General features: G+C 59.2%; 190 protein-coding genes, 6 tRNA genes, 1 pseudogene and 1 riboswitch (2 of these 198 only partly in view). Of the genes and pseudogenes, 123 read left to right on the top strand and 74 right to left on the bottom strand.

Going from position 1 to position 230,686, the window contains the following annotated elements; translation table 11 throughout:
- The 5 genes from IE111_RS01220 to IE111_RS01200 form a co-directional block, all read left to right on the top strand.
- Window positions 1-2,519, top strand: partial view of a phosphorylase b kinase regulatory subunit alpha/beta gene (locus tag IE111_RS01220; protein ID WP_189606670.1) — the 3' portion only. Its footprint begins 697 nt before the window's first position; the window shows 2,519 of its 3,216 coding nt (coding positions 698-3,216); its start codon lies off the left edge, out of view; it ends in the stop codon at window positions 2,517-2,519.
- A gap of 338 nt (window positions 2,520-2,857) precedes the next feature.
- Window positions 2,858-5,050, top strand: a complete 2,193-nt coding sequence (gene malQ, locus IE111_RS01215; RefSeq protein ID WP_189606669.1) for a 4-alpha-glucanotransferase — start codon at window positions 2,858-2,860, stop codon at window positions 5,048-5,050.
- A gap of 214 nt (window positions 5,051-5,264) precedes the next feature.
- The gene (locus IE111_RS01210) at window positions 5,265-6,359 is read left to right on the top strand and encodes an ABC transporter ATP-binding protein (RefSeq protein WP_189606668.1); all 1,095 of its coding nucleotides are present in this window, start codon (window positions 5,265-5,267) and stop codon (window positions 6,357-6,359) included.
- 61 nt (window positions 6,360-6,420) lie between these two features.
- Window positions 6,421-7,707, top strand: a complete 1,287-nt coding sequence (locus IE111_RS01205; protein WP_189606667.1) for a DUF4032 domain-containing protein — start codon at window positions 6,421-6,423, stop codon at window positions 7,705-7,707.
- A gap of 104 nt (window positions 7,708-7,811) precedes the next feature.
- Entirely contained in the window at window positions 7,812-9,584 is a 1,773-nt protein-coding gene (locus IE111_RS01200; RefSeq protein WP_229805181.1) for a GspE/PulE family protein, read from the top strand.
- A gap of 4 nt (window positions 9,585-9,588) precedes the next feature.
- Here IE111_RS01200 and IE111_RS01195 read toward each other — a convergent pair whose 3' ends face one another.
- The 3 genes from IE111_RS01195 to IE111_RS01185 form a co-directional block, all read right to left on the bottom strand.
- The gene (locus IE111_RS01195; RefSeq protein ID WP_189606665.1) at window positions 9,589-11,340 is read right to left on the bottom strand and encodes a GGDEF domain-containing protein; all 1,752 of its coding nucleotides are present in this window, start codon (window positions 11,338-11,340) and stop codon (window positions 9,589-9,591) included.
- A 364-nt stretch (window positions 11,341-11,704) separates the two neighbouring features.
- Window positions 11,705-11,779 (bottom strand) — tRNA-Gly (locus IE111_RS01190).
- Between the two features lie 177 nt (window positions 11,780-11,956).
- Window positions 11,957-12,032: transfer RNA gene (locus IE111_RS01185), tRNA-Glu, on the bottom strand.
- A 252-nt stretch (window positions 12,033-12,284) separates the two neighbouring features.
- Here IE111_RS01185 and IE111_RS01180 point away from each other — a divergent pair.
- The 7 genes from IE111_RS01180 to IE111_RS01150 all read left to right on the top strand — a co-directional run bounded on the left by IE111_RS01180 (window position 12,285) and on the right by IE111_RS01150 (window position 20,270).
- Window positions 12,285-12,686 carry a YbaN family protein gene (locus IE111_RS01180; RefSeq protein WP_189606664.1) on the top strand — a complete coding sequence of 134 codons (402 nt, stop codon included), beginning with the start codon at window positions 12,285-12,287 and terminating at the stop codon, window positions 12,684-12,686.
- A 124-nt stretch (window positions 12,687-12,810) separates the two neighbouring features.
- The gene (locus IE111_RS01175) at window positions 12,811-14,631 is read left to right on the top strand and encodes an extracellular solute-binding protein (RefSeq protein ID WP_189606663.1); all 1,821 of its coding nucleotides are present in this window, start codon (window positions 12,811-12,813) and stop codon (window positions 14,629-14,631) included.
- 9 nt (window positions 14,632-14,640) lie between these two features.
- Window positions 14,641-15,765 (top strand): microcin C ABC transporter permease YejB, encoded by a 1,125-nt coding sequence (locus tag IE111_RS01170; protein ID WP_189606662.1) that lies wholly within the window; start codon window positions 14,641-14,643, stop codon window positions 15,763-15,765.
- A 23-nt stretch (window positions 15,766-15,788) separates the two neighbouring features.
- Entirely contained in the window at window positions 15,789-16,805 is a 1,017-nt protein-coding gene (locus IE111_RS01165) for an ABC transporter permease (protein ID WP_189606661.1), read from the top strand.
- A 9-nt stretch (window positions 16,806-16,814) separates the two neighbouring features.
- Window positions 16,815-18,401 carry an ABC transporter ATP-binding protein gene (locus IE111_RS01160; RefSeq protein ID WP_189606660.1) on the top strand — a complete coding sequence of 529 codons (1,587 nt, stop codon included), beginning with the start codon at window positions 16,815-16,817 and terminating at the stop codon, window positions 18,399-18,401.
- A gap of 192 nt (window positions 18,402-18,593) precedes the next feature.
- Window positions 18,594-19,496 (top strand): DMT family transporter, encoded by a 903-nt coding sequence (locus IE111_RS01155; RefSeq protein WP_189606659.1) that lies wholly within the window; start codon window positions 18,594-18,596, stop codon window positions 19,494-19,496.
- Between the two features lie 291 nt (window positions 19,497-19,787).
- On the top strand, window positions 19,788-20,270 hold the full coding sequence (locus IE111_RS01150; protein WP_189606658.1) for an FKBP-type peptidyl-prolyl cis-trans isomerase: 483 nt from the start codon (window positions 19,788-19,790) through the stop codon (window positions 20,268-20,270).
- A gap of 83 nt (window positions 20,271-20,353) precedes the next feature.
- On the opposite strand, the gene tpx is transcribed toward IE111_RS01150, so the two are convergent.
- Window positions 20,354-20,851 carry a thiol peroxidase gene (gene tpx / locus IE111_RS01145; RefSeq protein ID WP_189606657.1) on the bottom strand — a complete coding sequence of 166 codons (498 nt, stop codon included), beginning with the start codon at window positions 20,849-20,851 and terminating at the stop codon, window positions 20,354-20,356.
- A 152-nt stretch (window positions 20,852-21,003) separates the two neighbouring features.
- On the opposite strand from tpx, the gene ltaE reads away from it, so the two are divergent.
- Window positions 21,004-22,035, top strand: coding sequence for a low-specificity L-threonine aldolase (gene ltaE, locus IE111_RS01140; RefSeq protein ID WP_189606656.1), 1,032 nt, complete (start codon window positions 21,004-21,006; stop codon window positions 22,033-22,035).
- On the opposite strand, the gene IE111_RS01135 is transcribed toward ltaE, so the two are convergent.
- Entirely contained in the window at window positions 22,032-22,832 is an 801-nt protein-coding gene (locus IE111_RS01135) for a phosphotransferase (RefSeq protein ID WP_189606655.1), read from the bottom strand. The two genes, ltaE and IE111_RS01135, sit on opposite strands and share 4 nt — an antisense overlap.
- Before the next feature lie 284 nt (window positions 22,833-23,116).
- Window positions 23,117-23,219: riboswitch (TPP riboswitch) on the top strand.
- 98 nt (window positions 23,220-23,317) lie between these two features.
- Between IE111_RS01135 and thiB the strand changes: the two genes are divergently transcribed.
- The 4 genes from thiB (at window position 23,318) to IE111_RS01115 (ending at window position 27,246) form a co-directional block, all read left to right on the top strand.
- Complete coding sequence (thiB, locus tag IE111_RS01130) at window positions 23,318-24,304, top strand: thiamine ABC transporter substrate binding subunit (RefSeq protein WP_189606654.1); 987 nt, start codon at window positions 23,318-23,320, stop codon at window positions 24,302-24,304.
- A gap of 9 nt (window positions 24,305-24,313) precedes the next feature.
- Window positions 24,314-25,831: an ABC transporter permease subunit gene (locus IE111_RS01125; RefSeq protein ID WP_189606653.1), complete on the top strand. Its 1,518-nt coding sequence runs from the start codon at window positions 24,314-24,316 to the stop codon at window positions 25,829-25,831.
- Entirely contained in the window at window positions 25,818-26,534 is a 717-nt protein-coding gene (locus tag IE111_RS01120; protein ID WP_189606652.1) for a thiamine ABC transporter ATP-binding protein, read from the top strand. Before IE111_RS01125 ends, IE111_RS01120 begins: the two co-directional genes overlap by 14 nt.
- Window positions 26,535-26,712: 178 nt before the next feature.
- Window positions 26,713-27,246, top strand: coding sequence for a thioesterase family protein (locus IE111_RS01115; RefSeq protein ID WP_189606651.1), 534 nt, complete (start codon window positions 26,713-26,715; stop codon window positions 27,244-27,246).
- Here the strand turns inward: IE111_RS01115 and IE111_RS01110 are convergent.
- Window positions 27,236-27,835 carry a phosphoribosyltransferase gene (locus tag IE111_RS01110; RefSeq protein ID WP_229805086.1) on the bottom strand — a complete coding sequence of 200 codons (600 nt, stop codon included), beginning with the start codon at window positions 27,833-27,835 and terminating at the stop codon, window positions 27,236-27,238. The two genes, IE111_RS01115 and IE111_RS01110, sit on opposite strands and share 11 nt — an antisense overlap.
- Before the next feature lie 69 nt (window positions 27,836-27,904).
- Between IE111_RS01110 and IE111_RS01105 the strand changes: the two genes are divergently transcribed.
- From IE111_RS01105 to IE111_RS01085, 5 genes are all read left to right on the top strand, one after another.
- Window positions 27,905-28,483 (top strand): phosphoribosyltransferase, encoded by a 579-nt coding sequence (locus IE111_RS01105; protein WP_189606650.1) that lies wholly within the window; start codon window positions 27,905-27,907, stop codon window positions 28,481-28,483.
- The gene (locus IE111_RS01100; protein ID WP_189606649.1) at window positions 28,480-28,707 is read left to right on the top strand and encodes a hypothetical protein; all 228 of its coding nucleotides are present in this window, start codon (window positions 28,480-28,482) and stop codon (window positions 28,705-28,707) included. The genes IE111_RS01105 and IE111_RS01100 overlap by 4 nt, the downstream gene beginning before the upstream one ends.
- A 104-nt stretch (window positions 28,708-28,811) precedes the next feature.
- Complete coding sequence (locus tag IE111_RS01095) at window positions 28,812-30,335, top strand: alpha/beta hydrolase (RefSeq protein WP_189606648.1); 1,524 nt, start codon at window positions 28,812-28,814, stop codon at window positions 30,333-30,335.
- The gene (locus IE111_RS01090) at window positions 30,328-31,083 is read left to right on the top strand and encodes an ABC transporter ATP-binding protein (RefSeq protein ID WP_189606647.1); all 756 of its coding nucleotides are present in this window, start codon (window positions 30,328-30,330) and stop codon (window positions 31,081-31,083) included. Before IE111_RS01095 ends, IE111_RS01090 begins: the two co-directional genes overlap by 8 nt.
- A complete protein-coding gene (locus IE111_RS01085) occupies window positions 31,080-32,249 on the top strand; it encodes an ABC transporter permease (protein WP_189606646.1) in 1,170 nt (389 codons plus the stop codon). Before IE111_RS01090 ends, IE111_RS01085 begins: the two co-directional genes overlap by 4 nt.
- A 14-nt stretch (window positions 32,250-32,263) precedes the next feature.
- Here IE111_RS01085 and IE111_RS01080 read toward each other — a convergent pair whose 3' ends face one another.
- Window positions 32,264-34,159 carry a PD40 domain-containing protein gene (locus IE111_RS01080; RefSeq protein ID WP_189606645.1) on the bottom strand — a complete coding sequence of 632 codons (1,896 nt, stop codon included), beginning with the start codon at window positions 34,157-34,159 and terminating at the stop codon, window positions 32,264-32,266.
- Between the two features lie 99 nt (window positions 34,160-34,258).
- Complete coding sequence (locus IE111_RS01075; protein WP_189606644.1) at window positions 34,259-34,828, bottom strand: hypothetical protein; 570 nt, start codon at window positions 34,826-34,828, stop codon at window positions 34,259-34,261.
- Between the two features lie 58 nt (window positions 34,829-34,886).
- Between IE111_RS01075 and IE111_RS01070 the strand changes: the two genes are divergently transcribed.
- The 19 genes from IE111_RS01070 to IE111_RS00980 all read left to right on the top strand — a co-directional run bounded on the left by IE111_RS01070 (window position 34,887) and on the right by IE111_RS00980 (window position 62,952).
- Window positions 34,887-35,216: a hypothetical protein gene (locus tag IE111_RS01070; protein WP_189606643.1), complete on the top strand. Its 330-nt coding sequence runs from the start codon at window positions 34,887-34,889 to the stop codon at window positions 35,214-35,216.
- Entirely contained in the window at window positions 35,195-35,653 is a 459-nt protein-coding gene (tssJ, locus tag IE111_RS01065) for a type VI secretion system lipoprotein TssJ (RefSeq protein WP_189606642.1), read from the top strand. The genes IE111_RS01070 and tssJ overlap by 22 nt, the downstream gene beginning before the upstream one ends.
- Window positions 35,654-35,775: 122 nt before the next feature.
- The gene (tssK, locus tag IE111_RS01060; protein ID WP_189606641.1) at window positions 35,776-37,110 is read left to right on the top strand and encodes a type VI secretion system baseplate subunit TssK; all 1,335 of its coding nucleotides are present in this window, start codon (window positions 35,776-35,778) and stop codon (window positions 37,108-37,110) included.
- Complete coding sequence (icmH, locus tag IE111_RS01055) at window positions 37,107-37,844, top strand: type IVB secretion system protein IcmH/DotU (RefSeq protein ID WP_189606640.1); 738 nt, start codon at window positions 37,107-37,109, stop codon at window positions 37,842-37,844. The genes tssK and icmH overlap by 4 nt, the downstream gene beginning before the upstream one ends.
- Window positions 37,837-41,439, top strand: a complete 3,603-nt coding sequence (gene tssM, locus IE111_RS01050; RefSeq protein ID WP_189606639.1) for a type VI secretion system membrane subunit TssM — start codon at window positions 37,837-37,839, stop codon at window positions 41,437-41,439. Before icmH ends, tssM begins: the two co-directional genes overlap by 8 nt.
- The gene (locus IE111_RS01045) at window positions 41,436-42,419 is read left to right on the top strand and encodes a TagF domain-containing protein (protein ID WP_189606638.1); all 984 of its coding nucleotides are present in this window, start codon (window positions 41,436-41,438) and stop codon (window positions 42,417-42,419) included. The genes tssM and IE111_RS01045 overlap by 4 nt, the downstream gene beginning before the upstream one ends.
- Complete coding sequence (tssA, locus tag IE111_RS01040; RefSeq protein ID WP_189606637.1) at window positions 42,416-43,933, top strand: type VI secretion system protein TssA; 1,518 nt, start codon at window positions 42,416-42,418, stop codon at window positions 43,931-43,933. The genes IE111_RS01045 and tssA overlap by 4 nt, the downstream gene beginning before the upstream one ends.
- A 66-nt stretch (window positions 43,934-43,999) precedes the next feature.
- Window positions 44,000-44,533 carry a type VI secretion system contractile sheath small subunit gene (gene tssB, locus IE111_RS01035; protein ID WP_189606636.1) on the top strand — a complete coding sequence of 178 codons (534 nt, stop codon included), beginning with the start codon at window positions 44,000-44,002 and terminating at the stop codon, window positions 44,531-44,533.
- A 12-nt stretch (window positions 44,534-44,545) separates the two neighbouring features.
- Window positions 44,546-46,066 carry a type VI secretion system contractile sheath large subunit gene (gene tssC, locus IE111_RS01030; RefSeq protein WP_189606635.1) on the top strand — a complete coding sequence of 507 codons (1,521 nt, stop codon included), beginning with the start codon at window positions 44,546-44,548 and terminating at the stop codon, window positions 46,064-46,066.
- Between the two features lie 302 nt (window positions 46,067-46,368).
- On the top strand, window positions 46,369-46,854 hold the full coding sequence (locus IE111_RS01025) for an Hcp family type VI secretion system effector (RefSeq protein WP_189606634.1): 486 nt from the start codon (window positions 46,369-46,371) through the stop codon (window positions 46,852-46,854).
- 85 nt (window positions 46,855-46,939) lie between these two features.
- Window positions 46,940-47,353, top strand: a complete 414-nt coding sequence (gene tssE / locus IE111_RS01020) for a type VI secretion system baseplate subunit TssE (RefSeq protein ID WP_189606633.1) — start codon at window positions 46,940-46,942, stop codon at window positions 47,351-47,353.
- Window positions 47,354-47,384: 31 nt separating this feature from the next.
- Window positions 47,385-49,097, top strand: coding sequence for a type VI secretion system baseplate subunit TssF (tssF, locus tag IE111_RS01015; RefSeq protein WP_189606632.1), 1,713 nt, complete (start codon window positions 47,385-47,387; stop codon window positions 49,095-49,097).
- On the top strand, window positions 49,061-50,053 hold the full coding sequence (locus tag IE111_RS01010; RefSeq protein WP_189606631.1) for a type VI secretion system baseplate subunit TssG: 993 nt from the start codon (window positions 49,061-49,063) through the stop codon (window positions 50,051-50,053). Before tssF ends, IE111_RS01010 begins: the two co-directional genes overlap by 37 nt.
- 46 nt (window positions 50,054-50,099) lie before the next feature.
- Window positions 50,100-52,907, top strand: coding sequence for a type VI secretion system ATPase TssH (gene tssH, locus IE111_RS01005; protein ID WP_189606630.1), 2,808 nt, complete (start codon window positions 50,100-50,102; stop codon window positions 52,905-52,907).
- A 15-nt stretch (window positions 52,908-52,922) separates the two neighbouring features.
- Window positions 52,923-54,974, top strand: coding sequence for a type VI secretion system Vgr family protein (locus IE111_RS01000; RefSeq protein WP_189606629.1), 2,052 nt, complete (start codon window positions 52,923-52,925; stop codon window positions 54,972-54,974).
- 29 nt (window positions 54,975-55,003) lie between these two features.
- Window positions 55,004-57,403: a contractile injection system protein, VgrG/Pvc8 family gene (locus IE111_RS00995; protein ID WP_189606628.1), complete on the top strand. Its 2,400-nt coding sequence runs from the start codon at window positions 55,004-55,006 to the stop codon at window positions 57,401-57,403.
- 33 nt (window positions 57,404-57,436) lie between these two features.
- Window positions 57,437-58,078 carry a PGRP and LysM peptidoglycan-binding domain-containing protein gene (locus IE111_RS00990; RefSeq protein WP_189606627.1) on the top strand — a complete coding sequence of 214 codons (642 nt, stop codon included), beginning with the start codon at window positions 57,437-57,439 and terminating at the stop codon, window positions 58,076-58,078.
- 72 nt (window positions 58,079-58,150) lie between these two features.
- Complete coding sequence (locus IE111_RS00985) at window positions 58,151-61,888, top strand: hypothetical protein (RefSeq protein ID WP_189606626.1); 3,738 nt, start codon at window positions 58,151-58,153, stop codon at window positions 61,886-61,888.
- Between the two features lie 5 nt (window positions 61,889-61,893).
- On the top strand, window positions 61,894-62,952 hold the full coding sequence (locus tag IE111_RS00980) for a hypothetical protein (RefSeq protein WP_189606625.1): 1,059 nt from the start codon (window positions 61,894-61,896) through the stop codon (window positions 62,950-62,952).
- A 302-nt stretch (window positions 62,953-63,254) separates the two neighbouring features.
- On the opposite strand, the gene IE111_RS00975 is transcribed toward IE111_RS00980, so the two are convergent.
- The gene (locus tag IE111_RS00975; RefSeq protein WP_189606624.1) at window positions 63,255-63,452 is read right to left on the bottom strand and encodes a hypothetical protein; all 198 of its coding nucleotides are present in this window, start codon (window positions 63,450-63,452) and stop codon (window positions 63,255-63,257) included.
- Between the two features lie 482 nt (window positions 63,453-63,934).
- Between IE111_RS00975 and IE111_RS00970 the strand changes: the two genes are divergently transcribed.
- Window positions 63,935-64,198, top strand: a complete 264-nt coding sequence (locus IE111_RS00970; RefSeq protein ID WP_189606623.1) for a hypothetical protein — start codon at window positions 63,935-63,937, stop codon at window positions 64,196-64,198.
- Window positions 64,199-64,319: 121 nt separating this feature from the next.
- On the opposite strand, the gene IE111_RS00965 is transcribed toward IE111_RS00970, so the two are convergent.
- Entirely contained in the window at window positions 64,320-65,003 is a 684-nt protein-coding gene (locus tag IE111_RS00965; protein WP_189606622.1) for a glutathione S-transferase N-terminal domain-containing protein, read from the bottom strand.
- A 115-nt stretch (window positions 65,004-65,118) separates the two neighbouring features.
- Window positions 65,119-66,093 (bottom strand): formimidoylglutamase, encoded by a 975-nt coding sequence (hutG, locus tag IE111_RS00960; protein WP_189606621.1) that lies wholly within the window; start codon window positions 66,091-66,093, stop codon window positions 65,119-65,121.
- Between the two features lie 105 nt (window positions 66,094-66,198).
- Between hutG and hutC the strand changes: the two genes are divergently transcribed.
- Window positions 66,199-66,915: a histidine utilization transcriptional repressor HutC gene (hutC, locus tag IE111_RS00955; RefSeq protein WP_189606620.1), complete on the top strand. Its 717-nt coding sequence runs from the start codon at window positions 66,199-66,201 to the stop codon at window positions 66,913-66,915.
- Here hutC and IE111_RS00950 read toward each other — a convergent pair.
- Window positions 66,912-68,231 (bottom strand): YjiH family protein, encoded by a 1,320-nt coding sequence (locus tag IE111_RS00950; protein ID WP_189606619.1) that lies wholly within the window; start codon window positions 68,229-68,231, stop codon window positions 66,912-66,914. The two genes, hutC and IE111_RS00950, sit on opposite strands and share 4 nt — an antisense overlap.
- 264 nt (window positions 68,232-68,495) lie before the next feature.
- Here IE111_RS00950 and hutI point away from each other — a divergent pair, with 264 nt between their 5' ends.
- From hutI to IE111_RS00925, 5 genes are all read left to right on the top strand, one after another.
- Window positions 68,496-69,722: an imidazolonepropionase gene (gene hutI, locus IE111_RS00945; RefSeq protein WP_189606618.1), complete on the top strand. Its 1,227-nt coding sequence runs from the start codon at window positions 68,496-68,498 to the stop codon at window positions 69,720-69,722.
- A gap of 452 nt (window positions 69,723-70,174) precedes the next feature.
- On the top strand, window positions 70,175-71,860 hold the full coding sequence (hutU, locus tag IE111_RS00940) for a urocanate hydratase (protein WP_189606617.1): 1,686 nt from the start codon (window positions 70,175-70,177) through the stop codon (window positions 71,858-71,860).
- Window positions 71,860-73,380, top strand: a complete 1,521-nt coding sequence (hutH, locus tag IE111_RS00935) for a histidine ammonia-lyase (RefSeq protein WP_189606616.1) — start codon at window positions 71,860-71,862, stop codon at window positions 73,378-73,380. The genes hutU and hutH overlap by 1 nt, the downstream gene beginning before the upstream one ends.
- A 240-nt stretch (window positions 73,381-73,620) precedes the next feature.
- On the top strand, window positions 73,621-73,944 hold the full coding sequence (locus tag IE111_RS00930) for a hypothetical protein (protein WP_189606615.1): 324 nt from the start codon (window positions 73,621-73,623) through the stop codon (window positions 73,942-73,944).
- A 411-nt stretch (window positions 73,945-74,355) separates the two neighbouring features.
- The gene (locus IE111_RS00925) at window positions 74,356-76,599 is read left to right on the top strand and encodes a beta-glucosidase (RefSeq protein ID WP_189606614.1); all 2,244 of its coding nucleotides are present in this window, start codon (window positions 74,356-74,358) and stop codon (window positions 76,597-76,599) included.
- Window positions 76,600-76,734: 135 nt separating this feature from the next.
- On the opposite strand, the gene IE111_RS00920 is transcribed toward IE111_RS00925, so the two are convergent.
- From IE111_RS00920 to IE111_RS00910, 3 genes are read right to left on the bottom strand one after another with little or no spacing between them, the layout of a single operon-like run.
- The gene (locus IE111_RS00920) at window positions 76,735-77,709 is read right to left on the bottom strand and encodes a quinone oxidoreductase family protein (protein WP_189606613.1); all 975 of its coding nucleotides are present in this window, start codon (window positions 77,707-77,709) and stop codon (window positions 76,735-76,737) included.
- 17 nt (window positions 77,710-77,726) lie between these two features.
- Window positions 77,727-78,047 (bottom strand): antibiotic biosynthesis monooxygenase, encoded by a 321-nt coding sequence (locus tag IE111_RS00915; protein WP_189606612.1) that lies wholly within the window; start codon window positions 78,045-78,047, stop codon window positions 77,727-77,729.
- A 19-nt stretch (window positions 78,048-78,066) separates the two neighbouring features.
- Window positions 78,067-80,019, bottom strand: a complete 1,953-nt coding sequence (locus tag IE111_RS00910; RefSeq protein WP_189606611.1) for a DNA topoisomerase III — start codon at window positions 80,017-80,019, stop codon at window positions 78,067-78,069.
- A gap of 359 nt (window positions 80,020-80,378) precedes the next feature.
- Between IE111_RS00910 and IE111_RS00905 the strand changes: the two genes are divergently transcribed.
- The 21 genes from IE111_RS00905 (at window position 80,379) to IE111_RS00805 (ending at window position 111,989) form a co-directional block, all read left to right on the top strand.
- Window positions 80,379-81,797, top strand: a complete 1,419-nt coding sequence (locus IE111_RS00905) for a C13 family peptidase (RefSeq protein ID WP_189606610.1) — start codon at window positions 80,379-80,381, stop codon at window positions 81,795-81,797.
- A gap of 450 nt (window positions 81,798-82,247) precedes the next feature.
- The gene (locus tag IE111_RS00900) at window positions 82,248-83,918 is read left to right on the top strand and encodes a glutamine--tRNA ligase/YqeY domain fusion protein (RefSeq protein WP_189606609.1); all 1,671 of its coding nucleotides are present in this window, start codon (window positions 82,248-82,250) and stop codon (window positions 83,916-83,918) included.
- A 367-nt stretch (window positions 83,919-84,285) separates the two neighbouring features.
- Entirely contained in the window at window positions 84,286-85,857 is a 1,572-nt protein-coding gene (locus IE111_RS00895; RefSeq protein ID WP_189606608.1) for a phage tail sheath family protein, read from the top strand.
- 59 nt (window positions 85,858-85,916) lie between these two features.
- Window positions 85,917-86,426, top strand: coding sequence for a phage tail protein (locus IE111_RS00890; protein WP_189606607.1), 510 nt, complete (start codon window positions 85,917-85,919; stop codon window positions 86,424-86,426).
- Window positions 86,423-87,262, top strand: a complete 840-nt coding sequence (locus tag IE111_RS00885; protein ID WP_189606606.1) for a hypothetical protein — start codon at window positions 86,423-86,425, stop codon at window positions 87,260-87,262. The genes IE111_RS00890 and IE111_RS00885 overlap by 4 nt, the downstream gene beginning before the upstream one ends.
- A gap of 242 nt (window positions 87,263-87,504) precedes the next feature.
- Window positions 87,505-88,119 carry a hypothetical protein gene (locus IE111_RS00880; protein ID WP_189606605.1) on the top strand — a complete coding sequence of 205 codons (615 nt, stop codon included), beginning with the start codon at window positions 87,505-87,507 and terminating at the stop codon, window positions 88,117-88,119.
- 1 nt (window position 88,120) lies between these two features.
- On the top strand, window positions 88,121-89,149 hold the full coding sequence (locus tag IE111_RS00875) for a Pvc16 family protein (protein WP_189606604.1): 1,029 nt from the start codon (window positions 88,121-88,123) through the stop codon (window positions 89,147-89,149).
- Window positions 89,146-90,498, top strand: coding sequence for an ATP-binding protein (locus tag IE111_RS00870; RefSeq protein WP_189606603.1), 1,353 nt, complete (start codon window positions 89,146-89,148; stop codon window positions 90,496-90,498). The genes IE111_RS00875 and IE111_RS00870 overlap by 4 nt, the downstream gene beginning before the upstream one ends.
- Window positions 90,495-90,794, top strand: a complete 300-nt coding sequence (locus IE111_RS00865) for a hypothetical protein (RefSeq protein ID WP_189606602.1) — start codon at window positions 90,495-90,497, stop codon at window positions 90,792-90,794. Before IE111_RS00870 ends, IE111_RS00865 begins: the two co-directional genes overlap by 4 nt.
- The gene (locus tag IE111_RS00860) at window positions 90,791-91,462 is read left to right on the top strand and encodes a CIS tube protein (RefSeq protein WP_189606601.1); all 672 of its coding nucleotides are present in this window, start codon (window positions 90,791-90,793) and stop codon (window positions 91,460-91,462) included. Before IE111_RS00865 ends, IE111_RS00860 begins: the two co-directional genes overlap by 4 nt.
- A gap of 15 nt (window positions 91,463-91,477) precedes the next feature.
- Window positions 91,478-91,768: a LysM peptidoglycan-binding domain-containing protein gene (locus tag IE111_RS00855; RefSeq protein ID WP_189606600.1), complete on the top strand. Its 291-nt coding sequence runs from the start codon at window positions 91,478-91,480 to the stop codon at window positions 91,766-91,768.
- A 13-nt stretch (window positions 91,769-91,781) separates the two neighbouring features.
- Window positions 91,782-92,915 (top strand): phage late control D family protein, encoded by a 1,134-nt coding sequence (locus IE111_RS00850; protein ID WP_189606599.1) that lies wholly within the window; start codon window positions 91,782-91,784, stop codon window positions 92,913-92,915.
- A gap of 618 nt (window positions 92,916-93,533) precedes the next feature.
- Window positions 93,534-94,352 (top strand): phage baseplate assembly protein V, encoded by an 819-nt coding sequence (locus IE111_RS00845; protein WP_189606598.1) that lies wholly within the window; start codon window positions 93,534-93,536, stop codon window positions 94,350-94,352.
- A 2-nt stretch (window positions 94,353-94,354) separates the two neighbouring features.
- Window positions 94,355-94,744: a GPW/gp25 family protein gene (locus tag IE111_RS00840; RefSeq protein WP_189606597.1), complete on the top strand. Its 390-nt coding sequence runs from the start codon at window positions 94,355-94,357 to the stop codon at window positions 94,742-94,744.
- Complete coding sequence (locus tag IE111_RS24430) at window positions 94,744-96,162, top strand: baseplate J/gp47 family protein (RefSeq protein ID WP_229805084.1); 1,419 nt, start codon at window positions 94,744-94,746, stop codon at window positions 96,160-96,162. Before IE111_RS00840 ends, IE111_RS24430 begins: the two co-directional genes overlap by 1 nt.
- Complete coding sequence (locus tag IE111_RS00830) at window positions 96,159-98,933, top strand: baseplate J/gp47 family protein (RefSeq protein WP_189606596.1); 2,775 nt, start codon at window positions 96,159-96,161, stop codon at window positions 98,931-98,933. Before IE111_RS24430 ends, IE111_RS00830 begins: the two co-directional genes overlap by 4 nt.
- A 2-nt stretch (window positions 98,934-98,935) precedes the next feature.
- Window positions 98,936-100,606: a hypothetical protein gene (locus IE111_RS00825; protein ID WP_189606595.1), complete on the top strand. Its 1,671-nt coding sequence runs from the start codon at window positions 98,936-98,938 to the stop codon at window positions 100,604-100,606.
- Window positions 100,607-101,092: 486 nt separating this feature from the next.
- The gene (locus IE111_RS00820; RefSeq protein WP_189606594.1) at window positions 101,093-105,442 is read left to right on the top strand and encodes a DUF6519 domain-containing protein; all 4,350 of its coding nucleotides are present in this window, start codon (window positions 101,093-101,095) and stop codon (window positions 105,440-105,442) included.
- A gap of 24 nt (window positions 105,443-105,466) precedes the next feature.
- The gene (locus IE111_RS00815; RefSeq protein WP_189606593.1) at window positions 105,467-106,144 is read left to right on the top strand and encodes an eCIS core domain-containing protein; all 678 of its coding nucleotides are present in this window, start codon (window positions 105,467-105,469) and stop codon (window positions 106,142-106,144) included.
- An 8-nt stretch (window positions 106,145-106,152) separates the two neighbouring features.
- Window positions 106,153-110,847, top strand: coding sequence for an eCIS core domain-containing protein (locus tag IE111_RS00810; RefSeq protein ID WP_189606592.1), 4,695 nt, complete (start codon window positions 106,153-106,155; stop codon window positions 110,845-110,847).
- 41 nt (window positions 110,848-110,888) lie between these two features.
- Window positions 110,889-111,989, top strand: a complete 1,101-nt coding sequence (locus IE111_RS00805) for a histone deacetylase family protein (protein ID WP_189606591.1) — start codon at window positions 110,889-110,891, stop codon at window positions 111,987-111,989.
- A gap of 14 nt (window positions 111,990-112,003) precedes the next feature.
- Here IE111_RS00805 and IE111_RS00800 read toward each other — a convergent pair whose 3' ends face one another.
- Entirely contained in the window at window positions 112,004-113,191 is a 1,188-nt protein-coding gene (locus IE111_RS00800; RefSeq protein WP_229805179.1) for an FAD-binding oxidoreductase, read from the bottom strand.
- The gene (locus tag IE111_RS24425) at window positions 113,137-113,409 is read right to left on the bottom strand and encodes a hypothetical protein (RefSeq protein WP_229805082.1); all 273 of its coding nucleotides are present in this window, start codon (window positions 113,407-113,409) and stop codon (window positions 113,137-113,139) included. The genes IE111_RS00800 and IE111_RS24425 overlap by 55 nt, the downstream gene beginning before the upstream one ends.
- Window positions 113,410-113,532: 123 nt before the next feature.
- On the opposite strand from IE111_RS24425, the gene IE111_RS00795 reads away from it, so the two are divergent.
- Entirely contained in the window at window positions 113,533-114,231 is a 699-nt protein-coding gene (locus tag IE111_RS00795; RefSeq protein ID WP_189606590.1) for a winged helix-turn-helix transcriptional regulator, read from the top strand.
- A gap of 14 nt (window positions 114,232-114,245) precedes the next feature.
- On the opposite strand, the gene IE111_RS00790 is transcribed toward IE111_RS00795, so the two are convergent.
- Both IE111_RS00790 and IE111_RS00785 read right to left on the bottom strand, forming a co-directional pair.
- Window positions 114,246-114,671: a response regulator gene (locus IE111_RS00790; protein ID WP_189606589.1), complete on the bottom strand. Its 426-nt coding sequence runs from the start codon at window positions 114,669-114,671 to the stop codon at window positions 114,246-114,248.
- A gap of 4 nt (window positions 114,672-114,675) precedes the next feature.
- Window positions 114,676-116,427, bottom strand: a complete 1,752-nt coding sequence (locus tag IE111_RS00785) for a sensor histidine kinase (RefSeq protein ID WP_189606588.1) — start codon at window positions 116,425-116,427, stop codon at window positions 114,676-114,678.
- Between the two features lie 163 nt (window positions 116,428-116,590).
- Here IE111_RS00785 and IE111_RS00780 point away from each other — a divergent pair, with 163 nt between their 5' ends.
- From IE111_RS00780 to IE111_RS00760, 5 genes are all read left to right on the top strand, one after another.
- Window positions 116,591-118,330 (top strand): chloride channel protein, encoded by a 1,740-nt coding sequence (locus IE111_RS00780; protein ID WP_189606587.1) that lies wholly within the window; start codon window positions 116,591-116,593, stop codon window positions 118,328-118,330.
- Window positions 118,323-119,381: an extracellular solute-binding protein gene (locus IE111_RS00775; protein ID WP_189606586.1), complete on the top strand. Its 1,059-nt coding sequence runs from the start codon at window positions 118,323-118,325 to the stop codon at window positions 119,379-119,381. The genes IE111_RS00780 and IE111_RS00775 overlap by 8 nt, the downstream gene beginning before the upstream one ends.
- Before the next feature lie 213 nt (window positions 119,382-119,594).
- A complete protein-coding gene (locus tag IE111_RS00770; protein WP_189606585.1) occupies window positions 119,595-121,349 on the top strand; it encodes an alpha/beta hydrolase family protein in 1,755 nt (584 codons plus the stop codon).
- A 100-nt stretch (window positions 121,350-121,449) separates the two neighbouring features.
- Complete coding sequence (locus IE111_RS00765; RefSeq protein ID WP_189606584.1) at window positions 121,450-122,202, top strand: IclR family transcriptional regulator; 753 nt, start codon at window positions 121,450-121,452, stop codon at window positions 122,200-122,202.
- Window positions 122,203-122,462: 260 nt separating this feature from the next.
- On the top strand, window positions 122,463-123,245 hold the full coding sequence (locus IE111_RS00760) for a transporter substrate-binding domain-containing protein (RefSeq protein WP_189606583.1): 783 nt from the start codon (window positions 122,463-122,465) through the stop codon (window positions 123,243-123,245).
- 94 nt (window positions 123,246-123,339) lie between these two features.
- On the opposite strand, the gene dkgB is transcribed toward IE111_RS00760, so the two are convergent.
- Window positions 123,340-124,149, bottom strand: a complete 810-nt coding sequence (gene dkgB / locus IE111_RS00755; protein WP_189606582.1) for a 2,5-didehydrogluconate reductase DkgB — start codon at window positions 124,147-124,149, stop codon at window positions 123,340-123,342.
- A 213-nt stretch (window positions 124,150-124,362) separates the two neighbouring features.
- Between dkgB and IE111_RS00750 the strand changes: the two genes are divergently transcribed.
- The 5 genes from IE111_RS00750 (at window position 124,363) to IE111_RS00730 (ending at window position 129,436) form a co-directional block, all read left to right on the top strand.
- The gene (locus IE111_RS00750) at window positions 124,363-125,730 is read left to right on the top strand and encodes a sensor domain-containing diguanylate cyclase (protein WP_189606581.1); all 1,368 of its coding nucleotides are present in this window, start codon (window positions 124,363-124,365) and stop codon (window positions 125,728-125,730) included.
- A 77-nt stretch (window positions 125,731-125,807) separates the two neighbouring features.
- On the top strand, window positions 125,808-126,917 hold the full coding sequence (locus tag IE111_RS00745; RefSeq protein ID WP_189606580.1) for a threonine aldolase family protein: 1,110 nt from the start codon (window positions 125,808-125,810) through the stop codon (window positions 126,915-126,917).
- A 95-nt stretch (window positions 126,918-127,012) separates the two neighbouring features.
- Complete coding sequence (locus IE111_RS00740) at window positions 127,013-127,825, top strand: hypothetical protein (protein ID WP_189606579.1); 813 nt, start codon at window positions 127,013-127,015, stop codon at window positions 127,823-127,825.
- A gap of 93 nt (window positions 127,826-127,918) precedes the next feature.
- Window positions 127,919-128,461 carry a class I SAM-dependent methyltransferase gene (locus tag IE111_RS00735; protein ID WP_189606578.1) on the top strand — a complete coding sequence of 181 codons (543 nt, stop codon included), beginning with the start codon at window positions 127,919-127,921 and terminating at the stop codon, window positions 128,459-128,461.
- Window positions 128,462-128,518: 57 nt separating this feature from the next.
- Window positions 128,519-129,436, top strand: coding sequence for an AEC family transporter (locus IE111_RS00730; RefSeq protein ID WP_189606577.1), 918 nt, complete (start codon window positions 128,519-128,521; stop codon window positions 129,434-129,436).
- 582 nt (window positions 129,437-130,018) lie between these two features.
- On the opposite strand, the gene IE111_RS00725 is transcribed toward IE111_RS00730, so the two are convergent.
- The 5 genes from IE111_RS00725 to IE111_RS00705 all read right to left on the bottom strand — a co-directional run bounded on the left by IE111_RS00725 (window position 130,019) and on the right by IE111_RS00705 (window position 136,262).
- Window positions 130,019-131,125 (bottom strand): NAD(P)/FAD-dependent oxidoreductase, encoded by a 1,107-nt coding sequence (locus IE111_RS00725; protein WP_189606576.1) that lies wholly within the window; start codon window positions 131,123-131,125, stop codon window positions 130,019-130,021.
- Window positions 131,118-132,926: a LodA/GoxA family CTQ-dependent oxidase gene (locus IE111_RS00720; protein WP_189606575.1), complete on the bottom strand. Its 1,809-nt coding sequence runs from the start codon at window positions 132,924-132,926 to the stop codon at window positions 131,118-131,120. The genes IE111_RS00725 and IE111_RS00720 overlap by 8 nt, the downstream gene beginning before the upstream one ends.
- Window positions 132,927-132,943: 17 nt before the next feature.
- Entirely contained in the window at window positions 132,944-134,182 is a 1,239-nt protein-coding gene (locus IE111_RS00715; RefSeq protein WP_189606574.1) for a ferritin-like domain-containing protein, read from the bottom strand.
- A gap of 69 nt (window positions 134,183-134,251) precedes the next feature.
- Window positions 134,252-135,328 carry a peroxidase, FMP-type gene (locus IE111_RS00710; RefSeq protein ID WP_189606573.1) on the bottom strand — a complete coding sequence of 359 codons (1,077 nt, stop codon included), beginning with the start codon at window positions 135,326-135,328 and terminating at the stop codon, window positions 134,252-134,254.
- Between the two features lie 538 nt (window positions 135,329-135,866).
- Window positions 135,867-136,262 carry an ectoine synthase gene (locus IE111_RS00705; protein WP_189606572.1) on the bottom strand — a complete coding sequence of 132 codons (396 nt, stop codon included), beginning with the start codon at window positions 136,260-136,262 and terminating at the stop codon, window positions 135,867-135,869.
- Between the two features lie 635 nt (window positions 136,263-136,897).
- Between IE111_RS00705 and IE111_RS00700 the strand changes: the two genes are divergently transcribed.
- A complete protein-coding gene (locus tag IE111_RS00700; protein WP_189606571.1) occupies window positions 136,898-138,205 on the top strand; it encodes an ATP-grasp domain-containing protein in 1,308 nt (435 codons plus the stop codon).
- 90 nt (window positions 138,206-138,295) lie between these two features.
- Here IE111_RS00700 and IE111_RS00695 read toward each other — a convergent pair whose 3' ends face one another.
- Entirely contained in the window at window positions 138,296-138,643 is a 348-nt protein-coding gene (locus tag IE111_RS00695; RefSeq protein WP_189606570.1) for a DUF2956 domain-containing protein, read from the bottom strand.
- An 88-nt stretch (window positions 138,644-138,731) separates the two neighbouring features.
- Window positions 138,732-140,114 (bottom strand): ATP-dependent RNA helicase DbpA, encoded by a 1,383-nt coding sequence (gene dbpA / locus IE111_RS00690; RefSeq protein ID WP_229805080.1) that lies wholly within the window; start codon window positions 140,112-140,114, stop codon window positions 138,732-138,734.
- A 328-nt stretch (window positions 140,115-140,442) separates the two neighbouring features.
- Between dbpA and IE111_RS00685 the strand changes: the two genes are divergently transcribed.
- Entirely contained in the window at window positions 140,443-141,039 is a 597-nt protein-coding gene (locus IE111_RS00685) for a flavodoxin family protein (protein WP_189606568.1), read from the top strand.
- Between the two features lie 37 nt (window positions 141,040-141,076).
- Here IE111_RS00685 and IE111_RS00680 read toward each other — a convergent pair whose 3' ends face one another.
- The 4 genes from IE111_RS00680 to IE111_RS00665 form a co-directional block, all read right to left on the bottom strand.
- A complete protein-coding gene (locus IE111_RS00680) occupies window positions 141,077-142,693 on the bottom strand; it encodes an RCC1 domain-containing protein (RefSeq protein ID WP_189606567.1) in 1,617 nt (538 codons plus the stop codon).
- A gap of 126 nt (window positions 142,694-142,819) precedes the next feature.
- Window positions 142,820-144,301 carry a PhnE/PtxC family ABC transporter permease gene (locus tag IE111_RS00675; protein WP_189606566.1) on the bottom strand — a complete coding sequence of 494 codons (1,482 nt, stop codon included), beginning with the start codon at window positions 144,299-144,301 and terminating at the stop codon, window positions 142,820-142,822.
- A complete protein-coding gene (locus IE111_RS00670; protein ID WP_189606565.1) occupies window positions 144,298-144,963 on the bottom strand; it encodes an ATP-binding cassette domain-containing protein in 666 nt (221 codons plus the stop codon). Before IE111_RS00670 ends, IE111_RS00675 begins: the two co-directional genes overlap by 4 nt.
- A complete protein-coding gene (locus tag IE111_RS00665) occupies window positions 144,960-145,829 on the bottom strand; it encodes a putative selenate ABC transporter substrate-binding protein (protein WP_189606564.1) in 870 nt (289 codons plus the stop codon). The genes IE111_RS00670 and IE111_RS00665 overlap by 4 nt, the downstream gene beginning before the upstream one ends.
- A gap of 166 nt (window positions 145,830-145,995) precedes the next feature.
- Here IE111_RS00665 and IE111_RS00660 point away from each other — a divergent pair, with 166 nt between their 5' ends.
- Window positions 145,996-147,699: an L-lactate permease gene (locus tag IE111_RS00660; protein ID WP_189606563.1), complete on the top strand. Its 1,704-nt coding sequence runs from the start codon at window positions 145,996-145,998 to the stop codon at window positions 147,697-147,699.
- A 32-nt stretch (window positions 147,700-147,731) separates the two neighbouring features.
- Here IE111_RS00660 and IE111_RS00655 read toward each other — a convergent pair whose 3' ends face one another.
- From IE111_RS00655 to IE111_RS00625, 8 genes are all read right to left on the bottom strand, one after another.
- Window positions 147,732-148,028 carry a hypothetical protein gene (locus IE111_RS00655; protein ID WP_189606562.1) on the bottom strand — a complete coding sequence of 99 codons (297 nt, stop codon included), beginning with the start codon at window positions 148,026-148,028 and terminating at the stop codon, window positions 147,732-147,734.
- 28 nt (window positions 148,029-148,056) lie between these two features.
- Window positions 148,057-148,170: a DUF7230 family protein gene (locus IE111_RS24865; protein WP_505973607.1), complete on the bottom strand. Its 114-nt coding sequence runs from the start codon at window positions 148,168-148,170 to the stop codon at window positions 148,057-148,059.
- 256 nt (window positions 148,171-148,426) lie between these two features.
- Entirely contained in the window at window positions 148,427-149,008 is a 582-nt protein-coding gene (locus IE111_RS00650; RefSeq protein ID WP_189606561.1) for a cytochrome c3 family protein, read from the bottom strand.
- Window positions 149,005-149,481, bottom strand: coding sequence for a nitrate reductase cytochrome c-type subunit (locus IE111_RS00645; RefSeq protein WP_189606560.1), 477 nt, complete (start codon window positions 149,479-149,481; stop codon window positions 149,005-149,007). Before IE111_RS00645 ends, IE111_RS00650 begins: the two co-directional genes overlap by 4 nt.
- A gap of 11 nt (window positions 149,482-149,492) precedes the next feature.
- Window positions 149,493-151,997 (bottom strand): nitrate reductase catalytic subunit NapA, encoded by a 2,505-nt coding sequence (gene napA / locus IE111_RS00640; protein WP_189606559.1) that lies wholly within the window; start codon window positions 151,995-151,997, stop codon window positions 149,493-149,495.
- On the bottom strand, window positions 151,994-152,326 hold the full coding sequence (locus tag IE111_RS00635) for a chaperone NapD (protein ID WP_189606558.1): 333 nt from the start codon (window positions 152,324-152,326) through the stop codon (window positions 151,994-151,996). Before IE111_RS00635 ends, napA begins: the two co-directional genes overlap by 4 nt.
- Window positions 152,295-152,798 carry a ferredoxin-type protein NapF gene (napF, locus tag IE111_RS00630; RefSeq protein WP_189606557.1) on the bottom strand — a complete coding sequence of 168 codons (504 nt, stop codon included), beginning with the start codon at window positions 152,796-152,798 and terminating at the stop codon, window positions 152,295-152,297. Before napF ends, IE111_RS00635 begins: the two co-directional genes overlap by 32 nt.
- Window positions 152,799-152,807: 9 nt before the next feature.
- Window positions 152,808-152,981 (bottom strand): periplasmic nitrate reductase, NapE protein, encoded by a 174-nt coding sequence (locus IE111_RS00625; RefSeq protein ID WP_189606556.1) that lies wholly within the window; start codon window positions 152,979-152,981, stop codon window positions 152,808-152,810.
- Window positions 152,982-153,308: 327 nt separating this feature from the next.
- On the opposite strand from IE111_RS00625, the gene IE111_RS00620 reads away from it, so the two are divergent.
- Together IE111_RS00620 and IE111_RS00615 are read left to right on the top strand one after the other, a co-directional pair.
- Complete coding sequence (locus IE111_RS00620) at window positions 153,309-154,370, top strand: sensor domain-containing diguanylate cyclase (RefSeq protein ID WP_189606555.1); 1,062 nt, start codon at window positions 153,309-153,311, stop codon at window positions 154,368-154,370.
- Between the two features lie 195 nt (window positions 154,371-154,565).
- Window positions 154,566-155,009: a hypothetical protein gene (locus IE111_RS00615; RefSeq protein ID WP_189606554.1), complete on the top strand. Its 444-nt coding sequence runs from the start codon at window positions 154,566-154,568 to the stop codon at window positions 155,007-155,009.
- A gap of 83 nt (window positions 155,010-155,092) precedes the next feature.
- Here IE111_RS00615 and IE111_RS00610 read toward each other — a convergent pair whose 3' ends face one another.
- Window positions 155,093-155,278 (bottom strand): hypothetical protein, encoded by a 186-nt coding sequence (locus IE111_RS00610; RefSeq protein ID WP_189606553.1) that lies wholly within the window; start codon window positions 155,276-155,278, stop codon window positions 155,093-155,095.
- Window positions 155,279-155,427: 149 nt separating this feature from the next.
- Window positions 155,428-156,324 carry a LysR family transcriptional regulator gene (locus IE111_RS00605; RefSeq protein WP_189606552.1) on the bottom strand — a complete coding sequence of 299 codons (897 nt, stop codon included), beginning with the start codon at window positions 156,322-156,324 and terminating at the stop codon, window positions 155,428-155,430.
- A 160-nt stretch (window positions 156,325-156,484) separates the two neighbouring features.
- On the opposite strand from IE111_RS00605, the gene IE111_RS00600 reads away from it, so the two are divergent.
- A complete protein-coding gene (locus IE111_RS00600) occupies window positions 156,485-156,787 on the top strand; it encodes a hypothetical protein (protein WP_189606551.1) in 303 nt (100 codons plus the stop codon).
- Window positions 156,788-156,816: 29 nt separating this feature from the next.
- On the opposite strand, the gene IE111_RS00595 is transcribed toward IE111_RS00600, so the two are convergent.
- The 6 genes from IE111_RS00595 to IE111_RS00570 all read right to left on the bottom strand — a co-directional run bounded on the left by IE111_RS00595 (window position 156,817) and on the right by IE111_RS00570 (window position 159,696).
- Window positions 156,817-157,074 carry a hypothetical protein gene (locus tag IE111_RS00595; protein WP_189606550.1) on the bottom strand — a complete coding sequence of 86 codons (258 nt, stop codon included), beginning with the start codon at window positions 157,072-157,074 and terminating at the stop codon, window positions 156,817-156,819.
- 80 nt (window positions 157,075-157,154) lie between these two features.
- Complete coding sequence (locus IE111_RS00590) at window positions 157,155-157,784, bottom strand: HAD family hydrolase (protein WP_189606549.1); 630 nt, start codon at window positions 157,782-157,784, stop codon at window positions 157,155-157,157.
- Between the two features lie 17 nt (window positions 157,785-157,801).
- Complete coding sequence (locus tag IE111_RS00585) at window positions 157,802-158,272, bottom strand: GNAT family N-acetyltransferase (protein ID WP_189606548.1); 471 nt, start codon at window positions 158,270-158,272, stop codon at window positions 157,802-157,804.
- On the bottom strand, window positions 158,269-158,736 hold the full coding sequence (locus tag IE111_RS00580) for a GNAT family N-acetyltransferase (RefSeq protein ID WP_189606547.1): 468 nt from the start codon (window positions 158,734-158,736) through the stop codon (window positions 158,269-158,271). Before IE111_RS00580 ends, IE111_RS00585 begins: the two co-directional genes overlap by 4 nt.
- 77 nt (window positions 158,737-158,813) lie before the next feature.
- Window positions 158,814-159,101, bottom strand: a complete 288-nt coding sequence (locus tag IE111_RS00575; protein ID WP_189606546.1) for a YciI family protein — start codon at window positions 159,099-159,101, stop codon at window positions 158,814-158,816.
- Window positions 159,102-159,132: 31 nt separating this feature from the next.
- A complete protein-coding gene (locus IE111_RS00570) occupies window positions 159,133-159,696 on the bottom strand; it encodes a TetR/AcrR family transcriptional regulator (RefSeq protein ID WP_189606545.1) in 564 nt (187 codons plus the stop codon).
- Window positions 159,697-159,895: 199 nt separating this feature from the next.
- On the opposite strand from IE111_RS00570, the pseudogene IE111_RS24420 reads away from it, so the two are divergent.
- Window positions 159,896-159,988, top strand: a pseudogene (locus tag IE111_RS24420) (IS21-like element ISSen3 family helper ATPase IstB); the annotation flags it as partial.
- Window positions 159,989-160,016: 28 nt separating this feature from the next.
- Here IE111_RS24420 and IE111_RS00565 read toward each other — a convergent pair.
- The 10 genes from IE111_RS00565 to bfr (IE111_RS00520) all read right to left on the bottom strand — a co-directional run bounded on the left by IE111_RS00565 (window position 160,017) and on the right by bfr (IE111_RS00520) (window position 174,178).
- A complete protein-coding gene (locus IE111_RS00565) occupies window positions 160,017-161,552 on the bottom strand; it encodes a GLUG motif-containing protein (protein ID WP_189606544.1) in 1,536 nt (511 codons plus the stop codon).
- 121 nt (window positions 161,553-161,673) lie between these two features.
- Window positions 161,674-163,998, bottom strand: a complete 2,325-nt coding sequence (locus tag IE111_RS00560) for an ankyrin repeat domain-containing protein (protein ID WP_189606543.1) — start codon at window positions 163,996-163,998, stop codon at window positions 161,674-161,676.
- A gap of 103 nt (window positions 163,999-164,101) precedes the next feature.
- Window positions 164,102-165,013, bottom strand: a complete 912-nt coding sequence (locus tag IE111_RS00555; RefSeq protein WP_189606542.1) for a hypothetical protein — start codon at window positions 165,011-165,013, stop codon at window positions 164,102-164,104.
- A gap of 185 nt (window positions 165,014-165,198) precedes the next feature.
- Complete coding sequence (locus IE111_RS00550) at window positions 165,199-169,140, bottom strand: PAAR-like domain-containing protein (RefSeq protein WP_189606541.1); 3,942 nt, start codon at window positions 169,138-169,140, stop codon at window positions 165,199-165,201.
- 33 nt (window positions 169,141-169,173) lie between these two features.
- Window positions 169,174-170,205 carry a hypothetical protein gene (locus tag IE111_RS00545; protein WP_189606540.1) on the bottom strand — a complete coding sequence of 344 codons (1,032 nt, stop codon included), beginning with the start codon at window positions 170,203-170,205 and terminating at the stop codon, window positions 169,174-169,176.
- Window positions 170,202-171,269 (bottom strand): DUF2169 family type VI secretion system accessory protein, encoded by a 1,068-nt coding sequence (locus IE111_RS00540; protein WP_189606539.1) that lies wholly within the window; start codon window positions 171,267-171,269, stop codon window positions 170,202-170,204. The genes IE111_RS00545 and IE111_RS00540 overlap by 4 nt, the downstream gene beginning before the upstream one ends.
- Window positions 171,256-172,356 carry a hypothetical protein gene (locus IE111_RS00535; protein ID WP_189606538.1) on the bottom strand — a complete coding sequence of 367 codons (1,101 nt, stop codon included), beginning with the start codon at window positions 172,354-172,356 and terminating at the stop codon, window positions 171,256-171,258. The genes IE111_RS00540 and IE111_RS00535 overlap by 14 nt, the downstream gene beginning before the upstream one ends.
- 17 nt (window positions 172,357-172,373) lie before the next feature.
- Window positions 172,374-172,808 (bottom strand): hypothetical protein, encoded by a 435-nt coding sequence (locus tag IE111_RS00530; RefSeq protein ID WP_189606537.1) that lies wholly within the window; start codon window positions 172,806-172,808, stop codon window positions 172,374-172,376.
- A 421-nt stretch (window positions 172,809-173,229) separates the two neighbouring features.
- The gene (gene bfr / locus IE111_RS00525; protein ID WP_189606536.1) at window positions 173,230-173,697 is read right to left on the bottom strand and encodes a bacterioferritin; all 468 of its coding nucleotides are present in this window, start codon (window positions 173,695-173,697) and stop codon (window positions 173,230-173,232) included.
- Window positions 173,698-173,701: 4 nt separating this feature from the next.
- Window positions 173,702-174,178, bottom strand: a complete 477-nt coding sequence (bfr, locus tag IE111_RS00520; RefSeq protein ID WP_189606535.1) for a bacterioferritin — start codon at window positions 174,176-174,178, stop codon at window positions 173,702-173,704.
- A gap of 185 nt (window positions 174,179-174,363) precedes the next feature.
- Between bfr (IE111_RS00520) and IE111_RS00515 the strand changes: the two genes are divergently transcribed.
- On the top strand, window positions 174,364-174,993 hold the full coding sequence (locus tag IE111_RS00515) for a DUF502 domain-containing protein (protein WP_189606534.1): 630 nt from the start codon (window positions 174,364-174,366) through the stop codon (window positions 174,991-174,993).
- On the opposite strand, the gene IE111_RS00510 is transcribed toward IE111_RS00515, so the two are convergent.
- The 7 genes from IE111_RS00510 to IE111_RS00480 all read right to left on the bottom strand — a co-directional run bounded on the left by IE111_RS00510 (window position 174,966) and on the right by IE111_RS00480 (window position 182,782).
- Window positions 174,966-175,613: a 2OG-Fe(II) oxygenase gene (locus tag IE111_RS00510; RefSeq protein ID WP_189606533.1), complete on the bottom strand. Its 648-nt coding sequence runs from the start codon at window positions 175,611-175,613 to the stop codon at window positions 174,966-174,968. The two genes, IE111_RS00515 and IE111_RS00510, sit on opposite strands and share 28 nt — an antisense overlap.
- An 83-nt stretch (window positions 175,614-175,696) precedes the next feature.
- The gene (locus IE111_RS00505) at window positions 175,697-177,529 is read right to left on the bottom strand and encodes an AMP-dependent synthetase/ligase (protein WP_189606532.1); all 1,833 of its coding nucleotides are present in this window, start codon (window positions 177,527-177,529) and stop codon (window positions 175,697-175,699) included.
- Window positions 177,530-177,831: 302 nt separating this feature from the next.
- The gene (locus tag IE111_RS00500) at window positions 177,832-178,623 is read right to left on the bottom strand and encodes an ABC transporter ATP-binding protein (protein WP_189606531.1); all 792 of its coding nucleotides are present in this window, start codon (window positions 178,621-178,623) and stop codon (window positions 177,832-177,834) included.
- A 48-nt stretch (window positions 178,624-178,671) separates the two neighbouring features.
- Complete coding sequence (locus IE111_RS00495; protein WP_189606530.1) at window positions 178,672-179,868, bottom strand: ABC transporter substrate-binding protein; 1,197 nt, start codon at window positions 179,866-179,868, stop codon at window positions 178,672-178,674.
- 81 nt (window positions 179,869-179,949) lie between these two features.
- Window positions 179,950-181,002 (bottom strand): branched-chain amino acid ABC transporter permease, encoded by a 1,053-nt coding sequence (locus tag IE111_RS00490; protein WP_189606529.1) that lies wholly within the window; start codon window positions 181,000-181,002, stop codon window positions 179,950-179,952.
- Window positions 180,999-182,003 (bottom strand): branched-chain amino acid ABC transporter permease, encoded by a 1,005-nt coding sequence (locus IE111_RS00485; RefSeq protein ID WP_189606528.1) that lies wholly within the window; start codon window positions 182,001-182,003, stop codon window positions 180,999-181,001. Before IE111_RS00485 ends, IE111_RS00490 begins: the two co-directional genes overlap by 4 nt.
- Window positions 182,003-182,782 (bottom strand): ABC transporter ATP-binding protein, encoded by a 780-nt coding sequence (locus IE111_RS00480; protein ID WP_189606527.1) that lies wholly within the window; start codon window positions 182,780-182,782, stop codon window positions 182,003-182,005. The genes IE111_RS00485 and IE111_RS00480 overlap by 1 nt, the downstream gene beginning before the upstream one ends.
- A 302-nt stretch (window positions 182,783-183,084) precedes the next feature.
- Here IE111_RS00480 and iscR point away from each other — a divergent pair, with 302 nt between their 5' ends.
- The 20 genes from iscR (at window position 183,085) to IE111_RS00380 (ending at window position 204,196) form a co-directional block, all read left to right on the top strand.
- Entirely contained in the window at window positions 183,085-183,579 is a 495-nt protein-coding gene (gene iscR / locus IE111_RS00475) for a Fe-S cluster assembly transcriptional regulator IscR (protein ID WP_189606526.1), read from the top strand.
- A 4-nt stretch (window positions 183,580-183,583) separates the two neighbouring features.
- Window positions 183,584-184,747 carry an aminotransferase class V-fold PLP-dependent enzyme gene (locus tag IE111_RS00470; protein ID WP_189606525.1) on the top strand — a complete coding sequence of 388 codons (1,164 nt, stop codon included), beginning with the start codon at window positions 183,584-183,586 and terminating at the stop codon, window positions 184,745-184,747.
- A 16-nt stretch (window positions 184,748-184,763) separates the two neighbouring features.
- A complete protein-coding gene (gene sufB / locus IE111_RS00465) occupies window positions 184,764-186,200 on the top strand; it encodes a Fe-S cluster assembly protein SufB (protein ID WP_189606524.1) in 1,437 nt (478 codons plus the stop codon).
- Between the two features lie 209 nt (window positions 186,201-186,409).
- Window positions 186,410-187,159 carry a Fe-S cluster assembly ATPase SufC gene (sufC, locus tag IE111_RS00460; protein ID WP_189606523.1) on the top strand — a complete coding sequence of 250 codons (750 nt, stop codon included), beginning with the start codon at window positions 186,410-186,412 and terminating at the stop codon, window positions 187,157-187,159.
- A complete protein-coding gene (gene sufD, locus IE111_RS00455) occupies window positions 187,160-188,473 on the top strand; it encodes a Fe-S cluster assembly protein SufD (RefSeq protein ID WP_229805078.1) in 1,314 nt (437 codons plus the stop codon). It begins immediately after the preceding gene.
- Window positions 188,470-189,690: an aminotransferase class V-fold PLP-dependent enzyme gene (locus tag IE111_RS00450; RefSeq protein WP_189606522.1), complete on the top strand. Its 1,221-nt coding sequence runs from the start codon at window positions 188,470-188,472 to the stop codon at window positions 189,688-189,690. The genes sufD and IE111_RS00450 overlap by 4 nt, the downstream gene beginning before the upstream one ends.
- A 178-nt stretch (window positions 189,691-189,868) precedes the next feature.
- Window positions 189,869-190,237: a HesB/IscA family protein gene (locus IE111_RS00445; RefSeq protein ID WP_189606521.1), complete on the top strand. Its 369-nt coding sequence runs from the start codon at window positions 189,869-189,871 to the stop codon at window positions 190,235-190,237.
- The gene (gene sufT, locus IE111_RS00440) at window positions 190,237-190,764 is read left to right on the top strand and encodes a putative Fe-S cluster assembly protein SufT (RefSeq protein ID WP_189606520.1); all 528 of its coding nucleotides are present in this window, start codon (window positions 190,237-190,239) and stop codon (window positions 190,762-190,764) included. The genes IE111_RS00445 and sufT overlap by 1 nt, the downstream gene beginning before the upstream one ends.
- Window positions 190,765-191,086: 322 nt before the next feature.
- On the top strand, window positions 191,087-191,506 hold the full coding sequence (locus tag IE111_RS00435) for a SufE family protein (RefSeq protein WP_189606519.1): 420 nt from the start codon (window positions 191,087-191,089) through the stop codon (window positions 191,504-191,506).
- A 93-nt stretch (window positions 191,507-191,599) separates the two neighbouring features.
- Entirely contained in the window at window positions 191,600-193,102 is a 1,503-nt protein-coding gene (locus IE111_RS00430) for a putative bifunctional diguanylate cyclase/phosphodiesterase (RefSeq protein WP_189606518.1), read from the top strand.
- Window positions 193,103-193,432: 330 nt separating this feature from the next.
- Entirely contained in the window at window positions 193,433-193,861 is a 429-nt protein-coding gene (gene ndk, locus IE111_RS00425; RefSeq protein ID WP_189606517.1) for a nucleoside-diphosphate kinase, read from the top strand.
- Between the two features lie 119 nt (window positions 193,862-193,980).
- Window positions 193,981-195,144: a dual-specificity RNA methyltransferase RlmN gene (gene rlmN / locus IE111_RS00420; protein WP_189606516.1), complete on the top strand. Its 1,164-nt coding sequence runs from the start codon at window positions 193,981-193,983 to the stop codon at window positions 195,142-195,144.
- Window positions 195,141-195,929: a tetratricopeptide repeat protein gene (locus tag IE111_RS00415; protein ID WP_189606515.1), complete on the top strand. Its 789-nt coding sequence runs from the start codon at window positions 195,141-195,143 to the stop codon at window positions 195,927-195,929. Before rlmN ends, IE111_RS00415 begins: the two co-directional genes overlap by 4 nt.
- Window positions 195,926-197,050, top strand: coding sequence for a flavodoxin-dependent (E)-4-hydroxy-3-methylbut-2-enyl-diphosphate synthase (gene ispG, locus IE111_RS00410; protein ID WP_189606514.1), 1,125 nt, complete (start codon window positions 195,926-195,928; stop codon window positions 197,048-197,050). Before IE111_RS00415 ends, ispG begins: the two co-directional genes overlap by 4 nt.
- 180 nt (window positions 197,051-197,230) lie before the next feature.
- Window positions 197,231-198,478, top strand: a complete 1,248-nt coding sequence (gene hisS / locus IE111_RS00405; RefSeq protein WP_229805177.1) for a histidine--tRNA ligase — start codon at window positions 197,231-197,233, stop codon at window positions 198,476-198,478.
- A 303-nt stretch (window positions 198,479-198,781) separates the two neighbouring features.
- Entirely contained in the window at window positions 198,782-199,429 is a 648-nt protein-coding gene (locus IE111_RS00400; protein WP_189606512.1) for a YfgM family protein, read from the top strand.
- Window positions 199,429-200,574, top strand: a complete 1,146-nt coding sequence (gene bamB, locus IE111_RS00395; RefSeq protein ID WP_189606511.1) for an outer membrane protein assembly factor BamB — start codon at window positions 199,429-199,431, stop codon at window positions 200,572-200,574. Before IE111_RS00400 ends, bamB begins: the two co-directional genes overlap by 1 nt.
- 599 nt (window positions 200,575-201,173) lie before the next feature.
- Window positions 201,174-202,574: a ribosome biogenesis GTPase Der gene (der, locus tag IE111_RS00390; protein WP_189606510.1), complete on the top strand. Its 1,401-nt coding sequence runs from the start codon at window positions 201,174-201,176 to the stop codon at window positions 202,572-202,574.
- Window positions 202,543-203,208: a hypothetical protein gene (locus tag IE111_RS00385; RefSeq protein ID WP_189606509.1), complete on the top strand. Its 666-nt coding sequence runs from the start codon at window positions 202,543-202,545 to the stop codon at window positions 203,206-203,208. The genes der and IE111_RS00385 overlap by 32 nt, the downstream gene beginning before the upstream one ends.
- 103 nt (window positions 203,209-203,311) lie before the next feature.
- Window positions 203,312-204,196: an AraC family transcriptional regulator gene (locus tag IE111_RS00380; RefSeq protein WP_189606508.1), complete on the top strand. Its 885-nt coding sequence runs from the start codon at window positions 203,312-203,314 to the stop codon at window positions 204,194-204,196.
- Between the two features lie 416 nt (window positions 204,197-204,612).
- Here the strand turns inward: IE111_RS00380 and xseA are convergent, their stop codons facing one another.
- The gene (xseA, locus tag IE111_RS00375) at window positions 204,613-205,947 is read right to left on the bottom strand and encodes an exodeoxyribonuclease VII large subunit (RefSeq protein WP_189606507.1); all 1,335 of its coding nucleotides are present in this window, start codon (window positions 205,945-205,947) and stop codon (window positions 204,613-204,615) included.
- Between the two features lie 248 nt (window positions 205,948-206,195).
- Between xseA and guaB the strand changes: the two genes are divergently transcribed.
- From guaB to IE111_RS00355, 4 genes are all read left to right on the top strand, one after another.
- The gene (gene guaB / locus IE111_RS00370; RefSeq protein ID WP_189606506.1) at window positions 206,196-207,665 is read left to right on the top strand and encodes an IMP dehydrogenase; all 1,470 of its coding nucleotides are present in this window, start codon (window positions 206,196-206,198) and stop codon (window positions 207,663-207,665) included.
- 75 nt (window positions 207,666-207,740) lie between these two features.
- On the top strand, window positions 207,741-209,318 hold the full coding sequence (gene guaA, locus IE111_RS00365; protein WP_189606505.1) for a glutamine-hydrolyzing GMP synthase: 1,578 nt from the start codon (window positions 207,741-207,743) through the stop codon (window positions 209,316-209,318).
- Entirely contained in the window at window positions 209,318-209,803 is a 486-nt protein-coding gene (tadA, locus tag IE111_RS00360; RefSeq protein WP_229805076.1) for a tRNA adenosine(34) deaminase TadA, read from the top strand. Before guaA ends, tadA begins: the two co-directional genes overlap by 1 nt.
- 29 nt (window positions 209,804-209,832) lie before the next feature.
- Window positions 209,833-211,014 carry an MFS transporter gene (locus tag IE111_RS00355; protein WP_189606503.1) on the top strand — a complete coding sequence of 394 codons (1,182 nt, stop codon included), beginning with the start codon at window positions 209,833-209,835 and terminating at the stop codon, window positions 211,012-211,014.
- A gap of 148 nt (window positions 211,015-211,162) precedes the next feature.
- On the opposite strand, the gene glgA is transcribed toward IE111_RS00355, so the two are convergent.
- On the bottom strand, window positions 211,163-212,644 hold the full coding sequence (gene glgA, locus IE111_RS00350; RefSeq protein WP_189606502.1) for a glycogen synthase GlgA: 1,482 nt from the start codon (window positions 212,642-212,644) through the stop codon (window positions 211,163-211,165).
- The gene (gene glgC, locus IE111_RS00345; RefSeq protein ID WP_229805074.1) at window positions 212,631-213,866 is read right to left on the bottom strand and encodes a glucose-1-phosphate adenylyltransferase; all 1,236 of its coding nucleotides are present in this window, start codon (window positions 213,864-213,866) and stop codon (window positions 212,631-212,633) included. The genes glgA and glgC overlap by 14 nt, the downstream gene beginning before the upstream one ends.
- 503 nt (window positions 213,867-214,369) lie before the next feature.
- Between glgC and IE111_RS00340 the strand changes: the two genes are divergently transcribed.
- Window positions 214,370-214,837 carry a hypothetical protein gene (locus tag IE111_RS00340; protein WP_189606501.1) on the top strand — a complete coding sequence of 156 codons (468 nt, stop codon included), beginning with the start codon at window positions 214,370-214,372 and terminating at the stop codon, window positions 214,835-214,837.
- 6 nt (window positions 214,838-214,843) lie between these two features.
- Here the strand turns inward: IE111_RS00340 and aceK are convergent, their stop codons facing one another.
- Entirely contained in the window at window positions 214,844-216,568 is a 1,725-nt protein-coding gene (gene aceK, locus IE111_RS00335; RefSeq protein ID WP_229805072.1) for a bifunctional isocitrate dehydrogenase kinase/phosphatase, read from the bottom strand.
- The gene (locus tag IE111_RS00330) at window positions 216,555-217,274 is read right to left on the bottom strand and encodes a hypothetical protein (RefSeq protein WP_189606500.1); all 720 of its coding nucleotides are present in this window, start codon (window positions 217,272-217,274) and stop codon (window positions 216,555-216,557) included. Before IE111_RS00330 ends, aceK begins: the two co-directional genes overlap by 14 nt.
- Before the next feature lie 247 nt (window positions 217,275-217,521).
- Between IE111_RS00330 and IE111_RS00325 the strand changes: the two genes are divergently transcribed.
- The 8 genes from IE111_RS00325 (at window position 217,522) to IE111_RS00290 (ending at window position 225,017) form a co-directional block, all read left to right on the top strand.
- Window positions 217,522-217,597 (top strand) — tRNA-Glu (locus IE111_RS00325).
- A 260-nt stretch (window positions 217,598-217,857) separates the two neighbouring features.
- Window positions 217,858-218,790 (top strand): carbohydrate kinase family protein, encoded by a 933-nt coding sequence (locus IE111_RS00320; RefSeq protein ID WP_189606499.1) that lies wholly within the window; start codon window positions 217,858-217,860, stop codon window positions 218,788-218,790.
- 129 nt (window positions 218,791-218,919) lie between these two features.
- Window positions 218,920-219,864, top strand: a complete 945-nt coding sequence (locus tag IE111_RS00315) for an alpha/beta fold hydrolase (protein WP_189606498.1) — start codon at window positions 218,920-218,922, stop codon at window positions 219,862-219,864.
- Between the two features lie 158 nt (window positions 219,865-220,022).
- The gene (locus tag IE111_RS00310; protein WP_189606497.1) at window positions 220,023-220,736 is read left to right on the top strand and encodes a DUF3581 domain-containing protein; all 714 of its coding nucleotides are present in this window, start codon (window positions 220,023-220,025) and stop codon (window positions 220,734-220,736) included.
- Between the two features lie 315 nt (window positions 220,737-221,051).
- Complete coding sequence (locus tag IE111_RS00305; RefSeq protein ID WP_189606496.1) at window positions 221,052-221,852, top strand: HAD-IIB family hydrolase; 801 nt, start codon at window positions 221,052-221,054, stop codon at window positions 221,850-221,852.
- On the top strand, window positions 221,849-223,066 hold the full coding sequence (locus IE111_RS00300) for a glycosyltransferase family protein (protein ID WP_189606495.1): 1,218 nt from the start codon (window positions 221,849-221,851) through the stop codon (window positions 223,064-223,066). Before IE111_RS00305 ends, IE111_RS00300 begins: the two co-directional genes overlap by 4 nt.
- 293 nt (window positions 223,067-223,359) lie before the next feature.
- Window positions 223,360-224,391, top strand: a complete 1,032-nt coding sequence (fbp, locus tag IE111_RS00295; protein WP_189606494.1) for a class 1 fructose-bisphosphatase — start codon at window positions 223,360-223,362, stop codon at window positions 224,389-224,391.
- A 293-nt stretch (window positions 224,392-224,684) separates the two neighbouring features.
- The gene (locus IE111_RS00290; protein ID WP_189606493.1) at window positions 224,685-225,017 is read left to right on the top strand and encodes a DUF2185 domain-containing protein; all 333 of its coding nucleotides are present in this window, start codon (window positions 224,685-224,687) and stop codon (window positions 225,015-225,017) included.
- A gap of 94 nt (window positions 225,018-225,111) precedes the next feature.
- On the opposite strand, the gene IE111_RS00285 is transcribed toward IE111_RS00290, so the two are convergent.
- The 5 genes from IE111_RS00285 to IE111_RS00265 form a co-directional block, all read right to left on the bottom strand.
- Window positions 225,112-226,143, bottom strand: coding sequence for a polysaccharide deacetylase family protein (locus IE111_RS00285; protein ID WP_189606492.1), 1,032 nt, complete (start codon window positions 226,141-226,143; stop codon window positions 225,112-225,114).
- The gene (locus IE111_RS00280) at window positions 226,143-227,012 is read right to left on the bottom strand and encodes a sulfurtransferase (protein WP_189606491.1); all 870 of its coding nucleotides are present in this window, start codon (window positions 227,010-227,012) and stop codon (window positions 226,143-226,145) included. The genes IE111_RS00285 and IE111_RS00280 overlap by 1 nt, the downstream gene beginning before the upstream one ends.
- A 106-nt stretch (window positions 227,013-227,118) precedes the next feature.
- A tRNA-Gln gene (locus IE111_RS00275) sits at window positions 227,119-227,193 on the bottom strand.
- Window positions 227,194-227,254: 61 nt separating this feature from the next.
- Window positions 227,255-227,329: transfer RNA gene (locus IE111_RS00270), tRNA-Gln, on the bottom strand.
- Window positions 227,330-227,336: 7 nt separating this feature from the next.
- Window positions 227,337-227,413: transfer RNA gene (locus tag IE111_RS00265), tRNA-Met, on the bottom strand.
- A gap of 382 nt (window positions 227,414-227,795) precedes the next feature.
- Here IE111_RS00265 and IE111_RS00260 point away from each other — a divergent pair.
- Window positions 227,796-229,526 (top strand): ABC-F family ATP-binding cassette domain-containing protein, encoded by a 1,731-nt coding sequence (locus IE111_RS00260; RefSeq protein ID WP_189606490.1) that lies wholly within the window; start codon window positions 227,796-227,798, stop codon window positions 229,524-229,526.
- A 292-nt stretch (window positions 229,527-229,818) separates the two neighbouring features.
- Window positions 229,819-230,686 carry the 5' portion of a hypothetical protein gene (locus IE111_RS00255; protein ID WP_229805070.1) on the top strand. The gene runs 494 nt beyond the window's last position, so the window shows 868 of its 1,362 coding nt (coding positions 1-868); its start codon is at window positions 229,819-229,821; its stop codon lies off the right edge, out of view.

Genomic DNA, 230,686 nt, shown 5'->3' with positions numbered 1-230,686 from the left:
ATGTCGTGCCGGACGAGATCGCCCGCTGCCGCACGACGCTTGAAAACCTGCTGCCGCGCGAATCCCTGTCCAAGGAGGTCGATGCGGCCTGCCTGTCCGTCATTGGTTACCCGGCCTTCGCCGTGGAGAAATCCAGTCTGGTGCGCAAAACGCGCGACCGCATCCTGAACACCCTGGCCGGACCCTACGGCTGCAAGCGGTTCCTGCGCGACGGCCACCAGACGGCGCTGGAAGACCACAATCGCCTGCATTATGAAGAACACGAACTGCGCAATTTCGAACACATCGAATCGGAATGGCCGCTGTTCTACGCCTTCCTCTACCTGGACGCGCTGTTCGCCGGAGACGAGGACAAAACCCAGTCCTACCGGGAACGCCTCGACGGCCTGCGGGTCGAAAAAGACGGCCTTTGGCTGCTGCCCGAACTCTATTTCGTCCCTGGCGATTCGATCGAGGCGGAAAAGGCCAATCCCGGCAGCCAGGCGCGCCTGCCGAACGCCAACGTGCCCTTGGTCTGGACCCAGTCGCTCTACACCCTGGGCTGCTTGGTGCACGAAGGCGTGATCGACGTAAGCGATCTGGACCCGAGCGGCCGACACACACGCATCGGCAACAAGGACCGGGCGACGGTCATCGTCGGTGTGCTGGCCGAGAATGAAACCGCGCGGGAAAGGCTCACGGCCGAAGGCTTGTTCGCCGAAACCCAGGACGAGCTGGACCCGGTGCGGGTTCTGCCGCCACTTGAGTTGGCCCGGGTTTTCAACGTCGTCGGCCAGAATCGCAGACTCGGCCTGACCGGGCGACCGCAACGACGGCCGCGCTCGCTTGCCACAGCCCAGCTCTATCATCTGGCCGGCGAAAGTTGCGTCTTTCTGCCTCAGTTCCAGAACCGGGACACCTTTTACCTGGCGTCCGACAACCGCCTGCTCAGCGAAAAGGTCAAGGCCGAACTGAGCTACATCAGCCGCCACTGGGACCAGGACGGCCAGCCGCTGATGATGCTCTACATCACCGAACCCATGACCCGGGCGCGCGATGCCGAGGCCCTGTTCGAACTGGTGCGTGAATTGATGAACGGCCGCTGCGGCGATGTCGACGTGCGCGCGGGCGCCTTGCTCGGCCTGCTCGACGAGGTGGGGGTAGAGCGCATCGATGACTTGAACGACTACTACCTGCCCGAAGGCCTGTCGCTGGTACCGCGACGGCGCAAACAGTGGCTGCCCTTCGACGCCCGTCTAAGCCAGCCGGTTGTGCCTTCCATTATGGCCCTGCTCGAACCCGAGGAGAGCCGCGAGACACAAATCGACCGGTTGAGAAACAGTTCCAACCTCTACGAACAGATCGACATCCTCACCGACCTGGCCGAATCCGACGGTCTGGATGACGACCTCGGCATCGCCCCGCGCGTCACCGTCAAGGTGTTGCTCGAAGAGGTCTACCGCAAGGCCGGAGAGGCCCACTTGTGGAGTGTGACCCGCAAGGCCGCCGGTGTGCTCGGCAAATACTGGGGCGGGCTTGAAGACGCCGTCGCCGAAATCCTCGCGCGGCAGCGCATCATCGTTGTCGGTCGTGCCTACACCGACCAGGGCACCATTCGCGAACCGCTGGGCAACAAGGACACCCTGGCGCTGATCAACGCCAATTGCGGCGACGACCGGCGCGAGGCCATCCTCAACCAGGAAATCCTCGTCATTCTGTCGGTGATCATGCGCGGCGAACCCGAGCTGTTCCAGGGCATGATGACCGTCCGCCCCGGCCATCTGGCCATGCTGATCATGGGGCAACTGGCCGAAGCCGACCACCTCGAACCCGACCAGGCCTTCGAACGGCTCGCCGCGCTCAGTCCGTTCGAGATCCAGAGCCGCATCCGAGACATCCTCGGCAGTTATACGCAGGAAGTCGGTCGACTCTTCGTCACCGAGTCCCTGCACCCGAGAACCGATCCGACCACGCTGCACACGGTATCTCTGGACGACACCCCAGAACCGTTCGAGCTGGGTTCGGCCCGTAACTGGCTGCAATGGCGGGAACAACAGGGCGTCATGCCGCGCCTGCCCGAAGGCTTTTACCAGAACCTCTGGAACCTGCTCAAACAGTGCCACGGCCTCGTCCTCGGCGACCGGTTCGATTCCAGATCCCGGTTGGAATCCCACATTCTGAACCAGATGACGGCCGGCGAACCGCAATTCGCCCAGTTGGTCGAACGGCTGTTCAACCACATCAAGAGCCCGTCTTACCGGCAGATGACCATCGAAGCCCTGCTCGGCCTGATGACGTTCGCCCAGGCCAACCCGGACCTCGAACTCGACGACCACATCATTGTCGAAGTCATCATTTCCCACGCCGTCCGCCTTAACTGGATCGCGCAGTACCCGGACCAGGCCGGAGACTACAACCAGTACCGGGGCCAGGCCTGGCAGGCCTTCTATCGAAGCGCCCCCAGCCAGGTCAAAGCCCGCATCCTGGAATCCGTCACCTACCTGATGCGTATGAGTCAGGAGCAGGGTGCTCCTGCCTGATTGTGCGGGGGCAGTCGAGTAGGGTGGGCATCGCCGACCATCGAAGGATACGTTGGCTCCGGCTTGTCTCTTGGCTGAACGTTTGGTGTCAAGGTTGCTTATCACAGACTGGTGGGCGGTGCCCACCCTACCAGACTACCACCCCCTCACCCGGCACGGCCCACAGGCACAAAAGCAAACCCAGCCAAAGGTGGAGCAACCACAGTAAAATCCACCTGCAATAAATTCAGCCCAACCGGAACGCAATTCAGTGAGAATTTAGCCGGTGGCCTAGTTACACTGATGGAAGTGGTCAACACGACCGGATGTACCGCATTGCCGAGAATAAAGAGGTGAATATGGCGCAATGGGAACTGGCGGCGAAAATCGCCCACCTGAGAAACATCTCCTCCCGGTTCATCGACTACCGGGGCAATGAAGTGGACGTACCGCCGGACAACATCGCCCTTATTCTCCAGGCCATGGGCTACGACCTCGACGATGACGCCGGGCTCGAACGCCATGCCTTCGAGCTCGATACGCATCAATGGAAAGAACTGCTCGAACCGGTCTGTGTGCTCAGTCCCATGCGGGACTGGAGCCTGCCGCTCTACCTGCCCGAACCGGACACACATCAGGGTGGCCACTGGCGCTTTCTCGGTGAAGACGGCCAAACCCGATTGAGCGGCGATTTTCGGGCGGATGAACTGGCTGTCAGCGGCGAATACTGGCTCGATGGCGTACGTCACCTGCGCCTGCAATTACCCCTGCCGACGGACCTGCCGCTGGGGTACCACGAACTGACACTCACGGTTGGCGAACGCCGGGCCACCACGCCCTTGATCGTCACTCCCGAAACCAGTTTTCAGCCCGAACCCATGGTGCGGGGCGATCGGATTTGGGGCACGGCGATCCAGTTGTACACATTGAAGTCCGATCGCAACTGGGGCATGGGCGACTTTACCGATCTGGCCGGGCTGATCCGGGATATGGCGGCTCAGGGAGCCGATGTCATCGGTCTGAACCCGATTCATTCCCTGTATCCGGTCAGCCCCGAGCATGCCAGCCCCTACAGCCCGTCGAATCGAAGTTACGTCAATGTGCTGTACGTGGACATCGAATCGGTCCCGGAATTCGAGCAGGCCGAGCCGTTGAAAAAACGCGTGCAGGGCACCGAGTTCCAGGCCTTGCTGCAACGGCTCCGGTCGACATCGGATGTGGAGTACACCGGTGTGAGCGCGGCCAAGTACCAGGCCCTGCGTGAGCTATACGAGGTGTTTCGCGAACGCCATCTGGGCCAGGGGACCGAGCGCGACCGGGCGTTTCAGGCGTACATCGAGAACCAGGGCGAGCCTCTGTTTCAGCATGCCACTTTCGAAGCGTTGCTGGCTCACTTCAAGGCGAAGGACATCAATGCCTGGGGCTGGCCGAAATGGCCCGAGGCCTATCAGGACCATCACAGCGAAGCCGTGCGCCGGTTCACCGAGACGCATGCCGATGACGTGACCTACTACCAGTACCTTCAATTCATCGCCGACGAACAGCTCCAGGCGGTGAATCGCCTGGCCCATGAGCTCGGCATGAAAATTGGCCTGTATCGCGATCTCGCCGTCGGCGCGGACCGGGGCGGGGCCGAAATCTGGACCAATCGGGAGAGCTTCTGTCTGGACGCGGCGGTCGGCGCGCCCCCGGATGCGCTCGGCCCCAAAGGGCAGAACTGGGGGCTGCCACCGCTCGACCCGGTGAAACTGAAGGCCCAGGGCTATCAGACCTTCATCACCCTGTTGCGCAACAACATGCGGGCCTGCGGCGCGCTGCGCATCGACCACGCCATGGCGTTGCTGCGGCTGTGGTGGTGTCCGCCGGGCAAGAGCGCGGCCTATGGCGCCTATGTCTACTACGATCTGTACGACCTGCTCGGCATTCTCAATCTCGAATCGCAGCGTAATCAGTGCATGGTCATCGCGGAAGACCTGGGCACGGTACCGCCGGAAGTGGTCGAAACCTTTCCGCGCGCCGAGTTGTATTCCAACAAGGTGTTCTATTTCGAGATGGGCGAAGCCGGCTGCACGCCGCCGGAAGACTACGCCGAGAAGGCGCTGGCGATTGTATGCAACCACGACATGCCCACCGTCCACGCCTTCTGGAAGATGAGCGATCTGGGTCTGCGATGGGAATTGGGCATGTTCGCCAGCGAGGACGATTACAAAAACGAACAAAAAAACCGGGCCTGGGCCAAGCAGGCCATCCTCGATGCCCTGAAAGCATACGGACGCCTGCCCGACGGGCACCCGGAACGGGCCGAGGACATCCCTGACATGACACAGGCCCTGTGTTTCGCCATCCACCACCATCTGGGGTCTTGCCGCTCGCAGATCGTCGCGGTACAGCTGGAAGACCTGATGCTGATCAACAAGCCGGTCAATATTCCAGGGACCAGCGACGAATACCCGAATTGGCGTCGAAAACTGACCCGGTCGAGTGCCGATTTGTTCGAAATGCCCGAAATTCAGTCGTTTTGTCGAGAGATGACCGCCATTCGAAAGGCCTGACAGGCCCGTCTGATGGGCTCCGATGCCTTTGAAACGCCGATGCCAAGCGGTTGGGCTTGCATTTGGTAGTATAATTACGGCTATAATGGACGAAATCGATCGAGCGACGTCAAAGCTGTGAAAGAAAATTACAAGCAGCTCTTTAGAGGCTCGACGGGGCCCACCGCACGCGGTGGGGCGACGGTTGCATAACGACAAAAACGAGTGGAAGCAGATGGCTAGTATTACTTTCGAGAACGTTGTTAAAAGCTACGGTGACGTGAACATCATCAAGGGCCTGGATCTGGAAATTCAGGACAAGGAGTTCATGGTACTGGTCGGCCCATCCGGTTGTGGTAAGTCCACGACCTTGCGCATGATCGCCGGTCTGGAAGAAATTTCCGACGGCAAACTCTTCATCGGCGACCGGGTGGTCAACAATGTTCACCCCAAGGATCGCGACGTGGCCATGGTGTTCCAGAGCTACGCTCTGTACCCGCACATGTCCGTGTTCGAAAACATCGCTTTCGGTCTGCGCCTGCGCAAGATGGACAAGACCGAAATCGATCGCCTGGTCAATGAAGCCGCCGAGACACTCGGTCTGACCCATCTGCTGGATCGTAAGCCCAAGGCACTGTCCGGCGGTCAGCGTCAGCGTGTGGCCCTGGGTCGCGCCATTGTTCGTAAGCCGTCCGTCTTCCTGTTCGACGAACCGCTGTCCAACCTGGATGCCGAACTGCGGGTGCACATGCGCGCCGAGATCGCCAACCTGCAAAAACGCCTGGGCATCACCTCCGTTTACGTGACGCACGATCAGGTCGAAGCCATGACCATGGGCGACCGCATCGCCGTGTTGCACGACGGCAACCTGCGTCAGGTCGGTACGCCGCTGGATCTGTACGACACGCCGCAAAACGTCTTCGTGGCCCAGTTCATCGGCACGCCGAACATGAACATCCTGAAGATGAAAGTCTCCGACGACGGCAGTGAACTGAGCCACCCGGACATCACCATCAAGACGCCGGATCGCTGGAAAGCGGGCGTCAGCGAGCGCAAGGGCGGCCAGGTCATCGTCGGCATTCGTCCGGAGCACATCACCGACACCGACGACCACGGCTGGGCCAACACCGGCAAGATCAAGGCCAAGGCCGAAATCGTCGAAACGCTGGGTCACGAAGTGGTTGTTCACAGCCGGATGGATAACGAAGAGAAGCCCGTCGTTGCCAAGATGGACGTGCACCGCGTACCGAAAATCGGTCAGGAGTTGGTGTTGGAATTCAACGCCGACAAGATCCACGTCTTCGACGCCGAAACCTCCGAACGCCTCTGATCGACGGTTCCCGTTGTCATAACCTTAAGGAAAGCCGGCTTACCGCCGGCTTTTTAATGCCATGAAAATACAAATCGCGTCACCGAGCCACTACATCACCGACCTGCGTTATCCCTGGTCCAAGCACCTCTCGCAATGGCCCCCCGAGCTGTTCGTGGAGGTGGCCAGGGGCATTCATCGCAATGTGGTGCGTTTCATCAGCAACAAAGGCGAAGTCTATGCCCTCAAGGAGCTGATGACGCCCATCGCCCGTAACGAATATCGCCTGCTGCGCGAACTGGCTGAAATGGGGTTGCCCGTGGTCGAGGCGGTCGGCCTGATCACCCACCGCGACGAAGGGGTGTCCGAAGCCCGGCGTACCTACGAACTGGTGGGCGAGCCGGTCGACATGAAGAACCGGGCCTTGTTGGTGACTCATTATCTGGATGGGGCTCTGCCGTATCGGGTAATCATCCAGCAGGGCATTTCCGTCGAGCAATTGAACCACATGCTCGATGCGTTGGCCGAGCTACTGGTGCGTTTGCACCTGTCCGGGTTTTACTGGGGCGACTGCTCTCTGTCCAACGCCCTGTTTCGCCGCGACGCCGGACTGATGGCCGCCTATGTGGTCGATGCCGAGACCGGGGAGATGCGCGAAACCCTGTCCGATGGCCGGCGCGAATACGACCTGGATCTGGCCGAGATGAACATCGGCGGCGACCTGATGGACCTGGAAGCCTATTGCGGTGGCCTGCCGGGTAAACAGGATCCGGTCGACCTCGCCAATTCCCTGGTGACCCGCTACAAGGCCCTGTGGAACGAACTGACGCAGGACGAGGTGTTCGAACCCGAGGATCAGTTTCGCATTGAAAAACGCATTCGTCGCCTGAATGAACTCGGCTTCGATGTCGAGGAAATGGAACTGACCACGGTCGACAACGGTCAGCGGGTGCGCATGGTGCCGCAGGTGGTGGAGCATTGGCACCACCGCCGGCGGTTGAACAACCTGACCGGGTTGCAGGTCCAGGAAAACCAGGCCCGTCGCCTGCTGAACGACCTGAACCGATACCGGATTTACCTCAGCGACAAGGAAGGGCGTGATGTTCCCGAACCCGTCGCCGCCTATCGCTGGCTGTCGGAGGTGTTCAACCCGACCATCGAGGCCATTCCGGAGGGGATGAAAGGGCGTCTGGACAACGCCGAACTGTTCCACGAGGTGCTGGAACACCGCTGGTACCTGAGCGAGGCGACCGGCAAGGATGTGGGGCAGACCAAGGCGACCGATTCCTATGTGAACACGGTTCTGAAGCCGCGCAAGAAAGGCGGAAGCAGTCGCGAAACCGATCCGTTCGTGTCAACGGACAAATAGCCTTATTCATTGATCTCACCGGTGTGTTCGGTCGATTGTACTGTATTAGACTACACTGAATTAATGACAGAGCCCGCTGGATAGGAGTCTATCAGTTGTCGACGGTGCCCTACGATGTGTCCGAGCCGGTCTTCGGTCGCGACCGGCCTATTCATTCCCGTGAAGCCCTGAAAGCCTTCGGCCAGTTGCGCCAGGGTCATTTCAGCCACCACCATCTGGGCGAAGTGCTGGTTGCCTCCGGTGTGATCACTCGGGAGCAATTGAGTGAAGCTCTGGCGGAACAGACCAGACACCCGGGGGAGCGCCTGGGCACCATTCTGAGCAATCGGGGGTGGGCGCACCACGAAGAAGTGGTCAGCGCGCTGGCGCAACTGCTGGCGTTGCCCCAGGTGGATCTGGCCTCCTTCGATATCGACCCCGCCGTCATCGACCGGGTGCCGGCCCGCTTCGCCCGCGAACACACGGTGATCCCGCTGCTCGAAGGCCACGATCACCTCTATGTGGCCGTGAGTGACCCGACCAGCTCGGAACTGGTGGATTTGTTGCGTTTTATGACCGGTAAGTCCATCGAGTTGGCCATTGCCACCGAAGAAGCCATTCACACCGCCATCAGCGAACATTACGACCAGGACGAAGAACGGGAGGCGTTGGCGGAAATGCCGGCCGAATACCCGGCGCCCGAGTCCCGAACCCGTCGAAAACAATCGTCCGCGCACAGTGATCGGGACGACCGACCCATCATCCAACTGGTCCAGAATATCCTGGCGGATGCCATGACCCGGCGTGCCTCGGACATCCATCTGCGTCCGCGCGAGGACCGGCTCGATCTGCTGTATCGGATCGACGGCACCCTGCATACCATCCGGGCCTTGAACAAACGGCTGATGCCGCGTCTGGTCAGTCGTATCAAGGTGCTGGGGAATATGGACATCGCCGAGCACCGACTGCCCCAGGACGGGCGCTATCGGCTGACCCAGCACGGTAAAACCATTGATCTGCGGTTGTCGATCATTCCATCGATTCGCGGCGAGAGCGTGGTGATTCGCCTGCTCGATACCAACTTCGCGCTCAAGGACCTGCGTTCGCTCGGTTATTCGGCCGACGATGAAACCCGGTTGCGTCACATTCTGGCCAGGAACCAGGGAATGTTTCTGGTCACCGGGCCGACCGGTTCCGGTAAGTCGACCACGCTTTATACGGCGTTGACCGAACTGACCCGGACCCATCGCAACATCATCACCGTCGAGGATCCGGTGGAATACCATCTCGACGGTCTGACCCAGATTCAGACCAAATCAGACATCGGCTACACCTTCGCCCGGGCCCTGCGACATATCCTGCGGCATGACCCGGACATCATCATGGTCGGTGAGATGCGCGATGAGGAGACCGCCAAGATGGCGGTCGAAAGCGCCCTGACCGGGCACCTGGTGCTGAGCACGCTGCACACCAACAGCGCCAGCGCGACCCTGACCCGCATGCTGGAAATCGGCATCGAGCCCTATCTGGTCAATGCGGCTCTGCAGGGTGTGCTGGCGCAGCGTCTGGTGCGCAAGAATTGCCCCGCCTGTCGGGAGCCCGAGGCGGTATCGGACGAGGTCCGGTCGCTGCTCGGTGTCGAGCCCGGGGAGACTTTCCACAAGAGTCGGGGGTGCGACCAGTGCCATCACACGGGTGTCAAGGGACGGGCGGCGGTCTACGAACTGCTGACCGTGACTCCTGAACTGCGCGAATTGATTCAACCCGGAGTATCCGCCCAGTTGCTGGAAAAACAGGCCGTATCGGACGGCATGACGCCCTTGACCCACCATGCACTGTCATTGGCGCGGCAGGGCGTGATTCCCCTGTCTGAGGTCTACGCCGTTCGACTGGAGTGATGGTTCAGCCATCCTCCCGTTCAATGGTTGTCGAAGCCGCGTGCAGACAGGCGCGGTCCCGCCCCAGCCCTTTGGCCCGGTACAAAGCCTGATCGGCCAGCGTTAACAGTTCTTCCGGATGTCCGCCATGTTCCGGCCAGGCGGCGATGCCCGCCGACAGGCTCAGCCGTCCCAGATTGCGACCCTGGTGCAGTACCGGGGTTTGCCGGATATCGGCGAGCAGGCGTTCGGTCAGTTTGGCCGTGTCTTCGGCTCGACAGCCGGGCAGAATGATGACGAATTCTTCGCCGCCATACCGGCAACCGATATCGGTCTCGCGAAAGTGCCGGCGGATGGCTTCGGCGACGATTTGCAAAGCCTTGTCTCCCGCTTCGTGACCGAAACGGTCGTTGAATGCCTTGAAGTGGTCCAGATCCGCCATGATCAGGCTGAGGGGCGTATTGTTGCGTTGCGCGATGGCGACTTCCCGTTCGTAGAATTCGTTGAAATAGCGACGGTTTTTCAGGCCGGTGAGCGTGTCCTCGTAGGACAGGGCTTCCAGGGCCCGGGTTCGTTCCTCGACCTTGCGCTCCAGGGATTCGTTCAAATGGATCAGATCCCGCTGCGCCTGACGATAGCGCTGCAGGGCGACCAGAGTCGCCACAATCGTAAAAGCCAGCCCGCCCCAACTCAGCGGTACCAGGCGCCAGGGCAGGAAGCTGTGGGCGACGGCCATGTCGATGATCAACAGGATCGAATAGAGGGCGAAGACGGCGATCAGCACTCGCTGCTCCAGTGTGACCCGGCGAATATCCCGGGCCACCACGGTGAACAGCACCGCCAGTGTCCCCAGCAGCAGAACATCGAACACCGGAAAGGTGGTGGACAGATTCACCAGACCGAGGGCCGAGAAGCCGAGTGCGCCGACGAGATACACCAGATGCAATTGCCAGACACAACGGACAATGGACTGACGGGACATCGGCAGCCATTGTTCCAACAGCAGGGCGATGGCGATGGGAAGGCAATAGTAGCTGCCGGCGCCGATGTAATCCCACACCAACGGCTGGTCCCACAGCAACTGACTGGCCGGACTGCCGGACAGGATCATCAACCCGGAGGCGAAGGCGAACAGGCTGATGTCCGCGAATCCACTGCGTCGCCGGTCAACCCCGGCAAACAACAGTGTCAGCAGTGCGATCATCAATGAAAAACCACTCACCACCAGGGATTCCGCCGACCGTGACAACTGGGTCAGGATCAGATCCTGGCGGTTGGTGAGGGTGACTTCCCCCCACAGACCGATATCGCTGTAGTTGGACCAGACCCGAAAGTAAATCGGTTTGCCGCCGAAGCCTTCCGGCAGAGGAATCATGTGCCAGGGCCAGCCGACGAATCGTCCGTGGCCCTGGTCGTCGAAAGTGCCGTAGTGATAGATGCGTTCGCCGTCGAGGTAGACCTCGGTGATCAGGTCCACACTGTAGATGTAGAGAACCGGATCCCACCAGTTTTCCTCGGGCAATACGGTTCGAAACCAGGCGTTCTGGCGGCTCGCCCGGTCGGGAGGGTTGGAGGGGAAGTCGATGTTCGACCAGTTCGGGCTTTCGAGGGCGTCGAGCGTCCATTCCGGAACACCGTTGGCGGCGATGGGGGAGTCGCCCCAGCGATACTGCCAGCCTTCATCCAGCGGCATGGCCGGAGAGCGAGCCTCGGCGGTCACAGCCAGCAGTGCAGCCAGTAGGAGGCCGTGAATCATCAGTTGAACGACAGATCGCATGTGCACCTGGAAGCGCCGTATTACATTAGAGGTATATAATAGACGCAGGTCGTCGTTCGTGCCGGTTTTTTTCATCAACATGGCTGGTTGATAACCGCCCAATGCAGTCCTTTGAGGTCAGCCTAGACCGGACATGAATGTCCGTCGAGCGAATCCGTGGATATCCATGTCGTTGTGCCGCTTTCGGTGTCAGGAAGAGGAAGGCGGGATCTGCGCTTCCTGAAACGAAAAAGCCCAGCGCTTGGCTGGGCTATTCTGAAATTGGAGCGGGAAACGAGATTCAACCGGCCGGCGCCCCGGTCGTGACCCGGATGCGTGCTCCTTGAAACGAAAAAGCCCAGCGCTTGGCTGGGCTTTTTGAATTTGGAGCGGGAAACGAGATTCGAACTCGCGACCCCAACCTTGGCAAGGTTGTGCTCTACCACTGAGCTATTCCCGCATAATCGGTCTAATTGTGTGCTGCAATCGGGTCGCTCGTGAAGCCTCTTCGAGGCTTTTCGCGAGACTGCGCGTCCCGCCCCAACCTCGGACAAGGTTGTGCTCTACCACTGAGCTATTCCCGCAATTCTTTTCTATTCCCGCAGAGGGCGAAGCTTCGACACGTATGAAACGGAAGTGGCGTCCCGTAGGGGACTCGAACCCCTGTTACCGCCGTGAAAGGGCGGTGTCCTAGGCCACTAGACGAACGGGACGTTTCAAAGTTGACGTTTCCGTCGAAAGCGGGGCGCATATTACCACCGGTTTTTCCTTTTGCAATACTTTTTCTAAAAAAATTATCAAAATCAGTGTGTTACGGGTGAATTCGGGAGGCTGTAAAGGTAGCCGGGAGTCATACCCAAGGATGCCCGGCTTTGCTATCTTTGATGAGGGTGTTTCATGCGCAGACCGGGGAGCCCGGCGCCTGTGGGCATCTGTTTGAGAGAGCGTAACCGAGGAAAAGTCCAATGCGGAGCCTGTTATGGCGATGGTTGTTGATCGGGACCGGATGGCTCAGCGTGGGGCTGGGCACGCTGGGCGTGGTACTGCCGGTATTGCCGACCACGCCTTTCATGCTGCTGGCCGGCGCCTGCTTCGCCAAATCCTCACCGCGCTTTCACCGCTGGCTGTTGTCGACTAAGCTGTTTGGGCCGCTGATCGAAAACTGGCAGCGGGAGCGCTACATCAAGCCGCGCTCGAAAACCGTCGCACTGGTGGTGGTCGCCGTGACCTTCAGCATTTCGCTGCTCTCGGTGGACCCGCTACCACTGAAAGTGATGCTGGTGTGCATCTGGGCTGTGTGTACCTTCTTCATTAGCCGTCTGCCCACGGTGCCCCGCTCACAACGCAGTCGACTGGGACAGTCGTAAAAGAGTCCTCAAAGGATTGTCGTACTGAACAACAACAACAACGAAACCGGTTCGAAGCCGGGTTCGTAATACGTATCAGATAGCGGAACCGTGAGTTCCAATACAATCCGGAGAGGAGTCGTCCATGAAAGCCCTCGTGTCTGTGGTCGTTGGTCTGTGCCTGGCGGGCGCCGTCCTGGCCGAAGAGCCCGATGTCATTGTGTCCCACGCCATCGCCGAACGTGGCGAGCCACAATACCCGGAAGGGTTCGAGCACTGGGACTATGTCAATCCGGATGCGCCACGGAAGGGGTACATTACCCTGGGGGTCCGGGGTACCTTTGACAACTTCAATCGTTTTGCTCAACGAGGAACCACTCCGGCGGGTATTCGTGAAAACCTGTTCGATCCTTTGATGGTCGCCAACGGCGACGAGATGGGTGTTTACTATGGGTTGATCGCCGAGAAGGTGGAGTACCCGACCAGCCACGACTGGATCATTTTCCACCTGGACCCGAGGGCTACCTTTCAAGACGGTGAGCCTATCCTCGCTTCTGATGTTGCCTTTACTTTTAATCTGTTCATGGAAGACGGTGTACCGCAATTCTCGACTTACTATGAAGGGGTCAGCGTCGAGGTCCTGGATGATCGTAAAGTCAAATTCACATTGCCTCGAAGTGACAAGGCCTTGTTGATTGGACTTGTCGACACACCGGTGTTTCCTGAGCATGTTTTTAAAGACATCGAATTCCCGGAGCCTTTGACCACTGTTCCGGTAGGCAGTGGTGCTTATACCATCAGTGACTACAAGATGGGCCAGTATGTGGTTTATAAACGGATTGATGACTATTGGGCACTGAATCACCCCACACGGGTTGGCCAACTGAACTTCGACTTCGAGCGCTACGACTATTATCTTGACGACACCGTACTATTGGAAGCGTTCAAGAAAGGCGAATATGACTTCCGCAGGGAAAGTGTCTCCAAAAATTGGGCGACACAGTACGAAGGTGATAATTTCGAAAAAGGCCACATTGTCAAAGAAGAAATCTCGCACGATTTGCCTCATGGAATGCAGTCGTTCGTCTTCAATATTCAGCAACCGGTTTTCGAAGATCGCAGGGTTCGTATGGCGATAAACCTGCTGTTTGATTTCGAATGGACCAATGAAAACCTCTTCTATGGCAAGTACGAGCGCACCCGCAGCTATTTCCAGAATACCGACTACATGGCGACCGGACTACCCGAGGGTAATCAGCTGGAAATTTTGGAGCAGTTCCGGGATCAGGTGCCTCCGGAGGTTTTTACCGAACCCTATGAGAGTTATGAGACCGACGGCAGTGGTAATATCCGCCCTCAACTTCGTCAAGCACTGGGTTTGCTGCAACAGGCTGGATATGAATTGCAAAATGGTAAAATGGTCAATCTAGACAGTGGTGAGCCAATAACGTTTGAACTTCTGTTGTATTCGCCCAATTTCGAGCGTGTGGCTATCCCATTCCAGGAAAATCTGGCTCGGGCCGGGATTACCATGAATATCCGTACCGTGGATATTACTCAATACACCAATCGCTGGCGTGAACGAGACTACGACATGATCGTCGATACCCTTGGTGGGGGCGCCTATCCCAGTGACCAGTTGGTGTTCGAGTGGGACAGCCGGTATATGGATTCCACCTACAACGCTGTGGGTACATCCGATCCAGTCATCGATGCCTTGGTGCGAGGCATCGCGGAGAATCAGCAAAATGAAGACATGCTATTGGCCTATGGTCGTGCGTTGGACCGAGTATTGTTGTGGCGCTACTACGTTGTACCGAACTGGCACCTCGATGAATATTGGGTAGCTTACTGGAACAAGTTCGCGCGCCCCGATACAAGGATGCCACGTTACTCATTGGGCCTGGGCACCTGGTGGTTGGACGAGGAAGCCGCAGCGACCCTGCCGGACCGAAACGCGCGCTAAGGCCCAATCATGACCGCCTATCTGATTCGCCGGCTGCTGTTGGTCGTTCCGACGCTGTGGGCCATTGTTACCATTAATTTTCTGATCATCCAGGTCGCTCCGGGCGGCCCGGTCGATCAGATGATCGCCAATATGCAGGGGCAGACCGCCTCGCTGCTGGACCGGATGACCGGCAACAATCAATCGGACACGCTCAGTGGGTCGGATGCCGACAGCGGTGGTGCCGACAGCGGCAGTGGCAACCGCACCGGGGATTCGGCCTACCGGGGTGCTCGCGGTCTTACCGAGGAAGACATCGCCGCCATCGAGGCGCGTTTCGGTTTCGACAAGCCCCTGCACGAACGCTACTTCACCATGCTCTGGGATTATCTGCGCTTCGACTTCGGCGACAGCCTGTTTCGCGGTCGAAGCGTTGTGGACCTGATCGTCGAACGGATGCCGGTGTCGATCTCGCTTGGGTTGTGGAGCACGCTGATCATTTACCTGGTGTCGATTCCGCTGGGTATTCGCAAGGCCGTCAAACACAGCACCCGCTTCGATGTGTGGACCTCGAGCGTCATTTTCGCGGCCAATGCCATACCGTCCTTTCTGTTTGCGATTCTACTGATCATCCTGTTCGCCGGCGGTAACTACTTCGACTGGTTTCCGTTGCGCGGACTGGTGTCCACGAACTGGGACGAACTCAGTCTCTGGGGCAAGATCGTCGATTATTTCTGGCACATGGTGTTGCCCGTTACCGCCCTGGTCATCGGCGGATTCGCGAGCCTGACCATGCTGACCAAAAACTCCTTTCTCGACGAAATCCACAAGCAATACGTCATGACCGCACGGGCCAAGGGCTGCACCGAACGTCGCATTCTGTATGGCCATGTGTTTCGCAACGGCATGCTGATCATCATCGCCGGCTTTCCCGCCGCCTTCATCAGTATTTTCTTCAGCGGCGCATTGCTGATCGAGACCATTTTCTCGCTGGATGGTCTGGGTCTGCTCGGCTTCGAGTCGACCCTGCAACGGGACTATCCGGTGATGTTTTCCACTCTCTACGTATTCACCTTGCTGGGATTGATCATGGGCATCGTCAGCGACCTGACCTACACCCTGGTCGACCCGCGTATCGATTTCGAGGCTCGTTGATGTCATATACCGGTCGTTTTCAAATGTCTCCGGTTAACCGGCAGCGCTGGCAACGGTTCAAGGCCAATCGCCGCGCCTGGTGGAGCCTGTGGATATTCGGCATTGTGTTCGCCATTTCCATGGTTTCCGAACTGGTGGCGAACGATCAGCCCCTGTTGATCCGGGACGAGGGGCGCTTCTATTTCCCGATCTTCGCCACCTATACCGAGACCGATTTCGGCGGCGATTTCGACTTTCCGGCGAACTACCGCGACCCGTATTTCCAGGAACTGTTGGGCGAGGGCAGCTGGATCCTGTGGCCGCCGATTCCGTTCAGCTACAACACCATCCATTACGATTTGCCAAGTCCGGCACCCAGTCCGCCGACAACGAAGAACTGGCTGGGGACGGACGACAAGGGCCGGGATGTATTGGCCAACGTGCTCTACGGGTTCCGCATCTCGGTCCTGTTCGGGTTCGCCGCCACGGGCATTTCGGCGGTGATCGGTGTCGCCGCCGGCGCGGTCCAGGGGTATTACGGCGGCCGCCTGGACTTGTTCATGCAACGCTTTATGGAAGTCTGGGGCAGCATGCCGACGCTGTTTATCCTGATCATTCTGATGAGTATCGTGACGCCGAATTTCTGGTGGCTCCTGGTCGTTGTGCTGTTGTTTGGCTGGATGGGGTTCGTCGGTGTGGTTCGGGCCGAATTTCTGCGTACCCGGAACTTCGAATACGTCCTGTCCGCGCGTGCCATGGGCATGAGCGACCGTCGCCTGATGTTCCGTCACATTTTACCCAATGCCATGGTCGCGACCCTGACGTTTCTGCCGTTCACACTGTCCGGGTCCATCACCATCCTGACCTCGCTCGACTTCCTCGGTTTCGGTATGCCGCCGGGGTCGCCGTCGCTCGGTCTGTTGCTGGCCCAGGGCAAAGCGAACATACAGGCACCCTGGCTCGGCTTCACAGCGTTTTTCATCGTCGGTTTCATGCTGACCACATTGATCTTCGTGGGCGAAGGCGTGCGCGATGCCTTCGATCCCCGTAAGTCGTTTTAAGGACCCTTCATGGCGCTGATGACATTGAACAACCTGTCCATCGGGTTCCGCAAGGGAGACGACATTAATGAGGTGGTGCATAACCTGAGCCTCACCATCGAAAGCGGTGAGATCCTGGCGCTGGTGGGGGAAAGCGGTTCCGGCAAGAGCGTGACGGCTCTGTCCCTGTTGCGGCTGATGCCGACACCGCCGGTCGAATTCACCAGCGGTGAGATCCGCTGGCGGAATCGGAACATTCTGGATTTGGACAAACGCGACCTACGTGAACTGCGCGGCCGTAAGGTGGGCGTGATCTTCCAGGAACCGATGACATCCCTGAACCCTCTGCATACCGTCGCCAAACAGTTGATCGAAATGGTTCAGTTGCACCAGCCGGCCACCCAGCGACAGGCCGAACAGCGGGCTCTGGACATGCTGGAACGGGTCGGCCTGCGCGAACCTGAGAAGAAACTGAAGTCCTACCCGCATCAATTGTCCGGTGGTGAGCGGCAACGGGTCATGATCGCCATGGCACTGGTCAACGAGCCGGAACTGTTGATCGCCGATGAACCGACGACTGCGCTGGATGTGACCATTCAGGCGCAGATCCTGGAATTGATCGCCCGTCTGCAAAAGGACATGGGCATGACGGTTCTGTTCATCACCCACGATCTGACCCTGGTGAACCGCATTGCCGACCGGGTCGCGGTGATGGAAAAAGGCCACCTGGTGGAAGTCGGGACGGTGCGCACGGTATTCGATACTCCCGAGCACCCCTACACCCGCAAACTGCTGGCGGCGGAACCCAAAGGACACCCGGATCCGCTTGAGGGAGATCCGCCGGTTATGTTGCGCGGCGAGGATGTCCGGGTCTGGTTTCCCATCCAACGGGGCATCCTCAAGCGCACCATCGGCCATGTGAAGGCAGTGGACGGCATCGATTTCACGTTGCGCAGCGGCGAGTCGCTGGGTGTGGTGGGCGAGAGCGGCTCCGGCAAGTCGACACTGGCCCGGGCCATCCTGAAACTCGAATCCAGCCGAGGGGCGTTGCTGTTCGACGGAGTGGATTTGCAGGGCCTGGACAAAAAAGCCATGCGACCGTATCGACGCGCGATGCAGATTGTCTTTCAGGACCCGTACGGCAGCTTGAGCCCGCGCTTGTCGGTGGAACAGATCATTCGTGAAGGGCTGGACATTCACGAGATGGGCACACCGTCGGAGCGGGACGAGGCGGTGATTCGGGCCATGGAGGACGTGGAGCTGGACCCGGCCCTGCGTTTCCGATACCCGAACGAGTTCTCGGGCGGTCAACGCCAGCGCATCGCCATCGCCCGTTCCCTGGTGATGAAACCGCGTTTCATGATTCTCGACGAGCCGACCTCGGCGCTCGACCGGACCGTGCAGTTCCAGGTGATCGAGCTGTTGAAGCGGCTGCAGGCGGAATACGGCCTGAGCTACCTCTTTATCAGTCACGACCTCAAGGTGGTCAAGTCCTTGTGTCATACGGTCATGGTGATGAAAGACGGGCGGGTCGTGGAGCAGGATGAGGCCGAGTCGATCTTCAATCAACCTCAGTCTCCCTACACCCGGACCTTGCTTGAAACCGCCTTCGCCTGACATCAGAGGTGAAATTCACAGCCTAAGCAGGGTATCGTAGGGTGGTCGTGATCCGGCCCTTGCGGTTACGCCGATGTTTTTCTGGTTGACAGTGTGTCGGTGGACAAGAGCCTGGTGGGGTCACACGTGAACGGCAGATGTCGGCTGCGCCTCTTCTGCCCTACCTACAGTCATTCAGCGGTAAGGATAGGCATGACCACTCAGCATCTGGTTGATCATCGACAAGGCATCACCATCGCCGGAATCGGCGTCTTTGTGCTCAGTTTCGACGCCTTGCTGGTGCGACTGGCCGGCACGGACGCATTCAATGTGGCGTTCTGGCGGGGATCCTTCGTGTGCCTGTCGATGCTGGTGTTCATGTTGTTCAGTGGACGACTGAAAGAATTCCGGGTGTACCGGGAACACGGCATCGCGGCTCTGGTCGTGACCCTGCTGTATGGCATCAATACCGCCCTGTTCGTGTTCAGCGTCAGCCACACCAAGGTGGCCAATACCGTTGTGATTTTGAGCAGTTCGGCATTTTTCGCGGCCCTGTTTTCCTGGTTTATTCTGAGGGAAAAAGTGCCGCTGCGGACCTGGGTCGCCATCATTGTGGCGTTGTCCGGCGTATTGGTCGTGTTCGCCGGCTCCATCGGCCTGACCGACTGGGTCGGCGATCTTATCGCGCTGATTCTTGCCATCCTGATGGGCCTGACACTGACACTGCTGCGCCGCCTTCCGAACCTGCCCAAGATGCCGGTGGTGGCGATGAGCGGTGTGGTCACGGCCCTGCTGGCACTCGGGTTCGCCGAGCCCTTGTCATTGACCCCGACCAGTTACGGCTGGTTGGCGGTCATGGGGCTGGTGCAGATGCCGGTGGCGTCGGTGATGTTGATGATGGCGACCAAATTCCTGCCGTCGCCGGAAGTGAGTCTGTTCCTGTTGATCGAGACGGTCCTGGGGCCGATCTGGGTCTGGCTGGTGTTAAACGAGAGCGTGCCGCCGCTGACGCTGGTGGGCGGCACCGCGATTCTCGGTGCCGTCTTCGTGCATTCGTGGCTGGCGCTGGTTCGCCCCAAAGGCCGTGTCGAAGCCCCGACCGAGCCCCCTCTGTAGGGTGCGCACCGCGCACCGCGCACCTTTTGACCGGTTCCGATGCGCGATGCGCACCCTACACATCCAACATGTCCCAAGGCCTCCGTGGTAGGGTACGCACCGCGCACCATTCGACTGTCCCGGTGCGCGATGCACACCCTACGAATCCAGCATACCTCAGGGCCTCCGTGGTAGGGTGCGCACCGCGCACCATCATCCCAGCCCGGAAACCTCATTCACCCGGCACACGGCCGGCGCTATACTGTCCGGTCCATGCCCGATTCCGGGAAAGTCGACCAATAAGGGTGCGTAATGCCGATCGAAAAGAACACCGTTGTCCAGTTCCACTATACCCTGACCGATGAGCAGGGCGAGACCGTCGAAAGCTCCGCCGGAGGCGACCCGAATGCCTACCTGCATGGGCACGGTGGCATTATTCCCGGTCTCGAGGAAGCGATGGAAGGCCGTGAAGCGGGCGACGCCTTCACCGTGACCGTACCGCCGGAAAAGGCCTACGGGCCACGTAAACCGGACGCGATACAGCGGGTGCCGATCAAACATCTGCAGGGCGCGAAGCGCTGGAAACCGGGGATGGTGGCTCAGGTGCACACGCAGCAGGGGCCGCGTCATGTGCTGGTGGCCAAGGTAGGACACAAGTTCGCCGATGTGGATACCAACCATCCACTGGCGGGCAAGACGCTGACGTTCGAGATCGAAATCGTCGATGTGCGCGAAGCGACCGCCGAGGAAATCTCCCACGGGCATGCCCACGGCGTCGGCGGTCACCATCATTGATCACTGTTGCCCTCTTATAGAAAAGGGCTGCCCGGTAGGGTGGGTCGGACCGACCGACCCTGCCGGGCATTGGCAAAGGCCTGTTAGGAAACCGCCTTCAAAGCCGCTTCATAATTCGGCTCATCGCCGGTTTCGGGCACCAGCTCGGTGTGAACCACCTTACCGTCTTTGACGACCACGACCGAACGCGCCATCAGGCCGGCCAGAGGGCCGTCGGCGATGCGAACGCCGTATTCCTCGCCAAAGGCGTTGTTGCGGAATACCGAGACCGGGGTCACGCGCTCCAGACCCTCGGAGCCGCAGAAACGCTGCTGGGCGAAGGGCAGGTCGGCGGACAGGCAGAGCACTTCAACGCCGTCCAGCTTGCTCGCTTCTTCGTTGAATCGACGCACGGACGCCGCGCAAGTCGGGGTGTCGATGCTCGGGAAAATGTTCAGAACGACGGTCTTGCCGCTGAAGTCGCTCAGTTTGACGTCGGACAAATCGGTCTTGGTGGCGGTGAAGTCCGGCGCGGTCTTGCCTTCGGCCGGCAGGTCGCCAACGGTGTTGATGGGATTGCCTTTCAGGGTGATCTGAGCCATGTGTGGCCTCCTTGATAGTGCCAGATGAAGTGTCGGATTAGATTTATTACTACCGAGTGACAATTTCTTAAGTTGGGGCCCGATGGGTTCAATACAATGCCCGCTTGAGGTTCAATAGCTCGGACCCTAATTACCGGTGGAGATCCTTGTCGATGAGTCGTCCTTCCAATCCCCAGCTTATAGATTTACGCAGCGATACCGTAACCCGACCCACATCCGCCATGCGCGAAGCCATGATGGCGGCGGAGGTGGGTGACGACGTCTTCGGCGACGACCCGACGGTCAATTCGCTGGAAGAACGGTTGGCGTCGCTGACCGGAAAAGAAGCCGCCTTATTGCTGCCGACCGGTACGCAGAGCAATCTCGTGGCGCTGTTGGCGCATTGTGGCCGGGGTGACGAATACATCGTCGGGCAGAAATACCATACCTATTTGTACGAAGCCGGTGGCGGCGCGGTGCTGGGCAGCATTCAACCCCAGCCGTTGCCGGTGCAGCCGGACGGTACGCTGTCGCTGTCGGACATCGGCGACGCCATAAAACCGGAGGACAGTCATTTCGCGCGCAGCCGATTGCTGGCACTGGAAAACACCCATTCCGGTAAGGTCATGCCCGAAGCCTTCCTGCGCGACGCCAGTGAATTGGCCTGGTCGCGCGGGTTGGCGGTGCATCTCGACGGTGCCCGACTGTTCAACGCCGCCGTAGCGACCGATACACCGGTGGATCGGTTGGCCGGCTACGCCGACACGGTCAGTCTGTGTTGTTCCAAGGGGCTGGGTGCGCCGCTGGGCTCGGTCCTGGTGGGGCCGGCTTCGTTGATCGGCGAGGCGCGCCGCTGGCGCAAGATGGTCGGCGGTGGCATGCGCCAGGCGGGCATTGTGGCCGCCGCGATCCATCATGCCCTGGACCACCATGTCGATCGGCTGGCCGACGATCATCGCCGCGCCGAACGGTTGGCGGGTGGACTGGAAGCGATGGAGGCCGTCGAGTCGGTCAGCGTCAACACCAACATGGTGTACGTCGATGTCGGCGCGGCCGAAGTCGGCGATCGTCTCAAAGAGGCGCTGAAAGCCGAGGACATCCTGATCGCCGGAGGGCGCCACATTCGGCTGGTGACCCATCTGGATCTGGACGATGCGGCCATCGACCGCGTGGTCGATCGCATCCGGGCGCATTTGAACGCCTAAAACCGCACGTCGCTCCAGCGCTGAAACCAGGCGTCGGCGCTGGCGTCCGCCTGCTGCGCGGATTCGGGGTTGGCCCGGTACCAGACCAGCGCGACCGCCTCCATCAGGCACAGCGCCTGCCGGAGGCGGTCTTCATCCAGAGTCAGTCGCCCCGCCAGGTGTTCGATTTGAGCGGCATCGAGTTCGAAACCCTGACATGCCGCCGCTACATCCATAACCGGGTCGCCGAGGGCGGCGAATTCCCAGTCGAGCAGGACCCAGCCCCGCCGGGTGGTCACGATGTTGCCCGGATGCCAATCATGGTGACAGAGCGTCAGAGAAGCCGGCAGACGGTAGGCGTCGCAGTGTCGATGCAAGGCCTGCGCGATGGCCGATTCCAGGGGCGGGCCTTGCTCCATAAGGTGGCGTATCTGTTCAGCCATGTTCAGCACGCCGACATCGGGCGTTTCGGCATGAACCTCGGTCAAAGCCTGAACCAGCCAGTCCAGGTCGGTTTTGTCGCCCGAAGCGGGGGACTGCCCTTCGACCCAGGCCGTCAGCAAGCCATCATCGTCGATGGCCACCACCTCGGGCGCCCAGGGGCGCCCCTGTACAGTCTTCAGAATATCGGTCTCGCGCCGACGCACCACGCCCAGCCGATCGGTATCGGCCCGGTTCAGGCGCAGCGCCAGCGTACGCTCGGCGTCGGTCAGCCGAAATACCCGGTTGCACGCCCCACCGGCCCAGCGCTGGATGCGTACCGGGTCCTTGAGGTGATCGTCGAGTCGATCGAGTGCCTGAAACAGCGGAAGTGACATCCATCACCCGTCATTGCGGATTCGGCCGGGGATTGTGACAGAATTTTGGATTAAACGCCGACTCCAGTAGAATGACGGTCGTTTTAATCTACTCAAGTTTCGGAGTTCGCCGTACTGACCAGCGGCGGATTCCGGGGATACCCCTGTGGGGTAGTCCGCAGCAGGGATGCTGCGGTCTAGGCTCCATGGATGGATACACGCCGACCCCACAGGGGTATCCCCGGTAGCCGACGCGGGCCACTGCCTCTCAGCCAACTCGAACTGCGAAACTGGAGTAATCAATAGCGTTCTCGCCGGGGTGCCCGCTGTGTATGCAGCCGGGCTGAGACACACCCGCCGAACCTGAACCAGTTAATGCTGGCGTAGGGAGTTGAGACGATGGGCTTCGAGCCACTTCAACCTTTCCCCCAGCAAACATCCCGGGCCCACGCCCAGAATGTTTGTACGCCGGTATCAATGTCACGATTGATACGGGAAGCACCACCATGACAGTATTCAAGACCGCCCTGATGGCCACACCCATGCTGGCCGCCGGGCTTGCCAGCGCCGACCCGCTGACCATCTACACCTACGAGTCCTTCGTCTCCGAATGGGGGCCGGGACCGCAAATCGAAAAAGCCTACGAGGCCGACTGTGACTGCGAAGTCGATTTCGTCGGTCTCGAAGACGGGGTCGCCCTGCTGAACCGCTTGCGCCTGGAAGGCGAGGACAGTCAGGCCGACATCATCCTCGGTCTGGACGATGCCCTGATCGCCGAGACCAAGAAGCTGGACCTGCTGGCCAAGCACCGGGTCGATCTGTCCGGACTGACGCTGCCCTATGACTGGGAAGACGACACCTTCGTACCTTACGACTACGGCCATTTTGCGTTCGTATACGACCAGACCCGCGTGGATTCGGTACCTTCGTCGCTCGAGGAACTGGTCTACGACTCCGATCTCAGCATCATCTACCAGGATCCGCGCGTCAGCACGCCGGGCCAGGGTTTGATGCTGTGGATGAAATCGGTCTTCGGCGACGAAGCCGAAGACGCCTGGACCACGCTGCAGGAACGGGTCGTGACCGTGACACCGGGCTGGAGCGAAGCCTATTCGCTGTTCCAGGAAGGCGAGAGCGACATGGTGCTCAGCTACACCACCTCGCCGGCCTATCACATGACCTACGAAGACACCGACAAATATCAGGCGGCCATCTTCAGCGAGGGCCACTACGCTCAGATCGAAGTGGCCGCCGTTCTGAAAAACTCGGATCAGATCGACCGGGCGCGCGATTTCCTGGCGTTTCTGGTCAGCAATCCCGCTCAGGACGTATTGCCCGGCACCAACTGGATGTGGCCGGTGCTCGACAGCGCTGACAAGCCTGAAGCGTTCGAGCAGATGGTCCGACCGGAAACGCTGTACTTCAGCAGCGAGACGGTGGCCGAGAATCGCCGCGACTGGTTGCGCGAGTGGCGTAACGCCGCCAGCCAGTAGGACGGGGAGATGATCGCCGGGAACAGACTGCTGCGGCGCCTGGGCGCCGGCCTGCTCTGGCTGACGCTGGCGCTGGCGGCGCTGGGGATGGTGCTGCATCCCGGCGGTGGCTATGCCTGGGCCAGCTATTTCGACAGCTGGCTCGTCCGGGTGATCTGGTTTTCCATCTACCAGGCCCTGTTGTCGGCGACGCTCTCCCTGCTGCTTGCATGGCCCTTCGCCTGGGCTTTGTCTCAGACACCGTTTCGCGGCCAATGGCTGTTGGCCGCCTTCCTCAATCTGGCGTTTATTCTGCCCGTACTGGCCGTGGTGCTGGGTGTTGTCTCCCTGTTCGGCCAGAACGGCTGGGTGACCCTGCCCGGGACCGTCTACGGGCTGCCCGGCATCCTGCTCGCTCATGTGGCGCTGAATCTGCCGTTCGCCACCCGCTTGTTGTGGGATCGACTCAGTCAGATACCGGATCATCAGAAGCGCTTGGCGGAGGTGTTGGGTATGGGACTTCGTCATCGCCTGCGCTGGCTGGAATGGCCGTTGATTCGAATGGCGTCCGGGCCGGTGTTCGTCCTGATCGCCCTGCTGTGTTTCAGCAGTTTTACTGTGATCCTGACCCTGGGCGGCGGTCCGGCCAATACCAACCTGGAAGTGGCGGTTTATCAGGCACTGAAGTACGAGTTCGACAGCCGCGCGGCCATGTTGTACGCCGTGCTGCACGGTGCGCTGGCGCTGACGGCGATCGGTGCGCTGGGTCAGGGCGGACTGCTCAATATGGAGGCGGCCGTGCGTCAACCGCGCGGTGGACAGCGGGGGCCGTCCCCGCTGCAGTGGTGCGCTATTCTCGGGTTACTGGCGTTGTTGCTGTCACCCTATGCGGCCTTGCTGGATCGGGCGTTGCAAGCCGACTGGCACTGGCCCGCCCGTTTGCCGGACGCGTTGCGAACCAGCCTGGGCATCGCCGTATTCAGTTCCGTCTGTGCCGTTCTGCTGGCCTTGAGCCGCTGCCTTCCCGGCGCGGTTCGCACACGCCGGTCACGCTGGCTCGATTTCGGCGTCCTGGTGATTCCGGCGATGGTGCTGACCACCGGTCTGTTCCTGTTGTGCCTGCGACTGGGGTGGGCGCGCGAAGCGACCTGGCCGCTGATCATATGGGTGAACGCCCTGATGGCCATGCCCTTGATCCTGCAGCCCCTGAAAGCCCGGATTCAGGCGGCCCACAGTCAATACCATCGCTTGACCCGGGTGCTGGGCATGCGCACCTGGCCGGTATTGCGCCTGGTCTACTGGCCTCTGGTGCGGCCGGTTATGCTCTGGGCGCTGGCGCTCAGCGCCGTATTGAGCCTGGGCGACATGGGCGTGGCGGCGCTGGTCGGTCAGGTCGATTTTGTTACCCTGCCGTTGTTGATCTATCAATCCATGGGCAGTTACCAAATGACCCTGGCCGCCCAAATGATGGTGGTCCTGCTGGCGCTGTGCGCCAGTTTGTTGTTATTGGCCGAATGGGCGAGGGGGCGCTACCGTGCTGGACGTTAGACAATTGACTACCCAGCTGGGTGATCAGGATTTTCACTGGGAGTTCAAGCTGGCCGCCGGTGACCTGATGGCCATTGTCGGGGCGAGCGGTCTGGGCAAGTCGACTCTGCTCAATGTGCTCTGCGGCCTGTTGCCCGCCACGGCGGGCGAGGTACGCTGGCAAGGCCGCGATGTGCTGGACCAGCCGTTGCATCGCCGTCCGTTCGGCATCCTGTTTCAGAGCCACAACCTGTTTGAACACCTGAGTGTCGAGGTCAACCTGGCCCTGGGCATTCACCCGTCCGGCCGCCTTCATGAAGCCGACCGCGAGCGCGTATTGACGGCGGCGCGCCGATTCGACATCGCCAATCTGCTGGACCGCACGCCGGACCGACTCAGTGGTGGCCAGCAACAACGCGCAGCCCTGGCGCGGGTGTTTCTGCAACGCAAACCCGTCTTGTTGCTCGACGAGCCCTTTTCTTCGCTCGACCCGGCATTACGCCAGGAAGGCCTGAACTGGGTGCGCGATATGCAGGCCGAACAGGGCAGCACAGTGCTGCTGGTCACCCATCATCTCGATGAAATGCTGCCGGTGACCGATCAGGTTCTGCTCGGTCTCACCAGCGAGCAATGGCTGAGCCTCAGCACCGATGAATTCGAGCGCCAGCGCGCACAGGGGGCGTTTCAGTCATTGCTGGGCATCGATACGGATGCCTCATACTGAATTGAGTCTGTTGCCCGAACCCAGCCACGGAACCGGTAGCAGACCCAACCACAGAACCGACCATCGACACCTCAGCAATGTTGGATTACGCCTTCGGCTAATCCAACCTACTTGCTATTTGCATTTTGACGATCCGCTGGTCAGGATGAGCGCCGATTGAATGTCAGTGGACCCTACTATGAACCTGATCGGCCGATTTCTGATCCTTGTGGTTACCTCCTTGTTTCGCCCCAAAGGGCAGGACCCGTTTATTACCATCCGCCAACGTCGACGTGTCTGGCTGCACGATATGGACCTGAACATCCATTTGACGGCGGCGCGGTATTTCTCATTTGGGGATTTGTGCCGTATCCAATGGTTGGTCGATTGCGGTCTGGGTAAGGATTTTCTGTTCGGTCGCTATCGGGCGGTGCTGAATGCTCAGGAACTGACCTACATCCGTGAGTTTCCGCCGTTCAGCCGTGTGGATGTGGTGGTCCGGCTCAAGTGCTGGGATGAAAAATACGCCTATTTCGAGCAGCGCTTTTATCGCGGCGACACCCTGCACTCCATCGGTCATGCCCGGATGGCGATTCTGCACAAGGGCAAGGTGATCAGTGCCGGGCAGGTTTTCGGCCGGGACGGCGAACCGATGGTGTCGCCGCCGGAGACGGAAGCCATTCAGGACTGGAAAGAGACGCTCGCCGCCAAACGGGACCAGTTCAGCGGTTGACCGAATCCAGTATCGGGCTGAGGAAGGGCTTGTTGGCATCCAGTTCTTCCCGGCCCAGGCCGGTCAGTTCGTAGGGGAACACCAGCCAGTCTTCGGTTTGGTGCAGGCTATAGTCCGGACGCAGGCCGGTGCGATTGGCGGAGGGCCGTTCGTACAGGGTGGCGATGCGGGTGTCTGCGGGCATGTTGCGTTTGAGGTGTTTGCGCAAACGGCCGAGCAGGGCGCTGACATTGTGGCCGGTGCTGAACGCATCGTCGACGATCAGCAGGCGGTCGTCCGCGTTCAGTGATTCGACCAGGTAGTCCGTTCCGTGCACTCGGATCTCGGTGTCCGGCGACGCCACCAGTTTCGGGTAGTGGACCAGGCCCTTGTAGGACGTACGCACCGCGAAATGGTCGGTTTGAACGCCCAGTGTCTGCAGGCACTCCTGCACATAGATGCCGACGGTACTGCCACCGCGCCAGAGGCCGACGATGAAATTTGGGCGAAAACCGCTCTCGAAGATCTTCACGCCCAGGCGAAACGCATCCTCGATCAGCTGTTGTTCGTGCAGATACTGCTTGTTCATCTGAGGCGGGTGGGTCTTCATGGGTTGCCAGTCGCTCGAACTCTGGGGATGATAGGGTGACTATTCACTCAGATTAACGCTAACGCGGCCATGGCGGAAAAACAATACTTGAGTGCCCAGGGCTTGCTGGAGGATTCCTTCAAGCTGGGTGCGCACATCGTCAACAGCGGCTTCCGGCCGACCTTTATGATCGCGGTCTGGCGGGGCGGGGTGCCGATCGGGACGGCGGTTCAGGAATTTCTCGACTACCACGGTATTGCGACCGACAACATCGCCATCCGTACCGCCTCGTACAGCGGCATCGATCAACAGCGCCGGGAGGTAGCCGTGTACGGGCTGGATTATCTGGTCAAACACATCACCCACGACGATGCCCTGCTGATTGTCGACGATGTGTACGACACCGGCCGGTCGATCGAGGCCATCATTCAGGAACTGCGTCGGCGCGCGCGGCTGAACACCCCGGCCGACATCCGCTTGGCCGTGCCGTATTACAAGCCCGACCGCAATGAAACGGATCGGGTTCCGGACTTCTATCTGTACGAGACCGATGCCTGGCTGAAATACCCGCATTCGCTGGAAGGGTTGAGTGTTCGTGAAATCCGCGAGCATCGACCCGAGCTTTATGCCATCCTGGCGCCGCATTTACCGGACGACGACCATTCATGACGCTGTTGCTGTTTTACCTGGGCTTGACCCTGATCGTGGTGGGCTATGCCTGGCTGCTGGCCGAAGCCTTTCGGGATTCCATGTTCTGGGGCCTGGTGGTGTTGGTGCCGCCCCTGTCGTTGGTCTATGGCCTCTGGTCCATCCGTCAGCATTGGCGGCCGACCGGACTGATGCTGCTCGGCCTCGGTCTCATGTTCGGTATGATGCCCGCCTTCGGCTACTGAGCGCCGGCTCGACCGCCATCACACCATGACTACCGTCACTTGATGCGGGCGACCCGGGCCGTCACCCTGACCGGCCTTTGATATCGGAATCGATGGAATAACTCATGTATAAAGCCGCCTCTGGATGGGCGCTTCTGGCCGTTCTGGGCTGGACCACAACGATCCCGGCCCTTGCGGACGAGGTGCAGATTCAGGATCGAATCCTGGAGACGGTCGGGTCGGTCGACTTTCATCCCTGCGATCTGGAAGCCCAGGGCCGCGCCCGCCGTGTCGAGTGTGCCACGCTGGCTGTGCCGGAAGACTACGATGCTCCGAACGGTCCGACGGTGGACCTTCTGATTACCCGCCTTAAAGCGGACACGGCCAACCCCCGGCCGGATCCGTTTCTGGCCATCGCCGGCGGACCCGGCCAGGCCGCCAGCGAAAGTTTCCTGTTTCTGGACCGCGTCTTCGACGAACTGGACGACGAGCGCACCTTCTATCTGGTCGATCAGCGTGGCACCGGTCATTCCGGCCGGCAATCGTGCGATTTTCCGGATGAAGAGCAACTCATGCTCGAATACGACGCCGAGGTCACCCGCCAGACCGCGCGTGAGTGTCTGGAGCAATTCGACGGCGATCCTCGTCAGTACACCACCAGTGTCGCCATTCGCGACCTGGAACAGGTACGTCGGGCGTTGGCGGTTCCGCAATGGAACCTGATGGGTGTCTCTTACGGCACGCGGGTGGTGCAGCATTACATGCGCCAATACCCCGAGTCGGTGCGCACCGCCGTACTGGATTCGGTGGTGTACCCGGCGCTCAATCTGGGGCCTGGCATCGCCATCGAGAGTCAGGCCGCCCTGGATGCCTTTTTCCTGCGCTGCCGCGAGACTCCGAACTGTGCCGATAGGTACCCGCAACTGGAGTCGCAATTCGAAGCGCTGCTCAATGCGCTGACGGAACGCCCGCGGTCGGTGACCCATGAAAACATGCACACCGGTCGGCAAATAACCCGGGAACTGACGGCGGCACACGTCATCGGGCTGGTGCGCTTTTCGCTTTACCATACCGACCAAACGGCCCTGTTACCGCCCATTATTTATGAAGCTCATGCCAACGACAACTTCGCTCCTCTGGCCCGGCGTGCATTCGAATTGATCCGTCAATCTTCGCAGGCGCTGGCCATCGGTATGCACAACGCCGTGGTCTGCACCGAGGATGTACCCTTAATTCAGCCGGACAGAATCGATCAACAACCGGTGGAAGCCACCTACATGGGTGATCTGGTGTTGAATGCGTTACAGGATACGTGCTCGGTCTGGCCGCAGGGTGTCATCGACCCGAATTTCAAACAGCCACTGTATTCGGACATTCCCACCCTGCTGTTCAGCGGAGAGTGGGACCCGATTACACCACCCGCCTATGCCGAAAAGGCTATGCGAAATATGAGCAATGCCCGTCATTTTGTCCTGCCCGGGCAGGGACATTCGGTGAGCGTGCTGGGGTGCGCGCCGACCCTGGTGGCGCAGTTCATCCAGTCAGCCAGCCCGGCGGAACTGGACGGCACCTGTCTGCAGCGTCTGCGGGCCACCCCGGCATTCATTGATTTCAACGGACCGGCACAAACCAGGAAACGGGATGATTAAAGCAACCGCACTCTCCAAGTCTTTCCGGCGGCAGGGTTCCCGGAAAGACCGGGTTCAGGCCGTCAGCGATGTCAGTTTCGAAGCCGGGAACGGGCAGATCACCGGTTTGCTGGGCCCGAACGGGGCCGGTAAGTCCACCACGTTGCGCATTCTCGCCACCCTGATCCAGCCGGACAACGGAAGCGCCGAGATCGACGGGTTCGATGTCACCGAAGCGCCACAGGCGGTTCGTCGACAGATCGGTTTTTTGCCTCACAACTCGGGCTTGTACCCGCGATTGACCGCGCGAGAAAACATAGCGTATTACGCCGAACTGTGCGGGCTGGACGCGCGCCAAAGCCGGATGAAGACCGGGGAACTGATCGAGCGATTATCGATGCGGGGTTTCGCCGATCGACGCGCGGAAGGATTTTCCCAGGGGCAGCGAACCAAGGTGGCGCTGGGGCGGGCTCTGATCCATGAACCCAGCACCCTGATTCTGGATGAGCCCACCAACGGCCTGGATGTGATGGCCACACGCCAACTGCGCAGCATTTTGCGCCAACTGCGGGATGAAGGGCATTGTATTTTGCTGTCCAGTCACATCATGCAGGAGGTGTCGATGCTCTGTGATCACGTCGCCATCATCAGTGACGGAAGAGTCGCCCTCGCCGACAGCATCGATGGCATCCGCGAACGCACCGGTCAAGCCGATCTGGAGGACGCCTTTGTCGTGGCCATCGGCGGGCGATTGGAGGCAACCGAATGAATCCGATATGGACGATATTCAAAAAGGAAGTTCGGGACAATGTGCGCGACAAACGCTCGCTGTTCTTTGCCGTACTGTACGGACCGGTGTTGATGCCTTTGCTGATGATCGGTCCGCTGCTGCTCGGCATGCACCGCAACAGCATCGATTTCGAAGAGCCCAAGACCATTGCCGTCGTCGGCGTCGAGCGCGCGGCGCATTTGATGCAGTTTCTCAAGGCCAACAATCTGGATGCGCAGGAAGCGCCGGACGATTTTCAGCAAGAGATTGAAGCGGGACGGATCGACGCTGTACTGGAAATACCGACGGTATTCGATGACCGGTTTCGGGCTGCTCAGCCGGCCGACGTCCTGATTCACTACGACGAATCCGACGAGGACTCCAGGAAACTCAAACGTCAATTAACTGCGATATTGGATCGATACGATCGCACCCTTCGGCAGCTGAGGTTTCAGGCACGTGGCATCGATCCGCGTATTTTCGAGCCGTTGAACGTGGTGGAGAACGATCTGTCCGGCGAGGGGCTCGAGGTTCCCTTCATCGCCTATATCGTGCCGTTTCTGTTGCTGTATTCGATGATGATGGGAGGATTCTACCTGGCCGTCGATACCACGGCGGGTGAACGTGAGCGTCAATCCCTGGAGCCGTTGTTGAGCCTGCCCATGAGCCGGATCAGTCCGGTGCTCGGGAAATACGCCGCCGTGTTTTTCTTCGTCATCCTGTCCATGGTGTTGCCGCTGATCACGTCCTATGCGTTGTTCAGCTTCCTGCCGGCCGATCTCCTCGGCAGTGGCATTGATTTTGGCCCGCACACTTTCCTGGTGGCCTTTGTCCTGGGTGTGCCGCTGGCGCTGCTCATCACGGCGTTTTTGTTAACAGTGGCCGCGTTTGCCCGCAACACCAAGGAGGCTCAGACCCATTTGAGCCTGGCCATGATGGTGCCCTTGGTACCGTTCTTTCTGTTGCAGTTCATGAACGTGCCCACACAGACCGTGACGTTGCTGATCCCGATCATCAGCCAGTTCAAGATCATGGAAATGGCCGTGGCATCGCAGGCCATTCCCGTTACGCATTTTCTGCTGACTACTGCGGGTAGTGTCCTGGCCGCCGTCATCCTGTTGGGGGCGACCATCGGCCTCTACCAGCGAGAGCGTATCCTGCTGTAGAGGCTGATTGTTGGTTACTGTGCGACCTGATAGTCCAGGATGCGACCGTTGGGCGCCATTTCCCCCAGTAACGACTGGGATTCCGTTTCCGGCAAAGTCTCCAGCGGTTGGTAGATCAACCGCATACCTTCACCGCTACCGTTCAGGGTGAGATACAACAGGCCGTCGCTGTTCGGAGACCAGAGGTAGTCGTGGTCGGATTCCTGGGTATTCAGGTCCGTGACCTGTTTCAGCTCCTGGGTTTGAAAGTCCAGCACATGCGCCTGTACCTGTTGAGAGCTGATGACCAGAGACTGCAAGGCGAGCTTGCTCCGGTCCGGCGACAGACGGATGTCTTCGACCTTCTCGCGTTCATCGTGGTGATAGATGTCCGCCGTCAGCAATGAGAGGTCTTTCTCTTTGTCGGGTATGACGTTGTACACGCTGACCTGATGGCTGGGCGAGGTGACGGACGGATTGGGCGCGCTGACGGCGACCACGATCGACTCCGGCGACACCCAATCCCAGAACAGGGTATGGCTTTGCTCACCAAACTCGGTCAACTGACGGTTGGAGCCGCCGGAAACCGTGGAGGAGAACAGCTGAACATCGCCGTCGGTAATCTGGTCGGCCCGGTACGCTACCCGACCCTCGTCCGGACTCCAGCGGTAAGCCGCGACGTCGCCTTCGGTCACCAAGCCGCTGTTGATCCGGGTTTGAGCCTCGGCCGTTTCATCTTCCTGCTTGGCCACCCAGTCGACGACAAACAGATCGAACTGTTCATCGACCAACAGATCACCGGTGAAACTGAGGTAGTTGCCTTTGGGGGACCACGCCATGGCATTCAGGGCGTGTACGTGTGAACCGTAGGGTTCCGATAATGCCACCGCGGGTTCAGTCAGTGTGTCCGGGGAGGCCAGATAGAGGTGTTCCGAACCGGCCGCCCCTCGAATGGCGGTGTAGGCCAACCGACTGTCACTGGGGTGCCAGCGGTAGTCGACACCGGCCGCGAATCCGGTTTCATCGGCGGCATAGAGGGTGGTTGGCGTAGCCTCGGCGATGTTGTACCAAATCAATTCCCCGGTCTCGTTCACCCAGGCCAGATGGTTTTCGTCGTCGGAAAACCGAAACGCGGTGGCGGAATTCAGGCCGGGATCGGTGGTCACCGCTGTGGCCGTGGCTTCGGAATCGACCAGTACCAGGTGCTGTACGGGTTCGGTGGCATCCGTTTGCGTGACCACAGCCAACCAACGGCTGCCGGCGCTCCAGAACAACTCGACAATGTTACTGCCGACTTCCTCGGGAAGTTCGACCGGCACCTCGTCGGAACCGTTGGATTCCATCATGACCAGTTGTTCGCCATCGACCGAGTGATTCCGGATGAACGCCAGGTATTGCCCGTTCGGTGACAGGCTCGGTTGTTCCAGGGTTTCCTGCAGCCCGATCGCATCGTTCAGATGCAACGGATCGGTCGCGGGGTAGCCGACCTTGTACAGGTCGCCCTTGTCGCTCTGTTCCTTCTCGGCCTGGGCCACCAGAAAAGTTTGTTTGCGGATCGTCAAGTCGATGTCCGCACTGGTGGTTTCGCCGTCGCTGTCGGTCACAGTGATGGTCAGGCGGGCGGTTTGCTGTCCGGAAGACTGCCAGGGCACCTCAACGTCCACGGCCGTACCGTCGGGGGTGATGCCGAGAGCGCTGGCGGCCTGTTGGCTGATGTCCCACTGAATGGTCAGATCACTCGCGCTGTCCCGGTCATCGGATACCGTCACTTCGATGCGATTGACGCTGCCCTCGGTCAGATCCTGACTGGACGCGCCTTCGATAACAGGCGCCTTGTTCTGGTATTCGTCGGGCAGTTCGGGAATGTCGGCGACACAACCGGCCAGTCCCACGACCGCACCGGAGAGGAAGAAAGGAATTGTCCGTCTCATCGTTCATCCTTTTGGAGGGGTCGTGACACTGGGTCAGCCCCCCTCGGTTCCGTTACAGGGGCGAACCGGAGTGCGATCCAACGCGGGGTCGGACCGATCTCAGTTCAGTTTGAAATTGACGCTCAGTCGGGTTGTCAGCAGCGCGGGTTTTATAACCGGCCAGTCAACACTGAGGTCGATAAACAGGCGTTCCTGAATGGGAATCTGCAGTGAACCTTCAAGCACGACGGTCGGGTCGTGACGGGTTTCGTACTCGGTCTGGGTCCAGCTGTTGCCGTCCTGGTGCCAGGAGTAGTGGTTTACCTGGGACAGCGAGCCGAGGCCGGCGCCGCCGCCGATCCAGATCAGGCGATTGCCCAATTTCAGGTCATGCAGCAAGCCGGCCGTGGCGGTTAAACCGTAGGCGGTGGTGCCGTGCTGGTCGTCTTCGATATCGGGCTTGTGTTGCGCCCAGTTCAGCGCACCCCGCACATAGGCACGGGTATGGCCCTCGACGAATACGGGTACCTGATAATCCCCCTGAATACCCAGACCGGGTGCGGAAGGGTAGTCATCCTGCGATTGCAATGAAGCGAACAGAGGGCCGGTGCCGATGGAGAAGCGTGCCTGTTGCCATTCCACAGCCCAGGCGGGGGCAGTGGCGACCATCAGGCCCAGTACTGTAATCATTCTGGGTATCATGGTGCATCCTTGTGCGGTGTTCCTTGGGCGAAAAGTGTGCATTCGCATGCGAACCGGCGATGGAGGATGCCATTGTGGTCCGTGGCCGCGCAAGAGCAAAAAACGGACTTCGATCACAAAAAATAAAGAAATCATGGAAGTGTTGTCTTCGCCAATTATCGATGGTATTGCTAAAAAAAGAGAGAAAACGGCGCGGTTAATTTTTGCTCAGCAGGCGTTATGCGCGAGCAATTCTCCGCGGCGACCGAATGATTTTTATGAAGCAGCTCACACAATTCGACGTGACGCTGTGGTAGGTTACGCACCCTCTGTTGAAATGGACAGAATGGACAATCAGATTCAAGGAGAGCCAGGATGCTCATCAAAAAGCAATTGAAGATTGGTCTCACTCTGCTGTGCGCCGTGCTTTTGGGCGCGTGCTCCACTCCCCAACTGAACTTTCGTGTTCAGGCATCCGATACGCTCAATGCCGACGAAAACGGCAATACCTACGCTGTTCTGCTGCGGGTCTACCAGCTCAGCGATACGGATTTGTTCGAGCAGTCGGCTTACGAAGATTTGTGGAAGGCGGACACCCAGATACTGGCCTCGTCCCTCGTTTCGGTCCATGAGTTCACCATCGAGCCTTCATTAAGCAAAACAATCGAGGTCGAAAAGGAAGAGGGCGCCCGCTACGCCGGCATCGTCGCATTCTTTCGCTCGCATGAAGGCAACTGGAAAGCCTATCGCAAGATCAATCACGGTCTCATCCCGGCTTCCACTCAAATGTCGTTGACCGTGTCCGGGTCGGACATCGATCTGCAATATCGCTAACAATTAAACTCGTTTTTCGGCTTTGTCGTGCCACGTTCGGTGCGGCGGGCCAAATATGTTCAACAATCCATTGAAATGTCCGGTGGCGCCAGCCGCCCGACCAGGTTGCATCAGGGAACCGTATGAAAGGATTAAGAAAGGTCATCTGGGCCGAAGGTGTTTTTTTGGGTCAACAGCACTTTCAGGCTTGGGATCAATACCATTCCCGCACACAGGCGCTTCGGTCACGTATCTTTGAGACGTATGACTGGGGTGTCAGTAAATTGGTCCTGGACGAGTCGGCGCTGTTGAATGGTCGGCTCGATGTGATCGCCTGTCAGGGCATTCTGCCGGATGGCCGCATAATCGACTATCACCGCGAGCACGACGGGCGTCTTGAGCTGGAACTTTCCCAATACCCCGCCGAACGACTCACCATCGCCCTGGTGGTGCCCAACAGCGAACTGGCCGACAACATCACCGGTTATACCAGTTCCGGGCGATCGGCGGGTTGGCAGGTCGAGTATTCGGAGGTCGAGGACGTTTACGATGTCGGTCGGCTCCGTGAAGTGCCGCTGGGCAAGCCCAACCTCAGGCTGCAAACCGTCGACAGTGTGCAGGAAAGCCTGTTGTCCCTGAATCTCGTCCGGCTGGTGCACAAGCACGATGCCGAGTACGTACTGGATGAAGAGTATCTGCCGCCCATGTTGACTCTGGACGCGGTGCCTAAGCTGGGTCAGTTGATCACCAATCTGATCGATATTCTCCAGTCCCGGTTTCGGACCCTGCAGGATCAACGCATCAAGCTGGGTGACCTGCACAATATGACCGCCGGTGAAATGGCGGACTTCCTGTTGCAAGCCGAATTGACCGAAGCCTTGAGCGAACTCAGGTTGATGGAATCCCACACCCGGCAGTCGCCGTTCGATCTGTTCAGCCTGCTGACGCGCTACCACGATCGGTTGGCCTTGCACCTGGCTCCGGAAAGTGTGCCGTTCAACGGGCAGTATCGCCACGAGGAGCCCGGGGCGTCGTTCATCACCCTGTTCGATTCGTTCCGCGAGATACTGGGTGCCCAGCGCAAGCGACCCGACTCCGGTATTACACTCAACGAGGCCGCGCCCGGGCGTTATGAATCCAGCAAGCTCAGTGAAGCGGCGATGGATCGGTGCACGTTCTTCCTGGCGGTCAGTCACGACAGTGCGGATCCCTCCTGGTTCACCCGATTCCCCAATTATTTCAAGGTCGGCGCTCCCAGCCGGATCGAAACCATGATCGCCAGCGCCTTGCCGGGCCTCCCGTTGGTGCATACCCAGCGGGTTCCGCAGAAAGTCCGGATCAAGTCCGGGTACGAGTACTTCAAGTTGGACAAGAACAGCGACGCCTGGCTCGATGTTCGTCGTGAAGGTCAGTTCTCGGCCTTCAGTCTCGGTGACTTCGTCTCGGCCGATATCGAGTTGTTGGTGATTGAGGAATGACCACCATGCACGCGGAATACAGCGAATTGGACGCCACCCTGGTGGAAGGCTGTGCCCCCATTTTCAATCTGGTCGAACCCCTGCGGAATCCGGACCAGGCCGAGTCCGTCCCGGCGGAGTTGCGCAAGGATCTCGAACAGGCCTTTCTGGAGCTTGAGCGTCGGGCGTTCGAAAAACAATGGCCGAGTGCCATGACCCGCGATGTGCGGTTCGGTATGGCGGCTTATGTGGATGAGATGGTGATGTCCTCCCGCTGGCCCCACAAGTTCGACTGGATGGTCAAGCCGTTGTGCGTGGAGTTTTTCGGTGAAAGCAATGCCGGGGAGGCTTTTTTTGATCGCCTGGAAGAGCTTCGCCAGGATTTGGCCAACCAACGGTTGGTGGTCGAATTGTATTTCAGCTGTCTGCAATTCGGGTATCAGGGGTGCTATCGCATTCGCGGCTACGAACCCCTGCAGGCGCTGATCGCCAACTTGCGAGCCGAGCTTGAGGATCTGAACGGTCCGGTCCCCCGTGATCTGGCGGACCAGGCCGTACCGGAAAGCCGGCTGGTGTATCGCATAGGTGGCAATCAGCCGTACTGGGTGATGGCTTCAATCGGTGCCGCCGCCCTGATGAGTCTCTTTCTGGCCTATGGCGCGATGATGCGGACTTCGCTCGAAGAAAGCGCCGAACATTTAATCGAACGGGAAATGGCGACGAGCCAGGTCAATAGGGAAGCGACCGATGGGTAATACAATCCTGATGAAACTGAAGGGCTTGTTGCTCTCCAAGGCCAGCGGTTGGCTGGCGGGTATCGCCGCGGTACTGGTGTTGATCTGGTATCTCGGTCACTACGTTGGTCTGAACAGCCAGCGATTGAAATTCATGGCGATGGCGGCGGTCATCGGCGTTTTTCTGCTGTTTCTTGTTCTGCGCTTTCTGTACAACGCTGTTCGCGGTAAACGTCTGCGACAGCAACTGGACAAGATGGGCGACGACCAGTCGTCCGACAGCATCCAGAACAAGATCTCGGACGTCCTGTCCGCGTTGAAATCCTCCCATCTCGGTACCCGGTATCGCGGCAACAGTGCGCTCTACGCCTTACCCTGGTACATGGTCATCGGTCCGTCCGCCGCCGGGAAGAGTACGCTGTTCTCCCGCTCCGGTCTGGAATTTCCCTTGAAGGACGACCAGCGTTTTCACGTTCAGGGCATCGGCGGTACCCGTGACTGCGACTGGTGGTTTTCCGACCAGGCTATCCTGATCGACACCGCCGGTCGCTACACCAGTGACGATGAAAACGATGACTGGCTCAACTTCCTGCGGGTGCTTAAGGCGAACCGGTCGCGCATGCCCATCAATGGCCTGATGCTGGCGCTTCCACTGGACCAGATTCTGACTTCCGACAAGGACACCCTGGAACAGCACGCCAAGCATTTGAAGAACCGGTTGCACGAGTTGATATCCGAACTCGGCGTTACCTTTCCGATTTACATTGTGATCACCAAGTCCGACCTGCTGAAAGGTTTCGAGGCCTACTTCGGCGATCTCGGCGACGGGGAAGTCAAGCAACCCTGGGGCGTGTACCTGCTCGACGAAACCGAGGACCGTTCATCCAATGCGCTGGGTGTGCTCGAGGAACGCTTGAACCAGCTCTACCACCGCCTGCTGGAGCAGCGTTCGCAGAAAATCAATCTGGCCGGTGCCGCCGAGGACAAGGTTGAGATTTATCAATTCCCGAACCAGTTCGCCGGTGCGGTCGAAAAACTGATGGATCTGCTGGCGTTGTTATTCAAGGATAACCCCTACCATGAATCCCCCTGGTTCGCGGGGGTTTATTTCACCTCCAGTACGCAGGAAGGGGTCGCGCTCGAGCGTAAATCCAACGCCTTCAAGAGCATATTCGCCCGAGTGACGGCTCAAGCCAAAGAGCGCGCCGGAGAATCCCGGAGCTATTTCATCGATCGTCTCTTCACCGACGTTATTTTTCCGTTGAAGGACGCCGTGCGCGGCAACCGCAAACGCCAGCGCTGGGATCGTTTGGGCAAAGCCACCACCTTTGTACTGATCGCCGGTTTACTGACGGTGACCGGTGTCGGTTTGTTCAGCACCTACACGGCCAACCGCTTGTTGATCAGCGACTACCAGAAAAAAGCGGAGACGCTGCTGGATCGCTACCACGATTCCGAGGTCGGTGAACAGGAACGGCTGGACGCTCTGGTTGGTCTCTACGAGCACTATAGAAAGCTCGAGGACATGCAAACCTATTCGCCGGTACAACTGGTGCGCCGCTATTCGCTGGTCGAGTCGCATGCCGAACCCATGCACCGTCTGCTGCTCGATACCGTGACCGGAACCTTGCACGATCGGGTCGTACCGTCCCTGCAGACCGAATTGAACCGGTACGGGACCGCCTGGACGGAGTGGACCGAAGAAGAGCGAATCGCCCGTCAGCAGGACTACTACCAGGCGTTGCGTGCCTATCTGATGATGACCAGCCATCGGGAACGTCAGGACGAGGACTTTCTGGAGACGTACTTGAGTAAACTCTGGTACGACACCTACACCGAGACCGATCTGCTGCTCAGTTATCAGCAACAGCAGCCGGTTATGCAGGAGATGGTCCGTTTTTATCTGACCGAGGTGTTCGCGGATATCGAAGAGAGCCATACCAACCCCTGGCTGGCGGGCAACGAAGTGGTCGAGATGGCGCAGTCCAACCTCGCGACCGAAGCCGACGCCGAGATGCTCTACAATCGACTGGTCGCTTCCGCCAACGGACGATTCGACGATGTCATCATCAGCGATATTCTCGCGGATGCCGTGTCCGGTGCCTTGCGAGCCGAGGAAAAGGTTCCCGGCATCTACACCCGTGATGCCTGGCAATCCTACGTCGCCGAGGAAATCGATACCCTGGCAAAAACCGCCAGTACCGGTGACTGGGTGCTGGGCATGGAAACCGAATCCGAAAACAGCGGCCCGGACGATCGTCTGAAGCGTCGCTTGCGCTCCGATTTGCGGCAATTGTATTTTGCCCGCTATGCCGACGCCTGGACCCAATTCCTGAGCAGCGTGCGGGTTCCCGCGTTCCGCGATCTGACCGATTCGGTGCGTACCATCAAGGCGCTGGGTCATGAATCGGCCCCGTGGGCCTCCCTGTTCGATCGGGTTGCGCTGGAACTCTCCCTGACCGAACCGATGTTGGAGCAGGGGTCCCAGATGAGCGATCTGGCGAATCAGGTCACAGGCGAAGACGAATCCGAGGAGCCGGCGCCCATCCCGATCATCCCCGCATTCGAACGCCAGGCCAAGACTCTGTTCGAGCTGGTGCAACCCAAGCAAAAAGCATCCGCCAATCCGGTCTGGACCAGCTATCAGCAGGAACTGCAGGCATTGGCCGGAGAGCTGGAATTCATGCTGGCGGCCTCGGACATTCACCGGGAAGCCAAGGACTACGCCAAGGAATTGTTGGCGGGTGACTCCAACGGGAAGCAACTGTACGCCGGCTGGATCGCCATCAACGGTTTGTTGCAGGAGATGAAGCCCGGCAGTCGGGAGTGGGTCGCCAATCAGTTCCGCGCGCCGCTGCAATACACCTGGTACGCCATGCTGGGCAGCGCGAATCAGGCGTTGCAACAACAGTGGGAAAGCCGCGTTTATCGAGCCTATTCCAACGACCTGCAAGGGCGTTTCCCGTTTTCCACCAGCCAGGTGGAAGCGACGCCGCATGACGTCAAACTGCTGTTGCAGCCGGAGCAAGGCACGCTGTGGCGGTTCATGGACGAGGAGTTGCAGCCCTTCCTGAAGAAGTCCGGTGGACGCTGGCAAAGCCGGACCTGGTTGAATCGCGGCCTGGCCTTTAACCCCGGATTCTTCCAGGCCTTGCAGGGCGCCGATCGGATCGCGAGCGGCCTGTTCAAACCCGGCACCGGCGAGATGGGTATGGGGTATGCGCTTTACCCGATGCCGGTACCCGGTGTGACCGAATCCCTGATCGAGGTCGACGGCAGTCATTACCGATATCGCAACGAACCCCAGGAGTGGCGTGAATTCTCCTGGACCTTGTCGAAGAACGACAGTTTCGCCCGGGTAATGGCCCGGGCCGGGAACCAGGTCGCACCGGCGACGCTCGAAGCCACCGGTCAATGGGCCTTCGTCCGCTTGATCCAACAAGCCGACGTCACCCACTTGCGCGGCACCGAATTCGAGCTGCATTGGCAGTTGGATAATGAACCACGCCCGGCATCGGTCCGTTTCCGGATGCGAGCGGATCGGGAAGGCAGTGTGCTGAACGCCAACTTGTTCAGCCAGTTGTCGCTGCCGCGAAACCTGTTCCAGGCGGGATGATGTTCGGGTTCGGCGCGGACAAATCGGCTCCGGCTCCCAGCCCGACTCCAGTCGCTGTTGAATTGGGGTATCTGGGTAAGTTGCGCAGCCGAGCCGACTACTTGAAGCACTCGGCCGATGCCCGGGAGGTCACCACGCTGGACGCCTGTATGAAAGACTGGTTGGTGATGCAGGCGGGGCGCGAGGAGTCAGCCCCGGTGCCTCCGCAGGGGCTGGGGTTCATGACCGTCGGCGGGCTGGATCGTCAAAGCCTGTGCGGCTACCTCTTCCCCAGTGAAGACAGTCACGGTCGGCGCTACCCGTTTTTTTACTACGCCCGCTGGTCGGACGTGGATTTGTATTTCAAACCGGCGCCCATTTTTTACGGCAGCTGGCAGTTGTTTCAACAATGCGAGGCGGCCCTGGCCTGGCCATTGGCCTGCCCCGAAGAAGTTCAGTTGTCGCCGCTCCGGCAGGACAAGTGGTCTCGCCAAAGTCCGTCTGGCAAGCGCCTGATGTCGGAGTCGATGGCGTGCATGGCGGATTTCACATTGGCGCACTGGCTGAGCCACCTGGCTGGTGGTGACCCGACGTTGCAATGTCGGTTGCTGGCCGGTTGTCGCACCCTGATCGACCAATACCGGCATAGTGTCACTACGAGACGGGCCCCGGTCGACTTGAGCCTGCCACTGGGTACGCCCGAGCTGGCGCCGTACAGCCTGCTGTTCTGGTTGCACTTGCTGTCGGGGATGGATCGTTCGCGGCTGTGGCGGCCCGACATCGTCTGGACGCTGGATGCCGCCTTCGGTCAACTGTACGTCCTGTCACAGCCGATGACGGCGTCGCGGCTCGAAAACCTGTTCCGGGACGGGGCCGAATCCGCCGGTGCCGACTGGATGAGCGTCGATGGAAGCGATCATCAGGGCTGGGCGGAACAACTGATCGAACAACCCGACAGTCTTTTGTTGGATGTAGCCATACGCTGGAGTCAAATCGGATGACGATTGCCATTAATGACATGACAAGCTGGGACGAATGGCTGGAGCGGTGTCTGGCACCGGTCGAGCCCGAGGATGTCGGCGAGGATCCCCGCTACAGTGACCGCTTTACCCTGTTGAAAGCCGAAGTGGAAAAGCGGCAGGACGTCGACTTCGACCTGATTCTGTCGCTCGCCACCGAGGTGCTGACGGATGAAGCCAAGGACCTGCGGGCGGCCGGATACTTCACCATGGCCGCCAGTCGACTGCACGGCATTGAAGGGTTTTACCAGGGCATTCGCTTACTCGAAGGGCTGCTGACGGCTTTCGAGGATCAATGCCATCCGCGTAAACCCAAAGCTCGACAGTCCGCCCTGGGATGGTTGCAACAGCCCAGGGTATTGTCCTTTATTCAGAATTTCGAAGGCGACATATCGGAAGAGATCTATGTCGCCGCCGACCAACAGTTCAAGGGGTTCATCGACGTCGCTCGCGCGGCCGGTGTCGAGGGCTTCGGCTGGCCGGACCTCAGTCAGTGGCTGGCGAAGCAACAACCGGCTCCCAAGGCGGGAGACAAAAAACCGGCCGAGTCACAGGCTCAGTCGCAACCGGCATCCTCCGCACCGGCGACGGCCGCGCCTTCGGCTCCGCCAATCGGCGACGGCGGCATTCAATCGGAAGCGCAACTGCTGCAGGCGCACAAGCAGCTGTTGGGGTATTACCGTGACAAGCAACTTTATGGCGCCATGGCCGGCCTGGCCCGCAGTGTGAAATGGGGGGATTTGAAGCTCCCACCCAACGAGGCCGGCAAGACACGGGTGCCCGCGCCACGGGATCAGAGCGTCAACAAAGTCCGTATCGCATGCGACAACGAGGACTGGATGAATGCATTTCTGGCCGCCGAGGAAGCCTTTTTCGAGCCGGGTGGTGCGTTTTGTTTTGAACTACAGCGTTTGTCGGCCACGGCGGCGGCGAAAGCCGGACATAAAGGGGTAGCCCTGCAGATTGAGCGTTTTGTGTGTGCCTTGTTCGACCGATTGCCCAAGTTGAAGCAACTGAGTTTCGACAACGGCGAACCGTTTGTGGGCGGCGCTACCCAGGGCTGGCTGGAGCAGATCGCCCCGGCCGGTGACGGCGAGGGCACTAACGACGGCGCGGATTGGCTGAGCGAAGGGCGCCGCCTGCGTGACGAGGAAAACCTCGGCGTCGCCTTGCGTTGGTTGCACGAACAAGGTCAAGGCTCGGATGTGAATGGCCACCGCGCTCGATTAATACAGGCCCAGTTGTGCCACGAAGGCGGTCAGGCCGCGTTGGCCGAGCCCATGCTCGAACGACTGGATCGAAGTGTTCAGGAACTGGGGCTCGATACCCTGGTGCCGGACCTGGCCATGGCGATATGGCGACAGCGCTGGATGGTCCTGAAGGACTTGAAAGCGGAAGCGGATAAGGACAGCGAGGACCGGCTCGATGCAGACATCGCCCGCTTGCAGTCCTTGATGTGTGCCACCGATCTGGCACGCGCGGCCCAATGGTTTTAAACAGGGAGGTTTCGGGACGAGTCGACTCGCCCGAGCAACCCCATTTCAGCAAGAGGAGAACTCATCATGGCAGACAGTTTTCAAAATGAAGTCCCACGCGCTCGGGTTAACATCGCTCTGGATCTCGAAACCGGCGGTGCCAGCGTAAAGAAGGAATTACCGATGAAGTTGCTGGTACTGGGCGACTTCAGCAATGGTAAAGGGGAGGGCGACGTCGCCGAGCGTGAACGCGTCAACATCACCTCGAACAATGTCGAGCAGGTGATGCGCGACATGTCGCCTGAAATGAATTACACGGTCCCGAACCGGATCAAGGAAGACGGCGGAGACATCCGCGTCTCGTTGAAAGCCGAAGGGTTCAAGTCCTTTCACCCGGAACAGGTGGCTTCCCAGATTCCCGAATTGAGCGAGATGCTGTCCATGCGCAATCTGCTCAAGGACCTGAAATCGAACCTTCTGGACAACAGCGCATTCCGCAAAGAAGTGGAGCGCATTCTGAGCTCGGAGCCGGACGTCACCTCTTTGAAAGATGAGTTGAAGGCATTGATTGCTCAACAGAAAGCGGCCGAATCGGAAGAAGACGGCGAAAGCGAGGCATAAGGAGAGATTCCCATGACCGTACAGGAACAACAAGGCAAGCAAGGCACCGAAACAGAAGAAGCCGGAAGTCTGTATGAACGGTTGATCGACCTGGTCCATATGGACCCGGTGAAGGAGCCGATCGACATCAACCGCTTTCAGGATTCCAAGGGCATGGCCGAAGTCGACGCCAACCAGCGGATCACGGCCGCACTCAAGGTGTTTTTCGAACTGGCCCTGGACGCTGGCAAGCAGATCGAGCGAATCGACAAAGGGTTGCTCGACGAATACATCGCCCAGATCGATGAAACGATCAGCAAGCAATTGGATGAAGTGCTGCATCATCCGACGTTCCAGAAAGTCGAGTCGACCTGGAAAGGGTTGAAGTTTCTGACCGAGCGCACAGACTTCAAAAGCAACGTCAAGATCGAGCTGCTCGACTGCGATAAGGAAGCACTGCGAGAGGACTTCGAGGAATCGCCGGATACCACCCAGACCGGTTATTTCAACCACATCTATACGCAGGAATACGATACTCCGGGTGGCGAACCGATTTCGGCTGTCATCGCCAACTATGAATTCGACCGGTCGGCGCCGGATGTCGAGTTGCTGACGGAAGTGTCCAAAGTCTCCAGTGCCGCCCACTGCCCATTCATCAGCGCCATCGGCCCGACCTTCTTCGGCAAAGACAGTGTCGAGGACATCCCGAAGATCCAGGATGTCTCCAGCTATATGGACCGTGCCGAATACATTCGCTGGAAAGGCTTCCGGGAGACCGAAGACTCGCGCTACGTCGGTCTGGTGTTCCCGCGCTTCCTGCTTCGCCTGCCGTACGGCGAGGAAAACCCGGTCCGCACCTTTAACTACAACGAAGGCGTCACCGGCGAGCAGCATGACCGTTATCTGTGGGGCAATTCGGCATTCGCATTCGCCTCCAACATGGTACGCAGCTTCAAGAAACACGGCTGGACGGTGAACATTCGCGGTCCCGAGGCTGGCGGCAAACTCGATGGCCTGCCGATTCACTTCTATGAATCCGGCCGCGGCACTGAGTCAAAGATTCCGACCGAGGTGTTGATTTCCGAAACCAAGGAACTGGAATTCGCCGACCACGGCTTCATTCCGCTGAGTTACTACAAGAACAGCGACTACGCCTGTTTCTTCTCGGCGAACTCGACTCAGAAGCCGGTGGAATACGACACGGCGGAAGCCACAGCCAACTCGCGCATTAACGCGCGCCTGCCCTACATCTTCCTGGTATCCCGAATCGCCCAGTACCTCAAAGTATTGCAGCGTGAGAGCATCGGCTCTTTGAAATCCCGTCAGGATCTCGAAAACGAGTTGAATGGCTGGCTGCAGGGCATGGTCACCAAGATGAACAACCCCGAGCCGGACCTGGCCGCCAGTCATCCGTTGAAAGACGGCATGGTGTCGGTCAAGGAAGCCGCGGACAACCCGGGTTACTACACCGTGAACATGTATGTGCAACCGCACTTCCAGGTGGAAGGCGTGGATGTTCGTCTTTCTCTGGTATCTCAAATGCCAGAATTGTGATCGATGTAACGGGATGTGATTCACATTTTGGTACAATGCCTTTCAACGATTGTTCGACACAACTTTCATAGTTATAGTTGTTGAAAGGCAACACTTCCCGGCCAGCGTGCCGGGGGTGTTAAAAAGGATGACAGCAAAGAATACAGGGATGGATGCTCGAAGCACCGATCGTTCTAGTATCTTCCCCTTCAGAATCTCCGCGAGCTGGCATTGGTTTCGACCGATGTGGAGGTGCGCTGTGTCATGCAGCGTCAGCTCTCGCCTACACCGCTAGGAAATTTATTTTAAAAGGAGATTACTTCATGGCAATTCCTGCCTACATGATGCTCAAAGACGACCAAGGTAATGATGTTCAGGGTTCGGTAAATGTTGCCGGCCGTGAAGGCTCGATCGAAGTACTGGCTTTTGATCACCAGCTGCGTATCCCGACGGATAACGACACTGGTGAACTGACCGGTACTCGTAAGCACGAGCCGTTTGTAATTACCAAGGCTTACGATGCGGCCACCCCGTATCTGTACAAGGCTTGCAGTAATGGTCAAACCCTGCAGAACCTGGTTTTGAGCTGGTACAAGATTGACGAGACTGGTACTGAAGTCGAGTACTTCCGTCATACCTTGGAAGGCGTGAAGATTACTTCCGTCAAGCCCAGCATGGCTAACGTCAAGGATCTGGATAAAGAACGCTATCCGCATCTGGAAGACGTATCCATCCGGTACCAGAAAGTAACGTGGACCTTCCTGGACGGCAACATCGAGTTCTCCGACTCCTGGGTCGAAGGCCGATAAGCCACCGGTTGTAATGGCTACGACAGGGCATGCGTTTGCATGCCCTTACCCATTTCCAGAAAAAGAGTGTTTTCCGGGAACTGTCATGCTGTCCATATACGAAGCTCTGCAAGGCAAGCATCTGAACGGGGAGCCCCTGTCGGAATACCCCAATCGGGAAGACCGGCTGGCCAGCATACACGACCATCTGATGCGACTGTTGAACGCCCGTCAGGGTGTCCTGGCACACTTGCCGGACTATGGCTTACCGGACCTCAACCATTTTTATCAGGAATTACCGTACTCCGAGACCGACATGGCCCAAGCGGTCAAGGATGTTATCGAAAAGTACGAACCCAGATTACGTCGAGTGCAGGTCACGCCACTGCCGCGCGATATCCAGTTTTCCGTTGTTCGCATGGAGATCGCCGGCTGGGTCGTCGGCGGCGACCGTATTCGATTCAGGACCCTGTTCAAGAGCTCGGGCGAAGCGGAAGTCCAGAGCCCGCAAGGTCGATGAGTTCACGGGCCAATAGGGCGAGAGGGAACGGATGAAAGAGTATTTCGAATCGGAAATGCGGCTGTTGCAGGATGCCGCCCAGGAATTCGCCGAAGCCTATCCGGAGCAGGCGGCCATGCTCAACCTCAAGGCCGTCAAGGATCGGGACCCTTATGTCGAGCGTCTGCTCGAAGGTATGGCGTTTTTAACCGCTCAGGTGCGCGAGCGCATCGACGACGGTGTTCCCGAATTGAGCGAAAACCTGCTCGACCAACTGAATCCGGCGCTGTGCCGGCCTTTTCCGTCCTATACGCTGGTCAGACTGGACCCGGAACAACAGATCAGTGAAACCGTTCCGCTGCGGAAGGGGACATCGGTTAAGGCGCTGAATGTCGGGCCGGAAAACGTCACCTGCGAATACACCACCACAGCGGCCTTGTCGGTTCAGCCCATCCATATAGATGACGTAAGCGTGGTCGAGCGCATCGGCGGCGGCACCCAGATCAAGCTTCACATTCGAAAACGCTCCGCGTTCGACTGGCCCGATCTCGACTTCACCGAACTGCCCATTCATCTGCATTGCGATCGCGCGCTGGCCTATGCCCTGTATGAGGCGGCGATACACCCCCAGGCGCGCCTTAAAATGACCCTGGACAACCAGCCCTTACCGGGGCAGGTCCAGCTGGAACCGGCCATGCTGGAACCTGAAGAATGCTTTTTGCCCACCGGTGGTCGCGGACACGTCGCCTTCAGTCTGTTGCACGACTACTTCAACGCCCGGGAAAAGTATCTGTTTCTCAAAGTCCGGGGGTTTAACAGCCAGCAATGGGCCGGCGATGGCCGCTTGCTGACACTCACGCTGGAAACACCGGTGACCATGCCGGCCGGCCATCATGTACGTCGGGAAACCTTCCAATTGAACACGGTACCGGCGATCAACCTGTTCAAAACCCAGACAGAACCCGTTCGTCTGACGGGCAGGGTCCCGGACTACCCCCTGAAAGTGGATTACAGCTACGTCGATTGCGCCAATGTATACTCCGTATTGGAGGTGAACGGCCGCAACCCCGAGACCGGCGAAAGCCGACAGTTCCGGCCGTTGCACGAACTCAGTTACCGCCGAGACGACGACCCGACCTACGCCACCCATACGCGTAAGAGTGGTTCAGGGCGTCGTCGGACCTTTATTTCGGTAAGCGATGTTAAACCCAAGGTCGGAGAGGTGCTGTCGGTCGATGTGCTGGCGAGCAACGAAAGTTACCCACGACAGTTTCTTGAATTGGGGGGTATCGACCAGGTTCAATCGGAAGTGTCGAAGGATGTAAAAGTCACCAACATCGCCCGGCCAAGCAAGATGGTCTCCCCGCCCGCCATCCAGGATTTTCAGTGGCAGTTGATTTCACTGATGTCATTGCAGTTGTCCAGTCTCAGTGACGTCGACCACTTCCGCACACTGCTGAGCCTGTTCGACTGGAGCGAACAGGTCGAGAACGAAAATCGCATCAATGCGATCGAAAGCATTCATGCGGATGTAAAGCACCGTATTCGCCGTGGCGTATTGGTACAGGGGCTTCAGATCACCCTGGAGGTCAAGGAGGCCGGCTTCAGTTCACGGTCCGACCTCTATCTGTTCGGCACCGTGCTGCACCAATTTTTCACCACTTTCGCCAATATCACCGAATACGTCGAAACCAAATTGATCTCCCTGCCAACCTATAAGGAGTGGGTATGGAAACCGACACGCGGGAATCGTCCCATGCTCTAGAGGCCATAGTGGCCCAGGCGTGCGACTATCACTTCCATCAGCTGGTGGAAGTCATCCTGAACCAGGAAGGCGCGGGTCATACCGACCTGCGCCCGAGCTGGTTGAAGCTGCGCCCGTGTGATTGGTTGTCCTTTCCCGCATCCGATGTGAAGCGGGTCAATATTCTGGAAGATCAGAATGTTGAGGTGGAGGCTACCTTTGCCGGTTTTTACGGTGTGGATGCCCCACTGCCACAATATTTTCTGGAGGACGTGACCCATCAGGATGAGGTGGGCAAGCGCATCCAGACTTTTTTGGATGTGTTCAACAACCAGACCTACTGGTTGCTGCATCAGGGGTGGCGGAAATTCCGCCTGCTTCAGGAAGCCGGGGAAAACAACCTGTTTCAACGGCTGGCGTCGGCTCAGACCGGCACCTATTTCAATCGGTTGACGACAGCGGTGGCCACGCCCGGAGCGTTGGCCAGTCGGTGTCGCAGTGCCGCGGGCATTGAAAACATCCTGCGCGAGGCGCTTGCCCTGCCGGAACTGGACGTCGACGACGACGTTATCAGTCAGGTGCCGGTCGATGAGGAATTGACACTCGATGGGCAACAGGCCTTGGGTCACGACACCTTCCTGGGCCAGCAAATGTCCGTACTGGGCCAGCGCGTGGATGTGCACACCGGGGAAGTCGACGGGAGCAAGGGTCAGGCGCTGCAGCCGGAAGGCGACCTCGGTCAACGGCTGGGTGCCTTGCTGCAACAGTATTTGCCTGCGGGCGTCGACTATCAGGTGCAAATCACCTTGCCATCCAGCGAGCGCCCGCCACTGCAACTGGGACATTCCGCCAGCCGACTGGGCCAGGCCATGGCGCTGGGCGAGGACGTCAAAGAGCCGTGCCAACTGACTTTTTCGAAAGACCATTATCAACGGGCGCTGCGGCAGGGTGAAGACGCCATGCCCGAAGCCGCCTGACATTTCTAGACAACCGGATCAATCATCGAACAGGGAGACCGATCGAATGGACAACCGAACATTGCGCGTACTGATCGATAAACTGACACCCCATTGCGGGCTGGCACTGGAAGCCGCAGCAGGCTTCGCGGCCAGTCGCGGGCACCTGGAGATTCAACCCGAGCACCTGTTGCTGAAACTGCTGGAAGACGACAGCCGGGGTCACATCGACTGCATTCTGGAAGCCTTTGAGGTGGACCAGGATCAGCTCTGGCATAACCTGATCGAGCAGGTCAACCGGTTGCGCACGCACCATGAGGGCAAACCGGCCATTTCGGCCAACCTCTATCAGCTGCTTGAGAAAGCCTGTCTGTTGAACAGCCTGCATTACACTCCCGACATCATCGATTCGGCGGGCATCCTGGAAGCTCTGGTTCAGTTGGCCGCGAGTTGGCCCAGCGATGCCGGCCTGGGCCCGCTGGAAAAGATCCCGTTCGATGCCGTGCATGAGCATTTCGATCGCCTGACGCGCAGTTCGGTGGAGGCACTGCAACACGCCAACTCCGGCCCCGCTGCCAAGGGCGGGGTCGCCGCGCCCAAACCCGGTGCCGAGGGCGCCTCCGCCCTCGATCAGTTCACTCAGGACCTGACCGAGAAAGCCCGTCAGGGTGGGATGGATCCGATCAGCGGGCGTCACGATGAGATCCGCATGGCCATCGACATTCTGTGCCGTCGACGCAAGAACAATCCCATTCTGGTCGGCGAAGCCGGTGTGGGTAAAACCGCCGTGGTCGAAGGGCTGGCGCAACGTGTGGTAGCCGACGATGTGCCCGATCTGTTGAAAGGCATCCGTATCTGCGTTCTGGACCTGGGGCTTTTGCAAGCCGGCGCAGGCGTCAAGGGTGAGTTCGAGCGACGCCTCAAGCAGGTGATCGACGAAGTGACTGAAGCGGAAACGCCGGTCATGCTGTTCATCGATGAAGCCCATACCCTGATCGGCGCCGGAGGCGAAGCCGGCATGTCCGACGCCGCCAACCTACTGAAACCGGCCCTGGCCCGGGGCGAGTTGCGCACCATCGCCGCCACCACCTGGAGTGAGTACAAACAGTATTTCGAGCGGGACCCGGCCCTGGCCCGGCGTTTCCAGATGGTCAAGGTGGAAGAGCCGTCCATCGAAGCCGCCGTCCACATGCTGTCCGGTCTGAAAGTTACCTATGAGCAGCATCACGCCGTTCATGTGACCGATGAGGCTATCGAAGCCGCCGTCACCCTGTCCGACCGGTACATCACCGGTCGCTACCTGCCGGACAAGGCCATCGACCTGATCGACACCGCCAGTGCCCGGGTGAAGATGGGACAGTCGCTGGAGCCGCAACATCTCGAAGGCCTCAAGGCCCGGATCCTGTATCTGGAAGACCGTCTCGCACGCCTGAACGACGAATCCAAGCGCGGCCTGGAACCGGACGCCGATGTCCTGCAGCGGTTGCGCGAAGAACTCACCACGACGCTGGAACAGGCGCGCGAAGCCGAGCATGACTGGCGCTCGCAAAGTAATCTGGTGGAACAGATTCAACAGGACAGCGCCGAGCTGAGTGAATCGACCGACCACCCCGATCTCGACAGCCTGTTGCAACAAAGCCAGGAACGCCGCCAGGCACTGACCGAACTGCAACAGGGTCGGCCGCTGGTCCAACCCGAAGTCAATGGCCTGGCGATCGCCGATGTGATCGCCGACTGGACCGGGATTCCCGTCGGCAGCATGGTGAAGGACGAACTGCACGCCCTGCTGAACTTCGAGTCCATACTGGCTCAACAAGTGGTCGGGCAGGACGACGCCTTGCAGGTGATCGGACAAAGCCTGCGCTCGAGCAAGGCCGCACTCAAAACCGGAACCGGCCCGCAAGGTGTTTTCCTGTTGGCCGGGCCGAGCGGTGTCGGTAAAACGGAGACCGCCCGCAAGATCGCCGAGCATCTGTTCGGCAGTGAACGCTCGCTGATCACGATCAACATGAGCGAATATCAGGAATCCCACACTGTATCCCAGCTAAAGGGCTCGCCACCGGGATACGTCGGCTATGGCCGTGGCGGTATTCTGACCGAAGCCGTGCGGCAAAAACCCTATTCCGTGGTGCTGCTCGACGAGGTCGAAAAAGCCCACCCTGATGTCATGAACCTGTTTTACCAGGTCTTTGACCGGGGCTTCATGCGCGATGGCGAAGGCCGCGAGATCGACTTCAAGAACACCATCCTGCTGATGACGTCCAACCTGGGCTCCGAACTGATTCAGGAGCGCTGTACTCCTTCCACCACGATGCAGGATGCGGTGAGACAGGCCATGGCGGAAGCGGAAGCAGAGGCCGAAGCGGAAGGCGAGCAAGAAGCGGATGCGCCGGAACACGAAGCGGCGGTATCCGAACAGGACGAAAACGCAAATCCGTTTCAACCGCCCACTTTGGGCGAGTTGGCCGAACTGGTCCAGCCGGTTATTTCCGGCCATTTCGCACCGGCCCTCGCAGCCCGTATGCAGACGGTACCGTTCCGGGCGCTCTCGGAAGAAGCCCTGGCCAGCATTATCCAGCTCAAGCTGGAGCAGATGGCCGAACGGTTGCAGTCCGAATACAAGATCGAACTGCGCTGCGACCAGGAAGCCCTGGCGCAACTGGTGGAACGCTGCCGCGTCAGCGAGTCCGGCGCGCGTCTGGTCAACCGGGTCATCGAGCAGCAACTGATGCCGGGCATCGCCAACCAACTGTTGCACTACATCGCCGAAGGCGACCTGCCGGACATTCTCAAACTGGATGCCGACGAGCAGGGCCAGCTGGGCTTCGTCTTCCTGGACCGTCAACCCGAGCCCGCCGGGGCCGCAACCGCCTAAACAAGGAGAACCGCCATGACGCTATCCATCGCAGGGATCAACAAAGCGATGCGCGAAGTCGGCCTCGCGGACGAAAGCCAGTATTGCCTGACCTTGTCCGACTTACCCGATGATACCTTCCTGATCGAAACGGTCGACTTGCACGAGTGGACCTTTCATCAGGACTTCGCGATTGAATTGAAAGCCCTGTTGCGTCATGGCATGCCGCCGGATCCTCTCCTGAACCAACCGGCGACCTTTTCAATACTGTCGGGTGGGGCAAGCCTGCCGATGCATGGCGTCATCACCGCGTGCGAGAACGCGGATGGCAATGGCGACTATGACGGCTTAAAGCTGACACTGAGTTCCGTGTTGTGGCTGCTCAAACCCACCCGTCACAACCGGGTGTTTGTCGACCGCAGTGCGGTGGACATCGCCAAAACCTTGCTCTCCGACCAGTTGGGAGATTTCAGCACCGTGGAGGTCGCGGCCTCGGACACACCGGTTCGTCCATTGACCGTCCAGTTCGAGGAATCGGATTTCGATTTCGTTACCCGAATTCTGGCCAACGAAGGCGTGTACCTTCATCTGCACCAGTCCGATACGGACACCATCATTCAGCTGGTCGACGACCTGGGTCAATTGACCGAGGGCGAGACGCCACTGCCTTTGCGTTTTGCGCCCAACGCCGGCGCCGGTAAAGACGACGAGCATGTCTTCAATGTCAATCGACACTGGAAAAGTCGTGTCGGCACCGTGCATTTATCGGACACCAATCCGTGGCACTCCGAAGACCTGTCGGTCGAAGCCGGTGTGCAGGCGTTTGAAAACACCGGCGAGCTCAGCCAGTGGGGGGCGAACTACCAGCATCGTGAACAGGGTCGTCACCTGGCCCAGGTGCGCGCCGAAGCCGAAGCCTGGCCGGCGCACAGCCTGACCCTGGAGACCACCTGCCGCCGCTTGCGCCCCGGCAGCCTGGTCGAACTGATCCAGCATCCGGAATTCAACGGAAGCTACCGCGTGATCCGCGTACACCTGGGTGGCTCCCAGCGAGCCGCGGCCGGTAATGGTCTGGGCGGCCAGGACAAAGCGTTCTACTGCTCCGTCACTGTGATTCCCGCGGACCTGCCGTATCGGCCATCCTTCACACCCCATGCGCCGGTGCGTTTCAATTTGACGGCCTGGGTAACCGAGGAAGTCAATGACCGGGGGCTGTACCGGGTGCGCCTGCCTTTCGACGACCGCTCGGACAGCGACGGCCCGGCCAGTTTACCGGTCCGTATGGCCCAACCGTTGGGCGGACAGGATCACGGCCAGCACTTCCCGCTGGCGAAAGGCACGGAAGTCATACTCGGCTTTGAAAACGGCGATATCGATCGCCCGGTCATTCTGGGTGCTCACTACAACCGTCAGTCCGTCAACCCGGTCACCCAGGCGAATGCCCGCCACAACCTCATTCGTACCCGAGCCGGCCAGCGGCTGTTGCTGGACGATACGCCGGAGCAGGAACGCATCGAGCTGGCGAATCCGGACAACGCCAACCAGCTGACGCTCAGTGCCGAGAAAGACGCGCATCTGGCCAAGCTCGAGTCCACCGAAGGGGACCTCGTGCTGCACGCGGGCCGCGCGATGACCTTCGAAAGCGGCCAAAACCAGACCACGACCGTTGGCGCTGACCACAGCGTGCATGTGAAGAACAACCAGAGCCTAATGACGCAGGAAGGCTCCATTACCGTGGAATCGGCTACCGACATCGAATACAGCGCCGGCAAAAACCTGCGCTGGCAAAGTCGCGAAGGGGAGATGACGCTACGCAGCGAAGGCGCCATGCACTGGCAGGTCGGGGACGGCCTTAATCAGCAGGTGGTCGATGGCGATTATGAAGTGAACGTCGAGGCCGGGGACTACAGCCTCGAAGCCGATGCCAACATCACCTTCAGCGGTATCGGCAGCGGCAGCATCACCCTGGCCCAGGGGGATGGCACCTTGCAGATCGACAGCAGTGGCAACCTCACCCTGAATGGCCCGCAGATCGAAGTGACGGGCGATACCATCGTGATCAAAGGCGGCACCATCGGCAACAACTGATGCCCCCCGAACTCAAGGATTAGCGACTCATGGAAACCAAAGCATCGCTGCTGCGTACCGAGATCCGGGTAATCCTGGCCGGGCAGACCCTCATGGCGCAGTGGCTGGAAGGCGTTGAGCGGCTGAACAGCCCCACCCGATTGTCGGTGCAGGTACTCAGCGATGGACCCTACGATTTGCCGGAATCATTGGGTCATCTGATGGATCAACCGATCCGGGTTGAGCTGACCGGCCCCGGCCTGCCTCAGCCCCGGCGCATGCACCTGAACCTGGACTCGGCCGACGAGCAGTGGCTCGGGAAACGTTATCAACTGAACCTGACCGCCTGCAGCAAACTGGAGCGGGGCCGTCGACAGGAGCAGGCCCGCTTGTTCATGGGCATGACCCGGGAACAGGTGGTGTGGCAACTGCTGTGGGAAATGGGCTACGACCGGTTCGAAGTCGACCTCGCGCTCGATCCCGTCCCCGCCTTCGAAGGCCCCTTCCTGCAGGTCCAGGATGAAACCACCCTCGACTGCTTTCAACGCCTGCTTGCTGAAGTGGGCGCCAACTACTGGTTCGAAGACCGGGAACCGGAACAGAACCACGAACTGTTGGTCATTCGCAACGACACCCAGGTCAGCCCCTATCTACCTTATATCGAATGGGGCCAGGCGGTCTCCGGTTTGTCGCCGGACCAGCAACTCAACCGGATCACCGCCGCTTATCAACGGTGGTCGGACCAGCCCCACATCGCCGGGCGCAGCGTTCAGGGCACCACGCCGGGCGCCATCAGCCGCGAAGACGCCGACTATCGTAGCTTTACACCACCGCGCCCGCGCCCGGAGGCGGAGCAACGGGCCCTGTTCGAACAACAGTACTTCGACCAGCAGCGCTACTTCATCACCCTGCACGGCCATCAACCCTTGTTGAGTGCGGGCCATACCGTCGCCTTCGATGCCCATCAACTGCCCAATGACTGCCCGTCGGGCGAGTATCGGATGATTCAGGTGGTCCACAATGCCGAACCCGCTGCCGGTGAGGGCAACGCCCCGGGCGTGCAATACCGCAACACAGCCGTTGTGATTCCCCGAGCGACACCGCCCCGGCCGAAGGTGAAAACACAGCCGCCGCTGCCGCACCTGTTCCCGGCCCGCATCGAAAGCCGATACGACCACGCCGAACTGTCCGCCGATGGCCGGTACTATTTCCGGGCGGATTTTGACCGGAGTGCCCAGGGCAAAGGCCAGGCCAGCCCCCCGACAAGTCGACTGACCCCTTATGCCAGCCCAGGTACCGATGACACAGAAGAGATCGGCTGGCACTTCCCCTTGCTCGACCAAAGCCGGGCCCTGGTGACCTTTTTGGACGACGACCCGGCGCGACCGATGATCGTCGGTTTTGTACCGGGCCGGAGTCAGTTCGGCCCGGTGACCAACAAAAACGCCACCCAAAGCCGCATCGTCACCCCCGGCCAGAACGAGTTGACCTTCGATGACGCCAAAAAAGCCGCTTGCATCGCCCTGCACACCTTCGACCGTCAGGTGCGTCTGGAACTGAACGCACAGGACGCCGAACCCTATGTGCACCTCATGGCCATCTACGGCGGCGTCAACCTCTATGCCGACCTGAACCTGATGATCGAGGCCGAAGCGCAACTGGAAGAACGCATCGGCGCCGACCGGACCCAGACCGTCAAGAACAACAGCCTGACGACCACTGAAGAAGGTTCGATATACCACCAGGCGGAGACCGATCAAACCCACACCGCACAGGTCAACCTGACGCAAAGCGCGGGCGAAGACTTCAGCCTCTGGGTGCAGAAACACAACCTGTCGATCCTGACCAACCCCGGTATGAACACCAGCGTCACCAACGGCGACCTACAACTGCAGGTCCAGGCCGGCGCGGCCATCCACCAGGTGAACGGCAACATCACCGTTAAAGGCAACGGTAATGGCGACATCCTGCTGAAGCAGGGCGACGGTGGCGTGAAGATCGACCCTAGTGGCAACATCAAGCTGTTCGGCAAGAAGGTGACGTTGAACGGGCAGAGCGGGGTGGTGTTCGATGGGGAGGTGCAGTATGAGACCGGGGCCGGTAATGAGCCGGAAGAGGCAGAGGCCCTCAACGTGGATGAGCTACCCGAGACGACAGTATTGGAGCTGCAACCCGTAGAGGTAGAAGGAGATGAGGCCGCCCAGTACGAGGCTCCGAAGTCAACCTATTGGTTTGAGTTGCAACTGGTGGACGATATCGGTAACCCGGTGGCCGACGAGCCGTACTGGATCAAAGCACCCGACGGGGTTATACACGAAGGACAGACCGATCAAGAAGGCAAAGCGAAAATCGAAGGTATCGGTTGCAGTGGGCAATGTGAAGTCCGGTTCCCGGAATCGAACAATGCCGTAATGCGTCGAGGCAGTCACGCACCGGTACGGAGCGGATAACATTCAGCGCTTTTACATGGAGAGGCACGATAAATGGCAATACATACCGTAGCCCAAGGCGAGACCCTGTTGCGTATAGCGAAACACTATGGCTTGGCCAGTGCCGCGGCGCTGTATGATCACCCCAGTAATGAACGGTTCAGGGCGCAGCGACCCAATCCGGATCTGATTTATCCAGGCGATAAAATCATCATTCCAGACCCGAATGAAACTCCGGCGAAACTGGGTGTAACCAATCGCAACAGCGTATTTGTAAAAAGCTCGTCAGCAGAATATTTACGGATGCGGCTGCAGGGGTGCCAGGGGGCAAGGGCGGAACTTGATGTGAATGGTCAATCGCTGGAAAGCACGGTGGCCGATTCGGGCTTGTTGGAATTCGAATTACCCGAGAATGCTGGTACCAGTGCCACGCTACAACTCTATTTGACTGGGGAGGCCCAGCAACCCACACACACATTTCGGTTGCGCCTCGCGTATTTGGACCCGGTGGAGACATTGAGCGGCATTCAAGCGCGCTGCAATAACTTGGGGTATGACTGCGGTGTCGTGGATGGAGTCATGGGTTCAAAGACCCGTGATGGGGTCAAACAGTTCCAGGCAAGTTTCGGCTTGGCGCAGGATGGCGACCCAGGGCCGCAAACACAGAAAAAATTGCAAGAAGCTTACGGAAGTTGAGCAACCCATGGCGGGGGCCAGGGGCTTTGTTGTTCAAACGAATACGACCAAGGGATCTTAAAAGGCAGGAATATGACTGAGACTCTTCAAGCCGAGGAACCCATTGAGAAGGAAATGGATGTCGCTCTCAATAGCACCAATACATTGGCCCTCACGGGTGACCATATTGTGGGCCTGGCCGGTAACAGCGAGCGCGAACCCACAGGAACGCTCGTTGTGGCCCTGGAAGGGCAAGAGCACGCACCCAAAACCAAGATACCAATGTCGAACGCCCAGCCTCTGGAGCACGAAAACCCGTTGTTCGCCGGCAATCGACAATTGGCGATTCCCGGCCTGAACACGGCGTTTCAATACCGGTTACATTTGGAGATCGACCCGAATTACCTCGTCCCCGTTCATTGTGAACATGGAATTACCGGTCGTCCCGGCGCCTCGGCGGAGGTTTTCTCCGCGCCAACCTGGTTCGTGCCCCTACTGCCGCGTATGTATCTCGATAATGAATTGGACGTCAACCGGGAGGAAAGCCTGGGAACTCCGTCCTCGGGCTTCCTTTATATCTTCATCGATGGCTATTTGTGGCGTGAAATCGGCGTTCAAGCCAATGAAGATCAAACCAACTATCAACTCAAAGAGATCAACCTGGACGTGTGCTGGGGCTTGAACAATCGTGATGTTGCCATCGACCTGGATGATGACGCCATCCTGGTGCCACAGGTCATTAACGGCAAGAGTCTTGACGACGTCCGAATCGCTCATAGCCAGGTGCAATGGAGTTGGCGGCAAGTCGAAGCCATGGGCGGCCTCCACCCGACCGACAACCGGGTGAGGAATCGAGAGCAGCCCATCGCCAACCAGCGACGGGCCAAGTCCCAGGGACTGCGGACCATGACGAGGTTGCGGAACGAACGGACCCAGCCGCTCACTCAACTGCTGCCCTGGTTTGGGGATCAAGTCGACCACTATCGAACAGAGCAGGATGCTTCACATCCGAATCACCATCTGCCGCAATTCCCGCTGCTGAACCCGTTGGCCATCGCCCTGCGCCACACCGCCCTGTGTTTGGAGGCCCTCAAGGACCTGCAGACGGCTTATGACGAGGTGCGCGAGAACAACCCACATCATGCTTCCGGCGAGGTGATCCACCGGCTCATTTTCGACCCGACCTTATGGCAAATGGAAGGGGAAGAGCAGTGGGCCGCCCTGGAACAGGAAATGACCGAGCCCTTCGACGGCCGGTTCCCCCACCTATACGAATACAGAGCCTATCTGGAACGGCAGGATCCGAATTGGCGGCAATCCAACGACATCAACGATAAAATCCGCCAATACATTGCCGTGTCCCGCTGGCGGCGCACTCGAACCTATAAGCGAGACGACAACGGTGCGGAATTTCTGCGTGATCTTCGCGAACGCTTGGACGAACGCAAGCTCAGTCGAAGCTTGTTCCCCGGCAAGGTCAAAGAAGCGATCGCAACGCTCGACGCCGCCCGCAAACGGCACTTCGAATGGTTGGACGACAAAGCCAATGGCCTGCGCAACCGTACCCGGCTGGGTGACCAGAGCATTCCCCTGCACAGCGCTCTGGCGGACTACGCCAACCTGGACCCGGACAGTGACGACAACAACTGGCTGGAATTCCTGTTTGTCTGGCTGGTCCTGATCACACCGCTACACGGCCGCAAGACCACCATCAGCGACCTCTATGGCTTTATGGACACGCGTCGCGCATCCGCGCATTTAAACCCGGAGGACGTTGGCCGCCAATGGATCGATCAAGTACTCGACCAGCCCTCCCATCCTATTCACAGAATGTTGTTTCCGAGTGCGCAGGATATCGACATCACCAAGCCGTACTACAAGCCGGACGACATGCCCAACAGCCACTTCATAGGCAGTGGTCGGTTCAACACCCGCGATTTCGCTCGGGCGGTCGCGAGAGCGGTCGCCAAGGGCGAGACGCAGGGCGCTGGCCCGGGACCTCTGTCCGAAGAGGACAGTGCGGAGGTAGCCGATAATGTTCAAAACAGCGATGCGGCGCATTCCGCCGTGGGTGCCGAACTGTTCAGCAAAGAGCAAAAAGAGCTGGCACTACCTCTGAGAGTGTTGGATGACTTCTTCGGCTGGGCCAATGACTTACTCAGTGCCGATAATCCAGACTCCGCCCGGGGCAAGCAGCGCATGGCGATCTACGTCCGTTTGGGCCAGGCATCCCTACTGCCCAGCCTGAAAGGGATGCATATGGTGCCCAAGGGTGGCCAGGTCGATACCGAAAAATTCGTCGTGTTGGGCGCCAACAGTGTTCGACAGCAACAACTGGCCAGCAAGGCCGCCACCCAGCACCGGGTCGATCAGTTCCACGCCGAGGCTCAAGGCACGGGAACCTACACTGACGTATACGACGGCAATACCGGACAAAAAATCGGCAGTACATTGATCAGCCAGGAAATGAACTGGTATAAAGGCGTCACCCCGCCAACGCCGGGAGAGGCCTTCGACGCCCACGCGCTGTGGACGAAGACCGGATCCGACCGGGGAAGAGGGCTCACCCGCATTACCGCCGAAGTGGATGTGATCGCCGTGGACAAGGCCGACTACTGGGGTGTGGAGAAGGCGAAGCTGGCGGCAGCGAATGACAATATCGCACTTGGTAGCGACGGGCACCTGTACAAGGGTGGGATCATGGGTGCGCGTGGCTTAAATGCGGTGTTGTCGTTGATTATGTTGCGATATGAAGCCATGACCTTAATGGGCATCGCAGGTGGGTCGTTGAATGATCGCTCGACGTTCCAGCAACAGGTAGCACTATATACAGCAGTTGCTTCTTTGATTGCAGCTACCGGTGACGCATCAATTGCTACCGCAACATTAATAGGGAAAGATGACGTAGCGAAAAGGCTGAGACAGCTTTCCTTTGGCAGTTGGAGGCGCGCTTCAGGTGGTGTTATCGATCTTAGGGTATTCAAGACGTTGGGGACGATTGTTTCAGGTGTGACCAGCATTCTGACCGCGGTTGACGCCATGGAACACTATAAGCGCAAAGATCATGATGCCGCCGTTGCTCTTGGGTTGAGTGCGGTGACGGGTGGAGCAATGGCCGTTATTGGGGCAGGAGTGTTGCTGAAGTTTGGTTGGGCAGCGGCCGTTCCTAACCCCGTTGTTTGGGCGCTTCTCGCGTTTTCCATTGGTTTTGCCGTTTTAGCGCACTATTGGCGTGACAAACCGCTACCGGATTGGGTTTCACACGGACCCTATGGTGAGGAGGCATTCGAAGGTACGTATGCAGTATGGCGCGATAACCCGGAGGACTGTTACCAAGCCTTGATGAGTCAGTTGGTTATGCCAGCACTGGCCCTCGAAGAGGGGTATGACGAGAAGACCAGCCAGGATGCATTGATAGTAACAATGACGGTCCCTTTGTTTGCGCCGGAAGCGGACAAGCTGTGTATTCATACCACAGTGGAATGCTGGTTAGCCCGCCATGAGCCAGGGGCGCGCTATCTAAGTGGCTCGTCTCATGAAGATGAACGGTTCGTAAAACCTTACCGAATTGAGCAGGTTCACAACGAAGAACGTACCCGGATAGAGAGAATCCAGTATTTCTACTCGATGCCAGAGTTCACCGGAAATTATAACCGGATGAATGTGACGTTTCGCAGCCGAGGGCAAATTCAGGCCGGGGATATCGTATTGCCCGCCCCCTATAAACCGGGTTTGTATGATGATATGCCGGAAAACACCCCGGTCGAAGTGGATGAGGATCAATTGAACTGGGTGCATACGGATTCCTTTGCAAAGACATTGAGTCGATGATGGACATGGCATTGAACAACAATAATTATTACGCGGATACAGCTTATGACAGCCGAAAGGACTGCCAACGAATAGAAGCCAGCGAGAACCGCTGGACACCCAATAAGATGAATGGGCATTTGCTGAAGTGGGGTGTCGACTTTGGTGTATTCATGGCGGCCTCTGAAGATACCCCAGAGAGGTTTAATAAGCATAAGAAGAAAATTAGTGGTCTAAACTATGAAGAACGTAGTCCTTATCATGGTTTGTTGGATTCGAGAAAGGACGATGGGAAGTTGAATTTGTTAAACCATGATCATATGGTAGCCCTGTCACCTCAGAGCTGGGCTATGGTTGTTGGTTATATATTTATTGCTTCTAGGTTCTTTTTATTTATAACGCCCATAGTTCTGTTGATTATGTTGTTGCAAAAAGGTAGTTGGTCTGTTTTGTTAGATCTGGAAGTATTTTTGTTACCTTTTATCTTCTCATGTCTAACATTTTTCTCTTGGTTAGCATTAAAAAAAGATTGGGTGAATTTTAAAATACGAGCGATATTATTTCGGTCTACAGGATTGGTCTATGTGTTCCCTCATAAAGGTGGGGCGGCTGAGATTCATCCATTTACAGAATTTGACGGATTTATTAATTCATCCGCAGCCGGAAGCCGGGCGGGTGTGCTGACCTATACCTTGGAGATTACGCATCGCCAGAATAGGGAGCTAAGGATTCCCATAGGTTTTGAAAGCTACAACAAATCCGAAATTTTCATGAAGTGGGAAATGATTCAACAATTCATGGATGTCTCCAAGCCTTTGCCTGATGTCCCGGAATTGGAACCATTTCGTCACTTGGACCCCGTCACGGCGGAGTGGGACAAGCAGCACAATCGCCCACCGGATTTGTACGAGAAAATGTCGGATCAGGCCTTTTCCAAGTATCGCGAAAAGTTGGTTTGGAACTATGAAAAGGGCTTCCGCTGGGGCAGCGACCGGTGGGTTTCGGAATCCGAGGGCTGGGAGCCCCCGCCTGAGGAATGGTGGCTGGTTCCCATTAAAGGCGAGTTGAACACTTCAAAGGCATAGTGCAGGGCCAGTTTTACTGGTCCGGCATAAAAATCAACGCTCATGGAGCCGCGGTGCAACCTCATAGTGTGCAACCGCCGGCCTCATCTAAAAAAATATTCTGGATTTTTCTTCCACCCTATTATGAGACCATTAATAATTCCTCAACGCCTTGAAAAGTATGCATAGAGGTTCCCTGTGTCAATACAGTATTTCCCTTTCGCGCCGACTTGCTAGTACCCCGCACCCAGTCTGAAAGGAACAAATTCGATTAATTGATGTCCCTACCGATACAACGACTTCACCCTTATCCAACTAAACGGCTAGTGCTTGAAACCGCGTGACTCTTTTTCTTGAGCGTGGTGGACTTGCTCTAAGATCTGATTGTATTTTGCCTCAGCATGCGCCAGTGCCATTTCGGCATGGCCCCCTGCATGGCCATTCCGTGCAGTCCTCAGCAAGTGATCCCACTTATTGACTTCTTGTTTGGCTAGCTCCAATTGCTTTTCAAGGTCTTCCATAAGGTTTATCCCTTCGCTTTTTATATCAGCTTTTAACTGATTTGTAAGACGATTTTTCCTAATCAAAACGACACTCTCAGACTTCCTTAGTGTAGTAATATTCACCATGAGTTATAGTGGTTTCTGGTGTAAGGTAAGGGACTGATGCAGTGGTTCTATAATCCTAGGCACCCAGAAAGAGTAGTATAGCTTCCTCTGTTTCAATACTCATTAATCTACCAAGATACCGCACGTAAAACATTGTACCTCCAGCGGGGTATTTGGCAAGAAGGGGCTAGGCTAAAGCCATGAGAATTCTCACTCTTCTAAAACAAAACAACAACATTCCAAATTGATCAATTTTTGACTCCATCGCATACTTCTGTATCATAATGCGCGGTCGAACGGTTAATGTGAACGCCTTCACAAAAATAGTATCGACCAGTCAACAGCGCGCACAACCTAACGTAAACAACCATCTGGTCCAGCAAGGAGATGCTGATATGGATACTCAATCCGTCCTTCCACTCAAGGAACTGACCGTGCTTCAGAAGGTCACCCTGCAACGCCTGTATAAGCGCGAAGCCGAAGGTGAACAACTGGAGCCGAATATTCAGTTTTTGTTGGAAGCTTACCGATCAGAATGGCAGTTTGAAGCCCAAAAGGCTCGTCGGTTTTGGCCAATGACGTTGATGCTTGGGCTGGCTGTCTATGGTTGCATGTTGTTCTATACCTTTGCGCCGGAAATCCCCTTTCTTTGGCAGTAAAAGGGCCTTGGGGTCTGGGTTTTACCGGGCCGTAAGTCGACAATGATGTAACCCCAAAACAAAAACGGCTCCCTTATGGGAGCCGTTTGCTTTCCGCATTCGCATCAGCGCGATGAATTGATCAGGGCGCGCAGACTTTCGATCCTTTCTGAACCAGCGGCCGGTCGTAGAAGCGTTGGGTGTAAGCCATTACATTCTTGAATTGATCGGTACCCAGGGTTTCGTGGCCATCGTAGAAGTCAATGCATTTAACCCAGGGGGCGATGGCCATGTCCGCAATGGTCAATTCATCACCCATGATCCATTCACGACCTTCCAGCCGTTTATCCAGCACACCCAGTAGGCGTTGGGTTTCCTTGGTATAGCGTTCCACCCCGTAGCTGTCGGTGGTTTTGTCGGCGGCGAATTTATAAAAGTGGCCGAACTGGCCGAACATCGGGCCGACGTGTCCCATCTGGAAGAACAACCATTGCAGGGTTTCCCAGCGACGGGTTTCATCCTTGGGCAGAAATTGCCCGGATTTGTCGGCCAAGTACATCAGGATGGCGCCGGACTCCATCAGCGCGAATCGTTCACCGCCCGGGCCATTCGGATCGATGATGGTCGGGATCTTGTTGTTGGGGTTGATCTTGAGGTAGTCCTCATCGAACTGATGGTTCTGACCGATGTGAACCAGATGGGCTTCATACGGAATGCCGGCCTCTTCGAGCATGATGCTCACTTTTTGACCATTGGGTGTGGCCATGGAATACAGTTGCAGGATGTCCGGGTTCTCGACGGGCCAGCGTTTCGGGAATTCGATCATGGGGTGCTCCGTTAAACAGTAACATCCAATAGATGGATGCGTTTTCACCGGTTAAAAGGGCCAGCCCGGCCAGGAATCCTGATCATCAGCTTCAAGTCCTTTGAATAAACTCGGGTTAACTCGCGTGGCCGTTGAATTCCGGGCGTTGCAGTCGGTCGATCTCCCAGACGATGCGGGCGGCCAGCTTGGCGGTCCGGTCTTGCAGGTCGTAGCGCGGGTTCAGTTCCGCGACATCGCTGATCAGCCATTTGCAGTGTGCGTACTGACAGCAGCGCTGAATCTCCGACAGGCAGTGAAACAGGAAACCCGGTTGAATCCCCAGAGCCGAAGGCGCGCTGACGCCGGGGGCAACGGAGGCGGGCAGGGCGTCCAAGCAGATGGTGACGTAGAGGTAATCCAGTTCTCCGATGAAGCGACGGATAAAGGGGTTGGCGTGTACGTCCAGACAGTCGAGGTCGCGCAGGTAACGCACCCGGTTGTCGTGCGCGAACTGGAACAGGGCTTCGGTATTGGAAGCGTCGCTGATGCCGATGCACGCATAGTGGAAGGGCTGTCCATGATCCCGGCACCAGTCCGCGACCTGTCGAAACGGTGTGCCGGAGGTGCCCTTGGGGTTGGGTTTGCGCAAGTCGAAGTGGGCGTCGAAGTTGATGATGCCGACGCGGGCGTCCGGGTCGTGCCGGTCGAGCCACCGGCGCATGCCCTGGAAACCGGCCCAGCCGATCTCGTGCCCGCCACCGAGGCCGATAACGAAATGTCCGTCATCCAGTCGTTGCCCGACGCGTTCCGCATAGGCGCTCTGGGCCGCATCCAGGTCGTCTCCGGTTCGAACCGTGCCGTCGTCATAGACGGCGTGATCGTTATGGGCGGCCAGGTTGGCCAGTGCCGAACGCAGTACACCGGGGCCTTCGGCCGCGCCGGGACGACCCTGGTTCAGTTTTACGCCGAGATCGGACGCGAACCCCAACAGACAAACCCCGGGCCGGTCGGTCCGGGGAGCCTGGATGATCTGATGCCAGCGGTGACCGGCGGCCCCGTCTTCCTCGTCGATCCGGCCCTGCCAGGCATTCAGATCCGCTGCTTCCCACATGGACGCCTCCACTTCAGTTACGCCTCAGTTATAAAAGAGGGTGTTTTAGGTTATCGTTCCGGGGCATGTGAACGCTACCCCGAATTTTTGACTGATTGACGACCTGTGACCGACCGACAACCTCGATATCTGCAAATCAAACAGCATCTGCTGGATAAAATTCAATCCGGTGAGTTTGCCTCGCACCACCAGATTCCGCCGGAAGAACAACTGGCCGAACAATTCGGTGTCAGCCGGATGACGGCCAACAAAGCCATCCGCGACCTGGTTCAGGAGGGCTACCTGGTCCGCCAGGCTGGCCTCGGCACCTTCGTGACCGACCGCAAGGCCGAATCCCCCCTGACCGATGTCCGCAATATCGCCGACGAAGTGCGCCAGCGGGGTCACCATTATGCCAACGAGGTGTTGCGCAGCGAGGCGATCACGGCCGACGACGAGGTCGCGTTGCGCCTAGGTGTCCGTGTCGGCACCCGGGTGTTCCATACCCTGATCATCCATCTGGAAAACGATACGCCCATTCAATTGGAAGACCGTTACGTCAACCCCAAATGGGTGCCGGACTACCTGGAGGCGGACTTCAGCCGGCATACGCCGAATGAAGTCCTGGTCGCCAGCAGCCCGATTTCCGACCTGGAACACATCGTCGAGGCGGTTCTGCCGGATGCGCGCACAGCCGAATGGCTGCGCATGGCCACGGACCAACCCTGTCTCAGCGTCACCCGACGGACCTGGTCGAACGAGCATTTGATCAGCTATGCCCGACTGGTACACCCGGGGGACCGCTACAAGCTCCGGTCCGCCTCGATTCACCCCAGTCGCTAGCCGACCAGCCAGGCGGCCAAATAGCCCGCCGGTACCGCCAGCATGAGGCTCAGGATCACGCGAATCAGCCAGATCAATACGATGCGGCCCACCCCCAGCGGAATCCGCGTGGACAGGATGCAGGGAATCGAGGCCGAAAAGAACAGAACTCCGGACACCGACACCACACCGGCCGCAAACCGCGCCGGCAGACCGGCTTCGGTCATCAACAAGGCCGGCAGGAACATCTCGGCCAGACCCGCCGCCGACGCGCGCGCCAGTTCCATCGCCTCCGGCAAGCCCCAGACGGCGATGAACGGATAGAACACCAGCCCCAGCCAATCGAACACCGGCGTGTACTTGGCCACGACCAGACCGATCAACCCGACGGACATGATGGACGGCAGGATACTGATGGCCATCAGCACCCCTTCGCGGACATTGGTCGCCACGCCCTTGAACAACGGCGGCGCCTCGGAGGCGGCATCCAGACCCGCTTGCCAGGCCGTGCGCAGCCGTGTGCCTTTGGCGACCTCGGGCTCGGAATGCAAGCTGGAGTCGTCCATCGCACGCAGCGGGGGAATGCGAACGGTCAGCGCCGTAACGGTGAAGGTGATCAACAGCGTCAGCCAGAAATAGAGATTCCACAGCGACATCAAGTCCAGCGTGCGCGCTACAATGATCATGAAAGTCGCCGACACCGTGGAAAAGCCGGTCGCGATGATGGCGGCTTCTTTCGCTGAATACTGCCCCGCCGTGTACACCCGGTTGGTGATCAGCAAACCGATCGAATAGCTGCCGACAAAGGACGCCACGGCATCGATGGCGGACCGTCCCGGCGTCTTCCAGACCGGCCGCATCAGCGGCTGAAACAGCACGCCCACCAGCGGCATCAGGCCGTATCCGATCAGCAACGCCAGGAACACAGCGCCCACTGGCACTATCAGACCCACCGAAATCACCAGCTTGTTGTACAGAAACGGCAGCATGTCCGGCTCGTGCAGCAGCGCCGGCCCCCAGCCGCTGATCGCCATGACTGCCGCCACCACGCCGAGCAGCTTGAGACCGGTGAACACCTTCTCCGTCGTATTACGCCGCCATTGACCGGTCGCCAGCGGATAAATCGCACCGGCCACGATCATGCCGAGCGCATACCAACCGGCACCGGCGCCCAACAGAGTGCGCAGGGCACCGACGATGTGGTCCAGCGGAATCGTGGTCTTGTCGCCAATGGGGATGGGTGTGAAAAAGATAAAGAGCCCGAGCAGGCTGGGCAGGATGAGCTTCAGGGCCAGTGGCCAGGCGGGCTGGTTCCGGGTCGTCGCAGACTGGGTCATGGTGAACCTCTCAGTTTTGTGATTGTTGTAGTTGGCATGCCGTTTTAAATGTATATACAAATTGCACAGTGCCTGTCAACGACCTCTGTGTACCCCTCTGTAACCGAACACCGACCCATTTCGGTCCATCATACCTACATCCGGCGATGGCAGTCGTTGTCGTGAATGACCCGGACAACCAATAACAGCCTTTTACAATTCCCGGGTTGACATCGACGGGTTTCTGATCAAATGTATATACAAATGATCGGAGGAGGCCATCCAATGCCCCAGTCCCATCCAAACCGACAACTCTGGCGCGACGTCACCCTATTCGACGGCGAGCGTACCTACGACGCCCCCATGGCTGTCATCACCGACAACGACCGTATCGAACGTGTCTGCCGGATGAATGAACTGAGCGACGCCGACATCGCGGACCTGCCGGTGGCCGGGCAGGGCGGTGTGCTGACCCCCGGCCTGATCGACTGCCATACCCACCTGGTCTTCGGCGGCCAACGCGCCGGCGAATTCGAACAACGCCTCGAAGGCGCCAGCTACGCCGACATCGCCGCGCAGGGCGGCGGCATCATCAGCACCGTGCGCGCCACCCGCGAGGCCAGCGAGGACGACCTCTACACCAGCGCCGCCAAACGCCTGCAAGGCCTGATGGCCGACGGCGTCACCACCGTCGAAATCAAATCCGGCTACGGCCTCACCACCGAACACGAAGCCAAAATGCTCCGCGTCGCCCGCCGCCTCGGCGAGCAATACCCGGTGCGCGTCGTCACCACCTTCCTCGGTGCCCACGCCCTGCCACCGGAATACAAAGACCGCAAAGACGACTATATCGACCTCGTCTGCAACGACATGATCCCCTCCATCGCGGATCAGGGCTTGGCCGACGCCGTCGACGTCTTCTGCGAAGGCATCGCCTTCAACCTCGACCAGACCGAACGCGTCTTCCAGGCCGCCCACAAACACGGCCTGCCGATCAAGGGCCACGTCGAGCAACTCTCACACCTCGGCGGCGCCAGCCTCGCAGCGAAATACAACGCCCTTTCCGTCGACCACATTGAGTGGCTCACCGAAGACGACGTCCAGGCCATCGCCGAATCCGGCACCGTCGCCACCCTGCTGCCCGGCGCCTTCTACACCCTGCGAGACACCCAAGTACCCCCCATCGACGCCCTGCGCCGGGCCCGGGTCCCCATGGCCATCGCCACCGACGGCAACCCAGGATCATCGCCCATCTTCCAGCTCACCCTCATACTCAACATGGCCTGCACCCTGTTCCGCCTCACCCCGACCGAAGCCTTACAGGGCGTCACCGCCAACGCCGCAAGAGCACTCGGCCTGAGCGAACAGCTGGGCAGCATCCAACCCGGGCAGCGAGCCGATTTTTGCATATGGGATATCGAACAACCGGCGGAACTGGCCTACGCCATCGCCCCCGGTCGGCTGCGCCAACGCGTTTTTGATGGAGTTATCACGCATGCCAACGATCAATAGTGGACCGAAATGAAAGCACAACTACTCGAAGGTCGTCCGAGAATAGTCGGTAGGTTGGATCGGTACGTCTGGTCCGGCACTCCGGTTTCGGTAGCCGAAGGCGTAATCCAACACGATCAGTCCGCGTAGGGCTGGGAGCCACAATTGCGAACGTTGGATTACGCCTGCGGCTAATCCAACCTACGAAACAACAGCACCAGCAAGGATGCACAAAGAAGAGAGATCAAATTAATAACGTAGCACGAACGTTAGCGACGGGTGCCGGGGGTTCCCGGCCGGGGATGTGCGCAGCATGGATGCTGCGGTCAAGCCCCCAAGGATGGGTTGAGTGGGCGGCACCCCGCGCGACCCCGGATGGGAATCCCCGGCAACCGGCGCGGATTTAAAGCACCCAATTGAATTAAGCCAAATCAACCCCTTGGCACTGAACCAGACAAACCGGAGACCAGACAATGACTGACACAGACCGCAACGACCCGACCCGTATCATCCGCGCCAAGCACGGCACCGAACTGACCGCCAAAAGCTGGCTCACCGAAGCCCCCCTGCGGATGCTCATGAACAACCTCGACCCCGAGGTCGCCGAACACCCCGAATCCCTCGTGGTGTATGGCGGCATCGGCCGGGCCGCCCGCAACTGGACCTGCTACGACGCCATTGTCGACACCCTCACCCGCCTCGAAGACGACGAAACCCTCCTCGTCCAGAGCGGCAAACCTGTCGGCGTCTTCAAAACCCACGCGGATGCCCCGCGCGTACTCATCGCCAACTCCAACCTCGTCCCGCACTGGGCCAACTGGGATCACTTCAACGAACTCGACCGCCAGGGCCTGATGATGTACGGCCAGATGACCGCCGGCTCCTGGATCTACATCGGCTCCCAGGGCATCGTCCAGGGCACCTACGAAACCTTCGTCAGCGTCGCCCGACAGCACTTCGACGGCGACGCCTCCGGCAAATGGATCCTCACCGGCGGTCTCGGCGGCATGGGCGGCGCCCAGCCACTGGCCGCCACCATGGCCGGCTTCTCCATGGTCGCCGTCGAAGTTGACGAATCGCGCATCGACTTCCGCATCCGCACTGGCTATCTCGATCGCAAAGCCACCAGCCTCGACGAAGCCCTGACCATGATCGACGACGCCAAAGCCAAGGGCGAAGCCGTCTCCATTGGCCTGCTCGCCAACGCCGCCGACGTCTTCCCCGAACTGTTCAAGCGCGGCGTCACACCGGACGTCGTCACTGACCAGACCAGCGCCCATGACCCGCTGAACGGCTATCTGCCCCAGGGCTGGACACTGGAACAGGCCGTCGAGCGCCGCAAAACCGATGCCGCAGGTGTGGTTCAAGCCGCCAAAGAGAGCATGGGCGTGCAGGTCCAGGCCATGCTCGACCTGCAAAGTGCCGGTGCCGCCACGCTCGACTACGGCAACAACATCCGCCAGATGGCCCAGGAAGTCGGCGTCCAGAACGCTTTCGACTTTCCCGGTTTCGTCCCGGCCTACATCCGTCCGTTGTTCTGCCAGGGCATCGGCCCGTTCCGCTGGGCCGCCCTGTCCGGCGACCCGGAAGACATCTACAAGACCGACGCCAAGGTCAAGGAACTGATCCCGGACGACCCGCACCTGCACAACTGGCTCGACATGGCGCGCGAGCGCATCCAGTTCCAGGGCCTGCCGGCGCGCATCTGCTGGGTCGGTTTGAAAGACCGTGCCCGCCTGGGTCTCGCTTTCAACGAAATGGTCGCCAACGGCGAACTCAAAGCCCCGGTCGTTATCGGCCGCGACCACCTGGACAGCGGCTCCGTCGCCTCGCCGAACCGCGAAACCGAAGGCATGCAGGACGGCTCCGATGCCGTCTCCGACTGGCCGCTGCTGAACGCCCTGCTCAACACGGCCGGCGGCGCCACCTGGGTCAGCCTGCACCACGGCGGCGGCGTCGGCATGGGCTTCAGTCAGCATGCCGGTGTCGTCATCGTCTGCGACGGCACCGAGGCCGCGCGCAAACGCATCGAACGCGTTCTGCACAACGACCCGGCCACCGGCGTCATGCGTCACGCCGATGCCGGTTACGACATTGCTATTCGCTGCGCGGAAGAGAACAATCTCGACCTGCCGATGCTCAACCGGGAGAAGAAATAATGACGGACACACTGACGATACAACCGGGCCAGTTGACCCTGGGAGACCTACGCCGGGTGCGTCAGGGCTCGGTCCGCGTCGAACTGGATCCGGCCTGTTTTCCGGGTATGGACCGATCGGCCGAGACCGTCAGCCGCGTGCTGGCCGAAGGCCGCACCGTCTACGGCATCAACACCGGCTTTGGCCTTCTGGCTAACACCCGGATCGCGCCCGAGGAACTCGAAACCCTGCAGCGCAGCATCGTCCTGTCGCACGCGGCCGGCATCGGTGAATTCATGAAACCGGCGACCGTACGGTTGCTGATGGTGCTGAAGGTCAACTCCCTGGCGCGCGGCTATTCCGGAATTCGCCGCGAGGTCGTGCAGCGTCTGGTGGAACTGGTCAACGCCGGGATATACCCGGCTATTCCGCAAAAAGGCTCGGTCGGCGCATCCGGCGACCTGGCGCCGTTGGCGCACATGAGCGCCGTCCTGCTGGGCGAGGGCGAAGCCTTCCTTGGCGGCGAGCGCGTTCCCGCCTCCGAAGCCCTGGCCCATCTTGGTGTCGAACCCATCACCCTGGCGCCAAAAGAAGGCCTCGCGCTGTTGAACGGCACCCAGGCCTCGACCGCCTTCGCGCTTGAAGGCCTGTTCGACGCCGAAAACGCCCTGACCTCGGCCCTGCTGATCGGCGCCATGTCCGTCGACGCCGCCATGGGCTCGCGCAAACCTTTCGACGCGCGCATCCACGACGTGCGCGGCCACAAGGCCCAGATCGAAATGGCGCGCCGCTACCGCGAGGTCCTCGGCGAATCCGAGATCGAACACGAGCACGAACACTGCGCCAAAGTGCAGGACCCGTACTCCCTGCGCTGCCAGCCGCAGGTCATGGGCGCCTGCCTGCAACAGATCGAATACGCCGCCGGCGTGCTGGAAACCGAAGCCAACGGCGTCTCCGACAACCCCCTGGTGTTTGCCGAGGAAAACGACATCCTCTCCGGCGGCAACTTCCACGCCGAACCGGTCGCCATGGTCGCTGACATGCTCGCCATCGCCCTGGCCGAGATTGGCTCACTGTCCGAACGCCGCATGGCCCTGTTGATCGACAGCAACCTCAGCGGCTTGCCTCCTTTCCTGGTCGAAAACGGCGGCGTCAACTCCGGCTTCATGCTGGCCCAGGTCACCTCCGCCGCGCTCGCCAGCGAAAACAAAACCCTGGCCCACCCGGCCTCCATCGACTCGCTGCCGACCTCCGCCAACCAGGAAGACCACGTCTCCATGGCCACCTTCGCCGGCCGCCGACTGGCCGACATCTACGAAAACGTCGAAGGCATCCTCGCCATCGAATGGCTCGCCGCCGCCCAGGGGCTCGACTTCCGCGCACCGAACAAAAGCAGCGACGTCCTCGAGAGCGCCAAATCGGTGCTGCGCGGTCAGGTCCCGTTCTACGACAAGGACCGGTACTTCGCGCCGGATATTCAGAAAGCGGCCGGGTTGATCCGGGAACGGAAACTCTCCGAGTTGGTCCCGTTTTTCCTGTGAGCAGTTTGTAGGGCAGAAGAGCGACAGCGTTATCTGCCGTGGAAAGTATACAGAGCCAGTGGTTGAGCCACTGGCACCGCCTTCTCCCCCGGCAGATAACGCTGTCGCTCTTCTGCCCTACTGTCGTCCGTCAGAATTTACATCGCCAACCCGCACTCTTGATTGGAACCCCTTCCAACCCCGGACTAACCTTTGCTTATCAACACGTATCCATTGTCGTGTGTTGTTAAGGAGGTTTGCATGTCCAACAGTCGTTTCAGTTCCGTCTTGAATGAATGGGAAGAAAAGCGCCAGCAGGCTCGGGAGTTGGTGTCCACACCCGTCAGCCTCAGCAAAACGGATTTGGCCAAACTGGAAGCGCTGGCTGAGGTGTATGAACAGCCGGTCGAGACGGTGATGGCCGACCTGTTGCACACGGCTCTGCAGGAAGTGGAATCCAGCATCCCCTACGTCCCCGGGTCCAAGATCATCCGCATCGAGGACGGCGATCCGTGTTACGAGGATGAAGGCAAAATGCCGGACTATCTCGAAGCGCGTCAGCGGATTACACGGTCTCAAAGTTGAGCTGGAAAGCTGCACGAGAGAAGTCGGGTAGGGTGGGCATTGCCCACCAGTTCGTAGTATGCATCACGCGATCTACGGTCAAGCTTGGTGAAAATCCGGAGTTTAGGTATGTGTCCATGGTGGGCAGTGCCCACCCTACGAGACTTTTATTGGGTCACAAGTAGGCCTGGCTCCACAATTGGCTAGCGTCGGGTGCCGGGTGTTCCTATTCGGGGCGGTCCGACGCTTCGGTGTCGGCAGCCATGCATGGCTGCCGTCAAGCCCCCATGGATGGGTTCATGGCGAGCGATGTGTCGCACCACCCGATTAGGTCTACCTGGTCGCCGGTGCGGGTTTTACCACCGAGCCACACATTGGGTATCACTCTGAAACCGGTTACAATTCCGCCATCAACTGGATAGGAGTAGCGCCGTGTTTGACCCTCAAGCCGTATTGGACCAACTCACCCGGGACGAAAAAGTCCGCCTGCTGTGCGGCGCCGATGCCTGGCACCTGCACGGTATCGAACGACTGAACATCCCCGAGGTCACCCTGACCGACGGTCCCCACGGCGTCCGCCTCAGCGACTCTCAGGCCCTCGATGGCAGTGCCCGGCCAGCCACCGTCTTCCCCGTCGAAGCCGCCATGGCAGCCACCTGGAACCCGGACCTGATCGAACAGGCCGCCGCCGCCATGGGCGACGAATGCCAATCCATGGGCGTCTCCGTCCTGCTCGGCCCCGGTTTGAACGGCAAACGCACCCCCTTGGGCGGGCGTAACTTCGAATACTTCTCCGAAGACCCCTTTCTCACCGGCGCCATGGCCACCGCCTTTGTCCGGGGCCTGCAATCGCGCGGCGTCGGCGCCTGCATCAAACACTTCGCCGGTAACGAGCAGGAAACCCGCCGTTTCCTGATCAACGCCGAGATCGATGAGCGCACTCTGCAGGAGCTTTACGTCGAACCCTTCGCCAAGGCGATTCGCGAAGCCAGACCTTGGACCGTCATGGGGGCCTACAATGCCGTCAACGGCGTGCACGCCTGCCAGTCCCCGGACTTGCTGCACCGCATCCTGCGCGACCAGTTGCAGTTCGACGGCCTGGTCATGTCCGACTGGGTCGCCGTGAAAGACAAGGTCAGCGCCCACGCCAACGGCCTCGACCTGGAAATGCCCGGACCGGGCCTGCGCGACCAGGAGCTGATCGCTGCCCTGGACAGCGGCCTGATGACAGAAGTCGCATTGAACGAACGGGCCCTGAATGTACTGAAACTGATTCAGCGCTGCGTTGAAGAACGTCGCGACGCCCACCCGGATTGGGATCGCCACCACGAACTGGCGGTCCGGGTCGCGACCGAGAGCATGGTCCTGCTCAAGAACGACAACAGCCTGTTGCCGCTGTCCACTGAAGAATCCGTCGGCGTCATCGGTGAATTCGCCCATTTACCGCGTTTCCAGGGTGGCGGCAGCTCCCACATGACACCGCGCCATCTGGTCGATGCGTTCACCGCCGTGGGCGAGCGCACCACCGTCCAGTGGGCCACCGGTTATACCGGCACCGAAGTCACCGAGGAGGAACTGGGCGAAGCCGTGGCGTTGGCCGAAATCGTCGACAAGGTCGTCCTGCTGACCGGTACCACCGATTCGATGGAAAGCGAAGGGTTCGACCGGGCCGATATGAAACTGGCGCCGGATCATCTGCAGCTGATCGAGGCCGTGGCCCGGGCCAACCCCAACCTGGTGGTGGTGGTGCACAGCGGCTCGGCTGTCGAAACCCGGCAGTTCGAAGCGCACACCCCGGCCATGATTCAGGCCTGGTTGCCCGGCGAAGGCGGTGGCGAGGCATTGGCCAGGGTTCTCTTCGGCGAGGTCAGTCCGTCCGGAAAGCTCAGCGAGACCTTCCCGGTCCGGCTCGAACACAACCCGACGTATGAGACCTTTCCCGGCTCGAAAGACACGGTCCACTATTCCGAAGGGCTGTTCACGGGGTATCGCTATTACGACACCAAAACCTTGCCCGTTCAGTACCCCTTCGGACACGGCCTGAGCTACACCCGGTTCGAACTGTCGGACCTCACTTACGACGCGGAACAACGACACGCCCGGGTCAGGGTCACCAATGTCGGCGACCGGGAAGGTGCCGAGGTCGTCCAGCTCTACGTTCACGACGAAGCGAGCACTTACCGACGCCCCGAACATGAGTTGAAGGCCTGTGCGAAAGTGACGTTGGCACCGGGCGAACAGCGAGAAGTCACACTCACCCTCGATGAGCATGCCTTTGCCTACTATGTGCCCCATCTGGGTCGCTGGGCCGTTGAAAGTGGTGAATTCGAGTTGCGGGTGGGTGTCTCGTCACGCGACATCCGGCTGACCCATCGCATCGAAGTCGAATCCGACACCGAAGTGCGCATCCTGCCGACCCTCAACGATACCGTTCAGGACTGGCTGGCGGATGACCGGACTGCGGACATCCTGCAACCGATCTTCGAACGGATGAAGTTCGAACAGGACCATCCCATGTACGGCATCGCGCTCGGCTTCCCGATTCCGCAATTGTTGCAGTTCATTCCGCACATGGGGTATTCGGAGGCCGAAGCCGAGAAGGTTAAAGCCGATTTGGAAGAGGCGTGGCAGAAGTTGAACCCTGACGGCATGGAGGTTCAGATACCACAGGGGTGATGAAGGGGAGTAGGGCAGAAGAGCCCGAAGGGCGTAATCTGCCGTTAAGAATGTGCCGATGGAGCAAATTTCGGCACATTATTCTTCCAGCGGCAGATAACGCCCTTCGGGCTCTTCTGCCCTACATTTGCGGGGCTACGGCAACAACACGGTCGAGCCGGTTGTTTTGCGTGCCTCCAAATCTCGATGTGCCTGCGCGGTATCCTTCAACGCATAGGTTTGATTCACATTAATCTTCAACACACCGGACCGCACAGCCTCGAACAAACGGTTCGCTCCTTCCTCCAACAAGGCCCGCGTCGCCACGTGCGTCGCCAGGGTCGGCCGCGTCACATACAACGACCCTTTCGGCGCCAGAATAGCCGGGCTGAACGGTTCCACCGGGCCGGTGGCGTTGCCGTACGAAGCGAGTACGCCGAACGGCCGCAGTGAGTCCAGCGAGGCCTCGAAGGTGTCCTTGCCGATCGAATCGTACGCCACGGCGACGCCTTCGCCATGGGTCAGTTCCCGCACCCGTTCGGCGATGTTCTCCCGGTTGTAGTAGATGATGTGGTCGCAGCCATTTGCCTGAGCCAGTTTGGCTTTGTCTTCCGATCCGACACAGCCGATTACGGTCGCACCCAGATGCTTGGCCCATTGGCACAGCAGCAGGCCAACCCCGCCGGCGGCGGCATACACCAGAATGGTGTCGCCGGACTTCACCGGGTAGGTGCGGAATAACAGATAGTGCGCGGTCAGCCCTTTCAGCATCATCGCCGCCGCGGTTCGATCGTCGATCTCGTCCGGCAGTTTGACCAGCTTTTCGGCGTCGATCAGTCGTGCTTCGGCGTATGCACCGGGAGTCATCGGGTAGGCCACCCGGTCGCCGGCTTTCAGATGGGTGACGCCGTCACCAATGGTCTCGACGGTGCCGGCCGCTTCCATACCGAGCGTGGCGGGGTATTCCGGCATCGGGTAGAGGCCGGTGCGCATGTAGACGTCGATGTAGTTCAGGCCAACGGCGTTCTGTTTCAGCCGTACCTGGCCCGGGCCGGGTTCGCCGATGTCGACTTCGTCCCAACGGAGGTTTTCTGGTCCGCCGGGTTCGTGAATGCGAATCGCGTGTGTCATGGTTGGGCTCCTGTTCGTTAAAAATCTCGCGTGTCGATGGCGTCGTAATGGGTGGAATGCTGATCCCAGCGTTTCAATACCGCCTGGGCGACATCCGGTACATAGCAACGAGTGTAGTCTTCACCCTGGAAGTCTTTCACATTTTGCAGGGAATCGAAGGTCATGATGGTCACGAATTCGATCTCTTCACCATTGTCCTTTCGCAGTACTTCGATTTTCCGGAAGCCGGTGATCTGTTTGGCTTCGATGCCGGGAATCACCTCATTGAGCAGAACAGACTGGTATTTGTCCGCGTTGTCCCGGGTCGTCCAGCCGTGCCAGATGCGTTTGATCGCCATGCGTTCCTCCTGAGTTCGATCACGATGAAGTGGCGGCCGTTCTTTTGCGCTTGGTGTAACCGCCTTTTTTTCGACCTTTGCGCCGCCCGCCCGCTTTTCCAGTCGCCGGCAGCCCCTTCAAGCCCGAGGGAACCAGTTGCCGAAACCGGCCGGTCAGTTCCCCGAGTTCAGCTACCAGTGGTTGCATCAAATCCTCATAGCGCGCTTTCTGCCCGGCGATGTCGGCGAGCAGGGATTCCCAGCGTGCGGTGCGGTCCGGTTCGGTCAGGGCGTCCGGCAGCGCCTGGATGATGGCACGGCCGGCCTCGGTGCTGCGAATGTTCTTGGCCTCGCGTTTGAGAAACCCCCGTTTGAACAACAGCTCGATGATGCCGGCCCGGGTGGCTTCGGTGCCGAGACCGTCGGTGTCTTTGAGCACGGCTTTCAGGGCCGGGTCTTTCACGAAGCGGGCGATGCCGGTCATGGCGGCCAGGAGCGTGGCTTCGGTAAACGGCTTGGGTGGCGAGGTGTGTTTCTCGACGATCTCGCCCTGATGCGAGCGCAGTGGCTGGCCATTCTCCAACGGCGGTAGCGGTGGGGTTGGTTCTTCCTCTTTTTTGGCACGGCTGGGGTAAAGCACCTTCCAGCCCGGGTCCTGGGTCTGGCTGTCCCTGGCCTTGAAGGTGCCGCCGGCGATGGTGATGGTGGCGTCCGTCTCACGGCGAATCCAGGGTGGCATGAACTGGGTGAGATAGGCGCGGCTGACCAGCCAATAGACTTGCTTTTCCTGTGGATTCAGCCGCTGAACGACCCGCTCGGTCGGGATGATGGCGTGGTGGGCACCGACCTTGGCGTCGTTCCAGGCCTTGCTCTTGCGGCTCTGGTCCAGTGTTGGCCAGGCGGCTTCCGCGCCGGTTTCACCCAATTGCAGCAGGCTGTTTTTTACGGATGTCAGGATTTTGGGCGCCTCGGCAAAATGCTCTTGCGGCAAATGTCGGCTGTCGGAACGCGGGTAGGTGATGGCCTTGTGGGTCTCGTACAGACTCTGGCAGAGGTCCAGGACCTGTTGGGCGCCGAGACCGAATACACGGTTGGCTTCCATTTGCAGGCTGGACAACGAATGCGGTAGCGGCGGTGCTTGCCGCTTGGTCTGGCGGTTGCAGTCTTCGACCTGGGCCGGCTGGTTGGAGATGCGCTGGACGACGTTTTTCGCCAGTGGCAATGACAGGTTGCGGCGGTGTTCGTCGAGCCAGGGTTCGCAGGCTTCGCTTGGCTCCCATTTCGCCTTGAAGTGGTCGCCTTTTTCGGTTTCCAGGTTGGCCCAGACGTCGAAGTAGGGCTGGCTGACAAAGGCGTCGATGGCTTCGTCGCGCCTTACCACAAGGCCAAGCACTGGCGTCTGCACGCGGCCGACCGAGAGCACACCCCGATAGCCGACGGTTTGGCCCTGCAGCGTGAAGGCGCGGGTCAGGTTCATGCCGTATAGCCAGTCGGCGCGGGCCCGGGCGAGGGCCGATGTGGACAGTGCCCTGTAGTCCGCGTTGGGTTTGAGGTTGGCGAGGGAGCGCTTGACGGCCGAGGGATTGAGGTCGGCAATCAGGCAGCGCTGCATGCTGGCTTTCTTGGCCTTGGGTACTTTGAGGTAGTCGATGACTTCGTCGACCAGCAACTGACCTTCGCGGTCGGGGTCGCCGGCATGGACGATCCGGTCGGCGCTTTTGACCAGTTTGCGCAATACGCTGAGCTGGCCTCGGGTTTTCGATTTGGGCACCCATTGCCACTGGTCGGGAATAATGGGCAGATGGTCGTGGGACCATTGTTTGAACGCGGGGTTGTAGGCGTCCGGTTCGGCTTGTTCGAGGAGGTGGCCGATGCACCAGGTGACGGTGTCGTCGCCGGCTTTGATGTGGCCGTCGGCTTTTTGCTTGGGGCCGGGGAGGGCGTCGGCGATGGCCCTGGCCAGACTGGGTTTCTCGGCAATGAATAAACGCATGATGATGAGGTGGTTTCTGTATGGATGTACAGTAATTGGATGTTGTGGTTGAATCAACCCTTGTTTGGGTAGGTTGGTTGCCTTGAATCCGCGCCTGCTGCGGGGTGTGCTCATCCGGGGTCGCCGTGTACCCATCCATGGGGGCTTGACCTCGGCATCCATGCCTCGCACACCCCCGGATGAGAACACCCCGCATCAGTCGCTAGTCCTGGTAGCCACCGCAATATGGGTTATCCGAATAACGGGCATGCGTCGCTTACCCTGCCATGTTGGATAATCAGTACATTTGGCTTCATTCGCTAACTCTCATTGCCCTCGTTACAATCGGGTTCCCGACCCTCTGACAAAGGAATATCCCCTTGGTTCTAAAGTACCTTTCCACGTTGCTTGCCCTGGTTTTGATGGGTTCCGTATCCGCTGCATCCCTGGTGACACCCGATGGTGGCCAGTACGAGGGCGAGGTGAAAAACGATCGGATGCATGGGGAAGGGCGCATCGATTGGCCGGATGGGACTTACTATGTCGGTGAGTTCAAACGGGGGTTGAAGCATGGCGAGGGCACTGAGACTTTACTGGATGGTCGCGTGTTTCAGGGGGAGTACCGCGATGGGCAGTGGGTTCGGGGGGTGCTGCATTTTCCCGACGGTGAGAGTTACGAAGGGGAGTTCGAGAAGCGGCGGTTTCACGGGGAAGGCCAACTGACGTTTCGGAACCGGACGGTGTACGAGGGTCGGTTCGAGGAAGGCGAGATGAACGGTGAGGGGCGGATGACGACCTCGGATGGAACCGTTTATGAAGGCGATTTTGTTCAGGATCGCTTGCCGAAGGGGACGATCACTTACAGCGATGGCTCGGTTTACGAGGGCGAATTACGCGGTTGGCAGCCGCACGGGGAAGGGCGTATGACGCCGGTCGAGGGTGCGGTGTTGGCCGGTGAGTTCGAATACGGGGAATTCGTCGGTGAGGACGGGCAGGCGGCCTACGAACGGGACTGGGCGGAGCAGCAGGAACGCCTGGAACGGGCGCTCTATACCCAGCGGACCTTGGTGGATGAGCAGTTGAAGCGGCTGGTGGAGCAAACGCCGGACACGGCCGAGGTGTATACCGTGCTGGCGGCGTTGAGTAACGCCGAGACGGTGTTTCGTACCGAGGTGGAAACCATCGACGCTCAACTCACCGACATGCCCGCCTTCGATGGCCGACTGGTCACGCTCGCCAACGAATTGCAGGACGACGACAACTTCCCGCTCGCCACCGAGACCAGCCTGCGCCACTTTGTCCGCACCCTCGGCAAACGCCTGGGCGAGGAAGACCTGATTTTCCTCTACCTCACCAGCCACGGCAGTCCGGAGCACGAACTGTCCGTCGACTTCAACTCGAACCTCACCCTGCCGGGGATCGACCCCGAGGAACTCGACCGCATCCTCAGCGAAGCGCCCCAGAACAAGGTCGTCGTCATCTCCGCCTGCTACTCCGGCGGCTTCGTTCCCGAACTGAGCCGGGACGATACCGTCATCATCACCGCCGCCGCGGCGGACCGCCCCTCGTTCGGCTGCTCGAACGAAGAGACCATGACTTACTTTGGCCGCGCCTTCTTCGAAACCGCCTTCACCCTCGACAAACCCCTCGACGCCGTCTTCGCGGACGCCAAGACCGCCGTCACCCAGCGCGAAACCAACGAAGGCCACGACCCCTCCAACCCCCAGATCTGGGCCGCTGACCCGGTTCTTGAGGCGTGGGACCAGTGGCGCAGTGAGGCGACTGGCACCGTGAATTGACACGGTAATCCAACACAGGCCCCGCCAGCTCTACTCAGCGGGGTCAGAACCGGTATAATCGCCGGTTCATAGCATAATCTTGCAACCACCCGGCTTGATCGGGTTTGCCGAAGACGCATTTAGACAAAACATCCTTTTTTCCATTTTGGAGAAAAGCCGGGATGGCCGGGTTTTAGCGCCATTGGCGCTCCACCCTCTCCCTAACTCTCTCCCGCCAGCGGGAGAGGGGACCAAATGACCACACTTGAATTGACCTGCCAGGGCTAGCGAGTGGTGTCGGGGGATACTCACTCGGGGATGTCGGCAGCAAGGATGCTGCCGCCAAGCCCCCATGGACGGGTTGAGCGGGCGGCGTTCCGCGCGACCCCGAGGGAGTATCCCCCGACACCAATCGCGGGTTAAGCCACTGACTTTCAACCAGACTAAGACCGCAAATGGAGCCACCATTAAATGAGTGACAAGCCGTCCAACTTTCTCGCCACCATCATCGAAGAGGACCTGGCCAGCGGCAAACACGACCAGATCGTGACCCGCTTCCCGCCGGAGCCCAACGGCTACCTGCACATCGGCCACGCCAAATCCATCTGCGTGAACTTCGGTCTGGCGCAACAATTCGGCGGTGAATGCAACCTGCGGTTCGACGACACCAATCCCGAGAAGGAAGAGCAGGAATACATCGACTCCATCAAGGCCGACATCAACTGGCTCGGCTTTCACTGGAAGGGGCGCGAGAAATACACCTCGGACTATTTCGACCAGCTCTACGACTGGGCCGTTCATCTGATCAACAACGGCGACGCCTACGTCTGCCACCTGAACGCCGACGAAGCGCGCGAATACCGGGGCACACTGACCGAACCGGGCAAGAACAGCCCCTATCGCGACCGCAGTGTCGAGGAAAACCTCGACCTGTTCACGCGTATGAAAAACGGTGAATTCGCCGAAGGCGAGTGCGTCCTGCGCGCCAAGATCGACATGGCCTCGCCCAACATGAACCTGCGCGACCCGATCATCTACCGGATCCGCAAGAAGGAACACCACCAGACCGGTGACAAGTGGTGCATCTACCCGAGCTACGACTTCGCCCACGGCCAGTCCGACGCACTCGAAGGCATCACCCACTCCATCTGCACCTTGGAGTTCGAAGACCACCGTCCCTTGTACGACTGGTTCATCGACAAACTGCCGGTGCCGGCCAAGCCGCGCCAGTACGAGTTCGCGCGCCTGAACGTCAACTACACGGTCACCTCCAAACGCAAATTGAAGCGTCTGGTCGATGAAGGCATCGTCGACGGGTGGGACGACCCGCGCATGCCCACCATCAGCGGTATGCGCCGTCGCGGCATCACACCGCGCGCCTTGCGCAACTTCGCCGACATGGTCGGAACCAGTCGCGCCGGCGGTGTGGTCGACCTGGGCATGCTCGAGTTCGCCATCCGCGAAGACCTGAACGAAAACGCCCCGCGAGCCATGGCGGTGCTGGACCCGCTCAAAGTGGTTTTCACCAACCTGCCGGACGACCACCGCGAAGTGTTCACCGCACCGGGTCACCCGAACCGCGACGACCTCGGCGAACGCGAATTGCCGTTCACCAAAGAGATCTACATCGACCGGTCGGACTTCAACGAAGACAACACCCTGTCGCGCAAGAAGTTCAAACGACTGGTGCTGGGTGAATGGGTGCGCCTGCGCAACGCCTACATCATTCATGCGGATGAGGTCATCAAGGACGACAACGGCGAGATCGTCGAAATTCGCGCCAAAGTCATCGAAGGCACCGTCGGCGCCGACGCACCGGAAGGCGTTCGTCCGCGCGGTGTGATCCACTGGGTATCGGCCAGTGAAGGCCTGCCGGCGGAAGTGCGTTTGTACGATCGACTGTTCAACCACGAAACGCCAGACCGGGGTGGCGACGACTTCCTGCGTCACATCAACCCGGAATCTCTGAAGGTACTGACCGGATGCATCGTGGAGCCGAGCCTGGCCGACGCCGCGCCCGAAAGCTCGTTCCAGTTCGAACGCGAGGGCTATTTCGTGGTCGACCGGCACGAGACCAAGGCCGGCCAGTTGGTACTGAACAAGACCATTGGTTTGAAGGAAGTCTGGGCACGCAAGGTCTAGTAAGTCGTCTGATCGAGGGTGGTTCCGCCACCCTCGCTGACCGAACAGTCAACCCATAAAACCTCGCCTGCGTCACACTTCCACGAAAAATTTTTGACAACTCTGTCCGCCTCTTCTAATTGTTGTGATTGAAGTCCTCGTTGAGGACTCCGCGAATCTGTAGTGGTCGTCACGCTGTAACGAATCGTCGTAGATTGGAGTAGCGGAACGTCGCGACTCAGATTTCCAGCCTTCAGTGATCTGGAATATGAGGGACGCAAGAGCCATCCGTTCGCCGGCTCTGGCACCGAATGGAAACTGACACTGGATCGGGCATCTGAGGAGTATGCGGTTCTTTTGCCCGGTTCGGATAACCGGAGGCAACCGCATGCCAAGTTATCTCACCCCGGGCGTTTATATCGAAGAAATCCCCAGTGGCGCTCGCCCGATCGAGGGCGTGCCGACTTCGGTCACGGCCTTCGTCGGACGTCCGTTCCGTGGCCCCGCCAATGAACCCGTTCGTATCGGCAGTTGGGACGATTATGTCGCCCACTTCGCTGACCCGACCTCAGGTACGGGGGTGTCCCCAACAACCGATGGATCCGGTAATCCGACCGACCATATGGCACTCGCGGTACGCGCGTTCTACCAAAACGGTGGACAAGCGGCGTATATCTGCCGCGTGGTGGATGCCGACACGACGCCGGTCGCCGCGTCCACAACATTGGGCAACGGCTCGGGCGACGTGTTGACCGTTTCTGCCAGCAGCGTGGGTGCCTGGGCTAACGATCTTCATATTCTGATCGAGCATGGTGCGACGGCGGATGAATTCAACCTGACGGTTGGTACGCGTGAAAACAACACCGGTCCGTTTGAGGCGTTGCACGGTGAAACGTTCGAAGGGCTGACGACCGATCCGACCGACGATACCTTTTTCGAAAAAGTCATCAACGGCGGTTCCAACCTGATACAAGTCAGCCTCGAGGCGGGTGCTTCCGGGCGGCCCGATGAGACGCTGCCCAACGGAACCCAGCTCAATACCGATACCGCCGGCAGCTCCGGAACACCGGATGCGGCCGATTACACCAGTTTTTACAATACGACGCTGCGCAAATACCGTGATTTTTCCATCATGGTGCTGCCGGGTGAGCAATGGGCCAACGACGGCACGGGCAATGCCGTCATCAGCAATACGGTGACGTTTTGCGAAACGCACGGCCGATCCGTTCTGATTGTCGATCCGCCCGACACACCGGAGCTGGACACGCCGGTGGAAGTCACCGACATGAGTTTGCCGACCTCGACGTATACGGCGTTGTATTATCCCTGGGTGACCGTTCGCAATCCGCTTTACGATCCCGATCGAAACCCGACGGCACCATCCACCATCAACATTCCGCCGTCATCGATCGCGGCTGGTTTGTGGACCCAGACCGATGGCAAACGCGGTGTCTGGAAAGCCCCGGCGGGCGTCGAGGCGCGCATCAATGCCGCCGGTCTGCAGTACAATGTGGAAGACCTCGAACAAAGTGTGCTCAACCCCCTTGGCGTTAACTGCATCCGCCATCGTGCCGGCTACGGTCGCGTCGTCTGGGGCGCTCGCACCCTGGCCACCAAGGCTAGCCCCGAATGGCGTTATGTCCCGGTTCGACGCACCGCCATCTACATCGAGCAAAGCATCTACAACGGCATTCAATGGGCGGTTTTCGAACCCAATGCCGATCCCTTGTGGAGTTCGCTGCGCATCAACATCGGTTCCTTCATGAACAGCCTGTTTCGCGCCGGTGCCTTTCAGGGCACGACGGCGAACGACGCCTACTTCGTGCGATGCGGCCTCGGCGACACCATGACCCAGGGTGATATCGACCGGGGCCAGGTGATCATCGTCGTCGGTTTCGCACCGCTGAAACCGGCCGAGTTCGTCATCCTGCGCATTCAGCAGAAAGTCAACCAACAATAATGACACCCACCGGTGTCGGCCGTTGATCGTCCGATACCGGCAGGCGAAGGAGAACCGCTATGGCAGCCCCATTGTTCCCGGTCAATGCGCACCGCTACGACCCGTACCGGACATTCATGTTCCAGGTCATCATCGACGGCCAGCCGGTCGCCGGTCTTAAAAAAATGAGCGTGCTGAAAAAGAGCACCGAAGCCGTCAAATGGCGCACCGCCGGTGACCCGGCGCACGAACGGGTCATGCCCGGTGGCACCAGCTACGAACCCATCACGCTGGAACAAGGACTGACCCACGACCCGGTTTTCGAAAACTGGGCCAACCGCGTCAACAACATTCAAGGCAATTCGGCCATGTCGTTGAAGGAATACCGTAAGGACATCGTGCTGAATGTGTTGAATCTGCAGGGCGTGGTCGCGATGTCCTACAAGGTCTATCGGGCCTGGGTGTCCGAATTCCAGGCGCTGCCGGAGTTCGACGCCGGCACCATGAACGCGGTCGGTATACAGACCATCACCGTCCAGCACGAGGGCTGGGAACGCGACACCGCGGTACAGGAGCCGACGGAAGAATGACCGTGTTGCCCGGCGGATTGATCCGCGCGCAACAGCGTCGTCGCGATTTCAAACTGGCCCGGCCCCGGGGTGAACTTGACCTGCGTTTGCACGATGGCCTGGCTGCGGCGGTGAACCACCCGCGCTGGATCAGCGATGCTCTGTCGACGGTGCTGGACGAACTGGCGGGCGAAAAGCCGACGCCCGGCACCGTCGCCGAACTCTGCGTGGCCGATCGTCAATTTCTGGCGGTGCAGTGGCGACTGGCGTGCCGTTCGGACCCCGATCAACCCACCTGGTTCAGTGCCGATTGTCATGCGTGCGATGCGCCGTACGACTTCGCGCTGAACTGGCAAGATCTGCCCATTAAACCGGCGGGCGAGGGGTTCCCGGTCGCGGAATTGGAGCTGTCGTGTGGCACAACACACATCAAAGTGCCCGATGGCGCTGTACAGTCCGCGCTGGCTGAACAGCCGGAACAGGACGAACCGGATCTGTGGATGGCGCGCCGGCTGATCCAGTCGGTGAACGGTGAAACGATCGTCGATCCCAAAACCCTGAGACTGTCAGATGAAGACATCGGGCTGATCGAAGATCGTGTGGAAACCCTGAGCCCGGAGCTGGGTCTGGTCATGCAAACCCAATGCCCCGAATGTGGGGCCGAGCAGAAGGTCGAGCTGGACCCTTATGCCAACCTGGCGCGTCCGGTCGATTCACTGTTGCAGGATATCCATCGCCTGGCCCGGTGTTATCACTGGAGCGAAGCGGCCATTCTGGATTTGCCGGTGCAGCGGCGCCGGCATTATTTGAGATTGATCGATCAGGATCGAGGGTTGAACCGGCAGGAGGCTGAATGATGAACCATTCCGGTTTTTTCGCCCGTGTCCGTTCGGATGCACGGCGTAACCTGCCGACTCCCGGCTATGAGCCATCGGCCCATCAGGAACCGGCGATGGTTGCGCCACAAACGATATCGACTCGATCGCCACGAACAGAAAGTCCGGTCGAGGAAAAAAGCACGGCGGCAAAGGCTGAGTCTTCGGGACCTGAATCGCCCTTGCGATTCGAACGGATCACGCGTCATTCCACCGAGCGTCGAATGGGAACGATTGAGGCTCAATCGAACCTCGAAAGAAACGATGTCGGGGAAACAGGATCGGCGCCGTCCAACGAAAGTGCAAAAGAACGCGATTATTCGGACATCACCCGGGCATCGACGTCGACGGTCGAGGGTGAATCAACGCAAACGCCGCAACACCGGCAAGCCGATACCTCGCTCGATGACCCAGGGAACCGTCCGACAGTCGTGTACAACGAACACGAATCGCTCACAACGTCACCTCTTGAACAGCAGCAGGTTTCCGAGCAGGAGCAACACCTTGAAAGCGAGGCTGAGGAGCCGTCGAAAGAACGCGATACCCGACAGGCCGGAAGGGCGCTCGAAGCGGACGATTCGGTCGCATCAACCGATGTCCCGAAAGCGTCGGAGCCACCCACAAACGACAGTCACCGCTACACTCTTGGCCGGGAGCAAACCGAAACGCCGACCCAGTCGAGCGGATCGCCCGCCGGCCAACGCGAGGCCAAACCCCCGCGTTTACACATTGGCGAGGTGGTGATCCGCGTCGAGGAAAACCCCAAACCGCAACGCGCCAAACGACGCGGTCGAACATCGACACTCTCGGACAGTCAACGCCTGATCAGGAGCCTGTGATATGGCCATACCGGACTCCGCCCTGTTTCTGGCCTGCAATTCGGTGGCCGATTTCATCAGCAACGGCATTCAGGCCAACACGCACGGCATTAAAATCTATCTGGGTTCACCGGCCGACATCACCAAGAAGGACGACGAAGACCGTTTGAATCTGTTCTTCTATCGCATGGAACCGTCCGGTTTTCAGGCCGGTGTGCACCCGCAGGACCCGTGGCGTATCCGGTTGTTTTGCATGGTCACCGCCATGGCCGAGGACGGCGATGCCCAGGGCGAGGGCGATCTGAAACTGATCGGTCTGATCATGGCGCTGTTTCACGACCAGCGCATTCTGCCGAGCGTGAACATTTACGGTCAGGACGTGCGTCTGGAAGCCATTTTCAATCCGGCCACCGACGAACAGATCAACCAACTCTGGTCGACCCAGGGCGATACCAGTTACCGGCCGTCCATCCTGTATGAGTTTTCGCTGACGCCGATCCTGCAACCGGACACCCAAAAACCGGAACCACCGCGCGTCGGCGCATTCGGATTGGAAACCCGGGCCGACATCGGGCGTCGATACGATCCGTTCGCCGGTACCGTGCAGGAACCGCAACCCCGTACCGGCGAAGTGACCATCACCAACCCGGCCTGGACGCCGCTGATCGCCTGGGTGGACGGCAGCGACATACGCACCTCGCTTACTTTGGATGTGGACAGCACAACCCCGGCTTCGTTCAACCCGACACTGTGGATCGCCGGCGACCCCGGTGCCAGTGTCGATCTGGAATGGTCGGTCTGGGAAGGCGATACCTGGCGGACGGAAGCCGGGCCGACGCTTTCAGTCAGTTCGCAGGTGATCGATCCGGAGTCGATTCCGGTCGCCCTGCCGACGCTGACGTTACCGAGTCTGACCGTGACGCCAGCCGATGAGCGCTGGCAATTGCTGTTGCACGTGACGCGTCAGTACACACCGCACCCGGGTGCGACGCCGATCACCCTGCGCAGCAATCCGTTGCTGATCAGCCTGTACCGGAGCAGTACGCCATGACCGCCGCATTGAACACAGACCCGCACACCGATGCCCGCACCGAGGAACTGGGTCTGTTGCCCGAATGGACCCGCATCGAATTGTTGTGCCTGTGTTTCATGCAGGCGCGCGAAGGGCCGGCGCAGGATGTATTGGACCGGCTGAAGCAGGTTCAACAGGATGTGCGGGCCGGCCGGGAAGCAGGCGTGTGGAACACACTCGAACAGTCGGGCGATGTGATTCACGACAGTCTCTGTCAGGACCTGCTGGCCTGCGTCTACGCGCCCCAGGCCGTACCGCGAATCGGCTGGATGATTCAGGATCTGCAACACAACCAGAACCCGGCTCCTAGCGAAGCGCTGATCGTCGCCTTGCTGGCCATTCCCGATACCCATCTCGAAACCGTACGGCATGCATTGCTGCGTCTGGAACAGGCCGGATTGATCACCCGCGACCGGACCGACCCGTTCACCGCCATCCAGCCCGATCATCTCGCGCTGTCCCGTCTGCTCAAACGCTCGCTGGGCGACTGGGCGCCGCCGGGTGCCTATCCGGTCAAGCGCCGGGCCGGCTGGTGGGAGCTGGTCCTGCCCGCCGAGCAAGTCACCATGCTGCGCGAATTCCTGTTGTGGATTCAGCATCGCGATACCGTGGTGAACCAGTGGGGCGGTCAACTGTGTGGCGGCCCGGTGGCTCTGTTCGCCGGCCCGTCCGGCACCGGTAAAACCCTGGCCGCGACCGTGCTGGCCAACGAGTTGGACTGGCCTCTGTACCGGGTCGACCTGGCGGCGCTGGTCAGTAAATACGTCGGCGAGACCGAAAAAAACATCGGCCGCCTGTTCGATGCCACACATGGCCGCCGCGTCATATTGCAGTTCGACGAAGTCGACGCCCTGATGGGCAAACGCGGCGACCTGCGCGAAGCCCGGGACCGCTACGCCAACATGGAAGTCAGCTATCTGTTGGCTCGCATAGAGGATCACGACGGCCCCTGCCTGCTGACCACCAACCTGCGCAGCCAGATCGACAAAGCCTTTCTGCGCCGCTTCCAGATGGTGGTCGAGTTCCCGCGCCCGGACAGCGAGCAACGCGAAGAACTCTGGCGTCGGCTGTTGCCGCCCAGGGCGCCGATATCCGACGCGCTCGATTTCCGCCAGATCGCCGAAGCAGTCAACCTCACCGGCGGCCAGATTCGCAATGCCGCCCTGCACTCGGCTTACCTGGCGGCCGATCAGGAATCCGACATCGACACCGCCCACATTGCGCGAGCCGTGCTGCGCGAAATGGCCAAGGAACAAAACCAGGTCAGTGCGTCCCAACTGGGCGCTTTGGCGGGGTATCTGAAGAACGAGGACGGGAGTGCACGATGAGCCTGAGTATCGATCGACTGGAACTGACGTTGCCGGCCAGCCTCGGCCGGCGCAAACACGCGATACATCGACTGTTCCGACAGGAACTCGCCAAGCTCGATTGGCCGAGCGGCGACTGGCCGACGATGGCTGTACCGACGATCAACCTGGCGCACAACAGCACCAATCTCGGTGTGGCCCGCCACCTGGCGCAGCAACTGCACGGTCAGGCCTGGCAGCGCTCGAACGGATTGCAACCCGGAAAAAGCCCGTCGATACCCGGCACCGGACCGTCCTCGCAAGGAGGTGACGCATGATCCCCAATGTGACGCGCGGCGTTCTGGTCGAATACGGTCTCAACGTGCCGCCCCTGATCCTGGAGTTCGAATTCAACCCGCAAACACTGAGCCGGACCCGATCGATCTCCATCACCACCGGCAACGCGCCCGGCACCCGAGGCGGCTACGACTTCGCCTTCCCCTGGGAAACCCATCGCGTCGCCCAGGGCGTCGAAGTCGAACCGGAACAGTTCAGTCTCGACATCCTGGTCGATGCCACCGACCGGATGGCCGACGTCAATCATCCCGCTCATGCCGTCGCCAACGAGTTCGGCATCGAACCGGACCTCGATACGCTCCGCTCCATGGTCGAACCCAAGTCCCAGGGGCCGGGTGGCGTCCAGACATTGGCCAGCCTCGGCCAGGGCAGTGGGCGCGCTTTCGAACGCGACCAATACCCATCGGTCCTGCTGCTGGTGTGGGGCACGCACATCCTGCCGGTGTTCCTGTCCAGTGTGCAGGTGGATGAAACCGCGCACCTGCCGAACCTGCGCCCGTACCGCGCCAATGTGAACCTCAGTTTTCAGGTCATCGAAGGCAACAACCCCTTCTACCAGGTCGAACAGGTCCGCCAGGCGGTTGGTGCCGGGCTCAATACCGCCCGCAGCGCCGCCACCGTCCTGTCGCGTGTATTCGGCGGCGGTTAGCCGGGAGGTATCAAGATGCTGTTGAAAAAGAGCCGTTATAAAAACGCCAAAGCTTTCGAGCCACGCAACACCGAAGGCACCTTCCCGGGACTGCGTGCCCGCGAGATCGAACCGAAGGAGGGCGTCATCGAGCACACCGTCACCGAAAACGATCGGCTCGATCACCTCGCGCGCCACTACTACAACGACGACCGTCAATGGTGGCGCATTGTCGACGCCAACCCGGAATTGCTCGACGGCGGTCGATTGATGCATCCGGACTGGGTGGGTGAAGTCATCCTCATACCCGCATTGAGACAGGGATAGGGAGGGTTCGGCCATGTCGTTTCTGAACATACTCGACGATCAATTCCGGGACCCGGCCGGCTGCGTCATCAAGATCGACGGTCAGGAGATCGACGACCTCTACGCCACCCTGGTCGATGTCTCGGTCGTGTCGCCCCGTCAGGACAGCGCCGAAGCCACCCTGACTTTTGAAACCCGGCGCGTCGACAACGGCACCTGGAACGTCCAGGACGACGACCGCATTCGCCCCTGGGCGCCCATCGACATCCTCGCCACCTTCGGCGAACGCGAAGATCCGGTGTTCAAAGGCTTTATCCGTCAGGTCAAAGTCGAATTTCCGGAGCAAAAAGGCAGCGCCATGGTCACCGTCACCTGCCAGGACACCGCCTTGCTGCTCGATCGCACCGAACGCAACACCCGTTGGGGCGACGACACCCCCAAAAGCGACCGCGAGATCGTGCAAACCATTTTGAGCGACAACAACCTGAGCGCATTGGACACCCCCGGCGAAGGCCAGAGCGACCTCGTCGTCAACCAGAACGACACCGACATCAAGTTCCTGAAAAAACGCGCCCAGGAAAACGCCTACGACCTCTTCTTCCGCGATGGACAACTCTATTTCGGACCCATGCGATTCGGCCAGGATGCCCAACCGACCATCACCGTCTACGCCGGCCCGGGTACCAGCTGCGTCAGTTTCAACCTCGACGACGACGGTCATCGCCCGGACGCCGTGGTCTACGAAGTCGCCACCGACGAAGGCTCGGAAACCAACGAACAAACGGTCGAACCGGACCTGAAAGTACTGGGCGACACCCACGTCAGCAAGATCTCGGGACAACAAGGCGATTTCGCCTGGCGTCTGAAACGCGAAGGCAACAGCAACCCGAACCAGATGCGCGGCCGGGCCCAGGCGAAGGCCAATGAGGAATCGTTGAAGATCACGGCCACCGGCGAACTGGACGGCACGCAATACGGCCATGTCCTGCTCCCGGGAGATCCGGTCGACATCGACGGCATCGGCGACAAATACAGCGGCACCTGGTACGTCATGCAGGTCGAGCACCGGTTCGACGCCAACGGCTATCTGCAGAGTTTCGAGGTGGCTCGTAATGCCTATGGCGGTGGGGTTTCGGTTATGGACAACGTGTTGGCGGGGATATTGTGATGGTCGTTTGGTTTTGTGGCAGGGCCGGGGGTTGGTTTTGGTTTGGTGCCGGGAATTCGTGGAGGCTGGCCGGGGTAGGTGTTCAGGGTCGCCATGAACCCATCCATGGGGGCTTGACGGCGGCATCCATGCCGCCCACATCCCTGAACACCTACCCCGACCATCCTCCACTCACATTCGAGGCCCCGACTCCCAACCCCGTAGGGCAGAAGAGGCCTAGCCGATATCTGCCGTTGGAAGAATACGATGCCTATGGATACATCATAGCCACCGCATTGATCGGCAGATGTCGCCTGAGGCTCTTCTGCCCTACATCAAAACAAATTCACCCAGAGAAAGTAGTTTTCTCATGCGCAATTAAACCACCTAATTCTCAGCAAGGGTGCCGGGTATATCTATCTGGGGATGTCGGCGGCATGGCCGGTTTTTGCTCCATGCAAAACCGGCACTTCCACCATCCATGGTGGTCGGACTCCGCCGTCAAGCCTACATGGACGTATTCACGGCGACCCCAGATAGGTATACCCGGCAACCTTGCCGGGCACTTAACTCCGATTAACCACAGTACAAATAAAACAAACCACAGTAAAACAAGACTGACCCAAAAGGCAACCTAACATGGAAAACGCACTGCAACAGTCCGTCCGCCAGAGTCAGCAAAAATACTACGGCAAGTATCGGGCATTCGTATCGGACAACGACGACCCCGAACAACGGGGGCGTCTCAAAGTCCGGGTCCCCAGTGTCTTCGGCCAACAGGAAACCTACTGGGCCTTGCCCTGTTTGCCGTTCGGCGGCCTGGCCGATCAGGGCTTCTTTTTTGTCCCGCAAATCGACGCTCAGGTCTGGGTCGAATTTGAAGAAGGCAACCCGGACAGACCGATCTGGACCGGTGTGTTCTGGCAGCCGAGCGAAGGCGTACCGAATGAAGCCACCGAGGCCTATCCGAACAGCCGGGTATTGAAAACACCGGCCGGTCACACCTTGCAGTTCGACGATGCCGACGGCGAAGAGCAGATCAAGCTCAAACATCCCGAAGGTGCCGATATGACCATCGACCCCAACGGCAGCATCAAGCTGACCGATGCCAGCGGCGCCAAGCTGACCCTGGACGCGAGCGGCAACAGCCTGACCCTGGCCGATGCCAACGGTAACGAGATGGTGATGGACAGCAGCGGCACGACGGTAACCGACAGCAACGGTAACGAAGTCACCATGTCGGCCGGGCAATTGAAGATTTCCGGGCAGATGATCGTGATCGACGGCAGTCAGGTCTCCGTCGGTGGTCAGGGTGGGGAGCCGCTGTTGAAAGGCACCAGTTTTCTGACCCTGTTCGCGACTCATGTGCATACCTGCACCGCACCGGGGTCACCGTCGTCGCCGCCGATACCGCAGGGTGAAGCCTCGGCACTGACCACCAAGACCAAGGCGAACTGACCATGAGCAAACTCAATCAGACCGTCTACACCGACTTTCCATTGCGTTTTGGCCAGAACGGTGTGGCGACGACGCAACGCATCGCGCACATTCGCGATCAGATCGAACAGGTGCTGTTCACCGATCCCGGTGAGCGCTGGTACCGGCCTGAATTCGGTGCGGGCATTCGGTCGCTGGTGTTCGAGCCGAACAGTTCACCGCTGTGGCAGGTCACCCGGCAGCGGCTTCAATCTAGCCTGGCCGACGCCCTGGCCGGGGAGGTGTCGCCGAAGGATCTGTCGATCGAGATCGGTGCGCATCCGGACTACGCCGAGCGGCTGATCATTACCATCAGCTACCGGCTGACCGCGTTGAATCACAGTGAAAGCATGGAATTCGAGGTAGCACCCTGATGGCACGCACTCCCATTCCCGAACTCCATTTTCATGACCGGTGCGGCGACTGCGGCGAGCGCCGGGTCGAGTTGCCGAAACCCCTGCCGCCGATCGGAGACGACTTCGACTGGCTGACGCGGGATTACGACGGTTTCCGGCTGTTCATGATGGAAGAGCTCGCCGGCCGTTTCCCCGAGCGACGCCGGTGGACACCGGCCGATATCGAAGTGATTCTGATCGAAGCCTTCGCCGTGGTACTCGACCAGATGTCCGACCAACTCGATCGCGCATACGGCGAAGCCTTTCTGGAAACCGCTCGTCGGCCGGAATCGGTCTTGCGACTGCTCGGTTACATCGGTTACGACGCACTGCGCCACCATCATCGACCCGGCTGGGCGGATGAGGATGTCGTGCGCCATGTTTTGTCGGTCGCGGGATTTCCCGTATCGACGCTGACGTTCGACCCCCGGGTGCTCAGCGCCGAACACCTGGTCCGGCTGCTGGAATGGGCCGGTTTCGCGGCCAATGCCCTGGGACCGAATCCGGATATCACGGACCCCGCCACCGAACGGGATTTCCTGCACCTGCTCGGCTACACCCAGGATAACCTGCGCGAGGTGCTGGACCTGGAAAAACCATTGCACCGGGATTTCCTGACCCGTCGACTGCTGCGCCACTGGCGCGACAACCCGTACGACATGGACCAGGCGCGTCAGGCCGGCCCGCGTGCGGTGCACACCAATCATCGCATGGTGTCGCTGACCGACTATCGCGAACGACTGGAAGATCATCCACTGGTCCTGCGCGCCGCCAGCGACAGCCGCTGGACCGGATCTTGGCAAACGGTCGAGGCGACCGTGGTGCTCGCGGAAAATGGCGAACTCGACTTCGCCATCGACGCCCTGGTCGGTGGGGACGATCTCCAGCAATTGCAATCCGCCGTGGACACGTTTCACTGGCAGCGCGGTCTGGCGCCTGTCGACTGGACGGTGCAGCCCACCTTTCGTTCGGTCCTGCGGGGTTATCTGGAAGTCTATCGAATGGCCGGTCAGGAAGTCTGGTTGCGCGACGCGGTACCGGTTGGCCTGTCGATATCCCTGTCGGTTCGTTTGTCGGCGAATTATTTTCAAAGCGAAGTCCGCATGGCCATCACCGAAGCGTTGGGCACCGGACCGGAAGGCTTTTTCGAGCCGGGCCGGCTGGCGTTCGGCGAGGACCTGTTTGCCAGCGATCTGATCGAATGGTTGATGCGCCTGGACGGCATCGAGGCGGTTTGCCTGAACCGGTTCAAGCGGGTGGGCGACCGCTATCCCGATCAATCCGGCAGCGGGATCATTCGACTGAACGGTCTTGAAATCGCCCGTTGTGACAACATCGCCGGAGAACCGGAAAAAGGCTACTGGCGGCTGAAACTCCATGGAGGGCAACCGGGATGACACAGGATTACACCCGCTGGAACCGCGCCGGTCTGACCGAATTGCAGTATGTGGATGGCAACGCCGCCACCTACCTGGAGGATCTACGCGCCGCGCTGCGGGTCCATTTCGGCGGCGAACCCGACGTTCTGCAATGGCTGGGTGACGCCGGCAACGACAGTACCCTGGCCGAATGGCAGGAGCGCCTGCTCGATCAATACCGGGCCGACCGCCGGGATTACGGCTGGGAAATGCTGCGCACGCTGGCACGCAGCATCCACATCCTCGCTCGATATCAGGATGCCTACAGCAACGAACGCTACCTGCGCACCACCACTCAATGGGACAACCTGCGCCGACTGGTGGCCATGCTTGACTACCGACCGGCACCGCCGGCATCGGCCGAAACCTGGGTGGCGTTGCTGGCGAAAACGAAAGACGAGGCGGTCGGTGAGGTTAAAGCCGGTCTCGCACTGCAGAATCAACCGTCGGATGGCAGTGCCCCCGTTGTGTTCGAATCGTTGGACGATCTGGACGTGGATTACCGGCTGAACCTGTTGCGGTGTCCGGACCATGACCGGTCCCAGCAAACACTGACTATACCCGCCAAAGACAGCACCTTGATGTTCGAGTGGATCGAACCACCCGAGAACCTCTCTGTTGGCGAGTGGGCGGTATTGTCAAACGGGTTCGAGAAGGGAATCGCCGTTGAAGTGACGGACATCGGCACCGAATCCCTGACACTGACGGTTCGCCAGGGCGATCACAGCGGTGAAGACTGGAGCCTGGCCGATCTCCGATTGCATCGACTGGATCAATGGAACAAGGCTCCCCACTTAAACGGTTCCAATGTCATTGAAACCAAGTCAGCATCGCATTCGGTAATCGAAGGCGATGTGCTGATTTTCTATCAGGGCGGTGACTATCAGGCGATTCGTGTGTTGTCCGTCAGCGGTCGTCGCATTCGGTTGAACGGCAACACCGGAAGTGAAACTGGGTTCAATCGCGCCCAGGCGGTTCAGTCACAGTATCTGGATGGTGAGCAGCGTTTTGTATTGCCTGGTTCACGCTGGCCATCCTCAACCGTCTGGGACGAAAACCAGAGTCCTCTGTCTGTTGAATCTCACGTCGATGATGACGGCAATCACATCTACGATTACGTCGCAGGCGATAAGGCAAATACCGTCTACTACCGGGAATCGGGAGCCGATACCGCATTCGAGGTCGAAACCACCTCGGTCGTGGCGCTCAGTTTCGATGGCAAACCCAATAAGCTTTCCAGCGATCAATGGATCGTCCTTCAACATCAGGACGACACCCGGGTCGCCACCCGCATCACCTCCATCGCCGAATTCGACGGTTATTTCCAGTTCACCGTCAGTCCTACCGTCGGCGAAGGCCCCTGGATCCAGGCCTACGGTCAATTTAAGGAAAGTCTGCCGCACCGGGATTACAACCGGAATCTGGAATCGGCCTACACCGAATCGTCCACCCACACCAGCACACTGTCGGTGCTGCTCGATGAAACCGTGGCCGCACTGGTGCCGGGACGCCGGTTTTGGATCGAGTCCAATACCGATACCGCGCTGGTCACCCTGACCGAAGTCGAGGCTTTCGATGAAACGGATGGCGTTGTCCGGATCAAGGTCACTCCGTCCCTGGACGGCCAGGATTTCCCGAAAGCCGATACCTGGGTTTATGGCAATGTCGTCCGTGCCGGGCACGGTGAAAGCAAGGGCGAACAAGTGCTCGGCAGTGGCGATCGGGTGCAGGCCAACCCGACGTTTTTGATCGAGAAAACCGATCTCGCCTTCGTGCAGGATGTGACTTTCGCCAGCGGGGTCAAAGCCGCCATCGACATCCTTGTCGACGGGCGCGTCTGGACCCAGGTCGATAACCTGCGCAATTCCGGTCCGACCGATTGGCACTACAGTACCCGCCTGACCGAAACCGGCGAACTGATCGTCCAGTTCGGTGACGGACGCGAGGGACGCCGCCTGCCCAGTGGCAGTAACAACGTTCGCCTGCGCAGTCGCCACGGGCACGGTTTGCGCGGCAACCTGGCCGCACACAACCTGAGCAAGCTGAAGAAACCGCACCCGCTGGTCGACGGTGTGATGCAACCGGTGGACGCAGCCGGTGGCGGGGAATCCGAAAACCTCGAACAGGTCCGCGATCATGCGCCGTCATCCGTACTCACCCTGAAACGGGCCGTGTCGCTGTCGGATTTCGGTCGCCTGTGCGAAAGCTACAGTTCGGTCTGGCGTGCCAGGGCGTTGCGGTTGCCGGATACGCCAGGCGCCAGCGACCGGATCGAAGTGCGGGTCGTCCCGGCCGGCGGCGGCCCGCTCGGGGATCTGGAAGAGAGCCTGTGGCAGACACTGAGCCAGCATACCCACCCCGGCGTGCTGGTCAGCCTGGCCGCCTACGAACCCTTGCTAGTGTGCTTCGACATCACGATTCGGGTCGAAGCCGAGGCATTCGAACCCGAACTCGTGCGTGAAGCCGTGCGCCAGGCATTGATCGATGCCTTCAGTCTGGAACGGGCGCATTTCGCCGAGCCGTTGTTCCGGTCTCGGGTGTTCGAAGTGGTCGAAGGCGTTCAGGGTGTGAAGAATGCCGACTGCGTCATCCTCCCCGACTTCATGGACGAAGATGGTAACGCCCTGTCGCCACGACAACTGATTAAAGCCGATGACGGCACTGTTCGCCGCGTCAATCCCCAGCCCTGGCAGGTTCTGTATCTCAATGCCGGGGTGCATCCACCCATCATTCACACGCAGGAGGTCTGACCATGCCCGGCGAACGCGGATTGCGCCTCTACGACATCCTGCCCGAATACATTCGCCAGCAGGACAAGAACCACCACACCCGGCGCTACCTGGAAGGGGCGGACGTCGTGCTGGAGCGGCTCTACCAGACGCTGCACCAGTTCTACGGCGACAACTTCCCCGGCCAACCGGGCGTCGATGCCAAAGACACCGGCACGGGCGATCCGGACCGGATCGCGTCCCAGGAATGGCTGTTGCCGTATTTCGCCGACCTGCTCGACGCTCGTTTGTTGTCTCCGTTGCTCGAAGGCCGGAGAACCGAAGTCGATCGCGCCGTCGCTTGGCGACAGCGCAAGGGCACCCTGGCCGTGGTCGACGAGGTCAGCGAAGCCGTCGGCGGCTGGGAGACCGTCGTACAGGAGGGCTGGACCCGGCTGGCGATGACGCCGCGCCTGAACGAACCCCTGCAACAGGAAAGCCTTTACGGCGTCGAAGACACACTGAACCGGAACATCCCGCAACAGATGACCAAGCATCCGGGATTGCCGACCGTGACCCCGGATATGCGATTGGGCAGCCGCGCCGTTCGCGACCCCGATCCGTCCGTTTACAGCCAGGTCAGCGAGATCAACGGTGAAAGCATCCGCTGGCGCCAGTATTATCGCCACGGCGTTCCCTGCCATCACGAACGCATCGACCTCGACGGCCAATACCACGGCGCCGCCTTCGACGACGTCAGCCGCCGAACGCCCGATATGCGCGACAGCGATTGGCGCGTCGGCCATTACCATCCCCGGAATATTCTGATTCATGTGGTTCAGCCCGAAGGCTATTTCCCTAGCCAACAGCCGGGTGAACATCGGGTGCAATGGAAACAGCACTGGCTGGACGATGACGAACTGCCCAGCGATGCCTTCCTCGCCGTCGTCACCCTCTATTCCAGACTCGACGGCACCCTGGTGTTCGAAAGCCGCCTACTAAAAACCGCTGGCCTGACACCCATCGAAGTACGCGGCGTCTTCAAACTGGGCCAGGTTCCGGTCACCGGTGTCGGCGACCCGGACGATGGCGCCTGGCACTTCGCCGGCCTCAGCCTGGTCAACCGCATCGAAGCCGACAGCGGCCGGGTCAGCTTCGACCGTTGCGCGGTCAAACACGTCGAAGTGCACAGTATCGATACCGACCAACCGGTCCTGACGGCGAGGGACACCTTGTTCAGCCGCCTGCAGACCGCACGCAGTCTGACGCAACTGGAATACTGCACCGTACTCGACCGTTGCGTCACCGAAGCCCTGCAAGGCAGCGAAGTCCTGTTCACCTGCCTGATCCAGAAGGACCACCCGACGGTCATTCCACCGGAGCCTTTGTGTTTGCGTTACAGCCGGGTCCACCCGGACCAACCGCCGGCGATCCTGGCGGAGCAACACCGCAACACCAACGAACCGGTGTCGTTTTTTGGTGCCTCATTCGGTGACCCGGGGGCGGGGGTGTTGCATCCGGCGACGGCCAAAACGGTCTGGTTTGGTGCCGAAGACGGGACCGAAATGGGGGCGTTCCATTTCCTGCACCTGTGTCAGCGGTTCGAGGCCGTACGGGAGAAACTTAAAGACTATCTACCGGTGGGGTATGAGGCCGTCATGATCCCCGACGCCTATTTAGCCCCGGCTGGGATTCCGGAGGTGCCTCATGGTTAAGTTGGTAGCCTTCATTAGTCGTGGCCGCGTTTGGTTTTGTGGCGGGAACCCGCAGCGGCTACCCGGGTTGCTTATCCAGGGTCGCCGTGGACCCATCCATGGGGGCTTGACCGCAGCATCCATGCTGCGGACATCCCTGGATAAGCAACCCGGGCATCCGCCGCTAGTCGACCGAGGTCAAACATCAGCACTGAAAAACCAAAATAAAATCAAACGACTGATCTATTTCAAAAATCAGTCGGGACTAGCAGTGAATAACCTTGAGATTGGCACGATTGTGAGCCACCGGTGCGGGGTAGCCCTCAGGCGGGCGTCGGCCCCCAGGGATGGGGGCCGCCGAGCCTACATGGACGTACTTGCGGCGGTCCGCATGAGGGCTGCGCCGTATCGGGGGCGGACCCAGCCACAGTACCCATCCAAACGACTGGCACAGTACCAACGAAAACGAATGGCACAAAAACAGACCAACGATAAAGAGCCAAGGACATGAAAACTCAGATATCCCGTCAGAGCTTTACCGAGCAAAAACGTTACAGCGGCGTCTATCAGCAAATGGGCCGCATGATTACCGACGCGGACTGGAATGAGCTGACCGAGCTGCTTCAGTTCGAAGTGTCCGACGCCATGGAGGATGTGATTGGCAGTGGGGCGCCCGCCAGGCGAGGGTTGGTTCAGGAAGGGCCGTCCGGGGCTTACTCGTTGCAGTGGGGGTATGTCTATGTGGACGGTCTGCGCGGCAAGGTGGTGCCCAGTGAAGCCAGCGCGCCGGCGCATTTTGTGTTTACCCAGCAAGCCGATTTTCCCGAGGTACGGGATCTCGACGCCGGCGAGTATCGGTTGTATGTCGATTTGTGGGAGCGAACCGTTACGCACCTGGAGGATCGCGACCTGCTCGATACCGCGTTGAAGGGGGCCGATACCTGTACGCGGACGCAGCGCATGGCGCAGGTGAAGGCGTGTTCGACGGACATTGACGCCGAGACGTTGATGGCGGACGGGCCGGTGAATCCGAGGCACGGTCGTCTGAAGCTGAGCGTTGAACTCAATGCCGGTGAGACGCTGCCGGATCCGTGCGACCCCTGCGCCGATGAATTGGCGCTGCACGATGACGTCGGTAACTACCTGTTCCGGGTGGAAGTGCACGAGGCGATCTGGGATCGCACCGGCAGCGAGCCGGAGCTGACGGAACTGTGGCTGAAGTGGTCGAGTGAGAACGGGGCGGAACAATACGAAGTCGGAGTCACGCCGCCCGGGTTTACGGCCGGGGGATGGGTGTATGAGTTTTTCAGTGCGCCCGATCAGAATATGACGACCGAGAAACACGTCGGCCATCATTTTCAGGATGATTTTACGCCGCAGCGCGGGGTGTTGAAGACGGACCACACCGATGAACCGGCTGGACTGGGTTTGATTCGCCGTTGGGACGGCTACGTTCGGCTGGTGAAGGATGGCGGTGCCTGGACTCTGGAAGAAGGTTGGGATCGCGGCCGTGAATTATCGACGGGCTATGGCAGCAACGCCCATGGTTTTGTGGATCTCGGCGGGCCGGTGCACCTGAATCTGGATGCGGTCTCGCTCGATGTCGATTTGGATGACGAGATCGCGGTTCCCGGCGATCATTGGCTGGCGCCGGTGCGCCAGGCCGAGCATCAGGCGGGAAATCTGTTGCTGGATGAGGCGTTGCCGGAAGGCATCGTTCATCATTATCTCGTGCTCGGCACGGTGGAGGTTGGGCCGGGCGGTCAGATCGATTCGTTTACACCCTATGATGAGCAAAGCTGCAAGCCGTTTGGTTTTCCGGCCCTGACCGATCTGAAAGCCCGCGATGTCTGCTACGACAATGACCAGTGCGATATGCCACAGGTGCGCACGGTTCAGGATGCCATCGACTACCTGTGCAAGGCGCGCGATCTGCGCTGGCATCACAAGCATTTGCACGGCATGGGTGTGGTCTGCGGGCTGATCGCCGAGTGCGGGCCGGATACGATACCGGACCCGAATACGGGCGAAGCACCGAGACGAACGGTGACCGTCACACGGGGATCGGCGCTCGATTGTGAAGGCAACATCATCGAGTTGGAGCAGGCCGAACATGTCGATGTCATGGCCGAGCTGGAGCCATTGCTGGAAGAGAACCCGGATCTGTTGGACGACGGCCAGGGAACAGTCTGCATCTGGATCGAGATCGGGGAAGGGGGAAAGCCTGCCATTCGGTTGGAACCCTACGAGAACCAGGGCAAAAACGCTTGGCTGGACGGCACCATCTGGATGGACTTTTACCAGCATTGCATCAAGGATCTGGTCGAAGAATTCAAGGCCGTGATGAAGGAGCTTGGCGAGGACGAGTCTGACGGCGAGAACAAGGATTTGGTCCCGGCTTCTCGTCGTGAAGCCACTGCACTGCTGAATCTGTTTTCTCAGCTGATTTACCGGCCGGAAGGGCAGTGGGTCTTTTTATCCAGGGATGAGCATGATTTGTTGCAAACCTTTTATGTTCGCATGCGGGAGCTGGTGCACAGCAAAACTTTCTGTGGCATGAGCGCCGGCCAGCCGTTTCCGCCTTACCCGTTCCCGGACACGACCATCAAGACCGCCTTCGGCAAGAACCATCATGAACAGGTTCTGGTTCACCCGAAAGGCACGCATACGCTGACCTACGGTGGCACTGATACCACCGTCAATGTCTATGACAACAGTCAGGACAAGGTTGTCCATGTCAGCACCATCAAAGCGGGCGAAGGGGCTGTCATCACCGCCATGGCGTTCGATCCCGACAGCGATCGGGTCTATGCGGCCACGGCGATCAATGCCGAAGACTCTCTGCTCAACGAGGGCTTCTTCAATGGCGGAGAAATCGATTGGGACCGCAGTGTCGTGCTTTGCGGTGTTGAGGCGACGGATTTGCATATCCCCTCGGGCGATAACCAGCGGCTGTTTATGCTGGGGCGTGGCAAGGGGTTGTATCGCCTGCACCTGGTTGAATTGTTTGGCGAAGAGAAGTTCGTACCAGAACCGCAATGGAAGTTCGACGCATTTGGGCCCATAACCTACCACCCGGACAATGCCCGCGCATTCGCGGCTGGACGTTCAGGAGATTCTGGTGTACCGGATCTGGAATTTGACGGCGTGGCCGATATCCATCTGGAGAAAACCCCTGATGGAGATGAACCCTACCCTTTGAAGCGAATACTCGACCCTCAAGGGGATTTGATCTTCGGCACCGATACTCTGGAAGTTCAGCCGGGCAAGGCCAATCAACCCGATTTGCTGCATGTGGTGGTTCAGCAAAAAAATAGCACCAAGTCGGTATTCAGTTACCGACTGGCACTGCCGGAAGGAAACACAGGCCAGCCCGCGCACAGCATCGACGGGCTGGAAGAAGATACCGAGATCAACTTGCTGTATCACCCGAAAATGGATCAGGTGATGATCTCGATTCAGGACGAATTCCGGGTTATTACCGCTGACCGGGGGGAGGTTCAAAAACAATGGGTACCGGTTCAACTGATGCCGACGGCAATGGCCGTGGAGCCCAACACAAACCGACTGGTTGTACTCAACTACATGAGCAATACGCTGACACTCTATCCCGTCGACGAAATCGAAGCGACCAGTGAGAAAAGGCGTGAGGAACTGGCGAATTATCGCCTGCAGATACTGCTCGCCTTCATTTCCCTGATCGGCAACATCTTGCAGTACCTGAAAGACTGCTTCTGCCATCACCTGCTGATCCAGTGTCCCCAGTGCGACGAGGATGACAAGGTCTATTTGGCGCGCATCGATATTCGCAACAACAAGGTCTACAAGGTCTGCAATTTCGGCAAGCGCAAGAATGTCTGGACCTTTCCCAAGTTCGAATACTGGCTGTCTCTGGTTCCCGTTCTGCCCATGTTCAAAAAGGCCATAGGCGAATTCTGTTGCATGGTCATGCCCAATCTCTTCGGCAACCTGATGGAGAACTATAAACCCAACGAACCCAGTGGGTTTGCGGTGAAAGGCCGCAGTTACAAGCGAGGCGTATCCCGGACCAAAACCGCCAACCCGAGACGTCGTTGGCACGAATCGAAACAAGATCTGAAGGTCAACGCGCGTTTGATGGGGGATGCGGCCCTGTACAAGGACGCTAAAGTTCAGCGTGCGACGGTCAGCAAACAGGCCTACCGCAATCTCAACACCCGCGAAGCGGTCAAGGAACTCGAGAAGAATGACATTAAAGTCAACAGCGTGGTCAAGTACGACTCCAAAGACGCCCCCAACGCCCTGCGTCGTCACGCCCTGACGCCGGATCGCATCGAAAAGGGCAGCGAAGTCGTAGTTTACGAAGAAAACGGAAAGGCCGCTTTCTATGCCCTGAAACAACCCGATGCACCCGGGTTCAACACGGGCCTGGCCGAGGAAGAGATGACCCAGCTTCGGGTCGAGAAAGACAAACTGGTCACGGAAATCCGGCGGGCCGAGTCGGAATTACATGCGCTCAAGACCGAGCGGACCCAGAGCGAAGCGGCCGTGCAGTCGCTGAAGGACCAGTTCCACAGTCTCGAACAGCAGCGCAGCCAGGTTATGGCCGATATGCAGACCATGCGCACCGGTGTTCAATCGCTGGAGCAGGAAGTGAAAGCACTCAAGGTCGATATGGCCAAGGCCCGGCCGGTGAAAGACATCGCCGATGTATCGACCGACGACGAGACCAGGCTGAAGGATTCCGGCATTCGAAACCTGGGCGAACTGGCCCTCTCCGATGTCAATCAGCTCAGTGAAAAGACCGGTATCGAAAAAACCAAGGCGGAACGGATCATCACCTCGGCCAAGAAGATGGTGAAAATCCAACCCGAATAACCTCTGTCAACGAGGAGGTGTGTCATGAAACTGTGGCAAACCCGACAGGGTCACAGAACCGGAAAGCGGGGGCCGGGAAGACCGACCTTCGCCCAGGGCGTGCATCACCAGTCCGAGCAGGTCGGTCAGGTGCTCTATGGCGAAACCACCGAAGCGCGAACGCAATCGTCCACCGGCCCGGTCGTACAGGCTAAGTTGACGGTCGGCGCGCCGGATGACCGGTACGAGCGGGAAGCGGACTGGATGGCCGACCGGGTGATGGACGGGGAGGGAGCCGACCGCGGTGTTCACCTGATCAACACCGATGCGGCACAGCGGATGTGCGAAGAGTGCGAGGAAGAAGAGGAGGAGGCCGGTGTGCAAGCGAAAGCCGAATCGGGTGCCGGCGCGCCGTCACACTCGGCCGGCGTACCTTCGCCCCAGGGAGGCCACCCCATGCCCGGGCCGTTGCAGCACCGATTCTCCTCCGGCTTCGGGCGGGATCTGAGTCCGGTCCGGGTGCATACCCATGCCCAGGCGGATCAACAGGCCCGGAACCTGAACGCCAAAGCCTTCACCTATGGCCAGGACATCTATTTTCGTCAAGGGTACTATCAGCCGGGCACCCGCCAGGGGCAGTGGCTGCTGGCGCATGAACTGACGCATACGCTGCAGCAGGATACGGGGCAACGACTGAAAACGTTGGACGATTCGGATAACTAGGCCGACTCATGCCGGAGAAGACGCATCAGCAGGTTGTGAATCGGACGGCGCCGGCCGCCCGGCGTCGGCGTCCGAGTCATCACCGATCCCAGGATCGAACGGTTCGCCGGATCCTGAACGGTCCGTTGTCCGAAGGGACGCGCCCGGTGATGACGTCCGTCGCCACGCCCGAGGTCGGTGCGGCGAACAGCCGGCATGAACAGGAGGCGGAACGGTTGGCCCGTCGGGTAGAGCCCGCGATGCCGACGCCGGAAACCGCAACGGTGCACGGACCCGCACCAGCGGCCAACGATGCGACGGATCACCCAGACCGCGAATCGGGCTCCGGCGAGTCCGACAGCGAGGAGAACGCCACAGAAACACGGGAATCGCTGTTGGCCGGTGGGCTCTGGCAAAAAGTCAAAAGCCTGTTTACCGGCGGCAGACCACTCCCCGAGCAAACCGCGGAGCGTTACCAACAAGCACTCGGTTACGACTTTCGTGGCACACGTATCCACACGGGTCCGGGGGCCGTCCAACTGACCCGGAGCCTCGGTGCCCAGGCCATCACCTACCGCAATCACATCCTGTTCAACGAGCGGGCCTATCAACCGGATACAGCGCCCGGGCGCCATCGGCTGGCGCATGAACTGACACATGTCGCACAGCAGGGCGGAGCAGTCCCATCGCCTTCATCGGAGGCAACCGTCTCCGTCCAACCGGCCCGTCCCCAGCTCCAGGGAGACTGGGACCTGGGTGTCGGCGATGCCCTGAGCAACGCCGGTAACGCTGTCCTGGACGCTGGTGGCGACGCGGTGAATTATGTCGGCGACCGGGCCAACGACGTCATCGAGGCCGGGGCGGATGCGATCTGGGCCGTGGTGCGGAGGGTGGCGCCGGATGCGTTTATGGATCTGGTGGATGAGATCCGCGAGAAAGGTTTTTTCGGTTACCTGAAAGACAAGATCGCCGATGTCACCGGCTCGATTCTGGAGGGTCTCGGCGACAAGAGTCCGATTCTGTCCTCCATGGTGACCCGATTCGCCGGCTTCGCCACCACCATGGTCGAGATCACCCAGGGTCTGGCACAGGGCAACTGCGAACCCTTGTTTGCCGCCTTGCGTCAATTGAAGGACATGGTCGCCAGTCTGGCCCGGGACGCCTGGGACGGCATCACGGATTTCTTCAAGCCCATCGGCGATTTCTTTGCCGATGTCTGGGTCCGGTTCGGCGCGCCGGTATTGGACTGGCTGAAGGAGGTCGCCTCCGATACCTGGGACTACATCAAAAGCCTCGGCCAGCAAATCTGGGATTGGACGCGGCCGGTAGTGGACGCCATCCGTTCGATGGTCGGCGACGCCTGGGACTGGATCAAGGACAAACTGGGTATGGGCGGCAGCGGCAACAGCGAAGGCGGCCTGATCGACTGGGTGAAGGACAAGGCCGCATCGGCCTGGAGCGCCATCAAGACCGAACTGCAACCGGTGATCCGGCCCATTCAGGACGTCGTCGACAAGGTCAAGGAAGTCCTGCCGCTGGAGGCCATCACTAATTTCCGGGAAACCGTCAACGGTTGGCTGCAGGAAGTGGCGTCGACGGCGCAAGCCATGGACCAGGGCGAGGGGGGCGATGTGGCCGAGAACCAGGCCAGCCTGCGCGACCGGATCCTGCCGGCCATCCTGAATCGCATCCAGGCGTTCCAGGGCACGCTGACGACGACCGGCCAGTGGGTCTCCGTCAAGATCGGCGGCATTGTCGACACGGGGCAGACCTTTCTGACCAAGCTGTCGACGGCGCCCATCATCAGCGGCATGCGCAGCGCCTTCGATTGGTTGTCGACCGCCCTGGGCAGCGTCAAGACCTGGGCCCAGGACACCGTGCAAAGCCTGTTTACGGCCATCGGCAACGGGCTGGTCAAATTGTCGCGGTTCATCGAACCGGTTTTGAACGCATTGAAAAAAATCGTCGGTGTGTTGGGCAATCTGCTTAAACGATTGCCGGACTTCCTGTTGGGGCCCATCTGGTGGGTGCTGCCGGATTGCATCAAGAACCCGATCAAGAATTTTTTCATCGAGCAGATCCTGTCACGCATTCCGTTGTTCCAGCAATTGACCGCCGTCGGGGATATCTGGGCGAGAATCCAGGCAATGGCACTGCGGGTGCTGGAACAGATCTTCGTCGACGGCAATCTGATGGGCGCGCTCTGGACCTTCTTCCGGCGTATGCTCAACCTCATCGGCATCCCCGCTCAGCTAGTCGTGCGTATTGTCGCCAACGCCGCCCAGGCGTTCAGCGACATCCTGATGGACCCGATCGGCTTCCTCGGCAATATGCTGCGGGCGATGAAGGAAGGCGCCAGTCAATTCTTCGGCAATATCTTTACGCACCTGTTCAACGGCATTAGCGGCTGGTTGTTCGGCCAGATCGAGGAAGCGGGCCTGACACCGCCGGACATCACCAGTTTCCGATCCATTCTGAGTTTCGTGTTCGATCTGCTCGGGCTGACCATGGAAAACATCTGGAACCGCCTCGCCGAACACGTCGGCCGGCCCGTGGTCGAGCGCATTCGCGGCGCCATCGACATGATGCAGGGCGCCTGGGAGTGGATAAAGGTGGCTGTTACGGAAGGGTTGACCGGCTTGTGGGACATGATCCGGGAGCGGATATCGGATTTGTGGAACACGGTGCTCGATGCCGTCGTTTCCTGGGTCAACACCGCCATCATCTCCACGGCATCGCGCTGGTTGTTGTCGTTGCTGGATGTCAGCGGCATCACGCCGATCATCAATGCGCTGATCGCGATCTACCGCGCCATCGAATCCTTTGCGCAGTACATGGCCGAAATGCTGGAGATCATCGCATCGGTCACGCGCGGTATCGCCGACCTGGCCAAGGGCAAACTGGCCGCGGCGGTCGACTTCCTGGTCGGCGCCCTGTCGAATTCCATTCCCATTGTGGTTGGTTTTCTGGCCAACCAATTCGGCCTGGGCCGGCTTGGAGAACGAATCAGCGAATTGGTCGAGGGCATTCGCGGTCGCATCAACAGTGCACTGGACTGGATTATCGAAACCGCGTTGCGGGTCGGGAGCGGTTTTATCGACATGCTGCGGTCCGGCGCCGAACTGGTGCGCAACTGGTGGGAGCAGCGTAAATCGTTCCAGGACGAGGCGGGTGAGGAGCACGAGCTGTATTTCGAAGGCGAACGCGGCGACTTGATCATCGCCAGTACTCCGCAACCGATCGGCGCCTTTCTGAACCAGTTGCAAATTCCGGAAGACGATCCGCAACACGCGCAGAAGGAAGGCCACAAAACCGATGCCGAACGCATCTATCGGGACATCACCCAGCTGCGCCAGACCATGCGCACCCGCGAACGCGCCGGCGAGGACATCAGCGACGAACGGCAGCAACTGAACACCCTGTTCGACCAATTGGCCGTTCACCTGACGCCCCTGATGGTCGGTACCGAAGAGACCGCCGGTGGCCGCGTCCCGACCCCGCTGACACTGCAAGCGCTCGACGGCGACCCGGTGCCGATGCCGCGCACAAGCGACGAGGAGCAGGTGGATCTCGATGCCGGTCGGCAACTGGTGATGCTGGTGCAGGAACATGTGGACGATTCCGACGCCATGGCGGATTATTTCGATCGCATCAAGCGTCGACTGGCGCTCGACGAGGTTGGTTTTGTCGAACAGAACGACCGCTTTGAGGTGCGGCTGAGGGCGGGCAACGAATTGCGAGTGTCGGTCTCGGAAAACCTGAAAGGCGATACCCCGGGGTTGAACCTCACCAATGAGATCAGCTACCGCACCGGTTCGGCCGCCGGGGATACGGTCGGCGTCGACATGGAAGCGGACAACCTCGGCCCGAGTCATGGCGAGGGATCGGGACCGGGCAACAGCGCCTTGTCCGGTGTCATGGATCATCTGGTCACCGACCCGGGTAACCGCAATCCGTCCAAATACATCAAAGGTCATCTGTTGAACGACAACATCGGCGGGCCGGGGTCGTCCGAGAACCTGTACCCGATCACGGCCGAAGCCAACCGGTCGCATGAAACCAACGTCGAGAGCATCGTCAAACGCTGGGTGAACAACGAGCACTATTGGGTCTACTATCGCGTGCAGGTCCGGAACGTCAGTGAACACATCGAACATCCGGGGCGGAAAGACCCGGACAACTGGATCAACGCCCAATTCCACTGCCAGGCCTACATCAAGAAAACCGACGGCGGTCAGGCCAATGCCTTTACCGAGACCATCGTCTCCCGCTATGAGCAGGATCCGGCCGAGGATCACCGCAACCCCAACGCGTTGAGCCCGGAAGAACGCGAGGCGAGGGCGAATACCGAAGGGCTGAACGACGAGGATGTGGTCGGCGGTGGCCAGTACGAAGGCGATGTACTGGAGTCGAGCCGGAACTCGGATCGCACCTACCAACTGGACAGCCGTCTGAAACAGGCGCTAGATGGTGTGGCCAGCGAGAATCGCACCGAAGCGGATATACAGGAGGCGGTCGACGCCTACAACGACAGCGGCACTCAATCGCTGGCTTTGGGTCCGGCGCGCATTTCGACACTGTTGACAGCCTACCAGCGATACAACGAGGGCAACCTGACCGGTTTGAGCCAGGCGGAGAAAGCCTCGCTGACTTACATGAACGAGCGGGCCGGCCAGGTACGGGCTGTATTGACCAACGCGGACGAATCGGTACCGGCCGCCTGAATCTTTGCTAGGCTTCAAAGACACTCACGCAGGAGACACCCATGGAAGGTGACCGTTCCGTGCTCGTCTGTCACGACGAGCGCATGCTGCAACACAAGCCCGATGTCAATTTACCCTTCCTGTCGGATCGGTTGGACAAGCGCGTGCGGTCGATCCTCGCCAGCCTCAACGTGGAGTGGAAATACCCCGAACATCCCGGTCGTCTGACGGCGATTCTCGACGCATTGAAAGCAACCCCGATTCCTGGTATTCGAACCGTCGGCGGTCGGGCGGCGACGCGCGAACAACTCGCCCGGGTTCACGGCACGGCCTACCTCGACGACATCGAAACCTATCGCGGCAAGCAGGCCTGGCTCGATGTCGATACCACCGCCGTCTCGCCCGGCAGTGTCGAAGCGGCCGAAGTCGCCGCCGGTACCGCCATCGCCGCTGTTGAAGCCGTGGTATCCGGCGAGGTGAACCACGCTTTCGCCCTGGTCCGGCCGCCCGGTCATCATGCCGAATCGATGCGTGCCCGGGGGTTTTGCCTGTTCAATAACGTCGCGGTGGCGGCGGCTCACGCTCAGGTGGCGCTGGGGTGTCCCCGGGTCCTGATCATCGACTGGGACGTGCACCACGGCAACGGCACCCAATCCATATTCTGGGCCGATCCGGACGTCATGCTGTTCGACATGCACCGGGCCGCGCCCTTTTACCCGGGCAGTGGCCATCTGGAAGAAGTCGGCGGTGGCCGGGGCGAAGGCATGACCGTCAACGTGCCCTTGTCGGCCGGCACCGGCGATGCCGCTGTCATGCAGGTGTTTCATCAGATACTCGGCCCGGCGGCACGCTGGTTCCAGCCAGACCTGATTCTGGTGTCCGCGGGTTTCGATGCCCATCACAACGATCTGGCACTGAACATGAGTTACGAAGGTTTCGGTGCTATGACCGGCTATGTCCAGGCACTGGCGGACGAACTGTGCGATGGCCGCCTGGCCATGATTCTCGAAGGCGGGTACAACCTTGAATCGCTGGCCGGCGGCGTCCATCGCGTACTGCGGGTGTTGTCCGGCGCCGAGGCGACAGAGCCGACCGAAGCCGGGCTTGAGGATGTGGAGCGCGCCGCCGCCTTTCATCTCAGTGCTTTCAATGAGGACTTTTAATTCCGGATCGGGAATCAGGATCCGCCGGGGCGAATGTTCTGATTCAGATGAAACCGATTCTCCGGATCCCATTGCCGTTTCAGAGCCACCAGCCGACTGTGGGTGTCCTCGCCATAGGCGGCCCGAACACGTGCCTCGCCCTCGTCTTCACTGAGAAAGTTCACGTAGACGCCACCCGTGGCGTGCGGATCGACCGACTCGAAGGTGGCTCTCGCCCAGTCGATGTGGGTCCGGTCTTCGGCCATCTCGCGCCAGCGCGCTTGGATGTTCAACACCCATTGGGCCGAGCGATGCGGGTAGGGTGAGTCGGTATCCTGTTTTCGGGACACCGCGCCGCCCAATGACAGCATTCCGATCGAGGATTCTTTCGACGGCATCCGGGCGGCCTGGGCACAGAGCGCGTCGATGGCACCGTCGTTCAGTTCATCAAGATAGTGTCCTTTCCAATAGTTACGCGCGCCGTGTGCGGCGGTTTTGTCGAACATGGCCTGAAATGCGCAATAGGGTTTCGGCCCAACCGCGTCGGCGAGGGGTCGACCGATCAAGCGCAGTGGCGCCAATGCGGATTCACCCGCCTCCGGATCGCCGGTGTGGATCATCGCCAGCAGCAGTATCAGTCGCCCGTGATACTGCTCCGGAATAAACGGGGCCGGCGGTGCGTAGCGCAGCACCGGCAGGCAAGAGACGGACTCGGGCAGCGACTCGAACACCCGGGACACCTGGCGCAACACCTCGGGAGCGTCGTCGAAATCGTGCACCACCGGTCCGGCCAGAACAGTCGGGCCGAGATCGTGCAACCGGAACTCGAACGAGGAGGCGACACCGAAATTTCCGCCGCCGCCTTTCAAACCCCAGAACAGCTCCGCGTTCTGGTCGTCGCTGGCGCGCACCCGGTCACCATCCGCAGTCACCAGGTCGACCGAGATCAGGTTGTCGACCGTCAGCCCGCAGCGGCGCGACAGATAACCGAAGCCGCCACCCAGGGTCAGACCGGCGAGGCCGGTGCTGGAAATAAACCCGCCGGGCACGGCCAGGCCAAGTGCCTGGGTTTCCCGATCCAGATCGCGAATCAACACGCCGGGTTGCGCCCGGACGATGCGTTGGTCGGGGTCGACCTGGATGCCGGTCATGCGTGAACAGTCGATCATCAGGCCGTCGTCACAGGCACCGAACCCGGCGACATTGTGCGCACCTCCCTTGATGGCGATGTCCAGGTCGTGATCGCGGGCGAAGCGGACGGCCTGGCGGATTCGCCCAGGGGTTGTACGATCACGGCGGGTCGTTTGTCGTACATGGTGTTCCAGAGTGTGCGGGCCTCATCGTAGCCGGCATCGCTCGCCAGCAGCGCGTCGCCTCTGAGGCTGGCCCGCAAAGACTGCAGGTGTTCGTCGTCGAATCGATGTGTTTGTGCATGTGTCATCTGCGTTCTCCTTCCTGGGTGGACTCTCTTCGAAGTGTGCGACCAGAGTGCGCCCGGGTCCGTGAGCATTCCAGTACAAGTTTTGTACTGGAATCCGCGAGCCCGCCTGCTAGTTTTGACGGCATGACCAAGAGCTACCGCCAATTCTGTCCAGTCGCCAAGGCATCGGAAATCTTCGCCGAACGCTGGACACCGTTGCTGATTCGCGAACTGCTGTGCGGCAGTCATCGTTTCAATGAACTGCGGCGCGGTTTGCCGATGATGTCGCCCAGTTTGCTGGCCCAGCGGCTGCGGCAACTGGTGGACGCCGGCCTGGTGTACGACGCCGACAGTCGCGATGGCAACACCGAATACCGACTCACCGAGGCCGGGGCGGCCTTGCGCCCGGTGGTCGAATCTCTTGGCGTCTGGGGCAAGCAATGGGTTCAACGGGAAGTGACCGAAGACGATCTCGATGCCGGTTTGCTGATGTGGGACATTCACCGGCGACTGCACATCGATCGCATGCCGGAACGGCGCACCGTGCTGCGTTTCGAGCTGGTCGATGCGCCGGCCAGGCAGCGTTTTTACTGGTTGGTGATCGATCGGGGGCGGGTCGATATCTGTTTGAAAAATCCGGGGTTCGAAGAAGACGTCTGCATCCGTTCGCGCCTGCTGACCCTCACACGAATCTGGCTCGGCGAGGTTCCCTGGGAGTCAGCCGTTCGATCCGGTCACATTGAACTTCAGGGAGCGCCCGACTTGGTTCGACAGATCGGTCGCTGGCTGGCCCTCAGTCTGTTCGCCGAGATGGACGCGGCACCGGGGCCGGGTGTCACCTGAGCAGTGTCGTGACGTCACAAAGGCCCGAACAGGGCGTTGAACAACGCCAGGTATTCCTCCTGATTGGCCGGCTTGACCTTGTAACCGTCCGCGCCGAGTTTGAAGGAACGGGTGATGTCGGCCTCGTCTTTGGAATTGGAGAACATCAGAACCACCGGTACCACCTGGAAACGGTCCCTGGATTTGATCTCGTTGAGGATGTCGTAGCCATCCATGTAGGGCATTCGAATGTCCAGCAACACGACGGACGGCATCGGCTGGGTGGCCGCTTCCACTTCGTCCAGGAAATCGATAAAGGCCTGGCCGGCGGTGAAACCGAACACCTCCCGACGGATGGGCGTGAACTCCAGATAACTTCGCAGCAGAACGATCTCGGTGTCGTCGTCGTCGACCACGACAATCGGTCCCGGCTCGTCGATACGGGGCAGGGATTGAGCCATGACATCAAGCTCCTTCGAGAGTGAATTGGAACCAGGTGACGTCCGGGCCGGATTCCACCCAGATGCGCCCCTGATGACGGTCAACGACTTTTTTGCAAATACTCAAGCCGACGCCAGTGCCTGTTTCGTGCTTCCCGGTACGAAACATCTGGAAAATTCGAGTCTGGTCGTCCGGCCGGATGGACGACTGGGTGTTGCGTACGCCGAAGACCCAACCCGCCTGCGACGGCTGTGCCGTGAAGTGTAGTTGAAATCCGTCGCCGAGAGTGTGATCCAGCGCGTTTTGCACGAGATTGGTGTACAGCAACGTGACCAGCGAGCGATACAGCCGAACGTCGTCCGGATGCGGGTCGAATCGAATGTCCACCTCGCGCGCGCGCAGTTGGCCGTCCAGTTCACTGACCACCGAATCGATCAGCGTTTTCGGGTTTGCCGTTTCGCGGGACAGCTCCCGATAGCCGATCTTGGTCAACAGACGGAAGTCGTCGATCATGTGCAACATCTTGTCGGTGTTGGCGAACAAGTGGTCCGACAGGGTTTGTGTTTTTTCGCGGTCGTTGTGTTGAACCGCCAGGATGAACAGATCCAGCAGGCTACGGTTTTGGCGCAAGGGCTCGCGTAAATCGTGCGCCGCGATGTGGGTGAAGTGCTCCAGATCGTTGCGCGAGGCGACCAGGTTTTTATTCGCCTTGTTCAGCCGGTCGAGCATGGCGTCGAAAGCGCGTGCCAGGTCGCCGATTTCATCGCGGGCGGTGCTGTTTGTCCGGTAGCCCAGGTCGCCGGCTCCGACGATGCCGGTGCCTTCGACCAGTCGTTTCACCGGCCGGTAAACGGACCAGGCGATCCAATACGCGAGCGCGAACAACGGGATCAGCGCGGCCACGGTCAACCACAGCTGCCGCTGTTGTAAAACCTGCAACGGACCGAAGACTTCATCCCGGTCGATCTTGACCACCATGCCCAGGCCCAACGGCTCCGCGTAGCGAGTAGCGGCGAGTACCGGGACGCCGCGATAGTCGGAAATGTCGGTGTAGGTGTTCTCCTTCGCCTGCACGGCATCGACGAACGGCAATACCGAATTCGGTGTGTCGCGGGCAGCCTGTTCCGTTGCCACGGGCGCACGTACCAGTCGTGGAGACCCGTCCTCGCCGCGCACCGCGAGCAGGACGGCCCCGCTGTTTTTCAGGTAGGCGTCCCGATCGGCCTGCGCCAGGATGTCGGTAATGTCTGAATGCAACACGGCCACGCCAATGACGTCGTCGTTCAGATTCAGGGGGCCCATCATCAATAACTTCCACTCGCCATCCGGCGTCTCGCGCAATTCGGCATGTCGATAGTTTTGCTGTCCGGCATCCCGGACCCGCGCGCGAATCAGCGGTTCGATGTCGTCACCGGTGGTGAGGATCGGTTCGCCGTCGGTGGCGAGGATATCGATGCGTTGAAAGGTGGGAATCGAGCTCAGGGCATCACCAATGATCAGGCGCATCATCTGCATCGCCCCCGGCTCTTCGGCTTCCAGATAGCGGGACAGACTGAGGCGCAATTGGGTGCGGCTGGTGATGCCCGCCAGCCGCTCCTGGTTCAACTGATGCACCAGGTCCATCCGTTCTTCCAGGTTGGACGCCACGGCTTCGAGCCGTGCCAGTGCATTGCGTTGCACCAGAGATTCGTACTGGCTTTTGAATATCCATCCAATGAACAGCGGTGTGCCGGCCAACAGCAGGAACAGGACCGTGATTTTCCATTTGATTGACATGGGCAATCCTTAACGCGAGGGGTTGAGCCTGCATCCCTGAACGTTCCGTCCTGACCTCAGGCTAGCCCAAAAAAGCGATCCGGGACGGTCGCATTGCAATTCTTGTTCAGAGCGGCTATTGGTGACTCTGTCGGGGCGCAGGGAAGGGGAGCGAATAACAATAATGTCCGAATCCAAAGGTGTGACGGTCCGGCTGGCCGAGCAGCGCATCCTGCAACTGGCCAAGGTCACGGGGCTTGGTGTAGCGGTCGGCGTGGTGGGGGCCGTACTGGCCAATCTGTTCGTCGCCGGCATCGGCTGGTTGAACGACGTACTGTTGATTTCGCCGCGCAGCCGCATGATGCAGACCGACAGTCGTTGGATCGTGGCGGCGACGCTGGTTGTACCAGCGCTCGGCGGGTTGATCGTCGGTCTCCTGCATCGGGGCATCGCCGAGGGGCGGGCGCACGGCCCGGCCGAGGTAATCGCGGCGGTCCAGACCCGGCGCGGTCGCTTACCGGCCCGACCGGCGGTGTTGTCCACCCTGTCCAGTCTGGTGTCGCTCGGCAGTGGAGCCAGTGTCGGTCAGTATGGCCCGCTGGTGTATCTGGGCGGTTCGGTGGGCTCGATCGGGGCACGTCTGCTGCGCACCGACATCACCGTGGACAACATCGCCATAGCCTGCGGCGTCGCCGCCGCCATTTCCACCGTGTTCAACGCCCCCATCGCCGGCATTCTGTTCGCTCATGAACTGATCCTGCGGCATTTCGCATTGCGCGCGTTCGCGCCCGTGGCCGTCGCCTCCATCGCCGGGTATGTGGTCGCCAATGCCGTTTTACCGCAGCCGCCCCTGTTCCAGATCGACCCGACGCCGGTTCTGCACCTGTGGGAATATGGTCTGTTCATGGTCTTGGGTGTGGCCAGCGCTCTCGTGGCGGTGGTTTATATGCAGAGTATTTTCGCCATGGGCCGGTTCGCCGGTCGGTTGCCCTTGCCCAGGGTGCTGAAACCGGCCGTTGCCGGGGCTGTGCTCGGCCTTACCGCCCTGTGGGTGCCCGAGATTCTCGGCATCGGCAGCGAGACGCTGCGGTTCGCCTTCATCGAAGGTGCCTTTGGTCGTGGTGAACTGGTGTTGGTGCTGGTCCTGAAGCTGTTGGCCACGGCATGGTGCCTGGGTATGGGCTTCTCCGGCGGCGTGTTCAGTCCGGCCCTGGTCATCGGCAGCCTGTTCGGGGCCTTGTTCGGTACCCTGATCGGAACCGTCACGGGCGCGACCTCGGACCTGGTCGTTTACGCCGTTTGCGGCATGGTCGCGGTTACGGCCCCGGTCATCGGCGCGCCCTTGACGGCCGTGATCATCATATTCGAACTGACCGGGAACTATGAACTGACCATTGCCGCGTTGGCGAGTGTGGCCCTGGCGAACCTGGTCGCTTCCCTGTTGGTGGGGCGGTCCTTTTTCGACAGACAGTTGCGTCAACGCGGGTTGGATTTATCCGGCGGACGCAGCAAGGCGCTGTTGGTGTCGCGCACCATCGACAGCCTGACTCGGGATTCGTTCGTGTCGGTGGCGGCGGACGCCAGTGTCGCGCAGGCGCGCAGCGCCATGGCCAAAGCTGAAGCCTCGGAAGCCTATCTGGTCGATGCCAGCGATCGCTATCAGGGCAAGGTGACACTGCAGGCCCTGGTCGAGCAGGAAGCCGACCGCCCGGCGCAGGCGTTCAAGGCCGTCGACGACTTCGTTATGGACGCGCACACCACCTTGTGGGACGCCATGCAGCTGTTGCGGCAGTTCGTCGGTGAAAGCGTGCCCGTGGTCGGTCGTGATCACACCCTGGAGGGCACCGTTTACGAGTCCAATCTGATACGGGCCTATCTGGACATCATGTCCGAGATGCGACGGGAGGAATATGCCAATGATTAGAGGCATATGGCTGGCGGCGCTGGCTTCCCTGGCTATGGCCGAGACCCCGACCCGACCGACCCTGAGCATCGCCACCTGGGGCGGAGCCTACGAGGCCGTGCAACGTGAGGTGTTGTTCGACCCCTTCACCGCGCAAACCGGCATCGCCATCGAGACCGAAGCCTATACCGGCGGGCTCGACGTACTCGACGATTCGCCGCCGGATCTGGTCGATATGTCCATGGTGGAGACGCTGGCAGCGTGCGACGCCGGCGACCTGAAAACCCTCGACCACAGCCTACTGATGGACGGCGCGGACGGCACACCGGCGCGACAGGATTTCGCTCCGGGCGCACTGCAACCCTGCTCGGTGGCGCACACCGTGTACGCCACTGTGATCGCCTACGACAGCCGCGCCTTTCCCGGGCGTCGCCCCTCCAGAGTCGCGGACCTGTTCAATCTCGACGACTTTCCCGGCCCCCGCGCCCTGCAAGCCTCGCCCTACGCCAATCTGGAATGGGCGCTGATGTCCTACGGCGTGCCACGCCGGGAGTTGTACGACTTACTCAGCACACCGCGTGGTTTGCGACTCGCCTTCGAACGACTGGACCGGTTGGACGGCCAGGTGCGCTGGTGGCGAGCCGGTCAAACCCCGGTGGAGTGGCTGGAAAGCGGTCAGGTCGTCATGGCCTCCGGCTACAACGGCCGCTTTTTCAGCGCTCGCCTCGATGGCGACAGCCCGATCGAAATCCTCTGGGACGGCCAACTCCAGGAACGCCAGACCTGGGTGATTCCCAAAGGTGCCACCCACCCCGACGCCGCGCTCGACTTCATCCGCTTCGCCACCACCACCGAGCGCATGGCCGCCATCGCCAACCGCATCGCCTACGGCCCGACGCGCCTGTCCGCGTCCAGCCGCATCGGACGGCACCCCGAGGCGGGTTTCGACATGCGTCCGCACATTCCCACCCATCCCTACAACTCGACCACGGCGATCCGCAAGGATGTGCTTTGGTACGCGCGGACCTATCAGCGGGTGTTGCAGCGGTTTGAGGCGTGGCGAGAAGAGTAAACGGTTTCCGTAAACAGGGAAGGAGGCCGTGACTCGGGCTATTGCGCCTGTCTACGGGGTGATAGGCGCACAAACTCCATTCATCTATTCCGCATGGTGGAACCACGTCCCATTTTATTAGACATGTGGAGTCGGTTCCGGTATACCTGTGTCCGGTCGTAAACGAAGAAATTCGAACCCAATCAATAATAAAACGAACCCAAGGGACACCGTATGTCTTTCAACCCTCGAACGCTTCTGCTGGGGCTGGCCCTGATTGTGGTCGGCGGCTTCCTGGCCAACCAGATACAAACCTCGTCCGGAGACGTGGACGTCAGCACCGTGCGCTTTGCCGGCAATAACGGGGTGGTCACGCATGCCCGGCTCTATGTGCCCGATGGCGTCTCCAACGAGAACCCGGCCCCGGGCATCGTCGCCATTCACGGCTACATCAATTCCAACGAGACCCAGTCCGGGTTTGCCATCGAGTTCGCACGGCGCGGCTATGTCGTGCTGGCGCCCGATCAGACCGGTCACGGTTACTCGGATCCGCCCGCCTTCGCCAACGGCTTTGGCGGTATGGACGCCCTGGCCTATATGCGTACGCTGCCGTTTGTCGATGCCGACAACATCGGTCTGGAAGGCCACTCCATGGGCGGGTGGTCGTCGCTGATCGCGGCGTCGGTGATGCCGGACGGCTATCAATCCATTGTCATTGAAGGCTCGTCCACCGGTACCTTCGGAGCCCCCGAAGGTACCCCGACCTGGCCGCGCAATGTCGCGGTGGTGTTTTCCAAATACGATGAGTTTTCCCAACTGATGTGGGGCGTGGAGGTTCCATCCGACATCACCGGGACCGACAAGCTGAAGACGCTGTTCAACACCGATGAGCTCGTCGAGCCCGGTCGTCTCTACGGAGACATTGACGCCGGCACCGCGCGAATCCTGTATCAGCCGCCGGTGACCCACCCGGGGGATCACCTGTCGACCCGGGCGATCGGTCACGCCATCGATTGGTTCGACCGAACGCTTGAGGGCGGCGAGCCACTACCGGCCGAAAACCAGGTCTGGATGTGGAAAGAACTCGGCACCCTGCTGTCCCTGATCGGTATGGTGATTCTGATTCCGTCCGTCATTACCGGCCTAGTCCACAGTGCGCCGTTCCGGTTAATAACCGGAACACCGGCGACGCCCAAATCGCTGACCGGTGGTGGCTGGTGGCTCGGGGCGGCGGTCTTTATCGCGCTGCCCGTGGTGACGTTATTCCCGTTCAAAGGTTTGAGTGAAGCCTGGGGGTGGTCGGCCAGCGCCTGGCTGCCACAGAACATCACCACCCAGGTCATGGTCTGGGCAGTGGGCGTGGGTATCGTAGCGGCGATCCTGTTTGCGCTGTGGCATGTCCTGTTGAACAAGAAAGCCGGCGCCACGGCACGCGATTATGGCCTGGCCGACGCCGCCGGGTTTTCACCGGCCCTGATTTTGAAATCTCTGGGGCTGGCGCTGGCCGTCGTGGGCGTGTTGTATTCACTCTTGCTGGCAACGGTGTACCTGTTCGATACCGACTTCCGGTTCTGGGTGTTCGCCATGAAACCGCTGAGCGCGCTTCAGTTGCGCATCGCCCTCAGCTACGTCGTGCCGTTCTGCCTGTTCTTCACGGTGGTGGCGGTACTGTTGCATGGCCAATTGCGCCAAAGCCACTGGAGTTTCCGGCGTGAATTGTTCGTCAACTGGATCCTATTGGTCATCGGCTATGTGTTGTTGCTGTTGTTCCAGTACATCCCCCTGTTCCTGGGCGGCAGTATGACCATTGCGTCGGAACCTTTGTGGACCATCATCGCGTTCCAATTCCTGCCGTTGATGACCATCGCCGCGATCGTGTTTACCGTGGCGTATCGGGCGACCGGTACGGTCTATACCGGCGCCTTTATCAATGGGCTCTTGGTGACGGGCATCGTCGTCGCCAGCCAGGCCACACATTACGGGTTCTGACCCGTCCCCGGGGCCGCTGTGCGGCCCCGTCTTCCCGGCTGGCGGCCCGGTGGGTGTAGGGGTACAATTCGGCCAACTTTACTTATCGGTTTGACGGTCCATGACAGCAGAAGACCCAAAGTCCTCCGGACAGGTGACCGCCCTGGTGCGAGGCCTTTCCATACTGCGATCATTCTCCCGGGACTCAACGGAACTCAGCAACGGCGACCTGGCCCGACTCACTGGCCTGGCCAAGTCGACCGTGTCACGCCTCACCCATACCCTGACCGAGCAAGGCTTTCTGACTTCCGGCGTAAACAACGACCGCTACCGTCTGGGGCCGGGCGTATTGGGGCTGGGTTTTCAGTACCTCGCCCATTCCGGTATCCAGCAGTTCGCGGCACCTCACATGCAAGCGCTGGCCAATGCGGTTGGGTGTTCCATTGCCCTGGGCGTCGCCGATGGCGACAGCGTCATGTATCAATATGTCGCCAACTGCGGCAACCCATACGGCCTGAGACTCACGTCGGGTGACCGATTGCCACTGTTGCAAACGGCGATGGGGCGGGTATTGGTTGCAATGCATGCCCGGGAAGAACGCCCGCTCGATGTATCCGTCGACGCCCAGCCGACGGTTGAGCGCAGTCTGGCGGATCTGGATCGACTCGGCGCTTGTCTGTCATTGGGCGAGTGGAAGCCGGAAATACACGCCATCGCGGTACCGATTTACCCGATACCGGGTGGGCCGATCATGGCGCTGAACTGTGGCGGGAGTTCGGTCACGCTGCCCCAGGTCAAACTGGAAGTCGAGATATTGCCCCAATTGAAGGACACCGCCTTGACCATCGAAGCCATGTTGAAATCAGCTCCTTGATTGAGCCACCCTTATACCAAACCGCTTACAAGTCGAACGTTACCTTTCTGTCCAACCTGATCCGGTAAACCTTGCTGTATTCCATCACATCATTTCCTTCCGCGGATCCCTGTTGACCGTCGTCATCCAGAATGAACACGTTTAGCCGCTGATAGTTGCGTCATATTCAGGAAACTCCCCCGGGAGTCCGGTACCATCCCGTCGCCGCCAATCAGGCAAACCCTGTGGCCCAGACAAAAACAAAAGGAGGAAGTACACCCTTGAACGCCCTCAAATCCCTCGCACTTACCCTGGCTGTGTTGGCCGGAACACTGCCTGGCGTCGTCAACGCCGGCGACCGTTTAATCAGCTGTGTCGATCATTCCTGGTACCCCTTTACCTTTCTGGCGTCCTACAAAGGCGGAGGTCTGTATGTGGACATGTTCCACGAGGCCGGCGAACGCCTCGACCTGACCACCCGGGCGCGAGCGGTGCCCTGGGGACGCTGTATGGAGTACATCCACAGCGGCGAGGCCGATGCCGTTATCGGTATTTCCTTCAAGGAGGAGCGTACCTCCTTCCTGCATTATCCGACCCGGACGGATGGCTCGCCCGACTACGACTACCGGCTGAACACGCTGGACTACGTCGTGGTCACCCTGGCCGACCAGAACTACCAGTATCAGGGCGACCCGAACACGATACCGCAACCGGTACGGGTGCCGAACGGCTACAGCGTCGGAGGAGCCCTGGCGGAGGAAGGCCTGGATGTGGACACCAGCGCCCGAAACGACCGTGCCAACCTGATCAATCTGGTCACCGCCGGCAATGGCAGTGCCGTTATGCTGCGCCAGTTGGCCCACGTCATGGCCGAAAAAGAGTTCTTTGCCGGAAAACTGTCGATCAGCGAGATGCCGTATCAGTCCCGTCGCTATTTCATGGCCTTTTCCAAACAGACCGATTTCAGTGAGGAAGAGCGCTGGGCCGTCTGGAACGAACTGAAGAACGTTCGTAATGACAGAACCTTGATGAACACTTTTCTGGATGCTTACAGCGGGAAGTAAACCCGCGAATGCGCCGGGTACTCACCCGGCGCTTGTCTTCTGCAGCGCATAGCCGCCCCTGTTTAGGTTAACGAGTATCCGGAGCGTTGTGGATTCAGTCCCAATCGGGTGCGAAGTCCGGGTTCGCAATCCGCTGACCGCGTGCCAGTCCGTCGATGCGTGCCATCTCGTCGTCGCTGAGCTGTACGTCGAAGGCCTTCAGGTTGCTCTCGATGTGGTGCCGTTTGGTGGAGGAAGGAATGGTGACGATGCCCTGTTGATGCACCCAGGCCAGCGATACCTGAGCGGCCGTCAGGCTATGCGCCTCGCCAATGGCTTGCAGTGTCGGGTCGTCATTCACCGCGCCGACCGCCAGAGGCATATAGCCCGTGATGGTTAATCCGTTCGCTTTGCCGTGTTCAACCACGGAGCGGTTAGGCAGAAAGGGGTGTACTTCAACCTGGTTGGTCAGCAGCACGTCCGGCCCCAGGATCGAGATCGCTTCATCCAACTGTGCGTTGGTGAAATTCGACACGCCAATGTGGCGCGTCAGGCCCGCATCCTGGGCCGCCTTCAGTTCGCCCAGGTATTCCGCCATCGGTACCTCGTTGTCCGGTGATGGCCAATGACACAGCAGCAGGTCGACGTAGTCCGTCTGCAGCCGTTTCAGACTGTCTTTCACGCTGTTCTGAAAATCCGCCTGGCGGTAATAGTCCATCCACACCTTGGTGGTCAGAAAAATGTCTTCCCGCGCCACCGGACTGTTGGCAATGGCCTGTCCAACATCGGATTCGTTATCGTAAATCTGAGCGGTATCGATGTGCCGGTAGCCGAGGTCCAGCGCATCCCCTACGGCTTTGCGAACCACCTCGTCTTTCAGGCGAAACGTGCCAAAGCCGGGTTGGGGCAGGGTATTGAAACTCATGCAGTTCGCTCCTGTATTTGTGAAATTGGTTACAAATACAAAAACTTGGGGCGGATTCCGTCATTTAAAGCATCCCGCCGAACCCAGGTTGAATGGGCACGATCAGGCCAATCCAGTGGGATCGCTCGAACGTATCCTCCATTACCCGTCTGATTCGCAATCAGCCTGATCCTGATGGCCGATCGGCGTTAGAGGCGGCATGAAACCAGGAAGGTGACCGAGATCAATGCGATGGACGCCAGTCGGTCTATAGTTAAGAACGGTGCCGCACGTCAACCAGAGGTGAACATGCTGAGAGGGTTGCTGTCCAGTCAGGATCCTGGCGAGCTGCGCGAGGTCATCAATTACCTCGGGATTGCGGCATTTATCGTCGACGTAACGCCCGATCGGGAATTTCACCTCTCGGCCATCAACGAAACCCATGAGCAAATGACCGGACTGCGCCATGAGGATGTTGCGGGGCGCACACTGGACTCGATATTGGATTCCGAAACAGCGAAACGGGTCAAGGAAAACTACAGCCGATGCATCCGTGAAGGTGCCGCGATCCAGTATGAAGAGTTGCTCGACCTGCCGGTAGGGGAAAAGTATTGGCGAACCACACTGGTGCCGTTTTATAACGTCGAAGGCAGAGTATTTCGCATACTCGGTACGGCTTACGAGATCAGCGATGCGGTTCGTTTAAAGCTTCAAACACGCTACCAATCCACCTTGATGAGCGTTTATCTCGATGAATCTCCGGACGGCATCCTGGTCGTCGACGCCAACAACGAGATAAAAACCTGGAATCGTCGTTTCCTGGAAATGTGGGATATTCCGGAGGACATCTTGCAGGCAGGCGATGGGCGCAGTGCCCTTGAAGCCGTGCGAAATCAGGTCGAAAACCCGGATGAGTTCGTTGAACGAATTATGGAACTCTATCGGCACCTCGACCAGGAAGAGAGGAGTTATCGCATCGATCTGAAGAACGGCAATGTCCTTGAGCGTTATTCAAGAGGCTTGCGCGATGAAACGGGTCGGTACTGGGGGCGCATCTGGTTTTATCGGGATGTGACCGAACACGAGCGGCTGACGGAACAACTCAACTACATGGCCCGTACCGACCCGCTTACCGAAACGGCCAATCGCCGAGCGTTCATGGAGGAACTCAGTGACGAGATTCAGCGCAGTAGACGGTACCGGCATCCACTTACATTGCTCGCTTTGGATGTCGATCACTTCAAATCCGTCAATGACCGTTTCGGCCATGTCATGGGAGATACCGTATTGCGAATGCTGGCGGACACTGTCCGCTCGCAATTGCGCGACACGGATTTCTTTGCGCGTATGGGCGGTGAAGAATTCACCGTATTGCTGCCGGAGACGGAGTTAAAAACAGGGGCCCGATTGGCAGAGAGGCTGCGACAGAGTATCGAGGCCGTTCGAATGGCGTCAGACGACGCTGAGTTTCAGATTTCAACAAGCGTCGGTGTGGCTGAACTGGCCGACGCGGAAGAGCCGGATGGCCTGCTCAATCGAGCCGATCGCGCCCTCTACGCGGCAAAAGCCTCCGGACGAAATCGGGTGACCTGCGCCGACTGAGAACCGCCCGGTGTATTCAAGTGTGACCAGCCCGCGGGTTACACTGTGCGGTGACTTTCAACCGATGGATCTCGCCAATGTCTTCATCCTCGCTCGATACTTACCGGGAGGTGTCCAACCGCTGTGCATACCGCGTTAACCGGCACCGCCCCGAGTCCGTCAAGGAATCCCTTCAGCGTTTGGCGGATTCGACCGACCCGAATGAATCCACGGACAACTACGGCACCGGTGCCCTCATCGAACAATTCGAGCGGGATGTGGCAACGATGTTGGGGAAGGAAGCCGCGGTGTTTATGCCCAGTGGCACCCAGGCGCAGCCCATTGCCCTGCGCATCTGGGCGGACCGAGCCGGCCGTGACTACGTCGCCCTGCCTCCAACCAGCCATGTGACCCTGTATGAACACAACAGCTACCAGGTATTGTATGGGCTTAAGGGCGTGACGATGGGCGCCCCCCATACGGTCCCCCAACTGACAGACCTGCGAAATGCGGCTCGCGACCCGCTGGCCGCCATTCTGCTGGAACTGCCCATGCGTGAAATCGGCGGCCAACTGCCGAAGTGGGACGATCTGGTCGAACAGAGCCAATGGGCCCGCTCACGGGGCATCAAGCTGCATATGGACGGGGCTCGGCTCTGGCAGTGCCCGGCCGCCTATGACAAGTCACTGGACGAAATCGCCGGTTTGTTCGATTCCGTCTATGTCAGCTTCTACAAGGATCTGGGGGGTATTGCCGGTGCCGTTCTGGCGGGCGACCGGGATTTCATCGACAGCGCCCGGGTATGGCAGCGACGAGCCGGTGGCACCCTGTACGCGCTGTATCCCTATGTTATCGCCGCCCGCGCCGGGCTGGATCGACATCGGCCGGCCATGCCCGAACGCCACGAGCAGGCCCGCTGGCTGGCCCGCGAGCTGAACCGGATTCCCGGGCTGTCCACCTGGCCGCGTGAACCCCACACCGCCATGTTCCGGCTCCGGTTTGAATGCCAGCCGGATCAGTGGCTGGATCGAGCGGCCGACTGGATGCGAACGCATGACGTCTCGATCATTCCGCCGCCGTATCAGGTGGACGAGGGCGTCATCTTCAGTGAGATCAGCCTGGGCGATGCGTTCGGTATGTTGAGCCGTGAGCAGTGGTCGCACTGGATCGAGCGGTTCAGCGAGGATCTGGCGTCGTCGGCCTCCTGAGAATGGGGTCGCTCGTTTGGGGGGTTGTGGGGCCCCTCCTTGGAGGATAGGCTTTTTGTTCGATCCGAACCCCCAACCACAAGGAGTGGCCCTTCATGAAGTACCGTCTCTGTGCTCTGCTGTTCACCCTCGTCGGACTGACCGGCTGTGCGTCCATAGACCCGGTCGGCGCGCTGAATTCAGCCACGACCTCGGCCGGTGAAGCCGCCGGCAAGGTCGTCGGTGAAGCCATTGGCCAGGCCATTGTGCGTCGGTATTCACCGCAATTCACCCAGTGGTACGCCGGTTACTTGACCCGAATGGCATTCAATGCCCAGGGGTATTCCGTGGAAACCGCAGGGCGAGACTATCAACCCGGTGAATACACCGAGTGGGCGGTGGTTTCCGAAGATGAAAACGTACCGACCAACCGGATGAAACGGGCGTTGCTGCACCGCAAGGCGAACGGTGAGGAATGGTGGCAGGTGGTGTACCACGACAACGCCAGTGATGACGTGATCGTTATGGAGGCGCTGTTTACCGAGAACCGGCAGAAGATGTTGCGCATGCGCGCCCAGTTCCCGGACGACGAGGAACCCCAGGAGCTGCCGGTGGCCGAACAGAACTATCAGGCGCCCGTGGTCCTCTCCGAGGAAAGCATCGCCGGCGCGACCGAAGGCCGTGAGACCATCCGGGTACCGGCCGGGACCTTTGAGGCCACCCGCGTACGTTTTGGCGGCGGAACCACCGCCGGCCAGCTCTGGTGGCTGAGCGACCGGGTTCCGGGCGGTGTGGTCAAGCATCAGGTGTCGGTCTCGAACGGTGAAGACACCGGGGAGGATGTCGAAAAGCTGCCCACCGAGAACTACACCATCGAGCTTCAGGATTACGGCAGCGGTGCCCGCAGTCAGTTGGGTATCGATGTCTGATTCACCGGCACTTGAAGCACCCGAGTCCGCCGTCGTGGCGGGCTCCGGTTACCTGACCTCACTTCCCGACCGACTCCCGACCCGATGCCCTGGATGACCGTGATTGTCGGCAGCCTGTGTCTGCTGGCGCTGATGTCCATACTCTACTCGACGCTTCGCACCAGCGTCCCGCCCATGCCCAGTTCAGGACGGTCCAGGCGAGCACTGCTGGACTGCCTGTCGGACACCGTGCCCGAAGCTCCCGCTGTCACCCTGGTTGACCTCGGTTCCGGCTGGGGCAGCCTGGTGATCGCCATGGCACGACGTTTCCCCCGGCACCGGGTCGAGGGCTACGAGCTGTCCTGGCTGCCCTGGATGGTCAGTCGGCTCTTGAAAGCCGTACTGAGACTGGACAACCTCACACTCCACCGAGGTGATTTCCTTAAAGCGGACCTGCGCCATGCCCGGGTTCTGGTCTGCTACCTGAACCCGACGCAGATGGCCCGTTTATGTGAGCGGTTCGACGCATCCGCGGGTTGGGCCGGCACGCTGTTCAGCGTCGGTTTCGCCATGCCCGGTGCCCGGGCCGAGCGCACCGTACGCGTCAACGAACTCTACAACACGCCCATCTACCAATACCGTCTGGGTCATGGTTGATCGGTGGTCGCGACGGTACAATGCGCCGTCGCCCTCCCGTTCAGAAAAGATGATGTCATGATGATCGCCAATGCCCTGGGTCCGGTTTTTCTGTTGATCGTGATCGGTGCTTTCCTGAATCGGATCAACCTTCCGGGTACGGATTATTGGCCGGGCATCGAGCGTCTTACCTACTACGTGTTGTTTCCCGCTTTGCTGATTCATCGTTTGGCGCTGGCGGAGTTCTCCCTGGGTTCACTGGGGGCTCTATCGGCGGTGGTTATGGTGTCTTTGCTGCTGGTGACCGGTCTGATGGCCTTGCTTTACCGGTTTCTGCGATTCAACGGGGCCAGCATGACGTCGCTGTATCAGGGTGCGATTCGGTTCAACACTTACATCGGCCTGGCCGTGGCTTCCGCACTCTTCGGCGAGGCGGGTGTCGCCCAGGCGGCTCTGGCGTTGGGGATCATGATTCCGCTGGTCAATGTGGGCTGTGTGCTGATCTTCGCCTGGTGGGTTGGCGAGGAAGGAGTGAACGGTCGTGCCGTTTTCATCGGGCTGATCACCAACCCGTTGATTCTGGCCTGTGCGATAGGCTTGTTATTGAACGCCACGCTCATCGGATTACCGGGATGGTCCGCGCCAACCCTGCAGTTGTTAGGGTCAGCCGCCTTACCCCTGGGTTTGTTGGCGGTCGGGTCGGCGCTGAATGTCAAAGCACTGGGGCATGACTGGGGACCGGTTCTGATGTCCAGTACGCTGAAGTTTCTGGTGATGCCGGCCACGCTCTGGGCGGTTGCGGTGATGGTCGGGCTATCGACGCTGCAGCAACAGATCCTGGTGCTGATCGGGTGCCTGCCCACGGCGTCGTCGGCCTACATTCTGGCCCGGCAGTTGGGGGGCGACGCTTCTCTGATGGCCACGCTGATTACCGCCCAGACCCTGCTCGCCTTTGCCGTGCTGCCGCTTTGGATGATGGTTGTGGTCGGGGGCTGACACAGCACTCGATTCGAGTGGTTGGACCTCCAGGGTGATGCGTTGGCGGAATAGCGATCAGCGTGTTCCAAATCTCCCATGCCTCTTGTAAGACATTTCCTACACGTCGTGTCAGTCAGCACCAATAAGTGAACGGTGTCACAAACCGACACGGCTCTGAGCGGCCCGTATCATGCGGTGTTGTTGCATCGGATGCGACTGAAGCGGCCACTTTGATTGGATTTAAGCCAAACAAGACTCTTCCAATCCCCTATACTTTGCCCTGTTCACGATGAACGCAGACGGAAAAGCCCAGACGCCAGGAAGGCAGGCCAGCGGAAGCGCCGAGGACATCGCGAAAGCGACGCAGCACGGACGCTGGCAACCACGGAAGGCAGGACGGCGAGGAACCGATACCCGGACAGGTATTTTACAGCGGTACAGGACGTACCGGCATCAGGATGATGCGATCAGGACGATACCCGATTTTCAGAGAGGGGCAGCCACGGCTGCCCCTTTTTCGTATGTGGCGAACTGTTCGGCGGATGCCACTGCTTCCGCCAATGACGACAACCACTTGATCGCTGAAATCGGGTGTGATGCTCATCGAAAGGCCTTCTCGTGAGTCTTGCGACGCCGTTGCCAAAACGGCTGATCCAGCCATTGTGTCTCCCGGCTGTACTGTAGCAGCCATTCCCTGAGGAAGCGTTCGATCCCCGAATTCGCCCGATCCGCATAGGCTTCGGCCGGTGCAAGGCTGTGCTGTTCCAGCCAGCCCAGAATCGCCGGTCTGGCGGCCAGAGTGTCCCCCAGCGCATTGGCGATACCGGCGGACGCAAGTGGGTCGAATGCCGCCATCGCATCGCCGACCGCGATCCAGCCGGGGCCGACCGGTTGCGTCAGGAAGCCGCTGTGGGCGGCGAAAGCCACAGGGTCGATTGAGGCCGCATCACTCGGAGGGAGCCAGCGTTTCAGTTCCACGCTGTGCCGCCAGAGATGCCTGAGTGTTTCGGAGTCCCGCAGATTGTGCTGGCGGATCAGATCGGCGTCCGACATCAGTGAAACCACCCCCTGGCCATTGGGCAAACAGGTCGCGTACCACCAGCCTTCCGCACAGGATTCCACCATGGACAGGCCGCTGAGTGCGGTGCCATCGGGCACCGTCCAGGCCAGGGCTGTCAGGGTGTCGATGCGTTTGCGTTCAGCGCCGAGCTGACGGGCGAGGGCACTGTGGCGACCGCTGGCGTCCACCAGGTAGCGGCAGCGGACTCTGTGGGTCCGCTGCTCTTGTTGCACCATCAATTGCCACTGGTCCGCTTCGAATGTCAGGTGTTCCAACTTGGCCGGCCGCATTGTTGTTGCGCCACGATCGGCCGCCTGATCACGCAGATCCCGATCGAACCGGGCCCGATCCAGATGCCAGCCGTGTCCGGTGGCGCGGTGCAGGAAATCGTCGTATCGACGCTCGCCTCCCCAGCGCGACAGATTGGCCTGATAGGGTGTGTGGCCAAGGTCGGCCAGGTTGTCCGAACAGCCCAGCAAGCGCAGCTTGGTCGCCACATCGGGTGCGGCGGATTCACCAATGCTGAAAGGACGGGGCTTGGGGTTGTCGATCAACACGATGCGGTCGACCCCGGCCCCGAGCAGGGCCAGGGCCGTGGCGGAACCGGCCGGGCCGGCTCCGACAATCACGACGTCACACTCAGTCATCGCTGTTGAACGGCCTGGGCAGGGTCCGGGCCACTTCGACAAAGCGTTGTTCGCCGTCGATCTCCTTACCCATGACAAACCCCAGTTTGGACCAGTATTCCACCATCTGGGTGTCGTCCGCGAAGGAGATGAAGTCATCCCGCGTCTGGTCGAACCCGGTGCCGACCCAGGGATACTGGTTCGGGGTTTGCTGACTGGGTGTCGGCAGGTCCGACGCGGTGCCGGCGGCCAGTTTCATGAACGCTTCGTTGTCCGGCTGCGGTTCCTTTTCCAGATAGACAAACTCCGGCCGTTGCGCCGGCCACCACCACAGCACCCGGTCACCAATCGGTTGCGACGAACACTCGTTGAAGTCCGCCTGCCAGGGAATGGCCATGTAGCGCGTCAGGTCGCCGGGCTCCATGGCTTCGGGGGTGAAACCCAGGTTCAGGGGACCTTCGGTGGGTTCGGCGGCGTTGATGCGCAGCGGATCGTCATCCCGATAGATGGCGCGGTCGCGCGAGATCCAGGTAAGTTCGATACCGGGCGAAAAAGCGCCGCCCACACAGTTGTCCAGCACGCTGCGGGTCAGCGCTTGCGGTGCGGGCGTTTGCGGCGTTTCGTTCACAAAGTGGCCCGCGGCCCATTGCTGCAGGAAGAAGTACTGGGTATCGGTCAGGCGCAGATAGTTGGACACCAGCGTGCCTTCCTTCAGACAGTTGTCCCCGGCCAGATAGGGCATCATCGTGGAGCCCCGCTTCGAGATCAGGGTGTTTTCCTGGTTGGGCGGCCGCAGGATGTCGAGAATCCAGTTGCGCAAACCCAGAAAACCGTCTTCGTTACCACCCGGCACAGTGCCCAGCCCGTCCATATCGAAGCTGTGGGCTTTGGGCGGAATGGCGGCCACCCAGGTGTAGGTCGCGGCGCGTTCCAGCAGAGGTTTGATCTCGGTCTGGAAGTTGGGCCGATAACCCTGGGCCCCGCTGTGCCAGTAGCCGTTTTCGCAGATGGACGGGTAATGACCGGCCCGGACGGCGCTGTCGAAGATGGTGTCCCACAGGGTCACCAGGTTGGCCAGTTCCGGAGCGTACGACGGCGGTGCCACGGAAACCCAGGCGGCATCCACGGTGTCGACCTGACCGTTGTCCCATTCGATCTGCGCGCGCACCGGGCCGTCGCCGGTGTCGTCCCACCAACCGTCGTTATTGGCGTATTGCTGGATGGTGGCGGCCGGGTCCCGCGTACCGGAAACGCCCAGCCCGCCGAGTACCAGCAAGCGACCGTCGGTGTCGGTACGCAGTTCACCCAGGGTGTCGATGCTGTCCTTGTTCGGGTAGAGCGTGCCTTCCGGGAAATGCGCACCGGTGTAGCCGTTCGGGACCGATTCCCGATCCATGGCGACGGGGCCGGCCCCGGCTCCGGTGATGGTCCGGGGGCCGGGATCGATCATCAATTTGCGGCGATCGTCGCCTTTCACGCTCGCGTTGCGCAGCGGGTGCGTGCTGCTGTAGCCCCGCTCGCCTTCGTTGGTGGCGAATTCGTACCAACTGGCTTTTTTGTTGGCCATGTGGACCGTCCAGGTGATGGACTTCACGCCGGCGGTGTTCAGCGTGATTTCGTTGTTGTCGTCGTCGTAAATACGAAAACGAGCCGCCTGTCGGCAGAGTCGGCCCTGGGCGTCCCGAAAGCCCTTTTCGGTGATGGTGGCTCCTTCCACGGTCGTCGGCAGTCCACGATAGGTTTCGGGACCGATGTAAAAATCCGTGGGGGCGTTGCCCACACGGGCAATGCCAATGGGCGGAAAAACTTTATAGTGAGACATGGTGAATTCCCTTCGTCTTAGAGCGAGTTCAAACCCAGTTGTTCGGACAGGGTCGCCACTTCGACGCTGTTCTTGTGCGCCTCGTGCAGCAGTGAACGAACCGTGGTGTCGGCGCGGCTACCGGTATAGCCGGTGAGGATGTGTTCGAGCTCCCGAGCCAGTGTGTCGGGACTCACCGACCCGCCATCGAGACTGCGCCAGCCGGGGGCAGCGTTGGGGCCGACCGAACCGTCGCCGTCTCGAAGTGCCGGTGTTTGCATCAGCGAACGGGCCAGGTGAGGCAGCACGCCATGCATGATGCTCAGCACCACGTTGAAGTAGGGGTCGGGCGCATCGGCCGAGAACGACTTTTCGAAGGCGTGCAGCATCAGGGTGTAACACAGATCAAACACCCAGGACAGTTGCTGGGCCTGCGGGTTGGTGTAGTCGTCCTGATTGGGGTTGGAGATCACCGGATAGGTGGCCGGAAAATCTTTCGGGCTGTTGGCCACACTGCGAAACTTCATGAAGTGGCTCAGTTCATAGGGCGTACCGATGATGGGGCCGTAGGTGCCATCGGTACGGTGGCCGTAGTGATTGTAACTGCCGTATTGTTCGAGGGGGTTCATCGGCGCCTGCGGCGGAACCGTGCCTTCCCCTTGTTGAATAATTTCCTGCACCGCCAGCTTGAAGCTTTCCATATCCACGACCGGCTCGACGTTGCCCCCGAACTTGCCCAGATAAATGTCGGTCCGCTGGCGTCCGGGGCCGTCGGTGGTGAAGGGGTTTCCGTCATAGGACTCGACAGCATTCACCAACGCCGAATACAACTGCGCGATGCTGTCGTAGTTGTCACCCTGTGCCGGCGCTCCGAATGCCGCCGGTGTCTCGATGGCTTCATAGACATTCCTGAACACGTCCGGGCTGGCTCGATAGAGGCCCAGATAGGGCGTTGTATCCGGGTTGGCCTGGGGCAAATAACCCGGAAACACCGGTACGGCATCGCCGGTGAATTTGGGCACGCCCCCCAGAGCGACAATGATGTTCGCCGCCTGATTGACGTGGAACATTTCCTCCATCACAACACTGCGCAGCGTTTGGTAGGCGTAGCTGCCGGTGTCCGAAATGGAGTAAAGGCCGCTGAGGTAGGTGGGGACCGTGGTGAATTCCACTTGCAGCGCCAGTTGGGCGGCGTCCTGAAGGTCCTTTCGGGTCGGGCCGGCTTGCAGACGGCTGAACAGCCCTGCGGGGGCCGCGACCGTTTCGGTGGTCGACATAGTATCCATCTCCTTGTGAGGCGAGCGCCGGGATCGGGTACGGCGCTCAACCTATGATTGCTCGGAAAGTCAGGCTTTTTTCCTTAGCGTGTTCACCTGAATATGAGGCCAGCGTGTGGTGCCGCCATCGGTACCAAACTGGAATTCGAAGAACTGGATCTGTTCATACTGCAGTTGCAGAACCTCTTTCCCGTTTTCCTCGATGGTCTCGATCCAGAGCCGGAACTGCATTTCGCGTATCGGCGTAAAACGCTGAACAAAGGGTGTGTTCAACACACCGCCCTGGGCACCGCCCGGTTCGCGGGTCTGCATGTTGAGCAGGGTATGGCTTTTGACCGTCTGCTTGTTCAGAACGTCGCGCAGTTTCAGATCCGGCCGGACCGAATAGGGGTACAGCTCGTGCGCCAGAATCCGTTGGGTGTAGGTGCGGTTACCGCTTGGGTCCCGATCGGGCAGACTTTTGTCGTGTACCCAGTCCGGGGCGGGTTCGTCCAGGTTGATGGGGTTCGATGGCGAGGCTCCGGCGCCTCCCATGCTGGGGGAGATGGCCAGGTGCGCCGGGTCCCAGGTGGCGTCGCCGGTCGGAAATATTGGCGCGCCGGGTTGCGGCTCTGAACTCTTGCCGAACAGCAGGATGGTACTGCCGTGCGGAATGGTACCACTGCGGGACACCTGATAGGCCGGAACATACTGCGGGCCGTTGGACCCATCGCCGGCGGACAGTTCCGGGAAACCGATGTCGGTCATGATGGATTCATCATCGGCCGGGTGGTTGTACACATCGTTGAGCCACAGGTACATGCCGTTCTCGGCGTGCAGCAAGGTGCCCTTCAGGTCGTTGATCTTCTGCGAGTACTCCACCGCACCGCAAAACTGTTCGTTGGTGCCTCCGCGGTTACGCACACCGCCGGGAACCAGGTTGAACGTCAGTTCTTCGGTGTAGTTTTCACACAGAAAGTGAAATTTGCCGGGAATGGTTTCGGAATTGGAACCGGGAGAGGGCATGCAGGTGGTGTGAATGCCCCAGCCCTGGGTGGTGTTGTCCGGGTTGTGATTGACCCAGGTTCCTTGCAGTTGTTCAAGTACTCCATAGTCCGCAGGCAGGTCGAGTACATGCGGGGTATAGCGCGGATAGTTATCCGTCATGGATCTCTCCTTGTTGTTTCTTTTTTGGTTTTAAGTGCGATTGGAAGGTTGCACGGTCGTCGAGCGAGGCAGATCCTGTGCCGGAAGTGCTCGACGAAATACTCATGACGACGCACCCAAGAGTGCATCGGGTGGTTTACAGGTCGGCAAGTCTCCTTATGGTGGGTGTTTCCGGGAGCATAGTTCAACTTGTAAGAACCACCAAATTGAATGGAATGCCGCTGACAGCCAGGCACAGAACCGTTGTGACCGATACGTGAGTCGGTTGTACTGGGACATTGGATATAAGAAGGGAGGTTCAGGAACGAATTGAGAGCGACTCAACCAAAAGGGGAAGGGCGGATGAATGGAACATCCGACTCGAGGCCATCAAAACCGTTCCTGAAGGGGAATCCCCACAGTGCTGGTTGACTGGAAGTGGGCGACGACGAGGGGCTTGATTACACAGCGGACCAACCACATGGCCTTTGGTCAACAAGCGTATTGATGGGTCGCCACAGTCTTCCAGCTACGTTAGCGTGGGGAGTAGGTGTCAGGTTCAGTCGTCACCGGCATCCGGAACGTAGGCGCCGTCTTCATCGTGCACTTCCCGACCGGTAACCGGAGGGTTGAACGCACAGATCAGGCGCATGTCTTCGGTGCCGCCGCGCAATGTGTGCGGATCGTTCTTGTCCAAGGCATACAAGGTGCCATCGGTGATTTCATGGGTTTCACCGGTGGTTTTGTCGTAAATACTGCCGTTGCCAGCAACACAGTAGACAGCTTCAAGGTGATGCTTGTACCACAGGTTGAGCTCCGCGCCCGCCGGAATGATGGTTTCATGGAAAGAAAACCCCATGCCATCTTTTTTCAGCAGCATCCGTCGGCTGGTCCATCCAGGACCGCTCACTTCGCGTTCCGTGCCGATGATGTCCTGAACTCGTACGATTTTCATGTTGTTTTCCTCATAAAGTGTTGACGTTAAAGACCACACCGACTTTTCGGGTACTGCTGTTCGCATGTCGCCCAAGCCAACGGTGCCCGGATCGACCCGATCGGATCGGTTCCGACCGGCGTAGTGGTGCGGGTATTTTGCCAGCCAGACGAGCTTGTATAAACCTTGACAATGGTAGCTGAAGCAGTGGCAATGTACAGGTGCACAGTGTTCAACCCACCTGTTCGGCCCGTCAGTCGGTTTCCTCGGCGCTCACATGGCAGCCTGTTCGATATTGGTCTACCTTGTGCTTGGATCGGTCGGGTTTACTCCTTTGTACGCTGACGACCGGATAACAGTGCATACACAGAGCTGCAGGGAAACCCACACACAATTCAGCGGCGCATAAAAAGAGCTCTTGACGCCACTCTCCCGCCTTGCGGAACACACGGCTTATAGGTATGCCGGTGTTTACTCGCTACCTACGCAGCCTCTGGAACGCCCTGTTCCCGACCGAAGAGGTTCATCGGGCCATATACCTGGCCCGGGACAGGTGGGCATTAGGACTATCATCCTTCTGTCTTGCCTACGCATTGATGTCTGGCGCAGACACTATCAGCGTCAGCTGCCAATGCAACGGATTAGGAGAACAAGGTATGTCGAAAGATTTCGAACAACCCAAATCCACGGATCTGTCGGGCTGGGTCGACCAAACGCTCGATTCCGTGCGCGGAACCGAAACCCCCAAAGACCCGAACAAGGGCTACATCGCCTTGCTGGGATGGAGCTTGAATGCTGTCAAAGCGGCTCAAAAGTTTGACCGCCGTTATGTCGTGGTGGCACCTGACTGGGCCGCTGATTTCTGCGAAGCGAACAACATCCCCTTCATTCAGTGGGACTTTGTGCGCCTGAATGACCGCTCGATGGAGATCGCCGAACGGCTGAAAGCCGAAGGCGTAGATGCGGCCATTCCTCTGTTTGAAGAAACCGTGGAATGGTCCGGTGCCATCAATTCGGTGCTTATGGACAACCCGCGAATGTACGGCCAGTCCATCTTGTTCCGGGACAAAGCCCTGATGAAACGTCGCGCTCAATTGGGCGGCATTCGCGTCGGGATTTTCGAGGAAGCACACGAGAAAGAAGACGTCGTGCGGTTTATGAAGCGTGTTAACCAGACATTGCTCAAACTCGACGGCGACCCCGATGACCCGATTCACGTCAAGGCCTTCGACAAGGCGGGCTGTCTCGGACACCGGATGATTCGCAAGATCGAAGAGATCGACAACATCCCGGACGAAGAGTACCCGCTGTTAATGGAAAGCCATCTGGATGGGTGGGAATTCGCCGTCGAAGCCTGGATTCACAACGGCAAGATCAAGTTCCTGAACATCTCCGAGTATGTGACTCTGGGCTATTCCGTCTTTGTACCGGCCACCGATGAGTTGGAAAGCTGGCGTCCGGCGATCACCCAGCAAATCGAGAAGCTGATCAAAACCTTCGACATCCAGTTTGGATTGATCCACCCGGAATACTTCGTCACCGCCGACGGTGAGATGTACTTCGGTGAGGTGGCTTATCGTCCACCCGGGTTCAAGGCCTTCGAGCTGATTGAACGGGCCTATGGGTTCAGCCCCTACCAGGCTTCCATGCTGGTCTTCGACCCCAAGAGCACCCAGGAAGAGGTGGATGCGTTCTTCCCGAAAGAAGTGGAAGGCGCCAAGGGCTATGCCGGCTGCTTCGGGGTTTACCCGCGCCGCCGTGTGGTCAGCAAACTGGAAATGCCCAAAGAGACCATCGAGCATCCGTATTTCGATTTTCACGAACTGGTACCTCCGGAAAAGGAAACCGTGCCGGAACGGTCTGCCTTTGGCACGCATTGGGGTTTGGTATTCTTCTACGGAGACGATCCGATCAAGATGCGGGATCTGCTCAAAGCGCAGGAGGAGTTGGACTTTTACGTCTAGGTTTTTACGTCTAGGTTTTCGAGGGTGCGGTGGTCAATACCATTGGCCTCCGCACTCGTTGACCGTTCAGTTCTCGCTATGGCTTCCGGGTTATTGGCCCATACCACTGGAAAGCCACAGATAGGCACCGAATCCCACCCAACTGACGACTAAGAGCATCCATGGCAACCAGGCCATTCCGGCAGTCTGTGCAGGTGGTTCTTTAACCGCCTCTTCAGTCTCCGCTTGCCGCTCGGCCGCCTGTTGCTGCTGTTCCTTCTTGTTCATTTTATCACGCTCGCGCGCCTTGGCTTTTTGCTGCTTTTTGTACTCGGCGATGCCTTTCTCGATGCCCTGGCGGATGGCCTTGGTTTGTTCCTTGGTCTGGCCCGGGCGTTTGGTGCCGCTGGCGATGCGCTCGGCTTCCGCCTGCACTTCGGGAGAGACTTTGTTCGACATGGTGTGGCCCTGCGTTATCTGACGTCTTCAGCATTGTGACGCACCGATGCCCGGGCGTAAAACCATCGGTCGCCACAGCCCGGTTTCGTCACTTGAGCAACCGGACCTTCACCTTCCGTCCCTTTACTTTTCCATCCATCAACCGCTGCAGCGCCGCCTTTCCGATCTCCCGGCTGACCGCCACATAGGAGCGGAGCGGGAAAATGTCGATCTTACCGATTTGCTCGGCCCTGAAACCCGCCTCGCCGGTCAGGGCGCCCAACAGGTCACCCGGGCGGATCTTGTTTTTCTTACCGCCGTCGATGCAGAGCGTGACCATGGGCGGTTGCATAACGCCGGTGCCCGGATCCGGCAGTTGTCCGGCCTCGCCCCAATGGGCCGTTTCACCCAGTAATGCCTGGATGCGGTTGACGCGGTGGCCTTCCGCCGGGGTGACCAGACTGACCGCGACGCCTTCCTGGCCGGCGCGGCCGGTGCGACCGATCCGGTGTATGTAGACTTCCGGGTCCTGGGGCGGTTCGAAGTTGATGACCAGATCGAGCGCTTTGATGTCCAGGCCGCGGGCGGCGACATCGGTGGCGACGAGGTTGGCGCAGCTTTTGTTGGCGAAACGGATCAGCACCTGATCGCGGTCCCGTTGTTCGAGGTCGCCATGCAGGGCCAGAGCGCTGTAGCCGTCGTCGCTGAGTCGATCGGCCAGGTCCTGGCAGTCTTTCTTGGTGTGGCAGAAGATGACGGTGGATTCCGCTTGGTGATGGGCTAAAAGACGCTCGACCAACGGGTATTTATCCGCCCGATCCTCCACTTCATAGAAGAACTGCTGGATCTGGTTCTTCGGGTGCAGGCTTTCGACGCTCACCTCGGCCGGCTCACGAAGATAGTGGGCCGCCAACTGAGCGATCTGATCCGGGTAGGTTGCTGAAAACAACAGCGTCTGCCGCTCGCTCGGGCATTCGCCAATGATGGCCTGAATGGCGTCGGTGAAGCCCATATCGAGCATTCGGTCGGCTTCATCCAGGACCAGGGTGGAGACGTCCTCCAGTTTCAAGGTGCCCTTGCGCAGGTGCTCTTGAATACGGCCAGGCGTGCCGACCACGATGTGGGCGCCGTGCTCTAGCGAGCCCACTTGCGGGCCCAGGGGCATGCCGCCGCAAAGGGTCAGGATTTTCACATTGTGGGTGGCCCGGGCCAGGCGACGCAGCTCTTTGGCCACCTGGTCCGCCAGCTCCCGGGTGGGGCAGAGCACCAAGGCTTGCACCCGGTAGTTGTCCACCCGCAGGTGATGCAGCAACCCCACTCCGAACGCGGCGGTTTTACCGCTGCCGGTCTTGGCCTTGGCGATCAGATCCCGGCCTTCAAGGATCAGCGGCAGGGCTTCGGCCTGGATGGGCGTCATTTCGGTGTAATTCAGGGTTTCAAGATTCCCCAGCATGTCGGCGGACAGCGGGAGAGAGTTAAACGATGACGGCACAAATGGCCTCTTGATAGGAAGGATAGAGGGGGATTCTATCGCATTTTCAGGCGGAAGGCGGCACGGCCTCGCTGCTGAATGCGACCAAGGGTTGGGAAGCCCAGCCGTCCTGCGACCCAAGAAGTTGGTCGGTCGTCCAGGTACCGGCTGTACAGTCGAGATAGCTGACATGATTTATTCGACCAGTCTGTAGCTTTACTAATTGCCCGGTCTGGCTGCCATAGCTTGAAGGTAGCGTGCTGATAGTTTTAATAAATAAACATTTATATTTATAAAATTGGCGGGCTGTGTACTCTACCCCGATGAACGGACCTTAAGAGACCACAGCATGAACACAACAAAGAACGAAAGATACATTGCCATCGTGTATTTCAGTGCCAATGGCACCACGGCTGCCATGGCTGGCCAGGTCGCGGAGGGAGCGGGACAGGTGGACGGCACCCGGGTCCGGCAAATAGCGATTCAGGGGAAGGATATTGTGGAAGGCCGCTATCGCAACCCGGAGACCTACCGAGTTTTGGACCAAATGGACGCCATTGTCTTCGGTTCGCCGACTTACATGGGCGGCCCGGCGGCACAGTTCAAAGCCTTTGCCGATGGCATTTCCGGGCCGCGATATTCGGAGCAGTTGTGGCGCGGCAAGCTGGCGGCCGGCCTGACGATTGGCGGCTGCCCGAATGGCGACCAATCGGCCTCGCTCAGCTACATGAGCATAATGGCCAGTCAGCTAGGCATGATCTGGATGAACCTGGACGTTGCCTGTGGTCACCACCCGGATGGTTTGAACCGATTGGGCAGTCATTTGGGGCTGACCGCACAACCGGATGGTACCGATGTAAATGCATTAGATCTGGATACCGCCTGCTACTTTGGTCAGCAATTGGCTGAAACAGTTCATCGCTTTAAGAGGGTGTCAGAGTGGTGACTACAGAATCTGTATTGGTTTCAATTGTGGTGTTGTGTTAATCGGGTAAAGGGAGTGTCAGTGTCGGTACTTCATATCCATTTCCACCGGACAGGGCGCCTCCCCAAGTTGTTACGCTACCATCGGCTTGCAGTGCTGCAAAAGCACTGTCGTTCGAGAATACTCTCGTAACCTTAGAAAGGCTATTTAATGCGGTTTCTTCTTTCATACCCAGTGAACTGGTGCTCATACGGACTACAGTTCCGTCTGATTTCAGGCCTACGAAGGTGTCCTCTGTTGCGGTTATTGATGCGATGTCCGCAATATCGGGACTTTGACTGCTATCCATCAGTAGATAGTCGTTACCCCAAATGACGACGGATCCATCCTCTTTCAGAGCCGCAAATGACTCCTCGCTACTGTATATGGTCGCTACATCATCCAACCTGGAGCGGACTGTATTGCTATCACCACCATGGTAGTTACTACCCCAGGACACTACAGAGCCGTCATTCTTCAAAGCAGCGAAAGCTCCAGAAGTAGAGAATAGCTCAACGACTCCATTGAGTTTGTTGGCGACACTTGAGCTGTCACCTCCGTATAGTTCATGTCCCCATGTCACAACCGATCCATCTGTTGTCAAGGCCGCAAAAGCGCTTTCTGTACTTTGAATAGACGCTACGTTGGACAGTGTTGAAGAGACAGAGCTGCTGTTGCCACCACTGTATTTCAGTCCCCATGTTTGGACACTGCCATCCTTCATTAACGCAGCAAAAGCCAAGCGGGTGCTGTAAATCCTGTAGACATCAAACAGATAGGTGGGAGGCTGGATATAGTTGTATGTATCGTACCCCCAGCTCACCACTTCGCCATTTGATCGAATCGCGACAAAGGTATTGTGATTTGAATAAACTGAATCGACATTAGTCAGTTTTTCTGAAACGGCGCTGCTATTGCTTTCTGTAGAATCCCCCCAGGTGATCACCGTTCCATCATCTTTCAGTGCGGCAAACGCCTGGCTGGTAGATTGAATCGATACGATATTGGTTAAATTTACTGTGCTTGCTGGAACTACATTGTTCCAAGGGTGTCTGTTGGACCAAGAAACGGCAGTGTTATCTGTTTTAACAACAGCAAACCCAATGTCGTTGCTGTATACGGATTTTACGTGGGAAATCTCCTCATCAACACCGTAAGGGAATCCTCCAGAGCGTCTGTTTCCCCAGATTGCCAGGTATCCTCCCGAAGTGGTTGCCGCGAATGCACCCGTTGTACTGGCTATGTCGGTGATAACATCATGGTAGTAAGTCACCTGTTTTGTATCACTGAATTCACCATCGTTGTTGTACACGGTTGCGCGTATGGTCAGTGTTTTTGAAAGTTGATCAACCGTTGGTGAGTAGGAATGGCCGTTGGAAACAGGATCGTCGATCCCCTCAATAAACCACTGGTATCGAGTCTTACTCTGATCGCAGTGAATGCATTGAGAGTCGACTACCAGTGGTTCCTCTGAAGTGATGTTCTTGACTAAACCCAACTCCGTGATTTCAGGTTTATTTCCACCGGTGTTGCTGGAACTGCAAGCGATAATCTGGAGCACGATTAAGGTGAGCCACAATCGTCGGAAGTACGGCATTATTGTTCCCTGTTGAATGACAGTGATGATGGTATTCACTGCAATAGGCAATCATCGACTACCATTTCTTTGTTATTAACGGCTTTAGTGAGAGTATTGTAAGAGCTATAGCTTTAATGTTGAAGACGGTTTCTTCGCCACATTTCACTTGAGGAATCCTTTGCTTCAGCAGACCTGGACTGTTCGTCGCAGGTAAAGGCGTCGGCGTGTATGACGCGCCAAGGCGTCCACGCCTATGTTCAATACGGCGCTAGCGGCGAGCAGTAGCACGGCTCGGTCGAAGCGGAATTCGGCGAAGGCGGAGTCTATGAAAAAGCCGATGGTGGGGATGCCGAGCATGCCCAGGATGGCGGTTTCGCGGATGACGGTTTCGAAGCGGTAGAGGGAGAAGGCTAAGAACAGCCGGAACTGCCTGGGCAGCACTTCGAAGAAGTATCGGTTCATGCCTCGGGCGGCGTCTTCGCGCAGGATGAGGGTGTTGCTGTATTGGCCGATCAGGTGGCCGATGATGGCGCCGTTGTGCAGTCCGAGCGCGATGATTGCTGGCAGCATGCTGGGGCCGAGCAGTATCAGGGCGATAAAGGCGAGCAGGTATTCGGGCAGGGAACGCAGCACCACCAGCACGCCGTGGCCCGCGCCGCGTGTCCAGCGGTTGCCGAACAGCTTTGATACCGCAGGGAAGAGGATCACGCCGAGCAGACCCATCACCACCAGCGAGAGCATGGCCAGCACCAGGGTGTTGATCAGCCCAGGCCACAACTGGCCGTGCCACAGGTCCATCAGCCAGGGCAGTGCGTCCGTGCCGCTGCGCAGCGGCGCGGGCACGATGTCGTGCGTCAGGAATTGCCAGATCAGGGTGCCGTTCACCGGGGCGACCGGGGGCAACCACCAGACGGCGGCCAGCAGCAGCGCGGGTATCAGCCAGCCCCGGCACCAGCGGTGCTGGGTGGCTATTAATAACAGGAGGGCGTAGAAAAACGGCGCCGCCTCGGCGTAGAAGCCCTGCCGTAGCAGACTTTCCAGATGGTAGCCCAGTGTCGGCAGGCCGATGAAGCCGAGCACGGCGGAGCTGCGTATGCCGCATTCCAGCCGGTAGCGGGTGTAGGCGGCCATGTGCGGCCAGGCCTGGGGCAGGGTGGTGAACACCAGGCTCGACAGGCGACTGGTTTGGGTCGGCAATGCCCGGCGTGGCGCCGGGTCGGTCTCTTCGAACAGTTCGCCGTACACCTTGGCGAATATCCCGGCGTAGGGCACGGCAATGGCCAGTACACCCGCCAGGGCGCTCAGCCCGAACAACTGAATGAACAGCAACGCCCAGAACAGTTCGTGCACCGCACGCAGCGAGGCGGCGAACCAGCGCACCGCGCGCAGCCGGTACAGCAACGCCAGGCCGAAACCGGCCGCGGCACCCAACGCTACGCCCTGAAAGGCGAAGGCCAGGGTGCTGGCGATGGCCTCGCCCAGAGTGCGGACCGTGGGCCATTGCGGCCACAGAAGGCCTTGCGCCAGGCGGCCCAGTTCCCGGCCGGGGGCCAGTGTATGCACGGCGATGTCGGCCCAGGGCAGACACAGCAGCGCCAGCACAATGAACAGGCCGGTGGTGCGCCGCAGGGCGCCGGTGTCACGGGGCAGCGCGCGTGCGGTCATGAGGCGTCCGCAGGGTAGAGCGGTTTAATCTCGGCCGGGGTCAGTTGGTCGGCTGGGCGGTCAAACGCCACGCGTCCGTCCCGCAGGCCGATGATGCGGTTGCAGTGCGTCAGCGCCTGGTCGACGTTGTGCAGGGCGAGCACGACGGTCTCGTGTTGTTCGCACACCAGCCCGAGCAGGTCCGCGCCCTGACGTTCGTCGACGCTGGAGACCGGCTCGTCGCCAATGAACACCGGCCGTTCCTGATACAAGGCCCGGCCGAGGTTCACACGGCTCTGCTGTCCGCCGGAGAGCCGTTCCACCGGTGTCCACAACCGTTCGCCCAGGCCCAGCCGGTCGGCCAGCTTGGCAAGGTCGTGGCGGCGGGCCGCCGTGGGGCGGATCAGGTTCAGCAGATTGTAGGCCGTGGCATACCGGTCGAGCCGGCCCATGTAGAGGTTGTGAAAGACGGAGAGCACCGGCACCAAGCCGGGCTGTTGCGGGCACCAGGCCACCCGGTCCGGGTGTTGGTCGCGCAAAGCCCGCAGTAGAGTGGTCTTGCCCGCGCCGGACTCGCCGAGCAGCGCCACCCGCTCGCCCGGACGAATCGTCAAATCCAGGTCGTGCAGGATGGGGCGACCGTCAACGGCGAGAGCAGCCTGCTGGAGCCGGAAGCCAGTCACTGGGCGTCCATGATGCCGATGGTGACTGCCGTGCGCTCGATCGGCGCATAGTCCGCGTTCTCGGCGGGGATGAAACCGCTGCGCGGAAAGGCGGCGAGCAGGTCCGGGTCGGTCATGTTCAACAGGGCTTGCTGGACGCGTTGGGTGAAGCCGTCGCCGAAGCGGGCGTCGGCGTCGCCGCGAAGGGTCCATTGATAGTCCGGGTACGCCGGAGTCTCCCAAATCACCTGCACGGCGTCGGTGTCCACCTCGCCGGCCTCGACTTCGGCTTCCCAGACGGCGTAGTTCACCGCGCCTATGTCATAGGCACCGGACTCGACCAGGGCGATGGTCCGGGAATGGTCGCCGGAAAAACCGACACGGCTGAACAGCTGCTCCGGAGCCTGTCCGAACTGTTCGCGCAGGTAGTATTCCGGCATCAGCCGACCAGAGGTGGAGCCCTTGGAACCGAAAGTAAAGCTCCTGTCGCGCAGGGCGTCGGTCAGGGTATCGGTCGGTTCCAGGCCGGTGCTCTCGTGGGCGACAAAGTAGGTCTTGAAGGCGGTGTCTTCCTCGCCCTGGGCGATGGCCTGGCTACCGGGGACGAGCTGTCGGGCCTGTACGCCGGTCAGGCCGCCGAACCAGGCCATTTGCACCTGGTTGTTGCGAAAGGCGCTGACGGCGGCCGGGTAGCTCTTCACCGGGATGTAGTCGACGTCCACGCCCAACTCGTCGGCCAGGTAGTCGGCCACTTTGCCGAAACGTTCGTTGAGGCGGCGCTCGTCCTGGTCCGGAATGGCGGTGAATACGAAGGTGTCGGCCCAGGCGGGCAGGGCGGTGGAACAGGTGGCCACCAGGGCGGTGGCGATCCATGAGCGGAGTGTCATCACGGGGTCCTTTTACGGTATGGAAGTGTTTGTTTCAATCGGCGGCGGAGTATATCAAAAGTGGGAGATCGATTGATGTTTGACCCAGCGCAACCGATTTTACTGGAACTGCGTTAGACTGGTCTGACTTAAACGATTAACCCCCAACAACAGGGAAAACGACATCATGACCGAAACCTTGCTGTTCCTTCTGGCTTTCGCGCCGATTGTGTTGGCCGGCATTCTGCTGGTCGGTTTGCACTGGCCGGCGGCCCGGGCGATGCCCGTGGTGTTCCTGGTCTCCGTGGTTATCGGGCTCTGGGCTTGGCAGATGAGCCCGATGCGGGTCGCCGCCTCGGTGCTGCAGGGGCTGATCCTGACCGCCGGTATTTTGTGGATCATTTTCGGGGCGTTGCTGTTGCTTAATACCCTGAAATACAGCGGCGCGCTCACGGCCATACGTAGCGGCTTCTCTGACATCAGCCCGGACCGGCGCATTCAGGTCATCATCGTGGCCTGGCTGTTCGGGTGCTTTCTGGAAGGGGCATCCGGTTTCGGCACCACGGCGGCGATCGCCGCGCCCTTGCTGGTGGCGCTCGGGTTTCCGGCGATGGCGGCAGTGGTCATGGGCATGATGATCCAGTCCACGCCGGTATCGTTCGGCGCTGTCGGCACCCCCATCGTTGTCGGCGTCTCGGGTGGGCTGGATAAGGCCGCGATCACGGAAACACTCGTTGCGAACGGCAGCGGATGGGAAGCCTATTACCGGCTGATGGTATCGGAAATCGCCATCACCCACGGTGTCATCGGCACCCTGATGCCGCTCGCCATGTGTTTGATGCTGACCCGGTTCTTCGGCCCCAACCGGTCCTGGCGCGAAGGGTTCTCGGTCGCCCCGTTCGCGATATTCGCCGGTCTGTCGTTCACCCTGCCGTATATGGCGGCCGGGGTCTTCCTGGGGCCGGAATTTCCGTCCATGCTGGGTGCCTTGGTCGGTCTGGCCATTGTCGTGCCCGCTGCCCGCGCCGGTTTCCTGGTGCCGAAACAGGCCTGGGATTTCGCGCCGAGCGATCAGTGGTCGCCGGAGTGGTTTGGCAAGGTCAATGTCAGCATGGACGATCTGGCCGGTCGCCAGCCCATGTCCATCGTTAAGGCCTGGCTGCCCTATCTGTTGCTCGCCATTATTCTGGTGATCACGCGTACCGTTCCGGAAGTGAAGTCAGTATTCACCAACTGGCTGGCCTTCAGTTGGCAGAATCTGTTGAATCAGGACGGCATCAGCGGGTCGATCCAGCTGCTGTATTTGCCGGGCGGGGTCATGGTGTTGGTGGTGGCGGCGACTTTCCTGCTGCACCGCCTGAAGTTGCCGCAATTGAAGTCCGCCATGGCGGATTCCAGCCGCACCCTGCTCGGTGCGGGTTTCGTGTTGCTGTTCACTATCCCGATGGTGCGGATTTTGATCAACTCGGGCGTAAACGCGGCCGATTTGCCCTCCATGCCCCGGGCCATGGCGCAGTTGGTGGCGGAATCCGTCGGTACGGTTTACCCGATGTTCGCGGCCACCATCGGTGCGCTGGGCGCATTCATCGCCGGTTCCAACACGCTGTCGAATCTGATGTTGTCCGACTTCCAGTTCAACACGGCGCAACTGTTGGGTGTCTCCACGGCGATGATGGTCGCGGCCCAGGCGGTCGGTGCGGCCGCCGGTAACATGATCGCCATTCACAACGTGGTAGCGGCCTCGGCGACGGTCGGGCTGTTGGGGCAGGAAGGCAAAACACTGCGACTGACCATCCTGCCGACGCTGTACTATCTGCTGGTGGCGGGCTTGATCACGGTGGTGGCGATGTACGGGTTCGGAATCGGGGATCCGTTGACGGCGACGTCTTAGCGTCGCCCGTCAGAATGGCTCGGTGCGGTCGATCAGATCAGTTCGGCCGCATCGACCAGGGAGGCGTGCAGGTGGCCGGGGGTGCCCGTCAGCAGGGTGCCTTTGGCATCCTCGACGGTGAATTCGAATTGGCTTTCGTCGTCGATGACGACACAGGCGTGGAGGACGTCCAGAGCGGCGTCCGCCCACTGTGATGGCAACAGATCCGCACTGACCGCGACCCGATAGGTACCTGCCACATCGCGATCCGCCGGGGACAACGCCTCATCCGCGCCAACGGGGTTGACGTGGATGAAAACGCGGACGGTTGAATCGCTCATAAGGGGCATGGTGAATCTCCTATCGTTCATGGTCACACTACGACCAATTGGGTTTGTGTTTGCGGTACCCCGCCTTCGCCTGCTTTTTCTTGTCACGAAACGCTTGGCTGCGGTGGGGGTTGTGCTTGGCAACAAAGTTGCGCGGCTTCATAGCACCTCCTCACAGGACAGTGCTCACCCCTGGAGGGTTGTTCCGCCCAGTGGTGAGCGGGGCGCGGGATTGTATGGATTTTCCGGGCGCTCGAAAAGGGGCATTTCAGGATTTTTCGCGGGTTCGCGAAGCGTGGCTGGCAGGAAAACACAACGGTGTTTTGGAAAGTCCTTGCGCGTCAATCACTTGCCCGAGAGCGGTTGAATCACACGCTCTCGGGCAATTTTTTGTAAAGGTTTGCCGGGGTGGGCCGGCGTCAACGGTGCACGCCGCTCATGTCGGGCAACTCGTGGGCGATGCCCTTGTGGCAGTCGATGCAGGTCTTGTCGCCACCGCCCAGCGCCGTGGAATGGGCCTCGGCGGCTCGCGGTTCCTGCAGTGTGAAGTCCATCGAGTCGAATTCGTGACAGTTGCGGCATTCGAGCGAGTCGTTGGCCTTGAACCGGCGCCATTCCCGTTCGGCCAACTCCCGTCGCTTGGCCTCGAACTTCTCGCGGGTGTTGATGGTGCCGAAGATCCAACCCCAGACTTCCTTGGAGGCCTGCATCTTGCGGGCGATCTTGTGCGTCCACTCGTGCGGGACGTGGCAGTCCGAGCAGACGGCGCGCACGCCCGAGCGGTTGGTGTAGTGCACCGTGTCCTTCAGCTCCTCGAAGACGTTGTCGCGCATTTCATGGCAACTGACGCAGAACTGCTCGGTGTTGGTCACTTCCAACGCCGTATTGAAGCCGCCCCAGAACACAATACCGGCCAGGAAACCACCAAGGGTCAGCACCCCCAGGCTGAAGTGGAGGCTGGGTCGACTCAGTACCTGCCAGTAACGTTTCAGCCATTTCATGGTTGCCCTCCCTCGGCGGCTTCCTGAAGGACGCGGTCAATCGAGTGGAAGTCGGAATCCACCATCGGTTCGGCGTCGGTCTGCGGGACGTGGCACTGGGTGCAGAAGTAGCGCCGGGCGCTCACGGCCGCCCGCACCTGGCCGTCCCGGTCCATGAAGTGGGTGACACTGACCATGGGCGCGCCGGCCGACGGGGCCGATTCGCGGCTGTGGCAATCCAGGCAGCGGTTGAACCGCTTGTCGACCTGGTACCCCCGGATGATGTGCGGAATGACCGGCGGTTGTTCCGGGTAGTTGCGCACTTCGCGTTCCACCTCGCGCGGGTCGCCCGGTATGGGCGTCGCGGGCGTGGTCTCGCCCAGGGTACCGGCTGGCCGCAGGCCTTCCGGCGACGAGGGGGACAGGCCGGGGGCTTCGGCCCAGGTCCAGGCGGCCAATACGAGGCCCAGAATCAAGACAAGCCGATATTTCATGACGTCTCTCCTTAGGCCAGGTTGACCAGTTCGAGCCGGACCGCGCATTTCTTGAAGTCCGTCTGTTTGGAAATGGGATCGGTGGCGTCCAGCGTCACCTTGTTGATCAGGTGACGGGCGTCGAAGAAGGGCACGAAGACGACCCCCCGAGGCATGCTGACGCGGCCGCGCGTCTCTACCCGCAACCGAACCTCGCCCCGGCGACTGATCAGGCGTACCTCGCTGCCGCGACGGAAGCCCTGGTCGCGGGCGTCTTCGTTGTTCATGTACACCAGGGCGTCGGGTACGGCTTTGTGCAGTTCGGGGACACGCTGGGTCATGGAACCGGTGTGCCAGTGTTCGATGACGCGACCGGTGCTCAGCCAGAACGGATACTGTTCATCCGGGGATTCGGCGGGTGGTTCGAACGGCAGCGCGAAGATGCGGGCGCGATTGTCCGGGTTGCCGTAGAACTGGAAGCCGGTGCCGGCCTCGACGTACGGGTCCGACCCTTCGCGATAGCGCCATAGAGTTTCCTGTCCGTTGACCACTGGCCAGCGCAGGCCGCGTTCCTGGTGGTAGCGGTCGAACTCAGCCAGGTCCTTACCTTTGCCGAGGCCGAACTGACGGTATTCCTCGAACAGACCTTTTTGCACGTAATAGCCAAATTCGTTGGCCTCGAAGTTGTCGTAGTCCGGGTGGGTCTCATCCAGCGGGTAGGCGTCCACCTGGCCGTTGCGATAGAGGATGTCGTACAGGGTCTTGTCCTGCATGTCCGGCGCTTGGTCCAGTAATTCCTGGGGCCAGACATCGGCAACCTTGATGCGCTGTGCCAACGCCATGGTCTGCCACAAGTCCGACCGGGCGTCACCCGGCGGGTTCACCAACTGGTGCCAGAACTGGGTGCGCCGTTCGGCGTTGCCGTAGGCGCCTTCCTTCTCGACCCAGCCGGCGGCGGGCAGAATCAGGTCGGCCGCCTGGGCCGAGGCGGTCGGGTAGATGTCGGAGACGATGACGAACGCTTCCGGGTTGCGCCAGCCCGGCAGGGTTTCCTGCTGGGTGTTGGGGCCGGCCTGGATGTTGTTGGTCACCTGGGTCCAGTAGACCTTTAATACGCCGTCCTTCAAGGCCCGGCTTTGCTGTACGGCATGTAAACCGGGTTTGGGCGGAATGGTCCCTGCCGGCAGCTTCCAGATTTTCTCCGCCTTGGCGCGGTGCTCCTCGTTGGCGACGACCAACCCGGCGGGCAACCGGTGGGAAAAGGTGCCGACTTCGCGGGCTGTGCCGCAAGCCGACGGCTGACCGGTCAACGAGAAAGGGCTGTTGCCCGGGGTGGCGATCTTGCCGGTCAACAGGTGGAGGTTATAGATCAGGTTGTTTACCCAGACGCCCCGGGTGTGCTGGTTCACGCCCATGGTCCAGAAAGTGGTGACCCGCTTGTTCGGGTCCGCGTACAACCGGGCCAGTTCTTCCAGCCGGTTTTTGGGTACGTTGGACTCTTTGGCGGCTCGATCCAGAGTGTAGGGGCGGACATAGTCGGCGAACTGCTCGAAGCTCATGTCTTCCCATTCGTTGGGTGACTGGTTGTTTTGCGCCGCCAGTTCGCGTGGGTCTTCGGGTCGCAGACCGTAACCGATGTCTTCAACGCCTTTAACGAAATGCGTGTGCGCATCGACAAAGTTCCGGTCCACCGCATCGTTCTGGATGATGTAATTCGCGATGTAGTTCAGGATGACAATGTCGGCGTTGGGCGTCATTACCATTGGCAGGTCGGCCAGGTCGAAGCTGCGGTGTTTGTAGGTCGAGAGTACCGCGACCCGGGTGTTGGGGAAGGACAGTCGACGATCGGTGACCCGGGTCCAGAGGATGGGGTGCATCTCGGCCATGTTCGACCCCCAGAGCACGAAGGCATCGGCGTGCTCGATGTCGTCGTAGACGCCCATCGGTTCGTCCATGCCGAAGGTTCGGGCAAAACCGCCGACGGCCGAGGCCATGCAGTGGCGGGCGTTGGGGTCGAGGTTGTTACTGCGAAAGCCCGCTTTCATCAGTTTGCTGGCGGCGTAGCCTTCCCAGACGGTCCATTGGCCGGAGCCGAACATGCCGACGCTTTCCGGGCCGTGTTCGCGAATGGCCCGGGTGAATTTCTCCGCCATAATGTCCAGCGCTTCATCCCAACTGACCGGTTCGAAATCGCCTTCCTTGTCGTATTGCCCGTTGCGCTTGCGCAGCAACGGCTGAGTCAGCCGGTCGCGTCCGTAGAGAATCTTCGACAGGAAATAGCCTTTTACGCAGTTGAGCCCGCGGTTGACCTCGGCCTGGTTGTCACCGTGCGTGGCGACGATGCGGTCGTTCTTGGTGGCGACCATGACGCTGCACCCGGTGCCGCAAAACCGGCAGGGCGCCTTGCTCCATTTCAGTTCCGTGAGGTCGTCGTTGGTGATCAGGTTTTCGGCCGCGGCCGGCAATGCCATGCCCGCGGCTGAGGCGGCGGCCGCGGCAGCGTTGGCTTTGGCGAATTCGCGTCGGGTCAGGTTCATGCGGTTACCCCTTGACGATCCGTTGTGTTGTGAGCGATCAATTCTTGTCCGGCTTCCCGGGCTTCCATCACTTCGTGATACACCAACACACAGCCGAGTACGCCGGGTGTGTGTTCCAGCCGTTCGACCGTGTCCAGAATGGCGCGGTGGTGTTTATGCTCGCAGACCACGACGACCTTGCCGGCAGGGTCGGTCGCGTGTACTTCCAGCGTTGGGTCATCGTTCATTGACTCGAGCAGTGGTTCGACGTGCTCGGGCTTGACGTGAACGATCAAGCTGGCGATGTGGAGTTCGTCGTTATGGCGATGTTTGTTGTTGTGTTCCGTCATCGGGTTTCTCCAATGCAATGGCATCCTGTGGGCAGACCGAGGTGCAGGCGCCACAGCCGGTGCAGTCGTCGATGGCCACCTCGGGTTGGGGCACCCGTCCTAAGGTGGGCCTGAAGCGAATGGCGTCGGTCTCGCAACTGTCCTGGCAGCTTTGGCACTGAATGTTGTTGAGTGCGAGGCAGGTCGATTCGATGCGCGCGCGCCACTCGAACGCCTCGCGATTCAGGTCGAAAACCGGTTCCGGGCAGGCGCTCACGCACTCGCCACACAGGGTGCATCCGTCGCTGGCGAAGGTGACTTGCGGAAAGCCGCCGTCGCCCTTGACCAGAATCGATTCCGGGCAGGCGTCGATGCAGTCCCCGCAGCGAATGCAGGTGTCGATGAAGGTGCTGTCGGTCCACGGCGGTTGCCGGTCTACGGCCAAAGGGGCACCGCCGCGCAGCAGAGCGCGTCGTGACGTTGATACGGTCATAAGCCTTCCTCAACCGGGCGGGCCGGGTGGGCCGAGCAGGATTTGCGACATCCAGACCAGAAAGCCCCAACCACCAACGATCATCACAGCGAGGATGGGGAACAGGAATACAATCAGGAAAATGAAGAGTCGGGTTTCGAGCTTTTTGCGCTCACCCGACGGTACCGCGTTCAAATCCTCCATAAATCATCCTTTCTTTAAATGCCTTCTTCACGCTAGTAAAAAAAAGTGTGGATTCAAGCGGGTATGATTGAGTTTTTCGATCAGTGAAAGGTGGATGTGATGTTTATTTCAATATTGCGGTGATTTTGTATATCGAAAGAGATACATCCAATTAAAAAGATAATTATTATTTTTTGGTGTTGAGTATTATTCGAATCTATTCGGAATCTAGGTCGTTGGCATAGACCGGAAGGCGGGCTTCAGGCAATATCCGCGGTTGAATCAATGATGTAGGTTCTCATGGGCCAGGTATCCCCGTTATGCATGGCGCGGTAACCCTATTGACGTATGACTGATTGCTACAAACCCAACCCGCCGGACACGGAACTGTTTCCGGCTGTATCGCGTGCGGCCAAGAGTCTGATGCATCATCGCGGCTGGCGTTATGGCATCGCCGATTTCCTGGAAGCCCTGGGAACGACCACCGGTACCAATCGGGTCTGGATGTTCGAAGTCATCGACCAGGGGCCGGACTACTACGTCACCAATTTCGTCTTTGAATGGGCCGATCGGCCGGAGTCCTCGAATATCAACGACAACCGCTATATTGGAAAGCGGGTCGACGTTGATAACCCAGACCTCAGGGCGCTGTATCAGGCCCGGTTGAATGGCCAGGTGCAGATCCATCAACGCACTGAAGTCGGCGGTTTCCTTAAGCATGAATTCGAAGTGCAAGGCATCCACTCGATGCTGACCATACCGATCATGGTGGAAGGTCAGTGGTGGGGCATTCTGGGGTTCGATGACTGCGATGCACCGCGCGACTACCCGGGCAGCTATGTGGCTGCCCTTGAAATCGCCGCGGTACTGATCACCAACGGCATTCTGCGCGAGCGCCTGGAATGGGAGGTTCGTCACGACCATCTGACGGGTTTGCTCAACCGCAGAGCTCTGATTTGGGAAATCGAAGAAGCACTCGAACGCAACCCTCAGAGCGGCACTCTGGTCATCATCGATCTGGATTGGTTCAAGAACGTAAATGACCGTTATGGGCATCAGGCCGGTGATGAGGTATTGAAGGCGTTTTCGAACCGGATGCGCGACCGGGTACCGGATGGTGGCATTCTGGCTCGCTTTGGTGGAGAGGAGTTCGCGCTCTGGTTACCGACGAACGGCCCGAAGGCCCGATTGATTGTTGAGGACTTGCGCAATGCGATTCTTGCTCACCCGGTCGTGTGGCGGGAGCAGAGCATTGCGTTGACGGCCAGTTTCGGTATTTCCGAAATGAGGGATCACGGTAATGAATCGATCGACACCCAGACGCTGTTCGAGAATGTGTTCAAACGCGCCGACGATGCTTTGTTTCAGGCCAAACGCGAAGGGCGAAATCGCATCATTTACAAAGAATAACACGTCCCCCATAGGTTTCCGTCCCCGGCTCGATCGCATCCGACAGCCCGCCGCCATCACATCCATAACCATTCGATTCCTGATGAGCAGGCGATTTGACTCGTCTGGGGCGGACACGAACGCACCTGTCGACTTGCGCAATATCAAAAGAGGGTTATCTTTTGATCAACCCTGATTGAATGGCAGGAGGCAGTAATGATGGGACTCAGGAAGCCGGATCCACAGGCCAAAATCGATACCTTTCATCGCAAGAGGGTCGATGCCCTGGTCCGGAAGATTCAAATCATTCGCGGGCCATCCCAATTGAACCTCAACGACCGGGATATTGCCTCTTTTCTGCGTGATGCCTCCCTCGAAGACTGGCTTCTGTGCCGCTATTCCATTCCGCATGGTCCTGCGGGCGCGTTCAGCCTGTCCCAGAATGATATCGAACGCCTGTCGCTGCTGGTGGCGATCGCCGATGCGCTGGGCCAGGACATGGCCGGGCCTTCTATGGCGGCCGCGTTTAAAACGCCGCGCTACGGCCTTGGTGGGCTGATCAGTCTGAAGGAGTATTTGGCTACTCGACCGGATGTTAGTGACATTCAACGGGTGGTGGAAGGTTTGAGACATCGTGGTGCCAATGCCACAGCCTGTTGAGCCGAAATGTCGATTAACGTAAATCGTGGCTGTGAAAGACGGCAACGTCATGTTGCCGTCTGTGTACACAGAATATGGGTTCGTTAGTCGTCCGTTGCCTCTTCAGCGCTTTCTTCAAGCTGATCGGCCGCGTCGTCCAGGGCTTCACCCGCTTCTTCGGCGGCCTCGTCGATTTCTTCTCCGGCTTCCTCTGCCGGCCCGTCGTTGTCGCATGCGACCAGTGGCAAGCTAAACATCATCGCGACAAGCAATGTGTACATCGTTTTCATGGCATCGTCTCCTTTGTCTTTGGAATAGGTGTGGGTGCATATCACTAGCGAACGCCGCAGAGGTTGGAGCAATACCTGTTTATTCAACAGCGAAGGTTTCAAACTGTGTACTGGATACGGTCAGATTGCGACGACCGTCAAACTTCGACTCAAGTTTTAAACCTATCGAACATGTCTTTCACGTAACTGGCCAAGGTTTCACTGGCGGAACCGAGACCGTCGCGACGCAGCAGCAGGATTTGATAGTCCCCCAGAGGTGGGAGACCGGATTGAGTGCCCAGTTGCGTCAACGGCGGTTTAACCAGACTCTGCGGAAAAGCCGATATGGCCAGATCGGCCACCATGGCCGCTTCCTGTCCGGCACAGTGGATGCTGGTGTAGGCGATTCGATAGTCGATGCCGGCTTTGTCCAGTGCATCCAGCGACATTGAGCGCCAGCAACAGCCGTGCGCGGCCAGCGAGACTGGCAGCGGCGAACGTTGGGCTGCAATTCCGCCTTCGCGGCCCACCCATACCAGTGGCTCAGTGTGTACCACTTCACCCCGACTCGGGTCCTGCCCCTGATTGCCGGCGGTTACAAGCGTTAAATCCAATTCGTCCTTGTCCAGTTGGTCGATCAAATCGGCACTGCGATCGACGACCACATCCACCTGAACACTGGGATGAGAGCGCGCGAACTGAGCGAGTAGGCCCGGAAGGATGCGGGTGCCGACATCATCCGGTGTACCGAAACGGACCTTGCCTTCCAGGGAAGGCGCCAGGAACTGGGACACGGCCTCTTCATTCAGCTTCAGCAACCGTCGACCAAAGCTCAGCAGGGTTTCCCCCTCTGGCGTGAGCCGGACCTGCCTGGCTTCACGCACAAACAGGGGCTGACCAAGTGTTTCCTCCAGTCGCTTGATCTGCATGCTCAGGGCCGAAGGCGTGCGGAAGACCTGCTGAGCGGCACGGGTGAAGCTGCCGCTCTCGGCGATGGCGACAAAGGTGCGCAGAACATCGGTATCCAGCAGCGGCAGTGTCCCGGGCATGTCGGCGGGCTGGCTCATGGCTCTACCTTTCAGAAAAACTGAATCCTGAGTGTAGTATTTTTAGTTTGTGTTAACCAGCATGCCGACGCATTCTGATCACCGAGGTCGCGACTCTCACCTGAAATCACTGTTTAACAAGCGACGGTAGCCCGTGGTTACCGTCCGGGGAGACGTCGTTATGTCTGAATTGAATCTGAAACTCGAACTCGATCGATCTGCCGCCGAGCTACCGTGCGATGCGACGCCGGAACTCAATATGCCCGTCATGCCGCCGCTGGGGTGGATCCGATGGTTGAGACAGCGACTGGATGCCTGGGCGTTCCAGCGCAAAATAAAGCGTTTGCTCGACTACGACGATCACATGCTCGAGGACATGGGTCATACACGAGCCGAGTTGATGATGGCGATTGAATTGCCGCTGAAGGCTGATGCACGCAAAGCCTTGTTGGGCTGGAAGGCGGAACGGAGGAGGACTGGGTAAGCCCATTGATGTCTAGGCGTCGACAGTGCTCAGAGGAACCAGTTAACCAGGAGGTAACCGAGGATGACGAACAGAATCAAGCGAAACACCTCGGGCAGAAACTGCAATCGCCACCGTTTAAGGTGGCGATACACCAGGCTGTGGGACAGCACCATCCAAAGTGAGATTGTGTTCACCATCAGGAATTGGGGAATCACTTGGTTGTAGAGGATCAGGGACCACCCCAGTGGGAACAAGCTGGCCGCGAACGCCAGAACCCAGATGGCGAGGGCGGCTTTTGAATGCATGAGGGGATATTGGTTCATGAAGTAAGTGTGGGCTATTGGTGTTAGGCGGGCAAGCACCTTACCAGAAAGTAGCAATCTCCTTACAGCCTCAGTAATTCGAGAACCGCGTCCGTTTCACTGAAATTCGGGATGCTGGGTGTATGTGCCACGCGGTTACCGACCAGTATGAACCGGTAACCCAGATAGGCGGATGCCGATTTATCCCATGGGCCGTCGCCGATGTATGTTATGGAGTCATACGGCTCACCACCGGCAATGGTCGCCGCGGTTTTCATGATATCGACGCGCCGATGGTGGTCCGACGCGGAAGCGATCGGTATGTCCCCCGGGTCAATGCCGGCTGCTGCCAGTTTCAATAGCGCCGTCTCCCGCCATCCGCCGGTGGCGAAAGCCAGGGCGGTGTCCGGTCTGGCCGCCAATAGATTGATGAACCGAGCGGCACCGGGAATTTCCGCTACAGGGTGTGTTTCAATGTGTTTTTCGACCAAGTGGATAAAGGTGTCCTTTACATCTTGGGCGACTATTGTGCGATCGGATTCCGTCATACTTAATTCGTCCAGAATCGAACTCAGGATGCCGGAATCCGTCACGTCCGTGTAGTTCCCCCAATCCGTATCAATCCGCGTGCCCAATACGGTCTCTACAGCCTGGGCAAAGCATTGTGTGTCGAAGTCATACGACTGAACCAGGGTGCCGTCGATGTCGAACATGATAAGGTGCATGCGTTTTATCCATCTGTAGAACTTATTTGAAAAGCCATCACGTAGTGGTTGTTCTCCGGTTCGTGTTCGATGATCCTGGCTCCCTGTTTCAGGTAGAACGATGGAATATCCGTCCCCAGAAAGCACTCTGACTCTCCGTGCCCTGCGGCGGCACTCAGGACGGTTTCAATCAGGTCTAACGCAACGCCGCGCTTTCGATAGTCTGGCTCCACATAGAGCGCAGCTATCCATGGGCGCAGATGCTGTCGCGCCTCATCATCGTTCTCGATCAGATTAACGCAACCGACCGGTTTTCTTTCGTGCCAAGCGACCCACGCCATAGGCAGCGCATCTTCCGTTGCCAGGGCAAGTTTTTCGGCAATGTCCGTCACACTGTAGCCGCGCCCCTGGCCATCCGACCAGAAGGCGTTCCAAATCCAGGAGGCCACCACTGGTATGATCTCCGGTGTCTGGCAGAGTGGGCGAATGTTAGTCATTGCGGTGCGTTCTTGGAGTCGGGTTTGCGTTCATAGCGAATGCTGTACTCCTGGAATCCCAGAGCTTTCCAAAACGCTCTTCCTGACGGGTTGGCCACCAGGGCTTCCAGCGTTATGCAGGTCTCCGATGGCAGAACTTCCTCGGTTAGCAGCGCAAAGGCCGCTTTTCCGAGACCGTGGCCTCTAAACTCCGGCACAATATAAAAGTGACGGATATAAACAGCGTCCGAATGATCTTCGGTATCGGGGTCGGTCGACCGATACAGGACATAACCCGCTATTTGGCCATTTACCCGATACACATGACAGGAATACTCATTGGCGAGCCACTTCGACAGTCGCCTGATCGCATCGTCCAGAGCCATGACCCGCGACCCTTCGTCGCTCTGCAATTGCCGATTCATCTCGGCGACGAGTTCCAGCTCTTCAGGTGCGATAGGCTGGATCGACAGACGCTCTTTCATAGGCATGTCCTGATACCAAGGATAAGACAGTATTCCAGACTCTTTGCCCGGAGGTGTCAACGGCGTGGAACTGGACACTAGTCGAGCAGGAATGCAAGCCGGTCATCCGCAAGAGCGGGTGAGAGTTCGATGATCTCGGCGTTGACGACGTTCTCGGCGACGAACGGATCGTCCTGCACTCGCTGCTGCAGTTCCTCCAGGGAGGTATTGTGAGCCAGGACACCTCCACCCCGATTGGGGGAAAGGCTGCCGGACATCAGGAACACACCGTCGTCGAAACCGCGCTGAATCCAGGCCTTGTGGCCTGCCATGTGTTGGCCGGCCTGGTCTTTGTTGTCGGAAAAGGTGAGTAGGACGATAAACATATTGGGTTCCCTCTTGATTTAGCCATTGGCGTTAGAAACAGGCGTTGAGCCAGTTATTGAGCTGGTCGACTTCCTGTTTGATGAAGCTTTCATCGTGAAAAGCATTGGCCAACGTCGCGATACCCTGGCTTCGAGCCAGCAGATGCATCGCCAGTTCGTCCGCATCTTGTTGATGTCCCAGCAGTATGAATTGCTCGCGTAACCAATCCCTGAAGAGTGTGAACAGTTGATTCGCGTTACCTTGGGCGGTGTGTTCGAGTTTGGCCAGTTCACTGCACAGTGAGCCAACCGGGCAGCCGTATTGCTTAATCTTGACCCGGTTCATGAGCAGGATGTTAATGAAGCATCGAACCCTATCGGCAGGGTGCTCGGCTTCGGATTCCCACTGCATGAGCATTCGCCGGGTGTTGGTGAGACGCAGTGCGATGACGGCATCCAGGATGTCGTCCTTGGACTTGAAGTGATGGTAGAAGTTGCCACGCGAGATTTTGACGGTCTCGGCGATGTCCCGAAAAGACGTGTGTTCAAACCCCTGTTGATAAAACAATCGATCGGCGGCTTCGACGATCTGTTTCCGAGTGGTGGCTTGAGTCATTCAACACCAGTCTCCGTGCCGTTGAATTCACATGTAGGACGGCTGTCCTAGTTCTGAGTATCAGACTTGGGCATGCGTCCTAGGGGGGCAAGTGTGAAAGGCAATGTGTTAACTGTGAGGGCACCACAGCGAGCCAGTTTGCGCGCCGTGCGGTACGAGACCTGGCTCGGTCAGCAATGGCTGCAGCTGACCTAAACCAAGGATTTTGATCCTAGACAAAATCGAGTATCCGCCGATGACGTGGGAAGAGGCCAGCTTGTTCTTCCGATTGGTGAACCGACGATATGAACGCTTCACCATGGATGGCGTCAGCAAAGGTTCTACTGGTCTAAGTGTTTGCAACTTGGATCGGGCATCCCCTTGAGCTTTGGAAGCTGCTGTTGGTTACCGAAATCCCATATCGACGGATCCCAGCCGGTGTATAAAACGCCTCCTGACCAGCATTCGTGATCATCCGGAGCGGTTGGGCAGGTTAGCTCTTCCGGAGTCAATGACCACTTGCCCATGTCGGGAAAGATTCGTTTCTGCGAGTCGAGAGTCAAACCTATGTAGTTTTCCAAGGGTTTATCGCTATTCATGCGTTCCCAGTCAGCCCGAGCTGACTCATTCGCTAACTCCAGCAAGCTCTTTCCTGAATCGAAATTCACATTTGAATAGTCCAGCCCTACAAGTCCTCCTACACTAGTGTAGTCATTAGACGATGGAGACTCGATAGGCCAGCCTGTTGTGACTGTGTAGTTGTATTGACCACCTCTCATAGTACCCACCAGTTGTCCGGCATTCTGTTCTGCGGTGACATCTCCAGTAAATGTGACGTTCCATATCTTGCCTTTATTCGAATACCCGACAAGACCACCAACATCCGATTGACCACTGACACTACAGGCCGCCTGACTTTGGTAAATGACCGATTGATCTTCAATAGAACCAACCAGACCGCCAGCACTGTCTTCTCTCGCGCTCACTTCCGCATAGGCATATGAATTGGACAAACCGCTCCATTCAATCGCACCGGTAATTCCGCCAACACTTGCAGAACCCTTGACTGTTCCTCGATAGCTTAAGTATGAAAGTTGACTCTTTTCGAGAGCCATAGCAATTACTCCTCCTACAGTGTGTCCATCCGACTGTATGGAGCCAGATACTGTTATGTGTTCTATCTCACTGTTCAATGCGAGTGCAGCTAGACCACCGGCTGTCCGTTCTGTCGAATTCACCACAACATCAAGAGTACAGTTTGAAATTACCCCTTCATTAATGACACTTACCAAACCTCCAATAGCTCGACTTCCGGATACTGAACCCGACGCTGAACAGTCATTGATAGTTGTATTTCGAGCATATGAGACCAATGAGCCTGCTCTGGATTCTTCCAGACCACCGGAGATATTGAACGACTTCAAAGCAATATTGGTAAATTGTGCACCTTCCGATACACCAAATAGGGCTATATCTGAACCTCCATTGATATAAAGATTTCGTATTTCATGTCCATTGCCCCCGAATACACCTGTGAATGGATTGTCGACTGAACCTATAGATTCCCAACCTTTTCCATTGTTCCAGTATTCGTCCAGTTCGGTTATCTTACCGTCGCCATTTGTATCAAAGTCTAGGTCGGAAGTAAGCTCAAAGCCAATGCAGCCATCTGAAGGGCACCCTTCGGTATTTCCGTCAATGCTGGAACCATCCAAGCTTCCTCTTATAAGATCCAAATCCCCTATCGTTGATATTTCTATCAGTCCATTGGAGTTGGAATCGACTGTAGTAATGGTCGTGTTCTTTTGCTCGCTATTGCATGCTGCAGTAGCTATCACTAATGAAGCCGTGGTGATGATCTGATTGAAGTTATTCAAATGAACTCCGATATACTATGCTGTTAATATGAATCTGAAATTCGGCCTCAATGAAAGTACTGCTCTTCGTTGAGAGCTGACTAAATGAAGCCGAATCACTACTGGGGCTGGTAGGGCGCTATTAGTTATCAAAGAACTTAGCCTGATAATTCATACTAGGCTCCTCTGGCATTGATTTGAGAACGCCGGATACCAGCAATACCCGAGCATGGGGTTCATTCATGCCTGAAAATGGGTCCTCGATAGTGCTACGCTCTCCTAGTATACCGTCAGCAGAGGTTATAACCAGGCTGTCACCGTAATAGGTCCAGAAAAGAAAGCCAGGTGAAAATGGAAATGCACTCTTATACTGTGGGTACGCAAGTGATGCGAGTTCAGTAACAGTTGGTATCCGCCAGTCTATCTGGTTGCATAGTTTATTCTCATTACTCCGCTGAATTACTTCGTTCAAACTACAGACCGCTTGTTCGCATAACGAACCCTCTGGCTCATTCTTCCAGAACTCAAGGGACTGATCATGTACTCCGCCCATATCATGTTTTACAGTCCATGTAAGGCCTGAGACTTCATCTTCAATGCAGTGCCAAGGTGTTTGATGGAACGATTCGAGGTTTGCATTGATCATATTCCCTGACTTATCCAAATAATCAATGAGTTTTCCAGACTTCCAGTCTGCTATTTTTGCGTCATCGAACGTCACAGTTTGGCTTGTTTGCATTTTAATGTATTGGCGCAGCTTTTCGATGTAAAACTGTCTGTCCATCTCATTGACGTCTAAGTCGGGGTTCTCAAATAGGATGAGAAGTGTTTCTGCTTGGTAATCATCTTTTATCGCATACTGCAACACGGTATCACCATTGCGATCTGATGAATTGATATCTGCTCCGTGATCAATCAGTGTTTCGATAATCTCGGGTCTACCTGACCGCGCTGCAATATGTATAGGGCGACGGTTCTTACCTCCTCTGATGTTGGGAGAAAACCCGTGTTCTAGTAGTAGGTTTACAATGTCTACGTCACTATTCTCAACAGCCCAAAATAGGGTTTCTCGGCTGAACCGGTAGTCATTGCGTGACATAATAGTTAACAACGCACCGACCATACTGGTATTTCCAGCTTTGACTGAGGAATAAAGCTCGTCGTTGAGCCATAGACCTCGCTTGGTTTTATCGACAAAAGGGTACAATTCGGACACAGTGTTTGTGGAATCATATTCCATAGCCAAGTCCCAACTGTGTTCAATCTGATCGTCTGTTAAAAAGGAATGAATTAGTCTTTCGGTGACACCTTGGGCATCATTCTCCTTAATGGATAGGAAAAAAGCTTGAGTTGCGTCTGCGATGCTAACGCATTCCTTATCCGACTCCCAACATGCGTCGTAGTTTTGAATGGCGGATTTGATATCGAATATGCCGAATGTCGTTTTAAGTATGCCTTCATATGCCTCAATTCGATATCGGAATTCATTAGCAATTTCATCAATACCATAACGAAAGGTGTCAGTGAATGATTTAACAAAACTATCCGCTAGGTAAACATCATATGGTATGGTACCGGCAGCAACATCAAACGCATACATTGCTCGTATGTTATTTTGGCTATTGTCTGACTTTTCTAAATGCGTTTTTTTGATGGATATCGTATTCTCTTTGTGAGCGGTTAGTTCAATATTGTCGTTAAAGTAAACGATAGTGTAAATTTTCCCGGGATAACGCCAATCCAAGTAGCGGACAAAGTCAGACTGATCCCAATCGTATAAAGTATGCCCATGCTGGGATTCGATTTCTAATAAGTATCCGTCTTCAATAAACTTGTTTGTTATCTGTTCCCTTAGAGATTTGAAATCTTCAGGTACGAATCGCTTGTGAAGGGTGCTTCGAGCATTTTCTAGCAATTTTCTGTTGTCATGCCATGAATAGTCACTATGCCGGTATAGGCGCCGGCTGAGTAGCGGCATATGCTTCATCCAATAAGAAGTTGGTTTGGAAATAATTAAGTACTGGTCCTTAGCGTATTCAATTGTGTATTCCGAAAGCGGGATGGTAATAGTACTGTCTAATTCTGTGTTGAAAGCACGTAAGAGTTTATCGGATTCTTCATTAGTGACTTCTGGATTTGGTAAGCCGTATACATAGCTGACAAGGCCTGACAATATAGCAAAAGTCAACGTGATCAAACCAGTAGCAAAGGAGGTTATCCAAAGGGCTTTTCTTTTTCTCTTGTATTGCCTGAAAGTGAAAATGCACAAGCAAGAAAAAATGACTAGCGTAGAGAAAATATTGAGACTACCTAGGCTTATCCAATCCCAGCCTCCACTACGGGCTGCTGAACTGATATTGTGTGCAACGCCATCTTCAAACAAGGACAACCAGATGATCCATAAAAGGGCAATTCCTAGCATTTTACCAAGTGTTTTAATGTGGCTAGGTTTTTCAAACTGTGTCATGATGGTTAGTGGTTCCATGGTCTTGTAAAAGAGTGTTGATGATGAGTGCACCTAAGCAACTTAGCTTTATATAATTAATGGTGCTCTAGAGCGCGAAAACTGATTAACCTAACTGATACCAAGCCTTACCGTCACCTGCAGGAGTCCACCCGATATCCTCGGCAAGATTGGCTTTATCGTAGGAGTAGGTTTCGGCTTTTTCACAGGCAGCATCTACCATTGTTTTGTAAGTTTCGTGTTCCATTTTGAGCCAGTAGTCCTTGGGGCGATTGTGTTGCTTGTCCCATTCGCGAGTAGTAGGGTCTAAGTGGCGGTATGGTTCAAATTCAGGGACATCGGGCAGCGGACGAGTAAGGTCCATGTAATGTTGGATGAATTCCCAGCGCAGGTGATACCACCAACGTTCATTTTCGTGCAAGGCAGATCCAAGCGCCTGAATGCCGTTGTCTAGATTTCGATTGAGCTTGCTGTACTTGTGATTCAAATGGAGCGTTATGCGACGAATGCCGCTGTCATCAGTGTGGTGACGGGTCATGCCCATAACTTCCGAAAAGGGGACATCAATAAAGCAGCCTTTCTTTTTAAATTGAACCATGCCAGTGTCTCGGCGTAGAATTATTCGAATGCTAGGATTTTTACTAATGCGGTCGATTAAACCGCGGTCAAGTAACAGATTTAGTAAATTATAAATCGAATATGGAAGGGCTACAAATAATAGGAATGCATAGCCAAAATCTAGTAATTCACTAGGGTTGAAAATTGATTCAAATCCATCAGTGGTGATAAATATGAAGAAGGTGAAGATTGAAGCAATAGACTCAAGTCCAGCAACAATAATGGCAGTCCATTTGACAAGGCTGACCCAAACAGCCAAAACGAATCCAAAGTTATAATAGCAATAAGCAGCAGGCATTTTTACAGGTATCATGCAGCCATCTTTATGGCCAGTTTTGGTATCGGTCAGGCTGTTCTCTGTAAAGCAAGATTTTTTAAAGTGTTCCAAATCAGACGCCATAAAGTCTATTGCAAGATATTCATGGCACCGAGTCTGATTAGGTAGAGGCTTGCAAAGTAGAGGTGTTCTATATGAGGGGTGAATGTCATCACTCTTCATACTACACCGGAATGCGGTCCCTTTGTAGACCACTTCCGGGTACGAATCCACTTGATCCTTCAAAGTTAAAGTATTTGAAGTGGATGTCATGGTTTAGTAGCTCCATGATGGACCAACCATCCATTGTCAGGGTTACCTTCATCACTTGGGTTGGGTAAGGGTAAGCTAAAGTTAGCATTTATGTGGTGCTTGATTCGAAATTGCCAGTGGTATTTATCAGAGTTATTGCTCAGTGATTTTTGCTTATAGTAAACCTTCAATCGGAATGGTTGGTTTTCATCTGCTGAGACTGGCTCGATCTCATCCGCACGCAAGTCCTCTATGTGTTTATCTGAGTGGTATGCTGTAGAATAAGTAGTGGGCGTAGGGCCATACCCTAGTGAGGGGCGGTAAGCTCTCATGTAAGTTACATCCATCTGCATGGGGAATTCACTAGCGTCGGAGTTATAACCGGGTACTAGAACCTCTACTTCTACGTAGTGGAAACCTTTGTCTTGATCATGTATCGGAGATTTCCGGATATTCTTGACGGAAGGGGCTAATAATATGTTTTGGAGTTGTTGTAGCGCCTTCTCAGCGGTATTCATAGCGTTGCCATTCAGGTCGTCGCCGGTCAGACGGTTTTCCGGAATCTTGGCAAAGGGGCCGTTCGTTGCCCAGCTTTCTAGAGGTTCGTCGGTCAGCCAGGAAGCTATTAAGAAACCGATGACGGCACCTATGAGTAACAACCAACCTAGGACAGGAAGGACACCGATAGTGAATAGAACACCACTACCAGCCATCAACAAGCCGGAAATGGCCGTTGCAGTTGCTGCATCAAGGTCATTTCGACGGATGGCGGTATAGGTGTCTTGCGCAGAATAAACCAAGTCAACGGCGACCCCCGCAATGCCTAGCAGTTTATAAGCAGGTATTTTAAATACTTTGCTCTCCTGGCCTCGAAGAGGTATAGAGATCTTCTTGGCTCCCCATTGAAGTGGTATGTGTTTGCTGTTTTTCAGTGAATTGTAGAAAGCTTTATGTCCTCCTTTCCATGCTTCGATGGCGTCAATGCCTGCAGCGATAAATTTGATCCCACTTCCTAGTGCGGTTCCGAGGATATCGCTAGTATTTCGATCCTTTTTTTCTTTACTAAGCACCTTTTCTATTTTACTCGTGAAATTCAATGCCTCCAGGAGGAACAACCCTGAGGGTAAGATTCTGTATGGTATGGACTCCTTTGCCCTTGTTTGGACCTCGTCTAACCGGGTCACTATTCGGCGATACCGCTCTTCAGGTAGTGCCAATACAGTCATTCGAGCTTTCACCAGTTGCTCACCGGTGCCGGTTTTACCATAGGTGGTGAATAGTTCTTTAGCATCGGTTTTGTCAATATCCGGGTTTGGAATGCCCTTATAGGGGGCATTGGCAGAAATAAAATCGCTGCCGATGACGCGACCTTCAGAATTGACAATTTTGGTCAGGGCGGTTCCGCCGCGGTTATGAATACGGGCTTCACTAACCGCTTGCTTAGTCCGTTCGTTATGGTCTAACCGTTTTTGGTGTTCGACGTCGATTATTTTCTGGATGCGGTATGTCCCGGCGGCAACCAGGCCGGTCATGTTTTCGTCTTTCAAGACCAGGCGCATGTTTTCCATCACTGGAATCTTGGCGCCTTTGACTAGCCGAAAGATTGGCTCCAAGGTCAGCCGTACCTTATTTTGCTTAGGCAAGCGCTGCTGCAGTATGTTGGCCATTTCAAGTGATCGGTCGATCACCTTAAACGTGCGATCGGCGCCGTTGTTTACGGTACCGATCGATAGAGCTGAATGCTCCTCGTCTGCTAGCTCTATACTCCGTGCGAAGTCCTTAGGCCGAAAAGCGGTAGTATAGGGGTCCTCATCGAACGGGTCCGGTACACTGTCGAGTTCGGGTGCTTCTTCGTTGAAAATGTCAACCTGGTCTTCGCACGGAAACAGGCTTGCGTGCCATTGCTCCAGTACTGTATCGCCTTGTGGGTCTAGAAGGTCGAGTAAAAAATCGTAACCAGGGTTGTTTTCGTCTTCGCTACGTTCTTTTTCGACCTCAGCGGCCAGGTCGTATTGCTGGTCCAGATTACAGGGGTCGATGATGAGCTTGGTTAAAAACTCGTTGGCGCGTACCCACAAGTCCAGATAGCGCTCAGTGGGTTGAAGCGCATAGTCCTGTAGGGCGCGGTACAGGCATAGGGAGTGCCCGGTGTTTTCACGGAGCACATCTGTCAACGCATCTCGAACGAATCGGATGTCCTGGCGAATGGCTTTGCGCTCTTCAACGTGCAGCCAGTCTTTAAGGGTGGCCTCATCCAATTCACCGGCGGCAGTCTGTAGATGCTCACGGGTCTCTTCGTCCAACTGGTCGAGTTTTTCATTGTCCAGCAGGGTGGGGTAGACGAGCATGGCCGTCTCGGTGAGGTATTGGCAATGCTTGCGCCAGTTTTCACCCGGTTGCCGCAGCGGCGGAATCGAGGGAAAGACGGGTTCGCCTTCCTTACCTGACTGGCGTGAATACCAGAAGTAATCTCTAACAAGAGGGTTGTCGATGTCTGCGGCTGTGTCTTTCAAGTGCTCGCCGTTTAGACAGCCGACGATCTTTTGATGGGTCAGCATCAGGCCGGACATGGTGTTGGCGAGCAGTTCGGCGGTGCCGAGCGGGTCTTCCAGGGTGATGGTGAAGTCGTTGCCGGTGGCGGTGTCCACGTCAATGGGGTTGCCCATGCGTTCCTGACGCAGTGTTTCCGCATCGGCCGGGGGTTGGTCGGCTTCCCTTACGGTCAGAACCTGGTCAACTTGAATGGCATTCGGGTCGGCGAGGCCGTTCAAGTCAGCCATGTGTTGGGAGTCCGCCACAGTCGGGTAGCATTCGGCGATGCCGGATAGGGTTTCGTCTTCACGAACGAGGTGGCGCAGGCGTGGGTCTTCCGGGTCCATGCCGCCCAGTGAGACGATGCGCTTCCACGACCATTGAACTTCGGAAAAAGCCACCTGTATTTCCGGTGCTTCGTTGTTGATCTTGGTTGGCAGCTCGACATAGTTCTGAGCAGTCCCCGTGGCGCGACGACCAATGGGTCGGCCCTGGTTGTCCAGGCCGCCGTCGCAGCCTTGCCAGGTGCGTAGGTCCACATCGGAGAAGGTGCCGTGTTCGGTGACTTTCAGTTCCCGCCAAAGATAGCCATTGAGGTAGACATAAAGCCAGCCGGGGCGAAGGGCGTCTATCTGCTCGGCGTCCAGGTCGCCGGTCAGAAAGCGTCGCAATTTGAAGTAAGCCAGTTCCACGGCGCCTTCGCCGTCGGCAATGGGCTCTTCCATCAGCACATGGTCGTATTCGCCCAGTGGCAACAACATGTAGCCTTCGGTTTTGTGCGGCCACGGCGTGGCTTCGCGTACGCCCAGAGCGAGGCTCGAGCGTTCCGGCTGGATGCCGGCCACGTAACAGGGGCCGGTCGTCGTGGGTGATGCCACCTGGCGGATGGCCGGGCCTTCCGGCTTCTCCATGTCTCCGATGAAGTTTTGCGGGTGTAAGCCTTCCGGCATTTGGTGATCCACGGCATTCCAGTGGGGGCCTTCGAGGGCTTCCAGAGCCTCTGGAGAGCTGGCTGAAGCGGGCAGTGGTGGCATGCCAATGCTTTGTAACAGGGCGGACGGTGGGGTGTTTTTGGCGTTGGAGACCATCAGTTCCATGGCACGTACGGCCGGCCGACCTAGAATGCCGACGGTGGGGCTGCCCATGATGAATGACGCTTCGGCGCCTGTTTTGCCTGAACGTACGCCTTTCTTGTCGCCGGGTTCGTCGCCCCGGCTTTTGGCGAAAGTAGAGTCCTGGTTGCAAGCCGGATTACCATCCACCGTAACTGTGTCGGCGGTGTTGTCGGCGTCTTTGCTCTCGGCCACGTTCAAGTAGGGGATGGGCACCACGGGCGGGCCGACTTGTGTTAGGCAAACGTCGATGGTCATGAGTTTGCCGTTGGAGTCCTTATGGACGGCGCTGCGGCCGTTGATCAGAAAAGACATGAGAACAGTGCTCCTTGTTCGAAACTCGAGATATCAATTAGCCAACGTCGGTGCATCGTCCCGCCGTTGCAGTCGCCAGTAGTAGCGGTCGGTCTGGTCGCTGATCATCACGCCCACCCAATCACGTTCGTGCAGTGGGTGATTCAGGCGTTCGCGCGCCAGCAACAAGCCCAATGGCAAGGCCGCCAGGCCGATATCACCGGTCATGGCGTACCAGGAAATAAACGGCTCGGCCGGCCCCAGGGCCGGTTGAGGTTCCGCTTTCGGCCAGAGGGCGACTTCGGTTTTGTAGCGTTCCGCCGCCTTGGCCTGGCTGAAACTGTCATTGGTCAGGCATTCGGCCCACTGCGGTGAGCGTTTTGCCACCTCGGCTTCGGCAGCGGTGATGAGATCTGGGCGCGCGCTGATGGGTGCCTGCAGGGCATTGTCGCCGTTAAGTTCGTCCGACTGGGCGGCGAACGTCACTGTGGGGCCTATGGGCTCGTTCCGATGCCACTCGGTCAGTACCAGTGCCTCGCCAGCCAGAACGCCTTCCGGGTGCGTATCGGCCGCATAGAGTTCCGGTTGTTGCAGCAACCAATCCATTACACAGTGGCTGTCCACGGACAGCCAGAACCAGCGGTCTATCTCGGGGTTGGCCTCTAAGGCGTGTTGCCATTGGTTGAGGCCATTCGACAGGGTGCCGGCTTGAATCACGGTGTCACAGGCTTTGAACCCGAGCATTCCCAGTTGATGGGAGGACAAGGTCACCGGTGCGGTAACCAGCAGGCCTGAGCGAGGAGCGAGTTCGAGTGCCCGGTCGCGATCCCACTGATTGAGGGCGTCGATCAAGAGCATTTCAATCCGGGCATCGAGACGGCTCAAGTCCAGGTCTACAGCGGTCACTATTTCCGGTCGGGCTATTTCGCCCTTTTGAACGCGTTCGAACCCATCCACCGGTGCAGCATTGGCACGATGGGTGACCACATCGCTGTACAAACAAGCAATGCCAGCCGGGTTGGCGGTAACCGCGATGCCCCGCTCCAGTGTGAGACCAGTCAGCCCGGTGTATTGGGTCGGGGTCATGCCATCCCCTCCTGTTTGAGCGCTTCCGGTTCGGGACGTTCGCCGGCCAATGCCGAGGCCTGTTCTTCGCTTAGAACGAGACGCGGGCTATCCGGCAGATCGGCATCATTCAAGCCCAGGCGGAATATCAGGTGTACCGTCTGGTCGGTGGTGTTCACCATCAGCGTGTCCCAATGAGGGTGAACGGCCTTGACTGGCCGGCCACCGGTCGTCAATACGCAACGGAGGGATGGCGAGGGCAGCTCGATTTCGACCTCCGGGTGGTCCGGGTACCAGTGCGACAACACCAGTCGATCTCCGGGCTGGGGTGGATGTGAGAGCTGCTGATCCACCGGCGCGCAGTTGTAGAGGTTTTCCGGGGTGGACGATGTATAAGGGCAACCACCTTCCTGGGATTTGTCTTTGTCCAGGGTGTCGAAGGCGTTGGTCCGTTCCCCCCAATGCGGTGCGATCGGTCCGTACCCGGCCGGCTGATAGCGTTTGTTGGCTCGGGTAATCAACGGTTCCTGATCGATTTGTGGAATCGGCTGCCCCTTGGCTTTGCGACCTTGGCGTTCGGCCCAGCCGCAGCCTGCGGGGTTGTTGTCAAAACGGGCCTCTCCGCTTTCCGAGATACCGCCAAAGGCGTTCTCCCAGCAGATGTCCAGGGGTTCCAAAGGACCTGGGTCGCTGGGGCGAAGCCCGCTGAGCGGATGAGACTTCCATACCCGAGGGCCGAACAGAGCAAGCTGTTTTTCCCATTGAGCCTTGCTGTCACGCACCAGGGATACACCCAGGCGCTGCAAGCACTTGCCGGGTTGCGGTTCCACCCGGCCCTGGACCACCAGTTCGAACCCTTGTTTGAACGGCACCAATTCGGCGGCTTTGGAGACGCTTGAGCACGCCGGGTCGTCCCGGTATTCGTCGACTGCGACCAGGTCTTCGGTCGTTTCGAGTGGCGTGAGCGTGCCATCCCGTTCATAACGGTACCCTGCTTTGATCACCAGGACCTGCTGGCGTTGCCCTGCATGAGCCCAGCTCTGAAACACCTGGGCCTGCCAGGTGGTCGTGTTATCCAGTTCCATGTGTTGCTTCCCTTCTCAGTACAGCCACTCGCTGCCGGTGCCAGCTGTGTACCATATTGGGCAGTACCTTGTGTTTTTCGAATTGCCAGAGCCACCATACGGGTAAGGTGGCATTGCCACAGAAGCGCGTGAGGTAAGATTCAATGTGTTCGGCGGTGACCGGTTTTCCATCCAGCCAAGGGCCGTTTTGGCTAGAGTGTTGATCCCACCATTGAGCTGCGGGTTCGGGATTCGGCAGCAACGGACCGGTTTTTTTCTTCTTACCGGCTACACCGAGAGCGGGCTCCTGGTCGAGCGCCTGCCCGCTCATGACTTGCCAGACTGGAGCGGCGATCGGGGCCAGGCGCGGGTCGGACAGGGCACTTAACAAGCGCTCCAGAGCGGGGCGGGTCGAGGCCAGCCAATAAGCGGGTAAGACCCATTCAGGTTTTTCGTTTTCCAGGGCCAGGAGCCTATCCAAGGCGGATTCGTCGCCCAGCCGAGAGGCCAGACCGAACACCATGGCCGAATTGGGCGTATCGATCATCCGGTCCTTCAGTGATGGAACCTGATGAGCGGTCAATAAGGAAACGAAGTCATCGGGCTGTGCAACACCGGATTGACCTGCCTCGGAGGCCGTTTCGTACGATGGCCAGGGTATGTCCGAGAGCCAGGAATGGGTGGCGGTGTATGACTGGATCAGATCGAACAACGTGCCGGAGTCCGATGGGCTTTCTTTGATGGGCATCGCCAAACGCAGGGCGGTCTCGACGGCCTCCTGCAGATCGGAGTCCTCCTGAAGGTCCGGGCCTTCCAACAAAGCCTCGAGTTGTTCCAAAGTCTGGGTTCGGGCTTCCGGATCGGCGGAACAAAGGCCGGACAACAGCTGGGCGAATGCCTCGGGAGGCTTGGCCGGGTTCGGTTCCAGGTATGACCAGCAGTGTCTGAGACCGGCCAAATGCCCAAGCAGAAGGTGTTCGGCTGTAGCGGCCGTGCGCGCTTCGCTCAGGCCGGAGTAGAGTCTTTTGCGTCGTTTGTAGAGGGCAATAATGGCTTTCCAATGGTGATGCCAGCCGTCTTTATTCGCATCGTTTGCATCCATGGCCATGTCACGGTTCCTGATGATTAGCTGAGCTTGACGTACCGACCGGTGAGGCGGTTTTCCTGTTCGGCTTCGGAGTCGATATTGTTGGCCTTGAGCGTCAAATCGCCATCCACATCGATGGCGATCTCGGCGTTGGGAGTTCTAAGCCGCAGCGCTTGGGTTGCCTCCAGTGTCAGATTGCCCTCGGCATCGTTGGTGATGCGCACGGGTGTTTCCCCTTCCCGCATGAGTCGTGCTTCAACGATCGGCTGGCCATCAATGATACGAACCAATACTCGATCATTCGGCTGTACGCACTGAATCGATGCGGCACATTGGGTGTAGGGAACGCAAAGATCGCTATCGCCCATGTCGATGCGAAGATAGGAGGCGGCTACCCCGAGGACCCGGGCGATCTTGGGGTTGGTGTTCGCAGTGGTGGGCTGGGATGGATCGGATATGGATCGAAGTTGCATGCTGATTTATTCCTTTTCAACAAATAGTCCGTGGGGTTTTGTGTCATGCCTCATATACCTTGAGGGCTGCAGTGATGCGGCTCCTCAAGCGATTTGACGGTTAATGTACTGAAGGTTGAGAGGACTGACTGACATAGTGGATTCCTTATCCAGACGTAAAGACGAGTAGGTCCGCGTACCGAGCCGTGTCCTTGAGCGACGGGCTTATACTTCGACGCGCGGCGCAAACAATACTGAATCCGGGGTGATTCTTGAAGGGACGAAGCCCGTTTTTTGCATTTTGAGGGTTTGAATGTTCCGGATTGAGGAATCGATCACAGAGTCCCACGGGGAAATGTCACAGATCAATTCCTGAGCAGGTTCGGGATGGAAGGGCAGGGTTGTCCCTTTCCCTCTGTAAAAGGAAAGGGACGGGTCAGGCTTACATCTGGGACTGCAGGTAGTTTTCCAGGCCGATCATCTTGATCAGGCGCAGTTGCTGTTCCAGATAGTAGGTGTGGTCCGTTTCGGTGTCGTCGATCAGGGTTTCCAGGATATCGCGCGTGGCGTAATCCTGCTCGGCCTCACACAGGTCGATGGTGTCTTTGAGCATCTTGTCGACGGCGTACTCGACGTCCAGGTCGTTTTGCAGCATCGAGGGCACGTCGTGCCCGATCTTGATCTCATCCCGGCCCTTCATGTCGGGTTTGCCTTCCAGGAACAGGATGCGTTCGATCAGTTTGGTGGCGTGGCCCTTTTCGTCGTCGAACTCATGGGAAATGCGCTCGTAGAGCTTGTTCAGGCCCCAGTCCTTGTACATTTCCGAGTGCAGGAAGTACTGGTCCATGGCGGCCAGTTCATTGCCCAGTAGGCGGTTCAGGGCATCGATAATCTTAGGGTTGCCTTTCATGATCTCAGTCCTCGTCACTCATGTTGGCTTGGAGGTAATTCTCGATCGTCATGTGGGCGATCTGGTATTGCTGCGTTTCGATCCAGTCGAGGTAGTCTTCCTCGTAGTCGAGGATGTCGACCAGCAGATCGCGGGTGACAAAATCCCGAGCCTTCTCGCTGGCTTCAATGGCTTCGCGCAGCAACACCATCTGTTCCAGCTGGAAATCGTGGTCGGCCTGAATCATCTCTTCGGTGTGCTCGCCGATCATCAGCCGGTTGAGCTTTTGCAGGTTGGGCAGACCTTCCAGAAACAGGATCCGTTCGATCAGGTCGTCGGCCTGTTTCATGTCCTTGATGGACTTTTTGTAGTTGTGCTCGTTGAGCCGGTCGAGCCCCCAGTTCTTGTACATGCGTGCGTGCAGGAAGTAGCGGTTGATGGACGTCAGCTCAACGGTGAGTACTTTGTTGAGCAGGTCCAGTATCCGAGCTTCTCCTTTCATCGGTTCTCTCCCCGTTCCGATTAGGTGGTCGCAGTATAACGGCATTGAGCGCTGTTTGGGTGACCAAGTACGCCCAAGTGTTTACATTTTGTAACAATCAATAAGGAGTCTCATTCGATAACCTGCATCAGTCTTACTATCGGTGCTAACCACTGTTCAATTCATTGAATGTGAGAAAGGTTGCTATGAAACGAACGCTATGGCGCGGGATCCTGACGATTACCCCGCTGGTCATTTCCGTATGGTTGTTCTGGTCCATCGCCATTACGTTGGACAACCTGGGACAGACTGTGCTGTCGCTGGTCGGCGTCCACAACCCCTGGGGCGGAACGGGGTTCCTGTTGATTCTCATTGCGGTTCTGGTGGTCGGGCTGGCCTTGAGTGTCCGACCCTTTCAATGGTTCTTTCGCCGGCTCGAAGAGCAGGTGATGCGGTTCCCGCTGATCAAGACCGTCTATGGCGCGGTCAAGGACATGGCGTCGCTGATCAGTCAGGGCGAGGGGAAGAGTAAGGCGCGACAAACCGTGCTGGTGCGCCAGGCGAACGATAACTACGTGGTTGGCTTTATCACCAGCGAGACCTTGCCTCGCCCGCTGGCCGACGCTTTGCCGGGTGACGAGGGCGAGGACTGGGTACCGGTGTTGTTCCAGGTCAGCTATCAGATCGCCGGTATGACGGTGCTGGTGCGGCGATCGGACCTCATCGAGGTCGACTGGTCCTTCGACGAGGCGCTTAAGTTCATGGTCACCGCGGGCATCGCCCGCGGCGTGGAACCGGGCAAACTCGGTCAGCGGCTGGGGTCGACTACGCCCTGAATGCTGTTGTTGTTGCGGAACCAGCCGGCTATGCTGAATCGGGTGCGTTCGGCGGCCAGCACTTCGTGCGGGAAGTCCTCACTGAGGAAAATCACCATGCTGCCCAGGGTGGGGCTCAGGCGGGTCAGTTCCTGGTCGTGCTCGTCGTATAACACCAATTCGCCCCCGGCGTTCGGGGCCCAGTCCGGGTTCAGGTAGGTGACGGTGGTCAATACCCGGTTGGAGCGGCCCCGGAAGGCGTCCACATGCTTGCGGTAGAAAGCGCCTGCGTCGTAACGGGCGTAGTGGCATTCGTAGTCGAACAGTCCCAGCAGGAGACGGCGGTTCAGCTCCAGGCGCAGTGCTTCGGTCGCGGCCAGATAGCGTTGCTGCGGCTCGGTAGCCCCGTTCAGCCAGTGCGTGCTGTCGCGACGGATCAGTTCATTGGTGTGGTGATTCTGCCGGCGACCGATGCCCGCCGGGTCCCACTGCTCCGAGTCATGCTGGTGTATGTCCTGCAGCAATGCCAGCGCCAAGGCGTCGTCTATCCCGTGTTGCAAATGGATCCAGCCCTGCTCGCGCAGGCCGTTGGCGATGGTGTCGTAGTCCCAGAGCGGGCGAACGGGGTCTTGGGTGGTCAATAAGGGGTCCTCGTGCGAAGGATCGCAACCCTACCGAAAACCCCGATCCAGTAAAGCGAAATAATTTAATCGTCAGGATCGATTTATTGAGTTAATGGGCTCTGGAAGAGACTTTCGATCAATTCCCCATACTGTTCGGCCACTTTCTTGCGTCTTACCTTCATCGTTGCCGTCACTTCGCCGTCGTCGTGGTCGAGTTCCTTGGTCAGTAGCGTGAAACGTTTGATCTGCTCGACCCGGGCCAATTGGTCGTTGCCCTTGTCGACTTCCGACTGGATCAATTTGTAGACCTCCGGGTGTTCGGCGAGGGATTTGAAGGTGGTGTAAGCCAGGTTGTGCCGGTCGGCCCAGGTGGCGACGGTGTCGTAGTCGATCTGGATCAGGGCGGCGACGTATTTGCGCTGATCGCCGATGACGATGCATTCCTTGATGAAGGGGCTGGCCTTGATGGTGTTTTCAATGACGCTGGGTGAGAGGTTCTTGCCGGCGGCGTTGATGATGATGTCTTTCTTGCGATCGACGATGGTGTAGGTGCCGTCGGGGTGGGCGTCCACCACGTCGCCAGTGTGCAGCCAGCCGTCGACGATGGTCTCCCGGGTGGCGGTGTCGTTGTTGTAATAGCCTTTGAAGACGGTCGGGCCTTTGACCAGCAGTTCCCCGTCGTCCCCGACTTTGACCTCCAGTCCGGAAATGGCGCGGCCGATGCGGCCTTCACCGGTCAGGTCCAGGTCCTGCAGTGTGGCGGCGCCGGTGGTTTCGGTCATGCCCCAGATCTCGATCAGCGGCAGCCCCATGCCCCGGAACAGGGCCAGCAGGTCGGCCGAGATTGGAGCGGCGGCGGTCATGGCGATGTCGCACCGGGCCAGACCCAGGTAGCCGAGCACCGGGCGATAGACCAGTGGGCGCAGCAGGGTGTATTCGAGTCGTTCATACGGTGACCAGTCGGCCTTTCGTTTGGCCCCGCGTTTCTGGGCGGAGGTCAGCGCCTTGTTCAACAACCAGCGGCGCAGTGGGCCGGTGCGTTCGCCCAGCACGACCAGTTCGGATTGCATTTTTTCCCAGATTCGCGGTACGCCGAAGAACATCTGCGGCGAGATTTCCTGCAGGTCAGTGCGAATGGTGCGCAGGCTTTCGCCGAAGTTCACCACCATGCGCCGCGACATGGCGTTCATGGTCGAGAAGGCCTGTTCGGCGACGTGGCACAGGGGCAGGTAGGAGAGGATGTTCTGGTGCGCGGCTGACGGTACGGCATCCCACAACAGGGCCATCTGGGCCCAGATGTTGTGGAAGGAGATCATGGCGGCCTTGGGCAGGCCGGTGGAGCCTGAGGTGAAGACGATGAGGGCGGTGTCGTCCGGCTGTTGCTGTGCGAGGCGTTCCTGGATGCAGTCGGGGTGGTCGGCCATGTAGACGCGGCCGTCTTCGATCAGGTCGTCGAGGCTTCGCCACAGTGAGCGGTCGTAGTGTTCGAGGCCTTTGGGGTCGAAGACGAGGATGTGTTCCAGTTTGGGCAGGCGGTCGCGAATGGCCAGGACTTTGTCGACCTGTTCCTGGTCTTCGCAAAAAACGGCTTTGCAGTCGGCGCTGTCGAGCAGGTAGACGACTTCGGCGACGGGGCTGGTGGGGTAGATGCCGCAGGTGACGGCGCCGGCGCTGTTGATGCCGAGTTGGCTGACGATCCATTCCTGGCGGTTTTCGCTGATGATGCCGACGTGTTCTTGTGGGCCGATGCCGAGGTGGGTGAGGCCGGCGGCGATGGCATGAGTGCGGTCGCGATATTGACGCCAGGTGGTTTCCTGCCAGATGCCGAATTCTTTCTGGCGCATGGCGACGTCGTCGGGGTATTGCTCGGCGTGTTGCTGAAGCAACTGGGTCAGACTGATGTAACCGGCTTCGCCAAATCTTGGTTCACTCATGATTGTGCTCTCAACTCTGTATTTGTGCTTGAACCCGTGCCTGTAGCCGGTGCTAGCCACTAGTCACCGTAGGGTGGGCATCGCCCACCATGGAAGGATAAGTCGGCTTTGTGTTATCTATCGGCTATCCGTTGTTTCCTGTGGTTGCATCCCAATATTGGTGGGCCGTGCTCACCCTACAAGATCGTCCGTCTCCCTAACTTCAAATGAGGAATGGTGCCTCGCCTCGGGAGCGAACCCAGCCACGGAATCGGTGTAATGGCAGAATCCGGCACCCGTCATCCAACGCCGACCGCGTCTGTTTATGCCAGCCACCGCTTTCTACGCTTATAGTGCTTAACATCCCGAAACGACTTTTTATCCTCCTGATCACCCAACCCCAGGTAGAACGTTTGAATGTCCGGGTTGCGCCGCAGGTCGGCGACGGAACCTTCCAGGACGACTTTACCGCCTTCGAGAATGTAGCCGCGATGGGCGATGCGGAAGGCGGCGTTGGCGTTTTGTTCGACCAGCAGGATGCTGACGTTTTGTTCCTGGTTGATGCGGGCGATGATGTCGAAGATTTCGTCGACGATCTTGGGGGCTAGGCCGAGTGACGGTTCGTCCAGCAGGATCAGTCGCGGCTGGCCGATCAGGGCTCGGCCGATGGCGAGCATTTGTAGTTCGCCGCCTGACAGCAGTCCGGCGGTTTGACGGGCGCGGTCTTTCAGTTGCGGGAAGTAGTTGTAGACCGCTTCGAAATCGGGTTGGGCGTCGCGGCCGGTCAGGGCGTAGGTGGCGGATATCAGGTTTTCTTCGACGGACATTTCGGTGAAGATGCGTCGGCCTTCGCGGACGTGGAGCAGGCCGGCCCGTGCCAGTTCGTGCGGCGGTGTTTTGTTGATCAGTTGGTCCTGAAAGCGGATGCGGCCTTCGCCGATGGCGCCGTTTTCCAGTGGTAACAGGCCGGAGACGGCTTTCAACAGGGTGGTTTTGCCGGCGCCGTTGGCGCCGAGCAGGGCGACGACTTCGCTGTCATCCACGGACAGGGTCAGGCCTTTCAGTACCTGTATGGCGTTGAAGTAGGCGACTTCGAGGTTTTCGATGGTGAGCATGCTTGTCCTCGCGGGTTCGCCGGCCAGACGAGTGGCCGGCGAACCGTGTTACACCTGGATCCAGTCCGAGACGGGGGTGAACAGTTTGCTGTCGGCGCTGTAGCGGTAGACCCGGCCCTGGCCGATTTTGTGGTCGACGACGTCGACGGGCTGGCCGAAGAAGCCGCCGCTGTCCCAATTGTCGATGGCACGCAGTTCGGCCATGAGGTTGTCGGGTGTGACCGGTTTGTCGGCTTCGATGACCCGGTTCATGCACAGCTTCCACAGTTCCAGGTTGAGCCGGCCTTCGAGTTCCCAGGTGACGACGTAGCCGGGAAAGTCGGGGTTGATGGACTTTTTGTAGGCGCCGAGCTGCTGGTAGAAGGGGGCGTCCTCCTGGTCGTAGAAGTAGCGATAGGGCATGACGCCCTGGTAGCCGTCGAGGAAGGGGCCGGCCTGGTCGGTGACGCGGTCGGCGATGACTTTTTCCATACCCCAGAAGGTGCCCATGAATTGGGTCTGCAGGCCGAAGGCCCGGGCGCCGCCGATCAGTTGCGGCCAGACGCCGGTGACGTAGCCTTGTAGTATGGTGTATTCCGGGTTGGCCTGGGCGAGTTTGGTGACGTGGTTTTCGATGTCCGCGCCTTCGGCCTTGGTGACTTCCTCCAGCACGACCTCGATGCCGAGGTCGGCGGCCACTTTACGACCGTGTTCGATCGGGTCGCGGCCAAATTCGGTGTCCGAATAGACGAAAGCTACGGTTTTGCCGCCTTTGTCAGCGATGTCTTTGAGCAGGATCTCGAACTGGTCTTCGTAGGTCGGGCCGGCCATGAACTGGTAGGGGCGTTCGGCCGGGTTGGCCAGCGAGGACGCGAAGGAGGTGGAGCCCATCATGACGGCGTTGTCGCCTTCCAGGGTCGGGCCGACCAGTTCCATGAAGCCGGTGGAATCCCCGAAATAGAAGTGCAGGTCGCCGCCGGCCATGGCGCGTTGGAAGTTGGCCAGGGCGTTGCGGGGGATGTAGCCGGAATCTTCGACTTCGACTTTGATCGGTCGCCCGCCGATGCCGCCGGAGTCGTTGACCTGTTGCTCGAACTCGGCGAAGGCGGGCGCCACCAGCTGCCCGGCCGTAGCGAAGGGGCCGGTCATCGGCAGGGACGCTGCGACACGCCATTGCTTGGTCTCCGCCCGCACGATGGCCGGCGCCATGGTGGCCGCGGCCAGTGCCGCGCCGGCTTTCAGTACCGTTCTACGTTTCATAGCCATCCTGGTTCTCCTTTCTTGTTGTTGGTGAGCGCGGACTCGTGATCTCCGGATACTGTAGTCCGCTTTCGGATGTCTTTCCGCTTACTTCGAAAACGGCCAGCGATCAACAAATCGCCAGAACCGGTCCCAGATCGATACCAGGCCCATGGGCTCAAAAATCAGAAACCCGATAATCAAAACACCGAAGGCGATGTCCCGCATCGGGCTGAACAGCATCTGGGCATTGGCATCGCCGTCGGTCACGTTGGCGAACACGATTTTCAGTATCTCCGGGACCAGCAGGATCAAAACGGTGCCGAACACAGGACCGAGGGTGCGTCCCATGCCGCCGGCCACCAGGCAGACGACCAGGGTGATCGACATATTCAGGCCGAAATCCTCCGGCAGGATGGCCGGGAAGAAATAGGCCCAGAGACAGCCCGCCGCGCCGCAGTAGGCGGCGGAAATGGCGAAGCTCTTCAGTTTGTGGCTGTACAGGGAAATGCCCAGGATCTCGGCGGAATAGTCCTTGTCCCGAATCGCGATCAGAGCCCGGCCAAAGCGGGTGCGAAACAGGTTTTGGGCGAACAGCAGCATGATCAGCATGATCGGAACGATGAAGTAATACTGCGCGCGTTGGGAACGCAGTTCGTAACCGAACAGGACGGCGTTGGGCGTTTCGGTGCCGGAGACGCCGCCGGTCCACTCCGCGAGCCATTCCTGGCGGATCAGAAACAGGACGATGAAGTTGGCCGAGAGGGTGGCGACGGCCAGGTACAAGCCCTTGACCCGCAAGGACGGCAAGCCGAACAGCACGCCGAAGGCGGCCGCGACCGCGATCGAGATCAACAGGGTGATCAGCGGGAAGGTGTTCGGGAATTCGTGGTGTACGGCCACCGTGGTGTAGGCCCCGATGGCGAAGAAGGCGCCGTGTCCAAGCGACATCAGGCCGGTGTAGCCGACCAGGACGTTCAGGCCCACCACAGCGATGATGAAGATGGCGATCTGGCCGGCCAGCAGGAGCACATAGTTGTTGGCGATCAGCGGCAAGACGGCCAGCGCCACCAGCGCGGCAACCAACCCGGCCTGTTTCGGCCAGGTGGACCAGATGCCTTCATCGGCGGTGTAACGGGTTTTGTAATGACCGGTAATCATATCCGCTCGATCTCCTCCTGACCCAGGAAGCCGTGTGGGCGGATCAGAATCACGATCAGCACCGCCACATAAGGCACGATTTCGGCGTATTCACCGCCCAGTTTCCATTGCGTCATGGCTTGCAGCACCCCGATCAGCATCGAGGCCAGCAATACCCCGGCGAACGAATCCAGGCCGCCCATCAGCACCACGGCCAGTACCGACAGGCCGAACAGACCGATGGCGGGTGACAAACCGGTGCGCGTCGCCAGAATGGCGCCGGCCACGGCCCCGGTGGTGGAGGCGATCAGCCAGGCCGAGGAAAACACACGCGGGACATTGATGCCCATGGCGTAGGCGGTGCTCTGATCCTCCGCCGTGGCGCGGATGGCGACACCGGAGCGCGTATAGCGCAGCACCAGCATCAGGGCCGCGAACAAAGCCAGGGCGATCAGCAGGTTGAACAGCGACCCACTGAACAGGAAGAGGTTGGCGCCGAACAGTTCGAAGCGAATCGGGAAGTTGGGACCGAGCGAGGGCACCTGCTCGGCTTCGGCGGTCCAGATCAAACCGGCGGAGCCTTCGAGTACCCAGATTAGACCGACCGTGGACAGAATCATCGCGAAGGTCGACTGGCCCAGCAATGGCCGCATCACTAGGCGTTCGATCAACAGCGCCAGGAGGGCGTTGGCCGCCAACGCACCGGCCAGACCGAGCAGAATTCGGGGCACATCGCTGATCCAGGAGGCGATCGCCGCCTTGGGCGAGAAACTGGGGGCGTCGGCCCGGTAAGCCACCAGCCATTCCGGCTCCCAGCTGCGGACCCAGTCCGGCATGAAGGCGGCTTCGGGGAGCATGACGGCGAAGGTGAAATAAAAGTAGGCACCGAACAGAATCAGGTGACCGTGGGCGAAATTCACCACCTTGGTCGCCTTGAATACCGAGACGATACCGAGGGCGATGAGAGCGAGGATGCCGCCTGAAATCACGCCGTTGATCAGGTATTGGACGAACTGGCCCATCAGACGGTCACCTCCCGGTCTTCGCTGGTGCCCAGATAAGCCTCGATCACATCCGGCTGACGTTGCACCACGTCCGGCGTGCCATCGGCGATTTTGCGACCGAAATTCAGCACGATCACTTTGTTCGAGATGTCCATGACCATGCCCATGTCGTGCTCAACCAGCAGAATGGTCGTCTCCCAGCGGTCCTGAATGTCCAGGATGAAGCGCGCCATGTCCTCGGTTTCTTCCCGGTTCATGCCCGCCACCGGTTCATCCAGCAACAGGACCTTCGGCCGCATCGCCAATGCCCGGGCCAGTTCGACCCGCTTTTGCAAACCGTAGGGCAGGGCCGCGACCGGTGCCTTACGAATATGGTCCAGTTCCAGGAAATCGATCACATCACGCTCGATGTCCGCGCGCAAAGCCGCTTCCTCGCGCCGGGCGGCCCCGTAGTAGAACCCGGATGACCAGAAGCCGCTGCGCAGCCGGGTGTGGCCGCCCAGCTTGATGTTGTCCAGCACCGTCATGCCGCGAAACAGGGCGATGTTCTGGAACGTTCGCGCCATGCCCATGGCCGCACGCTTGTCGGCGCGCATACCGGTGATGTCCGTGCCGTCGAAGTGGATGCTGCCCGACTGGGGCTGATAGAAACCGGAAATGATGTTGAACAGACTGGTCTTGCCGGCCCCGTTCGGGCCAATAATGGCGGTGATGTGTCCGGTCTCGGCGGTAAAGGACACATCGTCCAGCGCGCGGATGCCGCCGAAGGCCAGGCTGGCGTGGGTGACGCTAAGCATGAGCAAGGCGCTCCTTGCCGACTGCGAACCGCATCAGTGGGCTCCTGCATTGTTTTTATTGTTTTGTAGTATACGTCGGGTGCCGGAATTCGGACCTCTGGTCACTTTTTCACCGTTCGAATGGCGTGTCAAGTGGATTCCCCGCGCGTCAACGGGTATTATTCACGTCCTTCCCGCATTCCCCTCAGGCCTTGAAAACCGCGCCACAGGCCCGATCTACTCCTTTAGAATAGTTGACTGTTTTACTCAGGTATTTATAATTCCCGACCCAATAAAGCCCCTCACGCATCGGGGGAGGATCGATGAGACTGACCACCAAAGGCCGCTATGCGGTGACTGCCATGCTGGACCTGGCCCTGAATCAGGACGTCGGTCCCATCAGCCTGGCGGATATATCCGAGCGGCAGGGCATTTCCCTGTCCTATCTTGAACAACTGTTTTCCAAGCTGCGTCGCCAGAAGCTGGTGACCTCGGTACGCGGTCCGGGCGGCGGCTATCGTCTGGGCCGGGCCAGCCAGGACATCAGCATCGCCGACGTCGTCGACGCCGTCAGCGAATCCCTGGATGCGACCCGCTGCCAGGGCAAGGAAGGCTGTCAGCAGGGCGAAGTCTGCCTGACGCACCATCTGTGGCAGGACCTGAGTCTACAGATTCACGATTTCCTCAGCGATATTTCCCTGGCCGATCTGGTCAGCCGGCGCGACATCCAGGCCGTCAACCTGCGCCAGAACCGCTATTTGCGCGAAGGCCGCAGCGACATAGATGAAACCAACACCATCGCAGCCAGCCAGGTGTGACTGTATGAACCCGATCTACATGGACTACGCCGCCACCACACCGGTCGACGACCGGGTCGCCGAGCGTATGGCCCGTTTTCTGACCCGCGACGGCGACTATGGCAATCCGGCCTCGCGGTCGCACATGCTCGGCTGGCTGGCCGAAGAGGCCGTGGAAGAGGCGCGCAACGACGTCGCGGACCTGATCGGCGCCGACAGCCGCGAGATCGTCTGGACCTCCGGTGCCACCGAGAGCAACAACCTGGCACTGAAGGGCGTTGCGGATAATTTCGCACCCGAAGACTGCCATATCATTGTCGGCGCGACCGAACACAAGGCCGTGCTGGACCCGGCGCACTACCTGGCCGGAAAGGGTTACGGCCTGACGGTCGTTCAGCCGAACGAAGATGGCGTAATCAGTGTCGAGGCCGTTCGCGAGGCCTGGCAACCTAACACCCGCCTGGTCAGTGTCATGGCCGCGAACAACGAGACCGGCGTGCTGAATCCGGTTGCCGGAATCGGTGCCCTGTGCGCCGAGCGCGATGCCTGGTTTCACGTCGACGCCGCTCAGGCCGTGGGCAAGATCCCGGTCGATGTCAACGACTGGCAGGTCACACTGCTGTCGATTTCGGGCCACAAGTTCTACGGGCCCAAGGGCGTCGGTGCTTTGTACAAGCGACGTCGTTCCACGCTGGACCTGCAGGCCCAGATTCACGGCGGCGGCCACGAGCGCGGCATGCGTTCCGGCACGCTGGCGACCCATCAGTTGGTCGGCATCGGCGACGCCGCGCGTATCGTCCGCGACGAGTTGGCGGAAGAGGCCGAACGCATCGGCGCGTTGCGTGATCGGCTCTGGGCCGGCATCGAGGACCTGGGCGACATCCAGATAAACGGAGGCGGCGTACCGCGCACGCCGGGCCACCTGAACGTGGCCTTCGGCGGTGTCGATGGCGAGGCGCTGATGATGGCGCTGCGCACCATCGCCGTCTCCACCGGTTCGGCCTGTACATCGGCCAGCGTCGAACCGTCGTATGTGTTGAAGGCCATGGGGCTGAGCGATCAGGCCGCCCATGGCTCGTTGCGCTTCAGTCTGGGGCGCTACACCACCGAAAACGAGGTGGACACGGCTATTCACAGCATTCGTGAAGCGGTAACGGCCCTGCGCAAGCAGGCGTCGGTCGCTTCCTGACTTGAAGGTGTAAGAGATGAGCGAACAGTTTGACCAGTATCTGAAATCGGAATACGCCGCCGGCTGGGTCACCGACGTCGAGTCGCTGACCATTCCGCCGGGTCTGAACGAAGACGTCATCCGGTTGATTTCGGCCAAAAAGCACGAGCCGGAATGGATGCTGGAATGGCGCCTGAAAGCCTATCGCGGCTGGCTGGAAATGCAGGAGCCGAAGTGGGCTCATGTGAAATATCCGAAGCCGGATTTTCAGGCGCTGTCCTACTACTCGTCGCCGAAGAGCATGGAAGACCGGCCGCAGTCGCTGGACGAGGTCGACCCCGAATTGCTGCGCACCTACGAAAAACTCGGCATTCCGGTGCACGAGCAGGAAGTGCTGGCCGGTGTTGCGGTCGACATGGTGTTCGACAGCGTCTCCGTCGGCACCACCTTCCGCCAGAAGCTGAAAGACGCCGGCGTCATTTTCTGCTCCATCTCCGAAGCGGTGCACGAATACCCGGAACTGGTGAAGAAATATCTCGGTTCGGTCGTGCCGCAGAAGGATAACTTCTACGCGGCACTGAACTCGGCGGTTTTCTCCGACGGGTCTTTTGTCTACATTCCCAAGGGCGTGCGTTGCCCGATGGAATTGTCGACCTATTTCCGCATCAACGAAGCCAAGACCGGCCAGTTCGAGCGCACCCTGATCATCGCCGACGAAGGCAGCCAGGTCAGCTATCTCGAAGGCTGCACGGCGCCGATGCGCGACGAAAACCAGCTGCACGCGGCCGTGGTCGAACTGGTGGCGCTGGACGATGCGGACATCAAATACTCGACGGTGCAAAACTGGTACCCGGGTGACGAGAACGGCAAGGGCGGCATCTACAACTTCGTGACCAAGCGTGGCTTGGCCATGAATCGCTCGAAGATCTCCTGGACCCAGGTCGAGACCGGCTCCGCCGTGACCTGGAAGTACCCGTCCTGCATTTTGAAGGGTGACGACAGCATCGGCGAATTCTATTCCGTCGCCCTGACCAGCAATTACCAGCAGGCCGACACCGGCACCAAGATGATTCACCTGGGCAAGAACACCCGCTCTACGATCATCGCCAAGGGCATCAGCGCCAAGAACAGCGAGAACAGCTATCGCGGTCTGGTGAAGATGAACCCGGGTGCCGAGGGTGCGCGTAACTACACCCAGTGCGACTCACTGCTGATCGGTGACCAGTGCGGGGCTCATACCTTCCCGTACATCGAATCGAAAAACCCGACCGCCGTGGTCGAGCACGAGGCCACCACCTCCAAGGTCAGCGACGACCAGATGTTCCTCTGCCAGCAACGCGGCATCGACCCGGAAAAAGCCGTCTCGATGATCGTGAACGGCTTCTGTAAGGACGTATTCAAAGAGTTGCCGATGGAATTCGCGGTCGAGGCCGGCAAGTTGCTTGAGGTGAGTTTGGAAGGGGCTGTGGGTTAATCCAATATTTGAATGGACGGCCCCCTGTAGGGTGGGCATTGCCCACCAGGAAAGACAAACAACCACAGTCCGATGCCATTGTTGAATGATCAGGCCGTGGGCAAGTCGAGGGTTGGTCCGGATACGGTTGGTGGGCAGTGCCCACCCTACGGATCACAATTGCCCCCTCTGATGAATGAATTTATCGAAATAACGGGAAGCAAAACACGATGCTGAACATCAAGAATCTGCAAGCCAAGGTCGAAGAGAAGACCATTCTGAACGGCTTGAACCTCGAGGTGAAACCCGGCGAAGTGCACGCCATCATGGGCCCGAACGGGGCCGGCAAGAGCACCCTGGGCCATGTCCTGGCCGGTCGGGATGGTTATGAAGTCACCGGCGGTGAAGTGGACTTCGAAGGCCGCGACCTGTTGGACATGGAAGCCGAGGAACGGGCCCAGTCGGGCCTGTTCCTGGCGTTCCAGTACCCGGTCGAGATTCCCGGTGTCTCCAACATGGAATTCCTCAAGGCCAGCGTCGACGCCATACGCGCTTCCCGCGGGCAGGACGCCATGACCTCGATGGACTTCATCAAGCTCGCGCGCGAGCGCTGCAAGGCTGTCGACCTGCCGCAGGATTTCCTCAAGCGCGGCGTCAACGAAGGCTTCTCCGGCGGTGAGAAAAAACGCAACGAGTTGCTGCAGATGATGCTGCTCGAACCCAAACTGTGCATCCTCGACGAAACCGACTCCGGCCTCGACATCGACGCGCTGCAGGTGGTCGCCGACGGCGTCAACGCCCTGCGCAACCCGGAGCGGTCTTTCATCGTCGTCACGCACTACCAGCGTCTGCTCGACTACATCGTGCCGGACTACGTTCACGTCCTGTCCAAAGGCCGCATCATCAAGTCCGGCGGTCGTGAACTGGCGCTGGAGCTGGAAAAGCACGGATACGGTTGGATCGACGAGGAGGTGGCCTAAGTGGCAGTGCCAACACAGGCGTCCGAATCCATGAAGGTACAAGGGGCGCACGACACCCTGCAATCGGCTTCCGACTGGGATTGGTTGAAAGATTGGCGTGCCCGGGGCTGGCAGCGCTTCGAGCAGAGCCCCTGGCCGACACGCAAGACCGAAGACTGGAAATACACCCCGCTGAAATCGCTGGTCGGAACCGACTGGTCATTGGCCGAAGGCGGCTCGACCGGTCAGGGCGTGGACTTCCCCGACTGGGAGCGAACCGTTCTGACCCTGGTCGATGGTCAATTGGTCGACCACGATGCCTTGCCGGCAGGTGTGTCCGTGCATCTGCTGTCCAAGGCCGATGCCCAGACGCGGGCACGGTTCGAGCAACGGCTGGATGAATCCCTGGCCGGTGAAGGCCGCTTGTTCAACGTCTTCAACCAGGCCGTACTGGCCGAAGCGCTTTGGCTGGAAATCGACCCGGGCCAGCGCCTGGAAAAACCGATCCAGATCAACCAGGTGATTTCCACGGCCGCGTCCGAACGTGTGATTCCGGTTCGGGTCTTGGTCGATGTCGGTGCCATGAGTGAAGCCACCCTGGTCGAGACGTTCAGCAACGAAGCCGACGGGGCCGTCTTCATCAATCCGGTCACCGAGCTCAAACTGGCCGACAATGCGCGGCTGCGGCATTACCATCTGCTGCTGGAAACCGGCGATGTGCGTCACCTCGGTTCGGTTCAGGCCGAACTGCAGAGCTACGCCAATCTGGACAGTTTCCACATGGCCCTCGGCGGCACCCTGAAGCGCAAGGACATCGTCGTGCACCATCGCGGTCCGGGCGCCGAGCTGAACCTGAACGGGGTTTACCTGCCGCGCGGCAAGGAACACATCGACTACCACACCACTTTGGAACACGAAGTGCCGCACTGCACATCCCAGGAAGTGTTTCGCGGCATCATCGGCGACCAGGCCAAGGCGGTGTTCAATGGCCGCATCCACATTCACAAGCACGCCCAGAAGACGCTGGCCGAACTGAGCAACAAGAACCTGTTGACCAGCCATCAGGCGGAAGTCGACACCAAACCGGAACTGGAAATCTACGCCGACGACGTCAAGTGCGCGCACGGGGCCACCGTGGCCCAGCTCGACAAGACCTCGATGTTCTATTTCCTGAGTCGGGGCATCCGTCGCGAAGAGGCCGAAGTCATGATGAGTTTCGGGTTCATCAACGAACTGCTCGAAGGCCTGGTCGACGAGCCGGTGCGTCACTTGTTGCGTCCCATGTTGGCCAGCCTGTTCGCGAAAGACGACGATCTCGCGAGGCACCTGATATGAGCTTCGATGTGCAGGCGGTCCGCGCACTGTTCCCCATCCTGAATCAGGAGGTGAACGGCAAGCCGCTGGTGTATCTGGACAACGGCGCCACCACCCAGAAGCCCGAGGCGGTGATCGACGCCATCAGTCAGTATTACCGGAACGACAACGCCAACGTGCATCGCGGCGCGCACGCACTCAGCGACCGGGCCACGACCAAGTTCGAGCAGGCCCGCGAATCCGCGCGCCGGTTCGTCAACGCCCGTTCGACCCGGGAAATCATCTGGACCAAGGGCACGACCGAAAGCATCAACATGGTGGCGTTCAGCTGGGGGCGCGAGCATCTGCGCAAGGGCGACCGGATCCTGGTGTCCACCATGGAGCACCACGCCAACATCGTGCCCTGGCAGCTGCTGTGCGGCCAGACTGGCGCCGAACTGGTGCCGATTCCGGTCGACGACCGGGGCCAGCTCGACATGCAGGCCTTCGACGACCTGCTTGACGAGCGTGTCAAACTGGTTTCCATCGTCCACGTCTCCAATGCCTTGGGCACGGTGAACCCGGTGGAGACCATCGTCGAGAAAGCGCACGCCATCGGCGCCAAAGTGCTGCTCGACGGCGCCCAGGCCGTGGCGCACTGGCCGTTGGACGTGCAGAAACTCGACGTCGATTTTTACAGCTTCTCCGCGCACAAAATGTACGGCCCGACCGGCATCGGCGTGCTGTACGGCAAGGAAGAACTGCTCGACGCCATGCCGCCGTTCATGGGCGGTGGCGAAATGATCGAGACCGTCTCGTTCAAGGGTACCACCTTCAACACCCTGCCGTTCAAATTCGAACCCGGCACCCCGAACATCGCCGGCGCCATCGGCTTCGCAGCCGCCATCGAATTTCTCGAATCGCTGGATCGCAAGGCGTTGGCGGAACACGAACAGTCCGTGCTGAACTACGCCGTCAGCCGCGCGCGCGACTACGACGGCCTGCGCCTCGTCGGCGACGCCGACCACCGTGCCGGCTTGTTCAGCTTCCTGCTCGAAGGCGGGCATCCGTCGGATATCGGGTTCCTGCTGGACCAGCAGGGCATCGCCGTGCGGGTCGGCAACCATTGCGCCATGCCGGCGATGGAGCGGTTCCACGTACCCGGAACCGTGCGCGCGAGTTTCGCGATGTACAACACCAAGGACGAGGTGGACGCCTTGTTTGCGGGGTTGGATAAGGTTAAGACGTTTTTGATGTGAGGTTGGACATCATTGTCGGATTACGCGCTCACGCGCTAATTCGACCTACGTGTGACGGATGGATGTAGGTTGGATTAGCGCGTAAGCGCGTAATCCAACACCCCAACCGATTTAATTTCCGCGCTTTCGCCCCCACCTACCGGGCTAATGCGCACCACTGAACACCAGGAGACAGGCCATGAGTGTTGAATCATTCGACCCGACCAGCGCGCCGGCCATCACCATGACGGCGGCCGCCATCGACCATGCCCGCCGGCAGATCCAGCAAGCCGGCGCCCAGGGCATTCGCCTGGCGGTGAAGGAAAGCGGCTGCTCCGGCTACATGTACATCGTCGATTTCGTCGCCGAGGCCGACGACACCGATGTCAGCTTCCCGATGGCCGACGACGTCACACTCTTCGTCCAGAAAGAAGCGCTGCCGATCGTACGCGGCACCGAAATCGACTTCGCCAAAGACGGCGTCAACCGCGTCATCAAATTCCGTAATCCCAACGTCACCGCCGAATGCGGCTGCGGCGAGAGTTTTGTCGTGGAGGCCGAACAGTAGTGGAAAAACGCATGGTGGTCACCCAGCGGGCCGTCGACGCCCGACTGGTCCCGGTGGGCACACCCGTCACCATTCCGGCCGACGCCTTTCTGACCCTGACCCAATCGCTCGGCGGCAACTACACCGTCGTGTTCAACGGCAACATGGCCCGCATCGACGGTACCGACGCCGACGCCCTGGGTTTCGAGCCGGAAAAACTGGAATTCGAACCCACGGCCGATGGCAAACCATCGGAAGAACACGTCTGGGATGCGCTGCGTACCATTTTCGACCCGGAAATCCCGGTCAACGTCGTCGATCTCGGCCTGATTTACGACATGAAGCTCGAAGGTCACACGGCCCACATCAACATGACGCTCACCGCGCCCGGCTGCGGCATGGGCCCGGTACTGGTCGACGACATCAAATACCGGGTGGGCAAGGTACCGGGCGTACACGAGGTTGAGGTCGAGCTGGTCTTCGATCCGCCCTGGCACCGGGAAATGATGAGTGAAGAAGCCCAGTTGGAAACGGGGATGTTTTTTTAATACTGGATAGACCCTCTCCCTAGCCCTCTCCCAAGGGGAGAGGGGATTGGAATGTTGGATTCTTCTTCTCCCGGGGAGAGTGGGCAATAACTAATCCAACTCGAAACAGGATGTTTCTCAAAGCAACCACATTATCAAGTGTCCGGTGCCTGGGTATCCCAAGCGAGGATGTCTGAGGCATGGACTGGAGCGCCAGCCCGGTCCGAACCCAAGCCCCCATGGAAGGGTTGAGTGGGCGGCATACCGCGCGACCTCGACTGGGATACCCAGGCACCGGACACGAAAGACTGGCACTTAGCTAACCCAACCACGGCCCAACCCTATGAGTACCCAATTCGGAATAGACGTCACCACAGACGACATCCTCGACACCCTGTCTTTCTTCGACAGCTGGGAAGACCGCTATCGCTATATCATCGACCTGGGCAAGGAACTCCCGCCCATGGACGACGCCCTGAAAACCGAAGACCGCATCGTCAAAGGCTGTCAAAGCCAGGTTTGGCTCGCCCATGAAGAGCAAGGCGGGAATATGAACTTCATCGCAGATTCGGACGCTCACATCGTTCGCGGATTGCTGGCCGTCATTCTTGCCGCCTACAATGGTAAAAATCGTCAACAGATCCTAGACTTCGATATCGAAGACTACTTCGAACGGCTCGATTTGATACGCCATCTCAGCCCCACGCGAGGAAACGGCTTGCGGGCGATGGTCGGTCGGATCAGGGATACAGCCGCATCATAAGCTCAGGGCCGAGCCAACCAGGGTTGGCGTAGGGTGCGAAGAAAAATCGGCTACACGGCGATACTTTTTATCGGATGGCAGGTGTTGGCCTGGATGGCCGCTGCCAACCTGCCGTCGCCGTGGTCTCATGTCCTGACCTTTTCGCTCAGCCTCATCTTCGGTGGCGCCATCCTCTGGCTGTGGCGACGCCATTATCACATCAGGATTGCCAACGCCCACGACCGCGTCGACGACGCCCTGCGCGAACTCAACGCCGCCCGCCAGGAAGCCAACAAAGACCCGCTGACCGGTTTGAACAGCCGTCTCTACATGCGCGAGCGCCTCGAAGAGGCGGTCAGCATCGCCAGTGAACGCGACCACCTCTGTGCGGTCCTGTTGATGGACCTGGATTTTTTCAAGGACATCAACGAAGCGCTTGGCCACCAGCTCGGCAACCAACTGCTGGTCGCCACGGCGCATCGACTGAAAACCCTGGTTAAAAAGGGCGATTTGCTGGGGTACTACGGCGGGGACGAATACATCCTGGTATTGCCGCAGATCAACGACGCCATGGCCGCCGAACTGGTCGCCCGTCGCATTCTGACGGCTCTGGCGGAGCCGTTCGAGGTGGATGGGCGTACCCTGACCATCTCGGCCTCCTTGGGGGTTTGCCTCGGTCCGCAGGACGGTCGGGATGCCGAATCCCTGATTCGCAAGGCTGAAAGCGCCCTTGCACGCAGTAAATCGCGCGGTCGCAAGGGGTATCAGTTTTTCACCCGGGCCATGAATGACGCCGCGGCCGAGCGACTGAAGATCGACCAGCAACTGCGTGGGGCATTGGAACGCGGCGAATTTTCTTTGGTGTACCAGCCCATCATGCACACCCGGGGCCGGACGCTGAAGGGCATGGAAGTGCTGATTCGCTGGACCAATCCGGAGCTCGGGCGGATCTCACCGATGGATTTCATTCCCATCGCCGAACAGATCGGCGCCATTACCGATCTGGGCAACTGGGTGCTGCAGGAAGCCTGTGCTCAACTCCAGTCCTGGCAACGGCAGTACAACCGACCCCTGCTGATGTCGATCAACGTCTCGCCCCGTCAGTTTCACGACGGTAGCATCGTCCCCAAGGTCAAGACGGTGCTGACCCAGCTCGGTCTGAAGCCGACCTCGGTTCAACTGGAAGTGACCGAAGGCTTGCTGATCAATGCGTCGGATCGTGTCCTGTCGGATCTGGACACCCTGAAACTGGCCGGTGTGCATCTGGCACTGGACGACTTCGGTACCGGCTATTCCTCGCTGTCCTACTTGAGGCATCTGCCGTTCGACGTGCTCAAGGTCGACCAGAGCTTCGTGCACGAAATCGCCCGTAAATCCCAGGACGAGGCCATGGTGGGCGCCATGGTGCGCATGGGGCACAGCCTCGGCATGACGGTGGTCGCCGAAGGTGTCGAGACCCCCGAACAGGCCTACAGCCTCGAAGCGCTGCGGGTGGACGACCTCCAGGGCTTCTATTTCAGCCAGCCCCTGTGCGCCCGCGACTTTGAACGGCGCTTTCTGGCCGGAATCACCATCGACGGCCAGGTACTGGACGAGTCCATCTGGGACCGCCTCTAGGAGGCTGTGCGAGATTTGCCCCTCCCGAAGCGTCGGACCGCCCTAACCCTCTCCCAGGGTGGATAGGGGACGAGTACCTTGCACGGGAGCAAGCCCCTGAGGCGGGGGTAGCCCTCCCAGGGGATGTGGGCAGCATGGATGCTGCCGTCAAGCCCCCATGGACGGGTTCATGGCGGCCCCAGGGAGGGCTGCCCCCGCCTCAGGGGCGAACCCAACCCCGAACCTGACGCCAATCCTTCGTAAAACCGCCGTTCCCACCATGGCAACGAGGCGTCCGGCCACGTATAATCCGCCGCCGATAAAAACGAACTCACTGGAGATACTGTTACAATGGCTACTGAACGTACCCTGTCCATCATCAAGCCGGACGCCGTCGCGAAAAACCTGATTGGCGCCATCAACAGCCGCTTCGAAACCGCCGGTCTGTCCATCGTCGCCCAGAAAATGCTGCACCTGAGCCAGGAGCAGGCGGAAGGTTTCTATGCCGAGCACAAAGAGCGTCCCTTCTTCGCGGCCCTGGTCGAGTTCATGACCTCCGGTCCGGTAGTGGTCCAGGTACTGGAAGGCGAGAACGCCATTGCCAAGAACCGTGAAATCATGGGCGCCACCAACCCGGCCGAAGCCGCGGCCGGCACCCTGCGTCACGACTTCGCCAACAGCATCGATGCGAACGCTGTTCACGGCTCCGACGCCCCGGCGTCCGCCGAGCGTGAAATCGGCTACTTCTTCAAGTCCGAAGAAATCTGCCCGCGCGGCTGATAACCGGTCGTAACACCGAACGGGAGACGCAGAAGGTCGGTCGCGACAGGCGATCGATGTTATGCTTCTCCCGTTTCCCGTTAAACCGGTCCCGAACTCACACCTGCAGGTTGCGAACGATGTCCGAACCCAATACACAAAAGGTCAACTTACTCGGCATGGGCTTGCCCGCGCTCGAGGCCTTTTTCGTCGATACCCTGGGCGAGAAGAAGTTTCGCGCCGTGCAGGTCATGAAATGGATCCATCAGCGCGGCGTCGACAATTTCGACGACATGACCGACATCAGCAAGGCCTTGCGGGCCAAGCTGAAGGAAACCGCCCAGATCCTCGCGCCGGATGTGACCTTCTGTAAAGACTCTCAGGACGGGACCCGCAAGTGGGTCATGAAAATGCCGGGCGGCAGCGCGGTCGAAACCGTATTCATCCCCGAAGATGGGCGCGGCACCCTCTGTGTGTCCTCCCAGATCGGCTGCGCACTCGATTGTTCCTTCTGCTCGACCGGTAAACAGGGTTTCAACCGCGACCTGAGCTCGGCCGAGATCATCGCCCAGGTCTGGATCGCCGTGAAATCATTCGATCAGCCCGGCGAGAAGCGGGAACGCCGCGTCACCAATGTGGTGATGATGGGCATGGGCGAGCCCCTGTTGAATTTCGACGCCGTCGTCGAGGCCATGGGCCTGATGATGGACGACAACGCCTACGGCCTGTCCAAGCGCCGGGTCACGTTGAGCACCTCCGGTGTCGTACCGGCCATATACGATCTGGCCAAGGTCACCGATGTGGCGCTGGCCTTGTCGCTGCATGCCCCCAACGACGAATTGCGCAATACGCTGGTGCCGCTGAACAAGAAGTACAACATCCAGTCCGTTCTGGATGCCTGCAACCATTACATGGCGCGCTTCTCCGAAAAACGCGTGACCACGATCGAATACACCATGATCCAGGACGTCAACGATAAGCCCGAGCACGCCCATGAGCTGGCCGAATTGCTGCGCGACACGCCCTGCAAGATCAACCTGATTCCGTTCAACCCCTTCCCGAACTCCGGGTATGAACGCTCGAGCAACAACCGCATTCACCGCTTCCGGGACATCCTGCTGGCCGCGAACTACAACGTGACCATCCGCAAGACCCGGGGCGACGACATTGACGCCGCCTGTGGCCAGTTGGTGGGGCAGGTCAGCGACAAGACCAAACGCTCCACTCGCTACATCGAGGCGGTGCAACTGGGTCGCACCGCCAAGGATGTGGCGGTTGGCCGCACTCAACGGGGTACCTTATGACGCCGATCAAGGTGGTTCTGTCCCTGGTGATGGCGCTGGCGTTGGCCGGCTGCGTCACCACGACGTCCAGTCCGTTCGCGGAAAAGAAAGACATCGACAAAGCCGTCGATACCTATGTGCAGATCGGTTATCGCCATTTCGAAAACGACAACCTCTTCCAGGCCAAACAGGCCCTGAGCCGGGCCATGGAACTGGACCGCAATAACCCCGGTGCTCATCTGGGGCTGGCCCGGGTATTCGACGTTGAAGAAGACGAAGAACTGGCCGAGCACCACTTCAGAAAAGCCATTCGTCACGGTGGCGAAACGGAAGCCCGGTTCCAGTACGGCGTTTTTCTGTACAACCACCAGCGGTACGACGACGCCTACGACGAATTCGGCGAGGTGACCGAAGATAATTTCTACGCCCGTCGGGCCCTCAGTTTCGAATTCCTGGCCTTGTCCGCCCGTCGCCTCGACAGGACCGACGCGGCCATCAAAGCCTATGAACGGGCCATCGTGCTCGACCGGCTGCTGACCAACAGTTATGTCGGCCTGGCGGAACTGCGCGAACAGAAAGGCGACTCGGCCGAGGCGTTCGACGCCTACCGGGGGTTCATCTCGCTGGTGCGGGCCGGCCGTGCGAATCATTCCGCGCACACGCTCTGGCTGGGCATTCGCATCGCGCATCAGGTCGGTAATGAGAATTTGCTGTCATCGCTTGAATTGCAACTGCGTAACCGTTTCCCCAATACCGAGGAATATCGTCTCTACCGGGAGTGGAAACAGAAAGAGGGGGCCGCGTGAACAAACAGCACCAAAGCCCGATTCAGCGTCGGGTATCCCGTAAAATATGGGTCGGTGACGTGCCGGTCGGTGGCGACGCACCCATCGCCGTGCAGAGCATGACCAACACCGAAACCACCGACGTCGACGCCACCGTCGCCCAGATCGAAAGATTGCAACAGGCCGGCGCCGACATCGTGCGGGTATCCGTGCCGTCCATGGATGCCGCCGAAGCCTTCGGCGCGATCCGCAAACGCGTCAGCGTGCCGCTGGTGTCGGACATCCATTTCGACTACCGCATCGCTCTACGCGTCGCCGAACTCGGCGTCGACTGCCTGCGCATCAATCCCGGCAACATCGGCCGCGAGGACCGGGTGCGCGCCGTGGTCGAGACCGCGCGCGACAAAGGCATCCCAATCCGCATCGGCGTCAATGCCGGCTCGCTGGAAAAAGAGCTGCAGCGCAAATACGGCGAACCGACCCCGGAAGCCCTGGTCGAGTCCGCCATGCGGCACATCGAGATTCTCGACAAACTCGACTTTCAGGACTTCAAACTGAGCCTGAAAGCGTCCGATGTCTTCATGACCGTCGCCGCCTACCGCCTGATCGCGAACCAGATCGAACAGCCGCTGCACCTCGGCATTACCGAAGCCGGTGGCCTGCGCTCCGGCACGGTCAAATCCTCGGTCGGCCTGGGCATGCTGCTGATGGACGGCATCGGCGACACCATACGCGTCTCGCTCGCGGCCGACCCGGTCGAGGAAATCAAAGTCGGTTTCGACATCCTCAAGAGCCTGCGCCTGCGCAACAAGGGCATTAATTTTATTGCCTGCCCGAGCTGCTCACGCCAGAACTTCGACGTCATCGGCACCATGAACGAGCTCGAATCCCGGCTCGAAGACGTGTTGACCCCATTGGACGTCGCCGTCATCGGCTGCGTCGTCAACGGCCCGGGCGAAGCCAAGGAAGCCGACATCGGCCTCACCGGCGGCAGCCCCGCCAACCTGGTGTACGTCGGCGGCAAGCCGGATCACAAAGTGAAAAACGACACCCTGGTCGATCACTATGAGAAGCTGATCCGCGAGAAAGTGGCCGAGAAAGAAGCGGCTGAGAAAGATGTGATCGCCAAGAGTGAGGCGTGAGGTGATGAGTTGGATTACGGCCCTTCGGACCTAATCCAACCTACCCGTAGAAGTATCCGTATTCGTAGGTTGGATTAGGTCCGCAGGACCGTAATCCAACACCGTGGAACCACCGCATTCCACAAACCCCGTTACCGTTCAAGGAGACACACCTTGTCCACGCTACAAGCCATTCGTGGCATGAACGACATCCTGCCGGACGCGAGTCCGGTATGGCAGTACCTCGAAGGCCAGGTTAAAGCCGTGCTCGACCAATACGGCTATCGAGAAATCCGCATGCCCGTGGTCGAACCCACCGCCCTGTTCGAACGCGGTGTCGGCGAACACACCGACATCGTCGAAAAGGAAATGTACACCTTCGACGACCGCGGCGGTGACAGCCTCACCCTGCGTCCCGAAGGCACCGCCGGCTGTGTGCGTGCCGCGTTGCAAAACGGCCTGCTACACAATCAGGTCCAGCGCCTGTGGTACCAGGGCCCCATGTTTCGCTACGAGCGTCCGCAAAAAGGCCGCTACCGCCAGTTCTACCAGATCGGCGCCGAAACCTTCGGCATCGCCACTCCCGACGTGGACGCCGAACTGATCCTGCTGACCGCCCGGATGCTCGACAACCTAGGCCTGACCGAGCACGTCACCCTGAACCTCAACACCCTCGGTAGTTCAGAGGCCCGTGGACGTTACCGCAAAGCCCTGGTCGACTACCTGGAAACCGTCAAGGACAAGCTCGACGCAGACAGCCAGAACCGCCTGTACAGCAACCCGATGCGCATCCTCGACAGCAAATCGGAAAGCACCCAGGCCCTGCTGGACGACGCACCGACATTCGACGACTACCTCGACGACGAATCCCGCGAGCACTTCGAGACCCTGTGCCGCCTGCTCGACAAAGCCGGCATCAACTACACCATCAACCCGCGCCTCGTACGCGGGCTCGACTACTACTCGCGCACCGTCTTCGAATGGATCACCGACAGCCTCGGCGCCCAGGGCACAGTCTGCGGCGGCGGCCGCTACGACGGCCTCGTCCCCATGCTGGGTGGTAAACCCACTCCCGCCGCCGGCTTCGCCCTCGGCATCGAGCGCCTGATCCTCATGCTCGAAACCTTGAACAAAATTCCCGCTTCGGTTTTCAATACCGTCGACGCTTATGTCATCATGGCGGGTTCGGCGGCTGAGGAAGCGGGCATGGCCCTGGCCGAACAGCTCCGCAGCGACGTACCCGGGCTGCGTGTTCAGTCCCATTGCGGGGGTGGCAGCTTCAAGAGCCAGATGAAAAAAGCCGACAAATCCGGCGCGCGCATCGCCCTGATCCTGGGTGAGCAGGAAGTGCAGGACCGGACCGTCGGCATAAAGTTCCTGCGGGAAGAGAAAGAACAGCAGAGCATCGGCTGGGACGAACTCTCGAAAGCTATACAGGAATTGATTTAACCAACGCCGGCACGAATATCCGGCTTGTACTGTCTTGGATGCATAGGCTGGCATGAACAGCCAGCGCCGGTCGGCGGGGTATGCTTCGGAGAGGACATCTGAGGCATGGATGCCGAAGTTAAGCGCCCATGGACGGGTTTACAGCGGTCCTCGGAGAAGCTTACCCCGTCGTCCGGTGCGGGTTCCCGGCAACCAACCCAACAGGGCCGTGGCAACCCAGGCAACCCAAGGCACAGCAACCAACAACCGTCCGGAAGGACCGCAACACAGGACGCCCGGGCGTCCCCAACTGGGAGTAGCAAGGTGTACGATACTGAAGAAGAACAGATTGAAGCGATCAAAAAATGGTGGAACACCTATGGCAACCTCGTCATCGGCGTCCTGCTCGCCGGTTTGATAGCCTATTTCGGCTGGACCTTCTACCAGAACTCCGTCCAGTCCAAACAGGAAGCCGCCTCCGCCGTCTATTCCAACCTGCTCGACCTCGCCCAGGACCCGGAAAGCACCTTTGACGAGCGCGGCGCCCTGATCTCCACCCTCAAATCCGAATACAGCGGCACCACCTACGCCGTCTACGCCGCTCTCCAGGCCGCCAAAGACGCCGTCAAACAGGACAACCTCGACGCCGCCGAGACCGAACTTGACTGGGCGATAGAGCGCGCCGACGACAGCCTCAAGCCCGTCATCCAGGTGCGCAAGGCTCGCGTCCAGTTCGCCAACGACCAACTCGACAACGCCCTGTCCACCCTCGATAGCATCGACGTCGAAGGGTTCGAAGTCGCCGTCAACGAACTGCGCGGTGACATCCTCTCCGTCCAGGGTCAGGCCGACGCCGCGCGTTCCGCCTACCAGACTGCCTTCGACGCCTCCCAGGAGCAGGGCATGGACAGCCGTTATCTGAAAATGAAGCTGGACGACCTCGCGTCGGCCGCCGAGGAAGATAACGCCTGATGCGGACCACGGCCCTCGCAACATTGCTTCTGGTCGCGCTCACCGGCTGCATCTCAGGCCCGCTCAAAGAAGCGCCCGAGCCGCTGCCGGCGGACGTACCGACCAAAGCGAAGCTGAACATCGACTGGTGGCACATCCTCATCCCGTTCTACACCGAGGTCCCGTTCCACCGCATCGCGCCGACCCTCACCGACCGGGGCATCCTTACCGCCTCACCGTTCGGCGAGGTCGTGCTGATGTCACCCGAGGGCGACTTCATCTGGCGTCGCCAGATCGCCGACCAGATCAGCGCCCCCGTAGCGGCCGACAACCGCCAAATGGCCGTCGTCACCGGCAATGGCGACCTGCAGCTGCTCGACTGGAACGGCAACACCCTCTGGCGCACACCCATCGCCGCCCTGGCCACCGAGGCTCCCGTACTGCTCGAAGACCGCATCATCGTGCAGACTACCGACGGCCGTATCAGCGCACTGGAACGCAACACCGGGCGTGCCCTCTGGGTCTACCAGGACGCCCAGCCGGAGCTCACCATCACCGGCACCGCCCGGCCGACCGTCATCGACAACCTCGTCGTCACCGGCCTCGCCAATGGCAAGCTCGTCGCCCTCAACCTCAACGACGGGTCCCCAGCCTGGGAATACCGCATTGCCCGAGCCCAGGGCAAAACCGACGTCAGCCGCCTGGTCGATGTCGACGCCAGCGTCTCCGTCGTCGACGGCATGATTCTCGCCGCCGGCTACCAGGGCGACATGCTCGTTATCGAAGCCGCCAGTGGCCGCGTCCTGGCCTCCAAACCGCTGTCCACCTACCGGGCCATCGTCCCCGGCGAGCAGTACTGGTACGCGGTCAACGACAAGAGTCGCGTCCTCGCCCTCGACCCCAACACCCTCGACCCAGTATGGACCCAGGACCAATTTACGTATCGCCGCCTCAGCAAAGTCGTCCCCTGGAAAGACGCCCTGGCGGTCTCCGACGCTCAAGGCTATGTCCACCTGCTCGACGCCGAAACCGGCGACTGGCTCGTCTCCCGCGAGATCGACTGGACCGGCGTCAACACCGCGCCGATGGTGATGGGAGACTACCTGCTGCAACAGGGAAACAGCTCACGGATTAAGCGGTTGTCGTTCGAGAGACGGGCAAATTAGTACGGCCTATTATGTGCCGGGAGCCCGCACCGGCTGCCGGGTAGACCCAGTCGGGGTCGCCATGAACCCGTCCATGGGGGCTTGGCGGCCGCCGTCCTGGCGGCCGACATCCCCGCCTGGGTCTACCCGGCACCCGGCGCTAGCCTAAATTGGCTCGAACCGGGTAAAGTGGCAAAAATGGAAGGCTATTCAAGTAGGGTGGGCATTGCCCACCAGAGAAGGATACGTTGGCTCCAGCGTGTCTCTTGGCTGAACGTCATGTGCGGTGGTTGCTTACCGCAGACTGGTGGGCGGTGCCCACCCTACCGGACTGAGGTGGCAAGCAGAATAAATATGGTATTCAATCGGTAGACTAGTGACGGATACCCAAATACCACAGATATAGCGACGGATGCCCGGGACACCCTTTCGGGGATGTTCACAGCAAGGATGCTGTGGTCAAGCCCCCATGGATGGGTGCACGGCGACCCCGAAAGGGTGTCCCGGGTAGCCGGCGCGGACCAAGGCACCCGGCTGAATCGGGTATCCGTCACGGGTTCAACCACAACCCAAACAAGCACTAAACAATTTTCTCTAGCCGAGATGGCATTGGAACCAACATGATCCCAGTAATCGCCCTAGTCGGCCGCCCCAACGTAGGCAAATCGACCCTCTTCAATCGCTTCACCCGCTCCCGCGATGCCCTCGTCGCCGACTGGGCCGGCCTCACCCGTGACCGTAAATACGGCGAAGGCAAACTGGGCGAACGCCCCTTCATCGTCATCGACACCGGTGGCATCAGCGGGTTCGAAGAAGGCCTCGACGCCGAGATGGCGCAGCAAAGCCTGGCCGCCATCGACGAAGCCGACGTCGTCCTGTTCATCACCGACGCCCAGGCCGGCGTCACCGCCGCCGACAATCACATTGCCCAGCACCTGCGCAAAACCGGCAAAAAGGTCATCCTCGTCGTCAACAAAACCGACGGCCTGGACACCGACGTCGTCCTTGGCGATTTCCACGAACTGGGCCTCGCCAGCGACCCCATGCCCATCGCCGCCGCGCATAACCGCGGCGTGCGTTCGCTGCTCGAAGACGCCCTCGAAGACTTCCCGGAACCGGAAACCGACCTGGATCTCGACGTCGACGAAGCGGACAACATCCGGCTCGCCATCGTCGGCCGGCCGAACGTCGGCAAGTCCACCCTGGTCAACCGCATGCTGGGTGAAGAGCGGGTCGTCGTCTACGACCATCCCGGCACCACCATGGACAGCATCTACATCCCCTACGAGCGGGACGACCAGACCTACACTCTGATCGACACCGCCGGTGTGCGTCGTCGGCGCAGCGTATCCGAGGCGGTCGAGAAGTTCTCCATCGTCAAGACCCTGCAGGCCATACAGGACGCCAACGTCGTCATCCTGGTGCTCGACGCGCGCGACGGCCTGGTCGAACAGGACATGCACATGCTCGGGTTCGTGCTCGAATCTGGCCGGGGGCTGGTCGTCGCCATCAACAAATGGGATGGACTGGACCCCGAGCAGAAGGACAAGGTCAAGGAAGCCGTCGATCGCCGGCTGCCGTTCCTCGACTGGGCCGACATCCACTTCATTTCCGCCAAGCACGGCACCAACGTCGGCCATCTCTACAAGTCCGTCGACCTGGCGTACCACTCTGCGCGGCAAAAATGGAGCACCAACCAGCTCACCAGTGTGCTGCAGGGCGTGATCGAGCTGCACCAACCGCCTATGGTGCGCGGCCGTCGCATCAAGCCCCGCTACGCCCACCAGGGCGGCTCGAACCCGCCGGTCATCGTGGTGCACGGCAACCAATTGAACGAACTGCCGGGCAGCTACAAACGCTATCTGGAAAACGCCTTCCGCAAGGCGTTGAAAGTGCGCGGCACGCCCATTCGTTTCGAATTCCGGGTCGGGGAGAACCCCTATGCCAACAAGCCTTCCGGTAAGGCGCAGCAACACAAGGCCAAAGCGCGTGCGAAAGGCCGGTCTTCTCGCCGCCGCTAGCCTCGGCTGGCTGCTCGCCGCCTGGGTTCAGGCGGCCGGGACCACCCAGTTCGAGCGTTGCCAGACGACCCTGGCCCGGGTCGTTCAGCAGCCGCTGCTGACGTTCGAACTCTACCCCCGATACCTGCTCGACCGTCACCAGAACCCGCGACCCAGCGGCCCGGCCCAGGGTTTGGCCTGGTGCGAATCGACTCTGTGGGCGCAGGTTTCGCAAAACCTCGAACAACAGTCCGCTCTGGTCAGTTCGGAATGCCGGCGCAGCCAGCGCATCCCCCGGGACTATCGGGGACTGCAATCCTATTTCATGGGCATCCCGAACCTCGCCTGTGAAACGGGATGGTTCACCGAACTGACCCCCCGGCAATGGGAGCGGGTACAGCCGATGCTCGCGGACATGAACACACTCGAATACGATTGCTACCAGGGGCTGGAAGCCCTGGCGCGCGGCGGCGAGATTCGCCGCAGCCAGGCGAAGTCGATGTACAACGCCGTCATGCTGTCGCGAAAGGTCTTCGAGAAACGGTGGGAGACACTGCTCCAGGAGCTGAGCACGGTCCCGCGCGAAGCCTTGCAGGAACGGGAGGCGCAACTGTCCCAATGCGAATCCATACTGGAACAGGCACTGAAGCGCTAGGGCGGGCACCGTCCGCCCATCGACCGGACCCGGACACCGCAACAATCATCAAGACCCGCCGAGGGACACCCCCTAAAGTACTCCTCGCCAAGGGGGAATCCGAATGAACCAAAGTGCCATGAACCGCTACCACCAACGCTTCCAGCGCGTCCTGGACTACATCGAGACCCATCTCGACGCCAATCCGGGCCTGGAAGAGTTGAGCGAGGTGGCGCTGTGTTCGAAGTTTCATTTCCAGCGGCAGTTTTCGAACTATTTCGGGGTCAGCGTGTTTCGCTACACCCAATGGCTGCGCATGAGGCGGGCCGGGTATCGGCTGGCATTTCGGCGCGACCACGCGATGCTGGACATCGCCCTGGAGGCCGGCTTCAACAGCGCCGAAGCCTTTTCCCGCGCCTTTCGCCAGAGCCTGGGACAAAGCCCCTCGGAGTTTCGAAAATCGCCGGACTGGACACCCTGGCATCAACTGATGCAATCCATCGAAACGCCTGGGAGGCCCGTTATGAAAAACGGTCAACATCACCAAGACGTCCAGATCGTGGACTTCGAAGACACCCCGATCGCAATGCTGGTCCATCAAGGCCCACCCGCCGGACTGAACCGCTCGATTCGGCGCTTTATCGACTGGCGCAAAACGCATGGCCCGTCGCCCAGCGTCAGCCGGACCTTCAATATCCTCTACAACGATCCGGAGCAGGTGCCGGCCGACGACTATCGGTTCGGCATCGCCGCGTCGATTCGAGGGGATGTCGAGCCCAATGAACACGGTGTCGAGACCAGCCGGATTCCGGCGGGGCGGTGTGCGGTGTTGCGGCACCACGGATCGGATACAAACCTGGCTGAGACGGTTCAGTACCTGTATGGGGAGTGGTTGCCGGACAGTGGCGAGGAGCTGCGTGATTTCCCGATCTTTTTTGAGCGGTTGAATCTGTTTCCGGATGTGCCTGAGCGGGATATGCGGACGGATGTTTATCTGCCATTGAGATGAACCGAAAGCATCGATCGGTAGGATAGGGTGTTGGCTTGGATTGTCGGATTACGTCGCTTCGCGCTACCGAAGCGTCGGACCGATCCAACCTACGTAATGTGAAGATGGCAGGTGTTGGTGGTTATTTTGGTGGGCGGTGCCCACCGTACGGGCTGTTTTGACCCGAGACACGGGGGAGCGTGGGACTTCGGGTAGCATCGCGGAGTGAGTGACGGATGCAGGGGGGTGTTTCATCGGGGGAGTGGGCGGCATGGATGCCGCCGTCTAGCCTACATGGATGTATACACGGCGACCCCGAGGAAGCGCCCCCCTGTATCCGGCACGGGCCATTGGCTGGGATACCAACCCAGGCTCCAAAGACGGTGGCACCCCAGCGTCCTGGAGGCACAGGCAGGAAGAACCCAGGCCTCCCAAGGCTATTCGATGCGTTCCACCTGGCTGATCACCTGGCCGTCCCGCAGGATTGAGGTGATCTTGTCACCGGGTTTCAGGTCGTCTGCACGTTGGATGACGTTGCCGTGTTCGTCCCGGGTGATGCTGTAGCCGCGTTCCAGGGTGTTCAATGGCGATAGGGCATTGAGCTTGCCGATCAGAGCCTGTAACCGTTGGCGGTGCGGGCGCGTCTGTTGTGGACCGGTGCGTTTGAGACGGACCTTCAGACTGTCCAATTGCTTGCGGTCCGCCTTCAACCGATTGACCGGGCTCACCCGTTTCAGCCGGTCCTGCAGATTCCGGAACCGTTCCCGGCGTTGTTGCTGGCCTACGGTAAACGCCCGGTGCAACCGGCTCTGGCGCTCATCCAGTCGCTGTTGCCACTCACGCAGTAGAGTGCCGGGGTCGCGCAGCCGCTGTCGGGCATGGTCCAGAGTGCGCTGCCAGTGGGTGTACTGGGCGCGCCAGGCGCGAATCAGTCGCTCCTCCCGAATCTGCAGGGCGCGGTAGAGATCGGCCTGATCGGGGCTGACCAGCTCGGCTGCCTGGGACGGGGTCGCGGCGCGAACATCGGCGACAAAGTCGCTGATGGAGACATCCACCTCGTGCCCCACGGCGGAGACAATGGGCAGGTCGGATGCGTGAATGGCCCGGGCCACGCCCTCGTCGTTGAAACTCCAGAGGTCTTCCAGCGAACCACCGCCGCGCCCGACGATCAGGGCATCGACCTGTTTCAGACGGTTGGCGGTTTCGATGGCGGCGATGATCTGAGGCGGCGCCTCGTTTCCCTGGACCGCGACCGGGTAGAGGATGACCTCCATCGCCGGGTAGCGGCGCTCGAGTACGGTCAGGATGTCGTGCAGGGCGGCGCCGGTGCGCGAGGTGATAACGCCGATGCGACGAATGCGGGACGGCAGCGGCTGCTTGTGTTCGGGCGCGAACAGGCCTTCGCGTTCCAGTTTTTCCTTCAGTTGGAAAAACGCCGCCTGCAAGGCACCTTCTCCCTGAGGCTGGATGCTGGAGACGATGATCTGATAGTCGCCCCGACCCTCGTACAGACTGACCCGGCCGCGCAGCAGCACCTGGTCGCCTTCCTTCGGTTTGTAGCGGGACCGCGACAGCGTCGACTTGAACAGAGCACAGCGGACCTGGGCGCCCTTGTCCTTCAGCGTGAAGTACATGTGGCCGGAAGCCGGACGGGCGACATTGGACAGTTCGCCGAGCACGGGAATGGCCGGGTACTGGGTTTCCAGCAGAAATTTGACCTGATGGTTCAGTTGGCTGACGGTCAGCGGCTTATCGGGATCGGTCAGGGCCATGGGGTCCGTAGAGTCGAAGCTTGGCCGGGAAGGGTAGAGGGAAACGATGGCGGAGCGCAAGACGGTCTTTTACCAGGCCGGCCAACGCCGCCCAAATACTGGCCCGCATTGGGGCAGCTTATATAAACCGCCGATTAAACCATAAAACTTTGTTTGTCTGCAAATATGGTTATAATGCCGCGCCAACTCAGGCAGGTCCCTCTGAGACTTGTCTATCATTTCCCACGTCGCCAGGAGGGAAGTCCACCATGTTGCGCATTGCCCAAACCGCTCTTACGTTCGATGATGTTCTGTTGGTCCCCGGATACTCCGAGGTCCTGCCCAAGGATGTCACGCTGAAAACCCGTCTGACCCGGAACATCGAGCTGAACATCCCCTTGATGTCCTCCGCCATGGACACCGTGACCGAAGGTCGCCTCGCCATTGCCATGGCCCAGGAGGGCGGCATCGGCATCATTCACAAAAGCATGTCGATCGAGCAGCAAGCGCAACAGGTCCGGCTGGTGAAAAAATTCGAAGCCGGTGTCGTGCGTGATCCCATCACCATCCAGAAAGACGCCACCGTGCGAGAGCTGCTTGCCCTGACCGGTGAAAACAGCATCTCCGGCGTTCCGGTCATGGATGGCGACGATCTGGTCGGCATTGTGACCAGCCGGGATGTGCGCTTCGAGAAGAACCTGGATGCCCGCATCGACACTGTGATGACCGAACGCGACCGTTTGGTGACGGTGAAGGAAGGCATCAGCCCGGAAGACGTGCGCGATCTGCTGCACGAGCACCGCATCGAGAAAGTCTTGGTGGTGGACGACGACTTCAAACTGCGCGGCCTGATGACCGTCAAAGACATCAACAAGGCCCAGGCCTTCCCCAATGCCTGCAAGGACAGTGACGGCCGTCTGCGTGTCGGTGCCGCCGTCGGTACCGGTCCGGAAACGCCGGACCGGGTCGATGCCCTGGTGCGCGCCGGTGTCGACGTCATCGTTGTCGATACCGCGCACGGTCACTCCAAGGGCGTGATCGACCGGGTGCGTTGGGTGAAGGAAAACTACCCGCAGGTCGACGTCATCGGCGGCAACATCGCCACCGCCGCGGCGGCCCGTGACCTGGCCGAAGCCGGCGCCGACGGCGTCAAGGTCGGCATCGGTCCGGGTTCCATCTGCACCACCCGCATCGTCGCCGGTGTCGGCGTGCCTCAGGTGTCGGCCGTCGCCGATGTCGCCGAAGCACTCCGGGATACCGAAATTCCGTTGATCGCCGACGGTGGCATCCGTTTCTCCGGCGACATCGCCAAGGCCATCGTGGCCGGGGCTTCCGTGATCATGGCGGGCAGCATGTTCGCCGGCACCAACGAATCCCCGGGTGAGGTCGAATTGTTCCAGGGCCGCGCCTACAAGAGCTATCGCGGCATGGGCTCGCTGGGGGCCATGGGCCAGACCCAGGGGTCCAGCGACCGCTACTTCCAGACCGTCGAAAGCGGCGTCGAGAAGCTGGTCCCGGAAGGCATCGAAGGTCGCATCGCGGTCAAGGGCCCGCTCAACGCCGTGGTGCACCAGTTGATGGGCGGTCTGCGCGCCTCCATGGGGTACACCGGTTGCCGTACCATCGAAGAGATGCGCACCAAACCGGAATTCGTGCAAATCACCGGGGCCGGCGTGAAGGAATCCCACGTGCACGATGTGCAGATCACCAAGGAAGCGCCGAACTACCGCCTGGCCTGATCCAGCCCGTTCGCTATTCTGAGAAGGCACCGGCGCAAAGCCGGTGCCTGTCGTTTGACCCAGCCGGAAACCGATATGAGCCACCTCGACATTCACGCCCAGAAAATCCTGATCCTCGACTTTGGATCCCAGTACACCCAGTTGATCGGCCGCCGCGTGCGCGAGCTCGGCGTCTACTGCGAGATCCACACCTATGAGATGACCTCGGACGAGATCCGCGCCTTCGACCCCAAGGGCATTATCCTGTCCGGCGGGCCGGAGTCCGTGCATGCCGACGACAGCCCGCGAGCGCCGGAAGCCGTGTTCGACCTGGGCGTGCCGGTATTGGGCATCTGCTACGGCATGCAGACCATGGCGGAGCAGTTGGGCGGTGCCGTGATCGGTTCGAAAGAGCAGGAGTTCGGCTATGCCGAGGTCAAGGTCGACACGGCTTCCAAGCTGTTGGATGGCCTGAGCGACCGCCATTCGGACGGCGCCGATTTCCTGGATGTGTGGATGAGCCACGGCGACAAGGTCAGCGCACTGCCGGAAGGCTTTGAATTGATGGCCTCCACGCCGAGCTGTCCGATTGCGGGCTTCGCGGATGACACGCGCCGTTTCTACGGCATCCAGTTCCACCCCGAAGTGACCCATACCCTGAAGGGGCTGGACATCCTGGAGCGGTTCGTTCGCACCCTGAGCGGCTGTGACGCCCTGTGGACGCCGGCCAACATCATCGAGGACCTGACCGCCCGGGTGCGCGACCAGGTCGGCGGCCAGCATGTACTTCTGGGGCTGTCCGGCGGTGTCGATTCCTCCGTTGTGGCGGCGCTGTTGCACAAGGCCATCGGCGAGCAGTTGACCTGTGTCTTCGTCGACAACGGCCTGCTGCGCAAGGGCGAGGGCGACCAGGTGATGGACACCTTCGCCAGTCACATGGGTGTCCGCGTCATTCGCGTCAACGCCGAGGACCGTTTTCTCGATGCGCTCAAGGGCGAGGACGACCCGGAGAAGAAGCGCAAGATCATCGGCCACGAGTTCATCAAGGTGTTCGATGAGGAAGCGGCGAAGATCCCGGACGTCGCCTACCTGGCTCAGGGCACTATCTATCCGGACGTCATCGAGTCCGCCGCCAGCAAGACCGGTAAGGCCCATGTCATCAAGTCGCACCATAATGTCGGCGGCCTGCCCGAGGACATGAAACTGGAACTGGTCGAACCGCTGCGCGAGCTGTTCAAGGACGAGGTCCGCAAGATCGGCCTGGAACTGGGCCTGCCCTACGACATGGTCTACCGCCATCCGTTCCCTGGGCCGGGTCTCGGCGTGCGCATCCTCGGTGAGGTTAAGAAGGAATACGCCGATCTGCTGCGCGAGGCCGACGCCATCTTCATCGACGAGTTGCACAAGGCGGACTGGTACCACAAGACGTCCCAGGCGTTTGCCGTCTTCCTGCCGGTCAAGTCGGTGGGCGTCGTCGGCGATGGCCGTCGTTACGAATGGGTGATCGCCGTACGTGCCGTCGAGACCATCGACTTCATGACCGCACGCTGGGCGCATCTGCCGTATGAGCTGCTGGAGCGGGTCAGTAACCGCATCATCAACGAGATTTCCGGCATCTCCCGGGTGGTTTACGACATCTCCGGCAAGCCGCCCGCCACCATCGAATGGGAGTGATGGACGACGTCACCGCCATGCGGCGGGCACTGGCTCAGGCCAGGCTCGCCTTTGATGCCGGGGAAGTCCCGGTAGGCGCCGTGGTGGTGCAGGAGGGCGAGGTTGTGGCCGAGGGCTTCAACCAGCCCATCGGCCGGCTCGACCCCAGTGCCCATGCCGAAATGGTCGCCATCCGAACAGCCGCCGAGCGGATCGGGAACTACCGTCTCACCGGGGCGACGCTGTATGTGACCGTCGAACCCTGTACCATGTGCGCCGGCCTGCTGGTGCACAGCCGCATCCAGCGGTTGGTTTTCGGCGCACCGGAACCCAAGAGCGGTGCCGTGGTCTCCAACCTGCACCTGTTCGACCATGGGCCTTACAACCACCGTCTTGAAGTCACCGGCGGTGTATTGGAAACCGAATGCTCGGAATTGATGTCCCGCTTTTTCGCTGAACGCCGTGAACGCCAAAAGGCGTTGCGTCGGGCCAGCCGATCGGAATAGCCCCGGCCCCGTGCCGTCTAGGAGTTCTAATGCCCTCAGCCCAGGAGCTGACGTTTCGCCAGAAAGCCTGGCGCCTGTCGCCGATGTACGCGGCTTATTTTACGCTGTTCGGCGTTTTCACCCCCTATCTGGCCCGTTTTCTGACCGCCCAGGGGCTAAGCCCGCGCCAGATCGGCGTTATTGTCGCCACCGTCTTCGGCGTCAACATCTTCGCCCCCTTTCTGTTCAGCCTGATCAGTGACCGGACCGGGCAGCGCCTGCCGCTGATCCGCCTGGGATTCGTGCTGATGGGGATGTTTTATCTGCTGTCGCTGAAAAGCGGCGATTTCATATGGTATCTGACCGTCTTCGGCCTGTTCGGTATCTTCCTGTCCGCCGTCTTGCCGCAAATGGAAGGTGTGGCGATCAACGTGCTGGACCGGGACCGCTCCCGGTACGGTCAGGTTCGGCTGTGGGGGTCGGCCGGTTACGTCGTGGTTGTCTGGGTGTTGGGGACCGCACTGGATTACTGGCCGGTGACCATCCTGCCGGTGATCGGTGGCGTACTCTGCGCCATCATGTGGGGGACGACCTGGCTGGTGCCGAAAGAAGCCCGGACCGACCCCAAACAACGCCAAACGGCCCGATCCCTGGAAACTGTGCCGATCGACTGGCGCCAGGTCGCGGTGCTGATGGTCGTGGTGTTCCTCTGGCAGATTGGTATGGCGCCATACAACACCTTCTTCGACCTGTTCCTCAAGGAGCGCGGCTTTCCGGCGAGCCAGATCGGTTTTCTGATCAGTTTCGGTTCCATTTGTGAGATCGTCATCTTTCTGGTCATCGCCCGTTGGTTTCAACGCTTCAGCGAGCGACAGCTGATGTTCGTGGCGCTCGCGGCCACCGTGCTGCGATGGTCGGTATTGTCGTTCGTCGAGGGCAGTTTCGCGCTGGTACTCGGACTCCAGGCGTTGCATGCGCTGACGTTCGGGGTCGTGCATTCAGTGGCGATCCATCGTGTCGGCCGTCTGTTCCCACCCAGTCGGATGGGGTTCGGGCAGGGGCTCTATGTCTCCGTCGGCATGGGGTTGGGACTGATCTGCGGCAACCTGTTGTCCGGGTATGTCTGGACCGGGGCGGGCGTCGTGTTCCTGATGGGGGCCGGAACCACCGCCGTGGCGGCGGTGCTGGTGTTTTTCGGGTTCGGGGCTATTCGGGGTGTGGATCGAACCTGATGCCGGCTTAATAAGTAGGGCAGAAGAGCTTCAGGCGACATCTGCCGAGAGGGCGAAGCCCTCTGCTAGGCCCCATGAAAGAGAAAGGCGGGTTGCGCCCGCCATGGCAGATGTCGCCTGAGGCCCGATGTGTCGGACCACTTCTGCCCTACAGGTTCTCGCCCAGCATCCTACGATACGTCTTCAGGTACTCCCGCGCCGCGCTCTCCCACTCGAACCGCTGTTTCATGGCGTTGCGCTGCATCGCCAGCCACAGCTTGGGGTTGCGTTCGTAGACGTCGACCATCCGCTCGATCTCCGCGCGCAACGCCGCTTCACTCGGTTCCTCGAACATGAAGCCGGTGGCGCTGCGGGTGTTGCGCTGGGTGGCGCTGAGCGGGACGACGGTGTCCTTGAGGCCGCCGACGGCGCGCACCAGCGGCAGGGTGCCGTAGCGCAGGCTGTAGATCTGGTTCAAGCCGCAGGGCTCGAAGATGGACGGCATCAGGAAAGCGTCGCCGCCGGCTTCCATGCGGTGTGACAGGGCGTTGTCGTAGCCTTCGACGAAGGCGACCTTGTCCGGGAAATGGTTTGCCAGGCGGTGCAGGTGGGCGGCCAGCTGCGGGTCGCCGGAACCGAGCAGGGCGATCTGGATGTCCCGTTCGCGCAGCACTTCCCACAGCGTCGGGATCAGCAGATGGAAGCCTTTCTGGTCGGTCAGGCGGCTGACCGAGACCAGCAGTGGCACGTCCCGCTCGGCGAACCCCATTTCCTGCTGCAGGCGACGCTTGCATTCGGCCTTGCCCGGTTCGTCCGGCGTGGTATAGGTGGCCGGGATCATCGGATCGGTCTCCGGTGACCATTGGCCGTAGTCGCACCCGTTGAGAATGCCCACCAGGGCGTCGGAACGATCGCGAAAGAGGGCGCCGAGCCCGTGTCCGCCGAGGTCGGTCACCAACTCATCGGCGTAGCCGGGGCTGACGGCGCAGAGCGCGTCGGCAAAGCGAATGCCGCCCTTGAGCAGGTTGATCTGACCGAAATCCTCGAACGCGCCCGGGTGAAAGAACTGTTCGTGTATGCCGAGCGGTTGCAACCAACTGGCTGGAACCTGACCCTGATAGGCGGCATTGTGCAAGGACAACAGGCTGCGGGTGTTATCGAAAAAGGTGTCGTATTTGAAGTGCTCTTTCAGGTAGAAACAGCACAGCGCCGCCTGCCAGTCGTTGGCGTGGACGATGTCCGGTCGCCAGTCGTTGTCTTTGCACCACTGCAGCGCGCCTTTACTGAGCAGGCCGAAGCGCCGGGCGTTGTCCGGGTAGGGCCAGCGGCCGTCGTCGTAGATGCCCGGCCGGTCGAAACTCTCGGCATGCTCCAGTTGAACCAGCGGCAACCCTTCATGCGAACCGGTCCGGGCCGCCATCCAGGTTTCGTCGAACAGGTTCAGGTGCACACAGAGCGACTGGCTGGGCCAGTGACTCCAGATCGGTTCGGTACGGCTGTAAGCGGGGGTGACTACCTGTACATCGTGGCCCAGGGCGGTGAGGGTGGCCGGCAGGGCCCTGGCGACGTCCGCCAGGCCCCCGGTTTTTACCAACCCTTCGACTTCCGAGGCGACGACCAGTATCTTCAAAGGACGATCAGTCGAAGCCAATGCGTGCTCCTTTCGGGATGACAACAATACCGTTCGGGGACACGTGGAAGCGTCGGCGATCGGCTTCCGGGTCCTCCCCGATGACGGTGCCGGGGGCGATGGCGACATTCTTGTCGAGCATGGCGCGACGAATGCGGGCGCCGCGGCCGATGTCGTTATTGCCCATCAGGACACTGTTCTCGACATAGGCGTGGCTGTGCACGTGGCAGTTGTACCCGAGGATACTGCGGTGCACGAAACTGCCGGAGACGATACAGCCGCCGGCGACAATGGAGCTGATCGCCTGGCCGGTGCGGTTGGCCTCGTCGTGAACGAATTTGGCCGGCGGTACCGCCGGGTGATAGCTGCGCAGCGGCCAGAAGCGGTTGTACAGGTCGATGGGCGGGTCGACCGCGAGCAGGTCCATATTGGCCTCGAACAGCGAGTCGATGGTGCCGACATCGCGCCAGTAGCCGCCGGTGTGCTCCTGCTCGCCGCGAATGAAGTTGGTGGAAAAGTCGTACACGTAGACTACGCCGGCCTTGTACAGGTCGGGAATGATGTTGTGGCCGAAATCGTGCACCGAATCGCTGCGTTCGGCATCGATCTTCAGGCTTTCGACCATGGTCGGTGCGTCGAATACATAGTTGCCCATGCTCGCCAGGACATAGTCCGGACGCCCGGGGATCGTCTTCGGGTTGCTCTTCGGCTTCTCCTGAAACCCGATCATCTTGTTGTTTTCATCGATCTCGATAACGCCGAACTGGTCGGCCTGGCTTACGTGCACGGGAATGGCGGCCACCGTCAGCTTGGCATCCTCGTAGCTGCGGTGAAACTCGATCATCTGGCGCACGTCCATCTTGTAGATATGGTCGCCGCCGAAGACGCAGCAAATTTCCGGGTCCATGCCTTCGACCAATTCGATGTTCTGATAAATGGCGTCGGCCGTGCCCTGGTACCAGTGTTTGCCCATTTGCATCTGGGCGGGAATGGGGTCGATGAACCGGTTGGTGAGACCTGTCACCCGCCAGCGTCGACTCATGTGTTTCATCAGGGAATGGGACTTGAACTGGGTCAACACGAAGATCTGCAGCAGGTCCGAGTTGACGAAGTTGTTCAGGACGAAATCGATGATGCGATAGTTGCCGCCAAAGGGGACGGCGGGTTTGGCGCGCACGGAGGTCAGGGGGGCCAGGCGGGTGCCTTCGCCTCCGGCGAGAATCATAGAGAGGATGCCGGACATAGTCTTTCCCTTATTTCAGTGTGGGTAGCCAGTCGGCTGCCCAGGTGACTTCATCGTCAGCTTAGCGTGCTCTAGCTGGCGCGACCACTGGTTTAATGGCTTCTTTGGTAACTTCAGCGGTCTTTGACGAGCATTGTTGTTCTTGTTGATTGAAGTTTGATCACCTCCTGATGCCTTCTGTGATTGTTATCCATACAGGTGGTGTTGGATCGTGCCGAAAAATACGTCGGAATCCCAGGGATTGGATCGTCGCTGGTCAATATAGACCAGGAAGGCGACGAAGCCGATGACGATTAAGAGAAAGATTATCAATTTCTTGTTCATGTGGGCGACGCTGACCCTCTTCGATATCCTTTATCGCATTGTGTACCGATTTTTCCGGAAATGGCAAGGGAGGCGGTACATCGCGGATTCGGACCTATTCGGACAAAGGTCGACACTCACATCTCCGGCATTTCTGGTAGAATGCGCCGCGATTCATCGTTTCAGCATCGAGGTAGCGCATGAAAGCCCCTTTGGGTCTGTCCCTGAGCGTCATCCTGGCCACTCTGGCCGCCCCCGCCATGGCCGAAGAGGCCGCCATTCAAGTGGCCACCAACGCCCAGCTTGAGATTGCTGCTCTGACCGAGCAGACACTGTCGGAAACCACAACGGTAACGGTCCAGCCCCGGGATGCCGGCAGTCCGGAAGGCGCCCTGAGCGAATCCTGGCCGACACATTGTTTGTTGTCGGTGACTGTGTCGCTGGCCGAGGGCGAAGCCGAACTGGCGCCGGGCAAGTTGGTCTGCATCACCGAGGACCGTCGCATTCTCGAAAGCCAGCTCGATGCCGTTGTCGAGGGCTTCGGTCGCTGTCAGGCCAGCGATGGCAACGCCTGCGCGCGCTATCGCATCGAAAGTGGCGATACCGGGCGGCTGATCCTGCAATCCCCCGCGACCTTGACCCCGCAGCCGAGAAACGACCAGGGTTGATCGCGTTTAAGCGCGCTTGACCCGGATGTGGTCCGGGTAGGGGTAGATGTCCGCGACCTTGCCGGCATTGAGCTCCGCCTGGACCGCCGTCCAGTAGTCGGCGTCCAGCAAATCGCCATGGTGTTTCCGGAACGCGGCTTCCAGACGATTGTCGTTGAACAGGAAGGTGGCGAATTCCTCCGGAAAGATGTCGTTCGGCGCGACGCTGTACCAGGGTTCGGAAGCCAGTTCGTCTTCCGGATAGCGCGGTGGTGGAATGCGCCGGAAGTTGCAGTTCGTGACCCAGTCGATTTCGTCGTAATCGTAAAAGATCACGCGGCCGTGACGGGTGACGCCGAAGTTCTTCAGCAGCATGTCCCCGGGAAATATATTCGCCTTGGCCAGGTCCTTGATGGCCTGGCCGTATTCCTTCAGCACGGCTTCTTCGCGACCCGCGTAGGCCGGATCCTCCAGATACAGGTTGAGCGGGATCATGCGGCGTTCGATGTAGCAATGCTCGATGATCAGTTGCTCGCCCTCCTGTCGCACATTGGACGCGGCCACCTTGGACAGCTCCTCCAGCAATGCATCGGAAAACCGGTTCAGCGGCAGCGCGACCTTGGAAAATTCCCAGGTGTCCGCCATGCGGCCGACCCGGTCGTTCTGCTTGACCCGGTGGTATTGGTTCTTCACGTGCTGGCGTGTCATTTCCTTTTGCGGGGCGAAGCGGTCCTTGATGATCTTGAACACATAGGGGTAGGAGGGCAGGGTGAAAACCGTCATCACCATGCCCTTGATGCCGGGCGCGACTTCGAACCGGTCCCGGCTGGTGTCGAGGTGCTGCAGCAGCTCCCGGTAGAATTGGGTCTTGCCCTGTTTGTGCAGGCCAATGGAGGAATAGAGTTCGGCCCGGGTCTTCGACGGCATCAGCCGCAGCAGAAAGTTGACGATGGCCAGCGGACTGCCGGTGTCGACGAAGAAATACGCCCTTGCGAAACCGAAGACGATGGCCATGGCGTTGCTGTCGACCAGGAGGGTGTCGGCGTAAAGGTGACCGTCTTCATTGTTCAAAATCGGGACAATGAACGGCAGGGCTTCCCCATCGATGTTCAACCGCCCGATCAGGTAGCAGGCCTTATTGCGAAAAAAGGGCGCCGTGATCAGGTCGATGCTGTACCGGTTGGCCGCCCGTGCCAGGTTCGGGGCTTCCTGCGCGAAGCGGTGCATCAGATGGCGGACATCGCGATGCGGATTTTCCAGCGGCAACCCCAGTTCCATGTCCTCTAACATGTTCAGGAACACGGCTTCGAGATTACCGTCGACCCAGTAGCGGCGAATGAGTGTTTCATCGGTTTCATAGTGCCGCCAGAGCGCGTCGGATTCGACGAAGATATGCTCGTTGTTGAAATAACGACGGTGAAACAGGCGACAAAATACCGAGTTGTAGAATGTCTCCGCGAGGTCGGGCTGGCGGTGGCGTTCCAGGCGCTTGCTGTAGGCCTGTTTGACCGACTGCCAGCCTTCGGGGCTGAGGTGTTCGAAGCGGTCCTTCAGCGTGGCGATGCAGTGATCGACCTGGTCGTCGTAGAGGTCGACCCGTTCGCGGTGGATGTCCTGCAGGTATCGCCATTCGGCTTTCAGGAAACCGTCGCGTGCCAAATGCGAATAGTGTCGGAACTTGCGGTAGTGTCGATCGAAACCGGCCAGGATCAGGTCGGCCAACTGCGCGGCCTGGTCGTCAGTCATAGACATTCTTCTTCTTCCAGCTCTCCTGGTCTTCTATCAGATCTTCCATCTCTTCCGCCAGTTTTTCGGCCTGGCCGGCGGACTGTTGTTCGCGGTAGTTGCGCCATTCCTCGACGGTTTTGTTCAACTGGTTGCGCAACTGGATTTCTTCCTGCTTGAACTGTTCGCTGTGGCGGGAAGCGCCGATGGTGTCGATGGCTTTCTGGTACGCGACACGCGCTTCCTTGTAGTAGTGCCGTTTGAGTGCGTTGCGCGCCCGGAACTTGAAATACTCCAGCGCCGTTTCCACCAGCTTGAGTTCCACCTGCATCAGCATCTTCTCGGCGTTGGTCTTGTTCAGGTGACCGGCTTCGTAGTTGCGCTTGATGTAGGCATAAAAGGATTTGAGTGTCTGGCGGTGGAGGTTGGTCTCCTCGGCATTGATCTGGGACGGAGGTTCCGGTTTGGGCGGATGCTTGCGTACCTGGGCGCGTTCTCGTTCCAGTTGCTTGTAGTCGCTGTCCAGATACTTGCGCTGATCCGGGTTCAATTCCATCTGGGATTTGAGATTGAACAGCAGTGCCTGGTAGAGAAAGTCCCGCATCTCCGGTGACAGGTAGGACGTTGGCAGGTTGCGCAATACGTTGTTCAGCTTGCGGTACTGATTGTTCAGTTTGAGCAACTTGTCCCGGGTGACGGCCAGATTGCGATGGCGGGTCTGCATGATCAACATACCAACCACCATAAGGCTGATGAGGCCAACGGCTAGAATGGCTATGACTGTGGTGGTCGAAGCGCCCATGTCGTATCTCGTCTGGTGGTCTATTTAGTGTAATCCAAAAAAACGTAGGAAAACAAAGATTTGCTTGACAGAATTCATCCGCCTCCTTAAAGTCGCGCCCTCTCGTTATCGAGGGTCTCGACTCTCGTGGCGATTCAGGCGGACGCTCATCGATGTGAGCGCCACCTTTGTCCGGTCAGTCCCGTTCGTCTAGTGGCCTAGGACACCGCCCTTTCACGGCGGTAACAGGGGTTCGAGTCCCCTACGGGACGCCATCCTTCCGGCGTGCTAACGCTGTTTGTCTTTTCTGTTTTTACCCACCCACGATCGATAGCCGGTGAGCAACAGGTCCGAAATCATGATCAGGACGACCAGTGCCACAGCGCCGATCAACAAAGCTTCCATAATGGTTTCCAGTCGGTCTTGGCGTCAGTTTAGTCCGGGACGGGCATGTTCGTCATCCGGCGGGCCAAATCGACAGGGTCCGTTCGAACTGAGACAATAACAATCAGTTCACTCAGTTACAGGATGCTCGATGAAGCCGATTTACGCCTTTGGGGAATTGTTGATCGATGCCTTGCAGCAGGGCCAGACCACAGAAGACGGACTGGCCATTCCCGGTGCCCGTTTTTACCCGGGCGGCGCCCCCGCCAATGCCGCGGTCGCAGCCGCCAAGCTGGATGTGCCCACTTTCTTCATCGGTCAGATTGGTCGGGATGCGTTCGGCGCTTACCTCAAGCAAGCCCTCAACCATTACGGGGTCGATACGCGCTATCTGCGGTCCACCAATGCGCCAACCCCCATGGCGGTTGTCTCGCTGGACGAGCATGGCGAACGCAGCTTTCAGTTTTATCGCAACGGCACGGCCGACGTCATGCTGCCCGCCCACAAGCTGCCGCATCCGCGCGAATTCAAGCCGGGCATTGTGCATGTATGCTCCAATACCCTGACCGAGGAGCACATCCGTAACGTACACCTCGGTTTTGTCGACCGCTGTATCGACGCCGGCAATCGAATCAGTTTCGATGTCAACCTGCGCCGTAATCTTTGGCCGGACCAGACCAATTTCCACGAGCCGATCAAGCAAATGCTGACCCGGGCGGATGTGATCAAGGTCAGCCGCGATGAATTGGCCGAGCTGTGGGAGGTCGACGCCGAGGAAGCGCTGACCAACCTTGTCTTTTCACACCGTGCCCAGGCCATCTACATCACCGACGGGGCAAAACCCGTTGTCCTGCTGACCCGCGAGGGCCGTGAGGAACAGGCGGCGCCCCGGGTGGATGTGGTTGACACCACAGCCGCCGGTGACGCCTTTTCCGGGGCCATTCTGGCCAGCCTGAGCCGCGACGAGTCCGCCACGCCCGACTGGAAAGCCGCATTGTCTCTGGGCGTGCGCTGCGGTGCCTTTGCCGTGGGCCGCGCCGGTGCCTTTCCTTCATTGCCCGTCTGGACGGATGTCTCGGAATGACCCCGGGTTCCATTGCCGGGATGCATTGTTCGACTGAAAAAGGCTAACGTTAGCCAATCGGCACTTGGCGGCGGACAAAAACGCCGTTAGTCTGTTCGAACGAGTATCCCGACCTGGAATGGAGGCGTGATGGGAGCAGTGTACGATCCAGTGGCCATTGAGCATCCGTCCCATGACCCTGGCGCTGTATTGAAGTCGCACCGATTGACGATCAGGGATCATCAGGCCATTTACCACGAAGTCGTCCGCAGCCGTGGCCCCAGCGCCCATTTCTACGCGGCCAACGGCTTCCCCACCGCCTGCTACAGCCCCTTGCTGTCCATCCTGAAACATCATTTCTCGCTGACGTCGCTGGCCAATCGCGCACTCTGGCCCGATGCCGAACCGACGCCCGGTCTGCGCTGCCGCGACTACGCGGACGACCTGATTGCCTTCCTGGAGCACCGATATACCCAGCCGATCATCGGCATCGGTCATTCGATGGGGGCGACCACGACGCTGATGGCCGCTGCCAAGCGCCCCGAACTGTTTCGCCGTTTGATCCTGATCGAACCGGTCATCCAGTCCATGAAAGGGGAGTGGCTGACCCGGCTGATGCCTGCCAACGTAGCCCGACGATTCGAACCCATCCGGAGCGCCTTGACAGCCCGGGATCGGTGGGGCTCGCTGGAAGAGGCGCTAACCGACTTGCGCGACCGTCGCGCGTTTCGTCGTCTGGACGATGAGCCGCTGCGTATGCTGGCGCGAGGGCTGACCGAACCCGATGACGGCGGCGTTCGCCTGGCGTTCCCCCGGCAATGGGAGGTGCATAACTATCTGACGCTGGACGCGATATGGCGGGATCTCAGGTCGGTACGCATGCCGGTCCGAGTGATCCGGGGCAAACCCTCGATGTTTCTGTCGCCACAAGCCTGGGAGCGTCTGCGTCAGCGGATGCCGCAGTGGGAATTCCTGGAGGATGGGCACTACGGTCACCTGTTGCCGATGGAAGCGCCGGAGCGTACGGCCGAATTGATACAGGAACCGCCTTCGGTACGTCGAACCACCGATCCAATGCTGGAGGTGGAGCGCTGAGCAGCGGGCTTTCTCCGCAAATGTTGAATAAAACGCTCGCTGTGCGGTTCATTTCGTGATCATTATTCACAAATCTTTTCGTCGACGGGTGCTAAACAAGCCAACGTGGAATTGACACAATGGGTTACTTTGCAGAACTCCCAGTATAGGTGACCTTCGTGTTTCTCGATCCCTTTCATACCCGGCAGGATGGTCACATCCTGATCAGTGCCGAACAGGCCAGCGCCTTCGCCAAGGACATCGCCGGAGACTTCAATCCGATTCACAACCCGGACGCGCGTCGTTTTTGCGTGCCGGGCGATCTGTTGTTCGCGTTGGTGCTGAATCGCTACGGTCTTAGCGAGAAAATGTCCGTACGCTTTTCGGGCATGGTGGGTGCGAATGTGCCGCTGGTGTTTCCGAAAGTGGATGAAGGCGTCATCGATATCAAGGATACCGCCGACAAAGCCTATCTGCACCTCGAGCACAGCGGCGAAACCAGTCAGGACGCTGACCTGATCGAGAGCCTGACACGGGCCTATGTGGCGTTCTCCGGTCACAATTTCCCATTCATCATGGTGCCGCTCATGGAGAAGCATCAGGTGATGTTCAACCCCAAGCGGCCGATGGTGATCTACGAAAGCATGGCCTTCGAGCTGGACAGCCTGGACATAAAGCAGCCGACCCTGGAATTGGCGGATACCACGCTGGATGTGAAGGGCAAGCGGGGCGATGCCTTGTTCCGGTTCAATATCATGGCCGACGGGCAACTGGTCGGAACCGGTACCAAGAAGCTGATCGTCAGCGGGTTGATGCCCTACGATCCCGAAGCGATGGCGGCCCTGGTCGAAGAATTCAATCGCCTGAAGGAAGAACACAAGGCGAGTCGCTGACTGCTCCGGGTATTCCTCAGGGAATGCCCTCTCGAAACCCTCCGGGCGGACCTTTCCGAGTCCGCCGTTGCTCTTCTCAACCCTACCTTTCTTCCGGTGACGCACCATAACAGGTCTTTGTGCTGCGCATGAGTGTGCATTCAAAGCGTGGTGCACTGTAGTGGTGCGTTTTGACGCCCGAAATCCCTCCCCGGCCTGGCCAAATTCTTGCTCTATCCTCAGCGTGAGTATTCGAATCATCGCCGAACCCGAGGTGAACATGACCACCCGAACATCTTCTCTTGGAACACTCCCGGACAATGGGACGGGTGCGGTATGACTGACCGCTGGGCTGTACTGACCGATCTGGACGGCACTCTGCTGGACCATGACAGCTACGACTGGCATCCGGCCGAGCCGGCCCTGCAGCGATTGCGAGCACTGAACATCCCGGTGATTGCCGTAACCAGCAAAACGCGGGCGGAAATGGCGGATCTGCGGTTGTCGATTCCCGATCTCGCACTGGTCTTCGGTTGCGAGAACGGAGGCGTGGTGGTGGACCAGCGTTCCAAACCGGAACGGGTGGACGTGCTGGGCACTCCGACCGAAGCCCTGGTGTACTGTTTCGAGCGCATTCGCGCGGAGCAGGACGCCCCGGGGCTCGGTTTTCACGAAGTGTCGGACGCCCGGGTGGCGCAATGGACCGGTTTGCCTTTGGACCAGGCGGCGAAGGCGCGTCGTCGCGAGGCGTCGTTGCCGATCTACTGGCCGGAGGACGCACCCGGGAGGCAGTTCTTTATCGAGGCCGTGGAGCGGGCCGGTCTTCGGGTTCTGGCTGGTGGCCGGTTTCTGCATCTGGCGGGTTCGGCGGACAAGGGCACGGCCCTCGACCGGATTCGCCAACTGCTGGGCGACGGTCGGCCATTGAAGGTGATGGCCCTCGGTGACAGCGGCAACGACGACGCCCTGCTCGCGGCGGCGGATTGGGCGGTACGCCTGCCCCCGAAACACGGTCCGGCACGACCCGAACCGGTATCCAAGGCCATTCTGGCTTCACAACCCGGCCCTGTGGGCTGGAACGAGGCCGTCTTGCAGTGGTTGCAACGTATGCAGCCCGCACAGGAGACGCAATCATGAGCGATTTCTTTCAGAACGGCATCATCGCCAATTTGCACAATCTGGTCGACCGGCCGGTGGAGTCGATGGAGAAGGAACTGGTCGGGTTCTCTCACCACAATCCGATGGCGCTGGTTTTACCCTCACTGTACTCAGAGCTTGAACAACCGGCTTTGGAAAACATTGTTCAGGAGCTGATGCAGGTCCCTTACCTGTCCGACGTGGTGGTCGGACTGGACCGGGCCGACCGGGATCAGTTTCAGCATGCCCGCCGGTATTTCGGTAGACTGCCGCAGACGGTACGCATTCTGTGGAATGACGGACCGCGCCTGCAGGCGATCGACCGGTTGCTAGCCAGCAAGGGGCTGGCGCCGACCGAACTGGGTAAGGGGCGCAATGTCTGGTATTGCTACGGTTATATTCTGGCCGCGAACCGGGCCAAGGCGGTGGCGATGCACGATTGCGACATCAAGACCTACGACCGATCGCTGTTGGCTCGCCTGATTTATCCGGTGGCGAACCCGGCCTACCGCTACCAGTTCTGCAAGGGGTATTACGCGCGCATCGCCGACAACAAGATGAACGGGCGGGTATGCCGCCTGCTGGTCTCGCCCCTGTTGCGCGCGCTGAAAATGGTGAAGGGCGATAACGAGTTTCTGGAGTACATGAACTCTTTTCGGTACACCCTCTCCGGTGAGTTCAGTCTGCGCACCGATGTATTGCGTAACCTGCGCATACCCAGCGACTGGGGTCTGGAAGTCGGTGTTCTGGCCGAATTGCACCGCAATTACAATCCGCGCAGCCTGTGCCAGGTGAATGTGGCCGATGTTTATGACCACAAGCACCAGCCCTTGAGCCCGGAGGACGCCCGCAAAGGGCTGTCGAAGATGTCGCACGACATCAGCAAAGCCATTTTCCGCAAGCTGGCGACCCAGGGGCTGGTGTTCACCGAGGAGCATTTTCGCACCATCAAGGCCACCTATTTCCGCATCGCCCTCGATTACATCGAAACCTACTACAATGATGCCATCTTCAACGGTCTGACCCTCGACCGGCACGCCGAGGAAGAAGCGGTGGAGTTGTTCGCCCGGAATGTCATGGCCGCCGGTCAGGAGTTTCTGGAAAACCCGATGGCGACGCCCTTCATGCCCAGTTGGAGCCGGGTTCAGTCGGCCATTCCGGACATCCTGGAGCAGATCTTCGATGCCGTGGAGCTCGACAACCAGGATGGATGACGTCCGTACCGGCAAGTCAGTTGTGCCCGGTAGTTGAGATCGAAGGAGGTAGAATGTTCGTCGGACCGAAGAGTCCTGCTAGGCACTAATAAACCAAATCTCGGACTAGCCGCTATGGTGCCACAACCCGCACCGGCTACCGGGTAGACCTATTCGGGGTCGCCGTTAACCCATCCATGGGGGCTTGACGGCCGCCATCCAGGCGGCCGACATCCCCGAATAGGTCTACCCGGCATCCGGCGCTGGTCACCAGTGAACTTCGTGATTTGAGTAATAACAAAAGGGAAACCCCTATGACTACCTCGACCATCCAGACGCTGGGCGAATTCATCATTGCCCATCAAAAAGACTACCCCGAAGCCAGCGGCGAGCTGTCCGCACTGTTCTCGGCGATCAAGCTGGCCGCCAAGGTCATTCACCGGGAGATCAACAAGGCGGGCCTGGTCAATATCGCCGGCCTGTCCGGCGACGAAAATGTCCAGGGCGAACAGCAGATGAAACTGGACGTGTTGGCCAACGACACCTTCAAAGCAGCCCTGGCGGCCCGGGGTGTTGTGTGCGGCATCGCGTCGGAAGAGGAGGACCATTACGTCCTGCTCGACGACGGCCTCAACACGAACAGCAAATACATCGTGATGATGGACCCGGTGGACGGCTCATCGAACATCGACGTCAACGTCTCGGTGGGAACCATTTTCTCGGTTTATCGACGGCGTTCGCCGGTGGGTACCAAGGTGTCGGATGAGGATTTCTTCCAACCCGGAACCGAACAGGTGGCCGCCGGTTATGTCATTTACGGTTCGTCCACCATGCTGGTCTACTCCACCGGTCATGGTGTCAACGGCTTTACCTATGATCCGACGCTCGGTGTGTTTTGTCTGTCCCATCCGAACATGCAAACACCCGAACTGGGATTGATCTATTCGATCAACGAAGGCAACTATGTGCATTTTCCCGAAGGGGTGAAGAAGTACATCAAATACTGCCAGGTCGAAGACGATGCCTCGAACCGGCCCTACACTTCACGGTACATCGGTTCGCTGGTGTCGGACATCCACCGCAACCTGATCTACGGGGGGATCTACCTGTACCCGTCATCGGCGCGGTATCCGAACGGCAAGCTGCGCCTGTTGTACGAATGCAACCCGATCGCCTTTCTGGTGGAGCAGGCCGGTGGTCGTGCGATCTGCAAAGAGGGTCAGCGGGTCCTGGAACTCAAACCGACTTCGTTACACCAGCGCGTGCCCTTCTTCGCCGGATCGAAAGCCATGGTGGACGATCTGGAGCAATTTCTGTTCGACAATGCCGAACAGAGCGCCCAATAGCGCTGTGAGCCGCCCCGGAACAGGGGCGGACACACCAACTCGCCAGTATGTCGTCACTGTGTGACACCTTAATAAAACGTTACAAAAAAATACATTTATAACTGATTGATTTGCAACGACCAATAAAAACGCGCTGAAAACGGTCTCTGAATCGGGATGCATTTTGGTGTGGCTTGCTTATAATCCGCCGCCCTTCGAGGAGTCCCGCAGGCTCCTGGGATCCCGTAGCGGTTGCGTATCAGGGTAGGCCACGGATCCCGGTTTCAAGTTATTTCAGTGAGGTCGTTGTCGTTATGCAAGAACAAGTCAGTTATCACCGTCATCAGGGCCACCTCTGCCTGGCATCGAGCTTGATTCTGAATGAGCGCCCGTTACCCATTCGTTTCTTTTATAAAGAAGAAGCCCAGCACGCCAACGACACCGGCTTTCGATTTTACAGCGGCTTTGAAACCGACGATTTTCTGATGGAAGAGGACGCGGCCTGTGTTGCGCCGCTGGACTGCATGGAACGTCTGGACCCGAGTATCGTCGATCTGGTGCAGCGTTCGGAGGTCGGCAGTGTCTGGGAGCGGTTGCCCGACAGCAACGATTGGGTGCCGGTGTACGACTATGAAATTCCGGACTGAGCAATCATCAGTTTTTTAAACAAAAAAAAGGCCTGTTGATACAGGCCTTTTTTGTATGTGGTAAGCAAGGGCTTCCACACGGGTTCGTGAAGACTTACTTTTCCTGTATCAACCAAGGCTGCGAATACCAATAGAAGAAATCGCCGTCTCGCGCCTGGGCGGTGCAGTTGAAGCGATGCCGGCCTTCGCTCAGCGGGTCGGGTGCGGCGAGGCTGAACCGGCTTTCATTCTCCCACTCGGCGTCCTGCCAGTTGCCGTTGATGAAGCAGTTCAATGAGCGACTCATGTCATCCGGACGGGTCACTTCAATGGTCATCGATGGTGTCGGGTCATGGATCAGCATGTCCGGTACGGTATCGTAATTCACCGGCATGGGATGGCTGTTCAGCTTGGTCAGGAGTGTTTCCGGGTTGGCGTAAATGCCGGCTGCGGCGAAGCGGGGCAGGGCATGGAAATCGCTGCCGCTGTAAATGCCGCCGGAGTGCTGGGCGAAACCAATGTAGCCCTCGTCGGCCAGTAATTCCTTCAGCGCAGCGTTGTACTCACCGTAGGGGTAGGCGAACAGCTTGGGGATGTCGCCGGTCAACTCGCTTTCCAGGCGTTGCTGGGCGTGTTGGATGTTCTCGCGGACCGAGGTCAGCCAGGCGTCGTCCCGGGGGTGGTGTCGCACCAGATAGTCGTGGTCCCGGGTGTGATTGGCGATGGTCACGCCCCAGTCCTGCAGGGACTGAAGTTCATCCCAGGTCAGCATCTCATTGAAGCCCTGGTCGACCGGATCCGTCGCCACGAAGATGGTGAAGGGGTAGTCGAATTCCTTCAGCATCGGGAAGGCGTTGTCGTAGATATTGCCGTAGGCGTCGTCGAAGGTCAGCACCACGGCTTTCTCCGGCAGGTTGGCCGAGCCTTCCCCGCGCACCGCGGCGAGCGCTTCCTCGATCGATACGACCGAAAAGCCCTCATCGCGCAACAGGGTGAGGTGTTCGCGGAAACGCTCGGGGCTGATGGTGGTGCTGGCCGGTGTGTCCGTGGCCACGTGGTGATAGACCAGCACGTTGAAATGAGGTTGGGCCAGCGTTGCGCCGCTGGCCAGAATCGTGAGGAAGAGTGTCCACACCGACTTGATCATCAAACAGGCTCCTTTTCGGTTCCGGTGGCTACGGGCCGACTGTCGTCGTTGATCCACTCGCTCCAGGATCCGGCGTACAGCCGGGGTTGGCGATGTCCGGCCAGCGTCAGAGCGAGTATGTTGTGACAGGCGGTTACACCGGAGCCACAATAGCATACGAGGTTGCCGTCATCCGGCACGCTTTCAAAGCGTTGACGCAACGCCGGGGCCGACTTGAACCGTCCGGAATCGTCCAGGTTGGCCGTGAAGTCGGCGCACAGAGCACCGGGGATGTGTCCGGCTTTGTGGTCCATCGGTTCGGTCTCACCGCTGTAGCGTGGGCGGGCACGGGCATCCAGCAGGGTGTACCGGCCGGTGTTTCGTAGCAGTTGATCGGCGTCGACGATCCACTCGGTTGGGCACCGGACTTCGATGTCGCCATCAGCCGGCTCGGGCCCCGAGCCGCTTTCGACCGGACCGCCGGCGTCCAGCCAGGCTTGCCAGCCGCCGTCCAGAACCCGCACCCGGTCGAGCCCGGCCCAACGACACAACCACCAGGCCCGCCCGGCGATCATGGCGTTGGCGGCGTCATAAACGATGACCTCGGAATCCGCCCGGATGCCCCGGGCGCGCAATGTCGCTTGCAGTTGGGCGGGCTCGGGAAGGGGGTGGCGGCCGGTCTCGCCGGGAACGATGGAACCGGACAGATCCCGGTCGAGATGGGCATAAAAGGCACCGGGAATGTGGCCTTCGCGATAGTGCCGTTCGCCTTCGTCGGTATCGGCCAGGTTGAAGCGAGTGTCCAGCAGAATGGGCCGTTCGGCTCCGGTGTCGGACAGTCGATGCTTGAGCGCATCGGCGGAAATGAGCAGGTCGTCTCGATCGGACATGGGGTCGTCTCCCTGATGGGCGTCTGAATTGCACGCAGTCTAGCATGGGCTCGAATCCGAGCAGGTGCCGGGACGTCGTGTCCGGATGTCGGGAAGGTGCAAGGAATGGCTGGGCCGGCAGGATTCGAACCTGCGAATGACGGGATCAAAACCCGTTGCCTTACCACTTGGCGACGGCCCATTAGACGGGGAAAAACGAGATCAGCTTGTGGGGAGGCGAGAACGCTTCCACTGGGGAAAACTGGCTGGGCCGGCAGGATTCGAACCTGCGAATGACGGGATCAAAACCCGTTGCCTTACCACTTGGCGACGGCCCAAGAGAAGTGGTGGCTATGGCTGGACTTGAACCAGCGACTCCAGCATTATGAATGCTGTGCTCTAACCAACTGAGCTACATAGCCTCCGTAACGGCCGCGTATTATCCGTAAATTTCCGGGGGTGTCAACTAGGCCATTTAACTTTTTTCCAAAAAATTCAATGGCTTAGCGAATTACCAACGGAAGCCTCAAAGGCTTACGGGCTGCAATACGCCGACAGGGTGCGCATTTTGGCACGACGGCTGAAAAAAACAAGCTTTCCTGCTCCATCCCGCTTCGCTAGACTGTTTTCTTCCATTCACCGCAACAGAGGAGCCCCCATGACTTTGTGCTTGTGCCGTCTCGGCCGTGCACAGTGCCCCTCGGGTACTGCCCCGACGTCCTACTCCCGCTAAACGGACGTCGATTCGAGCCAGACACCTTTCTCGTACGGCGTCCTGAACCCTGTTTTTATTAGGACGTTGACATGAGCTTATTGCTTTCCCTGTCCCAGGTCTCCCTGACCGTGGGCATTAAACCCCTGTTCGCTGAAATAAACCTCGCCTTGAACACCGGTGACCGCATCGGACTGGTGGGCCACAACGGCTCCGGCAAGTCCTGTCTGTTGCGTCTGCTGGCCGGACAGCTCGAGCCCGACGGCGGCCACCGCCAGTGCCGTCGCAACCTGGTGGTGGCTCTGGTCGATCAATTCGTACCCGCCGAACTGATGGATACCACGCTGCTGGAGGCGGCCGAACTCGCGTTGCCGGAGGCCCGGCGCAGCATCGAAGCGTACAAGGCCGAGGCGGAATTGCACAAACTCGGCTTTACCCGGGATCAGTTCGAACAGCCGGTGAACCGTCTCAGCGGAGGCCAGCAGAATCTGTTGCTGATGGTTCGGGCCATTCTCACCGATCCGGATGTGCTATTGCTCGACGAACCCGGAAACCATATGGACATCCTGAGCCTGACCCGTCTGCGACAATGGCTCGGTGGCCTGAACCGGCCCTGGATCATGGTGTCTCACGACCGGTATCTGCTGAACGCGCTCTGCCGTCAGACCTGGGTGCTGCGCGATCAACGGATCTATGAGTTCGATCTGCCTTACGATGCCGCCCGCGAGGCCCTGAAGCATCAGGATGAGCAGGCCGAAGCCCGCCGCGCCCAGGAGGAAAAAGAAGTGGCCCGGATCGCGGCGTCGGCCAAGCGGTTGGCGCACTGGGGGCATACCTTCGACAACGAAGACTTGTCCCGCAAGGCCAAAAGCATGGAAAAGCGGGTCGAGCGACTCAAGGACGACTATACCTTCGTCAGCCAGGGCAGTGGCTTGTCGGTGTCGTTACCGGAAGAAGGGCTGACCGCCCGACAGGTGGTGGCTATGGAAGACCTGACGGTATGCATTCCCGGGACGGATCGTGAGTTGGTCCGATGCGAGTTCCTCAATGTGCGACCCGGCGACCGGGTGGCTCTGCTGGGGGTCAACGGTGTGGGCAAATCCACAACACTCGATCGTGTGATCGATGCCGTGGGCGTCGACAGTGGCCCGGTCCGCTGGAATCCACGGGCTCGACTGGGCTATTACGAACAACAGTTGGCGGAACTCGATCATCCCGTCAGTCGGTTCGACTGGTTGCGCGAGCGAGTCGACGGTTCGGACGAACCCATTCGCCAGACCCTGCTGTCCACCGGGGTTCCCTACGACCGCTTCGATCAGCCGGTCTGTGAGCTGAGCGGTGGTGAAAAAGCCCGCATGATGTTTGCGCTGTTTCGATTGCAGCAGCCCAACGTCCTGGTCCTGGACGAACCGACCAACCACATCGACCTGGAGGGCCGCGAGGAATTGATCGAGTCGTTGACGGGCAGCGACATCACCGTACTGATGACCAGTCACGATCGCACCTTTCTAGAACGAACCGCGACCCGGTGGTGGTGGATTTCCCGGGGGCGCATACACGAAGTGACCGGTCCCGATGAATTCTATCTCCAACTGGAACAGGGCGATCCGGAAACCTTCGACGACCGGGTGGATTCGAATTCGAAAACCGACCAACCGGTCCAACCGATCGGGGGTGAGGAAGACGCCCTCGAACGGATCGATCAACTGGAGCGATTGTTGACGGAAGATCGTGCCCGAAAACCCAAGCACCAGAAACCGGATCGGCAGAAACAATGGGAGCGCGAGTTGAATACATTGTGGTCCCGACTCGACGACCGTTGAATTGGAGGATCCTCCTGTTGTTCCCAGGGATGGGGCGCTGTGGAAATGGTTTACCCACCAGCTGGCTCGGGTTTTAGCACCGAAGGTGAATTTTAGGACGCGAGATTAGCCGCTCCCCAATCGCATACCTATTTGCGAGAACGCGACCCCTGGACTAACGTCAAAAAAGTCCGGGTTGCGGAAGTATTATCGGCAGGCCAGGGAAGGGCCGCGGTGTCGATAAATACAACCAGGCACTGAATACCGCTCGATCGGGTGGTGTATAAAAAGTGACCTTCGTAAAGGAGTAATCATGACCGTATCCAACCTCACTAAAGGATTGTTCGCCGTTTCGTTTATCCCTGTTACGTTGCTTTCTGCCTGCGGCACGGCCACTCGGGACACCGGGGAACCCCAGGCGATGACCTCCCAGATAGCCGCGTTCGATTGCAAAGCCGAATCGGACTGGTTTCCACAGAACCAGACACCGAAACCTCCCTTCGACGACTTCAAAGGCAACAGTAACTGTGCTTTTCATCAGTGGTCCTGGCAGGCGTTTCTGTGGTTGACCCAGAGTGTCGACGGAGAACCCCGATTTCTGTCGTTCGAGTCTCCGGCGGCTTTATATGGGGACAGCGATCTCGGTTCCGGGATTCTGCCGAGAATGACCAAATCGTCCCGGCCGGAACTCGTGGACGAGTTTCTCCAGGCGGGAACCGATGGCATCCTCACCGACCAGAACGGGCGCTCAGTCTATTATTCCCAGTACCTCGATTCGACCTTCGCTCAGTTCGTCACCGAGCACGACCTGACCGATCCCACCAAGCTGGCGAGTTTTAACCCGGACACACCCTTTCCAAACGGCGCCATGGAGCTGAAAGCCTCCTGGAAGATCGTGCAGCCGAACGAAGACACCAGTCGCTTCTTCACCATGCCCGCCACTGTCACCCTCTTGGCCAATCGAAGCGGCAAGATCGTCATCGACCCGGAAAAGACCGAAGAGGTGACCCTGGCGCTGGTGGGGTTGCACATCGCCGGTCGGGTCGAGGGCCATCCGGAAATGATCTGGGCAACGTTCGAGCACGACGAAAACGCGCCCAATGTACCGGCGGATGCGACTGCGGAAACCGTGGTATCCAAGGAGGACTGGACCTTCTACGAGGCCGGTACAACCTTCGGCG

This window comes from Saccharospirillum salsuginis (assembly GCF_014651855.1).
Lineage (GTDB): Bacteria > Pseudomonadota > Gammaproteobacteria > Pseudomonadales > Natronospirillaceae > Saccharospirillum > Saccharospirillum salsuginis.
Note: the sequence above shows the minus strand (reverse complement) of the source record. Positions and strands in the feature narration are given on the sequence as shown.

Excerpts from the sequence above, each read along its gene's own strand:
- IE111_RS01075 (WP_189606644.1), bottom strand. The coding sequence starts at position 34,828 with ATGATTACAGTACTGGGCCTGATGGTCGCCACTGCCCCCGCCTGGGCT.
- IE111_RS00575 (WP_189606546.1), bottom strand. The coding sequence starts at position 159,101 with ATGTTTATCGTCCTACTCACCTTTTCCGACAACAAAGACCAGGCCGGC.
- IE111_RS00550 (WP_189606541.1), bottom strand. The coding sequence starts at position 169,140 with ATGTCTTTTCTGATCAACGGCCGCAGCGCCGTCCATAAGGACTCCAAC.
- IE111_RS01080 (WP_189606645.1), bottom strand. The coding sequence starts at position 34,159 with ATGAGACGGACAATTCCTTTCTTCCTCTCCGGTGCGGTCGTGGGACTG.
- IE111_RS00480 (WP_189606527.1), bottom strand. The coding sequence starts at position 182,782 with ATGCTTAGCGTCACCCACGCCAGCCTGGCCTTCGGCGGCATCCGCGCG.
- ndk (WP_189606517.1), top strand. The coding sequence starts at position 193,433 with ATGGCTACTGAACGTACCCTGTCCATCATCAAGCCGGACGCCGTCGCG.
- IE111_RS01180 (WP_189606664.1), top strand. The coding sequence starts at position 12,285 with ATGCGGAGCCTGTTATGGCGATGGTTGTTGATCGGGACCGGATGGCTC.
- IE111_RS00585 (WP_189606548.1), bottom strand. The coding sequence starts at position 158,272 with ATGACTAACATTCGCCCACTCTGCCAGACACCGGAGATCATACCAGTG.
- bfr (WP_189606535.1), bottom strand. The coding sequence starts at position 174,178 with ATGAAAGGAGAAGCTCGGATACTGGACCTGCTCAACAAAGTACTCACC.
- hutH (WP_189606616.1), top strand. The coding sequence starts at position 71,860 with ATGACGGACACACTGACGATACAACCGGGCCAGTTGACCCTGGGAGAC.
- IE111_RS00315 (WP_189606498.1), top strand. The coding sequence starts at position 218,920 with ATGGGAGCAGTGTACGATCCAGTGGCCATTGAGCATCCGTCCCATGAC.
- tssB (WP_189606636.1), top strand. The coding sequence starts at position 44,000 with ATGGCAGACAGTTTTCAAAATGAAGTCCCACGCGCTCGGGTTAACATC.
- IE111_RS00815 (WP_189606593.1), top strand. The coding sequence starts at position 105,467 with ATGAAACTGTGGCAAACCCGACAGGGTCACAGAACCGGAAAGCGGGGG.
- dkgB (WP_189606582.1), bottom strand. The coding sequence starts at position 124,149 with ATGAGTTTCAATACCCTGCCCCAACCCGGCTTTGGCACGTTTCGCCTG.
- IE111_RS01095 (WP_189606648.1), top strand. The coding sequence starts at position 28,812 with ATGTATAAAGCCGCCTCTGGATGGGCGCTTCTGGCCGTTCTGGGCTGG.
- IE111_RS00695 (WP_189606570.1), bottom strand. The coding sequence starts at position 138,643 with ATGTCGAACAAAGTCTCTCCCGAAGTGCAGGCGGAAGCCGAGCGCATC.
- IE111_RS00535 (WP_189606538.1), bottom strand. The coding sequence starts at position 172,356 with ATGGCCATGGATGCAAACGATGCGAATAAAGACGGCTGGCATCACCAT.
- IE111_RS00285 (WP_189606492.1), bottom strand. The coding sequence starts at position 226,143 with ATGATCAAGTCGGTGTGGACACTCTTCCTCACGATTCTGGCCAGCGGC.
- tssJ (WP_189606642.1), top strand. The coding sequence starts at position 35,195 with ATGCTCATCAAAAAGCAATTGAAGATTGGTCTCACTCTGCTGTGCGCC.
- IE111_RS00685 (WP_189606568.1), top strand. The coding sequence starts at position 140,443 with ATGAACACAACAAAGAACGAAAGATACATTGCCATCGTGTATTTCAGT.
- IE111_RS00845 (WP_189606598.1), top strand. The coding sequence starts at position 93,534 with ATGGAAAACGCACTGCAACAGTCCGTCCGCCAGAGTCAGCAAAAATAC.
- IE111_RS01205 (WP_189606667.1), top strand. The coding sequence starts at position 6,421 with ATGAAAATACAAATCGCGTCACCGAGCCACTACATCACCGACCTGCGT.
- IE111_RS00995 (WP_189606628.1), top strand. The coding sequence starts at position 55,004 with ATGGAAACCAAAGCATCGCTGCTGCGTACCGAGATCCGGGTAATCCTG.
- IE111_RS00715 (WP_189606574.1), bottom strand. The coding sequence starts at position 134,182 with ATGTCGACCACCGAAACGGTCGCGGCCCCCGCAGGGCTGTTCAGCCGT.
- IE111_RS00570 (WP_189606545.1), bottom strand. The coding sequence starts at position 159,696 with ATGACTCAAGCCACCACTCGGAAACAGATCGTCGAAGCCGCCGATCGA.
- IE111_RS01025 (WP_189606634.1), top strand. The coding sequence starts at position 46,369 with ATGGCAATTCCTGCCTACATGATGCTCAAAGACGACCAAGGTAATGAT.
- IE111_RS01170 (WP_189606662.1), top strand. The coding sequence starts at position 14,641 with ATGACCGCCTATCTGATTCGCCGGCTGCTGTTGGTCGTTCCGACGCTG.
- IE111_RS00595 (WP_189606550.1), bottom strand. The coding sequence starts at position 157,074 with ATGCATTCAAAAGCCGCCCTCGCCATCTGGGTTCTGGCGTTCGCGGCC.
- IE111_RS00795 (WP_189606590.1), top strand. The coding sequence starts at position 113,533 with ATGACCAAGAGCTACCGCCAATTCTGTCCAGTCGCCAAGGCATCGGAA.
- tssH (WP_189606630.1), top strand. The coding sequence starts at position 50,100 with ATGGACAACCGAACATTGCGCGTACTGATCGATAAACTGACACCCCAT.
- IE111_RS00950 (WP_189606619.1), bottom strand. The coding sequence starts at position 68,231 with ATGACCCAGTCTGCGACGACCCGGAACCAGCCCGCCTGGCCACTGGCC.
- IE111_RS00720 (WP_189606575.1), bottom strand. The coding sequence starts at position 132,926 with ATGTCTCACTATAAAGTTTTTCCGCCCATTGGCATTGCCCGTGTGGGC.
- tssM (WP_189606639.1), top strand. The coding sequence starts at position 37,837 with ATGGGTAATACAATCCTGATGAAACTGAAGGGCTTGTTGCTCTCCAAG.
- IE111_RS01175 (WP_189606663.1), top strand. The coding sequence starts at position 12,811 with ATGAAAGCCCTCGTGTCTGTGGTCGTTGGTCTGTGCCTGGCGGGCGCC.
- IE111_RS01210 (WP_189606668.1), top strand. The coding sequence starts at position 5,265 with ATGGCTAGTATTACTTTCGAGAACGTTGTTAAAAGCTACGGTGACGTG.
- IE111_RS00500 (WP_189606531.1), bottom strand. The coding sequence starts at position 178,623 with ATGCTCACCATCGAAAACCTCGAAGTCGCCTACTTCAACGCCATACAG.
- IE111_RS00495 (WP_189606530.1), bottom strand. The coding sequence starts at position 179,868 with ATGGCTATGAAACGTAGAACGGTACTGAAAGCCGGCGCGGCACTGGCC.
- IE111_RS00675 (WP_189606566.1), bottom strand. The coding sequence starts at position 144,301 with ATGACCGCACGCGCGCTGCCCCGTGACACCGGCGCCCTGCGGCGCACC.
- IE111_RS00435 (WP_189606519.1), top strand. The coding sequence starts at position 191,087 with ATGAGTACCCAATTCGGAATAGACGTCACCACAGACGACATCCTCGAC.
- napA (WP_189606559.1), bottom strand. The coding sequence starts at position 151,997 with ATGAACCTGACCCGACGCGAATTCGCCAAAGCCAACGCTGCCGCGGCC.
- IE111_RS00870 (WP_189606603.1), top strand. The coding sequence starts at position 89,146 with ATGACCGCCGCATTGAACACAGACCCGCACACCGATGCCCGCACCGAG.
- tssA (WP_189606637.1), top strand. The coding sequence starts at position 42,416 with ATGACGATTGCCATTAATGACATGACAAGCTGGGACGAATGGCTGGAG.
- IE111_RS00590 (WP_189606549.1), bottom strand. The coding sequence starts at position 157,784 with ATGTTCGACATCGACGGCACCCTGGTTCAGTCGTATGACTTCGACACA.
- IE111_RS00865 (WP_189606602.1), top strand. The coding sequence starts at position 90,495 with ATGAGCCTGAGTATCGATCGACTGGAACTGACGTTGCCGGCCAGCCTC.
- IE111_RS01195 (WP_189606665.1), bottom strand. The coding sequence starts at position 11,340 with ATGCGATCTGTCGTTCAACTGATGATTCACGGCCTCCTACTGGCTGCA.
- icmH (WP_189606640.1), top strand. The coding sequence starts at position 37,107 with ATGACCACCATGCACGCGGAATACAGCGAATTGGACGCCACCCTGGTG.
- aceK (WP_229805072.1), bottom strand. The coding sequence starts at position 216,568 with ATGTCTATGACTGACGACCAGGCCGCGCAGTTGGCCGACCTGATCCTG.
- IE111_RS01165 (WP_189606661.1), top strand. The coding sequence starts at position 15,789 with ATGTCTCCGGTTAACCGGCAGCGCTGGCAACGGTTCAAGGCCAATCGC.
- IE111_RS00890 (WP_189606607.1), top strand. The coding sequence starts at position 85,917 with ATGGCAGCCCCATTGTTCCCGGTCAATGCGCACCGCTACGACCCGTAC.
- IE111_RS01160 (WP_189606660.1), top strand. The coding sequence starts at position 16,815 with ATGGCGCTGATGACATTGAACAACCTGTCCATCGGGTTCCGCAAGGGA.
- IE111_RS00725 (WP_189606576.1), bottom strand. The coding sequence starts at position 131,125 with ATGACTGAGTGTGACGTCGTGATTGTCGGAGCCGGCCCGGCCGGTTCC.
- IE111_RS00615 (WP_189606554.1), top strand. The coding sequence starts at position 154,566 with ATGATGGGACTCAGGAAGCCGGATCCACAGGCCAAAATCGATACCTTT.
- IE111_RS00635 (WP_189606558.1), bottom strand. The coding sequence starts at position 152,326 with ATGACGGAACACAACAACAAACATCGCCATAACGACGAACTCCACATC.
- IE111_RS00620 (WP_189606555.1), top strand. The coding sequence starts at position 153,309 with ATGACTGATTGCTACAAACCCAACCCGCCGGACACGGAACTGTTTCCG.
- IE111_RS00840 (WP_189606597.1), top strand. The coding sequence starts at position 94,355 with ATGAGCAAACTCAATCAGACCGTCTACACCGACTTTCCATTGCGTTTT.
- IE111_RS00880 (WP_189606605.1), top strand. The coding sequence starts at position 87,505 with ATGGGAACGATTGAGGCTCAATCGAACCTCGAAAGAAACGATGTCGGG.
- IE111_RS00445 (WP_189606521.1), top strand. The coding sequence starts at position 189,869 with ATGAGTGTTGAATCATTCGACCCGACCAGCGCGCCGGCCATCACCATG.
- IE111_RS00825 (WP_189606595.1), top strand. The coding sequence starts at position 98,936 with ATGCCCGGCGAACGCGGATTGCGCCTCTACGACATCCTGCCCGAATAC.
- IE111_RS00605 (WP_189606552.1), bottom strand. The coding sequence starts at position 156,324 with ATGAGCCAGCCCGCCGACATGCCCGGGACACTGCCGCTGCTGGATACC.
- ltaE (WP_189606656.1), top strand. The coding sequence starts at position 21,004 with ATGAGTCGTCCTTCCAATCCCCAGCTTATAGATTTACGCAGCGATACC.
- IE111_RS00820 (WP_189606594.1), top strand. The coding sequence starts at position 101,093 with ATGAAAACTCAGATATCCCGTCAGAGCTTTACCGAGCAAAAACGTTAC.
- tssC (WP_189606635.1), top strand. The coding sequence starts at position 44,546 with ATGACCGTACAGGAACAACAAGGCAAGCAAGGCACCGAAACAGAAGAA.
- guaA (WP_189606505.1), top strand. The coding sequence starts at position 207,741 with ATGAGCCACCTCGACATTCACGCCCAGAAAATCCTGATCCTCGACTTT.
- IE111_RS00450 (WP_189606522.1), top strand. The coding sequence starts at position 188,470 with ATGAGCTTCGATGTGCAGGCGGTCCGCGCACTGTTCCCCATCCTGAAT.
- IE111_RS00645 (WP_189606560.1), bottom strand. The coding sequence starts at position 149,481 with ATGAAATATCGGCTTGTCTTGATTCTGGGCCTCGTATTGGCCGCCTGG.
- sufC (WP_189606523.1), top strand. The coding sequence starts at position 186,410 with ATGCTGAACATCAAGAATCTGCAAGCCAAGGTCGAAGAGAAGACCATT.
- IE111_RS00920 (WP_189606613.1), bottom strand. The coding sequence starts at position 77,709 with ATGACACACGCGATTCGCATTCACGAACCCGGCGGACCAGAAAACCTC.
- IE111_RS00555 (WP_189606542.1), bottom strand. The coding sequence starts at position 165,013 with ATGGCGTCTGATTTGGAACACTTTAAAAAATCTTGCTTTACAGAGAAC.
- bamB (WP_189606511.1), top strand. The coding sequence starts at position 199,429 with ATGCGGACCACGGCCCTCGCAACATTGCTTCTGGTCGCGCTCACCGGC.
- IE111_RS00765 (WP_189606584.1), top strand. The coding sequence starts at position 121,450 with ATGACAGCAGAAGACCCAAAGTCCTCCGGACAGGTGACCGCCCTGGTG.
- hisS (WP_229805177.1), top strand. The coding sequence starts at position 197,231 with ATGAACGACATCCTGCCGGACGCGAGTCCGGTATGGCAGTACCTCGAA.
- IE111_RS00805 (WP_189606591.1), top strand. The coding sequence starts at position 110,889 with ATGGAAGGTGACCGTTCCGTGCTCGTCTGTCACGACGAGCGCATGCTG.
- IE111_RS01155 (WP_189606659.1), top strand. The coding sequence starts at position 18,594 with ATGACCACTCAGCATCTGGTTGATCATCGACAAGGCATCACCATCGCC.
- IE111_RS01150 (WP_189606658.1), top strand. The coding sequence starts at position 19,788 with ATGCCGATCGAAAAGAACACCGTTGTCCAGTTCCACTATACCCTGACC.
- bfr (WP_189606536.1), bottom strand. The coding sequence starts at position 173,697 with ATGAAAGGCAACCCTAAGATTATCGATGCCCTGAACCGCCTACTGGGC.
- IE111_RS01070 (WP_189606643.1), top strand. The coding sequence starts at position 34,887 with ATGCGAACCGGCGATGGAGGATGCCATTGTGGTCCGTGGCCGCGCAAG.
- IE111_RS00540 (WP_189606539.1), bottom strand. The coding sequence starts at position 171,269 with ATGGAACTGGATAACACGACCACCTGGCAGGCCCAGGTGTTTCAGAGC.
- IE111_RS00610 (WP_189606553.1), bottom strand. The coding sequence starts at position 155,278 with ATGAAAACGATGTACACATTGCTTGTCGCGATGATGTTTAGCTTGCCA.
- iscR (WP_189606526.1), top strand. The coding sequence starts at position 183,085 with ATGAGACTGACCACCAAAGGCCGCTATGCGGTGACTGCCATGCTGGAC.
- IE111_RS00860 (WP_189606601.1), top strand. The coding sequence starts at position 90,791 with ATGATCCCCAATGTGACGCGCGGCGTTCTGGTCGAATACGGTCTCAAC.
- tssK (WP_189606641.1), top strand. The coding sequence starts at position 35,776 with ATGAAAGGATTAAGAAAGGTCATCTGGGCCGAAGGTGTTTTTTTGGGT.
- IE111_RS01000 (WP_189606629.1), top strand. The coding sequence starts at position 52,923 with ATGACGCTATCCATCGCAGGGATCAACAAAGCGATGCGCGAAGTCGGC.
- der (WP_189606510.1), top strand. The coding sequence starts at position 201,174 with ATGATCCCAGTAATCGCCCTAGTCGGCCGCCCCAACGTAGGCAAATCG.
- IE111_RS00665 (WP_189606564.1), bottom strand. The coding sequence starts at position 145,829 with ATGACACTCCGCTCATGGATCGCCACCGCCCTGGTGGCCACCTGTTCC.
- IE111_RS00735 (WP_189606578.1), top strand. The coding sequence starts at position 127,919 with ATGACCGTGATTGTCGGCAGCCTGTGTCTGCTGGCGCTGATGTCCATA.
- IE111_RS00470 (WP_189606525.1), top strand. The coding sequence starts at position 183,584 with ATGAACCCGATCTACATGGACTACGCCGCCACCACACCGGTCGACGAC.
- IE111_RS01100 (WP_189606649.1), top strand. The coding sequence starts at position 28,480 with ATGACGCTGTTGCTGTTTTACCTGGGCTTGACCCTGATCGTGGTGGGC.
- IE111_RS00305 (WP_189606496.1), top strand. The coding sequence starts at position 221,052 with ATGACTGACCGCTGGGCTGTACTGACCGATCTGGACGGCACTCTGCTG.
- IE111_RS00655 (WP_189606562.1), bottom strand. The coding sequence starts at position 148,028 with ATGCCCCTTATGAGCGATTCAACCGTCCGCGTTTTCATCCACGTCAAC.
- IE111_RS00505 (WP_189606532.1), bottom strand. The coding sequence starts at position 177,529 with ATGAGTGAACCAAGATTTGGCGAAGCCGGTTACATCAGTCTGACCCAG.
- IE111_RS01115 (WP_189606651.1), top strand. The coding sequence starts at position 26,713 with ATGAACCTGATCGGCCGATTTCTGATCCTTGTGGTTACCTCCTTGTTT.
- IE111_RS00970 (WP_189606623.1), top strand. The coding sequence starts at position 63,935 with ATGGATACTCAATCCGTCCTTCCACTCAAGGAACTGACCGTGCTTCAG.
- glgC (WP_229805074.1), bottom strand. The coding sequence starts at position 213,866 with ATGTCCGGCATCCTCTCTATGATTCTCGCCGGAGGCGAAGGCACCCGC.
- IE111_RS00710 (WP_189606573.1), bottom strand. The coding sequence starts at position 135,328 with ATGACGGATAACTATCCGCGCTATACCCCGCATGTACTCGACCTGCCT.
- IE111_RS00600 (WP_189606551.1), top strand. The coding sequence starts at position 156,485 with ATGTCTGAATTGAATCTGAAACTCGAACTCGATCGATCTGCCGCCGAG.
- tpx (WP_189606657.1), bottom strand. The coding sequence starts at position 20,851 with ATGGCTCAGATCACCCTGAAAGGCAATCCCATCAACACCGTTGGCGAC.
- IE111_RS00930 (WP_189606615.1), top strand. The coding sequence starts at position 73,621 with ATGTCCAACAGTCGTTTCAGTTCCGTCTTGAATGAATGGGAAGAAAAG.
- IE111_RS00895 (WP_189606608.1), top strand. The coding sequence starts at position 84,286 with ATGCCAAGTTATCTCACCCCGGGCGTTTATATCGAAGAAATCCCCAGT.
- IE111_RS00700 (WP_189606571.1), top strand. The coding sequence starts at position 136,898 with ATGTCGAAAGATTTCGAACAACCCAAATCCACGGATCTGTCGGGCTGG.
- IE111_RS01105 (WP_189606650.1), top strand. The coding sequence starts at position 27,905 with ATGGCGGAAAAACAATACTTGAGTGCCCAGGGCTTGCTGGAGGATTCC.
- IE111_RS00545 (WP_189606540.1), bottom strand. The coding sequence starts at position 170,205 with ATGACCCCGACCCAATACACCGGGCTGACTGGTCTCACACTGGAGCGG.
- IE111_RS01085 (WP_189606646.1), top strand. The coding sequence starts at position 31,080 with ATGAATCCGATATGGACGATATTCAAAAAGGAAGTTCGGGACAATGTG.
- tssE (WP_189606633.1), top strand. The coding sequence starts at position 46,940 with ATGCTGTCCATATACGAAGCTCTGCAAGGCAAGCATCTGAACGGGGAG.
- IE111_RS00530 (WP_189606537.1), bottom strand. The coding sequence starts at position 172,808 with ATGCAACTTCGATCCATATCCGATCCATCCCAGCCCACCACTGCGAAC.
- IE111_RS00650 (WP_189606561.1), bottom strand. The coding sequence starts at position 149,008 with ATGAAATGGCTGAAACGTTACTGGCAGGTACTGAGTCGACCCAGCCTC.
- IE111_RS00660 (WP_189606563.1), top strand. The coding sequence starts at position 145,996 with ATGACCGAAACCTTGCTGTTCCTTCTGGCTTTCGCGCCGATTGTGTTG.
- xseA (WP_189606507.1), bottom strand. The coding sequence starts at position 205,947 with ATGGCCCTGACCGATCCCGATAAGCCGCTGACCGTCAGCCAACTGAAC.
- IE111_RS00300 (WP_189606495.1), top strand. The coding sequence starts at position 221,849 with ATGAGCGATTTCTTTCAGAACGGCATCATCGCCAATTTGCACAATCTG.
- IE111_RS00355 (WP_189606503.1), top strand. The coding sequence starts at position 209,833 with ATGCCCTCAGCCCAGGAGCTGACGTTTCGCCAGAAAGCCTGGCGCCTG.
- IE111_RS00850 (WP_189606599.1), top strand. The coding sequence starts at position 91,782 with ATGTCGTTTCTGAACATACTCGACGATCAATTCCGGGACCCGGCCGGC.
- IE111_RS00990 (WP_189606627.1), top strand. The coding sequence starts at position 57,437 with ATGGCAATACATACCGTAGCCCAAGGCGAGACCCTGTTGCGTATAGCG.
- IE111_RS00915 (WP_189606612.1), bottom strand. The coding sequence starts at position 78,047 with ATGGCGATCAAACGCATCTGGCACGGCTGGACGACCCGGGACAACGCG.
- IE111_RS01045 (WP_189606638.1), top strand. The coding sequence starts at position 41,436 with ATGATGTTCGGGTTCGGCGCGGACAAATCGGCTCCGGCTCCCAGCCCG.
- IE111_RS00415 (WP_189606515.1), top strand. The coding sequence starts at position 195,141 with ATGACGCCGATCAAGGTGGTTCTGTCCCTGGTGATGGCGCTGGCGTTG.
- IE111_RS00785 (WP_189606588.1), bottom strand. The coding sequence starts at position 116,427 with ATGTCAATCAAATGGAAAATCACGGTCCTGTTCCTGCTGTTGGCCGGC.
- IE111_RS00430 (WP_189606518.1), top strand. The coding sequence starts at position 191,600 with ATGGCCGCTGCCAACCTGCCGTCGCCGTGGTCTCATGTCCTGACCTTT.
- IE111_RS00705 (WP_189606572.1), bottom strand. The coding sequence starts at position 136,262 with ATGAAAATCGTACGAGTTCAGGACATCATCGGCACGGAACGCGAAGTG.
- IE111_RS00560 (WP_189606543.1), bottom strand. The coding sequence starts at position 163,998 with ATGACACAGTTTGAAAAACCTAGCCACATTAAAACACTTGGTAAAATG.
- IE111_RS00340 (WP_189606501.1), top strand. The coding sequence starts at position 214,370 with ATGAAAGCCCCTTTGGGTCTGTCCCTGAGCGTCATCCTGGCCACTCTG.
- IE111_RS00900 (WP_189606609.1), top strand. The coding sequence starts at position 82,248 with ATGAGTGACAAGCCGTCCAACTTTCTCGCCACCATCATCGAAGAGGAC.
- IE111_RS00770 (WP_189606585.1), top strand. The coding sequence starts at position 119,595 with ATGTCTTTCAACCCTCGAACGCTTCTGCTGGGGCTGGCCCTGATTGTG.
- thiB (WP_189606654.1), top strand. The coding sequence starts at position 23,318 with ATGACAGTATTCAAGACCGCCCTGATGGCCACACCCATGCTGGCCGCC.
- malQ (WP_189606669.1), top strand. The coding sequence starts at position 2,858 with ATGGCGCAATGGGAACTGGCGGCGAAAATCGCCCACCTGAGAAACATC.
- guaB (WP_189606506.1), top strand. The coding sequence starts at position 206,196 with ATGTTGCGCATTGCCCAAACCGCTCTTACGTTCGATGATGTTCTGTTG.
- hutI (WP_189606618.1), top strand. The coding sequence starts at position 68,496 with ATGCCCCAGTCCCATCCAAACCGACAACTCTGGCGCGACGTCACCCTA.
- rlmN (WP_189606516.1), top strand. The coding sequence starts at position 193,981 with ATGTCCGAACCCAATACACAAAAGGTCAACTTACTCGGCATGGGCTTG.
- IE111_RS00625 (WP_189606556.1), bottom strand. The coding sequence starts at position 152,981 with ATGGAGGATTTGAACGCGGTACCGTCGGGTGAGCGCAAAAAGCTCGAA.
- IE111_RS00875 (WP_189606604.1), top strand. The coding sequence starts at position 88,121 with ATGGCCATACCGGACTCCGCCCTGTTTCTGGCCTGCAATTCGGTGGCC.
- hutU (WP_189606617.1), top strand. The coding sequence starts at position 70,175 with ATGACTGACACAGACCGCAACGACCCGACCCGTATCATCCGCGCCAAG.
- hutG (WP_189606621.1), bottom strand. The coding sequence starts at position 66,093 with ATGTGGGAAGCAGCGGATCTGAATGCCTGGCAGGGCCGGATCGACGAG.
- IE111_RS00260 (WP_189606490.1), top strand. The coding sequence starts at position 227,796 with ATGAGCTTATTGCTTTCCCTGTCCCAGGTCTCCCTGACCGTGGGCATT.
- IE111_RS00280 (WP_189606491.1), bottom strand. The coding sequence starts at position 227,012 with ATGTCCGATCGAGACGACCTGCTCATTTCCGCCGATGCGCTCAAGCAT.
- IE111_RS01135 (WP_189606655.1), bottom strand. The coding sequence starts at position 22,832 with ATGTCACTTCCGCTGTTTCAGGCACTCGATCGACTCGACGATCACCTC.
- IE111_RS00730 (WP_189606577.1), top strand. The coding sequence starts at position 128,519 with ATGATGATCGCCAATGCCCTGGGTCCGGTTTTTCTGTTGATCGTGATC.
- tadA (WP_229805076.1), top strand. The coding sequence starts at position 209,318 with ATGGACGACGTCACCGCCATGCGGCGGGCACTGGCTCAGGCCAGGCTC.
- IE111_RS00320 (WP_189606499.1), top strand. The coding sequence starts at position 217,858 with ATGAAGCCGATTTACGCCTTTGGGGAATTGTTGATCGATGCCTTGCAG.
- IE111_RS00790 (WP_189606589.1), bottom strand. The coding sequence starts at position 114,671 with ATGGCTCAATCCCTGCCCCGTATCGACGAGCCGGGACCGATTGTCGTG.
- IE111_RS00810 (WP_189606592.1), top strand. The coding sequence starts at position 106,153 with ATGCCGGAGAAGACGCATCAGCAGGTTGTGAATCGGACGGCGCCGGCC.
- IE111_RS01110 (WP_229805086.1), bottom strand. The coding sequence starts at position 27,835 with ATGAAGACCCACCCGCCTCAGATGAACAAGCAGTATCTGCACGAACAA.
- IE111_RS24865 (WP_505973607.1), bottom strand. The coding sequence starts at position 148,170 with ATGAAGCCGCGCAACTTTGTTGCCAAGCACAACCCCCACCGCAGCCAA.
- IE111_RS00490 (WP_189606529.1), bottom strand. The coding sequence starts at position 181,002 with ATGATTACCGGTCATTACAAAACCCGTTACACCGCCGATGAAGGCATC.
- IE111_RS00580 (WP_189606547.1), bottom strand. The coding sequence starts at position 158,736 with ATGAAAGAGCGTCTGTCGATCCAGCCTATCGCACCTGAAGAGCTGGAA.
- IE111_RS00975 (WP_189606624.1), bottom strand. The coding sequence starts at position 63,452 with ATGGAAGACCTTGAAAAGCAATTGGAGCTAGCCAAACAAGAAGTCAAT.
- IE111_RS00855 (WP_189606600.1), top strand. The coding sequence starts at position 91,478 with ATGCTGTTGAAAAAGAGCCGTTATAAAAACGCCAAAGCTTTCGAGCCA.
- napF (WP_189606557.1), bottom strand. The coding sequence starts at position 152,798 with ATGACCGTATCAACGTCACGACGCGCTCTGCTGCGCGGCGGTGCCCCT.
- IE111_RS00885 (WP_189606606.1), top strand. The coding sequence starts at position 86,423 with ATGACCGTGTTGCCCGGCGGATTGATCCGCGCGCAACAGCGTCGTCGC.
- IE111_RS00965 (WP_189606622.1), bottom strand. The coding sequence starts at position 65,003 with ATGATCGAATTCCCGAAACGCTGGCCCGTCGAGAACCCGGACATCCTG.
- IE111_RS00485 (WP_189606528.1), bottom strand. The coding sequence starts at position 182,003 with ATGGGCCAGTTCGTCCAATACCTGATCAACGGCGTGATTTCAGGCGGC.
- IE111_RS24425 (WP_229805082.1), bottom strand. The coding sequence starts at position 113,409 with ATGACACATGCACAAACACATCGATTCGACGACGAACACCTGCAGTCT.
- IE111_RS00980 (WP_189606625.1), top strand. The coding sequence starts at position 61,894 with ATGGCATTGAACAACAATAATTATTACGCGGATACAGCTTATGACAGC.
- IE111_RS01010 (WP_189606631.1), top strand. The coding sequence starts at position 49,061 with ATGGAAACCGACACGCGGGAATCGTCCCATGCTCTAGAGGCCATAGTG.
- IE111_RS00830 (WP_189606596.1), top strand. The coding sequence starts at position 96,159 with ATGACACAGGATTACACCCGCTGGAACCGCGCCGGTCTGACCGAATTG.
- fbp (WP_189606494.1), top strand. The coding sequence starts at position 223,360 with ATGACTACCTCGACCATCCAGACGCTGGGCGAATTCATCATTGCCCAT.
- IE111_RS00910 (WP_189606611.1), bottom strand. The coding sequence starts at position 80,019 with ATGCGTTTATTCATTGCCGAGAAACCCAGTCTGGCCAGGGCCATCGCC.
- IE111_RS01090 (WP_189606647.1), top strand. The coding sequence starts at position 30,328 with ATGATTAAAGCAACCGCACTCTCCAAGTCTTTCCGGCGGCAGGGTTCC.
- IE111_RS00780 (WP_189606587.1), top strand. The coding sequence starts at position 116,591 with ATGTCCGAATCCAAAGGTGTGACGGTCCGGCTGGCCGAGCAGCGCATC.
- IE111_RS00985 (WP_189606626.1), top strand. The coding sequence starts at position 58,151 with ATGACTGAGACTCTTCAAGCCGAGGAACCCATTGAGAAGGAAATGGAT.
- IE111_RS01125 (WP_189606653.1), top strand. The coding sequence starts at position 24,314 with ATGATCGCCGGGAACAGACTGCTGCGGCGCCTGGGCGCCGGCCTGCTC.
- IE111_RS24430 (WP_229805084.1), top strand. The coding sequence starts at position 94,744 with ATGGCACGCACTCCCATTCCCGAACTCCATTTTCATGACCGGTGCGGC.
- IE111_RS00515 (WP_189606534.1), top strand. The coding sequence starts at position 174,364 with ATGAAACGAACGCTATGGCGCGGGATCCTGACGATTACCCCGCTGGTC.
- sufB (WP_189606524.1), top strand. The coding sequence starts at position 184,764 with ATGAGCGAACAGTTTGACCAGTATCTGAAATCGGAATACGCCGCCGGC.
- IE111_RS00745 (WP_189606580.1), top strand. The coding sequence starts at position 125,808 with ATGTCTTCATCCTCGCTCGATACTTACCGGGAGGTGTCCAACCGCTGT.
- IE111_RS00740 (WP_189606579.1), top strand. The coding sequence starts at position 127,013 with ATGAAGTACCGTCTCTGTGCTCTGCTGTTCACCCTCGTCGGACTGACC.
- IE111_RS00330 (WP_189606500.1), bottom strand. The coding sequence starts at position 217,274 with ATGTTGATCATGCAGACCCGCCATCGCAATCTGGCCGTCACCCGGGAC.
- IE111_RS00290 (WP_189606493.1), top strand. The coding sequence starts at position 224,685 with ATGCAAGAACAAGTCAGTTATCACCGTCATCAGGGCCACCTCTGCCTG.
- IE111_RS00380 (WP_189606508.1), top strand. The coding sequence starts at position 203,312 with ATGAACCAAAGTGCCATGAACCGCTACCACCAACGCTTCCAGCGCGTC.
- tssF (WP_189606632.1), top strand. The coding sequence starts at position 47,385 with ATGAAAGAGTATTTCGAATCGGAAATGCGGCTGTTGCAGGATGCCGCC.
- IE111_RS00775 (WP_189606586.1), top strand. The coding sequence starts at position 118,323 with ATGATTAGAGGCATATGGCTGGCGGCGCTGGCTTCCCTGGCTATGGCC.